The sequence below is a fragment of the Enterococcus sp. DIV0183 genome (assembly GCF_050541505.1).
Lineage (GTDB): Bacteria > Bacillota > Bacilli > Lactobacillales > Enterococcaceae > Enterococcus > Enterococcus faecalis.
In genome coordinates, this window is record NZ_CP172932.1 from 698,872 (window position 1) to 877,500 (window position 178,629).

Annotated in this window: 171 protein-coding genes, 2 tRNA genes, 1 rRNA gene, 2 pseudogenes, 1 riboswitch and 2 other annotated features (2 of these 179 cut by a window edge); of the genes and pseudogenes, 136 read left to right on the plus strand and 40 right to left on the minus strand. The window is 37.4% G+C overall.

The annotated features are described in order from the left end of the window. The 13 genes from polA to IGK72_RS03575 form a co-directional block, all read left to right on the plus strand. Window positions 1-42 carry the 3' end of a DNA polymerase I gene (gene polA / locus IGK72_RS03515; RefSeq protein WP_002361339.1) on the plus strand. 2,607 nt of this gene lie to the left of the window's left edge, so 42 of the gene's 2,649 nt are visible here — the last part of the coding sequence; the start codon falls outside the window, past its left edge; the stop codon is at window positions 40-42. Window positions 43-141: 99 nt separating this feature from the next. Beyond that, window positions 142-984 carry a DNA-formamidopyrimidine glycosylase gene (mutM, locus tag IGK72_RS03520; RefSeq protein ID WP_002364730.1) on the plus strand — a complete coding sequence of 281 codons (843 nt, stop codon included), beginning with the start codon at window positions 142-144 and terminating at the stop codon, window positions 982-984. After that, window positions 981-1,580 (plus strand): dephospho-CoA kinase, encoded by a 600-nt coding sequence (gene coaE / locus IGK72_RS03525; protein ID WP_023895584.1) that lies wholly within the window; start codon window positions 981-983, stop codon window positions 1,578-1,580. Before mutM ends, coaE begins: the two co-directional genes overlap by 4 nt. Window positions 1,581-1,759: 179 nt before the next feature. Beyond that, a complete protein-coding gene (gene nrdR / locus IGK72_RS03530; RefSeq protein ID WP_002381296.1) occupies window positions 1,760-2,242 on the plus strand; it encodes a transcriptional regulator NrdR in 483 nt (160 codons plus the stop codon). A gap of 15 nt (window positions 2,243-2,257) precedes the next feature. Next, a complete protein-coding gene (locus IGK72_RS03535) occupies window positions 2,258-3,667 on the plus strand; it encodes a replication initiation and membrane attachment family protein (protein ID WP_023895585.1) in 1,410 nt (469 codons plus the stop codon). Then, the gene (dnaI, locus tag IGK72_RS03540; RefSeq protein ID WP_002355760.1) at window positions 3,667-4,596 is read left to right on the plus strand and encodes a primosomal protein DnaI; all 930 of its coding nucleotides are present in this window, start codon (window positions 3,667-3,669) and stop codon (window positions 4,594-4,596) included. The genes IGK72_RS03535 and dnaI overlap by 1 nt, the downstream gene beginning before the upstream one ends. Window positions 4,597-4,677: 81 nt before the next feature. Beyond that, complete coding sequence (locus tag IGK72_RS03545) at window positions 4,678-5,886, plus strand: hypothetical protein (protein WP_002385036.1); 1,209 nt, start codon at window positions 4,678-4,680, stop codon at window positions 5,884-5,886. Window positions 5,887-5,899: 13 nt separating this feature from the next. Beyond that, the gene (locus IGK72_RS03550; RefSeq protein ID WP_023895587.1) at window positions 5,900-7,420 is read left to right on the plus strand and encodes a hypothetical protein; all 1,521 of its coding nucleotides are present in this window, start codon (window positions 5,900-5,902) and stop codon (window positions 7,418-7,420) included. Further along, window positions 7,410-8,993: a hypothetical protein gene (locus IGK72_RS03555; protein ID WP_070416140.1), complete on the plus strand. Its 1,584-nt coding sequence runs from the start codon at window positions 7,410-7,412 to the stop codon at window positions 8,991-8,993. The genes IGK72_RS03550 and IGK72_RS03555 overlap by 11 nt, the downstream gene beginning before the upstream one ends. Next, entirely contained in the window at window positions 8,990-10,252 is a 1,263-nt protein-coding gene (locus IGK72_RS03560; protein WP_023895588.1) for a glycosyltransferase, read from the plus strand. Before IGK72_RS03555 ends, IGK72_RS03560 begins: the two co-directional genes overlap by 4 nt. A 14-nt stretch (window positions 10,253-10,266) precedes the next feature. After that, a complete protein-coding gene (locus IGK72_RS03565; RefSeq protein WP_002425399.1) occupies window positions 10,267-12,333 on the plus strand; it encodes a cellulose biosynthesis cyclic di-GMP-binding regulatory protein BcsB in 2,067 nt (688 codons plus the stop codon). Next, complete coding sequence (locus tag IGK72_RS03570) at window positions 12,323-13,183, plus strand: hypothetical protein (protein WP_002385041.1); 861 nt, start codon at window positions 12,323-12,325, stop codon at window positions 13,181-13,183. Before IGK72_RS03565 ends, IGK72_RS03570 begins: the two co-directional genes overlap by 11 nt. A gap of 15 nt (window positions 13,184-13,198) precedes the next feature. After that, complete coding sequence (locus tag IGK72_RS03575) at window positions 13,199-13,510, plus strand: hypothetical protein (protein ID WP_002355767.1); 312 nt, start codon at window positions 13,199-13,201, stop codon at window positions 13,508-13,510. A gap of 47 nt (window positions 13,511-13,557) precedes the next feature. On the opposite strand, the gene IGK72_RS03580 is transcribed toward IGK72_RS03575, so the two are convergent. Genes IGK72_RS03580 through IGK72_RS03590 form a run of 3 tightly spaced genes read right to left on the minus strand, consistent with a single transcriptional unit; the run spans window position 13,558 to window position 16,906 of the window. Beyond that, window positions 13,558-14,712, minus strand: a complete 1,155-nt coding sequence (locus IGK72_RS03580; RefSeq protein WP_023895592.1) for a pyridoxal phosphate-dependent aminotransferase — start codon at window positions 14,710-14,712, stop codon at window positions 13,558-13,560. Window positions 14,713-14,727: 15 nt separating this feature from the next. After that, a complete protein-coding gene (locus IGK72_RS03585; RefSeq protein ID WP_002396453.1) occupies window positions 14,728-15,450 on the minus strand; it encodes an amino acid ABC transporter ATP-binding protein in 723 nt (240 codons plus the stop codon). Then, the gene (locus IGK72_RS03590) at window positions 15,443-16,906 is read right to left on the minus strand and encodes an ABC transporter permease subunit (RefSeq protein ID WP_002358820.1); all 1,464 of its coding nucleotides are present in this window, start codon (window positions 16,904-16,906) and stop codon (window positions 15,443-15,445) included. The genes IGK72_RS03585 and IGK72_RS03590 overlap by 8 nt, the downstream gene beginning before the upstream one ends. Window positions 16,907-17,076: 170 nt before the next feature. Here IGK72_RS03590 and IGK72_RS03595 point away from each other — a divergent pair, with 170 nt between their 5' ends. The 5 genes from IGK72_RS03595 to adhE all read left to right on the plus strand — a co-directional run bounded on the left by IGK72_RS03595 (window position 17,077) and on the right by adhE (window position 23,418). Next, window positions 17,077-18,183 carry an iron-containing alcohol dehydrogenase family protein gene (locus tag IGK72_RS03595; protein WP_002379176.1) on the plus strand — a complete coding sequence of 369 codons (1,107 nt, stop codon included), beginning with the start codon at window positions 17,077-17,079 and terminating at the stop codon, window positions 18,181-18,183. A gap of 158 nt (window positions 18,184-18,341) precedes the next feature. Continuing rightward, window positions 18,342-19,487: a tRNA guanosine(34) transglycosylase Tgt gene (tgt, locus tag IGK72_RS03600; RefSeq protein ID WP_002355772.1), complete on the plus strand. Its 1,146-nt coding sequence runs from the start codon at window positions 18,342-18,344 to the stop codon at window positions 19,485-19,487. Between the two features lie 60 nt (window positions 19,488-19,547). Continuing rightward, a complete protein-coding gene (gene yajC / locus IGK72_RS03605; RefSeq protein WP_002383336.1) occupies window positions 19,548-19,946 on the plus strand; it encodes a preprotein translocase subunit YajC in 399 nt (132 codons plus the stop codon). 412 nt (window positions 19,947-20,358) lie between these two features. Continuing rightward, the gene (locus tag IGK72_RS03610; protein WP_002387014.1) at window positions 20,359-20,664 is read left to right on the plus strand and encodes a post-transcriptional regulator; all 306 of its coding nucleotides are present in this window, start codon (window positions 20,359-20,361) and stop codon (window positions 20,662-20,664) included. 156 nt (window positions 20,665-20,820) lie between these two features. Further along, window positions 20,821-23,418, plus strand: coding sequence for a bifunctional acetaldehyde-CoA/alcohol dehydrogenase (gene adhE, locus IGK72_RS03615; protein ID WP_002388933.1), 2,598 nt, complete (start codon window positions 20,821-20,823; stop codon window positions 23,416-23,418). A 44-nt stretch (window positions 23,419-23,462) separates the two neighbouring features. On the opposite strand, the gene fni is transcribed toward adhE, so the two are convergent. The 6 genes from fni to IGK72_RS03645 all read right to left on the minus strand — a co-directional run bounded on the left by fni (window position 23,463) and on the right by IGK72_RS03645 (window position 29,513). Beyond that, on the minus strand, window positions 23,463-24,506 hold the full coding sequence (fni, locus tag IGK72_RS03620) for a type 2 isopentenyl-diphosphate Delta-isomerase (RefSeq protein ID WP_002403711.1): 1,044 nt from the start codon (window positions 24,504-24,506) through the stop codon (window positions 23,463-23,465). Continuing rightward, entirely contained in the window at window positions 24,490-25,596 is a 1,107-nt protein-coding gene (locus tag IGK72_RS03625) for a phosphomevalonate kinase (protein ID WP_002355777.1), read from the minus strand. Before IGK72_RS03625 ends, fni begins: the two co-directional genes overlap by 17 nt. A gap of 2 nt (window positions 25,597-25,598) precedes the next feature. Further along, window positions 25,599-26,594, minus strand: coding sequence for a diphosphomevalonate decarboxylase (gene mvaD, locus IGK72_RS03630; protein ID WP_002355778.1), 996 nt, complete (start codon window positions 26,592-26,594; stop codon window positions 25,599-25,601). Next, window positions 26,594-27,538 (minus strand): mevalonate kinase, encoded by a 945-nt coding sequence (gene mvk, locus IGK72_RS03635; RefSeq protein WP_002370727.1) that lies wholly within the window; start codon window positions 27,536-27,538, stop codon window positions 26,594-26,596. Before mvk ends, mvaD begins: the two co-directional genes overlap by 1 nt. A gap of 269 nt (window positions 27,539-27,807) precedes the next feature. After that, window positions 27,808-28,443 carry a pentapeptide repeat-containing protein gene (locus IGK72_RS03640; protein ID WP_002355781.1) on the minus strand — a complete coding sequence of 212 codons (636 nt, stop codon included), beginning with the start codon at window positions 28,441-28,443 and terminating at the stop codon, window positions 27,808-27,810. After that, window positions 28,440-29,513 (minus strand): FUSC family protein, encoded by a 1,074-nt coding sequence (locus IGK72_RS03645; protein WP_002370726.1) that lies wholly within the window; start codon window positions 29,511-29,513, stop codon window positions 28,440-28,442. Before IGK72_RS03645 ends, IGK72_RS03640 begins: the two co-directional genes overlap by 4 nt. A 243-nt stretch (window positions 29,514-29,756) precedes the next feature. On the opposite strand from IGK72_RS03645, the gene opp1A reads away from it, so the two are divergent. Then, window positions 29,757-31,427: an oligopeptide ABC transporter substrate-binding protein Opp1A gene (gene opp1A, locus IGK72_RS03650; protein ID WP_002402970.1), complete on the plus strand. Its 1,671-nt coding sequence runs from the start codon at window positions 29,757-29,759 to the stop codon at window positions 31,425-31,427. A gap of 78 nt (window positions 31,428-31,505) precedes the next feature. Here opp1A and IGK72_RS03655 read toward each other — a convergent pair whose 3' ends face one another. Next, window positions 31,506-31,856, minus strand: coding sequence for a DUF3899 domain-containing protein (locus IGK72_RS03655; protein WP_002355784.1), 351 nt, complete (start codon window positions 31,854-31,856; stop codon window positions 31,506-31,508). 90 nt (window positions 31,857-31,946) lie between these two features. Here IGK72_RS03655 and opp1B point away from each other — a divergent pair, with 90 nt between their 5' ends. From opp1B to rplT, 8 genes are all read left to right on the plus strand, one after another. Further along, entirely contained in the window at window positions 31,947-32,888 is a 942-nt protein-coding gene (gene opp1B, locus IGK72_RS03660) for an oligopeptide ABC transporter permease Opp1B (protein WP_002381304.1), read from the plus strand. Beyond that, window positions 32,888-33,940 (plus strand): oligopeptide ABC transporter permease Opp1C, encoded by a 1,053-nt coding sequence (gene opp1C / locus IGK72_RS03665; RefSeq protein WP_002355787.1) that lies wholly within the window; start codon window positions 32,888-32,890, stop codon window positions 33,938-33,940. Before opp1B ends, opp1C begins: the two co-directional genes overlap by 1 nt. 9 nt (window positions 33,941-33,949) lie before the next feature. Continuing rightward, window positions 33,950-35,008 (plus strand): oligopeptide ABC transporter ATP-binding protein Opp1D, encoded by a 1,059-nt coding sequence (opp1D, locus tag IGK72_RS03670; RefSeq protein WP_002355794.1) that lies wholly within the window; start codon window positions 33,950-33,952, stop codon window positions 35,006-35,008. Further along, window positions 35,008-35,964 carry an oligopeptide ABC transporter ATP-binding protein Opp1F gene (gene opp1F, locus IGK72_RS03675; RefSeq protein ID WP_002355795.1) on the plus strand — a complete coding sequence of 319 codons (957 nt, stop codon included), beginning with the start codon at window positions 35,008-35,010 and terminating at the stop codon, window positions 35,962-35,964. Before opp1D ends, opp1F begins: the two co-directional genes overlap by 1 nt. A 40-nt stretch (window positions 35,965-36,004) precedes the next feature. Further along, the gene (locus IGK72_RS03680) at window positions 36,005-37,075 is read left to right on the plus strand and encodes an RNA-guided endonuclease TnpB family protein (protein ID WP_070416138.1); all 1,071 of its coding nucleotides are present in this window, start codon (window positions 36,005-36,007) and stop codon (window positions 37,073-37,075) included. A gap of 212 nt (window positions 37,076-37,287) precedes the next feature. Then, window positions 37,288-37,419, plus strand: a sequence feature (ribosomal protein L20 leader region). Window positions 37,420-37,473: 54 nt separating this feature from the next. Next, the gene (infC, locus tag IGK72_RS03685; RefSeq protein ID WP_002355797.1) at window positions 37,474-37,995 is read left to right on the plus strand and encodes a translation initiation factor IF-3; all 522 of its coding nucleotides are present in this window, start codon (window positions 37,474-37,476) and stop codon (window positions 37,993-37,995) included. A 113-nt stretch (window positions 37,996-38,108) separates the two neighbouring features. After that, the gene (gene rpmI, locus IGK72_RS03690) at window positions 38,109-38,309 is read left to right on the plus strand and encodes a 50S ribosomal protein L35 (protein WP_002355798.1); all 201 of its coding nucleotides are present in this window, start codon (window positions 38,109-38,111) and stop codon (window positions 38,307-38,309) included. 60 nt (window positions 38,310-38,369) lie between these two features. After that, window positions 38,370-38,729 (plus strand): 50S ribosomal protein L20, encoded by a 360-nt coding sequence (gene rplT / locus IGK72_RS03695; protein WP_002355799.1) that lies wholly within the window; start codon window positions 38,370-38,372, stop codon window positions 38,727-38,729. A 46-nt stretch (window positions 38,730-38,775) separates the two neighbouring features. Here the strand turns inward: rplT and IGK72_RS03700 are convergent, their stop codons facing one another. After that, the gene (locus IGK72_RS03700) at window positions 38,776-39,156 is read right to left on the minus strand and encodes an MmcQ/YjbR family DNA-binding protein (RefSeq protein ID WP_002385048.1); all 381 of its coding nucleotides are present in this window, start codon (window positions 39,154-39,156) and stop codon (window positions 38,776-38,778) included. Between the two features lie 67 nt (window positions 39,157-39,223). Here IGK72_RS03700 and IGK72_RS03705 point away from each other — a divergent pair, with 67 nt between their 5' ends. From IGK72_RS03705 to IGK72_RS03715, 3 genes are all read left to right on the plus strand, one after another. Next, window positions 39,224-39,583 (plus strand): DUF1304 domain-containing protein, encoded by a 360-nt coding sequence (locus IGK72_RS03705; protein WP_002361363.1) that lies wholly within the window; start codon window positions 39,224-39,226, stop codon window positions 39,581-39,583. A 67-nt stretch (window positions 39,584-39,650) separates the two neighbouring features. Then, window positions 39,651-40,145: a GNAT family N-acetyltransferase gene (locus IGK72_RS03710; RefSeq protein WP_165548409.1), complete on the plus strand. Its 495-nt coding sequence runs from the start codon at window positions 39,651-39,653 to the stop codon at window positions 40,143-40,145. Window positions 40,146-40,162: 17 nt separating this feature from the next. Continuing rightward, a complete protein-coding gene (locus IGK72_RS03715; RefSeq protein WP_070416136.1) occupies window positions 40,163-40,678 on the plus strand; it encodes a GrpB family protein in 516 nt (171 codons plus the stop codon). A 15-nt stretch (window positions 40,679-40,693) separates the two neighbouring features. Here the strand turns inward: IGK72_RS03715 and IGK72_RS03720 are convergent, their stop codons facing one another. After that, window positions 40,694-41,869, minus strand: a complete 1,176-nt coding sequence (locus tag IGK72_RS03720) for a SulP family inorganic anion transporter (protein WP_002380126.1) — start codon at window positions 41,867-41,869, stop codon at window positions 40,694-40,696. 93 nt (window positions 41,870-41,962) lie between these two features. Further along, window positions 41,963-42,991: a YeiH family protein gene (locus tag IGK72_RS03725; protein WP_002355805.1), complete on the minus strand. Its 1,029-nt coding sequence runs from the start codon at window positions 42,989-42,991 to the stop codon at window positions 41,963-41,965. A gap of 112 nt (window positions 42,992-43,103) precedes the next feature. On the opposite strand from IGK72_RS03725, the gene IGK72_RS03730 reads away from it, so the two are divergent. The 9 genes from IGK72_RS03730 to IGK72_RS03770 all read left to right on the plus strand — a co-directional run bounded on the left by IGK72_RS03730 (window position 43,104) and on the right by IGK72_RS03770 (window position 52,133). After that, a complete protein-coding gene (locus tag IGK72_RS03730) occupies window positions 43,104-43,934 on the plus strand; it encodes a LysR family transcriptional regulator (RefSeq protein WP_002358839.1) in 831 nt (276 codons plus the stop codon). 64 nt (window positions 43,935-43,998) lie between these two features. Then, window positions 43,999-44,871, plus strand: coding sequence for a VOC family protein (locus IGK72_RS03735; RefSeq protein ID WP_002380128.1), 873 nt, complete (start codon window positions 43,999-44,001; stop codon window positions 44,869-44,871). A gap of 273 nt (window positions 44,872-45,144) precedes the next feature. Continuing rightward, window positions 45,145-45,369: a hypothetical protein gene (locus IGK72_RS03740; protein ID WP_002355808.1), complete on the plus strand. Its 225-nt coding sequence runs from the start codon at window positions 45,145-45,147 to the stop codon at window positions 45,367-45,369. An 88-nt stretch (window positions 45,370-45,457) separates the two neighbouring features. Continuing rightward, the gene (gene sapR, locus IGK72_RS03745) at window positions 45,458-46,132 is read left to right on the plus strand and encodes a two-component system response regulator SapR (protein WP_002355809.1); all 675 of its coding nucleotides are present in this window, start codon (window positions 45,458-45,460) and stop codon (window positions 46,130-46,132) included. 13 nt (window positions 46,133-46,145) lie between these two features. Continuing rightward, entirely contained in the window at window positions 46,146-47,171 is a 1,026-nt protein-coding gene (sapS, locus tag IGK72_RS03750; protein WP_002358842.1) for a two-component system sensor histidine kinase SapS, read from the plus strand. A 147-nt stretch (window positions 47,172-47,318) separates the two neighbouring features. Further along, window positions 47,319-48,182: a GRP family sugar transporter gene (locus IGK72_RS03755; protein WP_002361372.1), complete on the plus strand. Its 864-nt coding sequence runs from the start codon at window positions 47,319-47,321 to the stop codon at window positions 48,180-48,182. Between the two features lie 41 nt (window positions 48,183-48,223). Then, window positions 48,224-49,615 (plus strand): amino acid permease, encoded by a 1,392-nt coding sequence (locus IGK72_RS03760; RefSeq protein ID WP_002361373.1) that lies wholly within the window; start codon window positions 48,224-48,226, stop codon window positions 49,613-49,615. A gap of 187 nt (window positions 49,616-49,802) precedes the next feature. Then, window positions 49,803-51,812, plus strand: a complete 2,010-nt coding sequence (gene metG, locus IGK72_RS03765) for a methionine--tRNA ligase (protein ID WP_002373542.1) — start codon at window positions 49,803-49,805, stop codon at window positions 51,810-51,812. 99 nt (window positions 51,813-51,911) lie between these two features. Next, entirely contained in the window at window positions 51,912-52,133 is a 222-nt protein-coding gene (locus tag IGK72_RS03770) for a hypothetical protein (RefSeq protein ID WP_002355814.1), read from the plus strand. 58 nt (window positions 52,134-52,191) lie between these two features. Here IGK72_RS03770 and IGK72_RS03775 read toward each other — a convergent pair whose 3' ends face one another. Next, on the minus strand, window positions 52,192-52,797 hold the full coding sequence (locus tag IGK72_RS03775) for a hypothetical protein (RefSeq protein WP_070416135.1): 606 nt from the start codon (window positions 52,795-52,797) through the stop codon (window positions 52,192-52,194). Between the two features lie 120 nt (window positions 52,798-52,917). Continuing rightward, a complete protein-coding gene (locus IGK72_RS03780) occupies window positions 52,918-55,140 on the minus strand; it encodes a HelD family protein (RefSeq protein WP_031324393.1) in 2,223 nt (740 codons plus the stop codon). A 134-nt stretch (window positions 55,141-55,274) separates the two neighbouring features. On the opposite strand from IGK72_RS03780, the gene IGK72_RS03785 reads away from it, so the two are divergent. From IGK72_RS03785 to IGK72_RS03800, 4 genes are all read left to right on the plus strand, one after another. Next, window positions 55,275-56,045: a TatD family hydrolase gene (locus IGK72_RS03785; RefSeq protein ID WP_002355817.1), complete on the plus strand. Its 771-nt coding sequence runs from the start codon at window positions 55,275-55,277 to the stop codon at window positions 56,043-56,045. Next, window positions 56,042-56,626: a ribonuclease M5 gene (rnmV, locus tag IGK72_RS03790; RefSeq protein WP_002355818.1), complete on the plus strand. Its 585-nt coding sequence runs from the start codon at window positions 56,042-56,044 to the stop codon at window positions 56,624-56,626. The genes IGK72_RS03785 and rnmV overlap by 4 nt, the downstream gene beginning before the upstream one ends. Window positions 56,627-56,644: 18 nt before the next feature. Further along, a complete protein-coding gene (rsmA, locus tag IGK72_RS03795) occupies window positions 56,645-57,532 on the plus strand; it encodes a 16S rRNA (adenine(1518)-N(6)/adenine(1519)-N(6))-dimethyltransferase RsmA (RefSeq protein ID WP_002358849.1) in 888 nt (295 codons plus the stop codon). A gap of 126 nt (window positions 57,533-57,658) precedes the next feature. After that, entirely contained in the window at window positions 57,659-58,276 is a 618-nt protein-coding gene (locus IGK72_RS03800) for a hypothetical protein (protein WP_002355821.1), read from the plus strand. A 49-nt stretch (window positions 58,277-58,325) separates the two neighbouring features. Here the strand turns inward: IGK72_RS03800 and IGK72_RS03805 are convergent, their stop codons facing one another. Beyond that, on the minus strand, window positions 58,326-59,429 hold the full coding sequence (locus IGK72_RS03805) for an ABC transporter ATP-binding protein (protein WP_002355822.1): 1,104 nt from the start codon (window positions 59,427-59,429) through the stop codon (window positions 58,326-58,328). 185 nt (window positions 59,430-59,614) lie between these two features. Between IGK72_RS03805 and mgsA the strand changes: the two genes are divergently transcribed. Continuing rightward, window positions 59,615-60,037 (plus strand): methylglyoxal synthase, encoded by a 423-nt coding sequence (gene mgsA / locus IGK72_RS03810; protein ID WP_002355823.1) that lies wholly within the window; start codon window positions 59,615-59,617, stop codon window positions 60,035-60,037. A 66-nt stretch (window positions 60,038-60,103) separates the two neighbouring features. Continuing rightward, window positions 60,104-60,271, plus strand: a riboswitch (THF riboswitch). Window positions 60,272-60,301: 30 nt separating this feature from the next. After that, entirely contained in the window at window positions 60,302-60,850 is a 549-nt protein-coding gene (locus IGK72_RS03815; RefSeq protein ID WP_002385065.1) for a folate family ECF transporter S component, read from the plus strand. A 51-nt stretch (window positions 60,851-60,901) separates the two neighbouring features. Here IGK72_RS03815 and IGK72_RS03820 read toward each other — a convergent pair whose 3' ends face one another. Further along, window positions 60,902-62,668: an ABC transporter ATP-binding protein gene (locus IGK72_RS03820; RefSeq protein ID WP_023895389.1), complete on the minus strand. Its 1,767-nt coding sequence runs from the start codon at window positions 62,666-62,668 to the stop codon at window positions 60,902-60,904. Next, the gene (locus tag IGK72_RS03825; protein ID WP_070416132.1) at window positions 62,658-64,385 is read right to left on the minus strand and encodes an ABC transporter ATP-binding protein; all 1,728 of its coding nucleotides are present in this window, start codon (window positions 64,383-64,385) and stop codon (window positions 62,658-62,660) included. Before IGK72_RS03825 ends, IGK72_RS03820 begins: the two co-directional genes overlap by 11 nt. Window positions 64,386-64,510: 125 nt before the next feature. Here IGK72_RS03825 and IGK72_RS03830 point away from each other — a divergent pair, with 125 nt between their 5' ends. The 3 genes from IGK72_RS03830 to IGK72_RS03840 all read left to right on the plus strand — a co-directional run bounded on the left by IGK72_RS03830 (window position 64,511) and on the right by IGK72_RS03840 (window position 67,407). Then, entirely contained in the window at window positions 64,511-65,278 is a 768-nt protein-coding gene (locus IGK72_RS03830; protein WP_002387023.1) for a putative ABC transporter permease, read from the plus strand. A 248-nt stretch (window positions 65,279-65,526) separates the two neighbouring features. Then, entirely contained in the window at window positions 65,527-66,747 is a 1,221-nt protein-coding gene (locus IGK72_RS03835; RefSeq protein WP_002393466.1) for a 3D domain-containing protein, read from the plus strand. A gap of 96 nt (window positions 66,748-66,843) precedes the next feature. Beyond that, window positions 66,844-67,407, plus strand: a complete 564-nt coding sequence (locus IGK72_RS03840; protein ID WP_002355832.1) for a GNAT family N-acetyltransferase — start codon at window positions 66,844-66,846, stop codon at window positions 67,405-67,407. A 45-nt stretch (window positions 67,408-67,452) separates the two neighbouring features. On the opposite strand, the gene IGK72_RS03845 is transcribed toward IGK72_RS03840, so the two are convergent. Further along, entirely contained in the window at window positions 67,453-67,977 is a 525-nt protein-coding gene (locus IGK72_RS03845; RefSeq protein ID WP_002355833.1) for an LURP-one-related/scramblase family protein, read from the minus strand. Window positions 67,978-68,028: 51 nt separating this feature from the next. Beyond that, window positions 68,029-68,898, minus strand: coding sequence for a Cof-type HAD-IIB family hydrolase (locus tag IGK72_RS03850; protein WP_002383369.1), 870 nt, complete (start codon window positions 68,896-68,898; stop codon window positions 68,029-68,031). A 133-nt stretch (window positions 68,899-69,031) separates the two neighbouring features. Between IGK72_RS03850 and IGK72_RS03855 the strand changes: the two genes are divergently transcribed. The 5 genes from IGK72_RS03855 (at window position 69,032) to IGK72_RS03875 (ending at window position 72,383) form a co-directional block, all read left to right on the plus strand. Beyond that, window positions 69,032-69,712, plus strand: coding sequence for a uracil-DNA glycosylase (locus tag IGK72_RS03855; RefSeq protein ID WP_023895391.1), 681 nt, complete (start codon window positions 69,032-69,034; stop codon window positions 69,710-69,712). A gap of 157 nt (window positions 69,713-69,869) precedes the next feature. Next, window positions 69,870-70,853 carry a phosphate acetyltransferase gene (gene pta, locus IGK72_RS03860; protein ID WP_002355836.1) on the plus strand — a complete coding sequence of 328 codons (984 nt, stop codon included), beginning with the start codon at window positions 69,870-69,872 and terminating at the stop codon, window positions 70,851-70,853. Between the two features lie 157 nt (window positions 70,854-71,010). Continuing rightward, window positions 71,011-71,490 carry a tRNA (adenosine(37)-N6)-threonylcarbamoyltransferase complex ATPase subunit type 1 TsaE gene (gene tsaE, locus IGK72_RS03865; RefSeq protein ID WP_002395673.1) on the plus strand — a complete coding sequence of 160 codons (480 nt, stop codon included), beginning with the start codon at window positions 71,011-71,013 and terminating at the stop codon, window positions 71,488-71,490. Further along, window positions 71,483-72,004 (plus strand): GNAT family N-acetyltransferase, encoded by a 522-nt coding sequence (locus tag IGK72_RS03870; RefSeq protein ID WP_002366315.1) that lies wholly within the window; start codon window positions 71,483-71,485, stop codon window positions 72,002-72,004. The genes tsaE and IGK72_RS03870 overlap by 8 nt, the downstream gene beginning before the upstream one ends. Before the next feature lie 169 nt (window positions 72,005-72,173). Beyond that, on the plus strand, window positions 72,174-72,383 hold the full coding sequence (locus tag IGK72_RS03875) for a hypothetical protein (protein ID WP_002355840.1): 210 nt from the start codon (window positions 72,174-72,176) through the stop codon (window positions 72,381-72,383). A 73-nt stretch (window positions 72,384-72,456) separates the two neighbouring features. On the opposite strand, the gene bopD is transcribed toward IGK72_RS03875, so the two are convergent. Genes bopD through IGK72_RS03895 form a run of 4 tightly spaced genes read right to left on the minus strand, consistent with a single transcriptional unit; the run spans window position 72,457 to window position 77,443 of the window. Beyond that, window positions 72,457-73,467 (minus strand): LacI family transcriptional regulator BopD, encoded by a 1,011-nt coding sequence (gene bopD / locus IGK72_RS03880; RefSeq protein ID WP_002358859.1) that lies wholly within the window; start codon window positions 73,465-73,467, stop codon window positions 72,457-72,459. A gap of 23 nt (window positions 73,468-73,490) precedes the next feature. Then, complete coding sequence (locus IGK72_RS03885; protein WP_016622778.1) at window positions 73,491-74,498, minus strand: aldose epimerase family protein; 1,008 nt, start codon at window positions 74,496-74,498, stop codon at window positions 73,491-73,493. Then, a complete protein-coding gene (gene pgmB / locus IGK72_RS03890; protein WP_002355844.1) occupies window positions 74,488-75,156 on the minus strand; it encodes a beta-phosphoglucomutase in 669 nt (222 codons plus the stop codon). Before pgmB ends, IGK72_RS03885 begins: the two co-directional genes overlap by 11 nt. Next, window positions 75,149-77,443, minus strand: a complete 2,295-nt coding sequence (locus IGK72_RS03895; protein ID WP_174090981.1) for a glycoside hydrolase family 65 protein — start codon at window positions 77,441-77,443, stop codon at window positions 75,149-75,151. Before IGK72_RS03895 ends, pgmB begins: the two co-directional genes overlap by 8 nt. Window positions 77,444-77,723: 280 nt before the next feature. Between IGK72_RS03895 and IGK72_RS03900 the strand changes: the two genes are divergently transcribed. Then, window positions 77,724-79,892, plus strand: coding sequence for a PTS transporter subunit IIBC (locus tag IGK72_RS03900; protein ID WP_430619623.1), 2,169 nt, complete (start codon window positions 77,724-77,726; stop codon window positions 79,890-79,892). A 65-nt stretch (window positions 79,893-79,957) separates the two neighbouring features. Next, window positions 79,958-80,782, plus strand: a complete 825-nt coding sequence (mapP, locus tag IGK72_RS03905) for a maltose 6'-phosphate phosphatase (protein ID WP_023895392.1) — start codon at window positions 79,958-79,960, stop codon at window positions 80,780-80,782. A 59-nt stretch (window positions 80,783-80,841) separates the two neighbouring features. Here the strand turns inward: mapP and proC are convergent, their stop codons facing one another. Beyond that, window positions 80,842-81,657, minus strand: coding sequence for a pyrroline-5-carboxylate reductase (gene proC, locus IGK72_RS03910; protein ID WP_002358864.1), 816 nt, complete (start codon window positions 81,655-81,657; stop codon window positions 80,842-80,844). Between the two features lie 126 nt (window positions 81,658-81,783). On the opposite strand from proC, the gene IGK72_RS03915 reads away from it, so the two are divergent. From IGK72_RS03915 to IGK72_RS03925, 3 genes are read left to right on the plus strand one after another with little or no spacing between them, the layout of a single operon-like run. Continuing rightward, window positions 81,784-82,746, plus strand: a complete 963-nt coding sequence (locus IGK72_RS03915) for a helix-turn-helix domain-containing protein (protein WP_002396471.1) — start codon at window positions 81,784-81,786, stop codon at window positions 82,744-82,746. Further along, a complete protein-coding gene (locus tag IGK72_RS03920; RefSeq protein ID WP_002358867.1) occupies window positions 82,727-83,026 on the plus strand; it encodes a hypothetical protein in 300 nt (99 codons plus the stop codon). Before IGK72_RS03915 ends, IGK72_RS03920 begins: the two co-directional genes overlap by 20 nt. Continuing rightward, window positions 83,019-83,333 (plus strand): nucleotide pyrophosphohydrolase, encoded by a 315-nt coding sequence (locus tag IGK72_RS03925; RefSeq protein ID WP_002370682.1) that lies wholly within the window; start codon window positions 83,019-83,021, stop codon window positions 83,331-83,333. The genes IGK72_RS03920 and IGK72_RS03925 overlap by 8 nt, the downstream gene beginning before the upstream one ends. Before the next feature lie 154 nt (window positions 83,334-83,487). Here IGK72_RS03925 and IGK72_RS03930 read toward each other — a convergent pair. Together IGK72_RS03930 and IGK72_RS03935 are read right to left on the minus strand one after the other, a co-directional pair. Continuing rightward, window positions 83,488-84,169: pseudogene (locus IGK72_RS03930) on the minus strand (peptide ABC transporter permease). A gap of 37 nt (window positions 84,170-84,206) precedes the next feature. Further along, a complete protein-coding gene (locus IGK72_RS03935; RefSeq protein ID WP_002370680.1) occupies window positions 84,207-84,839 on the minus strand; it encodes an ATP-binding cassette domain-containing protein in 633 nt (210 codons plus the stop codon). A gap of 525 nt (window positions 84,840-85,364) precedes the next feature. Here IGK72_RS03935 and IGK72_RS03940 point away from each other — a divergent pair. The 3 genes and pseudogenes from IGK72_RS03940 to IGK72_RS03950 all read left to right on the plus strand — a co-directional run. Further along, a pseudogene (locus IGK72_RS03940) lies at window positions 85,365-85,565 on the plus strand (MerR family transcriptional regulator); the annotation flags it as partial. Between the two features lie 144 nt (window positions 85,566-85,709). After that, window positions 85,710-86,141, plus strand: a complete 432-nt coding sequence (locus IGK72_RS03945; protein ID WP_023895395.1) for a VOC family protein — start codon at window positions 85,710-85,712, stop codon at window positions 86,139-86,141. A gap of 242 nt (window positions 86,142-86,383) precedes the next feature. Beyond that, window positions 86,384-88,276, plus strand: coding sequence for a TPM domain-containing protein (locus tag IGK72_RS03950; RefSeq protein ID WP_031324396.1), 1,893 nt, complete (start codon window positions 86,384-86,386; stop codon window positions 88,274-88,276). A gap of 87 nt (window positions 88,277-88,363) precedes the next feature. On the opposite strand, the gene IGK72_RS03955 is transcribed toward IGK72_RS03950, so the two are convergent. Then, window positions 88,364-88,437, minus strand: a tRNA-Arg gene (locus IGK72_RS03955). A gap of 172 nt (window positions 88,438-88,609) precedes the next feature. Next, window positions 88,610-88,685 (plus strand) — a sequence feature (ribosomal protein L21 leader region). Window positions 88,686-88,704: 19 nt separating this feature from the next. On the opposite strand from IGK72_RS03955, the gene rplU reads away from it, so the two are divergent. From rplU to psiE, 4 genes are all read left to right on the plus strand, one after another. Further along, window positions 88,705-89,013, plus strand: coding sequence for a 50S ribosomal protein L21 (gene rplU, locus IGK72_RS03960; RefSeq protein ID WP_002355866.1), 309 nt, complete (start codon window positions 88,705-88,707; stop codon window positions 89,011-89,013). Between the two features lie 32 nt (window positions 89,014-89,045). After that, entirely contained in the window at window positions 89,046-89,390 is a 345-nt protein-coding gene (locus IGK72_RS03965; protein WP_002355867.1) for a ribosomal-processing cysteine protease Prp, read from the plus strand. A gap of 12 nt (window positions 89,391-89,402) precedes the next feature. Further along, complete coding sequence (gene rpmA / locus IGK72_RS03970) at window positions 89,403-89,690, plus strand: 50S ribosomal protein L27 (protein ID WP_002355868.1); 288 nt, start codon at window positions 89,403-89,405, stop codon at window positions 89,688-89,690. A 199-nt stretch (window positions 89,691-89,889) separates the two neighbouring features. After that, window positions 89,890-90,342 (plus strand): phosphate-starvation-inducible protein PsiE, encoded by a 453-nt coding sequence (psiE, locus tag IGK72_RS03975; RefSeq protein ID WP_002355869.1) that lies wholly within the window; start codon window positions 89,890-89,892, stop codon window positions 90,340-90,342. Window positions 90,343-90,412: 70 nt separating this feature from the next. Here psiE and IGK72_RS03980 read toward each other — a convergent pair whose 3' ends face one another. Next, window positions 90,413-91,228, minus strand: coding sequence for a metallophosphoesterase (locus IGK72_RS03980; RefSeq protein WP_002388900.1), 816 nt, complete (start codon window positions 91,226-91,228; stop codon window positions 90,413-90,415). Window positions 91,229-91,399: 171 nt separating this feature from the next. Here IGK72_RS03980 and IGK72_RS03985 point away from each other — a divergent pair, with 171 nt between their 5' ends. The 14 genes from IGK72_RS03985 to recN all read left to right on the plus strand — a co-directional run bounded on the left by IGK72_RS03985 (window position 91,400) and on the right by recN (window position 102,326). Beyond that, window positions 91,400-92,464, plus strand: coding sequence for a M24 family metallopeptidase (locus tag IGK72_RS03985; RefSeq protein WP_031324397.1), 1,065 nt, complete (start codon window positions 91,400-91,402; stop codon window positions 92,462-92,464). A gap of 13 nt (window positions 92,465-92,477) precedes the next feature. Continuing rightward, window positions 92,478-92,798, plus strand: a complete 321-nt coding sequence (locus tag IGK72_RS03990; RefSeq protein WP_002355872.1) for a MazG nucleotide pyrophosphohydrolase domain-containing protein — start codon at window positions 92,478-92,480, stop codon at window positions 92,796-92,798. Between the two features lie 333 nt (window positions 92,799-93,131). Further along, complete coding sequence (locus IGK72_RS03995; RefSeq protein ID WP_002355874.1) at window positions 93,132-93,563, plus strand: Asp23/Gls24 family envelope stress response protein; 432 nt, start codon at window positions 93,132-93,134, stop codon at window positions 93,561-93,563. After that, window positions 93,556-94,008, plus strand: a complete 453-nt coding sequence (gene nusB, locus IGK72_RS04000) for a transcription antitermination factor NusB (protein ID WP_002355875.1) — start codon at window positions 93,556-93,558, stop codon at window positions 94,006-94,008. Before IGK72_RS03995 ends, nusB begins: the two co-directional genes overlap by 8 nt. Before the next feature lie 103 nt (window positions 94,009-94,111). Further along, complete coding sequence (locus tag IGK72_RS04005) at window positions 94,112-94,957, plus strand: bifunctional methylenetetrahydrofolate dehydrogenase/methenyltetrahydrofolate cyclohydrolase (RefSeq protein ID WP_002403785.1); 846 nt, start codon at window positions 94,112-94,114, stop codon at window positions 94,955-94,957. Between the two features lie 9 nt (window positions 94,958-94,966). Next, a complete protein-coding gene (gene xseA, locus IGK72_RS04010) occupies window positions 94,967-96,313 on the plus strand; it encodes an exodeoxyribonuclease VII large subunit (protein ID WP_002355877.1) in 1,347 nt (448 codons plus the stop codon). 1 nt (window position 96,314) lies between these two features. Then, window positions 96,315-96,545: an exodeoxyribonuclease VII small subunit gene (locus IGK72_RS04015; RefSeq protein ID WP_002355878.1), complete on the plus strand. Its 231-nt coding sequence runs from the start codon at window positions 96,315-96,317 to the stop codon at window positions 96,543-96,545. After that, entirely contained in the window at window positions 96,545-97,426 is an 882-nt protein-coding gene (locus tag IGK72_RS04020; RefSeq protein ID WP_002355879.1) for a polyprenyl synthetase family protein, read from the plus strand. Before IGK72_RS04015 ends, IGK72_RS04020 begins: the two co-directional genes overlap by 1 nt. A 13-nt stretch (window positions 97,427-97,439) precedes the next feature. Then, window positions 97,440-98,255 (plus strand): TlyA family RNA methyltransferase, encoded by an 816-nt coding sequence (locus IGK72_RS04025; protein ID WP_002378128.1) that lies wholly within the window; start codon window positions 97,440-97,442, stop codon window positions 98,253-98,255. 376 nt (window positions 98,256-98,631) lie between these two features. Further along, a complete protein-coding gene (locus IGK72_RS04030; protein WP_002361405.1) occupies window positions 98,632-99,189 on the plus strand; it encodes a matrixin family metalloprotease in 558 nt (185 codons plus the stop codon). Between the two features lie 4 nt (window positions 99,190-99,193). Next, the gene (locus IGK72_RS04035; RefSeq protein WP_242693014.1) at window positions 99,194-99,679 is read left to right on the plus strand and encodes a hypothetical protein; all 486 of its coding nucleotides are present in this window, start codon (window positions 99,194-99,196) and stop codon (window positions 99,677-99,679) included. Then, entirely contained in the window at window positions 99,680-100,054 is a 375-nt protein-coding gene (locus IGK72_RS04040) for a hypothetical protein (RefSeq protein ID WP_023895400.1), read from the plus strand. Between the two features lie 131 nt (window positions 100,055-100,185). Further along, window positions 100,186-100,635 (plus strand): arginine repressor, encoded by a 450-nt coding sequence (locus IGK72_RS04045; protein ID WP_002358881.1) that lies wholly within the window; start codon window positions 100,186-100,188, stop codon window positions 100,633-100,635. 17 nt (window positions 100,636-100,652) lie between these two features. Next, window positions 100,653-102,326: a DNA repair protein RecN gene (gene recN, locus IGK72_RS04050; RefSeq protein ID WP_010822634.1), complete on the plus strand. Its 1,674-nt coding sequence runs from the start codon at window positions 100,653-100,655 to the stop codon at window positions 102,324-102,326. Between the two features lie 91 nt (window positions 102,327-102,417). Here the strand turns inward: recN and IGK72_RS04055 are convergent, their stop codons facing one another. Both IGK72_RS04055 and IGK72_RS04060 read right to left on the minus strand, forming a co-directional pair. Further along, entirely contained in the window at window positions 102,418-102,528 is a 111-nt protein-coding gene (locus tag IGK72_RS04055) for a DUF4044 domain-containing protein (protein ID WP_002383399.1), read from the minus strand. A gap of 67 nt (window positions 102,529-102,595) precedes the next feature. Continuing rightward, window positions 102,596-103,561 (minus strand): magnesium transporter CorA family protein, encoded by a 966-nt coding sequence (locus IGK72_RS04060; RefSeq protein WP_002387038.1) that lies wholly within the window; start codon window positions 103,559-103,561, stop codon window positions 102,596-102,598. A gap of 244 nt (window positions 103,562-103,805) precedes the next feature. Between IGK72_RS04060 and IGK72_RS04065 the strand changes: the two genes are divergently transcribed. The 17 genes from IGK72_RS04065 (at window position 103,806) to ileS (ending at window position 122,301) form a co-directional block, all read left to right on the plus strand. After that, a complete protein-coding gene (locus IGK72_RS04065; protein WP_002383401.1) occupies window positions 103,806-104,198 on the plus strand; it encodes a DUF3397 domain-containing protein in 393 nt (130 codons plus the stop codon). A gap of 233 nt (window positions 104,199-104,431) precedes the next feature. Continuing rightward, a complete protein-coding gene (mraZ, locus tag IGK72_RS04070) occupies window positions 104,432-104,917 on the plus strand; it encodes a division/cell wall cluster transcriptional repressor MraZ (RefSeq protein WP_002383402.1) in 486 nt (161 codons plus the stop codon). Between the two features lie 14 nt (window positions 104,918-104,931). Then, the gene (rsmH, locus tag IGK72_RS04075; RefSeq protein ID WP_002355891.1) at window positions 104,932-105,888 is read left to right on the plus strand and encodes a 16S rRNA (cytosine(1402)-N(4))-methyltransferase RsmH; all 957 of its coding nucleotides are present in this window, start codon (window positions 104,932-104,934) and stop codon (window positions 105,886-105,888) included. A 16-nt stretch (window positions 105,889-105,904) separates the two neighbouring features. Continuing rightward, on the plus strand, window positions 105,905-106,312 hold the full coding sequence (gene ftsL, locus IGK72_RS04080) for a cell division protein FtsL (protein WP_002358883.1): 408 nt from the start codon (window positions 105,905-105,907) through the stop codon (window positions 106,310-106,312). Further along, complete coding sequence (locus IGK72_RS04085; protein WP_430619624.1) at window positions 106,312-108,540, plus strand: penicillin-binding protein; 2,229 nt, start codon at window positions 106,312-106,314, stop codon at window positions 108,538-108,540. Before ftsL ends, IGK72_RS04085 begins: the two co-directional genes overlap by 1 nt. Window positions 108,541-108,567: 27 nt before the next feature. After that, complete coding sequence (gene mraY, locus IGK72_RS04090; protein ID WP_002355894.1) at window positions 108,568-109,533, plus strand: phospho-N-acetylmuramoyl-pentapeptide-transferase; 966 nt, start codon at window positions 108,568-108,570, stop codon at window positions 109,531-109,533. 22 nt (window positions 109,534-109,555) lie between these two features. After that, window positions 109,556-110,926, plus strand: coding sequence for a UDP-N-acetylmuramoyl-L-alanine--D-glutamate ligase (murD, locus tag IGK72_RS04095; RefSeq protein WP_070416127.1), 1,371 nt, complete (start codon window positions 109,556-109,558; stop codon window positions 110,924-110,926). A gap of 4 nt (window positions 110,927-110,930) precedes the next feature. Continuing rightward, window positions 110,931-112,022 (plus strand): undecaprenyldiphospho-muramoylpentapeptide beta-N-acetylglucosaminyltransferase, encoded by a 1,092-nt coding sequence (gene murG / locus IGK72_RS04100; RefSeq protein WP_002379204.1) that lies wholly within the window; start codon window positions 110,931-110,933, stop codon window positions 112,020-112,022. Between the two features lie 8 nt (window positions 112,023-112,030). Beyond that, window positions 112,031-113,155, plus strand: coding sequence for a cell division protein FtsQ/DivIB (locus IGK72_RS04105; RefSeq protein WP_002368241.1), 1,125 nt, complete (start codon window positions 112,031-112,033; stop codon window positions 113,153-113,155). Window positions 113,156-113,328: 173 nt separating this feature from the next. Further along, a complete protein-coding gene (gene ftsA / locus IGK72_RS04110) occupies window positions 113,329-114,651 on the plus strand; it encodes a cell division protein FtsA (RefSeq protein ID WP_002355898.1) in 1,323 nt (440 codons plus the stop codon). 26 nt (window positions 114,652-114,677) lie between these two features. Further along, entirely contained in the window at window positions 114,678-115,910 is a 1,233-nt protein-coding gene (gene ftsZ / locus IGK72_RS04115) for a cell division protein FtsZ (protein WP_002355899.1), read from the plus strand. A 16-nt stretch (window positions 115,911-115,926) separates the two neighbouring features. Continuing rightward, entirely contained in the window at window positions 115,927-116,604 is a 678-nt protein-coding gene (locus IGK72_RS04120) for a YggS family pyridoxal phosphate-dependent enzyme (protein ID WP_002358890.1), read from the plus strand. Between the two features lie 13 nt (window positions 116,605-116,617). Beyond that, entirely contained in the window at window positions 116,618-117,262 is a 645-nt protein-coding gene (locus tag IGK72_RS04125; RefSeq protein WP_002355901.1) for a cell division protein SepF, read from the plus strand. Between the two features lie 28 nt (window positions 117,263-117,290). Further along, window positions 117,291-117,548 carry a YggT family protein gene (locus IGK72_RS04130; protein WP_002355902.1) on the plus strand — a complete coding sequence of 86 codons (258 nt, stop codon included), beginning with the start codon at window positions 117,291-117,293 and terminating at the stop codon, window positions 117,546-117,548. A 26-nt stretch (window positions 117,549-117,574) separates the two neighbouring features. Further along, window positions 117,575-118,357: an RNA-binding protein gene (locus tag IGK72_RS04135; protein WP_002355903.1), complete on the plus strand. Its 783-nt coding sequence runs from the start codon at window positions 117,575-117,577 to the stop codon at window positions 118,355-118,357. Between the two features lie 151 nt (window positions 118,358-118,508). Further along, a complete protein-coding gene (divIVA, locus tag IGK72_RS04140) occupies window positions 118,509-119,210 on the plus strand; it encodes a cell division protein DivIVA (RefSeq protein WP_002355904.1) in 702 nt (233 codons plus the stop codon). 310 nt (window positions 119,211-119,520) lie between these two features. After that, on the plus strand, window positions 119,521-122,301 hold the full coding sequence (ileS, locus tag IGK72_RS04145; protein WP_002381313.1) for an isoleucine--tRNA ligase: 2,781 nt from the start codon (window positions 119,521-119,523) through the stop codon (window positions 122,299-122,301). Between the two features lie 51 nt (window positions 122,302-122,352). Here ileS and zwf read toward each other — a convergent pair whose 3' ends face one another. The 3 genes from zwf to IGK72_RS04160 all read right to left on the minus strand — a co-directional run bounded on the left by zwf (window position 122,353) and on the right by IGK72_RS04160 (window position 125,084). Continuing rightward, a complete protein-coding gene (zwf, locus tag IGK72_RS04150; protein WP_002355906.1) occupies window positions 122,353-123,876 on the minus strand; it encodes a glucose-6-phosphate dehydrogenase in 1,524 nt (507 codons plus the stop codon). Further along, on the minus strand, window positions 123,876-124,544 hold the full coding sequence (locus IGK72_RS04155; RefSeq protein ID WP_002358896.1) for a metal-dependent transcriptional regulator: 669 nt from the start codon (window positions 124,542-124,544) through the stop codon (window positions 123,876-123,878). Before IGK72_RS04155 ends, zwf begins: the two co-directional genes overlap by 1 nt. Window positions 124,545-124,715: 171 nt before the next feature. Then, complete coding sequence (locus IGK72_RS04160; RefSeq protein ID WP_002355908.1) at window positions 124,716-125,084, minus strand: DUF4828 domain-containing protein; 369 nt, start codon at window positions 125,082-125,084, stop codon at window positions 124,716-124,718. 198 nt (window positions 125,085-125,282) lie between these two features. Between IGK72_RS04160 and sfsA the strand changes: the two genes are divergently transcribed. The 17 genes from sfsA to IGK72_RS04245 all read left to right on the plus strand — a co-directional run bounded on the left by sfsA (window position 125,283) and on the right by IGK72_RS04245 (window position 140,009). Then, a complete protein-coding gene (sfsA, locus tag IGK72_RS04165) occupies window positions 125,283-126,014 on the plus strand; it encodes a DNA/RNA nuclease SfsA (protein WP_002379206.1) in 732 nt (243 codons plus the stop codon). Window positions 126,015-126,119: 105 nt separating this feature from the next. Continuing rightward, window positions 126,120-127,118 (plus strand): Gfo/Idh/MocA family protein, encoded by a 999-nt coding sequence (locus tag IGK72_RS04170; protein WP_002355910.1) that lies wholly within the window; start codon window positions 126,120-126,122, stop codon window positions 127,116-127,118. 26 nt (window positions 127,119-127,144) lie between these two features. After that, window positions 127,145-128,446: a DEAD/DEAH box helicase gene (locus IGK72_RS04175; protein ID WP_002379207.1), complete on the plus strand. Its 1,302-nt coding sequence runs from the start codon at window positions 127,145-127,147 to the stop codon at window positions 128,444-128,446. A gap of 44 nt (window positions 128,447-128,490) precedes the next feature. Continuing rightward, the gene (locus IGK72_RS04180; RefSeq protein WP_002355912.1) at window positions 128,491-131,196 is read left to right on the plus strand and encodes a sigma 54-interacting transcriptional regulator; all 2,706 of its coding nucleotides are present in this window, start codon (window positions 128,491-128,493) and stop codon (window positions 131,194-131,196) included. Window positions 131,197-131,424: 228 nt separating this feature from the next. Then, window positions 131,425-131,742, plus strand: coding sequence for a PTS sugar transporter subunit IIB (locus IGK72_RS04185; RefSeq protein ID WP_002355913.1), 318 nt, complete (start codon window positions 131,425-131,427; stop codon window positions 131,740-131,742). Between the two features lie 141 nt (window positions 131,743-131,883). Further along, window positions 131,884-133,347 carry a PTS sugar transporter subunit IIC gene (locus IGK72_RS04190; RefSeq protein ID WP_002364646.1) on the plus strand — a complete coding sequence of 488 codons (1,464 nt, stop codon included), beginning with the start codon at window positions 131,884-131,886 and terminating at the stop codon, window positions 133,345-133,347. 43 nt (window positions 133,348-133,390) lie between these two features. Then, a complete protein-coding gene (locus tag IGK72_RS04195) occupies window positions 133,391-133,609 on the plus strand; it encodes a hypothetical protein (protein WP_002355915.1) in 219 nt (72 codons plus the stop codon). Between the two features lie 13 nt (window positions 133,610-133,622). Further along, window positions 133,623-133,823 carry a DUF3188 domain-containing protein gene (locus IGK72_RS04200; protein ID WP_002355916.1) on the plus strand — a complete coding sequence of 67 codons (201 nt, stop codon included), beginning with the start codon at window positions 133,623-133,625 and terminating at the stop codon, window positions 133,821-133,823. Further along, complete coding sequence (locus IGK72_RS04205) at window positions 133,823-134,233, plus strand: DUF3284 domain-containing protein (protein WP_002355917.1); 411 nt, start codon at window positions 133,823-133,825, stop codon at window positions 134,231-134,233. The genes IGK72_RS04200 and IGK72_RS04205 overlap by 1 nt, the downstream gene beginning before the upstream one ends. A 275-nt stretch (window positions 134,234-134,508) precedes the next feature. Further along, on the plus strand, window positions 134,509-134,835 hold the full coding sequence (locus tag IGK72_RS04210) for a PTS sugar transporter subunit IIB (protein WP_002355918.1): 327 nt from the start codon (window positions 134,509-134,511) through the stop codon (window positions 134,833-134,835). 22 nt (window positions 134,836-134,857) lie between these two features. Continuing rightward, window positions 134,858-135,178 (plus strand): PTS lactose/cellobiose transporter subunit IIA, encoded by a 321-nt coding sequence (locus IGK72_RS04215; protein ID WP_002355919.1) that lies wholly within the window; start codon window positions 134,858-134,860, stop codon window positions 135,176-135,178. Window positions 135,179-135,243: 65 nt separating this feature from the next. Further along, entirely contained in the window at window positions 135,244-136,521 is a 1,278-nt protein-coding gene (locus tag IGK72_RS04220) for a PTS sugar transporter subunit IIC (RefSeq protein ID WP_002355920.1), read from the plus strand. A gap of 83 nt (window positions 136,522-136,604) precedes the next feature. After that, on the plus strand, window positions 136,605-137,999 hold the full coding sequence (locus IGK72_RS04225) for a glycoside hydrolase family 1 protein (RefSeq protein ID WP_002355921.1): 1,395 nt from the start codon (window positions 136,605-136,607) through the stop codon (window positions 137,997-137,999). 57 nt (window positions 138,000-138,056) lie between these two features. Next, window positions 138,057-139,250, plus strand: coding sequence for a GNAT family N-acetyltransferase (locus tag IGK72_RS04230; RefSeq protein ID WP_002355922.1), 1,194 nt, complete (start codon window positions 138,057-138,059; stop codon window positions 139,248-139,250). An 82-nt stretch (window positions 139,251-139,332) separates the two neighbouring features. Next, window positions 139,333-139,458 (plus strand): hypothetical protein, encoded by a 126-nt coding sequence (locus tag IGK72_RS04235; protein ID WP_002414508.1) that lies wholly within the window; start codon window positions 139,333-139,335, stop codon window positions 139,456-139,458. Window positions 139,459-139,569: 111 nt separating this feature from the next. After that, a tRNA-Arg gene (locus tag IGK72_RS04240) sits at window positions 139,570-139,643 on the plus strand. Between the two features lie 33 nt (window positions 139,644-139,676). Next, complete coding sequence (locus tag IGK72_RS04245) at window positions 139,677-140,009, plus strand: putative quinol monooxygenase (protein ID WP_002358903.1); 333 nt, start codon at window positions 139,677-139,679, stop codon at window positions 140,007-140,009. A gap of 113 nt (window positions 140,010-140,122) precedes the next feature. On the opposite strand, the gene ppdK is transcribed toward IGK72_RS04245, so the two are convergent. Then, complete coding sequence (gene ppdK / locus IGK72_RS04250) at window positions 140,123-142,768, minus strand: pyruvate, phosphate dikinase (RefSeq protein WP_002363418.1); 2,646 nt, start codon at window positions 142,766-142,768, stop codon at window positions 140,123-140,125. A gap of 169 nt (window positions 142,769-142,937) precedes the next feature. On the opposite strand from ppdK, the gene IGK72_RS04255 reads away from it, so the two are divergent. Then, the gene (locus IGK72_RS04255; RefSeq protein ID WP_002355926.1) at window positions 142,938-143,567 is read left to right on the plus strand and encodes a helix-turn-helix transcriptional regulator; all 630 of its coding nucleotides are present in this window, start codon (window positions 142,938-142,940) and stop codon (window positions 143,565-143,567) included. 12 nt (window positions 143,568-143,579) lie between these two features. Next, entirely contained in the window at window positions 143,580-144,392 is an 813-nt protein-coding gene (locus tag IGK72_RS04260) for a pyruvate, water dikinase regulatory protein (RefSeq protein WP_002355927.1), read from the plus strand. 70 nt (window positions 144,393-144,462) lie between these two features. On the opposite strand, the gene mprF is transcribed toward IGK72_RS04260, so the two are convergent. Together mprF and IGK72_RS04270 are read right to left on the minus strand one after the other, a co-directional pair. Next, window positions 144,463-146,994, minus strand: coding sequence for a bifunctional lysylphosphatidylglycerol flippase/synthetase MprF (gene mprF, locus IGK72_RS04265; protein ID WP_002358907.1), 2,532 nt, complete (start codon window positions 146,992-146,994; stop codon window positions 144,463-144,465). Next, on the minus strand, window positions 146,991-147,725 hold the full coding sequence (locus tag IGK72_RS04270) for an alpha/beta fold hydrolase (protein ID WP_002358908.1): 735 nt from the start codon (window positions 147,723-147,725) through the stop codon (window positions 146,991-146,993). The genes mprF and IGK72_RS04270 overlap by 4 nt, the downstream gene beginning before the upstream one ends. Window positions 147,726-147,901: 176 nt before the next feature. Between IGK72_RS04270 and IGK72_RS04275 the strand changes: the two genes are divergently transcribed. From IGK72_RS04275 to IGK72_RS04285, 3 genes are read left to right on the plus strand one after another with little or no spacing between them, the layout of a single operon-like run. After that, window positions 147,902-148,486 (plus strand): hypothetical protein, encoded by a 585-nt coding sequence (locus IGK72_RS04275; RefSeq protein WP_023894616.1) that lies wholly within the window; start codon window positions 147,902-147,904, stop codon window positions 148,484-148,486. A 22-nt stretch (window positions 148,487-148,508) separates the two neighbouring features. Further along, on the plus strand, window positions 148,509-149,564 hold the full coding sequence (locus tag IGK72_RS04280) for an endonuclease/exonuclease/phosphatase family protein (RefSeq protein WP_023894617.1): 1,056 nt from the start codon (window positions 148,509-148,511) through the stop codon (window positions 149,562-149,564). Between the two features lie 17 nt (window positions 149,565-149,581). Next, entirely contained in the window at window positions 149,582-150,238 is a 657-nt protein-coding gene (locus IGK72_RS04285) for a 5'-methylthioadenosine/S-adenosylhomocysteine nucleosidase (protein WP_023894618.1), read from the plus strand. A 103-nt stretch (window positions 150,239-150,341) separates the two neighbouring features. Here the strand turns inward: IGK72_RS04285 and IGK72_RS04290 are convergent, their stop codons facing one another. Then, a complete protein-coding gene (locus tag IGK72_RS04290; protein ID WP_070416125.1) occupies window positions 150,342-152,579 on the minus strand; it encodes an ATP-binding cassette domain-containing protein in 2,238 nt (745 codons plus the stop codon). Window positions 152,580-152,740: 161 nt separating this feature from the next. On the opposite strand from IGK72_RS04290, the gene IGK72_RS04295 reads away from it, so the two are divergent. From IGK72_RS04295 to IGK72_RS04320, 6 genes are all read left to right on the plus strand, one after another. Beyond that, window positions 152,741-154,921, plus strand: a complete 2,181-nt coding sequence (locus IGK72_RS04295; RefSeq protein ID WP_070416124.1) for an amidase family protein — start codon at window positions 152,741-152,743, stop codon at window positions 154,919-154,921. A gap of 214 nt (window positions 154,922-155,135) precedes the next feature. Next, complete coding sequence (locus tag IGK72_RS04300) at window positions 155,136-156,080, plus strand: aminoglycoside phosphotransferase family protein (protein ID WP_002394348.1); 945 nt, start codon at window positions 155,136-155,138, stop codon at window positions 156,078-156,080. Between the two features lie 42 nt (window positions 156,081-156,122). Then, window positions 156,123-156,776: a DUF4767 domain-containing protein gene (locus tag IGK72_RS04305; protein ID WP_002394349.1), complete on the plus strand. Its 654-nt coding sequence runs from the start codon at window positions 156,123-156,125 to the stop codon at window positions 156,774-156,776. Between the two features lie 109 nt (window positions 156,777-156,885). Continuing rightward, complete coding sequence (gene ndk, locus IGK72_RS04310) at window positions 156,886-157,296, plus strand: nucleoside-diphosphate kinase (RefSeq protein WP_002381321.1); 411 nt, start codon at window positions 156,886-156,888, stop codon at window positions 157,294-157,296. Window positions 157,297-157,455: 159 nt separating this feature from the next. Beyond that, window positions 157,456-159,066: an aspartate 4-decarboxylase gene (gene aspD, locus IGK72_RS04315; RefSeq protein ID WP_002355939.1), complete on the plus strand. Its 1,611-nt coding sequence runs from the start codon at window positions 157,456-157,458 to the stop codon at window positions 159,064-159,066. A 142-nt stretch (window positions 159,067-159,208) separates the two neighbouring features. Next, complete coding sequence (locus tag IGK72_RS04320) at window positions 159,209-160,294, plus strand: hypothetical protein (protein WP_070416123.1); 1,086 nt, start codon at window positions 159,209-159,211, stop codon at window positions 160,292-160,294. Between the two features lie 115 nt (window positions 160,295-160,409). On the opposite strand, the gene IGK72_RS04325 is transcribed toward IGK72_RS04320, so the two are convergent. Next, window positions 160,410-161,213 (minus strand): Cof-type HAD-IIB family hydrolase, encoded by an 804-nt coding sequence (locus IGK72_RS04325; RefSeq protein WP_002355941.1) that lies wholly within the window; start codon window positions 161,211-161,213, stop codon window positions 160,410-160,412. Window positions 161,214-161,418: 205 nt separating this feature from the next. On the opposite strand from IGK72_RS04325, the gene IGK72_RS04330 reads away from it, so the two are divergent. The 3 genes from IGK72_RS04330 (at window position 161,419) to IGK72_RS04340 (ending at window position 164,957) form a co-directional block, all read left to right on the plus strand. Then, complete coding sequence (locus IGK72_RS04330) at window positions 161,419-161,994, plus strand: DUF1361 domain-containing protein (protein WP_048955760.1); 576 nt, start codon at window positions 161,419-161,421, stop codon at window positions 161,992-161,994. 151 nt (window positions 161,995-162,145) lie between these two features. After that, complete coding sequence (locus IGK72_RS04335; RefSeq protein WP_002355943.1) at window positions 162,146-163,552, plus strand: NCS2 family permease; 1,407 nt, start codon at window positions 162,146-162,148, stop codon at window positions 163,550-163,552. A gap of 208 nt (window positions 163,553-163,760) precedes the next feature. After that, complete coding sequence (locus tag IGK72_RS04340; RefSeq protein ID WP_002381323.1) at window positions 163,761-164,957, plus strand: multidrug efflux MFS transporter; 1,197 nt, start codon at window positions 163,761-163,763, stop codon at window positions 164,955-164,957. A 54-nt stretch (window positions 164,958-165,011) separates the two neighbouring features. Here the strand turns inward: IGK72_RS04340 and IGK72_RS04345 are convergent, their stop codons facing one another. Beyond that, complete coding sequence (locus IGK72_RS04345; RefSeq protein WP_002355945.1) at window positions 165,012-165,197, minus strand: YjzD family protein; 186 nt, start codon at window positions 165,195-165,197, stop codon at window positions 165,012-165,014. A gap of 117 nt (window positions 165,198-165,314) precedes the next feature. Between IGK72_RS04345 and dnaE the strand changes: the two genes are divergently transcribed. From dnaE to IGK72_RS04390, 9 genes are all read left to right on the plus strand, one after another. Then, window positions 165,315-168,644 (plus strand): DNA polymerase III subunit alpha, encoded by a 3,330-nt coding sequence (gene dnaE / locus IGK72_RS04350; protein ID WP_070416122.1) that lies wholly within the window; start codon window positions 165,315-165,317, stop codon window positions 168,642-168,644. Window positions 168,645-168,816: 172 nt separating this feature from the next. Then, on the plus strand, window positions 168,817-169,779 hold the full coding sequence (pfkA, locus tag IGK72_RS04355; protein ID WP_002355947.1) for a 6-phosphofructokinase: 963 nt from the start codon (window positions 168,817-168,819) through the stop codon (window positions 169,777-169,779). Between the two features lie 64 nt (window positions 169,780-169,843). Next, window positions 169,844-171,601: a pyruvate kinase gene (gene pyk / locus IGK72_RS04360; protein ID WP_002355949.1), complete on the plus strand. Its 1,758-nt coding sequence runs from the start codon at window positions 169,844-169,846 to the stop codon at window positions 171,599-171,601. Window positions 171,602-171,974: 373 nt separating this feature from the next. After that, window positions 171,975-172,544 (plus strand): YceD family protein, encoded by a 570-nt coding sequence (locus IGK72_RS04365; protein ID WP_002363429.1) that lies wholly within the window; start codon window positions 171,975-171,977, stop codon window positions 172,542-172,544. Between the two features lie 56 nt (window positions 172,545-172,600). Further along, on the plus strand, window positions 172,601-172,780 hold the full coding sequence (rpmF, locus tag IGK72_RS04370) for a 50S ribosomal protein L32 (protein WP_002355952.1): 180 nt from the start codon (window positions 172,601-172,603) through the stop codon (window positions 172,778-172,780). 204 nt (window positions 172,781-172,984) lie between these two features. Then, window positions 172,985-174,406 carry an NADP-dependent phosphogluconate dehydrogenase gene (gene gndA / locus IGK72_RS04375; RefSeq protein ID WP_002355953.1) on the plus strand — a complete coding sequence of 474 codons (1,422 nt, stop codon included), beginning with the start codon at window positions 172,985-172,987 and terminating at the stop codon, window positions 174,404-174,406. A gap of 157 nt (window positions 174,407-174,563) precedes the next feature. Beyond that, window positions 174,564-175,250, plus strand: coding sequence for a response regulator transcription factor (locus IGK72_RS04380; protein WP_002355954.1), 687 nt, complete (start codon window positions 174,564-174,566; stop codon window positions 175,248-175,250). Between the two features lie 10 nt (window positions 175,251-175,260). Further along, window positions 175,261-176,769 (plus strand): HAMP domain-containing sensor histidine kinase, encoded by a 1,509-nt coding sequence (locus tag IGK72_RS04385; protein ID WP_002363430.1) that lies wholly within the window; start codon window positions 175,261-175,263, stop codon window positions 176,767-176,769. 642 nt (window positions 176,770-177,411) lie between these two features. Then, a 16S ribosomal RNA gene (locus IGK72_RS04390) occupies window positions 177,412-178,629 on the plus strand; it runs 343 nt beyond the window's last position.

Below are 178,629 nucleotides of genomic sequence, written 5' to 3' on the forward strand. Positions count from 1 at the left end.
ACCGATAGCAGTTGGGGAAAAACATGGTATGAAGCAAAATAATAGCTTACCCATTAAGAACGATGAATAAAATAAGGATAAGTAGGATCTGGACGTTGATATCTAAGCGTTCAGACCTCTTTATATAAAGGAGCAAAAATAATGCCAGAATTACCAGAAGTAGAAACAGTGCGAAAAGGACTTGAAAAACTTGTTGTAGGAAAAACCATTCAAGAAGTCATTGTTTTTTGGCCAAGAATTATTGAATCACCAGAAGTTGATGTATTTCAAGGTCAATTAGCTGGTCAAACGATTGAAGGAATTGAGCGAAGAGGAAAATTTCTGATTTTTAAATTGTCTGATAATGATATGATTTCTCACTTACGGATGGAAGGAAAATATGAATTTCATCAGGCTGATGATGAAATTGCCAAACATACCCATGTAATGTTTACTTTTACAGATGGCACGCAATTACGTTATTTAGATGTACGGAAATTTGGGCGTATGACATTGGTTCCTAAGAATCAAGGTCATCAATATAAAGGGATTTTAGCTTTGGGCCCAGAACCAACACCAGACGTTTTCCAATTAGCTACTTTTCAACAAGGCTTGAAAAAGCATCATAAAGCAATTAAGCCATTGCTGTTAGATCAAAAGCTAGTGACGGGCTTAGGGAATATTTATGTAGATGAAGCACTTTGGCAAGCGCAAATCCATCCAGAGCAACCAGCAGATTCCTTAAAACCTGCGGAAGTTGCTAAGTTGTATCAAGCGATCATTGACGTCTTGGCACGCGCTGTTGAAGCAGGTGGAACCACCATTCGCACCTATCTAAACGCGTTAGGAGAAGCAGGGACTTTTCAAGTAGCGTTGAATGTCTATGGGCAAACAGGCTTACCTTGCAATCGTTGTGGTACGCCAATTGTTAAAACAAAAGTGGCACAACGTGGTACGCATTATTGTCCACAATGCCAACAATTGAAAGGTCGTCGATTGAAATGACAAAAGTTTTAGGCATTACAGGAGGGATTGCGACAGGTAAAAGTACGGTTGTTGCTCTTTTTAAAAAAGCGGGTTATCCAATTGTTGACGGCGACATTATCGCCCGAGAAATTGTTGCAAAAGGGCAACCAGTCTTAGCCGCAATCGTTGAAACTTTCGGACCAGAAATAGTATTAACAACTGGTGAATTGGATCGGAAAAAGTTAGGACAATTAATTTTCGCTAGTCCTCAAAAAAGAGAGCTGTTAAATGAAACGCTGAAACCTTTTTTAAGAAAAGAAATTTTACGTCAAATTGAAGAAGCTAAAAAGAAAGCCTCCCTGGTTATTGTTGATATTCCTCTGCTTTATGAAGCTCATTATGAGGCGATTATGGATCAAGTTGCTGTGGTATATGTACCAGAAAAGATTCAAAAAGAGCGTCTGATGGCCCGAAACCAATTAACAGAAGAAGAAGCGCAACAACGAATTGCTAGCCAATGGCCGATTGAAATGAAAAAAGAACGAGCAGATATCGTTTTTGATAACCAAGGAACTAGAGAAGAAACGGAACAACAAGTGAAGAAGTGGCTAGAGGAACAAACTGGAAAGAAATGAATATTTTTTAAATGGCGTAAAATGTTTTGAAAATTTCAGAAAAAACAGTGAAAGTCTTTGTTTTTATTAAAGAATGGCAAAGATTCAACTAAGAACCAGTTCTAAAGACCTAGTAATAGCGCAATTTCATGTTATAATATAGGCAACAAAAATTATACAGAATAGAAGAGGTGAACGTTATGCGTTGTCCAAGATGTCATCATAATAATTCCCGTGTTATTGATAGCCGTCAAGCAGATGATGGACGTGCAATTCGCCGTCGTCGTGAATGTGAAAATTGCAGTTATCGGTTCACTACATTTGAAAGAATTGAAGCGGCGCCATTACTTGTAATCAAGAAAAATGGGGATCGTGAAGAATTTAATCGTGATAAAATTTTGCGTGGGCTCATTCGCTCTGCGGAAAAAAGACCCGTTGCTATGGAACAAATGGTTCAAATTGTCGATAATGTTGAAAATCGAGTGCGTAGTTTAGGGGAAAATGAAGTCTCTACAACGCTTATCGGTGAATATGTGATGGAAGATTTAGTCAATCTAGATGAAATTGCCTACATCCGCTTTGCGAGTGTTTATCGACAATTCAAAGATATGAGCGTGTTTTTGAAAGAGTTACAGGACATTGTCGACAAAGCAAAATCTTCTTCTCCTGACTCAGAAAATTAAAAAGGAGGTCTTTCTTTGAAAGGAAATCGGCAAAGAATCCAACCAAAAAATATTTTTCAAGCGGTTATTGATTCACCGCTTTCTGATCAAGAGAAAGAGGTTTTAACCTTTTTATATCAACCAATTGTCGGCGCCAATGCGTTTAGTTTATATTGGCTTTTGTTATCTGAAACAAAAGACTCAGAGGAGAATGGCTCGCTGTTTCATGCAGATTTAATTAGTTTGCTGGACTTGAGTTGCCAACAATTAGAAGAAGCTTGCTACAAATTAGAAGGCATTGGGTTGCTAGAAACGTATAAAAAAACAGATCGGGAATTAGGAGATTGTTATTTATATTATTTAAAAGCACCTGAAACAGCCGCTCGTTTTTTTAAAGATGAAGTGTTAGCTTTAGTGTTATTTAATCGGGTTGGACAACGGAAATTTGATCAATTAGTGCAAAAGTTTCAACCGCATCCTACCAAAACAGAGGGCTATCAAAATGTTTCCGCTAGCTTTCAAGAGGTTTATGCCTTTAAAGAAGAACAAATTGTTTCCGAAGCGAACCGATTGACAACGATTCAAGAAACTTTTTCTCAACAAGAAAAATCGAAGAAAATTTCTGTATCAACGGATTCTTTTGATTGGCACTATTTTGTGGAAGGTTTGCACCGTTTAGGTTTACAACTGCCTGAAGATGAGGCTAGTTTTCAAGAAGAAGTCTATGTTTTTCATCAATTATATGGCATCAATGAGTTAGATATGGTAGACTTTGCTTCGAAATCATTTGACTATTATACAAGTCGAATTTTGCCTAAGGAATTAGTGCGAACGATTCATCAAGCGTTTGATCCTGATAAAAAACCACAACCAACAAACGTAGTGACAAACAAGCAAGTACAATTGACGGTGGAAGAGCAACAAACGTATCGATATAACGCATTAAAAATGAATGGTTTTTCTGAACTGGATATTCAAATGATTATGGATAGTGAAAAGAATCCGCCTATTCAATATTTAGAAGCTTTAAAAAATAGTCGAGGCGGCTATACGACACCACAAGAACGTTCATTAGTGAAATATTTGGTTGCCAAATCAGGCTTACCGACTAGTGTGATTAATATTTTGATTAACTATGTTTACAATATTCAACAACAACCGACTTTAAAAGCGGAGTATGTGAATCGAATTGCGAATGAATGGGGACAAAGTGGCATTCATTCACCAGAAAAAGCAATTGAACATGTCAGAGAATTGGCAAAACAAAGCCAAACCAAACAAAAACAGCGACAACAAAATTATTCAGGGAAACGCCAAACTGTTCGACAAGAGCGATTGCCAGAATGGGCAGATCAGCCAAACGATGAAACAAAACTTTCCCCAGAAGAACAAGCCGAGTTAGATCGACAAATTCAAGAATTTTTAAACCAAGGAGGTGACCAATGATGGAAGACGTAGGAAAAGAAATGTCAAAAATTATCCAGAAGCGTGACATCAATGAACGATATGAAGAGCTGGTTAACGAAGTATTGAAAGATCAAGATGTTCAAGCCTTTATACAAGCAAACCGAGAGCGTTTAACCGATGAAGATATTCGTAAAAGTTATGCTAAGCTGTATGAATTTGTTCAAGAAAAAAAGAAATTTCAATTAAACGATCCAGCAATGATTGCCCCCGGCTATGAGCCAAGATTAATGTTGAATTTTCATTACATTGATGTAACGTATGTCCCAACGGCTGATTTAATCGCCCGTCAGAAGGAAGAAGAAATTCGTAATCGAGTAAGGGCAATGGACATGCCAAAAGATGTCCGAGAAGCAAATTTACGAGATTTCGATCCATCTTCTCAAGGTCGAGCCAAAGCGTTAGCAGAAGCAATGCAATTTTTAAGAGAATATCCTGCGACACCAAAAGAATTTCATAAAGGGCTCTATTTACAAGGCCCCTTCGGTGTAGGAAAATCTTTCTTATTAGGTGCGATGGCTAATGCTTTAGCAGAACGTGGATTTACTACGACAATTGTTCATTTTCCAACATTTACAGTAGAAATGAAGCAAGCCATTGGTCGCGATCAAGTTGGTGAAAAGCTCGATGCAGTAAAAAAATCCCCTATATTAATGATTGATGACATTGGTGCGGAATCCATGACTAGTTGGATTCGTGACGACGTTTTAAGCGTAATCTTGCAATACCGAATGCAAGAACAATTAGTTACTTTTTTCTCTTCCAATCTAGATTTAAAAGCTTTAGAAGAGCATTTAACCGTGACGCAACGAGGAGAACAAGAGCCGCTAAAAGCCAGACGAATTATGGAACGTGTGCGTTATCTGTCAAAAGAGATTACGATGACAGGAAATGATCGACGAAACGGTTAAAGCAATCCTTTTATTTTTATGGATTGCTTTTTTTCTTGCGCTTGAAGATGTAGCGTAAGTTTCGCAAAAACAAGTACTTTTGTGTACACTGACAATAAAGAAGTGAGGAAAAGAGGCGTAACAATGAAGAGAAAACTTTGGATTTTTATTGGGGTATTCGTGGTGCTTCTGGGAGGATATTTTCTTTTGTTTAGAGAAAAATCCTATAAAGTAGAGGTGGAAAAAGTGAATCCAAAAATTCAACGCTTAATGTCGACAGACAAACAACATTTTTTAACAAAACATGAATTTCACACAAAAGAAACCGCTGAACGCAAAGATTTGTTGAAGTTTTTTATTGAAACCCGGCTCAAAACAGACGGCGGTTTTTTAACCAACTATTTACCAGATGCTGAACGCAAAGATGTCGCCACAGGACATGAGTTGCTAAGTGAGTCTTCGGGTCTATATTTGCGTAATTTAGCTTTTGATACGCAGGGACGTTTTGATAATTTTTACAAGCAGACGAAAGACACCTTTTACGACGGCGTCCAATTTAGTTACCGAATTGACGAGCAAGGCAATAAGTACAATGTCAATGCCTCGATTGATGATTTACGGATCATTCGTTCATTAATTGAAGCAGGGGGGCATTTTAAAACAGATCAGTACGATCAAGAAATTAAAAAATTAGGCAAGAGTTTTATGAAAACCTCTATGAAAGATAATATTCTAATTGATTTTTACGATAGTAAATCAAAACAACAGTCTTCAGAAACTTCTTTGTTTTATATTGACTTAATTACGCTGGGTTATCTATACAAAGAATTTGGGATTTCAGCAGACTACTTGCAGTATCATTACCAATTAATAGATGATGGCTATATTTCTGATGATTTACCTCTTTATCAAACGAAGTTTAATCATCAAACAAATAAATACGAAAACAACGGAACACTTAATATTATTGAATCTTTATTAACGATTGTCCATTTAAGTGAAGTGGGTATGGCGAAGCAGACTAGTATTGATTTTGTGCGAAAACAAGTTCAGCAAGGAACGCTTTTTAACTCGTATGATTTAAATGGATCACCTGTGGATAAAAATCAATCTGCAGCCAGTTATGCGATAGCGGCTTTAATTGGTGTTGCCGAAAATGACAAAGAGTTGTATCGTGCGGCAATTACAGTACTTAATAATTTTCAAATTATGGATTCAAGCAGTCCGATTTATGGAGGATTTGGTGATAAAGTTACGAAACAAGTCTATTCCTATAATAACTTAATGGCTCTTTTGGCCTATGATTTCTAGATGAGGTGAAAGCATGGAAAAGATCAAAAAATACATGAACTCGGCTTTTGAATGGTTGAGTCGTTATATTTCTCCAAGTCTTTTGGCCGTTTTAGGGATTGGGTTAGTGACAAGCATTTTGTTATTTGTTTATCCGATTAATGGCTTGGGAGATAATGGCGAGTATTTTCGTGTGTTAAATTCAAATAGTCTTTATCGTGTCAATGGTGATAGCTACGACAATGTGGCCTATTTTGTTAAGGACTTTTCAATTATGCGTTATTTTAATGAAACAACGACGCACTTTGTTTCCACTCAACAATTTTTCATCACCATTGCCATTTGGCTTAATAAACTTTTTTATAGTCAAACACTTTTCGATATTCGTTTCTTAGGTTTCGTTTATCTTAGTTGTTTTTTAGTGTCAATTTATATTCTGGTACGAGGCTTAACCGAAGGCGTATCTTTGAAAAAAAGTTATCTTATCTCCTTGTTGGTTATTTTCATCTTGGGAGATACCTCCTATACGATTTATTTTAATTCCTTTTATACAGAAGCGACGAGTTTTTTACTTTCTGTGAGTGTCTTAGCATTTTCAGTCTATTTTTATCGGGTGACGAAACCACGAACTTGGCTCAGAAGAATAGTTTTAGTTATCTTGGCACAAGCAGTAGTACTTTTAATAGGAACAACACGCCAAGAATATTTGTTGATTATTGGCGTAATTATTGCTGGATTAGGATTTTTTGTCTACTTGTCACAACGTTACCAACAATTGTCAATGACGGCCTTTTTAATTGCGTTGATTGGTTTTACAACGTTAGCAGCTTTTATCGTTCCTAACGATATCTATGAACGTGATGTCTACCACAGTATGACGCGCGGTGTAATGAAGGATAGTAAGGTTCCAGATAAACGGATGTCAGAGGGCGGAATCAACCCGCAATATGGGTTGCAAAAGGGACGTTCCTACTTTGAAGAATACAGTCCTGTATCACCAACTTCTGAACAAATGAAAAAAGATTTTTTTGATAAAACGAGTTTTGGATGGGTGTTATTGAATTATTTAAATTATCCATCTGAATTATGGCAAGGACTGAATTCAGCGGTCCCAAATGTTTACTTAGTAAAGCCTAATAATGTGGGGAATTTTGAGAAAACGACGGGGCGTGCACCGCTGGAACAATCTAAATTTTTTATGGTGTATAACCGTATTAAAGCCAGTTTTTTCCCTAAAAACTTTGCTTTCTATCTATTATTAGGTGTGATTCTGTTTGGTTTATATGGCGTTGGTTTATACAGAGGACTCAAGAGAAACGAACCCAGATTAGTTTTTCGCTTCTTTTTAATGACAGGGATTTATCTTAATTTATTAGTTGTTTTCATTTCAACAATTATTATTGATGGGGATAGTGACTTAGTACGTCATTTGTTTTTAGTCTCAGTATTTTTAGATTTTCTCTTGTTACAAATTGTTTCTGATGTTATTGGTAAACGAATGTGGCAAGATACAACACCACAAGTCATTGGGGAGGTAGAGGGAATTGAAAAATAAACAATATCTTATTGGCTGGGTGTGTTTCTTACTCTTTTTCGTTTTTTGTGGCTTTGCCAAACCGGCGCTGGCTGCACCAAGTAAACATGTCTTACTTGTCTATGACAGCTTGAACATTGCTGGGAAAAAAGAAAATGATGTGGATGCTTTACAACGAGTGTTGACGAGTTTTGGAGTAGAAGTTCAGAGTGTGGCGGTGTCAGATTATGTGCCTGGCGAATTGCTAAATGATGGCTATGACAGTTTGATTTCTATGGTGAATTGGCCTGAACAAGCCGGCGTTATTGCCTCTGATTTTCTAGCAGATCGAGTTCATTTTAAAGGTAAACAATTACACATTGGTCGAAACATGCGTGACGATGAAAAACAATATTTTAGCGGTACGTGGAAAGAATTAAGTCATCGTCAATATCGGTTAGAAGATGAAAAAAACCGCTTTTCTCAAGTATTGCCTTTTCAAGATCAATCAGTTGTGCTGGAAAATACGCAAGGTCAGACGGTTGGCCGATTAAAAACACAAGAATTAGCACCAGAAGAATATCCATTTGGTGTAATTGAGAATGGGCATGCTTTTCTCCCAATGTTTGAACGCAAAGGCGCTGTTTTTTTAGAAAGCTTGGACGTGATTAGTCAATGGCTGGAAAGTGAAAAAATGTCACGGCCGTTTTTGACGATTTCTGATTTTAACCCGTTAAGAGATATGTCTGTGGCAACCTATTTGCAAGAAGAATTAGTTAAAACCACGTATCCTTATATTTTATCCAGTACGAGCGTTTCACAAAACAATACGATTTTACCTTATAAACTATTTACGAATGCGTTACGTGCGTTTGCTTCGACGGGGGTTATTTTCTTAGAAACACCGGTCGTTAACAATTTTGATTTAAATGACCAACGTGCCTTGAAACAATTGATGGAGCAGCAGATTAGTTTATTGGTCGACAGACATGTCTATCCAGTAGGCATTTCTGCTCCAGGATACTGGAATCAAGACCTTCAATACCAAGAGGATGGTCTAGCAATTAGTGATACAGTGATTCTAAGAGAAAATCCGCCGATTGAACGCGTTTTTTATCGGAACCAAACGGGAGAATCAATCACTTATAAGAATGCTTTGTTTGATTTACCGTATGATTATTTATCGGGGATTGAATGGACGGATAAAGATAATCCGAATGACTATCGATTTCCAATGCCGACCACCATTAGTTTTTCATTTCCAAATTCTAAAAAAGAAGTGGATCATCTAATTCAAGAAGTCAAGGAAGCACCAATAGTGTTTAGTGTTTCAGAAGCGGATCAACATTTCACTGTTCAAACACAAACGCAGAAAATCGAATTTCGGAATAATCGGTTCTTCTTAAACAATCAAATTGTCAATGGTTTGGCTGATACAGGGGCCTCAACAGTTGAAAAACAACGATTTACAGGGTTATTTTCATTCTTTTTTAGCATCACAAATAATATTTTAGTTGGCGTTGTTACACTAACTTTAATCATCCTGATTATTTTGTTTATGATTGGACGAAAGAATTATCGGTCGAAATATATTAATAAGGAGGAAGACAAATGACCATTGCTGACATTGTAATGTTAACAGCAACTATCATTATTTGGAGTCTACTAATTGTAAATATTCTCTTAGTTATTTTTGGCTATGTTTATTATTTAAAAACAGATCCTGTCGCACCACCACCTGTAGAGGATGAAGACGCGCCGTTTGTTTCAATTATGGTGCCGGCCCATAATGAAGGAATTGTCATTGTGCGAACAGTTGAAGCGTTATTGAATTTTAATTATCCGCAAGATCGCTATGAAATTATTGTGATTAATGACAACTCAAGTGATAATAGTGCCGAGCTTTTAGCTAACGTCCAAAAAAAGGCGGTTAATCGAAATTTGAAGATTATTAATACAGACAATATAACAGGTGGGAAAGGTAAGTCTAATGCCTTAAACATTGGTTTCAAGCAAGCCAAGGGGGACGTGATTGCCATTTATGATGCGGACAATACACCTGAACCGAATGCACTCCGTTATTTAGTTGGAGAGTTAATCGCTAGTGAGGAATACGGCGCAGTTATTGGTAAATTTAGAACGAGAAATCGCAATGCAAGCTTGTTGACACGCTTTATTAATATCGAAACACTGGCCTTTCAATGGATGGCACAAGCCGGTCGTTTTCAATTATTTAAGTTATGCACGATTCCTGGCACAAATTTTATTGTTCGTCGTAGTATTATTGAAGCCATTGGCGGCTGGGATGACAAAGCGTTAGCCGAAGATACAGAAATCAGCTTTCGCATCTATATGATGGGCTATAAAATTAAGTTTCAACCAAAAGCAGTGACGTGGGAGCAAGAGCCACAAACTTTGTCAGTTTGGTTCCGACAACGGACGCGATGGGTCAAAGGCAATATTTATGTCATTGTTAAAAATGCTAAATTATTGTTTAATCCTAAAGCGAGTCGGATCCGTTTTGATATCTTATATTTCTTGTCCATTTATTTTCTCTTAATGACATCGCTCGTTTTGTCAGACATCATGTTAGTTTTATCAATGTCTGGTTACTTAACAACGACCCTGCAAGGATTTAGCAATTCCTTATGGTTGTTAGCGATTTTGTTATTTATTTTCAGTACTTTTGTCAGTATTACAACCGAAAAAGGCGAAATGACTTTAGAGAATATCTTAATTATTGCCTTGATGTATATTACATACAGTCAGATGTGGCTAGTAGTCGCCGCTTATGGCATGGTGATGTATATTAAAGAAAATGTTTTTCATAAACAAACACAAACAAAATGGTACAAAACTGAACGATTTAAATAAGGAGGAAACGTGCAATGAAACAAAAAACAGTCACTTTAATAGGAGTGTTCTTTCTGGCAATTCTGATTGGTGTCGCAAGTCCGACCGTATACGCCGAAAACAAAGAACAAGACAACCATACCTTTACACAACCTTTTCAAAATAAAACAATCTCTTTAACAGGTACTTCTGTCCGTAGCACCATGTATTTTACAAAAATTGATTATTGGGACGTAAAAAAAGCATCATTCAATATGACTTACCAAATCACACAATTAAAAAATAATCAGACCTCAGATTTAACTGTGGCAGTTAATGGTGTGAAGTTTTATTCTTGGCGTCCTGAAAATACGACTGGTATTCAACAAAAGACGATTGAAATCCCTTTGGAACTGATTAAAGAGACAAATACATTGACTGTTGAAGGCCAAATTATTAATCAGGCAGGAAACGACATGTATAATTTAATTGAAACTCCAGCAAATTGGTTAACGATGTATGAAGGATCTAACGTAAACTTCCAATACGATTTACAATTACCAGAGAATACGATTCATTCTTTTTATAATCATTTTGTGGGAGCAGACACGATTGCGAATAAACACAGTGTTATTTTGACACCAGAAAATGCATCGGAAAAAGAATTAGCTGCAGCGACCCATGCGTTAGCTGGTGCTGCTCGTTTGATTACTACCTCAGAAGAATTGTTGCCAATGGCTTCTTTGAACAAAGAACAGTCTGCACCCTATCAGTTGATTATTGCCAGCTATGATAAATTACCAGATCAGTATAAAAGTCAAATTGATAGCAAACGCGTGGAGGACCAGGCTGTCTTAAAATTTTTCAATCAACCAGATAAGCATGTTTTAGTAGCTACTTCTAAAGATGAGGACTTACTTGTTCGTGCGGGACGTTATTTAGCCAATTATGAATTAATGACCCAAACAGATAAAGAAGAGACAACAGTTGATGAGAATACCGATACGTTTAGTTCAACTTTAGAATTTGATGGAAATTATCCATTAACCTCAACGGGGGACAAACTAGAAGGGGCTTATCACCAAGAACAAACGTACTTTGTCAATTTACCAGTGGATCGAAACAATGCCAATGGAAGTCGCGTGCATTTACATTTTAAATACGCTGAAAACTTAGATTTTGATTCTTCTTTAGTGACGGTCTATGCCAATGATAAACCAATTGGCAGCAAGAAATTAACCGCTGCTCGTGCGAACGGTGATGAATTAAATCTCGAATTTCCAAAGAACTTAGAAATTGCTGATAGTTTTGTTTTAAAAGTTGCTTTTGATTTGAATGTTAAATCACCAGAAGTTTTGCGAAATGGTCAGACTCCATGGGCCTTTATTGAAAATAATTCGAATGCGTTTATTCAAACAGAAGAACTTAATGACATATTATTTAACAACTATCCGAACATTTTTATCAGAAGCCGTTCTTTTGCTGATTTAGCGATTTTATTACCAGAAAAAATGGACGATAACTATTTTAAAGTGTTGACCAATTTATTTAACTTAATTGGTAATTATGCCGAAAGTAATGTCGGTGAGATTACGTATTATAAAAAAGCGCCTAAAAATGCGGCATTAGAAAATCATAACTTGATTATTTTTGGTACGCCTAAGGATAATCCGATGATTCGTAAGTTAAACGATCAGTTATATTTCCATTATGATAAGGACTTCACACGTTTTGTTTCAAACGAGAAACTGAGTATCGAAAAAGATTATGGTAAACAAATCGGTACGGCGCAGTTAATGTTTTCTCCATATAATGCGAAAGCCGCGGCGTTAATCTTAACAGGAGCTAAATCACAAGGTGTCTTTTTAGCCTCTACACAAGTGAATACAGAGAAGAATACTTCTATGTACAAAGGAGATGCCATTGTGGTCGATCCGAACTATCGTCGCTATGATTATCGTTTCAAAAAACGTGTAAGCAACGTCAGCAACGAATCATTAGGTAAACGAATTGTCAATAATCATAAATTAATGATTTATCTATTTGTCTTCTTAATTGGTATGACTATTATTGGATTAAGTGCGTTCTTCATCGTGAAGAAGAATTTGAAAGGTGGGGAATAGAGTGAATCAAAAACGAGTGACCTTACTTTTGGATTTAACTTTGTTGGTAGGAATTGTTTTGGTTGTCGGCACAACCATCTTTATGGCCTTAGGAACGAATGATTTCTTTGTGGACTTAAGTTGTCTATTAATTTCAGTTATCTTAATTATCGTTACCTATTTTGTAGGAATTACAGCGGGGTTAACATTTTCGCTTATATTTATTTTTCTACAATTGACCTATGTTGTATATCAGTATGTCTATCATGATTTGTTTAGCTATGGCTCATTATTTTGGCTAATCATGCCGCCGCTCTACTGTTTAACAATCTATGCAGTGACTTATCAAATTCGTACGATTGAAGAAGAAAATATTCGCTTACGTAAAGAAACTTCACGGTTAAATGCGTTAGATGCAGTAACTAATTTAAGAACAGCAAAAATGTATGAAGAAGGATTCGATTTATTTTCTGACATTTCTACACGTTATGAAGCGCCGTTATATTTAGTCGTGATCCGAGTGGCCTATTGGGAAAGTATTCGTAACTTATTAAGTCCTGAACAAAAGAATGAATTGCTACAAATCGTGACAGCGGCGATTAAAGAGACAACGGATGATCGCTTCTTACCATACTTTATCGACGGCACACCGCCGACTTGGGCGTTATTAATTTTCCGCGATGGGGATGACGGATACACTACTAGAAAAGAATTCAAACAACAAGCTCAAGAGAAATTTGCCCATTCTGAAACCTTAAGGAATATTACTTTGACATTACAAGTTTCCTATACCAAATATGATCCTGCCGAATTTAACAACGCTTCAGAATTTTTAGGGGATGGAATTAATTCTCTTCAATATGATGTTTAAAAAGGAGGCAAACAAATGACTGAAAAACTTGCTGTTTTTACAGGGAAATTAGCAGAGGCTGGTGTGTTAAATGAGACGCAGCCATTGTCAATGCGATTACATTTAGAAAATATCCAAGCAGAAAGTGATCCAGAATCCATTGTGCCCTTATTTTCTCATGGGGTAATTTTAAACATACTTGTTGAACAGTTAGAGGAAAGTATCCCACTGTCTCACTTGAAAAAAGGGACCAAAGTCCGTTTCACAGTCGTGGGCTTGCCGCCGATGACTATGTCAATTCCACCGCATGTTGGCGGGCAAGCGATTGAATTGATAGAAGAAATCTAAAAAGCTTCTGCATTAGCTATGATTATTAGCTAATGCAGAAGCTTTTTTTATTCAAAGGTCATTCTTTCAATTCGATCGAACGCTTCCTTTAATAAATCTAAATTTTGTGTTGCGGCTAAACGAATGTACTCATCGCCTGTTGTTTCACCAAATGCTTTTCCAGGAATCACTAATACTTGTGTCTCTTTTAAAAGCTTTTCCACAAAAGGAACGGAAGTTAGTCCGGTTTTTTGAATGTTAATGAAGGCGTATATACTTCCTTTGACTGGATGAAGCGAAAGGAAAGGAATCTTTGCTACTCGTTGTGCCACATACTCTAAACGTGTTTGGAACACTTCAACGATTGGGTCTACAAATTCGTCAAAATGTTGTAACGCATAGATTCCTGCTTGCTGTGACAACGTAGGCGCAGAATACGTAACGCCTTCATTAATTAATTTGGCTACTTCGTTAATATAGTCTGGGGCAATCATATAACCAATACGCCAACCAGTCATTGCAAAGGCTTTTGAAAAGCTGCCAAAAGTGATAGTATTTTCTGGAGCAAACGTAGCCATGGGAGTAAACGTTTCTTGGAAACAAAAGGCTTCATAAACTTCATCTGAAAGAATGTATAAGTTGTGTTCAATCGCTACCTGTGCAATTTCTCTGAAAGTTTCTTCAGAGAAAACAGCGCCTGTCGGGTTATTCGGTGAATTAAGAATAATCGCTTTGGTTTTAGGCGTGATTTTTTCTTTCAAAAGAGCTACATCAATTTGGAAACCATCTTCTTCATAGGTTGGTAAAAAGACCGGAACGCCATCTGCTAAAAGGACTTGGTCTTTATAAGGAGAGAAATAAGGTTCATGAATAATCACTTCATCTCCAGGATTTAGAATCACTTGTAAGGCAAGGTACATTCCGTGCAGAGCGCCAACTGTGGCCCGGACTTGATTCGGTTGAAAAGATAATTGATAATGTGACTGATAAAACTGAATGATCGCCTCAATGAATGCCTCGCTACCATCAGAAGCGGTATATTTTGTATGCCCATTTTTGGCATCGTTAGCTGCTTGTTCGATAATCCGCTCATCGGTAATTAAGTCAGGGTCACCAATCGATAAATCGATTAAATTTGGGGTCTTTTTCGCCAATGTTGCAATATCCATGAGTAAATTTTCAGTAGGTTGTTGGTAACGTGTTGCGATATTCTTGCGATCCATACCAGGTGCTCCTTTTTATAAAACTTTTCTTAGAAAATCTTGTGTTCTTGGGTTTTGTGGCGCATCAAAAATTTCTTCAGGTGTGCCTTCTTCTTGAATGATTCCTGCATCCATAAAAATGACACGGTCCGCGACTTCTTTTGCGAAGCCCATTTCGTGGGTAACCACTACCATTGTCATCCCTTCAATAGCTAAATTTTTCATAACGGATAGCACTTCGCCCACCATTTCAGGGTCTAAGGCAGAAGTTGGTTCATCGAACAGCATCACGTCAGGGCGCATGGCTAAAGCACGAGCAATCGCTACCCGTTGTTGTTGCCCACCAGAAAGTTGAGAGGGATAATTTTCTTTTTTATCTGATAAACCAACTTGTTCCAGTAAAGAAAGAGCATGTTCTGTGGCTTCAGCAGCGGCTTCTTTTTTTACTTTAACAGGACTAATCGTTAAGTTTTCCAAGACATTTTTATGCGGGAAAAGATTGAAATTTTGGAATACCATTCCCATTTTTTGACGAAGTTGATCAATGTTGGTATTTTTATCTAATAAATTTTTTCCTTCAAATTCAACGCTGCCACCAGTTGGTGTTTCTAATAAGTTCAAGCAACGTAAAAAAGTACTTTTACCACTACCAGAAGGGCCAATAATTACGACAACTTCACCAGCTTCAATTTCTAAGTCAATTCCTTTAAGTACTTCATTTTTTCCGAATGTTTTCTGTAAGTTTTTAATGTTAATCACTAGTACTCATTCTCCTTTCAGCAACACCTAATAGACGTGAGATAGTAAAGGTTAGGACGAAATAAATCAACGATACAATTAAGTAAGGTAGGAAGGGTTTAAAACTTGCTCCTTGAACGTTGCCAGCTTGGAAAATTAGTTCTGAAACACCAATGACTGAAACAACGGAAGATTCTTTAATTACTGTAACAAATTCATTGCCTAACGCTGGTAAAATATTTTTAATAGCTTGTGGGAAAATGATGTATCGCATTGCTTGGTTTTGATTCATTCCCAAAGAACGAGCAGCTTCCAATTGTCCTTTATTAACTGCCTGAATACCAGCACGAATAATTTCTGCTACATATGCACCACTGTTTAAAGAAAGAGCAATACAACCAGCTGCTACTTTTGATAAGTCTAAACCAAGAACGCCTGTCCCGAAATAGACAATAAAAATTTGAACAAGCAAAGGAGTGCCACGAACATATTCAATATAAGCAATGGCAATGCCACGTAAAATTTTGGAATTGGCTAACTTCATTAAGGCAAGTAATGCCCCTAAAATGGCACCAAACAAAACACCAATGAAAGCTAGGAAAATGGTATAGCCTGCACCGTTAAGGTAGAACTTTCCATACTTTTGTAAAAAGCTTTGATCTTTTTGGAACATTAATTGATTGGCTTCTTTTTTATAACCGTCCATTAATTTTTGATCATTAATTTGTTTAATAGAGGCATTTACTTTCTCCGTCAAAACGGGCGCATCTTTAGGAAAAGCAACGGCAGTATCTTTTGAGCCTTTTTCAAAGGTAACATCAGCAAAAGCTAAATCCTCATTTTGAGAAACATAGGCTTCGCCAACCGGTTCTTCCATAACGACTGCATCTAATTTATTATTTTTTAGATTCATAATTAAATCTGGAATTTTTTGAAGAGAAGTAGGGACAGCACCGGTTAATTCGGTTTTAATTAATTCTTCTTGTGTCGTTTGCTTTTGGGCACCTGCACGAACGCCTTCGAAATCTTTAGTGGAATGAAATTTATCTTTGTCTTCTTTCCGAACAATGACTCTTTGTTGAACGTTCATATATGGTTGAGAAAAAGCCACTTCTTTTAATCGTTCAGGCGTTGGCGACATGCCAGAGATGACCATGTCAATCTTGCCAGTTTTTAAGGCCCCTAACAGAGCATCAAAGCCTAGTTCTTCGATTTTTAATTTAACGCCTAAATCGTCGGCAATTTTTTGAGCAATAGAAATATCAAAACCGACAATTTTATCTTCACCATCTACTTTTGCATGAAATTCATAAGGGGCATAGTCTGCGGATAAGCCGACAACTAGTTCTCCCTTTTGGATGATTTTGTCATAGACTGGATCGGTTTCGGCTGCAAAAGTTTCTTTAATAGGTAATAATGAGAGCAACAAGAATAAAATTGGTAAAATCGTCTGTAGCCATTTTTTACATTTGGTCATTTGCGTAAACTCCTTTTTGTATTATTTTTATAAATATTCAAAAAAAGCGAATAAATGTATAAAAATTTATTGTGTTATGATGTGGTTTATCATATCATAGAATATGTAAAAGGAAAAGTAGTAGAGTTGAAAAAATACAACTTTTTCAAAAAATTTTTCAAAAGTCAAAAATGAAGGGGATTTTCAAGATGGAACAATCATTAATTGTGAGAGGGACACCACAAGAGTATCTTTGCGAAATTGGTTCGTGGGAATTATTAGAAGGACAACTATTATGCAGAAATATTCATCGTGTATTCATTTTACACGGGACTGAGTCATGGCAAGCGGCAAAACCGTATTTTCCGACGTTTCAAAAAGTAACAGCTGTTTTTGAAAACTATGGAGGTGTTTGTACAGATCAACGTGTGCAAGAGTTAGAAGCGCAAGTGCTGGACAATCATTTAGAGGCCATCGTCGCTGTTGGTGGAGGAAAAGTGGCCGACTTGGGCAAAGCCTTAGCACACAAAATGGCGTTACCGGTAATTATTTTGCCCACTTTAGCAGCTACTTGTGCACCGTGCACGCCATTGAGTGTAATGTATCGAGAAGATGGAGCAATGGAACGATATGACGTTTTTCCGCAAGCAAACGCTTTGGTGTTGGTAGAACCAAGAGTGTTATTACATTCGCCTCGGTCCTTAATGGTGGCAGGTATTGGGGATACATTAGCTAAATGGTACGAAGCAGATGCGATTATTTCGCAGTTAGATGTCCAAGTGTTACCTATTCAAGTTTCTCATTTTGCCGCGGAAAAATGCCGCGATATTTTGTTAAATGAAAGTATCAATGCTTTAAAAGCGATGGAAGAGCAACAATTAAATCAATCGTTTATTGATGTCATCGAAACAAATTTAATTATTGGTGGAATGGTGGGTGGCTTTGGCGATGATTATGGTCGGACAGCAGGTGCCCATTCCATTCATGATGCACTAACTTTGCTGCCAGCTAGCCATCGACAATTGCATGGAAACAAAGTGGCGTATGGTGTGTTTGTTCAATTAGCCATTGAAGAAAAATGGCAAGAAATCGCTGAATTGATTCCTTTCTATCACCAACTAGGTTTGCCTATTTCTTTAAAAGAAATGGACATGGACTTAACTGAAGCCGAGTATCAAGAAGTAGCAGAACGTGCTTGTATAGAAGGCGAAACGATTCATTATATGAAACAAAAAATTACCCCTGAAATTGTGAAAACAGCGATGCAAGATTTAGAAAAATATACAGCGACAAAATAAGTGCCAAACAGCAACTAGTTCATTTGAATTATTTGAATTAGTTGCTGTTTTTTAAGGATCCTTTTTTGAAAAAAGAAACCTTGAGAAATCCTTGCAAATTCAATAAAAAAAAAGTATGATGATGGGAGGACAAATTATAGTAGAAAGTAGGGAAATGAATGACGGAACCAGCCATTCGTTATCGTTTAATCAAAAAAGATAAACACACAGGTGCGCGTTTAGGTGAATTAATTACTCCTCACGGCACATTTCCAACACCAATGTTTATGCCGGTAGGTACACTTGCGACAGTTAAAACAATGTCACCAGAAGAATTAAAAGAAATGGGTGCCGGTGTTATTTTAAGTAATACTTACCATTTATGGTTACGCCCAGGTGAAGATTTAGTCGAAGAAGCAGGCGGTTTACACAAATTTATGAACTGGGATCAACCTATTTTAACTGATTCAGGTGGCTTCCAAGTCTTCTCATTAAGTGATATGCGGAAAATCGAAGAAGAAGGTGTGCATTTTAGAAATCATTTAAATGGTTCAAAAATGTTCCTTTCTCCAGAAAAAGCGATCAATATTCAAAATAAATTAGGATCAGATATTATGATGAGCTTTGATGAATGTCCACCATTTGATGAAAGCTATGAGTATGTCAAACGTTCGATTGAACGGACTTCTCGTTGGGCTGAGCGTGGCTTAAAAGCCCATGCGAATCCTGATAGACAGGGATTATTCGGTATTGTTCAAGGTGCGGGATTTGAAGATTTACGTCGTCAAAGTGCTAAAGATTTAGTGAGTATGGATTTTCCTGGCTATTCGATTGGTGGCTTATCTGTTGGTGAGTCTAAGGAAGAAATGAACCGAGTCTTAGACTTTACGACACCGTTAATTCCTGAAAATAAACCACGTTACTTAATGGGTGTGGGTGCCCCTGATTCATTAATTGATGGAGTGATTCGTGGGATTGACATGTTTGATTGTGTGCTACCAACACGTATTGCGCGCAATGGTACTTGTATGACTTCACAAGGTCGCTTGGTTGTTAAAAATGCCCAATATGCAAGAGATTTTCGTCCGCTTGATGAAAAATGTGATTGTTATGTTTGTCGTAATTATACGCGGGCCTATATTCGTCATTTGATTAAATGTGATGAAACATTCGGAATCCGTTTAACATCGTATCATAATTTATACTTCTTGTTAGACTTAATGAAAAATGTCCGTCAAGCAATTATGGACGACAATTTATTAGAATTCCGACAAGCGTTTTTTGAAGAATATGGCTTTAATAAAGCGAATGCAAAAAGTTTCTAAAAATTAGAGGAAAAAACTAGTTCTTCAAGCATTTTTTTGATACAGTTAGTAGTGTGAATAATGCAGAGTGAGGTGAAACAAATGGGTGGCGGATTTACAATGATTTTTACATTAGTCCTTTTAGGAGGAATGATGTTTTTCATGACACGTTCTCAAAAGAAACAACAGCAAGAACGTCAAAAACAACTAAACGCAATGAAAACTGGCGATAGTGTTGTCACAATTGGTGGTTTACATGGTGTTTTAAGTGAAATCAATGAAAAAACAGTTTTAATCGATTGCGAAGGTATTGTCTTAGAATTTGACCGTGCAGCAATTCGAACTGTAACACCTGGAACTGCCGTTACAAATGATTCAGCAGTAACTAGTGTACCAGTCACAGAAGTTGAAGAGACAGTCACAGAAGAAGTAACTGAAGTTCCTGAAACATCAGATCCTTCAAAAGAAAAGAAAGACTAAACGAATCAACTAATTCATTTAATGGTTAGAGAGAGCGGAACAGGCTTTTCAAAGGCGAAACTGTGACCAGTAGTCACACGAGAAAGCCAATAAGAAGAGATAATTCCTATTCCGCTCGTTTCGTTTATCTTAAAATGTAGGACTAGGAAGGAGCCTGGGACAAAAATCACTTTGGATTTTTGTCCCAGGCTTAAAAATTGATAAACGGCGGGAACAGAAGCAACTCCTTCGGAAATAAGCCAAAATTCTCCCAAAATTAAAGAACAATTTTCGGAAATTTCTTCTTATTTCTCGGAGTTAAACACTTCTGTCCCGACCTTGTCCTAAGTCCTTTTTAACTATTAAGTTTACAAAAAAGGTTCCTTTTTATAGTGTTGGAAGATAGTTAAAAAGTGAGCAATCTTTCGCTTGGTTGGAAGGAGAAGAGCCCATGACAAAGGAAAAATTAAGTTGGTTACAACAAAAAATGCTCAATAAAAGTATTAAAAAGAAGTGCCAAAATTTTCGTGAACTAGGTTATTCTTCCATCAACGAAGAAGATTTATTGACTTATTTACTCACCTATCGTTGGAAAAAACAAACCCATTTATCTGTCAAAGACTGTCGCAAAGACATTCATAAGGTTAAGCCGAATGAATTTTTTGACTATCAACAATTATTGGCACAGACATCAAAAAATCCTTTAAGGGACTGGCATGATATTGAAGACTTATTCTAGAAAAAAGAATAGGTCTTTTTTTTGAGATAAAAAAAATTATAAATAGTTGTGAAAAATATCACAAAAACTATTTACAAGATTCGTTTTATGTTGTATGATGTGAATGTGAAATAGTTAACAAAGTTTTTTTAAAATGAAACTCTTAGGAGGATGAACATGGTTAAAACAGTAAAAAAAGAAAAGACAGAAACAGTTGATGTTTCATCAATGATTGATGAATTAGCAACAAAAGCGAATGTCGCTTTAAAAGCAATGGAAGATTTTACACAAGAACAAGTAGATCACATTGTCCATCAAATGGCGATGGCGGCGTTAGACCAACATATGCCTTTAGCAAAAATGGCTGTCGAAGAAACTGGCCGTGGAATCTATGAAGATAAAGCAATCAAAAATATGTATGCATCTGAATACATTTGGAATAATATTAAACATGATAAAACAGTGGGTGTAATTAACAAAGACGAACAAACCGGCTTAATGGAAATTGCTGAGCCAGTTGGCGTGGTATGTGGGGTCACACCAACAACGAACCCAACGTCAACAACTATTTTTAAATCACTAATTGCCTTAAAAACAAGAAATCCAATTGTTTTTGCTTTCCATCCTAGCGCACAAAAATGTTCGGCAGAAGCGGCACGTATTGTACGGGATGCGGCGATTGCAGCAGGTGCACCAGAAAATTGTATTCAATGGATTGAACAACCATCGATTGATGCAACATCTGCTTTGATGAATCATCCAGGGATTGCCATTGTTTTAGCAACTGGTGGCGCAGGCATGGTAAAATCTGCGTACTCAACAGGTAAACCAGCACTAGGCGTTGGTCCTGGGAACGTACCAGCTTATATTGAAAAAACAGCTAAAGTAAAACGTGCGGTTAATGATTTAATTGTTTCAAAATCATTTGATAATGGAATGATTTGTGCTTCTGAGCAAGCGGTCATTGTGGATAAAGAAATTTATGCTTCTGTCAAAGCTGAGTTTGAAGCACACAATGTTTACTTCGTGAAACCGAATGAATTACAAAAACTAGAAGATGCAGTGATGAATGAAGGCAAATACGCAGTAAATCCAGCGATTGTCGGTAACTCTGCAGAAAAAATTGCTGAATTAGCAGGAATTAGTGTACCAAAAGGCACAAAAATTTTAGTCGCTGAATTAGAAGGTGCAGGTCCAGAATATCCATTATCAAGAGAAAAATTATCGCCAGTTTTAGCAATGATGAAATCAAACAATGCAGAGCATGCTTTTGAACTATGTGAAGCGATGTTAAACTTAGGTGGTTTAGGACATACAGCAGTAATTCATACAGAAGATGAAGAGTTACAAGTTGCTTTTGGTTTACGTATGAAAGCTTGTCGTATTTTAGTGAATACTCCATCAGCAGAAGGCGGTATCGGTAACATTTATAACGAAATGATTCCATCCTTAACACTTGGTTGTGGTTCATACGGGAAAAACTCTGTTTCTAAAAACGTATCAGCCATTAACTTAATTAATATTAAAACGGTAGCGAAACGGAGAAATAATATGCAATGGTTTAAATTACCTCCAAAAATTTTCTTTGAAAAAAATTCTTTACAATATCTACAAAAAATGGAAAATGTTGAACGTGTCATGTTAGTTTGTGACCCAGGTATGGTTCAATTTGGCTATGCAGATATCGTACGTAAAGAGCTACAAAAACGTAAAAATGATGTGAAAATCGAAGTATTTTCTGATGTTGAACCAAACCCATCAACAAATACTGTTTATGCAGGTACCAAAATGATGGTTGATTTCCAACCAGATACAGTGATTGCCTTGGGTGGCGGTTCTGCAATGGATGCGGCGAAAGGAATGTGGATGTTCTATGAACACCCAGATACAGAGTTCTTTGGTGCAAAACAAAAATTCTTAGATATCCGCAAACGGACATATAAAATTGCCAAACCAGAAAAAACACAATTTGTTTGTATCCCAACTACTTCAGGAACTGGTTCAGAAGTTACACCATTTGCCGTTATTACTGATAGTGAAACACACGTGAAATATCCGTTAGCAGACTATGCGTTAACACCAGATGTAGCGATTGTTGATCCACAGTTCGTAATGTCTGTGCCAGCTTCAGTCACTGCAGATACAGGTATGGATGTTTTAACACATGCTATTGAATCTTATGTTTCCGTGATGGCTTCAGATTACACACGTGGTTTAAGTTTACAAGCAATCAAGTTAGTTTTCGATCATTTAGAAAATTCAGTGAAACGTCCAGATATGGAATCTCGCGAAAAAATGCATAATGCATCAACCATGGCAGGGATGGCATTTGCCAATGCATTCTTAGGTATTTGTCACTCTATTGCTCATAAAATTGGTGGGGAATATGGCATTCCACATGGTCGTACAAATGCGATTTTATTACCACATATTATTCGTTACAATGCGAAAGATCCATCAAAACACGCAATGTTCCCCAAATATGATTACTTCCGCGCCGATACTGATTATGCAGACATTGCAAAATTCTTAGGCTTAAAAGGAAATACTACCGCAGAATTAGTAGAAGCTTTAGCAACAGCAGTAGCAGACTTAGGTAAATCAGTCGGAATTGACATGAACTTGAAAGCCCAAGGTGTCTCACAAGAAACATTAGACACAACAGTTGATCGTATGGCAGAACTTGCATATGAAGACCAATGTACAACTGCAAATCCGAAAGAACCATTAATTAGTGAACTAAAACAAATTATCTTAGATGCTTATGTAGGATAAAAGAACTCAAATAAAGAGACCAGAACATTAATGTTCTGGTCTCTTTAACGTTTTGCGAAAACAGTGCTGTCGATACCACGGTTATGACACCAATTAACTAAAACTGGATCGAGGATAAGTGCGGTACTCGTCAATTCTTCTGTCGTCTTTTTTCCTAAAAGAGTATAAAGCATTTTCACTTCTTCTTGCCATTGCTGTACAAGGGCTAAGGTATTTTCTAAACCATTTTTACTCATAAGGGAAGCTAAGATAGTCCCAGCAACTCCCATGCTTTTGGCACCTAAAGCGAGTCCTTTGACAATATCAAGAGAGTTACGCACACCGCCAGAGCCAAGAATAGTTAGCTTCTTTTGCCAATTTTGTGATTCCAGAAGAGAGATGACCGTTGATTGACCCCAATCATCTAAGAAAGAAAGTTCTCGTTTCTTACGCCGGGCATTTTCAATTTGTGTAAAACTCGTTCCGCCTTGGCCGCTCACATCCACTGCTTGAACGCCGATAGAGGTGAGTTTTTCTAAGGTTTCTTGGCTCATGCCAAAGCCAACCTCTTTGACAATGACAGGCACTTCTACGGCCTGTACGATAGCTTCAATCTTGGTTAGCCAATTAGTGAAATCACGATCTCCTTCAGGCATGACCAATTCTTGGGGCACATTTACATGGATTTGTAAGGCATTCGCTTGAAATAAATCAAGCGCTCGCTTTGCTTCTTCCACACCCAAACCTGCACCAATATTGGCAAAAATGAGTCCATCTGGGTTTTCTTTTCGCATAATTTGATACGTATCCGCTAAACTAGCATCTTTTAACGCTGCCGAGACAGATCCTGTCGCAACTAAAAGCCCAGTTTCTTTGGCAATAATGCCTAATTGCTGATTAATTTCTTTTGCACGCTGACTACCACCTGTCATTGCATTGACATAAAAAGGTTGGGGAAGCTGAAAAGAAAGAAACGAAGTGGAAATATCCACTTCGTTAACAGCGGATTCAGCAAACGATTGGTGAACAAAACGCACACGGTCAAAGTCATTACTTTTTTCTTTGTGGAACGCTTTAGCTAATGATAGATGTTCATCTTTTCGATTCATGCTTCTCCTTACACTCCTTTTGACCATAGGTATAGACGTGAAGTGGCAGTGGGGTAATTCCGTCTTTTTCCCAAGCAGTCATTAATGGTAAAATCCCAGATTTTTGGCGGAAAATTACAATCCCACAATCGCCCCCGCCAGCGCCAGAAGATTTCGCAGCTCCTGTATAAGATTCAGCCAAATCACAAAGATTTTTCAAGGCTTCTGTTTCGATTACCACACCAGTCAGTGAAGATAATTCGGCGAGCAATTGGCGATTTTTAGTAATTTGTTTTTGAATAACAGAAATTTTTCCTGTGTTAAAGCCATTAATCATTGTTTCGACACAAAGCCGACTTTTCATTAAGAACTGCTCATAAGCCGCTTGTTTTTCTTCTTTTGATTGATGAACTCGATCAACTAAGTCTGAAGTGGACGCAGGACTACCTGTCCAACCAATTAGTAAACGTAGTTGTTTCGGTACTTTTAACGGAAAAATCATTAATTCAGGCCAGTCCATTGCTAACAAATCAGTTAATGTTTCAGTGGCTACTTTTTGATTGACCCAATCATGATCGAAGGTTGAAAAGGCAATCCAGCCCCCGTAACAGCTGGCGGCGATATCTCCGCAAGAACCATTTCCTTGAACGGCTAAGTGAGCTAATGCTGATAATTTGAAAATTTCCTCATTTTCCAAACCTAAGTCATAAAAAATATTCAAGGCTTTGACAGTTCCAACGGTTACTGCACCGCTTGAACCAAGACCATATTTTCGTCCATTTGAACTATCTAATTCACTCGTCACTTTTAAATGATAAAATGACAATTCTTTGTTTTGCTCTTGCGCATATTTTTCAGTTAGATGAATCGCCGCTAGAACATAATGAAAGGGATTTTCGCGAATATCTAATACGAGCTCACCATTTCGGCGTGTCCAACGAATAGGTAACGAGCTGTATTGTGCAGATTGAATACTGCCTTCATCTGTTGTTTCTTCGACAGTTACAGTTACGAATTGATCCACAGCAACGATAATGGCAGGGTGGCCAGGTTCAACAACGGCATATTCTCCTGCAATAAATAACTTTCCTGGCGTAGTAACTTCAATCATGCTTATTTATCCATTCCTTTCGTTTCAAACAATTCAATTCCGGGACCAGCAAAAGCTGGGACTAACTGCTCTTTTGAAAAATGTTCACTTAAAAATGTTTTTAATGCTTCTAAGTTTTTCTTTTCGACTAAGACCTTGACATTCGGACCTGCATCCATTGTAAAGTAACAAGGAATTCCTTTGGCCCGTGCTTGGCGAACTAAAGCCATCGCTTGTAAACTGCCTGGGGACCAGTAAGTAAATGGAGGGACAGCGCCTAAGGTTGTTCCATGCATCCTTAACCCATTGGCTTCAATGATTTCTCCTAAACGAGGGAAGTCTTTTGTTTTAATTGCTTCATGAACTTGGGATAAATCTTTTTCCACATTGTCCAACCAACCTTGATAAAAGCTAGAAGTTTCTACTGTTCGTTTCATTCCATCACGGCTGGAAACATCTTTTTCGCCATCATTAATTAAGATAAAGAGCATGGCCAATTCGTTTTCCCAATTATTGGCTGGAATATTTTCAGCAAACGACGTTTCATCAGAGTGGCCTTTGTTCCATTGAGCAAAACCACCAAAAATGCTGCGACAAGCAGAACCTGAACCACGTCGCGCTAAACGTGATAAGTCTTTTGCTGAAAGATTTAATCCTAAGGCTACGTTACAGGCCCCAGCTAAAGCAGCTAGACCACTCGCTGAAGAAGCCAAACCAGCTGCAGTAGGCACAAAATTTTGACTTTCCACTTTTGCAAACCAAGTACAATCGGCTTGTTGACGAACAAGGTTCAAAAATTCTTTGACTTTTTTTGTTTGTTTTTCGTTTTGCAAGATACCATCTAAAATAAATACATCTTCTGAATAATGGGCATCAAATGTCACAGTTGTTTCTGTGTAAAAGGCATCTAATGTTAATGATAAACTACTATTCATTGGTAAAATGTATTCTTCATTGGCTTTTCCCCAATATTTAATCAGAGCAATATTTGTATGCGCTCGTGCTTTTCCTGAAAGCATTACTTTTTCACCTCTAATGATTGAATCCATGTAGCAACAGCTCCATTTTCTTCTAAAGTCTGTGCAATGGTTTGTGCGGTCTTTTTATTATCTGTTAAGGCAATCATACAGCCACCGCGACCGCCGCCGGTTAATTTTGCTCCTAGAGCGCCATGTTCTAGAGAGAGAGCCACTAGTCGATCCAGCATATCGTTGCTGACGGTTAATTGCTGGAGTTGCTCTTGCGCTAATGTCATTAGCTGACCTAATTTTTGTTTATCATCTTGTAAAATTGCCTGCTTCGCTTCTTTAGTAAAAGAACCTAATTGTTTCATTGTTTCAGCGATTGCTGTGGGATTATTTTGAGCTAGCTGCGCAATGTCTTTCACTGCTTCACGTGTTTGACCTTTAATTCCCGTATCAGCTACTACTAAGTAGGCATTAGATAAATTCATCGAGAAATGTGTGGGCGGAAATCCTCTAGTAAAAAATAAGGGATCAGCGCCGCTTGTTGCTGCGGCATCGATACCACTAGGATTGCCATGAGCAATTTTCTCACTTAAGGAAACAAGCTCAAACAATTCTTGATATGTATAAGCGTAATCAAAATAATCAAAAAGGCTTCGAACGATGGCCACAGCGGTTGCTGCGCTTGAGCCCATTCCTCGTTCAGCGGGAATCGTACTTGTTAAGGTCAAAGTGCCTTTAAACGTATCTTCCTTTAAAAAATGTAAGGTTTGCTGAACAACTTCCTTGATATTTGCTAGCTCTTGGGGCACGTCTTCAAGCAATCCTGTAAAATATGCACAATCAATCTGCATAGTTTTTGCTGGGGTATAGACGGCTGTGATTTCTGTCGCTTGAAAAGGAAAGGCGATTGCTGGTTCGCCGTAAACAACGGCGTGTTCCCCCATTAAAATAATTTTTCCCGTAGCTTGACCGAGGCCTTGTTTTTTTATATTCATTCACTGACATTCCTTTTGAGTAGAATCGAGTATAGGACAAAAGACGTTCTTGGATTAGAAGAACGTTTGTCATAATCTCTTCATGATTTATAGGAAATGATTCCAAAAGTTTCTCTTGTTCCAAAAAAAGAGATTGCTTAACCTAAGATAGTTTACCTAAAAATAAGGCACAAGTAAAATGGTTCCGTTGGTTTTTCCAAAAAATTAATAACAATTTAATAAGAAAGAACCGACAGAACCAGTTATTCGGCTATTTTTTTAAAATTTTCTTAGGTAATCACCAAACCAAGGGCACTTGCCAAATAAATGGCTTGTTCAGGGGTGACTTTAAGACCTGATAAATAGTTTGGTGAGAAAGTCAAGCGTTCAAAGGTGTTTTGGGAAAAATCCAATCCTTTTAAAGAAGTATTTAGCCAATTACTTTCGGTTAAATCGCAAGCTTCTAGCAGGAGTTTCTTCCAGGTGACCTCGAAAAATTCACTTTCGACTAAACGTGTCTGATTAAAGTGAACAAGATTAAAATTTGCAAAACGAAAAGAAGCATAATCGGCTTTGCAATCCTCAAATAGACAATCTTTTAAATAGCTATCTGCAAAATTCGTTCCTGTCAAATTGCAACGAAGGAAAGTCACTCGATGAAAACTGCCAGACAGCCATTCGACGTTAGAAAAATCGCAAGCTTCAAAACGCACATTACTACAATCAAAAGAAGCAAACTGGCCATTTGCTAATGAAAGATGATCGAAAACAGCATCCCGAAAGACTAAGTTACGAACTTCTTGATTCGGTAAATCAATCTGCTGATACAAATGATTTTCTAAGATTGCCTCATCTTCTAATTGACAGTTCGTTAATAGAGGAAGTTGTTCTGGCAAATTTGGTGGCAAGGGATAAGTTATTTTCATAAAACGCCTCTTTCTTCTTGTTGATTTTCAAAGGTTTCATCAATTGAGTAGGCCCGATTATAGAAACGTAGCGCAGTTGTGAAAACATAAGCGCCGGCAAAACCAAGTAAACTACCTAACACAATCCCGACTAATCGATAGTTTAAAAGATTACTAATGACTTGCTGTCGTGCAAGATTTGATAATAATAAGGACATCGGGGTAATAAAAAAGCTGGCAATCGCATAGTTTCTGTTAATGAATCCTTCAAAAGCTGCATACAGAATACTAATGATACCGATTGTTTGTAAAGGTGTAAAGGGAATCATTAATAAAATTGCAGAAAGCAACAAACCAAGACTCGTACCTAGAATCCGTTGAACATTTCGCTGCATCACAGAATGTAAATTTTCCCCTTGTAAAATGGCTGCGCAAGTAAACGTCATCCAATAGGCGTTGATTAAATGAAGCGATTGACTTAAATAAGCCGCTAAAAATAAAATGGCCGCATAATGCAAAGCATCTAATAAAGAAGCGGGATCGATATAAAGTCGTTCTTGAAGAGACATCCGTTTTTGAAAAACGTAGGGGCGCTTGTCGATGAAATGAAGCACAATGCCCATGATAATGCCGGTCACTACTCCTAAAAGAACAAAACTGGCCATGATGGGAATCTTATGTAAAGGAAAATTGTTGCTTGTTCCCATTGCGGTTGACATGATAACTAACAAAGCACCAGGCTTCTCAATGCCATACAATCTAAAAAGTAAGCGTGCAAGAAAAGCGACGATGGCAATTGTAATGGGAATCAACCAAGGTACATGGTGACTTAGCATTCCTAAGCTGTTGCCCAGAACAATAAAAAAGCCAACAATATTCAGTCTGCGCAATAATTGGGGCAAAGGAAGCGGCTGATAATAAATAAACGTATAAATGCCCATCGAGCCAAAGGTCCCAATGAGTAAATTATTGGAAAAATAACCAATTAATAATGGAATTGCCATACAAATTGCGACACCAACTAACCGAAATAATTCGTCATTTGCTTTATCAATAGCAAACAAATCCTTTAAAAACGTAGAATTTTTCATATTTTGTCACTCCTTTACTTCCTAATTTACCATAATGTTTAGAAAACTGACAAAAGAATTGCAATAAAAGACAGGAAGAAAAAGAGGGGTTTCTGATAGGAAGAGAAGAAAAATTAAAAAAAGTTAACATTTTGACTTGCAATTTTAATATGAAAAATGTAAGATATATTCCATAGCAATAAATAATTATTAAATTCTGATTTTTCAGAAAATACAGATTGTATTATTTTAGGAGGCAACACTATGAAATTGAAAAAGTCATTAACATTCGGTGTGATTACATTATTTAGCGTAACAACTTTAGCGGCTTGTGGAGGCGGCGGAACGTCAGATAGCTCAAGCGCATCTGGTGGCGGTAAGGCAAGTGGCGAACAAGTTTTACGTGTCACAGAACAACAAGAAATGCCAACAGCTGATTTATCACTAGCAACAGACAGAATTAGTTTTATTGCATTAAATAATGTATATGAAGGAATTTATCGTTTAGACAAAGATAACAAAGTCCAACCTGCAGGTGCAGCGGAAAAAGCAGAAGTTTCTGAAGATGGACTAACATACAAAATTAAATTAAACAAAGATGCAAAATGGTCAGACGGTAAACCAGTGACTGCGAATGACTATGTTTACGGATGGCAACGAACAGTTGATCCAGCGACAGCTTCTGAATATGCTTATCTGTATGCCTCTGTAAAAAATGGTGATGCCATTGCTAAAGGGGAAAAAGATAAATCAGAATTAGGAATTAAAGCAGTCAGTGATACAGAATTAGAAATCACTTTAGAAAAAGCAACACCATACTTTGATTACTTATTAGCTTTCCCATCGTTCTTCCCACAACGTCAAGATATTGTGGAAAAATATGGTAAAAATTATGCATCAAACAGCGAAAGTGCTGTCTACAATGGTCCATTCGTCTTAGACGGCTTTGATGGTCCTGGTACAGATACAAAATGGTCATTCAAGAAAAACGATCAATATTGGGATAAAGACACAGTGAAACTGGACTCAGTAGATGTGAATGTCGTGAAAGAATCACCAACCGCGTTGAACTTGTTCCAAGACGGACAAACAGACGATGTCGTTCTTTCTGGTGAATTAGCCCAACAAATGGCCAATGACCCAGCTTTTGTTAGTCAAAAAGAAGCATCAACACAATATATGGAACTAAATCAACGTGATGAAAAATCACCATTTAGAAATGCGAACTTACGTAAAGCAATTTCTTACTCAATCGACCGTAAAGCGTTAGTTGAATCAATCTTAGGGGATGGTTCTATCGAGCCAAACGGTTTAGTACCAGCAGATATGGCAAAAGACCCAAGTGGCGGCAAAGACTTTGCTAAAGAAGCAGGTAGTCAAATTGAATATGATACGAAAAAAGCTAAAGAATACTGGGAAAAAGCGAAAAAAGAATTGGGGATTTCAACCTTAACAATGGATATTCTTTCTTCAGATGCAGATTCTTCTAAGAAAACAGTTGAATTTGTTCAAGGGTCAATTCAAGATGCTTTAGATGGTGTGAAGGTAACGGTTAGTCCGGTTCCATTCTCCGTTCGTTTAGATCGTTCAAACAAAGGCGACTTTGATGCAGTAATCGGTGGTTGGAGTGCTGACTATGCTGATCCAAGTAGTTTCTTAGACTTATTTGCTTCAGATAACTCATATAACCGTGGACGTTATAACAATCCAGAGTTTGACAAGTTAGTGAAAGCTGCAAGTAGTGCAGATGCGACAGATCCTGAAAAACGTTGGGATGATATGTTAAATGCAGAGAAAACGATTATGGGAGACATGGGTGTGGTACCATTATTCCAAAAATCAGAAGCGCATTTACGTGCTGAAAAAGTCAAAGATGTCGCAGTTCATCCTGCTGGCGCAACGTATGACTACAAATGGGCATACATTTCAGAATAACCTGACAAAAGATCGATAGCAAACAAAAAAGGACCTTTGCCATGGAATAAAAGGCAACGGTCCTCTTGCTATCTTGTCTTAGACCAAGTAAAATAGTAGAAAGCCTAAAGACAGAATCAGTAAGATGCCCCCAGTTTTTAGCCAGAAAGAGCGATGTGCATCGCCAATGACTGAAAGCGGGATAAACTCTTTCGGTTCATTTTTCTTTTTAAAACGAAACGCGTTTTTCATTGAGCGCTGAAAGTTATCGAAAAAGCCAGAGGACATAATCCATAAAGCAATGCCGATAATTAAAAAGAAAAGCGAAACGATAAAGAAGGTATCTGATAATGAGGAGGTAGTGATAGGTTCTTTACTTATTAATAAGTAAAGAAAAATGCCGATACTGGAAATAACGGCTGTAATAATTGGCCATTTAAAAGTTTTCATGTGTTCACCCTATCTATTATTGTGGTCTATCTAGTCATTACTTTAACGAAAATAACTGAGGAAGTCAAAAAAATCTCGGAGGTGTCATTATTGAATAGTTTTGGAAAATATTTTCTTAAACGGATCTTTTTCATGATTATCACTTTGTGGTTAATCGCAACGATTACGTTTTTCTTAATGCAATTATTACCAGGTACGCCTTATACCAACCAAGAAAAACTTAGTCCAGAAACAATCGCTATGTTGAATAAACAATCTGGCTTAGATAAACCAGTGATTGTTCAATACGGAATTTACTTAAAGAACCTGGTAACGGGAGACTTTGGTATTTCATTCCAATTTAAAAACCAACCTGTTGCTAAGTTATTAGCTGGTCGAATTGGACCATCCCTTCAACTGGGTGGACAAGCGATTATCTTTGGTACGTTAGTCGGTATTTTATTGGGGATTATCGCAGCGATGCGTCAAAATACTTGGGTAGATACGTTGGCAACATTGTTAGCCATTTTAGGTCGTTCTATTCCAAACTTTGTTTTCGCGGTATTATTACAATACATTTTTGCAATGAAATTAAGAATCTTACCAATTGCTATGTGGAATGGTTTTGCATACACAATCTTGCCAACTATTGCCTTGGCAATGAGTCCAATGGCCGATTCGGCTAGGTTTATTCGAACCGAGATGGTAGAGGTCTTGCATAGTGATTATGTCGAATTAGCCAAAGCAAAAGGCTTGAGTCGCTGGCAAGTTGCATTCCGCCACGGGTTAAGAAACAGTTTAATTCCATTGATTACCTTATTAGGACCTTTAGCCGTTGGTTTAATGACAGGTTCTTTAGTAGTAGAAAATATTTTTGCCATCCCTGGAATTGGGGAACAGTTTGTAAAATCAATTATGACAAACGACTATCCAACAATTATGGCAGTAACTATTTTGTATTCAACAATGTTAGTTGTTGTAATTCTGATTGTTGACTTACTTTATGGTTTAATTGATCCAAGAATTCGCGTATCAGGAGGTGCAAAAGGCTAATGGAAACAGTCAATAAAAATAATCTACCACAAGCGATTAAAGATATTCCGGCAGATGAGTTTCAGCCTCTAAACACTTCAACTCTAAAAGAAAGAGAGCGTATTGCCACACCGTCTTTAAGTTTCTTACAAGACTCATGGCGTCGTTTGAAAAAGAATAAAGCTGCAGTTATCTCAATGAGTTTCTTAGCAGTTATTATCTTTATCTCTATTATTACCATTTGGGTTTCACCACATAACCCAACGAAACAAAATGTTTCTTACATTAACTTACCACCACGAATTCCTGGCTTGGAAAGCGTGAATGGTTTAAATGGTAAAACAACAGTTGCTGGTCAATTAGTTGATAAATATGCACAAGCAAACGTTCCAGATAACGTAAACTTTTATCTAGGAACAGATGGTTTAGGTCGTGATGTCCTAAGTCGTTTATTTATGGGAACACGTATTTCCTTATTAATTGCGTTTATCGCGGCGATTCTAGATATTACGATTGGGGTAACGTATGGACTGATTTCCGGGTTAGTCGGTGGTCGTGTCGATACAGTGATGCAACGTATTTTAGAAGTTCTTTCTGGTATTCCTAACTTAGTTGTTATGATCTTGATGCTAACAGTCTTTGATCCAGGGATTGTTTCGATTGTTTTAGCCATGGTTATTACAAACTGGATATCAATGGCCAGGATTGTGCGAGCCCAGACCATGAAACTAAAAGACCAAGAGTTTGTCATGGCAGCAGAAACATTGGGCGAATCTCGTTGGAAAATTGCTATTAAACATATTTTACCGAATATCTCAAGTGTCATTATTGTCCAAATGATGTTCAGTATCCCATCGGCAATTTTCTTTGAAGCGTTCCTAAGTTTTATTGGGTTAGGCTTACGTCCACCAACCGCATCTTTAGGAACCTTGTTAAACGAAGGATACAAAACTTTCCGTTTCCTTCCATATTTAATGTGGATTCCAGCGGCAACACTTTCAGTTATCATGATTTGTTTCAACTTGTTAGCTGATGGTTTACGTGACGCATTTGATCCTAAGATGAAAGAGTAAGAGTGGTGAATGACTATGGAAAAAGTATTAGAAGTTAAAGACTTAAGAATCTCCTTTGATACATTTGCAGGTAAAGTCAACGCCATTCGTGGTGTGAGTTTTGATCTTTATAAAGGTGAAACGTTAGCCATCGTAGGTGAATCAGGGAGTGGTAAATCTGTTACAACCCGCAGTATTATGCGTTTGTTGAGCAGTAATGCCAATATTGATAACGGGGAAATTTTGTTTAAAGGACAAGATATTGTTCATAAAACAGAAAAACAAATGCAAGCCATTCGTGGTAAAGAAATCGCAATGATTTTCCAAGATCCGATGACTTCATTAGACCCAACGATGCCAATTGGCAAACAAGTGGCGGAATCATTAATCAAACATAATAAAGTCTCAAAAAAAGAAGGCTTAGCGCAAGCATTAGAATTACTAAAATTAGTCGGCATTCCTAATGCTGAAAAACGTTTGAAAAACTATCCACACCAATTTTCTGGTGGGCAACGTCAACGGATTGTCATTGCAATTGCTCTAATTTGTTATCCCGAAGTTCTAATTGCAGATGAACCAACTACAGCGTTGGATGTAACCATCCAAGCACAAATTTTAGAGTTATTAAAAGATTTACAAGAAAAAATTAGCACTTCGATTATTTTCATTACCCATGATTTAGGGGTAGTAGCAAACGTGGCTGACCGTGTCGCTGTCATGTACGGTGGACGTCTGGTTGAAGTGGGAACAGCAGAAGAAATTTTCTATAATCCACAACATCCATATACTTGGGGACTTTTAGGGTCAATGCCAACGATGGAAGGAACAGAAGACAAACTTTATGCGATTCCAGGTTCACCTCCAGATTTATTAGATCCACCAACTGGAGATGCCTTCTATCCACGGAATGAGTTTGCTTTAAAAATTGATACAGAAAAAGAACCACCTTATTTTGAAGTATCACCAACCCACAAAGCAGCAACGTGGTTATTAGCACCACAAGCACCAAAAGTTACGCCTCCAGCAGAGATTGTTCGTCGTTGGGCAATTTATGCAGAGCGTCAAAAAAATCCAGGAGGTAGTAATTAATGGCAGAAGAGAAAAAAGTCCTATTAGAAGTCACTGGTTTGAAACAGTATTTCAATGTTGGTCGTAAAGACGAAGTAAAAGCCATTGATGACATTAGTTTTCATATTTATGAAGGCGAAACCTTTGGATTAGTTGGCGAATCAGGAAGTGGAAAATCAACAACTGGTCGCAGTGTCATTCGTTTATATGATCCAACTGCTGGTGAAATTCTTTTCGATGGAAAAGACATTAGCAAAATTAAATCAAAAGCGGACATGCAAGCATTCCGTCGCGATGTTCAAATGATCTTCCAAGATCCATATGCTTCATTGAATCCAAGAATGAAAGTCAATGATATTATTGCTGAAGGAATCGATGTCAATGGATTAGCTAAAACACCAAAAGAGCGGGAAGAAAAAGTCAACGAACTTTTAAAAACGGTGGGATTAAATCCAAGTCACAGTACGCGTTATCCTCATGAGTTTTCTGGTGGGCAACGTCAACGGATCGGGATTGCTCGTGCTTTAGCGGTTAATCCACGTTTCATTATCTGTGATGAGCCAATTTCGGCTTTGGATGTGTCGATTCAAGCCCAAGTAGTAAACTTATTACAAGATTTACAAAAAGAACAAGGCTTAACTTACTTGTTTATCGCACATGACTTATCGATGGTAAAACATATCAGTGACCGAATTGGCGTAATGCACAGTGGGAAATTATTGGAAATGGGCACAAGTGATGATGTCTATAATTTCGGCGTTCATCCTTATACAGAAAGTTTGCTTTCTGCGATTCCATTACCAGATCCAGACTATGAACGCACACGTAAACGGATCGTTTACCAGCCTGCAGCGGCAGATGGGAAAGATCGTGAGCTCCGTGAAATTCTCAATGGACACTATGTTTATTGTGCTGAAGACGAAGTTGCAATGTACCGTGAAAAAATTGAAGAGAAGAAAAGAAAAGCTGGTTTATAACCAGCTTCTTTTCTAACTATCTTGGTAGGGTGGTTATGAGATGAAGGCTCTGAAAGCTTATAAATACAGACTTTATCCAACCTCAAAACAAGAAGAGTTTATTCAAAAAACATTTTCTTGTGTTCGCTTGGTGTATAATTTAATGTTACAAGACCGGATTGATATCTACAAAGAGATGCGAAAAAATCCTCAACAAACGTTTAAAATGCCAACGCCAGCTAAATATAAGAAACAATACCCTGTCCTCAGAGAAGTTGATAGTTTAGCCTTGGCAAATGCACAAGTTTATTTGGATCGAGCCTTTAAAAATTTTTATCGGGAAAAAGGGATGGGCTTTCCAAAAAAGAAAAAGAAAGAAACGGTGCATTCCTACACTACGAACAATCAACATGGCACGGTCAAAATTTTGGATAATCGTTATTTGAAAGTACCTAAATTGAAATCTTTAATTAAAATGAAGGTACACCGCCAACCGCTGGGGGAGATAAAATCTGTAACTATTTCTATGAGTGCGAGTCACAATTATTATGTTTCCATTTTGTGTGAAGCGCCGATTGAAACGAAAACAAAGCAACAAAAAATGGTGGGAATTTGTAGCAGTAGGGAAAAATTTGCGCTGCTTTCGAATGGTGAAAGCTTCGAAAAAAGCTATTGTTCAAAGCATTTAAAGCAAAAACTACGTCAAGAAGAACGAAAATTAAACAAGCGTAAAATGATTGCTTTAGAAAAAGGTGTCGATCTTTCGCAAGCAAAAAATTATCAAAAACAAAAAATAAAAGTCGCAAAAATTCGCGAAAAAATAGCCAACCAACGAACGGATATTTTAAACAAAATTACAACGGAATTGGTTTCAAGTTATGATGTTATTTGTATTGAAAAAGCCCATCACAGTAATGAGCGGCCGCCAAAACATGATCGTTCGGAACTGGCTTGGTCTTTATTTTTAGCTAAACTGTTGTATAAAGCACAATGGTATGGCAAAAAACTCATTTGTATTGAGTCAGAGGAGATAGAAACAGAGTTGTCTTTTTCTGAAAGTACAGAAAATTCAGAGTATCTTAGAAGCCAAAAAATCTTAGAACGTGGCTTGTCTAAACGAGAAACCTTATAAATAGAAGAACTGTAGGGACTACAGGGATCGCCTAGGGGATAGAAAATGTACACCATGTGTTGAACCATTTGTTTCTAGGAAGTCACATTGGGACAGTCCACTAATTATTAATGATCAAAATACGAGTTCAAACGAATCTAGTGCTAGATTCGTTTTTTTTGAGGAAATATATTGACAACTAGGATAAACTAAGGTAAACTAGTGAAGTTGAGAAATGAAAGCAGAAGCACCCGCTTCTCGCCTTAGTTGAGTATATCGCTGGGCTAGATAAAGTATTCCTTATTTTTTTAAGTAAGGCAGACTGTTGGCGGGTTCTGGATAGGAACCTGTTTTTTTATTGCATTTAGCAAACAAAGCAGACTTCCGTTAGGATTTTCTCTTAAAAATTTTGGAGGTGAATGACCATAGCAAAGGATATGATGGTTAACGACGGCATTCGTGCACGCGAGTTACGTTTGATCGGACAAGATGGTGAACAATTAGGTGTAAAAACCAAAGCAGAAGCATTACAAATCGCTGAATCTGCAAACTTGGATTTAGTACTTGTAGCGCCAGGAGCGAAACCACCAGTTGCGCGAATTATGGATTATGGAAAATTCCGTTTCGAACAACAAAAGAAAGAGCGTGAAGCTCGCAAGAAACAAAAAGTGATCAACGTCAAAGAAGTTCGTTTAAGTCCAACAATTGACGTAAATGACTTCAATACAAAACTTCGTAATGCGCGTAAGTTCTTAGAAAAAGGAGACAAAGTGAAAGCTTCTATCCGTTTCAAAGGCCGTGCCATTACCCATAAAGAGATTGGTCAGAAAGTTCTTGATCGCTTAGCTGAAGAAACTGCGGACATCGCCACAGTGGAACAAAAAGCGAAAATGGACGGACGCAGCATGTTTCTAACGCTGGCACCGAAAAACGACAAGTAAACGAAGAGACCGAGCATTCGGACTTTTGGTAATTTCTACAAGAAGGATATTCGACAGTTGTGACTGTTAGAGTCTTTCACTTGAAGCAAAGATTTTGAGGAGGAAAATTAGTCATGCCAAAACAAAAAACACACCGCGGATTAGCAAAACGTGTAAAACGTACTGGTGGAGGCGGCTTAAAACGTGGCCGTGCCTTTACATCTCACCGTTTCCACGGTAAAACTAAAAAACAACGCCGTCAATTGCGTAAAGCAAGCATGGTTGCAAAAGGCGATTACAAACGTATCCGCCAACAATTAGCAAGAATGAAATAAAACAACTCGGTGACTTTTAGATTACCGTCAAGAGAAACAAGATATTAGGAGGAATTCAACATGGCACGTGTTAAAGGTGGAACAGTAACCCGTAAACGTCGTAAAAAAGTCCTTAAGTTAGCGAAAGGCTACTACGGATCAAAACATACTTTATTTAAATCAGCAAAAGAACAAGTAATGAACTCTTATTACTATGCATTCAGAGACCGTCGTCAAAAGAAACGTGACTTCCGTAAATTATGGATTGCACGTATCAACGCGGCAGCTCGCATGAATGGCTTAAGCTATTCTAAATTAATGCACGGTTTGAAATTGGCAGAGATTGATATCAACCGCAAAATGTTAGCTGACTTAGCCGTTAACGATGCAGCAGCATTTACAGCGTTAGCTGAACAAGCAAAAGACGCTTTAAGCAAATAAGCTTAAATAATCTTTCACACCCTACTCCTTGAGTAGGGTGTTTTTTTTAATAACTCCGTTGGTAACTTTCATCTATAAATGAAAAAACTTGTGAGAGCGGAATTTCTTCAGAAAGACTTAACCAATGCTCTTTATTCATATGATAGGCAGGAAAATAGCCAGGTTGGTTCTTTAATAAGGCAATCAATTCAGGCGCAAGTTTAACGGTCAAAATAGTGAGCTGCTTATTCTCGGTAGCGCCGAGCAGTTGTGCATCCAGTGGCATAATTAAAGCAAACCATTTCGCATTTCTAGGATGACGAAAGACGAGATAGTCTGGATGTTTTTTAAAAGGAAAATCGGGCGTTATCTGATAACGTTCTTGGATATAGGCGCTAATAGTTTCTTGAAAAGTCATAGGTTTCTTCCTTTCGTTAAGGCTAGGCATATCTATTTACATCATAGCAAAAATTACATAAAATTACTTCGTTCAAAGGAATGGGAGGAGGGAGCAGATGACATTAATTTCAACAATTTTAGTAACCTTGGTGGCTGTAGAATTTTTCTACATTATGTATTTAGAAACGATTGTACCAACATCTGAGACAACAAGCCGTGTTTTTAAAATGGATAGGCAAGAGTTACAAAGAAAATCAGTCACTACATTGTTTAAAAATCAAGGAATCTATAATGGACTAATCGGTGCAGGACTTATTTATAGTGTCTATTTTGCGCAAGCAACGATGGAGATGACAAAATTTTTATTGATTTATATTATTTTAGTGGCGGCGTACGGTAGCTTAACTAGTGATAAAAAAATCATTTTAACACAAGGCGGCTTAGCTATCGTGGCTTTGATTAGTTTACTTGTTTAGCCATCAGAGTTAATAGAGAGAGACAGTCAAATCGACAGAAAAAACACGGTTGGTTTGACTATTTTTTATGGAATTGAGAGAGACAAAATGTGGTATACTTTGTTTATTAGATAGGGAGGAATTAAAAATGCTGAACCAAAAAGAAGTAAAAAAAACTGATTATCCTCAATTAATTTCTCTATGGCGTTCTTCAGTAGAAGCTACCCATTTGTTTTTGAGTCAGGCAGATATTGATAAAATCGAAGTGGTTTTACCTGATTATTTTCAACAAGTTCAATTAAGTATGTGGTTAAATGAAGAACAGAAATGTGTGGGCTTTAGTAAAACAAATCAACAAACGTTGGAAATGTTATTTATTGACCCAGTCTATTTTCGTAAAGGCTATGGTGGAGAAATTATCAAAAAGTTAATAGAGCAAGAATCAATTATCTTTGTTGATGCTAATAAACAAAATGAAGGGGCAGTGAAGTTCTATCAATCTCAAGGATTTCAAGTAATTGGTGAATCAAAGGAAGATCCTCAAGGAAATCCGTTTCCTATTTTACATATGAAACGGATATAGAAAAGAGGGAAGAAATCATGCGGGTAATCGTTACTGAATACCAACCAGCCTGGGTGGAACAGTTTGAAGAAGAAGCCAAAGCGTTGAAACAGATTCTAAAGGAAAATTGTCTTAAAATTGAACATATCGGTAGTACCTCTGTGCCTAATTTAGCAGCCAAACCAATTATTGATTTTTTGGTCATTGTTGAAGAAATTGAAAAAGTAGACCTGTTACAAGGGGAATTTGAAAGAATCGGTTATGAATATATGGGGGAATTTGGACTATCAGGACGTCGTTATTTACGAAAAGGCCCGATAAAAAGAACACATCATGTGCATATTTATCAGTTTGACAATACGCAAGAAATTTTGCACCATCTTGCTTTTCGAAATTATTTACGAGAAAATCCGGCAATTGCTACAACCTATGGTACATTAAAAAAGCAATTGGCCCAAGCACACCCCGATAGCATTGATAAATATATGGATGGCAAAGATGCGTTCATTAAGAAAATAGAAAAAGAAGCGTTGAAGAAACATTGGGAAAAATAAAAAAAGTTGCTAAAGCTAGCAACTTTTTTTTGGTTCTTTTTTGAAAAAATGATAAAGAAGACCACTTAAAAGAACACCTAGAATAATTCCAATCGCTAAATTATGCGTATAGACGATCACACCCACTGTCACGAGTAAAATAACAATTTCAGTAATTTCAAAAGTTCGGAAAAGCTGCAAACTTTCCCAATCAAAGGTGTCGACTGCCACTGTCATCATGATCCCAATCAATGCAGCTGTAGGAATGGCTACCATCACGGATTTAAAAACAAAAATGAATAGAAGGAGGGTAATACCTGAAATCAAAGTAGAAAGCCGTTTTCGTCCTCCAGATTTAACATTAATGACCGCTTGCCCGATCATCGCACAGCCAGCTTGGCCACCAAAAAAGCCGGTAATTATATTAGCGAATCCTTGCGCCTTAACTTCTCGTTGGCTATCACTTTGGCTCGCTGTCATTTTGTCCACAATGGGGATCGTCAATAAAGATTCAATTAACCCGACCATTGCTAAGGCAACAGAGCTAGGTAAAATAATCCACAACGTTTCTAAGTTGACGGGTACATTAGGCCAACGGATCGCTGGATGAAACTGACTCATTTCACCAAGATCACCTACCGTTTGCAAATGACCTTTTAAAAAATAGGAAAGGATAGTCATGAATAAAATAACAATTAAAGCAGGAGGCACAATTGTAATAAACTTAGGTAATAGATAAATAAGTAAGATACTACAGATAATCATACCGTAGGACCACAGTGTTTGATGAGGCAATTGTTGTACTTGCGCCATGAAAATTAAAATGGCTAACGCATTGACGAATCCGTACATCACTGTCTTGGGAATAAAGCGCATTAATTTATGGATACCTAAATAACCTAAAATAAATTGTAGAAAGCCTGTTAAAATAGTCGCAGCAAGCATGTATGACAAACCGTGTGCTTGAATTAAGCCTGCAAGGACTAAGGCCATTGAACCAGCAGACGCCGAGACCATTGCCGGACGGCCGCCCGTAAAAGTAATCACAAGTAAAGTAACAGCTGAAGCAAACACTGCAGAAAGCGGGTGAACACCAGCAATAATCGCAAACCCGATTACTTCTGGTAAAATGGCGACAGAAGAAACGAGACCCGCAAATAGATCATTTCGTTCATTGCCTAACCATTCGCTTTTTTTAATACTAAATAACATCGAAAAACTCCTTTAAGTTAATAAAACCTTATTCATAATAGCATGAATAAGCTGAAATAAAAAAGTTTGACGTGTTAACGTCAAACTTTTTTATTAGAACTGTAGCAGTGCCAACAACAAAATGGCTAGGACGACTTGAACAGTTCCTACTGATAAACCATAGATTAAGAAACGTTTGCCTTCTTGGAAAAACTTTTTAAAATCGAGTCGTAACCCGATTGCTGCCAAGGCAGTAATTTCAAACCAAGAACTAAAGAAATGAGCAGTCTCACTGATCACGACGGGGAAATGAATCAAACTATTAAAGACACAGGCAATGAAAAAGCCAACTACATACCAAGGTAGGGCGCTACTTTTTTTGGTGACTTCTACCAACTCAGCCTCTGATTCTGCCGTCTTACTTTGCTTGAAACGTCCAAATAAATAGACAACTGCTACGAGTAGGACAATTCGCATAATTTTAAAGAGCATCGCAAGTTGAACTGCGTTCTCATTGACCATATTGGCACTGGCGACAACCTGACCAACTGATTGTAAAGTCCCTCCGATTAGTGCGCTACGAGCCAACAAATTGGTACCATAGAGAATCCCACTTAAAATGGGTAAGGTCAACATTAAAACGGTTCCTAATAAGTTTACTAAAGTAATGATTTGGCCTTTTTCTTCCTCATCTGCTTGAATTGCTGGAGCAATCGAAGCAATGGCAGAAGACCCACAAACGGCATTACCACCAGCCATCAATAAAGACATATTATCAGAAAAAGCCAGTTTTTTACCGATCAAATAGGCAAAAATAATGGTCAGCGACATTTGAATGAGAATAAATGCGACACCTTGTAAGCCAATTTGGGCAATCGTTTGAAAGGTCACGGTGGTTCCCAATAAAACAACAGAAAATTCTAGTAATTTACTTTCGGCTACTTTGGTTCCGCGATTTAAATTGGCACCGCGAACAAAGGTATTTCCCAAAAAGATTCCTAGTAAAATAGCTATCGTTGCGGCGCCTAAGCTAGGTAACCAGATGGCAAGAAACTTGCTAAGGCAGGCGACAAGGAAAGCTGTTAGCAAGCCGGGAAGAATTTGGAATAAAGATTGGATATAATCATTTTCTGAATTTTTCATTGAAAAAATCTCTCTTTCTTGTTCATTACTTCCAGTATAACGAAATTTTTTACATTTGAGAAATAAATAGTTAAAATAATATTTATAATAGAAAGTTATCGAAAGGATGCCTATGTTTAAATTATTAAAGACTTTTCAAATTGTGTATGAGCAAATGAACTTTTCCAAAGCAGCTACCTGCCTATATATCTCACAACCAGCCGTTTCTAATCAAATCAAACAATTAGAAGAAGAATTAGGCTGTTCATTGTTTTTAAGAAATGGTCGACAAGATGTAGTCCCTACTAGGCAAGCGGAAGTCTTGTATAATCGTTTGCTAAATTTAGCTGATGATTGGCAAGAAACATTAACAGCTCTTCATCAGGCGAGATTACCTAAAGAAACTTGCCGAATTGCTGCGTCTAATACTTTTGCAGTTTATTATTTGCCGCAACTGATGCAGCATTTACAGACACAGTATGCAACAATCAATTTTGTTTTAGAAATGAACAATTCAGAAGAAGTAGTGGAAAAAGTTGAAAAACATCAAGTTGATTTTGGCTTTATCGAAAAACCATTAATTACGAAAGGCGCCTCTCGTGAAGAAATTATTCAGGATCAATTGGTTTTAGCTGGGGACCCTGCCAATCAGAATTGGTTGGTACGTGAAAAGGATTCTGGGGTCTTTCATTATACCCAACAGTATTTAGAAGAAAGTAATCAAAGCCCAACACTCATGACGGTTAAAAATAATGAAATGATTGTTAAAATGTTGGAATTGGGCATGGGGCAATCGTTGCTTTCAAGAAAGGCGATTACTGAAAAAATTCCTTTCCAAACGTTAGGTGAAAAGTATTGGCGTTCCTTTTATTTTTTGACACGGGGACATTTAAAATCCTCCTTGCTTCAAGAAGTAAAACAAGCAATTTATCGATTCTATCAGACGGAAATGAATAAATACTAAAACGTTCTCTTTGTTTATTTATCAATCTTTGACTACACTAAAGAAAACGAAGGAGGGAACCACAATGCCTAAATTTTCACCTTGTTTATGGTTTGACACACAAGCGGAAGAAGCTGCTAACTTCTATACAACAATCTTTGAAAAAGGTGCGATTCTAAGTAAAACGAACTACGTTAATGAGGAGCATCAACCTCATGGAACATCATTAATGACCATTGAATTTACCTTGGCGAACCAAACAATCATTGGTTTAAATGGCGGACCAGAATTTTCCTTTACGCCAGCTAGTTCATTTTTTGTTGAATGTAAAACATTATCACAAACAGAAACGTTGTGGAAAAATTTAACAGCAGACGGACAGATATTGATGCCTTTTGGGGAATATCCTTTTAGTCCTTTATATGGTTGGGTAGTGGACAAATTTGGTGTCTCTTGGCAAGTGTCTTTTTCAGGAAAAGAACAAACAATTGTACCAACCTTTATGTTTGCTAATGAAAGATATGGCGAAGCAGCCAAAGCTCTATCAGAATGGTTGGCGATTTTCGGTCCAGGCGAAATAATTGAAAAAGTTGAATATGAAGATGGGAACATTGCGCAAGCACTTTTCACATTACAGGAGCAACCGTTTCGAGTAATGGATGCACGAGATAAACATGATTTTGATTTTACCATGGCCTTCTCCATTTATATTGATTGTGAAAATCAGGAGGAAATAGATCGGCTATGGCAACAAGTGACTGCTAAAGGGAAAGAATGGCCGTGTGGCTGGATGGAAGATCAATTTGGGGTCAGTTGGCAAACAGGCAATCCTGAACTGAAACGTTATTTATCTGACTCAAATCCAGCTAGAGCAAATGAAGTGACCAAAAAATTGTACCAAATGAAAAAAATAGATTTAAACCAGTTAAAAGAAGTGTATGACAAATATAATCATTAGAAAAACTGAGGTTGTCTGATCGACTACACTTCGTTACGTTGGTATCAATTCCAATACATGGAACATATTAGAGTTGAAGGACTTGTCTTTTAAGGATCAAGACCTTCAACTTTTAAAAAAGGCTCGATTCTTGCGAGTTTCAAAGAAGCCACTTCTATTCTGTTGTTTATCTTAAGGGTTAGGACTCTGCCGATTTTTTTATAAGATTATGCTATAATTAAGAGTAGCAATTATTGAAGGAAAAATGAAAAGTCCAAAATAGGAAGTGGTAAAATGATTGAGTTAATTGTGTTGTTAACAGTTTTTACTTATGGAACAAACTTTGTTTTATATCTTATTTTGAAAAATAAAAAGTCCATGCCAATTGTCGAAAAAGCTTCTATTGTATTAGGAATTAATATGTCTGTGTTATTATTAGATGGTATTTTTGCTTTCGTTGGTAAATTCATCATGTTATCAGAATGGGAATTATTAGCGCCTATTTTTGAAATAGTGTAAAAATCATCATAAAGTCCTATATCCAAAAAGAATGAAGTTTGTTAGGATAAGAAAGATGAAAATTTAGAAATAAAAGAGGTGGGATTGCATGGCTAAAATCATGATTGTCGAAGATGAAACAACCATTCGAGAATTAATTAGCGAGGAATTACAAAAATGGCAATTTGAAACGATTGGAACAACCGATTTTAATGATGTATTGGATGATTTTCAAGAGGAGAATCCTCAATTAGTCTTGATGGATATTAATTTACCTGTGTACGACGGGTACTATTGGTGTCAAAAAATTCGTGAAGTTTCTAAAGTACCAATTATTTTTATTTCGAGTCGTAGTACCAATATGGATATGATTATGGCGATGAACATGGGCGCGGATGATTTTGTTACAAAACCGTTCCAGATAGATGTTTTAATTGCTAAAATCAATGCTTTGTTGCGCCGCTCTTATAACTATTCCGATACGGATAGTGAAGTGCTTTCACATAATGGCATTACTTTAAATGTGGACAATGGACGAATGGAAATCAAAGGCGAAATGATCGATTTAAGTAAAAATGAATACCGATTACTGTATCTTTTAATGAAAAAGCACGGAAAAATTTTAACACGTGAAAAACTATTGCGCGCTTTATGGGACGATGAACGTTTTGTGGATGACAATACGTTGACGGTAAATATCAATCGTTTACGAAAAAAAATTGAGCAAGCAGGGATTGCTGGCTATATTGAAACCAAAGTGGGCGTCGGTTATATGGTGCCCTAGATAGGAGTAGACAATGACCATTCTAAAGTATTTAAAAGATCGCTGGTTATTACTAATTGGTTGGTTATTTTTTCTGTTCTTAACTTGTTTTATTTTATGGTTGGCTCCTAATGTCCGCTTAGATTGGACAGTGGTTGGCTATATCTTTTTACTGCAAAGTGTTTTTTTATCGCTATTTTTAACAATTGATTATTATTTAAAACGTAAGTGGTGGCTTTCGTTGGCAACGGAAAAAGAGCCGCCTTCTTTACAAGAATATTTGAATACAGCAGAAAAAGAAGAAGAACTACTTGTCCAAACGTATATTAACGGTTTATTGCAAGAGCACCAACAAACCATGCAGCAAGCAATTAACAACCAACAGGACCAAAAAGATTACATTGACTCTTGGGTTCATGAAATCAAAGTCCCCCTAGCGGCTATCACGTTACTGGTACAATCTGTCGAAGATGATATTCCAGAGAAAAAATATTATCTATTGGAAAATGAGTTAGGTAAAATTGATGAATATGTCGAGCAAGTCCTATATTATGCTAGACTGGACAGCTTTTCTCGAGATTATTTACTCCAAGAATATTCTTTAAAAGAAATTGTGCAATCTGTTGTTCGTACGCAAGCAAATTATTTTATCCAAAAAAGATTGCAATTCTCAATTGAAGGGGAAGATGAAGCGGTTTTAACCGACCGAAAATGGGTCATTTTTATTTTCCGCCAATTATTAAGTAATGCAGTCAAGTATACGCCAGAAGGCGGCACGATTACGGTTCTAATTTCCAAAAATAAACAAGGTATTTATTTATCTTTAAAAGATTCTGGGATTGGCATTCCGATGCAAGATCAACGACGCATTTTCGATAAAGGATTTACTGGTGAAAACGGGCGAAAAAGCGAACAGCATTCGACTGGTCTTGGTCTGTATTTGGCTCATAGCTTAGCGAAAAAGTTAGGTCATGATTTAACAGTCGAATCGACAGAAGGGCAAGGTACGACGATGACATTGTTTTTCCCTTCCCTCAGTTATTATAATGAAGTGAAATAAAAAGTAGGTCTATCAGCAAATTAAAGAGGTGATAGGCCTTTTTTTATTTATTAAAACTTTCTTGCTAACTTCTCTTACTCTTCTTAGTTGTTTAGAAAACGTTTTTATTGTTAGAATGAAATGAAATAAATTTGTTAGGAGAATATTATGAGTTTACTTATCGCTTTAGTGCCCATGATTGCGTGGGGCAGTATTGGTTTAGTCAGCGGTAAAATTGGTGGAAGCGCCAATCAACAAACGTTAGGTATGACAATCGGCGCATTACTATTTTCAATTGTTGTCTTTTTTGTCATCCAGCCTACGTTGACGACAGCCACATTAATTGTTGGATTTATATCTGGTTTATTCTGGAGTTTGGGACAGAATCAACAATTTCATAGCATGAAATATATGGGCGTTTCAGTTGGCTTACCAATTTCAACTGGGATGCAGTTAGTTGTTAATACCGTTGCAGGGGCTGTTTTTTTCCATGAATGGACAAAAACAAAAGACTTTGTTGTGGGCTTTATCGCTTTGGCCTTTTTAGTTTTTGGGGTGTATTTAACAGCTCGACAAGATGATGACAGTCAACCGAAAACCTCAAACAGTATGTTAGATTTTAATAAAGGGATTCGGGCGTTGATTTTCTCAACAGTTGGGTATGGCGTCTATACCATCATTATTAATGCCACTGGTTTAGATCCGTGGGGAATTATTTTGCCACAAAGTATTGGTATGTTAGTGGGGGCTAGTTTCTTTGCCTTCAAAAAAGTCACAGTTGATCGTTTTGTTTGGATGAATATGACGACGGGTCTGCTTTGGGGCTTAGGAAATATTTGTATGTTATTAACCATGCGTGAAATTGGCTTAGCTATTAGCTTCTCTTTATCACAAATGGGGATTATTATTTCGACTCTTGGGGGCATCTTCCTTTTAGGGGAAAGAAAATCAAAAAAAGAAATGTTTTATGTTATTTTTGGTTGCATTTTTGTTATTCTAGGTGGTATTCTTTTAGGGTATATGAAAGCGTAAATAGTTTATTTACGCTTATTTTTTTTTACGGGGGTAAACACATGTCTATTTTCAGAAAAAAAGAAATCACTGTGCCTGTCAATGACAGTGGTGGGATGAAAAAAAATCTTAAGACGATGGACTTAATTTTTCTAGGAATTGGGGCTGTAGTAGGAACAGGGATTTTTGTTGTGACAGGTGTCGCAGCGGAACGCTATGCAGGTCCAGGGCTCGTCTTATCATTTCTGGTAGCAGCAGCCGCGATTATTTTATCTGGTTTATGCTATGCAGAATTTGCATCACGTATTCCGGTCATTGGTGGGCCGTATGCCTACATGTATGTGGTCTTTGGAGAAATTGTAGCTTGGATGACTGGTTGGATGATTATTTGTGAGTTTTTCTTGGCGGTTTCATCCGTTGCTTCAGGTTGGTCAGGCTATGTTCATGGCTTTTTGGATAGCTTAGGTTTTTCTTTGCCGCAAGCGTTAAGTGGCGCTTATAATCCAACAAATGGTACATATATTGATTTGATTGCCATGTTGGTCGTTGTAGCCGTAACTTTTTGGGTATCTTTAGAAGCGAAAACAGCGTTACGTTTAAATAACTTAATGGTTTTCGTGAAGTTTGGGATTATTTTATTATTTGTTCTCGTGGGAATCTTTTATGTGAAACCAACGAACTGGCAACCATTTATTCCTTATGGTTTTTCAGGCGTTTTCAGTGGTGCTGCTTTAGTTTTCTTTGCCTTTCTAGGGTTTGATGCGGTCAGCATGGCCGCGGAGGAAGTGAAGAATCCGAAAAAAGATATTCCAAAAGGGATTATTGGTTCCATTATTATTTCAACATTGTTATATATTGTTGTTACGTTAGTTTTAACTGGGATTGTTCCATTTACGGATTTAGGGGTCAAGGATCCGGTGGCTTTTGCGATGCGCTTCATTAATCATGGCGCAATTGCGACAATCATTTCAGTTGGTGCTATTTTAACCTTATTAACAGTGACGATTGCGATGATGTACAGTTTAGCCCGTGTGATTTATGCGATTAGTAAAGATGGATTATTGCCGCAGTTTATGAGCAAAATCGATGAGAAGCGGCACACACCTAAGAATGCAACCTATGTAGCTGGATTTTTAGCAATGGTTTTTGCTGGTGTTGTTCCAATGGAGATGTTGGCTGAACTTACAAATATCGTGACACTCTTTTATCTGATGTTTCTCGCTTTAGGAATTATCAAATTACGGACAATGAAAGGAGAACCGCAAGCAGGTGAATTTAAAGTACCGCTTGTGCCGGTTCTACCATTAATTTCAATCGTGGTTTGCGCCGCTCTGATGTTTCAATTGTCTTTAGCTACTTGGCAAGTATTTGGCGTAGCCGTAGTGATTGGTTTGGCTATTTATTTCTTTTATGGACGTCACCATAGTATCGTTCGTTTCGAGACAAAAGAATAAAAATGAACGAAAAAAGAGAGGAATACTTGTCAAATAGACAGGTGTTTCTCTCTTTTCTTTCTGGCATTTTCTTCATTTTCAAGAGAAAACCGACAAGAAATATAGTTTAATAATGTCTAATTATGGTATACTGTTTAGGAGTAAATCCTGAGGGTTTAGGAAAATGACTAAAGGAGGTTTTTTCTGTATGTCACAGAAAGAAACATTTTATATTACCACCCCAATTTATTACCCAAGTGGGAAGTTACATATTGGGAATTCATATACAACAATCGCCTGCGATGCAATGGCCCGTTACAAGCGTTTAATGGGTTTTGATGTATTTTATTTAACAGGTGTGGATGAACACGGCCAAAAAATTGAAAAAAAAGCTGCTGAGTTGAATGTGACACCAAAAGAGTACGTTGATAAAATGGCAGCAGATGTTCAAAAATTATGGAAAACATTAGATATCAGCTATGATAAATTTATTCGGACAACGGATGATTATCACATGGCAGCCGTGCAACAAATTTTTGATCGTTTAGTAGAACAAGGAGATATCTACCTTGGAGAATATGAAGGTTGGTATTCAGTTTCTGATGAAGAATTTTTCACTGAAACACAATTAGCTGAAGTATATCGTGACGATGAAGGCAATGTCATTGGTGGGAAAGCACCAAGTGGTCACGAAGTCGAATTAGTTAAAGAAGAATCCTATTTCTTCCGCATGAGTAAATATGCGGATCGCTTGGTAGAATATTACGAAGAACATCCAGAATTTATTCAACCAGAATCTCGTAAAAATGAGATGCTAAATAACTTCATCAAACCAGGATTGGAAGATTTAGCCGTTTCAAGAACGACTTTCTCTTGGGGAATTCCATTAAAAAATGATCCAAAACATGTGGTTTACGTATGGATTGATGCGTTATCAAACTATATTACAGCACTAGGTTATGGCTCAGAAGATGATTCATTATTCCAAAAATATTGGCCTGCGAACGTGCAAATGGTAGGGAAAGAAATCGTGCGTTTCCATACGATTTATTGGCCAATTATGTTAATGGCCTTGGATTTACCATTACCGAAAAAAGTCTTTGGACATGGTTGGTTATTGATGAAAGACGGAAAAATGTCTAAATCTAAAGGAAATGTTGTTTACCCTGAAATGTTAGTAGAACGCTACGGTCTAGATGCGTTACGTTACTATTTATTACGAGCAATTCCATTTGGTAGTGATGGCGTCTTTACACCAGAAGATTTCGTTTCTCGCTTAAATTATGATTTAGCTAATGACTTAGGAAACTTGTTGAATCGAACAATTGCGATGATTAATAAATATTGTGATGGCAAAGTACCAGCCTATGCTTCAAAAGTTACCCCGTTTGATAGTGAACTATCGACAACTGCGGCGAATGTTATTGGAAAATATCATGAAGCAATGGAAAAAATGGAATTTAATACGGCTATTGCAGAAATCTGGACGCTAGTTTCTCGTGCCAATAAATATATTGATGAAACAGCGCCTTGGGTATTGGCTAAAGAAGAAGAGAAACGCAATGAATTAGAAAGTGTCATGATCCATTTAGCGGAAAGCTTACGAATTGTGGCAATCTTATTGCAACCAGTCATGACAGAAACACCAGGGAAAATTTTCGAACAATTAGGCTTAGATCCAGAAACAATGAACATGGAAAATATTCATTTTGGTGAGTTCCCAACAGACGTAACAGTAACAAGTAAAGGAACACCTATTTTCCCACGTTTAGAAATTGAAACAGAAGTAACGTATATTCAAAAGAAAATGTCCCAAAGCGAAAGTGCTACAGAAGAGGATATTAAATGGAATCCAGAAGAAACAACGTTGGTTTCAACGAAAGAAAAACAAATTAAGTACGATGATTTCGATAAAGTGGAATTAAAAGTTGCCGAAGTTATTGACTGTAAAAAAGTCAAAGGAGCAGATAAATTATTGCAATTCCGTTTAGATGCTGGAGATGAAAACCATCGTCAAATTCTTTCAGGTATTGCTGAATTTTATCCAGATCCAGCTGCGCTAATTGGCAAAAAAGTAGTTATTGTGGCTAACTTAAAACCAAGAAAAATGCGTGGTCAAATTAGCCAAGGAATGATTCTTTCAGCTGAATCACCAGAAGGGAAACTTCAAATTGTTGAAGCACCAAAAGAAATGCCAAATGGTGCAGGAATTGCATAAAAGCATAAGTAGTAAAGATAAAAGGTGAATTGTAACCTTTTATCTTTACTATTTTTTTTGTATACTAGAAGAAAAGTGATTTGATGTGGGGGAAGTTTGATGGCTTATCATACTTATGAATTTTTAAAAAGACGTAAAAATGATCCAAAATGGAGAAAGGCCTATACATCTGCTAGGAATAAACGTATTATTGGTACTTTAGTTACGATAAATATAATTATTTGGGGCTTTGTTTTGTGGAAAAAAATAGAAAGTGGCGATATAGAAGTAAATAATATTATCGACGTCCTAAAATCGAAAATCAACGAATTTTTAAATTAAAAGAATCGAAGAAAAGCCTAGAAAAAATCATTTGCGATTTTTCCTAGGCTTTTCTATGTTAGAGTTTCACTTTTTTAGGTATTCGTTTTTTACCAAAACGGCCTTTCGTTAGGCGACTTGGTAAAATGATCAGTAAGAGTGAAAAAGGGACACTAATAATTTGCCACGTGAGTAAACGGCCTAAGCTATTATTTTTATAGAGCCACTCTAATATAAAATGCAGCCCTAAAATACTTAACAAAGCCAAGCCTGTCAGGAAATAAGGCGTTGATACCCAGTTGGTCGTTTTCAAAAGGCTAAAACCTAAAGGAATTAGATAAAAGTAAGCACTTGTTAAAGTAATACGCCAACTTTTCATAACGGTGCCTAAATTAATTATAAAAAAAAGTAAAGATAGGACTAAAGCGAAAGGTGGAAACAAAGCCACTAACGCCGAATAAATGGTTCCCCAGACGAGCATTAAGGGACCTTTAACAATAGCGGCAATAAGTGTAAACAAGCCAATTAGGAGTAACTGCTGTGTCAGTGAGCCAAAGGTTAGCAAGCCAAATAAAATAAGCAGTAGCCAGTGCCAAATGGTTTGGTTTTGTTGTTTTCGCTCAATAGTTACTTTTTTTTGGATAGAGGTTTTTAAAAAATTTTCTAAATCAGGTGATTGTTTCACCTTCTCACGCTCCTCTCAACTTAAGAGACAACAAACGAGTAGGTCTGCTAATTAAAAAGCAGTGCCTACTCGTCTATTATAAGTGGTTTTTCTAAAAATAAAATCCGCCTTAAGTCTCAGTTACTGGGCTGCCAAGTAAGGTGTAAACCATTCAGAAAGTGTGCCGGTATAAGGTAAAACGACCCGTTTCATTCCACGAGAAATAGCAGTATACAGGATTTTTTTATCTCGTTTATTGTTGGAATAACGATTAACATTTGGGTTATGAAGAATTACATTATCAAATTCTAGACCTTTTGCCATATCAATTGATAAAACTTGCAGTGACGGATGCTCTTCCAATGAAAGAGAAGCACTAAGTTCTTTTGTTAATTGTTCTTTTTCTGCAAATGTTTTAGTAATAATGGCGGTGCTTTCTTTCGGATCAAAAGTTGCAATGGAAGTGACGATTGCTTTAAGATAGTCAGACGCAGAGTCACAAGGAATAAATGTCGGCTTTTCTCCATCATGCCGGATGGGCACAATGGTTAATTGCTCTGGTTGAGTGCCTAATGTTTGGAAGAGTCGTGTAATTTCTTTACTTGAACGGTAACTGTTTAATAATTGATACGTTCCAACAGAACGGCTGGTTTCGTTAACCAATAAATCATGAGCTTCAGAAAATTCAATGGCTGTATTAAAAATGGCTTGATTTTCATCACCAGCTAAAGTAAAACTAGCTTTAGGGAAAAGTGTCAGCAGTAATAATAATTGGGCTTCTGTATAATCTTGGACTTCATCGACTAGGATAAAAGCCATTTGCTGGTTGGCGAGATTTTCAATAAATGCATGTTTCACCAAAATAAGGGCTACAATTTCATCGGCTGTGAAAACAGCTGTCTCTTTTTGATACGATTTTTCAGTGAATAAAGAATAAAACGTTTCAAAAAAGGCCCATTGATCTAGCCAAGCATCATTTTTAATAGCGGCAGTGATAGAGCGATATTTTTTCTTCAAACGTTTTAAAGCAAAATCAGCCAGATGTTTTTCATTATCTTCGGTAATCACTGTGCCAAAATAACGAACTTGTTCAGCTTCTGTTAAATCTTGGAATTGATCCAACATTTTTTTAGAATGGGCTTGTTTTAATAAGTACCGTGTCCAAAGACTGGTTAACTTTTCTTTTGTGGCTGAAATTCGTTGGCGAATACTCAAATCAGCTGGTGTTTCTTGATAAAGTTTAAAAATTGTTTCTGAAGTAAATAAGGTCTGCTTTTTAAAAGTTAAAGGACGGAAAAAATGTGGCTGCACAACTGCTTTTTCAGGATTGCTTAAAAGAAACGTTGCAAATTCTTTTGAACGAATAACGTGCTCTTGCTCTGTTGCCTCAGAGCGAGTAATGCGTTCGAAATAGTCCGTTTCTTCTTCCATTGGCCATGCTTCTTTGGTAGTGAAGCGCAAAAATTGTAAAAGAGTCAAATTCAAGGGATTTCGTTCGCCTAAATTCGGTAAAACTTGAGAAATATAATCAATAAATGTTGAATTTGGTGAAAGTAATAAAATATTATCCGCTGTAATTTCTACTCGATGTTGATAAAGTAAATAAGCAATCCGTTGCATAATCGCAGACGTTTTCCCACTACCGGCAATCCCGTTGACTAGTAGGAGTGGCTGCGTTTCGTCACGAATTATTTGATTTTGTTCTTGTTGGATGGTTGTCGTAATGTCCTTCATATAAGGAGAAGCATCTTCTTCTAAAGAATGCAATAACACATCATCTTGAATCGCAATGGTTGTGTCAAAATAGTTGATTAATTGATCTTTTTCAATAATTAACTGTCTTTTCAAATCAAGTTGTACAGGAATGGTTTGTTGATGTGCCGTGTAGGCTGTTTTCCCTAAAACATTGTCATAAAATAACGAAGCAATCGGTGAGCGCCAATCGTGAATGCGCGTTTCTTCTTCTAAAGAAGTAAAATCGTTTACGCCAATATAAAAGTTTTCTGGCTCTTCAGGGCTGTCTTCAAAAGTCACGCCAATTTTGCCAAAATAAGGAACTTGTAATAGGCGTTTCACTTTGTCTAAATTTTTAGCCGTTGCTTCATTTTTTAAGTTCCACTGATCAATTTCACGGTTCTTCATTTCCAACATGGCAAACGTTTCTAGATTATCGGCATAACTATCAAAATTCAGCTTAGAATCGCGACCAAATTCCTCTAGCATATGTTTGCCATCTTTCATTGTGTTCGCCAATTGCTCTTCGTAAACTTTTTTAGCCGCTTGCAGCTCATGATAAACCGTTGTTAAATGCTGTTGTTCATAAATTTTTTCATCGGTCATGGAGATTCCTCCTTTTAATAACATGACTGAATAGTATACGTTACTTTTAGCATAAATGCAAGCGCTGTTTATGAGGAAATGGCGAATCTTGTCGCCTAGTCATTCAGATTTTTCAAGAAATATGATAAAGTAGAGAGGAGATAAAGGAGGCAATCATAATGATTTTTGATACACATACACATTTGAATGCAGAACAATTTAATGATGATATTCCAGAAACGATTGCACATGCCCAAAAATTGGGTGTTACAGAGATGGCCGTGGTCGGTTTTGATGAACCAACGATTGAAAAATCTCTTTTACTTAGTCAGGAATATGCCAATATTTATAGTATCATTGGTTGGCATCCAACAGAAGCGGGTAGCTATACGCCAGAGGTTGAACGACGATTACAAGAACAATTAACGTTGCCAAAAATTGTCGCATTAGGTGAAATCGGTCTTGATTATTACTGGATGGAGGATCCTAAAGAGGTGCAAGAAAAAGTCTTTCGCCGTCAAATTGCGATTGCTCGGGAAATGAATTTACCGTTTAGTGTGCATACGAGAGAGGCATTAGAAGATACCTATCGAATTTTAAAAGATGAAAAAATTTCAGATATTGGTGGAATCATGCATAGTTTCAGTGGTGATGCCGAGTGGATGAAGAAATTTTTAGATTTAGGTCTGCATATTTCTTTTAGTGGAGTCGTAACGTTTAAAAAGGCGTTGGATGTTCAAGAAGCGGCGATGGCGGTACCACTCGAACGAATGTTGGTGGAAACAGATGCACCCTATTTAGCTCCCGTTCCTTATCGTGGTAAACGGAATGAACCAGGCTATACACGATACGTAGTGGAAAAAATTGCTGAATTACGACAACTAACCTTTGAAGAAGTGGCAGAACAAACGAGAGTCAACGCTCATCGCTTGTTTCGGATAGATAAATGAAGGAAAAAATGAAAGTTGCAGAAATCATTGTCGTTGAAGGGAAAGACGACACACGCCGCATTCAAGAGGTAGTTGAAGCGGATACGATTGAAACGATTGGTTCTGCTATCAATGATGAAATTTTGACACAAATTGAACACGCACAAGAAACGAGAGGCGTAATTATTTTTACAGATCCAGACTATTCGGGCGAAAAAATTCGTAAAACAATAATGGAAGTTGTCCCTGATGCAAAGCATGCTTTTTTATCAAGAAAAGTCGCAGTGCCTAAAAAAAATGGCGGTAGCCTAGGGGTTGAACATGCTAGTGATGAAGCAATTATTGAAGCCTTAAAAAAAGTCGTAACACCTGTTCAAGCTGATGAAGACTATCAAGAAATTCCTAGACAAACACTAGTTGAATATGGTTTAATAGCGGGAGCAAATGCAAAAAAATACCGTGAATTATTAGGAGATGACCTAAGAATTGGCTATACAAATAGCAAACAGTTAGTCAAACGGTTAAGCATGTTTCGGATTACAGAAGCAGAATTGAAAGAAAGCATGACACGTATTTTAAAAGAACTTGCAAACGAAGAATAACTACATGGAGGAACAAGCGTGACGGACTATAAAGAAATTGCCACACCATCCAGAACCAAAGAAATACTAAAAAAGCATGGATTTTCATTTAAAAAGAGTTTAGGTCAAAATTTTTTGACAGAGCCTAATATTTTAAGAAAAATTGTAGAAACAGCGGGAATTAATCAGCAGACAAATGTTGTCGAAGTCGGGCCTGGAATTGGTGCATTAACAGAGCAATTAGCGATGAACGCGGCACAAGTTGTGGCTTTTGAGATTGATGATCGCTTGATTCCTGTCTTAGCAGATACCTTAAGTCGCTATGATAATGTAACAGTGGTGCATCAAGATGTTTTAAAAGCTGATTTGGTCGAGACAACCAACCAAGTTTTTCAAGAGAAGTATCCGATTAAAGTGGTGGCTAACCTACCTTACTATATTACTACGCCAATTATGATGCATTTTTTAGAATCTTCTTTAGATGTAGCTGAAATGGTTGTGATGATGCAAAAAGAGGTCGCTGATCGAATTGCTGCTAAACCAGGAACGAAAGCTTATGGCTCATTATCAATTGCTGTCCAATATTTTATGGAAGCAAGTGTCGCCTTTATTGTGCCAAAAACAGTTTTTGTGCCGCAACCCAATGTTGACTCGGCGATTATTAAATTGACGCGCCGTGCTACACCAGCGGTGACAGTGACCAATGAAAAAGAATTTTTCAAATTAACCAAAGCCAGTTTCCAATTAAGACGTAAAACATTGTGGAATAACTTAACGCATTTTTATGGGAAAGATGAACAAACGGTGGCTTGGCTAAAAGAGAGCCTAGCTGAAGCAGAAATTGATCCTTCTAGACGTGGTGAAACATTGTCTTTAGAAGAATTCGCTCGTTTAAGTAATGCTTTAGAAAAAAATAAACCAGTATAAAAAAGAACTTTCTGTTATTTATGAGAAATAACAGAAAGTTCTTTTATGTGTCTTGACACATTGCGGCTGTTCAGCTACACTTGAGAAAAACAAAAGGTGTCATGACACCTTTAGGAGGCAGTTTTAATGAAAACAAACTCAGTAAAACGTTTAACAATTTCAGCACTTTTAATTGCAATGGGGATTATCATTCCAATGGTTATGCCAAGAATTACCATTGGTCCAGCCAGTTTTACGTTAGCAAGTCACGTCCCAGTTTTTATTGCCATGTTTATTTCTCCAGTGGTGGCAATTGCGGTTAGTCTAGGAACAGGTTTTGGTTTTTTCTTATCCGCAACACCGATTATTGCTTTGCGGGCCTTATCTCATTTGATTTTTGCAGTCATTGGCGCAGTGATTTTACAAAAGCATCCAGAAATTTTAATCAATAAAGAGGGGAAATTCACTTTATTAAATGGGAAATTACAGTTGTTTAACGTGGGAATTGGAGTGATTCATTCCGCTGCCGAGCTAGTGGTTGTTTCTGTATTTTACACAATGGGCAACTTGCCAGGAACCTATTATACAGCTGGCTTCATGTATTCTATTTTTCTTTTGATGGGCGTTGGTGGATTAATTCATAGTTTGGTGGATTTCAGTATTGCCTACTTTTTAGCAAGTACCTTAAGTAAACATGTAGATATTCCAACTTTTACAGAAGCGAAACAACCCAAAGTGATAAAGAAGAAGGTTAAATTAGCATAAAGAGAAACAATCGAGGCATCCGTCATTGTGACGGATGCCTCGAGATTTTTTATTTAATGACTTCTTCTGTTTGAGGGTCGAAGAAATGTCCTTTGTTAATATCAAAAGCTAAGTCAATCATTTCACCAGGATGGTGGAAGTCACGAGCATCTACTTTTGAGATAAACTCTGTATCACCAATTTTTGTATAAAGCATGGATTCAGCCCCTAATAATTCAGAAACAACGACTTCAGATTTAATCACCGCATCTTTCATTGCTGTTAAAGCCACTTGTTCGCTATGAATATCTTCTGGACGAATACCGAAAATTAATTCTTTGCCTTCATAACCATGTTCAACAAGCTCTTTGTTTCTTCCTTCAGGAATTGCTAGTTTTAAGCCATGTTGGTTAGAAATAACCCCATTGTTTAAGGTAACTTTGAAGAAATTCATGGCAGGTGAGCCGATGAACCCAGCTACGAACATATTTTTAGGTGTATTGTAAACTTCTTTTGGTGAACCAATTTGTTGAATAAAGCCATCTTTCATAATTACGATTCGGTCAGCCATGGTCATCGCTTCGGTTTGGTCATGTGTCACATAAATTGTCGTAGTTTCTAAACGTTGGTGTAGTTTAGCGATTTCAGCACGCATGGCTACACGTAATTTTGCATCCAAGTTTGATAAAGGTTCATCCATTAAAAAGACTTTGGCATCACGGACAATTGCCCGGCCAAGTGCAACACGTTGGCGTTGTCCACCAGAAAGCGCCGCAGGTTTACGTTGTAAGTACTCTGTTAAGCCCAGAATATCCGCAGCATTTTCCACCCGTTTTTTAATTTCAGCTTTATCATATTTTCTTAGTTTTAAACCAAAAGCCATGTTATCAAAAACAGTCATATGCGGATAAAGCGCATAGTTTTGGAAAACCATGGCAATATCACGATCTTTCGGTGCAACGTCATTCATGACTTTGTCCCCAATTGATAATTCACCTTCAGTAATATCTTCTAAGCCAGCAATCATGCGCAATGTTGTTGATTTACCGCAACCAGAAGGTCCGACAAAGACGATAAATTCACGGTCTGTAATTTCTAAGTTAAAATCTGTAACAGAATAATGTTCTGCATTGTCATATTTTTTATACACATTTCTAAGCGCCATTTCCACCATTTGATACGTCACTCTTTTCTTTTTGATTTGTTACTTACAGTTTAAATGAAAACGCTATCTTTCAGCAAGGGAGAGTTGCACAAGAAAAAGAAGACTTTTTCGTCAAGATGACAAAGGACAAACACTCTCAGCGGATTTATCGCTAAACTTTTGTTATAATATAACAAAGACAGGAGTTGGATAACATGAAAATCGCTTTAATCGCTCATGATCGTAAAAAAACATTAATGATCAAACTAGCAACCGCTTATAAACATATTTTAGAAAAACATGAATTGTATGCAACAGGAACGACAGGCATGAAAGTGATGGAAGCAACTGGCCTACCCGTGCATTGCTTTAAATCAGGGCCATTAGGAGGGGATCAACAGATTGGCGCAATGATATCAGAAGACAACATTGATTTAGTTATTTTTTTAAGAGATCCTCTTTCCGCGCAACCGCATGAACCAGACGTGACGGCTTTGATTCGTCTAAGTGATGTCTATGAAATTCCTTTAGCGACCAATATCGGCAGTGCTGAAATTCTTTTGAGAGGTGTCGAGGCGGGGTTTGCGGACTTCCGTGAGGTTATCCATGAAGGGGATCGTCGACCGTTAGCTTTTTAGAGAACCTTAATGGTTATTTTGACTATTTTGTGGTATATTTTATGAGGACTTTTGTCCAAATAAAATAACAGAGTAGGAGACAAAGCGTTAAGTGCTAAAAGGATGGGATGTTGCCTTTTGGACGAAGAACATAAACAGTGTGTTGCTAGAAAGCAAAGGTTCTTACTTTGCTTATCATCAGAACAACACGTTCAGCTTTTTAATGTTCGCGGTTTTGTTTTCGCATTCGCTGCATGGTTCGTCATGTAGCAGCTCTTAGAGGAGATGCTAAAAATGACAAAGAAAAAATTTGGCACAAAATCCATTGCGTTAATGGGCGTACTCATTGCGGTGGTCGTTGTCTTTTCACGATTTTTTGCGTATGAAACAACGTTTTTAAAAATCAGTTTCACGTTTATTCCAGAATCATTGATTGGGATGATTTTCGGACCTTTTTGGGCTGGAATCGGCACGGCGGTGGCTGATGTGGTAGGAATGTTGCTTTTTCCAAAGGCAGGCTATTTTCCTGGGTTTACTTTAAATGCCTTTTTGGCTGGTGCTATTTATGGTTATTTCTATTATAAGAAAGAAATGACATGGCAACGAGTGATTTTGGCGACATTGTTGGTCACCGTTTTAATTAATATCATTTTAACTCCTTTGTGGTTAAGTTTAATGTATGGCGTCAATCTAGCAAATTTTGCTTGGTGGGTGCCACGCTTAATTAAAACAGTTATTTTCTTTCCTATTCAAGTAATTGCTACTTATTATTTAGGCAATAAAATTCCCTTTAAACGTTTATTTGGAAAACCATTATCTGAATTAGATCAATAAATTTAAAATTAAAAGAGTCACTTTTCATCATCCCAGAAAAGTGACTCTTTTTTATTGTGCTTTTTGATTAAACTGCGCTTCGTAAAGGTCACGATAATAACCCTGTTCTTTTTGCAATAATTCGTCATGGGTACCGATTTCAACTACTTGACCGTTGTCCATAACTAGAATTTTTTCAGCACTTTTGATTGTTGCTAAGCGATGGGCAATAACAAAACTGGTCCGGCCAGTCATCATTTGTAAAAAAGCATCCTGAATTTTTTGCTCGGTCAATGTATCAACTGAACTGGTCGCTTCATCTAAAATAAGCATCGGCGGATTACTAATCATCGTGCGTGCAATAGTCATTAATTGTCGTTGTCCTTCAGAAATTTTAACGCCTTGGGAACCAATCTCGGTATCTAGTCCTTGAGGTAAACGCATGACGAAATCAAAAATATGGGCTTTTTTCATGGCTTCTATAATTTCTTCGTCAGAGGCTTCGGGATTTCCGTACGTTAAATTTTCCCGAATGGAACTATCGAATAGCCAAGTATCTTGGAGAACCATACCAAAACTTTTTCGTAAGCTGTCCCGAGTAATTTGAGTAATGTCGTGAGTATCAACCGTAATTTGGCCACGGTCGACCTCGTAAAAGCGCATTAACAAATTCACTAATGTTGATTTACCCGCACCAGTTCGCCCAACAATGGCAATTGTTTCTCCTGGTTCAGCAATTAAATTAAAGTTTTCGATTAAAGGTCGCGTCGGCGTGTAAGAAAAATCAACGTCTTTAAATTCAACACGGCCTCGCGCTTCTTTCAAAACAATTGCGTTCGGGGCATCAGGACGTTCAACTGGTTGATCCATCATATCAAAGGTACGTTCCAATCCAGCTAAGGCGGCTTGGATTTGGTTGGTGATTCCTGAGAGTTCAATAAAAGGTTTAGAAAATTGACTAGAGTAAATGGTGAAACTGGAAATAACACCAACTGTGACTAAAGGATTGCCACTTAAAACTAACAAGCCACCGACTAATCCAATCGATAAATAAGATAAATGGTCGATAAATCGAGAAAGTGGGTTGGTTAAGGAGGAAGAAAACTGAGCCTTCTGTCCTTTTTCATACAACGTTTGATTCAATGCTTCAAATGTTTCTTGCGTAGCTTGTTCTTGTTGAAAGGCTTTAACAATTTTTTGGTTGCCAACCATTTCTGAAACGAAACCGGAAATTTCACCAACAATCGTTTGTTGTGCAGCAAAGTTTTTTTGTGAAGCTTTTGCAACAAGCCAGTTTACAATAAAAATAATCGGCGTACTGATAAGAACCACTAATGTGAGCAGGGGACTTAGCCGAATCATAAAGAGCAAAGCAACAACGACGGTGGCCATGCCGGAAAATAATTGGTTGAAGACAGCCGAGCAAGCCATTGAAATATTGTCAATATCGTTGGTAAAGCGACTGACGATATTTCCGTGTGACGTTTGGTCATAATAACTTAACGGTAATTGATTTAAATGGGCAAAGGCGTCTTTTCTCAGCTGTGTGGTCGATAAATAAGACACGCGATTACCGAGACGTTGAATCAGCCATTGACTTAGAACGGTTACGAGTAAAATCCCTGCTAATAAACCTAAAATTTTGATGAGTTGCGCAGCATTGACTTGTCCTTTACCAACCATTGTATCAACGGATTTACCTATATAATAAGTCATGAGGACAGTCGAAAAACCACTGAGAATTCCTAGGATTAAGGCGCCGATAATTTCTTTTGGATAGTGTAGTAAATACGGCTTAAAACGTGAGAAGGCGCCAAAATGAATTTTTTTAGTTTGCATGGGTATCCTCCTCCTGTGACGCAACGATTTCTTGATACTCTTTAGAAGAAGTAAGTAATTCTTCGTGGGTGCCAAGGCCAGCGACTTTTCCACTATCTAGGACTAAAATTTGATTCGCCGTAGCAATCGAACTCACGCGTTGTGAAATTAAAATAACGGTTGTCTCTGCTCGTTCTTTTTGTAAAGCACGACGCAGATTCAAATCTGTTTGATAGTCAAGTGCACTCAAGGAATCATCTAAAATAAGTAAATGCGGTTTCCTAATCAAGGCACGGGCAATGGTCAACCGTTGTCTTTGTCCACCAGAAAATTTTTTTCCGCCTTCGTTAACAGGCGTGTCTAACCCTTGGTCTAATTGTTCAACAAATTCTTTACATTGGGCGATAGCTAATGCTTCCCAACAGTCTTCATCAGTTGCATTTGGTTTGCCCCATTGTAAGTTTTCTCGAATAGTCCCTGTAAATAAGACGGCAGTTTGTGGGACACTTGCCACTTGTTGGCGTAAAGTAAAGAGCGGCCAATCGCGCACATTTATACCATTAATAAAAAGGTTTCCTGCACTCACATCATAAAATCTGGGAATGAGTTGGGTTAAGGTACTTTTCCCGCTGCCGGTAGGTCCTGTGATGCCGAGAATTGAGCCTTTAGGAATCGTAAAATTGATATTTTCCAAAGCCAAACCGGCCTCTGGTTCATAGCGAAAATCTACATGGTCAAAGGTAATATCACCAAATTGTGGCGATGTTTTTGCTGATTCTGGTGTATCTGTTAACTGGCTTTCTACAGTTAAAACCTCATTGACACGGTTTGCGGAAGCGGCAGCTCGCGTAAAAATTACCACGAGATTAGAAGCAACAATTAAAGCGAGCATCATTTGATTCATATAATTGATCAATGCTAAAACTTCCCCTTGTTGCAGGGAACCGAAAGAAACTTTTAAGCCACTAAAATAAAGTAAAAATAAAATTCCAACATTCATAATCAAAGTGGTTAAAGGCGTTAATAAAGCAGAGACATTCGATACACGAATGTAAATATCGCCTAAATCATCTGAAGCTTTATCAACATGTCGTTGCTCTGTTTCCTTTCTAGCAAACGCACGGATCACACGGACACCGCTTAAATTTTGACTAATTTGACGGTTTAACCGATCCAAATATTCTTGGACTTTTTGATATAAAGGCACAGTCACTTTAATGATAATAAAGAGAATAAGGCTAAAAATTGGTAAAAGTAATAGGAAAAGAAAGCCCATCTGCACGTCAATGTAAAAAGCCATCACCACAGAACCGATACTTAAAAAAGGTGTCCGAATGACCAACCGAATAAACATCGCTAAAGCTAATTGAAGCTGGTTGATATCGTTTGTGATCCGGGTGATGAGGGTATCTGTACCAAAACTATTCAATTCTTTGTGTGAAAGCTGATTAATTTTCTTCATTAATTGATTTCTTAGCTCCGTCCCAAAACCTTGCGAAGCGACTGAAGCATAGTATTGACAAATCATGACAAAAAATAAACCAACTAACGACATAACAAGCATCCAGAGGGCCATTTCTATGACAGTCTGTCGGTCGTTTTGACGAATACCGACATCGACTAAGTGAGCCATGAATAAGGGCAAGACTAACTCGAAACAAGCTTCTAAAAATTTGAAGACTGGACCGAGGATAATTTGTTTTCGATAATTTTTTGCGTATTTCAATAAACCAAACATAAGATTCCTCCCTTTGCTGCTCTCATTGTAGCCTAATCTTTCAATGAAAGAAAGTTGTTCGCTACATTTTCTCAACTTCTGTTAAAATAGAAGAAAAGCGCAAAGAAGTGGAGTGTGACAGAAACGTGGAAAAAATGAGTCAGGTTATTTTGTTATTTTTTATTTATTCCTTTATCGGCTGGTTATGGGAAACGGTGTATTGTTCATTAAAAGCTAAAAAATTTGTTTATCGAGGATTTTTGGTAGGGCCCTATTGTCCTATTTATGGATTTGGGGTCTTAAGCGTTCTCTATTTTGTGGAACCCTTTGAAAACAATCTCTTGGTATTGTATGTCGGATCGGCTGTTTTAGTGACGATTTTAGAATATGTCACTAGTTATGGCTTGGAAAAACTGTTCCATGCCTCTTGGTGGGATTATCATGATGTACCTTTTAATTTAAACGGTCGCGTGGCTTTACCGGTTTCTCTTTTTTGGGGATTGGGTTGTGTCTTGATTGTCAAAGTTATTCAACCAGAAATCGCCAAAGTTGTCAGCTTTTTACAAGCAACCTTTGGCAACTACTTAGCACTTTGCATAGTGATTGTAATGGGGCTTGACTTAATTTATACGTTGCTGAACATGCAAGGTTTCAAAAAACTTATTACCGAGATGGGCCAAACGTTGGAAACGAACCAACAAGAATTTAAGCAACGGTTGAACACAAAAATGGAAATCGCTACAGCTGATTGGCAGAAGTTAAAAGAACGAACCAAAAAAGAGCATTTCCAAAATCGGTTAAATTTCCAACAACGTCGTTTTATTAACAATTACCCAAAACTAACTTTAAAAAACATTAAAAATTCCAAAGAAGTTCGGCATCTCTTAGAAGATTTGAAGAAAAAGGGCCAATAATTAACAAAAAATATTACAAAATATTTCAATCAATGGTCTAATGGGATGAAAAAAAGAAAAATCGTCAAAAGCTAGTTTTTAAGGCGTCTTAAGAAATTCTTAAAGAATTGAGATAGAAATGGACTAATGAATAAACGCAGGATAAAAAAAGAGTTGCATTTAAATTGTAATAAATTGTAACATGATTGAAATAAAACAAGCCCTCCTGACTAGTATAATGAGTAGGTGTTTTAGATAAGTTAGGAAAGGTGTTGGATTTAGTGAAGGTTAAAAAGTTGATACCATTTTTAACAACAATGATGCTTATCAATTTTGGACTTCCAGTCGCTGCGGCAGCAGAATCACTTGATTCGTTGCAAGAAAAAGAAGCGCAAGCGAAACAATCTGGGGAGTTAATTAGTAAAGAAATCAATTCAGCCTTAGACGATGTAAATGCTAAATATGCGGAAATCGAACGTTTAAAAACGCAAATTTCGAAAGCGGAAGATACGTTGAAAACTTCGAAAGAGGAAATAGAAAAAACAGAAAAAAATATTTCTCGTCGTAAAGAAGCTGTTGGCGATCGTATGAAGGATATTCAATTAAATGGCGACCAACGTACTTGGCAAGCCTTATTAGATGCAGAAAATTTATCAGATTTCTTTAATCGGGCCTACGCCATGACCGTTTTACAAAACTTTGAACGGGAAAAGATTGAAAGCTTAACTAGCGAAAAAGAAAAGTTAGCTGCATTACAAGAAAAAGTTGAAAATACGCAAACAACTTTAAAACAAAATGAAGAGAAATTACAAGTTGAAGCTTCTTCAATGAATAATAAAGTCTCTGAGTTAAAAGAAAAAATGGCGGATAATGAAGAATTATTGGCTCAAATTTCGACAGACAAACAGAAAGAGCAACAACGCTTAGTCAGCGAAAAAGCAGCAGCTGAGGCACAGAAAAAACGTGCGGCAGAAACTGCCAAAGCAGAAGCAGCGAAGAAACAAGCAGCTGCCGACAAACAAGCGCAAGCAGATGCGGCGGCTAAACTAGAAGCCGAAGCTGCTGAAGAGTCAAGCAGTCAAGCATCAAGCTCTTCTACAAGTACGGAAAGCAGTAGCACTGAATCTTCAAGTTCAGCTAGTTCATCCGAATCGTCATCAACGACAGAATCATCGACAGGCGAATCATCAACACCAGGAACTGGCTCTGGTCGTGTGCTTCAGATGGAATCAACCGCTTATTCTTGGCGTGAGCCAGGTGCAAGTAATCTAAGTGCTACTGGTATTGACTTAAGTAAACAAAGCAATGTAGTTGCAGTTGATCCAAGCGTAATTCCTCTGGGGTCATTAGTGAAAGTCTCTGGTTATGGCTTTGCTATTGCTGGAGATACAGGTGGCGCTATTCAAGGAAATATTGTTGATGTTCATTTTGATTCAGTAGAGCAATGTACTGCTTGGGGACGACGTCAGGTTACAGTAGAAATTCAATAATAAATTTGTTATACTAAAGACAAGATAAAAGGAATTGGCTAAGTCAGTAATGATAGTAGCCAGTTCTTTTTTAGTTAAATGTAAAGGAGAATTACAATGATTCGCTCGGCAACAAAAGAAGACGGTCAAGCGATTGCTCGGCTGGTCTTAGTTATTTTAAAAGATATGGAGTTACCAATTTTAGAAGAAGTCTCAGAAGAACAAATGATTGACCTGTTAGCAGAGGCAACGGCGTATCCAACCTATCGCTATGGCTATCAACGAATTTTAGTTTATGAACATGCAGGTGAAGTTGCAGGGATTGCTGTCGGCTATCCTGCGGAAGATGAAAAGATTATTGATGAACCTTTAAGAGAAGTCTTTAAAAAACATGGCTTAGCAGAAGATGTTCGGCTATTTATTGAAGAAGAAACTTTGCCTAATGAATGGTATTTAGACACGATCTCTGTGGATGAACGTTTCCGTGGAATGGGAATTGGTTCTAAGTTATTAGATGCTTTACCTGAAGTAGCCAAAGCTAGCGGGAAGCAAGCCTTGGGTCTAAATGTTGATTTTGACAATCCAGGGGCGAGAAAGTTATACGCAAGCAAAGGCTTTAAAGATGTCACAACAATGACTATTAGTGGTCACTTATACAATCATATGCAAAAAGAAGTGTAAAAATAACGAAGCTAAAGTCAATCACTTTAGCTTCGTTATTTTTCATTAATCCGTTAAAGGATCAAAATCTAATCCAAAATCATCGGAAGTTTTTTGTTTTTTCTTATTATATAACCAGTAGTCAAGGACAGCTGCTATACAGATGCACAACGGTGCGTCCTCATCATTGGCAACAGTTAAAACAAAATAGTCGCCTGTACAAAGCATGGTTTTATCCATTGACATGATTTTTTTATGGACTTGATAAATTGAATATTGGTGCGCTTTGATATCCCCAACAACTGCCCAGTGAAGGCCTTGAACATAATAGAAATCAGCATTCAAATTGAACAGTTTTCGTAGAGTACCCACTTTTTCAAAACGCTGATATAACTCAAATCGTGTACCAAAAGTCCAAGAAACTTGTTTAATACTGGCTAAAATTTCTCCGTTCATTGCATATAAAGAAAGCGCATCTCCTCGTGTACCCCAGCGCCCCACCAATAGAAAAAGTGAACGGCCTGCTTGGTCTTTCACGATGGTTCGCGTAACTTTTCCTAACTGTTGTTCTTGAATAAAAAATTCAGACACGACACGATCTCCTTTCTATATATAAATGAGTGCTGTAACTGGTAGTGCTTATTACAAATCTTCTCTTATTGCACGCAGGATGGCTTCGCCAACACCATTTTCTAAATTAGTGGCTGTTTCATATTTAGCATATTCTTTTAATTCCAGTTCGGCATTGCCCATTGCAAAACTTACCCCAGCCCATTGAATCATGCTGACGTCATTTAAATTATCACCAATAGTCATGACTTGTTCAGCGGGAATCCCACGTTCTTTAGCGACGCGCGCAACCGCAATCCCTTTTTGTGCTAGGCGGTGGTTAATTTCAATATTATTAAGCGCAGAAGAGGTAACAACCAAATCATCTAGTTCTTCTACTTCCATCCCAGCAGGACCTAATACTTTCGGCCCATCCATACTGAAGCCAATAATTTTAAGGACTTCAATCGAATCATCTTTTAAAATGTCGTCTAAACGATCAACATAGGTAATATGCAATAAAGATAGGTGTGCTGAAGCCATGGCAATCGCCACTTTATAAGTTAAATGGGGCATGGATTCTGCAATATGAGCGGCAAAGTTTTCAATTCTTTTTTCTTGATGTTCAGAAAAAATACCTTTATTTGTAGAGATTTCATAGTAAACATTGTGTTGACTCAAAATAGTTAGTACTTCTGTTACTGTTTCTTTTTCGATCCCAGCCGTGAAAAGTGAGTGTCCATCTTTGTCAAACACTTGGGCGCCGTTTAAAGTAATCATGGCGCAGTCAATTCCAGCTTCTTCTAACGCGGGTTTCGCTTCGGTATATGCGCGGCCAGTAGCAACCATAAATTCGATTCCTAAACGTTCCGCTTCGCGAATTGCTGAAGCGTTATCATTTGTGATGCTCATTTTTGCATCTAAAAGTGTTCCATCCATATCTGAAGCAATTAATTTAATCATCGATTCTCTACACCTCATTATCTATTTAAAGCTTACCTATAGTTTACCACGTTTTTCCAAGAGAAAGTACCCAGAAATTTCTTGTCAGGTTTGGAGAAATTCGTTATGCTTAGAGAGCGAAGGAGTGAGCATTATGAAAGAAATTATTCACAATAGTTGGCAAAACGTTTTATCTGCTGAATTTGAAAAACCGTATTATCAAGAATTGCGGGAATTTTTGAAAAAAGAATATCAGACACAAACGATTTATCCAGATATGTATCATTTATTTTCAGCGTTAGAACTAACCCCTTTTGAAGAAGTAAAAGTAGTAATTTTGGGACAAGATCCATATCATGGACCCAATCAAGCACACGGACTAAGTTTCTCTGTCCAGCCAGGTGTGAAAGTGCCGCCATCTCTTGCGAATATTTACAAAGAATTACAAGCTGATTTAGGGTACCAACCCGTCAACCATGGCTTTTTAGAAAGCTGGGCTAAACAAGGCGTGTTATTATTAAATACTGTGTTGACTGTTCGGGCAGGTCAAGCCTATTCCCATCGAGGTAAAGGGTGGGAGCAACTGACAGATGTCATTATCGAAAAGTTGAATGAGCGTGAAAAACCTGTTGTTTTCATTTTATGGGGACGTCCAGCTCAAGAAAAAATTAAAATGATTGATACGACTCGGCATGTGATTATCAAATCGCCACACCCAAGTCCATTGTCAGCACATCGTGGTTTTTTTGGCTCACGTCCGTTTTCTCAAGCGAATGCTGCTCTAGAACGTTTAGGGGAAAAGCCGATTGATTGGCAACTTCCTGAAACAGTGTAATGTAACAGTGTATGCTGTTATAGTGTAGAAGAGTTAGTTTGTGAAAAGTTTATCGGATTATTGGTTTTTTTTTGACTAATACAGCTAGAAAAAACTGTTATTTTCTTTGAGAATAGTGTATGATGGATTTTGTAAATATAAAACTGGAGGGTTTATCGTGGAATTATTCGATAGCTTAAAATTTAAAGTCGTACGCCGTAATATCAAAATTGTTTTCCCTGAAGCAACAGATCCTAGAATCTTAGGTGCTGCTGCCCGCTTAAAATCTGATGAATTAGTAGAACCAATCTTAATTGGTGATCCAACAGATATTGCAAATGCTGCTATGGCTCGTGGAATCAACACATCAAACTTTATTATTATCAACCCAAATGATTATGAAAAATGGGATGAAATGGTCGAAGCATTTGTTGAACGCCGTAATGGAAAAGCTACTAAAGAAGATGCTGAAAAAATCTTAAAAGATGTCAACTATTTCGGTACTATGTTAACTTACATGGGTATTGCTGATGGTATGGTTAGTGGTGCTATCCACTCAACAGGTGATACAGTTCGTCCTGCGTTACAAATCATTAAAACAAAACCAGGCGTAAGCCGTACAAGTGGTGCCTTCTTAATGATTCGTGGTCGTGACCAAGAAAGATATTTATTCTCAGACTGCGCGATTAACGTGAACCCAACTGCACAAGAATTAGCTGAAATTGCTGTTGATAGTGCCAAAACAGCTGAATTATTTGACATTGAACCAAAAGTTTCATTGTTAAGTTTTTCAACAAAAGGTTCTGCAAAAGCACCAGAAGTAACAAAAGTTGCTGAAGCTACAAAAATTGCGCAAGAATTAGCACCTGAATATGCGATTGATGGTGAATTACAATTTGATGCTTCTTATGTATCTTCTGTTGCACAATTAAAAGCGCCCAACTCAAAAGTTGCTGGAGAAGCAACAGTCTTTGTATTCCCAGATTTACAATCAGGAAATATTGGCTACAAAATTGCTCAACGTTTAGGTAACTTTGAAGCAATTGGCCCAATCTTACAAGGATTGAACAAACCAGTTTCTGATTTATCACGTGGTGCAAACGAAGAAGATGTTTATAAATTATCAATCATTACAGCTGCTCAAACATTAATGAACGACTAATTAACTATGTCGAAGCATGATAAATAAGCAAAGTAGAAGTTGAGGTTCCCAGGACACTTGGGCCTCAACTTTATTTTTTTGAAGCTGCCACTAGTCAACTTATTGAATTTTCGGTATACTTTCATACATAGATTCTTGCAGATGGGAGGCAAAAAAAATGAACATTGTCCTGAACAATCCATTGGAAACAGAAGCAATTGCTAAAATCATTGGACAAAAAGCACAAGCTGGTGATGTAATTGTCCTGACTGGTGATTTAGGGGCCGGTAAGACGACAATGACGAAAGGGATTGCTTTAGGATTAGGCATTTCCCAAATGATTAAAAGTCCTACCTATACGATTATCCGCGAATATCCACAAGGACGACTTCCGTTATACCATATGGATGTCTACCGTGTTGAAGAGGGTGCGGATGAATTAGGGTTAGATGAGTATTTTGAAGGAGATGGGCTATCCGTTGTAGAATGGGGCAGCTTGATTGAAGAAGAATTGCCAGAAGATTATTTAGAAATTATTTTAAATAAAGATTCTCAAGAAGCGGACAAGAGAGTTCTTGAATTCCGCGGAACTGGTCCATTGGCAGAAGAAAGAATAGCAGAGATTCTGAAAACGTGGGAGGCTCGCGAATATGACTGAACAAACATTTTCTATTCGAGAAGCAGTGCCTACTGATGCGGATCAATTACTATCTGTGATGTCAAAAATCGGGAGTGAAACGCCCTATTTGGTAATGGATGAGCGAGGAATGGCCATGTCGACAACAGAATTGGCTGAAAATCTAGCAACACTCTATGAATCGCCAAATAATGTTTTATTGGTGGCATTAGCGGGAGAAGCGATCATTGGGACCGCTTCTGTGTCTGCTTCTTCTAAAAAGCGGATGGAGCATATTGGTGAAATTGGCATTAGTATTTTAAAAGAGTACTGGGGCTATGGACTGGGCAGTATCCTGATGGAAGAACTTATTCGCTGGGCGCATGAAAGTCATGTTATTCGTCGCTTGGAATTAACGGTACAGGATCGCAATCAACGAGCGATTCACGTCTATAAAAAATTAGGGTTTGAAACAGAAGCAATTATGCCTCGAGGCGCCAAAACAGACCAAGGTGAATTTTTAGATGTTCATTTAATGCGTTTGCTGATTGATTAATTATTGGTTAATAATTTTAATTTCTTAAATAATCGAACGATAATTGCATGAAAAAACAAAATTTTCGCAATTATCGTTTGTTTCATATTTATTTTTCTGATATTTTTGTTATAATTATAGAAGAATTTAACGAAAAAATGAAAATTTATTTTGGGAAGGAATGTAAGAAATGGCGAAGGCAACGAAAATGAATGTTAACTATCGAGAGTCGATCTTGGATCGTGCGTATCGTTTAGAGCTAATAAAAAAAGATGAGTATGCAAAACATCAAGAAAAATTATCATTATTAAATGAAAAATTGTCTGACGGGGAACCAGCTCAATTTGATGCAAAAGAAGAAACGTTTTGGAAAAAAATTTCGCAAAAAGTTATTTTATAAAAGTAATACATACGAATAAGAGCGTACACATAGAAAGAAGCGTAAGCAGTGTTAAACTGCTTACGCTTCTTTTTTAATGAATAGGAATAACTGTTTCACGCTTAATTAATTTGTGAGGAATAACGAGACGGACACCATTCGTCAATTCTTCATGGATTAATTCATATAATTTTTTCATCGCCATTCGCCCTAATTCTGACGTGTCGATGTCAATGCTTGTTAGATAAGGATGTGTCAATGTTGAAAAGATTGAGTTGTTGAAACTAATAATGGATAACGTTTCAGGAACTTGATAACCATAGATTTGCGCAAGTTGCATCGTCCGCAAAGCAAAGATATCATCAATCACCACCAACGCCGTGGCATTATTTTGATGAAGAATATCATCGAAAGCCATGTAATCTTCAGGTTTTTCTAATGCAACGCTTGGTAAAACAGTTAATCCTTGCATCATCATTGCTTTTTGATAACCAAAGTAACGTTCAAAGTACAAACTTTCATGCGTTGTATTGGTCACAAATAAAATATTTTTATGGCCGTTTTCAATTAAAAATTCCGTCGCTTGTTTCCCTAATAATTGATTATCATTATCCACGTAAACTATTTCCGTTTCATGTTGGTAAGGTTGACCAATTAAAGTAAAGGGAATGTTGTTTTCATATAAGTAATCAATGACGGGGTCCTTACTATCTGAATACACAAGAATAAAACCGTCCACTTGTTTTTGAAGATGCATTCTTTTAACGTTTTCCAATAGTACATCAAAACTTTTGGCAGTTGCAATAGCAGTAGTCATATCATAAAGACGGGCTTCCTCGTTGATGGCTTCCATAATTTCTAAATAAAATGGATTCCCTAACCGTTCTTTCGAATCTAAAGGAGGTAAAATTACGCCAATGGCACTTGAAATTCGTTTACCCAAATTCCGTGCCGTCATATTTGGCACATAGCCTAAGTCATCCATGACTTTTCGCACTTTCTTTTTTGTCGATTCAGAAATACTTGGATGATCGTTAATGACACGCGAAACGGTTGAAGTTGCAACCCCCGCTTTCTTAGCGACATCTTTTACTGTAATTGCCATTTTTGCCACGCCTTTCTTAGTGATTATAGAAGGTTAAATTGATAAACCGTTTGGTAGGTTTGCTTTTTATTAGCTGGTAATAAAATAGAGCCCCACTGAGGATGATGAACAATGTCTGGATACTCTTGTGGTTCAATTGCTAAGCCATAGTTTGAATGCATCGCTTGTCCATTAATAGAAAATGGAGCCTCAAAACCAGTCGTAGAAAATAATACCATACTTTGGTTCGTTGTTGCTATCGTCATTTTTCTTCCAGAAGTAGGTTCTTGTAAGCATAATTGTGGCTGTCTTAAGTCAGAGCCAACTAAGGGGAAAACATCATCTAACCCGGTTGGATAGCGTTGGAGGATTGTTTCGATAGGTGTCAGTTCATTAAAACGTATGGATAGTTCAGAAGCTGGTAAAATCCGTCCAGTAGGCAGCTTATTATCGTCTAATTCTAACATACCTTGACAGTTCAAAGATAGCAAATGTGACAGAATGTCTAACTTTCCATCGCCAGATAAATTAAAGTAGGCGTGGTTTGTAGGATTAAAAAGTGTTTCCTGTTTACTCCGTCCAGTACTGATCATTCGTAAATGATTATCCTCTAGCTGATAAGTGATGGTGGCCTCAATTGGTCCAGGATAGCCAGAAATGGTATCGGTTAAATGAAAAGCAACGCCAATGATATCTTTTTTTTCAAAGGGCTCGACTGTCCAATATTGAAAAGACCACCCCTTTGAGCCACCATGGATATGATGACCGTCGCTATTTTGTTCTAATATTCCATTTTGCCAATGGCCATTACGAATACGTCCAGCAACTGGTCCAACAGTGGCGCCAAAAAAGCTTTGATCCTTTAATACATCTTGATACGAATCATACGATAAAAGGATATTTTCCCAATGATTATTTTTGTTTGGCATAAAAAGTTGATGGAGGCGCGCGCCATAATTGAGAAGAACGACTTCTAAAAAGTCGTTCTTCAAAGTAATTTTCTTTAAGTTTGTGTTTGGAATATCGGTTACGGTGATACGATTATCCTTCATGATCAAGCCACACTTTTTTTAAGTAATCAAACGTTAAAGCGCTCGTCTCTGGTACGATGGGCAACCCTTCGCCTAACTCTTCTTTGCGGCCAACGCCAACAGGTTGCGCTCCACTAGCAAGAATCGCTTGAATCCCAGCTTTGGCATCTTCAATGCCAAGACATTCTGCTGGTGTTAAATCAATTTCTTTCGCAGCTAAAATGAAAATATCTGGAGCGGGTTTGCCTGCCTGAACGTCTGCTGGATTAGCAATGGCATCAAAAAGGGGCGTCAATTGCATTTTTTCTAAAAGGAAAGGCCCATTTTTACTTGCAGAAGCCAAGGCGATTTTAATATTGGCTTCACGTAATTCCGTTAATAAAGAAAGAATTCCTGGATAGACATCTTCAGGCGTAATTGCTTGGATCATTTCCAAGTAATAATCGTTTTTCCGTTGCGCTAACTGGGCAAATTCTTCAGAAGAAAACGTGCCTTCTTTTTTTCCGTATTTTAACAGTAACTGCAGAGAATCTTCACGGCTTACACCTTTCAATTGTTCGTTGAAAACACGGTCAATGGAAATTCCAATTTCGTTCCCTAATTTTTTCCAAGCGTGGTAATGAAATTCTGCTGTATCAGTAATAACGCCATCTAAATCAAACAAAACGCCTTTAAACATGAACTTCTTCCTTTCTGATCGGTAAAACTAATCGATCTTTTAATGTGTATTCTTGATTGTAAACAGTTAATGGAATTGCAGGGCCGTCGAGTAAAGTGAAGGCCACTTGGTCTGCTGCAACTTCAACAAATAGTAAACGATTCCGATAATTAATGTGGAATGAGTAGGCTGTCCATGTCGCTGGTAAAAAGGGTGCAAATTTTAGTTGTTGATGGTCCGTTTTCATTTGGGCAAAACCTTGAACAATCGCTAGCCAACTACCAGTCATTGAGGTAATGTGTAAGCCATCTTCTGTATCATTATTGTAATTATCTAAGTCAAGGCGCGCTGTTCGTTGATACATTTCCACTGCTTTTTCTTCCATGCCTAATTCAGCAGCTAACACAGCATGAATGCTTGGTGAAAGAGAAGATTCATGGACAGTCATTGGTTCGTAAAAGTTAAAGTTCCGGCGTTTTTCTTCTAAAGAAAAGGCGTCATTGAAGAAATAAATTCCTTGAAGAACATCGGCTTGTTTAATGAAACAAGACCGCAAAATTTTATCCCATGACCAATGTTGATTTAAAGGCAGCTCACTAAGTGGTAAATCAGAAACAGGCATTAAATCTTTATCTAAGAAAGTGTCATGTTGTACAAAAATGCCTAATTCATTATCCACTGGGAAGTACATATTTTCTACAATGTCTGCCCATTTAGCTAATTCGTCGTCTGCAATTTTGAGCGTTGTTTCTTCTTGGAATTTTAAATAAGACTCACGGGTGTAACGTAGAACCCACGCAGCGATGGTATTGGTATACCAGTTATTATTGATATTATTTTCATATTCATTTGGCCCCGTTACGCCATGAATCATATATTGTTTATGACGTTGGGAGAAGTGGACCCGATCTGCCCAAAAACGAGCGATTGCTACAAGTACTTCTAGACCAGCATCTTTTAGATAATCTTCATCTCCTGTATAGTTGACATAATTATAAATCGCATAAGCAATCGCACCATTTCTGTGAATCTCTTCAAAAGTGATTTCCCACTCATTATGACATTCGACACCAGTAAAAGTAACCATTGGGTAAAGGGCACCCTTTAACCCTTGTTGTTGGGCATTATGAATGGCTTGAGGCAATTGATTGTGGCGATATTTCAGTAGATTTTTAGTAACTTCGGGCTTAGCCAACGCCAAGTAAAGTGGGACAGCATATGCTTCAGTATCCCAATATGTGGCACCACCATATTTTTCGCCAGTAAAGCCTTTTGGTCCGATATTTAAACGATCGTCTTCGCCATAGTAGGTTGAGAAAAGTTGGAAAAGATTAAAACGAATGCCTTGTTGGGCTTCATCATCTCCTTTAATAACAACATCAGCTAATTGCCAACGTTTTGCCCAAGCGGCAGCTTGCCCAGCTTTTGCTTCAGGGTACAAGGTAGTCATTTCTGCAAATAATTCGTTTACTCGTTTGATTTGTTGCGTTTCTGGCACATCACGACTGGTAACGACAAGCACTTCTTTTGTGATGGCGGTCGTTTCGCCTTCGTTTAAAGACACTGTCAATTCTGCGGTTAAGGCCAAGGGCTGTTGTGTATATGTAGGCACAACAGAGGCTCCATCGATGAAATGGCGCATGCCTGCAGTCACTGTAAAACGCTCTATTTCAAAGTTGTTAGGAATGGTCTTAGTTGTAACAAAGCCAAGTGTTTCTTGTGTTTCAATAGCTCTTTCTTCCCAAAAATGTTCTTCATAATTGCTGTCTTCATTTTGAACATCGCCATCCAATTTTGAGTGAAGAGTGATTGTGCCTGTACCTTCCAGCATTTCAATTGTTAAGTGGATGTAAGCCGCTTCTTTTTTTTCTAAGCTTAAAAAACGTTCAAAAGAGAAGCGCACTTTGTTCTTCGGTGTTTGGATGGTGAATTGCCGAGAAAGGACCCCATTTTGCATGTCTAATTCTAAAGAAAAATCTTCGTAAGGTGTAGTGGCTAAATCAATTGTTTGTCCATCAATTTGTAAGTCCATTGCGATGAAATTAATTGCGTTAATCACTTTGCCGAAATATTCAGGATAACCATTTTTCCACCAACCAACACGTGTTTTGTCTGGATACCAAACACCTGCTAAATAGGTTCCTTGATGGTGGTCGCCAGAATAGTGTTCTTCAAAATTTCCCCGCATCCCCATATAGCCATTGCCAATGCTCGTTAATGATTCTTGTAAACGTAAATTTTCTTTATCTAAGTGTGTAGTACGGATTTTCCAAGGATCAATTTGGAATAAACGTTTGATTTGTTTCATGAGAATCCCCCTCAGTGATTTTATTGATAGGTCTATCATAAACGCAACCGATTGCATTAGTCAATAGTCAATGCTTAAAAAGTGTAATCTTATGAATAAAAGCTGAAACAAAGGTAGGTTAGAAGGAGCTTTATTTGCTTTATTAAAAGACAAAATAAAAAAGGATTAAGTAGTAGGGAGTTGTTTTCCACAATATTTTTGAAATTAAAGCATTTACAAAAAGGAAACAGGAGTATATAATGGCAACATAACGAAACCGATTGCGTAAGGAGTGGCAGGAATGAAAAAAATGTTTAGTTTTGAGTTTTGGCAAAAATTCGGGAAAGCTTTAATGGTCGTTGTGGCAGTAATGCCCGCAGCGGGTTTAATGATTAGTATTGGGAAATCGCTTCCTTTAATCGATCCTAATTTAGGCTTGTTAGTAACAACAGGCGGAGTTCTAGAGAGTATCGGTTGGGCAATTATTGGCAACTTACATTTACTATTTGCGTTAGCAATAGGTGGCAGTTGGGCCAAAGATCGTGCAGGTGGAGCATTTGCAGCGGGGATTTCTTTTGTTTTAATCAACCGTATTACTGGAGCCATTTTTGGTGTAACAAATGAAATGTTGGCTGATGAACAAGCTTTCACGCATACCTTGTTTGGGACCAAGATTATGGTGAAGGGATTCTTTACAAGTGTCTTAGAAGCCCCGGCATTAAATATGGGTGTCTTTGTAGGGATTATTGCTGGTTTTGTCGGTGCGATGGCTTACAACAAGTATTACAATTATCGGAAATTACCAGATGCGCTATCATTTTTTAATGGTAAACGGTTTGTCCCATTTGTCGTTATTTTGTGGTCAACAATTGTCTCAATTGCATTAGCACTTATTTGGCCAAATATTCAAGCGGGAATTAATAATTTTGGGTTATGGATTGCGCAATCTCAAGATAGTGCACCTATTTTAGCGCCATTCTTATATGGAACGTTGGAACGTTTGTTATTACCTTTTGGGTTACATCATATGTTGACGATTCCAATCAACTATACACAATTAGGTGGAACGTATGAAATTTTATCTGGCGCACAAGCTGGAACCCAAGTCTTTGGTCAAGATCCTTTATGGTTGGCTTGGGCAACAGACTTAGTGAATCTTAAAGGCGCTGGTGATATGAGCAAGTATCAGTTTGTCTTAGAAAATTGGACACCAGCTCGATTCAAAGTAGGCCAAATGATTGGTTCTTCAGGGATTTTAATGGGGATGGCTTTGGCGATGTATCGTAATGTCGATGTAGATAAAAAAGCTAAATATAAATCAATGTATTTTTCTGCTGCTTTAGCTGTTTTCTTAACTGGTGTGACAGAGCCGCTAGAATTCATGTTTATGTTTGCTGCAGTGCCGCTTTATGTGATTTATGCCGTGATCCAAGGTGCTGCTTTTGCAATGGCTGATATTTTACCATTGCGTGTGCATTCGTTTGGAAATATTGAATTGTTAACAAGAACACCGCTAGCAATAAAAGCTGGTTTAGGTGGCGATTTAATCAATTTTGTTTTAATGGTCATCATTTTTGGTGCTGTCACTTATTTCTTAGCCAATTTCTTAATTAAAAAATTTAATTACGCAACACCTGGAAGAAATGGAAACTACGACAATGATAACGGCGAAGAAATCGCATCTGGCGCGGCTGGTTCAGGTGTCGTCGATCAGCAAATCGCGCAAATTGTCTACTTACTTGGTGGTAAACAAAATATCAAAGAAGTTGATGCGTGTATGACACGCTTACGTGTCAGTGTAAAGGATCGAGAAAAAGTCGGTTCGGAAGAGGCGTGGAAACGGGCAGGCGCAATGGGCTTGATTGTGAAAGATAATGGCGTTCAAGCCGTTTATGGACCAAAAGCCGATGTTTTAAAATCCGATATTGAAGATTTACTAGCTTCCGGCGTTGACATTCCAGAACCAGTTATAGCAGAAAGTACAGCAGGAGTGCCAACAACGAATTTCTTAGGTAAGAAAAAAGATTTCGTGGCTGTAGCGACAGGGGAAGTTATTCCAATGGCGCAAGTCAATGATCCTGTCTTTTCACAAAAAATGATGGGGGATGGATTTGCAGTTAAGCCTCTAGAAGGAGAGGTGGTGGCACCAATTTCGGGGAAAGTCCTAAGTGTTTTCCCAAGCAAACATGCGATTGGGCTACAAACAGAAGAAGGTATTGAAGTACTTGTCCATATGGGAATTGATACAGTTGAAATGGCAACACCTGCTTTTGAATCTTTTGTTAAAGAAGGACAATCATTGAAAGCTGGGACGAAACTAGCTAAAATGAATTTGGATGTGATTGAACAAGCTGGCAAAGAAACAACGATTATTGTCGCCTTTACAAACAGCGACAAAGTGGAACAAGTAGTTATTAATCAACTAGGAACCACCACTGCGGGAACTGTGATCGGACAGATTGAAATTTAAATGATTAGGTCGGGCACAATCAATAATTGTGCCCGACCTAATAACATGTAAGAGAAGGGGAAAAGATGAATCTTTTAACAATCAATACTCATAGCTGGTTAGAAGAAGAACCATTAAAAAAATTAGAGGAGATTGCCAAGGTGATTTTATCTTCTGAAAGTGAAATAATTGCCTTACAAGAAGTGAATCAGAAAGTCGCTTCCAAGAAAGTGCCGTTAGAACAGTTAACTACTTTTTGTCCCATAGCGACCCAAACGCCAATCCATGAAGATAATTTTGCATATCTAATCGTTCAATATCTAGCTGAAAAAGGCCAACACTATTATTGGAGTTGGGAAATGAGCCACATTGGTTATGCTATTTATGAAGAAGGGAACGCACTACTTTCGAAATGTCCGTTGACTAGTGAAGCTCTCCTTATTTCAGAAAGCCAAGAACCAACGAATTATCGAACAAGAAAAATCTTAGTAGCGGAGACAGAGAGTTCAAAAGGTACGCTTACTGTTGTCTCTGGTCACTTTTCTTGGTGGGAAACACCCTGTACAGGTTTTGCCTATGAATGGCTACAACTAGAGAAATACTTAGCGATGGGGCAACAACCGTTAGTCATTTTAGGCGATTTAAACAACCCAGCTGGTACAACTGGCTATCAATTATTGGAAAATAGTTACTTGCCGATTCAAGATGCATTTGTTGTAGCGGAAGAGACAAGCGGTGAAGCGACAGTAGAGAAAAAAATAGATGGCTGGGAAGAAAATGAAGCAGCCTTGCGGATTGACTACGCATTTGTTCCAAAACAGTGGCACGTACGAAAATATGAAGTAATTTTTGATGGTAGGAAAACACCGATAGTCAGTGATCATTTTGGCTTACTCATTCAACTAAAATAAGAAAAAGCGCTGAATTTTCAGCGCTTTTTCTTATTTATTCGCTCATGTAATTATTCTTCTCAGTCTTGTTTGGCTAATTCTTGATCCCGAAGGATGGTGGCCTCAATCCCTTTGATGACTGTTGAAATAAACGCATTGTTTTCTAATTCGACAATCCCAGCAACCGTGGTTCCGCCAGGAGAACTGACTTGGTCGATTAAAGTCCAAGGATTCTCTGTGCTATTTGCCAAAGTTTGAGCGCTGCCTAGTACAGCTTGTGTGGCAATTTCTAAGGCTAACTCTTTGTTCATACCATTTTTAACGGCTGCTCGGGCAATCGAATCAATAAATAAGAAAGCATACGCAGGAGTGCTACCTGCAATAGCAGTAAAAATCGAAAAATACTGTTCCTCTAATTCCCAGGCTTGGCCAACTGCTCGAAACAACGATAATACAGTCTGGATGTCTTCGGGGGATGCAAAAGCGTTGCCACAAACAGCTGCTGCACCTGCGCCAATCAATGCATTCATATTTGGCATCACACGAACAAGACGAAGCGGTTGGGTAGTCTCAAACAGTTGATGCAATTCTGCAATAGTCGTACCTGCTGCAATGGAAACAATTAACGGTTGCTTGTCTAAAATTGCTTCTTTTGCTTCAAGTAAAGCTGCTTGAACGAATTGCGGTTTCACCGCTAAAATAACTAAGTCAGCTACTGTAATAGCTTCTTGAGGCGAAGCAACCGCGTGTGCACCAATTTCTTGTGCAAAAGCGGCGGTTTTTTCGACTTGAATATCATAAAAATAAAGGTTTTCTGCGGCAATAAATTGCTTTTTTAGCGCACCTTTGGCAATAGCGGATGCCATATTTCCAGCACCGATAAAACTAATTTTCATAAAAAATTCCTCCTAAAAACTGTTGAATCTCTTTTTTCGTGTTACCATGTATCTAGTATAGAAGGAAACGCCAAAGAAAAAAATAGAGGGAGTAAAGTAAAAAGTGTTGGATTATGAGGTGATTAATTGGCAAGCAAAGAAGAGCAATATGCAGCATTTTATCAGTTTTTAGAGACCTTAGATTGTTATTTAACCACTACCAATGCTCTTGAGAATGAAGTAGCGCAATTTAAGGGAAATCCGCATCGAGAAATTGCGGGCTTTATGTTGGCATCTTCGGAAACAATTGACGTTCCGAAAGGATTTATTCGGATGCTCTATTGTTTAGAGCAAGATGGCAATGCTTATTTGGATCAACAAAGGTGTTCGTTTTCGGCTGGCCAAGTCATGATTGTCAATGAGGCAACCTCGGTTAGCTATCAGGGGCAAGGAATGTCTATGATTATATTTTATTTTAAAAAGCACTATTTTCTTGATACGCTCTTAAATCAGCTGGCGGAAGAGCCAGTCATGTATCGTTTTTTTACAGAAATTGCTAGCAGTGAATTTGAAAACATTCCTCGATATTTCGTTTTTGCCAGCCAGCCAAATTCGGATGTTCACGTCTATTCGCTATTATTACTGAAACAAATTGTGAAAATGGCCTATTTTAATAATAAAGTGACCAAAGCGGCCTTTGTTTTGCTAGTGGTGGAACTAGGTCAACTGCCTAGAGAAGCTTTAAAGATGCAAGATAATTATTTGTCGAATCATCAACGTGTTGAGGTGATTTTAGCGTATATTGAGCAACAGATTGCGCATGTCACTTTAGCAGAAGTCGCCGCTAAATTTCATTTTCATCCGAATTACTTATCGAATTTTTTAAAAGAAAAAACAAACAAAACGTTTACGGAAATTGTCTTAGCCTACCGAATCCAATTGGCGAAAAACTACTTGAAGCAAACAGATTTATCGATTCAAACAATTGTTGAACGAATCGGCTATCAAGACAAAGCCTTTTTTTATAAACGTTTTAAAGAAGAAATGGGCATGACCCCAAAACAATATCGACAGAAAGAGGGAATGGCAGATGTACGAAGAAGTCTTTGAAGAATTTCAGTTAACTGTAGTAGAATTACCAATCGAATTCGTTGATGATTTGCCTGTCTATCGCGGACACTTAAAAGAATTAACGTTTCTTTCAGCGGAAGCCTCTTCACGAAAAAAACTTTACCAACAGCTTTTACAGGCTTATTTGTTGTATAGAGAAGAGAATCAAGCAGTTGTTGAAGAGGAAGAAATAACCTCCTCATTATTGTCTACAGAACAGTTATTAAAATACTATGATGGTGAAACGTTCGATGGGTTTCAGTTGCCATCAAATGAATAAGAAAGCAGGGGAACAAATGGATACAATGGCAAAAATTAATCAATTTCGTGATGAAAGAAATTGGCGCCCCCACCATAATGAAAAAGATTTGGCGCTCTCAATTTGTTTAGAAGCAGCAGAATTGTTAGAACTTTTTCAATGGAAAACAGCAGAAGAAGGCATCAAACAAGAAGAACGAATCAAAGAAGAATTGGCTGATGTTCTCATTTACTCCTACATGATGGCTGATAATTTAGGGTTTGATTTGGACGAAATTATCGAAGAAAAGTTGAAGAAAAATGCGTTGAAATATCCAGTGCCACACTAAGAAGCTTGTATTTTGATTACACGCCCCAAAGTTTAGAAAAATATCAGTTTGGGGCGTATCAAAATTGATACTTTTTTAGTTTCAACTAGTTGTATTTGATTTAATCTATTGTCTCGAATAAGTAGATGAATCCTATCTGCGAAGTGGGTGTCGTTTATACTCCTAGTCTTAGCCAACGTTTATTATTTACCCTTGCAATAGCCAGCGCGATGACTGTTAGAACTATAATATACAAGATAATCAATAAATTGTGGTCAAAACTAATTGAGTTTTCTGAGCCTTCTAAAAAATTCTGGACGTTTAGATATAATTCGTTTGAAGCATCAAATATTGCAAAAAAACGTAAAAATCCACCAATTGCAACAAAAAGTACTGTTGTAATCCAATAGAGTATGCTAAAACCGATAGATAAAAGAACGTTAGCAGATAAAAAACTGATCAACGCAACAATTAAAATATACTGAATTGAAATCATCGATAATAAAAAAAAACATTTGCAGAATTACAGAAAAATCCATAAAAATAAAGGAAACGATAAATAACAGAACTAGAATACTGCCTAGGGTCTCTACCGTAAGTGTCAAAACTTTTTTTATATAAAAAGTAAGGCTATTGGTATTCATCATACGATAAAATAAAATTGTTTTTCCTGAGTACTCTTTATTAATAAAGAAAGAGACTAGAAACGAAAACATTAGAAAGCCAAATTGTGTAAATACAGTATATGTACTAAATAAGTATTCTCGGTAACTTAACCTAGTTACTTTATCGATGCCAATAGGTAGAATCCATCCCATTGCAAAGATTGCAACGATAATTGCAATTAAAATAATCATTATTTTGTTGGAAATCGTTTTTTTTAATTCCAAAATTTCACCCCTCAATATACTTCTGAATAACTTCAGTTTGATTAGTAAAACGAATCATTTTGAAATCTTCAATTAAGTAATAGTTGCCTTTTAAATTTTTTAAATCTGATAAATTGTGTGTGATGTTTAGAATAATTTTTTTAGGATGATTTTTTATATATGCAAGTAGAAATAGATAGATTTCATTAATTGTCTGTTTATCTAAGGCGTTGGTAATTTCATCTAATACAATAATTGATTTATCTTCCAGAAAAAAAGAAAGTAATTTTAGTTTTTGTTTTTGTCCATCACTTAATTGTCCAATTAAGGAAGTTTTAGAAATATTTGTAGCGTGCAAAGAATGAGCCAAGTGTGCGACTGAATCTAAACCAAATCTTTTCTCTAGAAGAATAAATAATTCGCAGACTTTTAAATCGTTAGGGACATTAGAAAAGCTTGAAATAATCGTAACATTTTTACTTATTTCAGAAGGGATTAAACCACTTCGGTTTAACAATAAATCCTTAGCAAATTGTGATTTCCCTACACCGTTTTTCCCTAAGATATGATTAATCACCCCTTTTCTAAATGAAACTTTTGTATGTTCTAAAAGTAATTTATTATTTATTTTCAATGTGTAATCATTTAGTTCTAACAACTAGTTCTAACAACTTAGTCACCTCACACAAACCAACTAATGACTGTTTCAATGACCAATAACAAACTAATTGCTTGTATTAGCTTTACAATCAAGTGTTTTTTTCTTTTATTTTCTAATTCATCTACACTGAATAACGTGATTAAAACTTTATAACCATCAGAGTTTAACACAGGAACTAGATTCCATATAAACGCATATGAAAAAAATGAATGAACTGTCGAGTACGAGTATTTTATTTTTCAAAAATAAGAGATTGATGACCTGAATAAAGTTAATGGTTAGATGATTTCATTTTGGTTGCCTTTTAGTAAAATAAAGATTATAAAATTCTAATTTTAAGAAGGTATACTAATCGTATCAACTGTTTTGGTAAATGTAAAGGAGATTTTTAGAAAATAACAAGAGAAAGATCACGGGAATATTCAAATAAAATAGAAATGTATGAATAGAAACTTTTTCATTGACTTTCACATGGTGTCAAGGTTTATGATAAGAATATCAATTGAATGAAAAGGAGACTCTATGTATCAAATTGGGCAATTTGCCAAGTTAATGGATATTTCCCCACGGATGCTGCGTCATTATGAAAAAGCAGGAATTTTTGTTCCAAATGAAATTGATAAAAAAACAGGATATCGCTATTATAGCGCACATCAAATTCCTTTATTGAAACAAATTTTACTGTTAAGAGATTCAGGGTTTAAAGTTGAAGAGATGGCGGAAACTTTGAGAAAACTTAAGGATGCTTCTTTTTTGGAAACTATTTTGTTAAGAAAACGAGATCAATCGCGACATTTAATTCAAATGGAGGAGCAAAAGATTAAAAAAATTAATCAACAGTTAGTAGCTTTGAAGGAGGAAAAACAAATGATTAAAGGGACAGAAATCGATTTTATTGTTAGTGATAGCCTTAAGGCGCTTGCCTTATATAAAAAGGTGTTTGAAATAGAGGTAGTAGAAGCAACTGAGTACCCTGTCGGAATGAATGAAGCGGTTTTTCAACTTTATGGCACGAGGTTTCACATGTTAGATGCCAATGAAGAATATGGTTTAAAATCACCAACCCAAGAACATCCCAATACTATCTGGTTTAATATAACAGTAGAAAATATTGAAGAGACACATCAACTGGCAATGGAAAACGGTTGTCAAGAAGTACAGCCTATTACTGAAATGATGGAAGGAGCGCTCAAAAATTCATTGTTTGTTGATCCGTATGGGTACATGTGGATGCTCCACCAAATTTATCAAGAGTTGAGTTTTGATGAGCGGATTGAGATTTTGGAAAACGAGCTGTAAAAATCACTATTCTTGTGTTTGTTTAACTAGTTATCTGAAAAGAACGTAACGCTTATCAACTAAGCGTTACGTTCTTTTTTTTGCGTGTTAACAGAAGTTTAGTTAAAAAGATAAAGATTTGAACGTCTATATTCGGTATACTAACTATTAAGAAAATAAATTTTTAATACAAAAAAATTTATTTAGCTCTGTGGAAAATCAGAGCTAGAACATTCGGTAGGAGTGGAAGGGAGAAAAAATCAGTGTATGGGAAAAATAAAGTAGGGATAGAATTACAAATGAGCGTGGGGGAGTATCGAAAAATAAAAGTAAAAAGTATTGTAATGAAGAATTTAGTTTATCTAGCTGTTCTTTTAATAGGGATCTATTTGGGAATGAGTTTCTTAAAACGATTTGAAAGGACTTATTCAGCTCCAACAGACGATGTCGTAGTAAAAATTAATCAAAATCATCTTTTTGTTTCAGATAATGCACAAATTTTGAACGAAGAAGTCATTAATAATGTACAAAAAATTAATCAAGAACTTAGTAAGACGGAAACGAAACCACAACTAATGGTTATCACAGTTGAGCAAGTTCCTGAAAATGAAACGATTGAAAGTTTTACTAATCAAATAGGTAATAAATTAGGTATCGGAAATAAACTTTATAATAATGGAGTGATTTACTTAGTATCTGTGAAAGACAGGCAAGCAAGACTTGAAGTAGGCTATGGGCTTGAAGAGATAATCCCAGATAGTTTAACCGATGAAATAACAGATAGTACCGTGAAAGATTTTTATAAATTAAAGGATTTTAATGCAGGAATACATATTGTCACCACTCGAATTAAGGAACTACTTACTACTGATACTATGTCTAAAACGACCTCGCTACCTAAGGTTAGTTTTTTGCAGAAAATTTGGTTATATTTATTAGGAATAGGAAGGTCGTTAAAGCCTTGGCTAATTATAGTTTTTATTATTGTTATGTTGTATTTTTTATGGGAATTACGTAATGCGGGGAAAGAACTTAGTGCCCGCTTGGCTCTAGTTGACATGGCAAATCGCTATAAGGAAGATGTAGCTATGTTTTATAATGGCGGTATTTCCTCTAAGGCAATTGTTTTAGGAGAACAATCGGTTGAATTTAAAGCTGCCAAGGCGCGTTTGGAGAAAAATATTTTATATCCTGAAAATTCGAAAAAAGAGATAATAATTCCCGCATACTATGATATGGATTTTGCATTTGGCGAGGTGACACCAAAGAAATTTATTTATAATTATGTTGCACAGTGGAAAGATTTAAGAAGCTCTTCTATGTGTGCTTGTTTTTGGAAGGTGAATCAACCATGGATCTATTTACCGCGTTTTTGGATAGGTGAAGTGTATTGGGAAAAAGTTCCAGAAACGAAATTGCCTGCGTGTCGGATTAGTGGAATTAATGATAACTTAATACCTGCTTATCTAAAAATTATTTTGTTTCCTCTTTCGATTTTATTAAAACATCCTTTTTTTGTATCGGTGACTCTGATTATTTATGTTCAAGTTAGTTTATCAGAGCAGTCGTTTCCTTCGACAGTTTTCACACTAATCACAGAGATTCTGACATTTTTAGAAGACGAAGACTCTTTAGTACCCATGGTTAGTCTGGTCTATTTTTTGATTCCGGTCTTTTTCTTATTTGGTTATATAAAATCAATAGGTGTTGGCTTACAAAATAGATTGCACCTGGATTCTATGATCCGTAAGTTTTTAAAAGATATCCAGCAAGTAAGTTCAGAAAAATCAAAATCATTAAAACAATTAGCAAACGATTTAGACAACCAGCAATATAAAATTGAAAAAAAATTATTGCGGAAAAAAATTAGAGAAAAAAAGATTACCAACAAAAAAGCTTCAAAATCCTTCTATCCGATAAGATTTATTAAGACTACGTATCCTGAATACTATGATATGCGTTTTGCTTATGGAAATGTGTCTATTGCTAAATTTCTAGCAAGTTCACGTTCTGACAGGCAACTAAAAAAGACCAGTATGTATGCGAATCGTCATGATTGGGGGGTTACAAGCAACGAGGGTTCTTCTGATGATGGCTCCGGTGACAGTTTCGGAGGTGGGAGTTTTGGCGGAGGTGGAGGTACTTCAAGTTGGTAGAAAGTTAAACTAGGTTAGGATGAACTTGGGATAACAAAAGCGCCTCTTAGAAACAAGGGTTTCTAAGAGGCGCTTTTGTTATCGTTACGTCACAGGAGGGATTCGAACCCCCGACCGTCCGCTTAGAAGGCGGATGCTCTATCCTGCTGAGCTACTATGACAATAGTTGTAACACAACAAAGCTAATTATAATGGAAGTAGTGTTAGAAAGTCAATCGGAAATTTAAATAACAGAAGAAGTTTTTTTGGAGAGAGAAAGTGAAGAAAATATAGAGTTTATATTGACGAGGTTTTCTGGTTCTGTTATTATAGTTAGTGTTGTAATTGTGGTCTCCACAGCTACAACCGCACAGAACAAGTTTTTAAGCATGAGTAATCATCACTTGGGATGGCGAGTCTAAGTCTAGAAGAAGGAGGTGCTGTATAGCATGTACGCAATTATCAAAACTGGTGGTAAACAAGTGAAAGTTGAAGTAGGTCAAGCAATCTACGTTGAAAAATTAAACGTTGAGGCTGGCGAGAAAGTTGTTTTTGACGAAGTTATCTTAGTAGGTGGCGAATCTACAAAAGTTGGTGCGCCAACTGTTGCAGGCGCAACTGTTGAAGGAACTGTTGAAAAACACGGCAAACAAAAGAAAGTCGTGACTTTCCAATACAAACCTAAAAAACACTCTCACCGTAAACAAGGTCACCGTCAACCGTATACAAAAGTTATGATCGAAGCAATCAACGCTTAATCTCTCTTGTTGACAGGAAAGAAGGCCTATCAATGATTAAAGGTTCTTTTAAACGAACAGGCTCCGGCCGAATCGTTTCATTCGAATTAACCGGGCATGCTGAAGCAGGTCCTTATGGCAGCGATGTGGTTTGCGCGGCAGTTTCTGCCTTAGCAATTAGCACAGTCAATGGGATTGATGCCTTAGCAGGTTTTGAACCGATTGTGGAAGTTGATGATGTAGAAGGTGGCTACCTTTATGTCGAGATGTTAACAACTGTCAATCAGGAACAAAAAAATATTGCCCAAATTCTATTAGAAAATCTTTTATTAGGTTTACAATCAATAGAGAACGAAAATACTGAATTTATTCAAATAAAAACAATCACTGAGAAATAGGAGGTGCAGACTATGTTATTGACTATGAATTTACAATTATTTGCCCATAAAAAAGGTGGCGGTTCTACATCAAACGGCCGTGACTCTGAATCTAAACGATTAGGCGCTAAAAGTGCTGATGGCCAAACAGTTACAGGTGGTTCAATTTTATACCGTCAACGCGGAACTAAAATTTATCCAGGTGTGAACGTTGGAATCGGTGGCGACGATACGTTATTTGCAAAAGTTGACGGTGTGGTACGTTTCGAACGTAAAGGCCGCGACAAAAAACAAGTATCAGTTTATCCAGTAGCTAACTAATACGATTAAAAAGCTGAATCTCCGGATTCAGCTTTTTTTGTCTTGCATAAAGGGTTAGCCGGAAAATAAAGAAACATCTCAAAATAAAAAAAATCTCACATTGGGTTTAACTGCTTGTCTGACAAGGTTAATTGATGATATATTTAATGTAATAACAAGCATGTTATAAAATAATTGAGTCAAAAGAAAGAAGGGTATTATGCAGAAGAATTTTAGTGTAGTAAAGAAGTACGTGAATTTGATTTTGGATATTGTATTAGGGATTTTAGGAGTTTTCTTATTAGTATTTATGGCTAGTTATTTAGTTGACCTCGCTACATATCTCATGAAGCCAATGACGCCGGATAATTTTTCAGTTATCATGCAAGAAATTATTTCATTCTTTATGTTATTTGAGTTTATTATGATGATTCTTCGCTATATTCAAGAAGGACACCATATTCCGATTCGTTATTTGATTTTAATTTGTTTAACCGCAATTTTACGTCAATTAATGGTTGCACATGGCGATGGCTTGCAGACCTTATTGTTATCTTTATCAATTCTTTTACTAGTGGTTGTGCTATTTATTCTCGGGTTAAATGGCAGCAAATTTTATACGCTAGGAAAAGCGAAAGTAGAAGAAGATCACGAGCAAGATTTTCATCATTAATCGAACATAATCAAAGACCGTCCAATGTGAGAATTTTTCTCTAACGTGGGGCGGTCTTTTTAATGCATAGTTAAATAGTTAACTCAATCAGTTCAATTGTTGGTAAGACACCGAAGCGTGCGCTGATTTTAGTGGTTCCGATTCCTGGGTGAACAATTAGCGGCGTTTCATCTTCTAAATGATAAAGCCCATGTGTATATTTTTTGGCAAGCTGATTTTTGTAAGTGAAAAAAGGTAAGCGAATCTGTCCGCCGTGACTATGTCCTGCTAAAATGAGGTCAATGTTTTTGTTGACTGCTGAGTCTGCGACATCTGGCTCATGGGTTAGTAGCAGAGTGGGCGTTCCAGTAGGGCGGTTGACTAAAGCTGCAGCTAAGTCGGTTTGTCCATATAACGAATCTTCTAAACCAGCGACGTACAAGGAGATACGGTGTGAGACAGGCAGTAATTTGCCCGTGTTTTTTAGTACGGTAAAGTCGGCAGCTTCTAAGATTGTTTCGTAAAAATTGGTATCTAACCCGCTATACTCGTGGTTGCCATAAATAGCGAATTTGCCATATGGGGCGTTAATTTTACGGAAAAGTTGACTCACTTCATCCTGAATTTCGATACCGAAACGGGCATAATCATCAAATAAGTCTCCTGTAAAAACGACTATGTCTGGTTGTAATGTATTTGTTTTTTCAACAATCTGTTTTAAGGCCTTCACAGAATAATTCTTTTTTAAATGAATATCAGAGAGTTGAACAATCCGTAAGGTTTTCCCTGATTCTGTTACTTTAATTTGATTTTTGTGTATGACTAAGCAGTTAGGTTCAATAAAAAAACTATAGCTTAAAATGCCGATAATAATGAAAAATAGTGCCAGAAATAAATAAACGGTCATAATTTCCTCCTTGAAGTCGCTAAATTAGTTTACTACAAAAGTGTTAAGCAAAAAATAAGGAAAGGTAAAATTTTCAGTAAACTTTCTCGATGAAGTTTTTTGGTGATTCATGCTTTTCTGAAGTAAATTTGCTATAATGAAAAATGAGAAAAAAGAAAGAAGGTCGAACCAATGATGGCAAGAGTCGAAAAGCTACGGGAATTAATGAAAGAAAATAATTTACAAGGATTTTTAGTGACAAGTCCGTATAATTTACGTTATTTAACCAATTTTACTGGGACAACAGGATTGGCAATGATTACATTAGATAAAGCTTTTTTTGTAACGGATTTTCGTTATACGGAACAAGCTGCGGAACAAGCAACTGGTTTTACTATCGTTAAAAACACAGGACATATTTTTGACGAAGTAGCAGATTTAGCTGAACGTTTGCAATTAGATAATTTAGCTTTTGAAGAAACGCAAGTTAGTTTCGCTGATTATAGCTTATTGGAAGAAATTTTACCATGTGAATTAGTTCCTGTAATGGGTTTGATTGAAGAATTAAGAGAAGTGAAAGATGAAGAAGAAGTAGCGATTATTGAAAAAGCGTGTGCCATCGCGGATCAAGGATTTGCCTTTGTCTTAGAGATGATTAAACCTGGAATGACAGAGATTGAAGTGGCTAATCAATTAGATTTCTTCATGCGTTCAAAAGGAGCCAGTGGTGTTTCTTTTGAGACAATTGTGGCCAGCGGTCTACGTTCAGCGATGCCACATGGCGTTGCTAGCCATAAAGTCATCGAAAAAGGTGAGTTAATCACTTTAGATTTCGGTTGTTATTATGACGGCTATGTTTCTGATATGACGCGGACATTCGCTATTGGTAGTATTCAGCCAAAACTAAAAGAAATTTATGACATTGTTTTAGAAGCACAATTAAAAGTGTTAGCAGAAGCTAAACCTGGGTTGACGGGCATTCAATTAGATGCGATTGCACGGGATCATATTGCTTCCTATGGCTATGGCGATGCGTTTGGTCACAGCACTGGTCATGGCATTGGGTTAGAAATTCATGAAGGACCAAATGTTTCATTCCGAGCAGATAAACAATTTGTACCAGGGAATGTGATTACGGACGAACCTGGAATTTATTTGCCAGGAATTGGTGGCGTGCGTATTGAGGACGATTTATTGATTACTGCTGAAGGTAATCGTGTATTAACGCATGCGCCAAAAGAATTAATCATTTTATAAAGGTTGGGAGAACATGGATATCCAAGAGTATCAGCGGTTTATTAGTGCGTTTTATAAAAAACGTAACTGGTATCAATATGATCCGTTTATTCGTTCCAACTTTTTAACAGAAGAAGTCGGCGAAGTTTGTCGGGCCATTCGGACAATTGAAATTGGCCGTGATCGACCGGATGAAACAGTTTTGGCGGATGAAGAGAATCTGGAAAATTTAACGGAAGAGTTAGGCGATGTGTTGGATAATTTATTTATTTTAGCGGATAAATATGACATCTCTTTAGAAATGATTATGCAAAAGCATCGGACGAAACTAATGGAACGTTATCCTGAAGAATAAAGACGTAAAAATAAGAAAGCCAAAATTACTTGGTCTTTCTTATTTTTTACGTCTAAAGCCTTGAATTAGAAATTTATGACAAGAAATTATCTGTTCTTTTAGTCAGAACTTAGCTTTTCTGGTAGCGAAATAGGCTAATTAATGATAAACTAAGAACGAGTATTGATAAGCAAAATTTGGACGTTCTTTCACAACTAACTGAAGAAACCAGTGTTGTTTTAATTTTTAAGAATCATCCGTTGCTTAAAAGAGAATCCTTAAGAGACTTAGTGATTCATCAAATAAATCGTTTATTTAACGATTTTGTGCGTAATAGATAAGGAGGACAACCAAATGTCAGAAGAAAAAAATCTTGTAATCAATGCAAACGATTCTTTAGGAGAAATCGTGATCGCTCCTGAAGTCATTGAAGTAATTATCGGAATCGCTGCTTCAAAAGTAGAGGGCGTTTATGGGATGCGCGGCACGTTTGCCAATAATGTGAATGAATTATTAGGCCGTGCAGCACACGGCAAAGGTGTATATTTACGAACAGAAGAAGAAGGCTTAAAAGTCGATATCTATTGTTACTTGAACTACGGTGTTTCTGTGCCAAAAGTTGCATTAGAAATGCAAGACCGTGTGAAACAACAAGTCTTATTTATGACAGATATTGATTTAGTTGAAGTGAATATTCATGTTGTAGCGGTAGTACCTGAAAAAATCCCTCAACCAGACTTAAATGAATTATTCCCAGAAGATGAAGATGGAGAAGAGAATGAGTAAAACAGAATTAACCCGTCACGAGATTCGTGAAAAAGCGCTCCAAGCCCTTTTTCCTTTAGATTTTAATGCTGATTTAACCAAACAAGATGCCATTGATTATGCATTGGCTTATGATAATCGGGAAATCGTCAGTGAAGATGGCGAAGACCTAGTCCCTACGTATTTAGATTTACTTGTCGGCGGTGTGTGTAGCCGCAAAGCAGAACTAGACGAAGTGATTACGAACCATTTAGGTAATAACTGGTCTATGCAACGCTTAGCAAAAATAGATATTGTTATTTTACGTTTAGCTATTTTTGAAATGCTATACGTTTCAGATGTGCCAAACATTGTGGCATTAAATGAAGCCGTTGAGTTAAGTAAAAAATACAGCGACGACCGTTCACGTAAATTTGTTAATGGTGTGTTATCAAATGTAATGAAAGAAATTGATTCAGAGGCGTAAGCTCTGAATCTTTTTTTACTATCTAACTGGTGTTAAGATACTGGGTTATATGCTAAAATAAATACTATTAAAGAAGTAAAGAAACAATAGAGGGAGCGAAGGAATGAGTACAGTAATTAACGGTCGTGAATTAGCAGATCAAATGCAAGCAGAGATTCAAAAAGATGTAGAAAAGATGACACAACAAGGCATCCAACCAGGATTAGTTGTTTTATTAGTTGGGGAAAATCCTGCCAGCCAAACGTATGTGAGAAATAAAGAACGTGCAGCAGCCAAAATTGGCATTCTGTCAAAGGTCGAAAAACTGCCAGAAACTATTTCAGAAGAAGAATTATTGGCTGAGATTGACAAATATAATCAAGATTCACGCTTTCATGGCATTCTTGTACAACTACCTTTGCCAAAACATATTGATGAAGAAAAGATTTTATTAGCGATTGATCCCAAAAAAGATGTAGATGGGTTCCATCCAATGAATTTAGGCCGTTTGTTTGTAGGTAAACCGGAAATGATTCCTTGCACGCCGTATGGAATTATGAAGATGTTTGAAGCTTATGATATTGATTTAACAGGTAAACGTGCGGTGATTATTGGTCGAAGCAATATTGTTGGCAAGCCAATGGCACAATTATTGTTAATGAAAAATGCGACCGTGACGATTGCCCATTCTAAAACTGAACATTTAGCAGAAGTTGCAAAAGAAGCGGATATCTTAGTTGTAGCAATTGGACGCGGGCATTTTGTCACCAAAGAGTTCGTGAAACCAGGTGCGGTAGTGATTGATGTGGGTATGAATCGCAATCAAGAAGGAAAACTGATTGGTGATGTAGCATTCGATGAAGTTTCTGAAATTGCAAGCTATATCACGCCGGTTCCCAAAGGTGTTGGCCCAATGACGATTACCATGTTAATGTATCAAACAGTCGAGGCAGCAAAAAAACAAAAGTAAGGTGAAAAAATGACGCAACAGTATTTAACAGTAACAGCCTTAACGAAGTATTTAAAACGTAAATTTGATGCAGACCCTTACTTAGGACGTGTCTATTTAACAGGTGAAATTTCGAACTTTCGCTTCCGAGCGAACGCGCATCAGTACTTCAGTTTAAAAGATGACCATGCGAAGATTTCTGCAATTATGTTTAAATCAGCCTTTCAAAAATTGAAGTTTCAACCAAAAGAAGGCATGAAAGTCATGGTGGTGGGGCGGATTTCGCTTTATGAAAACAGCGGCTCCTATCAAATTTATATTGAACATATGGAACCAGATGGTGTAGGTGCACTTTATCAAGCATTGGCAGAATTAAGAGAAAAACTAGGAAAAGAAGGACTTTTTGAAGGGCCTAAACAACAGTTGCCTCGTTATCCCAAACGAATCGCTGTGGTTACAAGTCCTAGTGGTGCTGTTATTCGGGATATCATTACGACAGTTAAAAGACGGTATCCGATTGCACAACTGGTCCTTTTTCCAACCTTGGTCCAAGGCGAGCAGGCGGCGGATGACATTGTGCGGAACATTCAGCGAGCCGATGCGCAAGGCGATTTTGATACGATGATCATCGGCCGTGGCGGTGGTTCAATCGAGGATTTATGGCCATTTAATGAAGAAAAAGTGGCTCGAGCCATTCATGCTGCCACCACACCGATTATTTCATCGGTTGGTCACGAAACAGATGTGACAATTGCCGATATGGTAGCAGATGTTCGCGCAGCAACGCCAACGGCAGCAGCGGAACTAGCGGTACCAGTTTTAAATGAAGAACTATTAAGAATTAGTGAACGGCGTAGTCGTTTAGAACAAAGCTTTTTATATCTCTTACAACAACGAACAGAACGTTTCCAACGACTACAAAACTCTTATGTGTTTAAGCAACCTGAGCGACTTTATGAAGGTCAAACGATTAAATTAGATCGAATGACGCAACGTCTTTTCCAAGCAATGACAACAATTCATCACCAAAAACAACGTCAAGCCCAAGGAATTATCGCTCAATTGCAACAACAGACACCAAAGGGACAATTAAGAGAAAGTCAGCAACAATTGGCATTTTTACAACGAAACTTGCAAACACAAATGACACAATTGTTCCTAAACAAACAAAAGCAATTCACGTCTGCTGTTCAACAATTAGACTTACTCAGCCCACTCAAAATTATGGGTCGAGGATATAGTTATACTACAAAAGAGGACCGTGTCGTTAAAACTGTTACCGAGTTACAGCCAGCAGATCAATTAACGATTCATTATGCTGACGGTACAGTTCAAGCAAACGTCGAAACAATAACAGCGAAAAAAGAGGAGTTTTAACATGCCAGCAAAAGAAAAAACGTTTGAAGAATCATTAAATGCCTTAGAAGAAATCGTTCAGCGCTTAGAACGAGGAGATGTTCCTTTGGAAGAAGCCTTAGCTGCCTTTCAAGAGGGCATGGCATTAAGTAAACAATGTCAAGATACATTGGAAAAAGCGGAAAAAACTTTAACGAAAATGATGACAGAAAACAATGAAGAAATTGTTTTTGAAGAGAGCGAGGAAGCGTAATGACGAATTTTAGTCAACAGCATTTACCGTTGGTTGAAAAAGTCATGGTCGATTTTATCGCAGAATATACTGAAAATGAGCGTTTGAAAGAAGCAATGCTCTACTCAATACACGCAGGTGGCAAACGATTACGCCCGCTATTAGTGCTAACAACAGTGGCCGCTTTTCAAAAAGAGATGGAAACGCAAGACTATCAAGTGGCTGCCTCTTTAGAGATGATTCATACGTATTCATTAATTCATGATGATTTACCAGCAATGGATGATGATGATTTACGTCGTGGCAAACCAACCAATCACAAAGTGTTTGGTGAAGCGACTGCCATTTTAGCTGGGGACGGCTTATTAACAGGCGCATTTCAGTTACTTTCTTTGAGCCAATTAGGCTTAAGTGAAAAAGTTTTACTGATGCAACAACTGGCAAAGGCAGCGGGGAATCAAGGCATGGTTGCCGGCCAAATGGGTGATATTGAAGGAGAAAAAGTCAGCTTGACTTTAGAAGAGTTAGCGGCTGTTCATGAAAAGAAAACCGGAGCGCTAATTGAATTCGCCTTAATTGCTGGGGGCGTATTAGCCAATCAAACAGAAGAAGTCATTGGTTTACTGACACAGTTTGCGCATCACTATGGCTTGGCTTTTCAAATTCGTGATGACTTATTAGATGCCACAAGTACAGAAGCAGATTTAGGTAAAAAAGTAGGCCGAGATGAAGCGTTGAATAAAAGTACGTATCCAGCTCTTCTAGGGATTGCTGGCGCGAAAGATGCGCTAACACATCAATTAGCAGAAGGCAGCGCTGTTTTAGAAAAAATCAAAGCAAATGTTCCCAACTTTTCAGAAGAACATTTAGCAAACTTGTTAACTCAGTTACAATTGAGATAGAAAGAAGGCACTTATGAAAAAAGAACGCGTCGATGTCTTGGCGTTTAATCAAGGACTATTTGAAACACGAGAAAAAGCCAAACGCAGCGTGATGGCTGGTTTGGTTTACAATGATAAAAATGAACGTTTAGATAAACCAGGGGAAAAAATTTCTGTGGAGACACCCTTACATACTAAGGGCCAAGTAATGCCTTATGTTTCTCGTGGGGGCTTAAAACTAGAGAAGGCACTAAATGTTTTTGCAATCAACGTTCAAGGCAAAACAATGCTAGATATTGGTTCCTCCACAGGTGGTTTTACCGATGTTGCTTTACAAAATGGGGCTCGTTTGAGTTACGCTTTAGATGTTGGCTATAACCAACTAGCATGGAAAATTCGGCAAGATGAACGCGTGGTGGTAATGGAACGTACCAATTTTCGCTATAGTAAACCCGAAGATTTCACCGAAGGGGTGCCGGATATTGCAACGATTGATGTTTCCTTTATTTCATTACGCTTAATTTTACCACCTCTTCATGATATTTTGAAAAAAGGTGGTAGTGTGGTGGCGTTAATTAAGCCACAATTCGAAGCTGGCAAAGAGTTTGTTGGGAAAAAAGGAATCGTGCGTGATCCAGAAACCCATCAAATGGTTGTGGAGGAAATTACACGCTTTGCCATGAATAACGGTTATGATGTGAAAAACTTAGATTTTTCACCAATCACTGGTGGCGAAGGAAACATTGAATTTTTGGCACATTTAGTTTCTGTTGAAGGGAAAGGATCCTATCAAGCGCCAGAATCCATTGAAGAAGTTGTCGCGCATGCGCATCAAAAATTAGCGGAATGATGAGAAAGGCAGCAAATTTTGTAGACTAAGCAATTAAATAAAAAGGGATCTGAGACAGTCATTAGAAGTATAGCTGTCTCAGGTCCTTTTTTTATTTTATAAATGAATTGGTGAGACATTTAATAATGATAAAAAGGAATTTAAATAAAAATAATCGTTGAAATAGACTTATTGGCTCTTGTTTTATTGTGAGAAAATAACATTTTTAAAACTAATATTTTTTAAATAATAATTAAAAAAACATTATCGATATTATTTAATTTAATTTAATTTAATTTTAATTTACTGATGTGTTTTTTTAATGTTAAACTAAGGATAGTTCTGATCAGACAAACTATTTTAGTAAGACCAAGTAATTGAATAGAGAGGTAAAAAAATGAAAAAAATGAAGTTATTAATTTCTGGTTTTTTTGTAGCAATCGTTTTGGGTACTAGTGTTGATACATTTGCAGCCTCTAGGTTTCCTGGCGTATTATCGAGAGGAATTAATGGAATTAGTTATTGGCTAGGACCAACCGCAACATTTGGTAATACCGATACAGCGATTAGAAATTGGATGTATACTCCGTGGGGGAATCCTTTGTATATTTATAAACAAGGAAATAACTATGGGACATCAATTGATTTTTATTCAACAAAGTTAAATCCGGGAATAGGTGGGGTTACAGATTTTTTTGATGGCAGAGATAGGATGATTGCAACTGGGATGCGAGAAGCTCCGCGAATAAACTACTACTATGCTAAAATTAATTATAATACTATGTATTCACGGGCTTCATCGATGAAGAATGGGACTATTGCTAGACATGAAATTGGGCATGCGCTCGGGATTGCACATTCAAATGGCATTATGATACGTTCTGTAAGTACTAATACAAATCTTGCTGTTGATAAAGCGAATAATGATATCTTAGCAAGAATATATGGGTGGTGAAAAAATGAAAAAAAATCCCATAGTATTTTTGGTAGCGCTTTCTTTATTGGCGTGCGCTTTCTTAATGATTAATTTCGTTAAAGAGAACGAGAAGAAACAAGTTGCTGCTGAAAAAATAACAACAACTTCCACTTCATTAAAGAAAAAAGCTTTGAAAAATAGTATTGATTCTTCAGAAAGAAAATATTATTCATATCTTGATGAAATTGACCAAAGTAAAGTTATTAATCAATCCGGTGGATCGCAACGACTGTTAATGTATAATCCTGAAATCCCAAAAGATATCCAATCTTTGTCAACAAATATTGTTATTGGCAAAGTTCTTTCTTTAGATAAAGCAGACGCGCCTGCTAATGATCCTAGTAGTCCCTATAATGGAGAAATTTATCCATGGACATTTGGGAAAATCCAAGTACTAAAAAATATTCAAGGCGAATTAGCATCTACGATTGAATTTGCGCGACCAGGTGGCATTATGGAAGAAGGGTGAATGTTTTTAAATGATGCGAAAGAAAATGTTGATAAATTGAATCGTGGGCGTGCAACAAGACGAATGGCGCCAATTCAGCAAAGTCGTCAGCTTGTTGAAATACTACAGTATGAAGGAGATTTTTATTTAGCAGCTGGTGAGACCTATTTGTTTTATGTTTATTGGGATACGGAATGGAATAAGGGGTTAATAATGGGCTATCAATACGGTTCTTTACGTTTAGAAGACGAGCAGCAACCTGCTGAAGAATTAACCCAAAGGAATCGCCGAGCGATTGGCAAAACGTGGAATGTTGTCAATGAATCAACCAAAGAAACGACTAATTTAACTACCTATTTAAAAGATGAATTAGGAATTGAACTTCCAGCAGAATAGAAGTAGAGAATAACAAAAAGTCAGCGGAGCTTCCCTTGCTTTTTGTTATTCTTTTCTTTGTTTAGTCTTTTAAAATGCATAAAAATAAGCTATGATGAGGGCAAGAGTAAACTGAAAAGGAGAGCGGCGCCATGAGAAAGCAAGATAGACACCGTTTAATTACACGTTTATTGACTGAAAAAAATATTCAAAAGCAAGAAGATTTTGTCAACTACTTACAAGAAAAGGGCGTAGCTGTAACACAAGCAACAATTTCTCGCGACATTAAAGATATGAAACTGATCAAAGTTCCTTCTGCAGAAGGGGGTTATCGATATAGCCTTCCATTAGAAACACAAGCTAATACGAGTGCTAAACTTGCAAAGCTTTTAAAAGATGCCTTTGTAGCTGCAGAACAAATGGAAAAATATGTCGTATTACGAACCATTCCTGGCAATGCGGCGGCATGTGGTAGTTTAATCGAAAAGAATTACCAAGAGAAACTTTTTGCCGTCATCAACGATGATGATAGTGTTCTCATGATTGCACGAACTGAGGAAGCAGCAGAAAAACTTCATAAAGAGCTGTTAAGCTATCTATAAAGAATGAGGTGAACAAGATGTTACAAGAACTTTCCGTGAAAAATTTTGCGATTATCTCTTCGTTACAATTAGAGTTTCAAATGGGTATGACCGTTTTAACGGGAGAAACGGGTGCGGGGAAATCCATCATTATTGATGCAATGGGATTACTCACAGGCGGACGCGGCTCCAGTGACTATATTCGTCAAGGAGCAAATAAATGCACCTTAGAAGGACTTTTTTCAATGCCGAAAAGTCAAGAATTAAAGAAATTATTAGAAGAATTAGGTATTGAAACAGAAGAAGATTCTTTAGTGATTCAACGAGATATTTCCGCTTCTGGTAAAAATGTTTGCCGTGTCAACGGACGGATTGTCAACATTACTAATTTAAAAAGAATTGGGGAATATTTAGTAGATATTCATGGCCAAAACGAACATCAAGAATTGATGCAAAGTGAACGCCATATTGATATGTTAGATGAATTTGGTGGGAAAAAACTTTTAGCAGTCAAAGAAAAATATACACAGGCGTATCAAGAGTATCGCGCACTCGAAGCCAAAGTCAGAAAGCGACAAAAAAATGAAAAAGAATTTGCCCAAAGAATGGACATGCTTCATTTTCAAAGTGATGAAATTGCTAGTGCACAGTTAGTCGCTGGCGAAGAAGAACAATTGTTAGAAGAACGCAATAAACTGAACAATTTTCAAAAGATTGCTGATGCACTGACGATTAGTTATGCCGCGCTAAATGGTGAAGACGATAGTAGTTTGGATAAAATCGGAACAAGTATGAATGAACTCGCTTCGATTGAATCCCTTGATCCAGAATATAAATCATTGTCAGATACTGTTCAAAATGCTTACTACTTACTACAAGAAGCTAGTGGAGATCTTTCTAGGCTGATTGATGGCTTAGAACTAGATGAAGGCCGCTTGAATGAAGTAGAAAATCGTTTGGAATTAATCCGTCAAATGAAACGTAAATATGGCGATTCAATCGAAACGATTTTATCTTACTATGAAGAAATCACCAAAGAGTTAGCAGAGGCTGATTTTTTGGAAGGTGGTACAGGTGACTTAGAAGCGTTGCTTGCAGAGAAACAACAAGCCGCTCATCAACAAGCGTTAGCTTTACGAAAAGAACGAAAGCGCCTAGCCAAAGAGCTCGAACAACAAATTTTAACCGAATTAAAAGAACTATATTTGGAGCGAACTGAATTTGAAGTCCGCTTTACAGAGCTTGAGCATTTACAAGAAAATGGCTTAGACGGAATAGAATTTTATATTACTACTAACCCAGGGGAACCATTAAAACCGTTAGTTCGGGTGGCTTCTGGCGGAGAACTTTCGCGAGTGATGTTGGCTATGAAAACAATCTTTTCTCAAACGCAAGGGATCACTAGTATTGTTTTTGATGAAGTGGATACAGGAGTTAGTGGCCGAGTAGCACAGGCGATTGCCGATAAAATTTATCAAATTTCAGAAAATTCGCAGGTGTTGTGTATCACGCACTTGCCACAAGTGGCGGCCGTTGCCGATGAACATTATTTTATTGAAAAAGAAATCGTGGCGGGGCGGACAGAAACAAGCGTCCGAATTTTATCTGAAAAAGAGCGAGTAAACGAAATTGCGCGTATGCTCGCAGGAAGTGAAATTACGAAATTAACCATTGAACATGCACAAGAGCTGTTGGCGATGGCGAAAAAATAGCCGCTCTATTTGAGCAAGTAAAAAAAACAGCCCCTTCAATTGATAGAAGGGGCTGTTTTTTTACTTTTAATGTGTGAAAAAGTTCTCCAGTTTAAAGACTAAGAATCGCTGTTAAAACAGTTGAACCTACAATTGCGATCAGCATTAGCCAAACCACGACTTTCGTGATTTTTGAAAAGCGACTTTGTTCTTTGTCGTTCATAAATGACACGTCCTTTTTAATTTCTGCTAATAGTGTACAACCTTTTCCTGAAAACAGCAACCTAAAGTTATAAGAGATTCTTTTTCTTTAAAATTCGAATACTAATTACGCAGATTAAGGTAGTGATAGCAAAAATAATCCAAAAGGAATATTCATGCTCTGCAAAAGGGAGTTTCACATTCATGCCGTAAATTCCTCCGATGATGGTCGGAATGGTCAGGACAATTGTTAAGGATGTTAAAATTTTCATGACATTATTTAAGTTATTTGAAACGATTGCTGAAAAAGTATTACTAATGTTATCAACTAATTTTAGTTGTATTTTAGTCGTATTCAGTCCTTGTTCTAGTTCAATCAGAATATCCCTTAAAAATGGCAAATGTTTTTCTGGATGATTAAAAATTTCAGCGCTATATAAACGTTTTAATACTTTTAAATTATCCGTTAAAGCTGCTTCGAAATAAACTAGACTTTTTTGAATGTCCATAATCTGATACAATTGACTATTTTCTGTGGCTACTTGGAGCTCTCCTTCAAGTTTGTTGGTTTGTTGGATAAGTGCTTGTAAGTTTTTATTGAAGGAAAGGGCCATCTTCCATGAAAGGGCTAAAATTAAGGCCTTCTCAATAGAAAGATCTTGATGGGTGAACGCCTCTTTTTGAATCCCATGAACGATGTCGTTAGGCCCGTTGCTAACAGTAATTAGTTTGTTATCGATGGTTGCGATTAAAGCAATCGGCACCGTTTCTACTTGCAGATAGCCACTAGGACTGATACTAGCTTTGGGATAACGAAATAAAAGTAACGTAGGCGTTTGTAATTTTTCGTGGCGGAAGCCTTCTACTCGAGCATTTTCTTCATCATCTAAAACGCCGGTAAGATAATCTGTTGGTAAGTGGTATTGATTGACGAGACGCTCGATTTCTTCTTCTGTAGGAGATTCTACCGAAATCCAACTTAGGGCTTCATCGTCTGGTGAACAAGGTTCAAAATAGTCATTTTTCAATAATAAATAATTAATCAAAAGATTCACCCCGAATCAACATTTTTTGTTCTAAATCCATTATAATAGAAGTATGACACAATACGAGAAGAAAAGCTTATAAAAAACATTCAAAAATAAGTGGCCGCGATAGGTGAGGCCTCGTTTTGAAAATGGTTTGATAAGTAATCCGTTTTTTATATGAAAAAGCAAGCAAAAAGGGCTTTTAGCACATATATTTAAACGAAATGAAACATCTGTGTAACGTTGATGAAGTATAGTTATAGCAGGTGGAATGAAAGGATTTGTTGAGAGAATGGTGTCGTTTTCGGCAATAATGTTATTTTGGTATATTTTTCCGGTAATTGTGCTCTTTGCGTGCAATTTTCTCGTGTCCACTTTTTCCCTAACGGAACGTTGGAAAATAAAAGCACCGGATTTGGCCATTCCGTTTTTATTCATAGGGATCCATGAGTTATCCAAAGATAGTTATGATGAATCGATTATGCCGTATTTTGTGATTTCTATTTTGTTATTAGGAGTCGCTGTTGCCCTGTTTCAAGCTTATTATTATGGAGAGATTTTATATAGACGATATTTCAAGATGTTTTGGCGGTTGACGTTTTTACTAACGTTTGTGTTGTATGTGTTGCTTATCTTGCTAAATATCAGTCATTATCTACTGTAATAAAGCGTGGAGACAATAGGGGAAATACGCTGTGGGAAAATGTCCCCCACAACTCCCCACTCCGTGGGGTTTTTTTGTTATTTGTGGGGTTATTTTATAAAAAACATAGTAAAAACCTTGTTATAATAACATTTTTTGTTGGGTGATGCTTGTTACATAAAACCCTGTAAATATTACAGAAATTTTAAATAACAGTTAAAAAATAGAAGTTTTTAGATTTATAGTGGTAGAAAGTGGTGGGATGTGGTAGACTTGTTCTATCAAGTGGAAAAGCGGGTGTATTGGCTATGCTTATGGGTGAATACCAACATAATATCGATGCCAAAGGCCGCCTAATCGTTCCATCAAAGTTTCGTGAGGAACTTGGTGAAAAATTTGTGGTAACGAGAGGGATGGATGGCTGTTTATTTGGTTATCCTTTAAATGAATGGTCACAACTTGAAGCAAAACTTCAAGAAATGCCCTTAGCTAAGAAAGATGCACGTACCTTTGTACGATTCTTTTATTCCGCTGCAACAGAATGTGAGATTGATAAGCAAGGTCGTATCAATATTCCGGCGAATTTACGAACACATGCCAGTTTAGAAAAAGGCTGTGTTGTTATCGGCGTCTCTAACCGAATTGAAATTTGGAGTGACGAACGTTGGCATGCATTCTCTGATGAAGCTGAAGAAAACTTTGATGAATTAGCAGAAACAATGATTGATTTTGGATTTTAGGAATGAGGCAAATGATGACTGAAGAATTTCGCCATTACACCGTTCTTTTAAAAGAAACAGTGGATGGATTACAAGTGAAGCCGGATGGCGTATACGTAGATTGCACACTCGGTGGTGCCGGACATAGTGAATACTTACTGACACAATTGAATGAGCACGGTCATTTATATGCCTTTGATCAAGACCAAAAAGCGTTGGCACATGCTAAGACTCGTTTGCAGAAATATGTAGACAAAGGTCAAGTGACCTTCATCAAATCAAATTTTAGAAATATTAAAGAAGAATTGGCAGAACACGGGGTGTTCCATGTTGATGGAATTCTATACGATCTAGGTGTTTCGTCACCACAATTAGATGAAGCAGAACGTGGTTTTAGCTATCATCAAGACGCGCCCTTAGATATGCGCATGGATCAAGACGCACCCTTGACGGCTCGCGAAGTGGTGAATACGTATAGCTATAGTGAGTTAGTAAAAATTTTCTTTCGTTATGGGGAAGAGAAATTTTCGAAACAGATTGCTCGAGAAATTGAACGTGTTCGTGAAAAGCAACCAATTGAAACAACAGGTGAACTCGTTGAGATTATTAAGACGGCGATTCCAGCTCCAGCAAGACGCAAAGGTGGACATCCCGCAAAACGAATTTTCCAAGCAATTCGCATTGCCGTTAATGATGAGTTAGGGGCAGTTGAAGAGTCGCTAGAACAAGCAATTGATTTGCTAGCGAAAAATGGCAGAATCAGTGTGATTACGTTCCATTCGTTAGAAGATCGTATCGTTAAAACAATGTTTAAAGAATACAGTACGGTACAAGATTTGCCACCAGGCATTCCAGTGGTACCAGAAGAATTTCAACCAGAATTAAAAGTAATTACCAGAAAACCAATTTTACCAAGTGACAGTGAGTTATCTGAGAATAATCGTTCACGAAGTGCGAAGTTACGCATTGCCGAAAAAATAAAATCTAGATAGAGAGAGGGGTAGACACATGGCTGAATTGAAGAAAGTAAATGATTTCCATTATGAAGCACCAGAAATGGATCAGCCAACTGTGGCAACAGAGCAAGACAGAAAAATGCAAGAGGAAACACTACCTGTCCCCACTCTATTACCCAAAAAGAAACTAAAAAATGTCTCTTTACTAGAAAAATTAATCGGTGTTGTATTAGTTTGTGCAACGATTGGTATTGCAATTGCGACAATTCAAGTAAGAACGACAATTGTCCAAACCATGAACGATATTACAGAAACACAAGCAGTCATTAAAGAAAAGGAAGATAACGCTTTGAAATTGGAACAAGAAAGAAGTGAACTTTCTAAATCAGATCGAATCAAAGATGTCGCTAAAAAACAAGGACTAGAAAATAACGGCGACAATGTTAGGACTGTTAAATAATGAGTAAAAGACATAAATTTAAACAATTCATGAAAAAGAAAAACTTAAATCCGATGAACAATCGTAAAAAAGTAGGCATCATTTTATTCGCTACGAGTATTGGATTGTTCTTTTTATTTGCCTTTAGAACGACATACATTGTGGCAACAGGCAAAGTAGCCGGTGTATCGCTAAAGGAAAAAACAGCTTCTTTATATGAAGGAAGCCAAGTGGTAAAAGCTAAGCGAGGATCAATTTTAGATCGATATGGTAATCCAATCGCAGAAGATGCTACTTCTTATTCGTTATATGTCGTATTATCAAAAAAATATACGGGACAAAATAATGAAAAGCTATATGCGGAGAAAAAAGACTTCGATGATATTGCTGAAATTTTAGCGAAATATACCAAACTAGACAAAAAAACAGCATTGAAATACTTGAATAATGGGATCCATGAAGATGGGTCAACACAATATCAAGTGGAGTTTGGTACGGGTGGTCAAAATATTACCTTGGAAACACGCCAAAAAATTGAAGCAGATTTGAAAAAGAAAAAAATCTCAGGTGTTTATTTCAATGAACATCCAGCCAGACTATATCCCAATGGTCAGTTTGCTTCTCACTTTATTGGCTATACAAAAGCAGCCAATCCAGATGATGATAAGGAAGGTTTAGTAGGCGCGATGGGACTAGAACAGGCCTATAATGATATTTTAAGTGGAACCGATGGCCGTGTGTATTTTGAAAAAGATATTTACGGCAATGCCTTACCAGGGACTGTGGCGGAAGAGAAAAAAGCAGTGGATGGTCAAGATATTTACACAACGCTAGATAGTCGCTTGCAAAATACCTTAGAAGATTTAATGACGCAAGTTAATGAAAAATATGAACCAGTTTCCATGACTGCCATGTTAATGGAAGCAAAAACAGGCGAAATTGTTGCCATGTCTCAACGGCCAACATTTAATCCTGAAACGAAACAAGGATTAGACAATAATGGCACGTGGCAGAACCTATTGGTTGAAAGTCCGTATGAACCTGGCTCAACGCTTAAATTATTTACGTCGGCGGCGGCCATTGAGCAAGGATTGTTTAATCCAAATGAATCATTTAACCGTATAGGTGGTATCACTGTTGGTGACACCACGATTAACGACCATGATGTCGGCAATTTAAAAGACAAAACGTCTTTAACTTATCGTCAAGCTATTTCTTGGTCTAGTAATATCGGAATGGTGAACTTGGAACAACGAATGGGTGGCGACAAGTGGGTCGAATATTTGAAAAAATTTGGGTTTGGTTCAAGCACACATTCAGGTTTAACTTCAGAACACACTGGGAAACTTCCAGATAATAATATTGTTGATCGGGCCAATTCAGCTTTTGGTCAAGGGATTACGGTTACTAATTTCCAAATGATGAAAGGTTTCTCAGCTATTGCAAATGACGGTTCAATGTTGCAACCTCATTACATCAGCAAAATTGTTGACAAAAATACAGGAAAAGAAACGATTACGGAACCACAAATCGTAGGAACCCCAATCAAAGCGCAAACAGCTCAACAGATTCGTACGTACATGATTGATACCGTTGAAGACCCAACTTATGGGATTGCGTATGATATTTATAAAGTACCAGGCTATCATGTTGCTGCCAAAACAGGAACTGCCCAGATTTCAGATGGTAAAGGGTACGTTGATGGGGCAAGTCAAGTCTTGTCTTCTGTAGTGGAAATGGTCCCAGCGGATAATCCTGAATATGTTTTGTATATTACACTTAGACAAGCAAAATCAGGTTCGCCTTCAGAAGCAATGGCGGCAATTGCAAACCCATTAATGAAATTAGCGTTAGACATTAAAGAGACAGATCCGGAAACAACGAAAGTAGCTTCTGATAAAGTCACAGTTGCTGATTATAAAAACATGACACCAGCGGAAGCGTTGGCCAATGCCAAAGTGAACGGGGTGGATCCTGTGATTATCGGTGATGGTGAAAAAATCAAGAAACAATCAACACCGTCTGGTCAAACATTAATGCCTAATCAGAAATTGATTTTGATCACAAATGGAACGAACTATATGCCTGATTTAACCGGCTGGTCGAAGAGCGATGTTACCAAGTTTGGTGATCTATTAGGTTTGACTGTCGAGTTTAAAGGTGAAGGCTATGTGATGAAACAAAGTATCGCTGCTGAAACTGAAATTACGGAGAAAAAATTAACCGTGACTTTAGAAGGCACAGAATAATAACGTAGAATAATTAGGAGAGATAACATGGAGTGGACACAGATTTTTATTCCCATAGTGGTGAGTTTTGCCATTACAGTGAGCGTAATGCCACTATTCATTGGCTATTTTCAAATGAAAAAACAAGGGCAGGTTACTCGTGAAGATGGCCCAACTTGGCATAGCGTGAAAACAGGTACCCCTACAATGGGGGGAGTCGTTTTCCTTGTAGCCAGCTTGATTACTTCATTAGCAATGGGGTTGTTCTTCCACCAATTTACGCCGTCTCTACTAATTATTCTATTTATTTTAGTATTATACGGTTTGCTAGGTTATTTAGATGATTTCATTAAAGTCTTTAAAAAACGGAACATGGGCTTGAATTCTCGTCAAAAATTAATTGGTCAAATTTTTGGTGGGTTGGTTTTCTACTTTGTTTATCGAAGTGAAGGCTTTTCAGACACCTTAGATTTGTTTGGAGTAGCAGAAGTTCCGTTAGGTATTTTTTATGGCGTGTTTATTATTTTTTGGTTAGTCGGTTTTTCTAATGCCGTGAATTTGACAGATGGGATTGATGGTTTAGTTGCTGGTTTAGGAACAATTTCATTTGGTACTTATGCAATTATTGCCTGGAAACAACAACAATTTGATGTTGTGATTATCTGCCTAAGTGTGATTGGTGGGCTGATTGGCTTTTTCCCTTATAATAGAAAACCAGCAAAAATCTTCATGGGTGATGTTGGTTCATTAGCATTAGGTGGATTGTTAGCAGCAATTTCAATTATTTTGCATCAAGAATGGACGCTACTTTTAATTGGACTTGTCTACGTTTGTGAAACAGCAAGTGTTATTTTACAAGTTGCTTCATTTAAATTATTTGGTCGACGGATTTTTAAAATGTCACCAATTCATCACCATTTTGAAATGTGTGGTTGGTCTGAATGGAAAATTGATTTTGTCTTTTGGTCTGTCGGTTTAATCTGTTCAGGAATCACATTATGGATTCTTTTCTAATCTATCAAAGGGGAAATTGACAATGAAAAAAATAACAACCTATCAAAACAAAAAAGTGTTGGTTTTAGGACTAGCTAAAAGTGGTGTCAGCGCAGCGAAACTCTTACATGAGTTAGGTGCGCTCGTTACCGTTAATGACGCAAAACAATTTGATCAAAACCCTGACGCCCAAGATTTATTAACCTTGGGTATTCGTGTTGTTACAGGGGGGCATCCAATTGAATTGTTGGATGAAGAATTTGAACTAATCGTTAAAAATCCTGGTATTCCTTATACAAATCCACTTGTGGCAGAAGCACTAACTCGGAAAATTCCTATCATAACTGAGGTGGAATTAGCAGGTCAAATTGCCGAATGTCCAATTGTCGGCATTACGGGCACCAATGGCAAAACAACCACGACCACGATGATTGGTTTATTGCTAAACGCTGACAGAACGGCTGGTGAGGCACGTTTGGCGGGAAATATTGGTTTTCCAGCGAGTACGGTGGCTCAAGAAGCAACAGCCAAGGATGATCTTGTGATGGAACTTTCTAGTTTTCAGTTAATGGGAATTGAGACGTTTCACCCACAAATTGCAGTAATTACAAATATTTTTGAGGCACACTTGGATTATCATGGTTCGCGGAAAGAATATGTTGCTGCAAAATGGGCCATTCAAAAAAACATGACCGCAGAGGACACCTTGATTTTAAATTGGAATCAAGTAGAGCTTCAAACGTTAGCCAAAACCACAGCTGCCAACGTATTGCCTTTTTCAACGAAAGAAGCAGTAGAAGGGGCTTATCTTTTAGATGGGAAATTATATTTTAATAAAGAATATATTATGCCCGCCGATGAGTTAGGTATTCCTGGCAGTCACAATATTGAAAATGCACTCGCAGCGATTTGTGTAGCTAAATTAAAAAATGTATCGAATGTTCAGATTAGACAAACTTTGAAAAACTTTTCGGGCGTTCCACATCGAACGCAATTTGTTGGCGAAGTTCAGCAAAGACGTTTTTATAACGATTCAAAAGCAACCAATATTTTAGCTACAGAGATGGCGTTAAGTGGGTTTGACAACCAAAAGCTACTTTTACTTGCGGGTGGCTTGGATCGCGGTAACTCATTTGATGAATTGGTTCCTGCTCTGCTGGGACTCAAAGCAATTGTTTTATTTGGAGAAACCAAAGAAAAATTGGCGGAAGCTGCTAAAAAAGCGAACATTGAAACAATTTTATTTGCTGAAAATGTTCAAACGGCGGTTACCATTGCCTTTGATTATTCGGAAAAAGATGATACTATTTTACTATCACCTGCTTGCGCAAGTTGGGACCAATACCCGAATTTTGAAGTACGCGGGGAAGCCTTTATGCAAGCTGTTCAACAATTAAAAGAAAGTGAAATGTGAGAAAATGAAGATACTAGTAACTGGTGGTGGCACAGGTGGGCATATCTATCCTGCGTTATCCTTCGTCGAACACGTCAAAAAAGAAGCACCTGCAACAGAATTCTTGTATGTGGGAACAGAAAATGGTCTAGAAAGTCAAATTGTGCCAAAGGCGAAAATTCCATTTAAAACGATTAAAATTCAAGGATTCAAGCGTTCGCTAAGTCCTCAAAATTTTAAAACAATTTATTTATTTTTAACAAGCATTAATAAAGCAAAAAAAATTATTCGTGAATTTCAACCAGATGTGGTCATTGGTACAGGCGGTTATGTTTCTGGTGCAGTGGTTTATGCGGCCCACCAATTAAAAATACCGACAATTATTCATGAACAAAATAGTATCCCCGGAATGACAAATAAATTTTTAAGTCGTTATGTGGATAAAATTGCGATTTGTTTTCCGGATGTCGCTAGTTTTTTCCCGAAAGAAAAAACAATTTTAACAGGGAACCCGCGGGGACAAGAAGTCGTAACGGTGGAAAAGTCAGCTATTTTATCAGAGTTTGGCTTGGATCCAGCAAAGAAAACGGTGGTTTTATTTGGCGGAAGTCGTGGCGCCTTGAAAATCAATCAAGCGTTTGAACAGGCCTTTCCTTTGTTTGAAGAGAGAGAGTATCAAGTTTTATACGCTTCAGGAGAAAGATATTATCAGGAACTTCAAGAAAGTCTAAAGTTTTCTGAAAAGAAATTGACAAACATAAGTGTGCAACCGTATATTGATAAAATGGTTGAAGTGATGGCTAATACCGATTTAATGGTGGGACGTGCAGGAGCAACCTCAATTGCGGAGTTCACCGCATTAGGATTACCAGCAATTTTAATTCCGAGTCCTTACGTCACGAATGATCATCAAACGAAAAACGCGCAAAGCTTAGTAAAAGTTGGTGCTGTTGAAATGATTCCAGATGCAGAATTGACCGGCGCTCGTTTAGTTGCGGCAATAGATGATATTTTATTAAACAATGAAAAAAGACAACAGATGGCAACGGCGTCCAAAGGGGAAGGCATCCCAGATGCAAGTGATCGTTTGTATCAAGTTGTGAAAACGTTAGTCTGAGATAGGAGGTGTGGAAGATTAGTAACGAGAACGATATATTCAAAAAAAGAAAACCATTACCTCCAAAAAAATCGGAAGAGTCTCAACCTGAACTGACACCTTGGCAAAAACAAAACCAAGAATATTTGAAGAAGCAAGCGGAAGAAGCTGCTTCAAAAGGTGAAAACGAACAAGCAGAAGTCACCATCACTTTACAAGAACAAAGTCAAGAAGAGCCTCAACAACATCTTCCACAAGAAACAGTGGAAGAAGAGGAGCATTTTGCAGATCGTTTACCGAACGTTAAGAAAACACGGAACAAGCGCTTATATAGGCGTTTAGCCTTTATTTTAACTTGTTTAGGGACAGCCATTTTAGTGGCATTGTATTTTGTTTCGCCTCTTAGTCGATTGAGTGAAGTAACAGTTTCAGGTAACAAAAGTGTGGAGAGCCAAGCGATTATTCAGCAGTCAAAACTTGAAACGGGCAGTGGCTTATGGGAGCAGTATTCAAATAGAAATTATTTTTCTGCAAATATTCAGAAAAAGTTTCCAATTATAAAAAAGGCGAACATTAAGTTAAATGGTATTAATTCATTTAAAATTGATATTCAAGAGTATCAAATTGTCGCTCTTGCTGCGACTAAAGGCGGCTATCATCCGATTTTAGAGAATGGTAAAACTTTGGCGGAAACCACCAAAGCTGCTGAAAGTGGCAAACCAATTTTTGAGAATTTCAAAGAGGATAAATTAATCCCTGAATTAATGGCCTCTTACAACAAATTACCTCAAGAAATTAAACAAGGAATTTCAGAAATTAAATATGCACCATCCAAAACCAATAAAGACTTGATTAATGTCTATATGAATGATGGAAATCGAGTGATTGTTAATATTTCTGATTTAAGTGAAAAAATGGCTTATTATTCACAAGTAGCCGAGCAAATGGACAAACCTGGAATCGTTGATATGGAAGTCGGCATTTTTTCTTATCCGTATGAAAAAGAAAGTGAAGAAACGGGTAGTGAAGTTTCCGAAGATTCAGCGGTTGAAAATCAAGAAGTTGTGGACCCAAATGCAGGCGTAGCAACGGATGAAGCGAATAACGGTACGCCGACAAATGGAGAAAATCAAGAAGTGCAACAAGCAGAATAAGTTTTTTACAAAAATGTTTCAAAAATTAACGAACAAATTCGTATAATCTGCTTTCTAAAACCCCCATTTTTATGGTAAAATTGGAAGAAGTGAATAATACTAAAAAAGAGATAGTTAAACGGACGCCTTTGTCCGCTTAGATATTGGAATTAATAGGAGGAGGAATTCCGTTCATGGCAAAAACAGGAATGTATGTAGGCCTCGATATTGGTACAACTTCTGTCAAAGTAGTTGTCGCTGAATATATTGAAGGTCAAATGAACATCATCGGCGTTGGAAATGCAAAATCAGACGGTTTGAATCGAGGGATTGTCGTCGATATTGATCAAACAGTTCAAGCAATCCAACGGGCCGTTCGACAAGCCGAAGAAAAAGCCGGCATTCAAATTAAAAGCGTAAATGTTGGATTACCAGCGAATTTATTAGAAGTAGAAAGCTGTCAAGGAATGATAGCTGTTAGCAGTGAATCAAAAGAAATTACAGATGAGGATGTGCGCAACGTCGCATCTGCAGCTTTGGTTCGTTCAACTCCTCCTGAACGTCAAATTGTTGCAATCTTACCGCAAGACTTTACCGTCGACGGCTTTGAAGGCATCAAAGACCCACGTGGAATGCTTGGCGTTCGCATGGAGATGTTTGGCGTTGTCTATACTGGACCAAAAACAATCATCCATAACATCCGTAAATGTGTTGAAAAAGCTGGCTTAGGAATTAACGAATTAGTGATTACACCGCTTGCTTTAACGGAAACAATTTTAACAGATGGCGAAAAAGACTTTGGAACAATTGTCATTGATATGGGTGGCGGTCAAACAACGACATCTGTTATCCACGACAAACAATTGAAATTTACTCATGTTAACCAAGAAGGCGGCGAGTTCATCACGAAAGATATCTCAATCGTATTGAATACTTCTTTTAACAACGCCGAAGCCTTAAAAATTAATTATGGGGATGCTTATCCAGAAAGAACTTCAGCAAACGAAGAGTTTCCTGTTGATGTTATCGGTAAGTCAGAGCCTGTAAGAGTGGACGAACGTTACCTTTCAGAAATTATTGAAGCGCGTGTGGAACAAATTTTGAGAAAATCAAAAGAAGTTCTGGATGAAATTGATGCGTTTGAATTACCTGGAGGCGTTGTGTTAACTGGTGGCGCCGCTAGTATGCCAGGTATTGTCGATTTGGCGCAAGAGATTTTTGAAGCCAACGTAAAACTATACGTACCAAATCACATGGGCTTACGTAACCCAGTCTTTGCTAATGTCATTAGCATTGTGGAATATTCAGCGCAACTAAACGATATTTATCACATTGCCAAATATGCAATCCCTGGTGAAAAATCGAAACCAGCACAATCAGTCGCTGTCCAACAAGAAGTTCGCTATGACACATATGCTGAACAGCCTCAAGAAGAATACGAAGAATTCAACGAACGTGAGTCTGGTGAAAAAGTGACAGGCAAAATCAAAGACTTCTTCTCGAACATTTTCGACTAATCACACAAACAGGAGGATACGATATCATGGAATTTTCATTAGACAATAACATTAACAACGGTGCAGTCATTAAAGTTATCGGTGTAGGTGGCGGCGGCGGAAACGCTGTAAACCGTATGATCGAAGAAAACGTTAAAGGCGTGGAATTTATCACAGCCAATACAGACGTTCAAGCATTAAAACATTCAAAAGCAGAAACAGTGATTCAATTAGGCCCTAAATACACTCGTGGTTTAGGTGCCGGTTCACAACCTGAAGTTGGCCAAAAAGCTGCAGAAGAAAGTGAACAAGTGATTTCAGAATCATTACAAGGCGCGGATATGATTTTCATTACTGCTGGTATGGGTGGCGGAACTGGTACAGGTGCTGCGCCAGTAGTTGCAAAAATCGCTAAAGAATTAGGCGCTTTAACAGTTGGTGTAGTAACTCGTCCATTTAGTTTTGAAGGTCCAAAACGTGGTCGTTTTGCTGCTGAAGGAATTGCCTTATTAAAAGAAAACGTTGATACACTATTAATTATCTCAAATAACCGCTTATTAGAAGTCGTTGACAAGAAAACGCCAATGCTTGAAGCATTTAGAGAAGCTGATAATGTATTACGTCAAGGTGTTCAAGGGATTTCAGATTTAATCACTGCACCAGGTTACGTAAACTTGGACTTTGCTGACGTGAAAACAGTGATGGAAAACCAAGGAACAGCTTTAATGGGAATTGGTGTAGCGAGCGGCGAAGAACGTGTAATTGAAGCAACGAAAAAAGCTATTTCTTCACCATTGTTAGAAACATCAATCGATGGTGCGGAACAAGTCTTATTAAACATTACTGGTGGCTTAGATATGACCTTGTTTGAAGCGCAAGATGCTTCAGATATCGTTACAAATGCTGCTTCAGGTGATGTGAACATCATCCTAGGTACATCAATTAACGAAGATTTAGGCGACGAAATTCGTGTAACAGTAATCGCTACAGGTATTGATGAATCAAAAAAGGATAGAAAACCGCACCGTCAAACAAGACAAGCGGTTCAACCAATGCAACAAACAACTCAATCTGTGGAAATGGATCAACCAAAATCACAAGAAGAAGCAAGTGCTTTTGGCGATTGGGATATTCGCAGAGAACAAAATACACGTCCAAAAGTTGATGAATCTTCATTAGAACAAGTAGACAAAAAAGAATTTGACACATTCCACCGTGAAGAACCAAATCACAATGATGACGAATTAAGTACGCCACCATTTTTCCGCAGAAAACGATAAGGAGCATCGATTAGAAATGATAGCTGAAAACTTAACAAATATTAATAATCAACTTCAGCTAGCATGCAAAAGCTCACAGCGCTCTGTTGCTGATGTGACAATGATTGGCGTCACTAAATCAGTAGGAATTGAGGAAGCAGCAGAGCTTGTTCAGCTTGGTGTCCAGAATTTAGCTGAAAACCGAGTAGATAAGTTACTAGAAAAGAAAGCTGGATTGGAAAAATTTAATGATATTCAGTGGCATTTAATTGGTAATTTACAACGTAGGAAGGTAAAATTAATTATTAATGAGATAGATTATTTTCATGCATTAGATAGTCTGAGTCTAGCCAAAGAAATTCAAAAAAGAGCAACGAAAGTTATTCGTTGTTTTGTTGAAGTGAATATAACTGGGGAAGAAAGCAAGCACGGCTTTCGTAAAGAAGACGTCTTACCTTTCATTCAAGAACTTGCTGATTTGGACAAAATTCAAATCGTCGGTCTAATGACTATGGCACCTTTTGGGGCAAGTGAAGAAGTATTACATGCAACATTTAGAGAATTAAAAGAGCTGCAAATGACCGTAAATGAGAAACATTTATCTTTTGCTCCTTGTACAGAACTTAGCATGGGAATGAGTAACGATTTCCCAATCGCAGTTGAAGAAGGTGCAACTTTTATACGAATCGGAACAGCGTTATTCAGAGATGCGTAAAGGAGAGGAATTTATGTCAATTTTTAACAAGGATGCGTTATCGAGCTTTTTTGGCTTATCTGGCGAAGAAGATGATTATTATGATAACTACGAAGAATATGAAGAGCGCAAAGCAGTTAATGAACCACCGCGTCGTGCAGCTCGGCCTAAACCACAACGCCCTGTTCAACAACAGGAAAGTTACAGTCAGCCAGCTTATACACAACAAAGTGAGCCTGTAGTTGAAAAACCTTCTGCACGCTATCGTTCTGCTGAAGCGCATCAAGAAAGAGACACACAACAAGCTGCTTACACAGAGAAAAAAGTGGTTTCTATGCGTAGTTCTAATCAATCAGCGACTACGAATACAAGACGAGCACAAGAAAGCACCGCCAATGCAAAAACACATAAAATTACTATTATTGAACCACGTGTGTATTCAGAAGCAATGAGCATTGCGAAACATTTATTTGCTGAAGAAGCTGTGCTAGTTAATTTTACATTAGTAGAAGAAGACCAAGCACGACGCATCGTTGATTTCTTAACTGGTACTGTGTATGCTTTAGACGGAGATATTCAGCGCGTTGGCAATGAAATCTTCTTATGCACACCAGCGAATATGGAAATTGATAGTGCGACAGCACAATCTTTAGCAAACAAACAATTCTTTGATTTCTAAGCCTTAGGGAGGTGTTATTATCGCAACACTGATTACTCTATTATACAAAGGCGTTCAAATCTATTCAGGATTACTAGTGATTTACGCGCTACTTTCATGGTTTCCAGGAGCATATGATTCTGCTTTCGGGCGTTTGCTCTCTAGAATTTGTGAACCATACTTAAGTTTGTTTGACCGTTTGAATTTAAGGATTGGAATGGTTGGATTTAACGTAATGGTAGGGATTATTGTCCTTAACCTAGCAGCGGGTGGCTTAGCAGTCATTTTACGAGCTATTGTTTATTAATAACTTTTAGAAAGGATGATTTATCTATGAACGCAAATGTGTATCAACATTTCCGCAAAGATGAACATCCTTTTATTGACACTGTCGGGGATTGGCTAGAGCAAGTGGAGATGCAATACGCGCCTTATTTGACAGACTTTCTTGATCCTAGACAGGCGTATATTTTGGAAACGTTGATTCGACAAAACAGTGATTTATCGTTTACTTTTTATGGTGGTTATGAGCAAGCAGAACGAAAACGCTGCTTGATTTATCCAGCGTATTACATACCAGAAGAGACAGATTTTGGTGTTGTATTATTTGAAATTATTTATCCATCTAAATTTGCGACATTATCTCATGGGAAAATTTTAGGCACCTTGATGAATGTTGGGGTTCGTAGGGAAGCCTTTGGAGATATTATTTCCGATGGTGATAAGTGGCAGGTTTTTATAGCACAAGAAGTAGCTGGCTTCGTTGTTAACCAAGTCGACAAAATTGGTAAAATTACTGTTCGCTTAGAAGAACGGGATTATACACAAATTTTGATACCGAAGGATGGTTGGCAGGAAGAGCGAACGACTATGAGCTCTTTGCGGCTGGATAGTGTGATTTCCGCCGTATTTAATATTTCAAGGCAGCGATCAAAACAATTGATCGAATCTGGTAAAGTAAAAGTCAATTGGACAGAAACGACACGACCAGATTTTGCTTTAGACTTATTAGATATTGTTTCGATACGGGGATTTGGGCGCCTTCAAATTCAAGAATTAGAAGGAAAAACCAAGAAAGAAAAATTTCGTGTCCTCTTAGGGGTATTGAGAAAATAATCTCGAACTTTTGTTTAAGAAAACCATTTTGGCTGTTCATTCAGACGAAGTTGTGTATAATAAAAAAAGTAAGATATTTGCTATTTCAGGATTAGTATGAGAATGTGTTCATAAGGGGTTTTACAAAAATAATCCAAAGAGGTGAAGGAATATGGCATTAACTCCATTAGATATTCAAAACAAAGACTTCTCAACAAAAATGAGAGGCTATAACCAAGACGATGTAGATGACTTTTTAGATCAAGTCACACGTGATTATGAAGATGCATTACAAAAAAATCGTGAACTTGAGAAATCATTAAAACACGCAGAAGAAAAATTACAATACTTCAATGAATTGAAAGATGCATTGAATCAATCAATTATTGTTGCACAAGATACCGCTGATAAAGTGAAATCAAGTGCCAATAAAGAATCAGAAATGATTATCACTTCGGCAGATAACCAAGCCAAAGAAACCTTGGTAGAAGCTGAACGTAAATCAAATGCAATGATTGCAGATGCTGAAGCGAAATCAACACAAATCTTAGCAGAAGCAATTGAACGTGCCCGTCAATTAGCTGGGGAAACAGAAGACTTGAAGAAGAAAACACGTGTCTTCCATCAACGCTTAAGCTTAATGCTTGAAACTCAATTAGAGCAAGTAAAGAGTGAAGAGTGGGAAGAGATTTTAAAGCCTTTTTCTAGTTATGTCGGAGACAAACATACAGCAGTTAAGGAAATTCTTGATGAACAAGACCTTGACAACGAAAATGAAACTGTTGTAAACTCTGAAGAGAACACAGATGCTGTAGTAGAAAAAAAGCCTGTAATTGAAGTCACTGAAGAAACAATTGAAGAAGAATCAAAATAGATAGAACAGAACGTTTAATGTTTATTCTTAGCAGCGAGTCAATGATAGTGAAAGTTTGACAGACACTGGCATTAAACAGATCCTCTATCCTAGATGCAGTTCTGAACACTTGAGTAGGAACTGCCGGATAATTACCGTTATCAATTTCAGAGAAAGTAGGGGCAACTCTACTTTGAATTTGGGTGGTAACACGAGTACTTCGTCCCTTGGGATGGAGTACTCTTTTTTTATCTACTTTTATCAGCTATCGTTCATCTTTAGTATGAACTAACACAATTAAATCGATAAAATGAAAGCGAGGCAAATGCATATGAAAATGAAAGAAACATTGCAATTAGGAAAAACAGCTTTTCCAATGCGTGGGAACTTGCCAAACCGTGAAGCAGAATGGCAAAAAGACTGGGAAGAAAAAGGCTTATATGAACAACGTCAAAAATTAAACGAAGGAAAACCAACCTTTGTTTTACATGATGGCCCTCCGTATGCAAACGGAAATATTCATTTAGGACATTCTTTGAATAAAATCAGTAAAGATATTATTATTCGTTCAAAATCAATGTCTGGTTTCCGTTCTCCTTATGTGCCTGGTTGGGATACTCATGGTTTACCAATTGAGCAAGTGTTAACCAATAAAGGGGTTAAACGTAAAGAAATGACTGTCGCTGAGTATCGCGAAAAATGTAAAGAGTATGCCTTATCACAAGTCGATAAACAACGTAACGATTTTAAACGTTTAGGTGTGTCAGGCGATTGGGAACATCCATACATTACGTTAGATCCAGAGTATGAAGCAGCAGAAATTCGTGTTTTTGGTAAGATGGCAGAAAAAGGCTATATTTATAAAGGTTTAAAACCAATTTATTGGTCTCCTTCAAGTGAATCTTCTTTAGCAGAAGCAGAAATTGAATACAAAGATGTAAAATCACCTTCTATTTACGTAGCTTTTAATGTGGCCGATGGTAAAGGTCTTTTAGATAACGAGACAGCCTTCGTCATCTGGACGACAACCCCTTGGACATTACCAGCCAACTTAGGTATTTCAGTTAATCCTGATTTTACGTATGTTGAAGTGAAGGCAGACGGTCGTAAATTTGTAATTGCTAAAGATTTATTAACAACAGTTAAAGAAGCGATTGGTTGGGAAGAAGTAGAAGTCTTGCGAGAATTTTCTGGTGAAAAATTAGATCGTATGACAGCTCAACATCCATTCTATGATCGAACATCACTTGTTATGCTAGGCGACCACGTGACGCTAGATGCCGGGACTGGCTTAGTTCATACCGCACCAGGACATGGTGAAGATGACTATATCGTTAGCCGTAAATATGATTTACCTGTTATTTCTCCTGTTGACAGCCGTGGGGTCTTTACAGATGAAGCACCTGGTTTTGAAGGAATTTTCTATGACAAAGCGAATCCAATGATTACTGAGTTATTAGAAGAAAAAGGCGCGTTATTAAAATTAGATTTCTTTACGCATAGTTATCCACATGATTGGCGTACCAAAAAACCAGTTATCTACCGTGCAACGCCACAATGGTTTGCTTCAATCTCTAAATTCCGTCAAGATATTTTAGATGAAGTTGAGAAAGTTGACTGGCTAATTCCTTGGGGAAAAACACGTTTATATAATATGATTCGTGACCGTGGTGATTGGGTAATCTCTCGCCAAAGAGCGTGGGGTGTACCATTACCGATCTTCTATGCTGAAAATGGGGAAGCCATCATTACGCCAGAAACAATTGAACATGTAGCGAATTTATTTGCAGAACATGGATCAAATATCTGGTTTATGCGTGAAGCAAAAGAGTTACTACCAGCAGGCTTTACACATCCAGGTTCACCAAATGGCGAGTTTACCAAAGAAACAGATATCATGGACGTTTGGTTTGACTCAGGTTCTTCACATGAAGGAGTTTTACGAGAAAGAGAAGAGTTAACTTTCCCAGCAGATATGTATTTAGAAGGTTCTGACCAATATCGTGGTTGGTTTAACTCAAGTATTACAACAAGTGTCGCTATCAATGGAGTAGCGCCTTATAAATCAATTATTTCTCAAGGGATGGTTCTCGATGGCGAAGGCCGTAAGATGAGTAAATCGTTAGGCAATACTATCTTACCTGAAAAAGTTATCAATCAAATGGGGGCAGATATCTTACGCTTGTGGGTAAGTAGTGTTGACGCGGAAGCCGATGTGCGTGTCTCAATGGATATCTTAAACCAAGTATCTGAAGTGTACCGGAAAATCCGTAATACTATGCGTTTCTTGTTAGCGAATACGAGTGATTTTAATCCAGCTGAGCATACTGTAGCTTATGCCGATTTACGTTCTGTAGATAAATACATGACGGTTCGTTTAAATCAAGTCATTCAAGAAATCCGTGAAAATGGTTATGAAAAATATAATTTCATGCATATTTATCGGACAGTTATGAACTTCTTAACTGTAGATTTATCTTCTTTCTATTTAGACTTTGCGAAAGATGTCGTTTATATTGAAGCTGAAAACGATTATCAACGTCGTTGTATGCAGACTGTTTTCTATCAAACATTGGTTTCGTTAACAAAATTATTGACACCAATTATTCCACATACAGCGGAAGAAATTTGGAGTTTCTTACAAGAAGAAGAAGAGTATGTGCAATTAGCTGAATTCCCAGGTTACGAAACGTTTACTAATGAAGAAGAATTGATGGATACATGGGCAGCCTTTATGGATTTCCGTGACAATGTCTTAAAAGCGTTGGAAGAAGCTCGTCATTCTAAATTAATCGGTAAATCGTTAGAAGCCAAAGTGACCGTTTATCCAAATGAACAAATTCGTCAATTAATGACAGCTGTTGATGCAGATATTGCTCAATTACTAATTGTTTCCGACTTTGAAGTATCAAAAGAAGTAGCACCTAGTGAAGCTGTTCAATTTGAAGACATGGCTATTTTAGTTGAAAAAGCAGAAGGCGAAACGTGTGACCGTTGTCGTTCCGTTCGTCAAGATGTCGGCTCAGATGAAAAATTACCAACACTTTGTGGCCGTTGTGCACACATTGTTGAAGAAAATTATCCAGAAGCGGTTGCTGAAGGATTCGAATAAACAAGAAAAAAGATCCGCTAGTCGTTAACTAGCGGATCTTTTTTGGCTTATTTATTGATCAAGTTGACCGCGGTCACGGTACCAGTTATCTGGTTGCCATTCCCAAGTAAAGCCATCTTTTTCTAATAAGTCGAAGGCAGCTTGCGGGCCCATTGTGCCAGCGGCATAATTAGGGAAAGAAACGTCTGTTTTATCCCAAGCATGTCGAATAATGTCAACAATGCGCCAAGATTGGGCAACTTCGTCCCAATGAGAGAAGTTTGTACTATCGCCATTTAGGCAGTCTAATAGAAGTTTTTCGTATGCTTCTGGACTATTTTCAGTCATTTCAGCACTTTGACGGAAATCAAGTTTCACTGGAGTTGTATTGAACCCTTGACCGATTTCTTTTCCATTTAAGGTTAATGAAAATCCTTCAGTTGGTTGGATATAGATAGTTAAAACATTCGGTGGTAAATCGGTTTTATCGCATTCTTCACACGTATCATCTTTGAAGACATTAATAGGTACTTGTTTAAAGACGATGTTAATGCGTGTGCCTTTTTCAGTTAATCGTTTACCTGTGCGAACATAGAAAGGGACGCCAGACCAACGGAAATTATCAATTAAAAATTTACCAGCAACAAAAGTTTCAGTGGATGAAGTTTCTGCCACATTTGGTTCATCACGATAGGCTGCAAATGTTTGATCAGCTAGCTGACCTTCGCCGTATTGTCCACGCACGAAATTTTGAAGGGCTTCTTCTTCAGAATAAAGGCGGATGGCACGTAAAGCTTTTACTTTTTCAGTCCGAATTTCTTTTTCAGAAAAGGCAACAGGAGGCTCCATAGAAAGCAATGCAACGACTTGTAAAATATGATTTTGAACCATATCTTTTAGTGCGCCACTGTGGTCATAATAGCCGCCACGATCCTCGACACCTAAGCTTTCAGCGAAGGTGATTTGGACATTATCAATGTAACGATTGTTCCATTGTGATTCAAAAATATTATTGGCAAAACGAATGGCTGAAATATTTTGGATCATTTCTTTGCCTAAGTAATGGTCAATTCGGAAAATATCTTGTTCAGGAAATGCAGCACGAATTTCTTCATTTAATTCGTAGGCAGATTCATAATCAGAACCAAATGGCTTTTCGATAATTAGACGATCAAAGCCTTCTTCCGAAATAATATGTTGTGATTTCAAGTGATTAACAATGGTTCCAAAGAATTGAGGGGCCATAGCTAAATAGTAAACATGATTGCCTTCTAAGTGGTATTGTTCATTTAGGCGATCAGATAATTCTTTTAAGGTATTATAATGTTCCGTATCATTCACATTATGTGATTGGTAATAGAAATGACTAGAAAATTCAGTTGCCTCTTCGGCCGTGGGATTTAAGTCTTGAATGGTTTCACGGACGATTTCACGATAGTATTCGTCTGTCCATTCCCGACGTGCGGTACCAATCACCGCAAAACGCTCAGCTAATAATCCTTTTTTATATAAGCGGAACAGGGAAGGATACAATTTACGTTTGGCAAGATCACCTGTCCCCCCGAAAATAGTAAATAATGCTACTTTTTCATTCATTAGTTTTCCTCACTTTCTCTAATCAACGGCTCAACAAAAATTGTGTTTGCTGCTTTAAAGCTGACGGATAATTCTTTGTTTTCATTATAAATGGTGATCGGTCCTTCATATGCAGCAATTTCTTTAATCGTATATTCTTCTTGAATATTTAAATCAATGGAAACTAAATAATCCAGTAATTCTTTTTCGTCTAAGACACGTGCAATCCGAATTTTTGTGCCAACAGGGTAGTCTGTTAACGTTTGGCGTTTCTCCTCATGAATGGGTTGATTATCTTCGGGAATAACACCACCGTGTGGACAAAATTCTGGATGATTTAAATAATCCGCTAAACGGTTCACAAGCGTCTGTGAAGTAACATGTTCTAAAACTTCTGCCTCTTCGTGCACATCATTCCAAGTGTAATTTAAGTGCTCTACTAAAAAGACTTCCCAGATTCGGTGTTTGCGAATTAACGTACTCGCTTTTTTTAAGCCTTTTTCAGTTAATTGTACCCCTTGATAAGGAGAATGCTCAACCAAATCTTCTTTTACTAACTTTGAAATCATCTCACTAACCGAAGCTGCCGAAACATCGAGTCCAGAAACAATTTGTTTATTATTCACTTTAACTTCGTCGCCACCTAATTCAAAAATTAATTTTAAATAGTCTTCGCGATTTGGTGTCATAGGGGCTCATCCTTTCAAAAAAACATCATCCTAAGTTTATCAGAAAAAGGCGCATTTGACTATTTAATAATATTCAAGTTGTAAGAAAACTTTCTGAATGCTTTTGCAAGGGATGTAAAAAAATAAATCACCCACCGCACATACTTCATTTTATGTGTCGTGGGTGATTTATTAATTGTAAATGGCCCGTTCTAGTGTGTAGGTTTCGTCGTCGGCTTCATCGTAAAGCGTCGCAGGGACACCATTTTCACATTGAATGATTAAATGGTAACCTAACTTGTCTAAGATAACTAAGCGTTTAGGGGTTAATTCAACAAGCAAGGCATGCGTTTGTTTGCCATCAATGAAAACATTGAAAGATGAGGTGATTTCTAAGGTGTGTTGCGTGGCTTTCTTCACGTCCACAAACCACCAATGCCCAGTATAGTTGTGTTGAAGCTCCTGTGGGGAAGGGAGCTGTTTATTTTTTTTCCAGAGGATAGAGCCTGCTAATCCAGTAAGTAAAGATGCACCAACCAAGAAAGTCCAATGTTTTTTCAAAGAAATTCCTCCTAACCTTCATTTTCATTTATTCGTCTTCGTTACCTTTATTATATAGAACTTGTCTAAAATATTCGACTAAATCGCTGAGAATTGACAAATATTTAATGATTGACACAAGATAGTAAAATTGTTGGTTTTGGTCTATACTTTTCCTTGTTTTTTTATGGTATAGTGTGTAAGAAAGGAAGTCTGTGTATGAAGTACCCGAATGTCCAACTTGCTTATTTTATCGAACGACCCAATCGGTTTATTGCACACTGTCGTTTAATGGAAACGAATGAAGAAGTAATCACACATGTCAAAAATACTGGCAGAGGGAAAGAAGTTTTTTTACCAGGTGCTGTTGTGGCGCTTAGTTATCAACCATCGCCTAAAAGAAAAACAGATTACGATTTGATTGCAGTAAAAAAAGGTTCTTTTTGGATTAATATTGATAGCCAAGTACCGAATACATTAGTCAATGAAGCGTTAAAAAATGGTCAAATTGTGCTTCCTGGTTTAGTTGGTACGATCCAAACTGTTAAACGTGAGCAACGATTTGCACATTCAAAATTTGATTTTCTAGTGGAAACGGATGCGGACGAACAAGCTTTTGTCGAAGTGAAAGGCATGACTTTAGAAAATAAAGGCATCGGTGCTTTTCCTGACGCGCCAACACTTCGTGGCTTGAAGCATGTCACTGAACTAATGGCTGCAACTAAAGCGGGTTACCGCTGTTACATTTTGTTTGTGGTCCAATTTGAAGAAATTAAGCAAGCAACGCTTCACCAAGAGATGCAACCCGCCTTTGCTGAAAATGTGGGTGCTGCAATTGATCAAGGTGTGCAAGTCCTTGCTTACAATTGCCACGTAACACCAGCAACGATTGAACTTAAGTCACAGGTAACCTTTGATTTATTACAGGCATTTGATGATCCTAATAAATAACTTGAAGAACTCCTAGCGCTTTAAGGCAGGGTAATTACGTGACTTTTGTACGAGAGATTACTATTATAAAGAGAGTAAATAAACAAAAAATGGAGGTTTTTGATTATGATACATTTAGGCGTAATTGGTACCAATTGGATTAGTCATCAATTTGTTGCAGCAGCTTTAGAAACGGGTGCGTATGATTTAACGGCTGTTTATTCTCGGAAACTAGCAACGGCACAAGAATTTGGTTCTCGCTATGGGGATGTGGAATATGCAATTGATTTAGAGACGTTTTTTGGTATTGCACATATGGATACGGTTTATATTGCCTCACCAAATTCATTACATTTTGAACAAGCGAAACAAGCAATTTTAGCGAAAAAAAATGTAATTGTTGAAAAACCAGCTTTTTCAACGCCTGATGAGATGGCAGAAATTATTGAATTAGCGAATAAAAATCGTGTGTATTTCTTTGAAGCGGCCCGTAATATTCATGAGCAAAGTTTCCAAAAAATTGCTGAATTATTGCCATTAAAAAACCAAATTTTAGGTGCGAATTTTACGTATATGAAATATTCTTCTCGCTATGATCAAGTATTAGAAGGCAAAGAGCCAAATATTTTTTCTCCTCATTTTTCTGGGGGAGCCTTAGCGGATTTAGGCGTTTATTTAGTTTATGCAGCCTTAGGCTGGTTTGGCGTACCAAACGAAAGCCATTATTTTGCTAGTAAAATTGCGACAGGTGTCGATGGCTTAGGAACAATTATTTTACGATATGATCAGTTTGACGTGACGTTAAACACTGGGAAAATTAGTGATTCTTTTGCGCCATCCGAAATTTACTTTGAAAACGGGACCTTGATTTTAGATAGTGTCAATGCTATTTCTTCGGCTGAGTACCATGATCGCGCACATGAAGAACGTGATGTCTTAGATATTCAAGTAGCCGATAATCCAATGATTGAAGAAGCCCGTGATTTTGCAGCAGTTTTAAATAACCCAACAGATAAGTATTGGGGCACCAAGTATGAAGAATGGGTTGAGCTTGCTCGAAATGTCAATAAAGTAGTCACTGATTTACGTCATAGTGCCGGCATTATTTTTGATGCTGATAAATAAGAATTAAGCGATAGGAAAGGAACAATATGAGATTTTTAGAACAACTTCCAGAGGCTTGGCAAGAACAGTGGCAAGCTTCTGGCTTTAACGAACCATCAACAATTCAAGAAAAAAGTTTTACGCCCCTTCGCGAAGGAGAAAATGTTTTAGGAATTTCGCCGACAGGAACTGGAAAAACACTTGCTTACATGCTGCCTTTACTCTTAACTGTTGAAAAAGGACAGGGAAATCAATTGTTGATTATTGCTCCGTCTCAAGAATTAGCTATGCAAATTGCTGAAGTTGCTCGGACTTGGGCTAAGCCACTTCAATTAAAGGTTCAAACGTTAATCGGCGGGGCAAATGTTTCACGCCAGATTGACAAGTTAAAAAAACGTCCCGAAGTGTTAATCGGAACACCAGGTCGAATTTTAGAGTTAATGAAGAATAAAAAAGTCAAAGCTCAGTTGTTAAAAACAATCGTAATGGATGAAGTTGATCAACTTTTCCAAGAGGAAGAGCTAAGTTTAACCAAGCAAATTTTGACACACACACCAACCGAATACCAACTTGTTTTTTATTCAGCGACTGCTGATCGTGTCGTGAATCAAGCGCAATCTTTAAGCCAAAAATTACAGGTGATTGATGTGACGGAAGAAGATACTTCAGCAGGCCAAGTCGCCCACTACTTTATTCGGTTAGCACCAAGAAAAAAAGCTGATTACTTACGTCGTTTGGCCCATACAGAAGCATTCAGAAGCATGGTCTTTTTCAATCAAGTTGCTGATTTAGGTGCAGCAGAAGAAAAATTAGTTTATGAGAATGTTCCGGCTATTGGTCTGGCTTCAGATCAAAGTAAACAGTTGCGTAAATTGGCGATCGATCAATTTAAAGCAGAACGAGTGAAGTTGTTATTAACCACGGATATTGCGGCACGGGGCTTAGATTTCACTGGGGTCCCTTACGTCGTAAACGTAGATGTTCCTTTAACCGAAGAGAGCTATATTCATCGTTCTGGTCGCGTTGGCCGGATGGGTGCACAAGGGGCAGTGATTACGTTTATCAACGATGGCACCAAAAGGGATTATCAACGTTTGATGAAACAATTGGCCATTCCTTATCAGGAAATCTTTTTATATGATGGTGCACTTCATGAACAGCCAAAAGCCAAAGATGAACTAGAAAAAAAGAACGTAGTCAAAGATACGTATTCAGAAAAAAAGAGTACGAAAGAAAGAAAACCAGAAACAGTAAATTCTGTTGTCAAAGAACCACAAGAAACACGCAAAAAGAAGAAAAACAAAAAGAAAAACACGAAAAACAAAGGAGCTCGTAAAGCGAAGAAATAACGCTTTACGAGCTTCAAGCAGAACGTTGTATCGAGGAGGATTCCATGAAATCTCGGAAGGAAGAAATCTTAGCGTTACTTCAAAAAAATGAAACTGGCTTAACGGCAGGAGCGGTAGCAGAACAGTTAATGATTGATCGCAGTAATGCCAGCCGTTATTTAAATGAATTATTCAAAGAAAAGAAAATTACTAGAAGTACTGGACGTCCTGTTATCTATTCAGTGCCAACAATCAATGAAGGAGAACAAGTCCATGTAGATGAGTCCACCTCTGTTAGTTTTGACACATTAGTAGGTGCCAATGATTCTTTAAAAGTGAGTATTCAGCAGGCTAAGGCGGCTATTTTATATCCACCAAGAGGTTTGCATACGATTATTTTTGGGAAAACAGGAACAGGGAAATCTCTTTTTGCTGAATGTATGTACCGTTTTGCCATTGATTCAAAAACCTTAGATGAAGATGCCCCTTTTGTCTCTTTTAATTGTGCTGATTATGCACAAAACCCACAATTATTATTTGGTCATATCTTTGGCGTAAAAAAAGGTGCCTATACTGGTGCGAATGAAGATAGTCCAGGCTTAATGGCAAAAGCAGATGGCGGGATTCTCTTTTTAGATGAAATTCATCGCTTACCGCCAGAAGGTCAAGAAATGCTCTTTACGTTTATTGATAAAGGCGTGTACCGTCCATTAGGAGAAAGTGGTCAAACCTATGAAGCCTCTGTTCAAATTATTGGTGCGACAACGGAATCCTCAGAAAACTTTTTAACCACTTTTAATCGGCGGATTCCGATGTCGATTACATTACCATCTTTAGATGCACGGACGCTAGATGAGCGTTATGCCATCATTTCGTTATTTATTCAGCAAGAGGCAACACGTTTGGGCCAACAAATTGATATCGAACGCGAAGCAGTTTTGGCGTTCATGTTATACGATGCAGAAGGAAATATTGGTCAGGTGAAGCGGGACTTAAAATTAGTTTGTGCTAAGTCATTTCTTTATTATCGGACGCACAATTTAGAACACTTGGTTATCCGTAAACGGGATTTGTCGTTACCTGTCCAAAAAGGATTATTAAAAATTAAAGAAGTACCTGAGCGCTTGGATCAATTTGTCGACAGTAAAAGTAATTATTTATCTTTCCAACCAGGTACCAACAAAATTGTTTGGTCGCAAGATCCAGCTAGAGACATGCAAGTTTACAATGAAATCGAAGAAAAAGTCGCTGACTTGTCTGAAGCTGACTTAGAAAATGTTGATTTAGAAGAATTGATTTCTAAAGATATGAATGCGTATTTTAAAAATTATGTCGAAGAATTAACCCAACATTCTTTACATAAGGAGTTATTACCAGAAGCTATTTGGGACTTAACGAATCGTCTTTATGATATCGCAGAAGAGCGTTTGGAACACACGTACAACGAAACAGCACGCTTTGCCTTTGCGCTTCATTTACAAAGTACGATTGAACGTGTCAAAGAAGGTCACGTGATTGTCCATCCTGATTTAAATAATGTCCGTAAAAATATGAAAAAAGAATTTCAAGTAGCCTTAGATTTATCTTCTATTATTGAAGAAGAGAACAACATAGAGATTCCTTTCGATGAAATTGGCTTTATTAGTATGTTTTTATCTATTAATGTCGGTAAAGAAGAAAGAACTCCAGAAAATAATGTTGGTGTGTTCGTCTTAATGCATGGGGATTCTACTGCCTCAAGTATGTTGAAAACCGCCCAAGAACTTTTAGGAACATCAATCGGAACAGCGATGAATATGCCGTTAACGATGGAAGTTCAAACAATGTATGAACAATTACGAAACCAAGTAATTACGCAAAAAGAATCGTTAAATAATGGGATTTTATTACTGACTGATATGGGTTCATTAAATTCGTTTGGAAATATGTTGTTTGAAGAAACAGGTATCCGAACGAAGGCGATTACAATGACGAGCACAATGATTGTCTTAGAAGCTATTCGAATGGCAAGCGTGGGACGAAGTTTAGAGGACATTTACCAAAATATTCAACTTTCTTTTGAAAGCGTTGTGAGAGAACAATTTCGTTCTAGTCTGCAAAAACGTCAAAACGTTAAAAAAGCAGTAATCGTGACGTGCTTTACTGGAGAAGGGGTTGCCGCAAAACTATACCAACGAATCTTACCCGTTATTGATGAAACAAAAGTGGAACTGATTCAAATGCAATTTATTGAACGAGAAACGTTTAAAAAGCATATCGACAACTTGATGGAAGAATATGAAATTAAGGCCATTGCGGGAACTGTGGATGTTGAATATCAAAATATTCCTTTCTTTTCTGTCTATGATATTTTTGATGATGAAAAATTAAATGTACTGAAACGGATTGCTAGTGATGAAGTGGCGATTGATACAATTGTTCATTCACTAAGTGGCGTCATTACTTCTGTGGACTCCTTACAAAAATTAATTCTCATGTTACAAAAAACAGTTCATCAAATACAAACAGACATGCATATTATTGTTGAACCAGGGGTGGATGCCGGAATCATGATTCATTTGGCTTTTCTGGTAGATGCTTTAATTAAAGGAGAAGAAGCAAGAACTTTTCCAAACTTAGCGGAATATGTTAAAACACATCGTTTAGAAATCGATGTCGTACGCACGAATTTTATGTTAATTGAACGGGCATATCGTGTGACGATTCCAGAAGCGGAAGTTGCGCATGTTACCCAAATGTTCTTAGAAAATGAAATTAAAAGTAAACAATAATAAATAAAAAAACATCAAGAAATGAGAAAACGCTCTCTTTTTTCTTGATGTTTTCTTTTTGTAAGTTACACACAATTTCATGTGTGTAAGCGTTTTCTTTTAGTGTGTGCACGCTTTTTTCGATGACAAAAGCTGTTATATCAGTATTTTAGTGAGGGAAAAACTTGGCACAATTATTGCTATAAATAAAGTGTATAACATCATAACTTTTAAGGAGATGAAGAAAAAATGGCAAAAAAAACAATTATGTTAGTTTGTTCCGCAGGAATGAGCACGAGTTTATTAGTAACAAAAATGCAAAAAGCAGCAGAAGATCGTGGCATGGAAGCAGACATCTTTGCAGTATCGGCTTCTGAAGCAGATACAAACTTGGAAAATAAAGAGGTGAATGTTTTACTTTTAGGTCCACAAGTTCGTTTCATGAAAGGGCAATTTGAACAAAAATTACAACCAAAAGGGATTCCTTTAGATGTAATTAACATGGCAGATTATGGCATGATGAATGGCGAAAAAGTTTTAGATCAAGCAATCTCATTAATGGGATAAGGAATTAAAACGTTTAAGAAAAGTGAATAGCAAACAAGGATAGTGCATGTTACCAAAGGTTTTATTTTGTACGCTCGATTCATTCGTTTAATGAGGCTACTGCCTTTTTAATAAATATAAATGGATACAGGAGGAATAAAAATGAACGGATTAATGGCATGGATGGAAAAATATATCTTACCAACTGCCGCAAAAATTGGTGCACAGAAACATCTGGTGGCACTAAGGGATGCTTTTATTGGTACATTACCTGCGACAATGGCTGGATCAGTCGCCGTAATGATTAACGCAATTATTCGAGATCTTCCCCAAGAGTTTGTCTCAACTTATGCGGCAAGTTTGGAAGCAGACAAAGGTATTTTTGCAGTATTGAATGTCATCATTGGGATTAATGGTTTTGTTTGGAATGGTACATTGGCTATCGCTGGTTTGATTTTCGCTTTTTCTTGGGGCTATAACTTAGCGAAAGCATACAATGTGAATGAGCTAGCTGGTGGGATTGTCAGTTTAGCTACCTTAATTTCAGGTGTTGCTTTTGCACCAAATAACACAGCTGAATTAGCTGTGAAAGTGCCAGAAAAGATTGCCAACGCAATTAATGGGGCAGAAATTGGTGCGTCAATTGCTAATAATCAATTGACTGTCAATCCATGGGGTTGGTTAAATCTCAACCATCTAAATGGTAACGCTTTCTTTACGGTGATGATTATGGGCGCTTTATCAACCATTATTTTTTGTAAATTAATGCAAGCGGATTTAACAATAAAAATGCCTGATTCTGTTCCACCAGCAGTTTCAAAAGCGTTTGCGGCAATTTTACCAGCAACAATCGCATTGTATGTCGTAGCAATTATTAACTTTACGGTGTCAAAACTTTCAGGCGGTCAATTATTAATTGACTTAATTCAAAAATATATCGCGGAACCGTTCCTTGGGTTATCACAAGGACTAGGAGCTGTGTTAATCGTAACAGTTTTTGTTCAAATTTTCTGGTTCTTTGGTATTCATGGGCCAAACGTTTTGGCACCAGTTCTTGAAGGAATTTGGGGACAAGCACAATTAATCAATATTGATATTTTCCAAAAAGGTTATGAAGGAAAAACAGGAACAGCTGCGGTTTTAGCCGCTATTGACGACGGTAAAGCCTACATGTGGGTCCGTGGTTCGTTTGATGCTTTTGCTTGGTTTGGTGGTTCAGGCGGTACAATTGTCCTAATTATTGCAATCTTGTTATTCTCCAAACGAGCAGATTATTTAACAGTCGGTAAATTATCATTAGGACCTGGGATCTTTAATATCAATGAACCGATTATGTTTGGTTTACCAGTTGTTCTGAATCCAATTATGTTTATTCCATTTGTAATTGCGCCATTAGTTGCTACTACAATTGGCTGGGTTGCAACGTATCTTGGGCTAGTCGCCCCAGTTTCTCAACAAGTCGCATGGGTGACACCGCCGTTGCTATTATCTTTCTTAGCGACAGGTGCTGACTGGCGCGCACCAATCGTAGCGTTGGTATGTATGGTAGTCACTTTCTTGATTTGGACACCGTTTGTTATCGCTGCTAACAAAATGGATCCTGCATTAGGCGAAAGTGAGCAATAGGCAATAAAAACAGCAATTACTTGTATAGAAAGGAGCGAGCGGCATGATTTCGATTGCAAGTGCAATGAAGCAAGAGGAAATTATTACTTTATTAGAGGCATATCAAGGGGAAAATGAAACATTTACTTTTAAAGAAAAGAATGGTATTAAGTTATTTTTTGAAGTTGAAGGAGACCCTGAAACTGCTGCACAAGTTGCAAAACAGCTGATTAAGGAACAACCTTGGGGTGGCGTTTTATACTTCCAAGCAACGGTAGTCTAAAAAGATAGGATGGATGAAAATGATTAGAAATGGATTATTTTTATGTAGTATTGGCTTCTTGATTGTTTTGTATTCGTTGAATCCCAGCTCCTTAAACTATGATTTATTAAGTCTGACAACGGGGATTTTTTTCATTGGACTTGGTGGTTACCTGTTTTTTAAAGGAAAAAAAGTTGCTGAAGAAGAGGCGACAAAGGATGAGGTGAAACGGTAATGGAAATTACGAAAACATTAACTATTTCAGCAGATGAATTTTACACGCAATTAATGAATTCTGTTATTTTTGATATCCGTAAGCAAACAGGCAAAACTCTTACAAGAAAGCAGTTACGTAAGTTTGAATATATCAAAGAATATAGTAAAAATAGTCGCGCGAAAATAGTTATTGAAGAAGCTGTAGAAAATAAGACCTATCAATTTCGAACATCCACAACTAAAAATGATTTCTCGGTGCGGTATGAGCTCCAGCCAATTGATGAAAAAAGCTGTGAACTGCGTTATACAGAAACAATGGTTTCTTATGGGGCGTTACAAAAACTGAATGACGCAGTATTAGGTATCTTTTTAAGTTATTTTAAAAAGAAACAGTTTTATAAAATGCTTAAAATGATGGAAACTGCTTAAAGGGAAAAAGCGGCTTTTGTCCAGTTGATTCTTTTCAGCTTTAGAAAGTGAGCGATGAGTCGTTTCGACTTATCGCTCACTTTTTTTTGTTGCCCTATTATTTTGGAAACGCACACAAAAAAGCTGTGTGTAATCGTTTTATTTTTAGTGTGTACACGCTTTCTATGTTTAAAAACGTTGTCATATCAAGGTTTTTAATGTGTTAAAACTTGGCACGCTTCTTGCTTATATAAAGGTGTAAAGCAAAACAAAGAGAATTTAGGAGATGAAGGAAAATGGCAAAAAAAACAATTATGTTAGTTTGTTCCGCAGGAATGAGCACAAGTTTATTAGTAACAAAAATGCAAAAAGCAGCAGAAGATCGTGGTATGGAAGCAGACATCTTTGCAGTATCGGCTTCTGAAGCTGATACAAACTTGGAAAATAAAGAGGTAAATGTTTTATTATTAGGCCCACAAGTTCGTTTCATGAAAGGGCAATTTGAACAAAAATTACAACCAAAAGGGATTCCTTTAGATGTAATTAACATGGCGGACTATGGCATGATGAATGGCGAAAAAGTTTTAGATCAAGCAATTTCATTAATGGGATCATCAAACTAGAGCAGAAAATGGGGTAGAGGTAATGGACGGACAACAGAACTTAGAAGCAATCATGGGTTTAATCATGTATGGCGGAAATGCTAAAAGCGATGCAATGGAAGCGATTGCCGCAGCAAAATCGGGGGATTTTGAATTAGCAGACAAAAAAATTGCAGATGCAGAAGAATCACTTGTACATGCACATCATTCGCAAACAGGAATGTTAACAGAAGAAGCAAAAGGCAATAACATGCAAGTAACATTGTTAACAGTGCACAGTCAAGATCATTTAATGACTGCGATTGCATTTACAGATTTAGCAAAAGAAATTATCGATCTTTATCGCCGTATTGATAACGAGTAATCTCGTTGTCAATGCGTCTTATAAGAAAAACGGGCTTGAGAAAGCTTTAATTAGGAGGAATAACAATGGACGGATTTGTTCAATGGATGGAGAAACACTTTATGCCGAAAGCGTCAGTAATCGCAGCGCAACGGCACTTGGTAGCAATTCGTGACGCGTTTGTCGTAACGATGCCATTAATGATTTTAGGGGCTTTGGCGGTATTAATTAATAATATTCCAATTCCAGGATATGAGGACTTTTTAAACAAAATTTTCCCAATGATGTATAACGATGCACCAATTTGGAAAAGCTTTGGTGGTAACATTTGGAACGGTACATTCGCAATCTTTGCCGTTTTAGTAGCCTTTTTAGTAGCACACAATTTAGTTAAATCTTATGGAAAAGACGGCATTGCAGCCGGTACAGTTTCTGTAGCTTCATTCTTCGCAGTTGGCGGCTTAGAAGGTATGGGCGCAACTGGATTATTTATTGCTTTGATTATTGCACTTATTTCAGGAGAACTATTCCAACGTTTATCTGGCAATCCTAAATTAGTTATCAAAATGCCTGATGGTGTACCACCAGCAGTAGCAAAATCATTTGCGGCATTATTACCAGCAATGATTACAATCAGTTTATTTAGTTTAATCACATCAATTCTATTTGCTTTAGGAATTGACAATATCGTTATTTCATTCTATGAAGCAGTTCAACAACCATTTATGGGACTTGCAAACAGCTACCCATCAGCATTATTGTTAGCTTTCATTACACCATTCTTATGGTTCTTTGGTTTACATGGTGCCAACATGGTTGACCCATTAATGCAAACAATCAACGTACCAGCGATTGATGCGAACATTAAAGCTTTAGAAGCAGGTAAAGCAATTCCTTATATTGTAAACAAACCTTTCTTTGATTCATTTGTAAACTTAGGTGGAACAGGGGCAACATTAGGTCTGTTAATTGCTATCTTTATCGTTGGTCGTCGTAACAAACCATACAAAGTCATTACAAACTTAAGTTTAGCACCAGGACTATTTAATATTAATGAACCAGTCATGTTCGGTTTACCAATTGTTTTAAACCCAATTATGTTTATCCCATTCATTTTAGTCCCAATGGTTCTTGTAACTGTTGCGTATGTGGCGACAGCAACTGGTTTAGTACCAGCTGCAACCTTTATGCCACCTTGGGTAACACCACCAATTATTGGCGGATTTTTAGCAACGAAGAGTATCGCCGGCGGAGTTTTAGCAGCTGTTAACTTATTGATTTCTATTTTGATCTACATGCCTTTCGTAAAAGTAGCAACAGATCAATACTTGAAACAAGAAGCAGCCGCAGAAGCAGCTGAGTAAAAAATCGAAGGATTGAATCGTCCGGACTCTTACGGAGGGTTCAATCCTTTTTTTAATGATTAAATCGTAAAGGAGCAAATAACATGAAATATCAATTTCCAGAAAATTTTTGGTGGGGTTCTGCAGCCAGCGGTCCTCAAACAGAAGGCGTTTTTGAAGGTGATGGTAAAGGTCAAAATATTTGGGATTTTTGGTATCAAGAAGCGCCAGAAAAATTTTTTCAACAAGTCGGTCCAGATAAGACCTCACAATTTTATAAAAAATACCAAGAAGATATTCAGTTAATGAAAGAAACGGGACATAACTCTTTTCGAACATCCATTCAATGGAGCCGTTTAATTCCAGATCCTACAACAGGAAAAGTCAATCAAACAGCAGTTGATTTTTATAATCAAGTCATTGATGATTTATTAGAACACGGGATTGAGCCCTTTATGAACTTGTATCATTTTGATATGCCGATGGTACTTCAAGAAAAAGGCGGTTGGGAAAGCCGTGAAGTGGTTGATTTGTATGTTGACTTTGCCAAAACCTGTTTTGAATTGTTTGGCGATCGCGTGAAAAAATGGTTTACGCACAATGAACCAATTGTACCAGTTGAAGGTGGTTATCTCTATGGCTGGCATTATCCTGATAAAGTGAATCTAAAAGAAGGGATTCAAGTACTCTATCATGAAGCTTTAGCTAGTGCCAAAGCGATTGCCGTCTATCACTCTATGAACTTATCAGGTGAAATTGGCATTATTTTAAACTTAACGCCGACTTATCCTCGTGATGAGCACAACGAAGCCGATGTAAATGCGGCTAAATTTGTCGATGGTTTCTTTAATCGTTCGTTTTTAGACCCGGCTGTTAAAGGTCATTTTCCAGAAGATATGGTTGCTTGGGCGAAAGCAAATGACTTATTGCCAGAAACAACGCCAGAAGATTTAGCAATAATTGCTGAAAATACTGTGGACTTATTAGGAGTAAACTACTATCAACCACGTCGTGCCAAAGCAAAAGAAACACCTGTTGAAACACGACCAGAAGGCTTACTTCCAGAAGATTTTTATGATGTCTACGATATGCCTGGCAAAAAAATGAATCCTTACCGTGGCTGGGAAATCTACGAAAAAGGTATTTATGATACATTAATGAATTTAAAAGAAAATTATGGCAACATTCGCTGCTACATTTCAGAAAATGGCATGGGCGTAGAAGGAGAAGAACGCTTTGTCAATGAACAAGGAGTCATTGAAGATGATTATCGGATTGAATTCGTGCAAGATCACTTGAAATGGGTGCACCAAGCGATTCAAGAAGGTAGTAATGTTCAAGGATATCATATGTGGACGTGTATGGATAACTGGTCTTGGCTCAATGCCTATAAAAATCGTTATGGCTTCATCGCTGTGGATTTAGATGATGATGCGAAACGGACCATTAAGAAAAGCGGTCGTTGGTTCAAAGAAATGACAGCAAATAACGGCTTTTAGAAAGAGAACCGTTTCTGTGATAAAATGAATTGATACAATGTGCGAGGAGGAAAGAAAATGACAACTAAAAGAGTCAAAAAAATGGGCAAAGAAGAAATGAAAGAGATGTTTGATCTTGTTATCTATGCTTTTAATCAGGAACCCACGGCGGAACGCCAAGAACGTTTTGAAAAATTGTTGTCACATACGCAAAGCTATGGCTTCCTAATTGATGAGCAGTTAACAAGTCAAGTGATGGCGACACCTTTTCAAGTGAATTTCCATGGTGTCCGCTATCCCATGGCTGGAATTGGCTATGTGGCTTCTTATCCAGAATATCGTGGTGAAGGCGGCATCTCTGCTATTATGAAAGAAATGTTGGCTGATTTAGCGAAACAAAAGGTTGCCCTTTCTTACTTAGCACCGTTTTCATATCCATTTTATCGTCAATATGGCTATGAACAAACATTTGAACAAGCAGAGTATACAATTAAAACGGAAGATTGGCCACGTGTTAAACGAGTTCCGGGTACCATTAAACGAGTTTCTTGGGCTGACGGTAAAGAGGTCATTAAAGACGTATACCTTGAAAATCAAAGAGCGCACTCTGGTGGTGTGATCCGTGAAACTTGGTGGCTGGATTATACGCTGAATCGTGCAAGTAAACCAAATAATCAAGCGATTTATTATTCGTCAGAAGGGAAAGCAGAAGGCTATGTGATTTATCGGATAGCTGCTGGCACCTTTGAAATCGTAGAATGGAACTATTTAACTAATACAGCTTTTAAAGCTTTAGCTGGGTTTATTGGCTCACATAGTGGTTCCGTTCAATCGTTCCATTGGATTAATGGTTTTGCTGGAAAAGATTTAAATGATTTAATGCCAACGCCAGCAGCTTCTGTAAAAATTTTACCTTACATGATGGCACGAATCGTTGAGTTACAAACATTTCTGGAAAAATATCCATTTCAATCAGGAGAAAAAGAAACGTATTCTTTAGAGATTGAAGATTCCTATGGGCCATGGAATGAAGGCATTTGGACAATCACAATTGACGAACAAGGAAAAGCAACAGTGACTAAAGGTGCTGCGGAAAAAGAAGGGACTGCTGCTTTGAAAGCAGATATCCAAACGTGGACGCAACTATTCTTGGGCTATCGTTCAGCAGAGACGTTATCTTTTTATGAACGCTTGCAAGGAGACGCAACGACAGCTCAACGTTTAGGACAACGTTTAGTCAAAGGCATGCCAATTTTAGAAGATTATTTTTAAAAGTGTGTTTATTCGCAAAAAATGACAGAACCTACTATAATAAAAATGTAAAAAGAATTATTTTAGAAAGGTGATGGGGACAATGGCGAAAACGAAACAAGAAAAAGTTGCACGCAATAATAAAATTGGGCAATATATAGCTATTGCGACAGGACTTTATTATTTAGGAAAAATGATTCTTGATCGGCGGCAAAAAAATAATAGATAAACGAATGACGTGTTTCACTGAAAGAAAGTATCTCGCATAATTGTTTATGCGGGATACTTTCTTTTTGTCTATTGACAGATGTAGTGAAGACTTCTAAAATTAAAACAGATTGTTCTCGTAGCTCAGTAGGATAGAGCAACCGCCTCCTAAGCGGTAGGTCGCTGGTTCAATTCCAGTCGGGAACGTAAAAAGGCAAGCAAATTTAGGGGGGAAGACAGATGGCGATTACTATAAATATTTATTATAGTGGGACAAATGGACGTGCAAGAGAATTTGCCAAAGAAATGATTGCCAGCGGAATTGTAGAGGCGATTCGTGCAGAAAAAGGGAATAGTCGCTATGAATACTTTTTTCCAATGGACGATGAAGAAACAGTTCTGCTGATTGATAGTTGGACAGATCAGGAAGCATTAGACAAACACCACGCTTCTCCAATGATGACCCGTATTACGGAACTTAGAGAAAAATATGATTTGCATATGAAAGTAGAAAGATATGTATCAGATGTAACAGACCCCTTGACAAAAGATGCTGCGTTTATAAGAAAATAACCAGAGTGCAATCATTGATCTTAAAATTTAGTGCTAGGAACATCAGCCGTTTCGACTGATGTTCCTAGCACTTTTTATCTTGTAAGGATGAATCATTTGTTACACACGTTAAATTAAAGAAGGACCATTTGTTCTTCAGTCACAGCCGGTTCGGTTAAAATTTTGGCTTGGGCAGCTGCGAGTTTCGCAATAGGTACCCGATAAGGTGAGCAAGAGATGTAGTTTAGGCCAAGTGTTTGGAAAAACGTGATGGATTGCGGATCACCACCGACTTCTCCACATACGCCAATACTCATGTTTGGTTTAGTGCGACGCGCTTTCTCTACAGCTAATTGAATCAATTGACCAACACCTGTTTGATCTAATGATTGAAACGGATCTTGGGTAATGATTTTCTTTTCCCGATACGTATTAATGAATTTACCGATATCATCACGAGAAAAACCATAGGTCATTTGTGTTAAATCATTTGTTCCAAAGCTGAAAAAGTCTGCTTCTTCTGCTAACTGATCCGCAATCAGACAAGCTCTAGGTAGTTCAATCATTGTCCCGATTTCGTAAGGGAAAGGAGTCATCTTATGTTCTTCAAAGAGACCGTCAATCGTTTCTTTTAAAATGCGTTTGAGATAGAGAAGTTCTTCTTTTTCGGCGATTAGAGGAATCATCACTTCTGGATAAACAGTAATTCCTTCTTTGACTAATCGAATGGCACTAGTAAATAAGGCTGTAACTTGCATTTTGTATATTTGTGGTTGGGTCACACCTAAACGACAACCACGATGGCCCAACATTGGATTGGTTTCTTGTAACCGTTCAATTTGTTTGGCGATGGTCACCGGGAACCGTTGTAGTTGCTTCGCCAATAATTGAATATCATTCTTTTCATGAGGTAAAAACTCATGCATCGGCGGATCTAACAAGCGGACCACCATGGGCTTGTCTTGAACTACTTTCAGCATTTGATAAAAGTCTTCCTGTTGAAAATGAAGAAGTTGCTCCAACGCATAGGTTGCTTCCTTTTCAGATTCTGCTAAAATCAGGCGACGCATTTCCAAGACACGCTCTTCACCGAAAAACATATGCTCTGTTCGCGCTAAACCAATCCCCGCTGCGCCAAAACGGATAGCAGTCTCTAAATCTTGTGTAGTTTCTGCATTGGCACGAACAGTTAAATCAGCATATGCATCTGCCCAAGACAAGAGCTCTTGAAGGTCATCGTTATTATCAGCAGAAATTGTAGGAATTTCGCCAAGATAAATTTCCCCCGTTGAGCCATCGACGGAAATGATTGTTCCTTCTAAGATGACTTGTGGCCCGCAGTGTAGTTGTTTGGTTTCTTCATTAACGGTTAAACTTTCACAACCAGTCACACAGCAAGTTCCCATTCCTCGTGCGACCACAGCGGCATGAGAAGTCATTCCGCCACGACTGGTCACAATTGCTTCGCTTACAACCATGCCTTCAATATCTTCTGGTGAAGTTTCTTGACGAACAAGAATGACTTTCTTTCCTAGATTGGTCAGTTCTTTGGCTTTTTCTGCTGTAAAAACAATTTGACCACTTGCTGCACCAGGACTAGCAGGAAGTCCCATAGCTAAACGTTCCATGTGTTGTCGTTTCTCTTGATCAAACACGGGATGAATTAATTGATCAATCGTATCAGGTGTCACACGCAACAGTGCTTCTTGTTTAGTAATGCGATTTTCTTTGGCTAAGTCTAAAGCAATTTTAACCGTAGCTGCGGCGGTTCGTTTCCCGTTTCTTGTTTGTAAAATATATAATTTTTCATTTTCAATGGTAAATTCAATATCTTGCATGTCACGATAATGATATTCTAAAAGTTCTGCGTAATGGCGAAAATCTTGATAAACTTTTGGCATAGTCAAACGTAAACGACGAATGGGTTCTGGCGTCCGAATACCAGCCACTACATCTTCTCCTTGCGCGTTCAAAAGAAACTCTCCAAACAGTTGATTTTCCCCTGTGACCGGATTTCTAGTGAAAACAACGCCAGTGCCACTGTCTAGTCCACGATTGCCGAAAACCATTTCTTGAATGTTGACAGCTGTACCTAAATCATGTGCAATATGATGTAAGTTTCGATAAACCACCGCACGTTGATTATTCCATGAATCAAAAACAGCTTTGATTGCTTCAAAAAGTTGTGCGACAGGGTCTTGCGGGAAGACCACCTGATGTTGTTCAAAAACTTCTTGGTAGCGGACAATCAAGGCAAAATGATCTGCTTCTTGAAAAGCGGTAATTTTTTTGTTTAGCTCTTGTTCCAAGCGCTCTTTTTGTTGGTCAAATAATTCTTTGGGAATGTGATAGACGACGTCTCCAAACATTTGAATAAGTCGGCGATAACAGTCAAAAGCAAAACCAGGAGAGGTTAAGGTCGCAAATTTTTTCACACGTTGATCATTTAAACCTAAATTTAAAATAGTATCCATCATACCAGGCATCGAGAAGGCAGCACCGCTGCGAACGGAAACTAAGAGAATCTCATTGTCCGCGGTAAAAGATTTGCCTGTTTCAGTTTCTAGATTTTTAACCGCTTTCAAAATTTCGGATTGTAAGTGTTCTTCAAAGAAAGTAGCATCTGCCAAATAGTCCATACAGCAACGGGTTGTAATCGTGAATCCTTGCGGAATCGGCAAACCTAAACGTGTCATTTCTGCCAAGTTCGCCCCTTTACCACCAAGAGTCTCTTTACCTTCATTGTGTGTTTCGTTAAAAGAATAAATAAACTTTTTCATGCGTGACCTCCGTTTAATATGTGTCTTATATGTTCAATAAACATCATAATAGACGGAAATAAGTTTGTCAATAGAAAAAGTTTTTTGTCAATATGTTGAAAAAACAATAAATATGTGTATAATTGTAAGCGAATGCACAATTTGTTTAAGAGGAATTGAGGAGGAAATGATGAAATTAAGTAAACGACAAGAGCAAATTATCGCTGTTGTAAAAGAGCATCAGCCAGTTAGTGGTGAACGCATTTCGGACATACTAGCCGTTTCACGTGCGACATTGCGTTCTGATTTGTCTTTTTTAACACTTTCAGGAATTTTAAAAGCAAGTCCGAAAGTTGGGTATACTTACGAAAGTGATAATATGGAGGCTTTTTTCTTTTTTGATGTTTTTCAAACAAAAGTTCAGGAGATCATGAGTCCACCATTGATGGTTGCCCAAGACACCTCAATTCGAGATGCGATTACCAACTTATTTATGTATGATGTCGGTTCTCTTTATGTCATGGATGAAGCAAAAGAATTATTAGGGGTTTTGTCACGAAAAGATTTATTACGGGCCTCTTTAAATACAAATATTGATGGCACACCTGTTGCTGTTTGTATGACAAGAGTGCCACATGTGAAAACCTGCACACCAGAATTTACTATTCTTGAAGCTGCTGACACTTTGCAAAAATACGAAGTGGATTCTTTGCCAGTCGTTGAAAAAGAAAATCCTAAAAAAGTTATTGGAAAAATTACGAAAACGAAAATTTTAACCTATATTACGCAACAAGCGAAAGAAGCCGCACAAAACAGATAAGGGAGCTTAATTATGAAAAAAGAGATCATTGTTTATACTATTTCCGATTCACTTGGAGAAACATCACAAAAATTGTTAGCTGCAGCAAGCGCACAATATCCAGATATTTCTTTTCTTAATCGATACAATTTTTCTTTTGTCACAACAGAAGAAGAATTATTAGAGATTTTAAAAGATGCCTTAAAAGATAAAGCCTTAGTTGTCAGTACATTAGTCAGTAAACAACTAATCACAGCGGCGAAAGAATTTAGTGAACGAACAGGGTTGTTATATTTAGATTTAATGGCGCCATTTTTTGAATTAATTCAAGCGAAAGCCGGAGTAGATCCTATTGAAGAGCCTGGACGACGCCACCAACTAGATCGTGCCTATTTTGATAAAATCTCAGCGATTGAATTTGCTGTAAAATATGATGATGGCAAAAATCCTCAAGGGTTTCTTGATTCTGATATATTGTTGTTAGGCGTTTCGCGGACCTCAAAGACGCCAGTCAGTATGTATTTAGCGAATCAAGGCTACCGCGTTTCTAACTTACCATTAATTCCAGAAGTTCCATTGCCGCCAATTTTGGAAGAAATGGATCCACAAAAAATGATTGGTTTAGTTTGTTCGCCAGAAACATTAGGACAGATTCGTAGCAGTCGGTTGGCTTCCTTAGGTTTAGGTAATGAGACCAGTTATACCAATGTTGAACGGATTGAACAAGAATTAGCCTATGCCGAAGAAATTTTTGCGAAGTATGGTATCCCAGTGATTGATGTAACCGCAAAATCTGTCGAAGAAACAGCCTTTTTGATTAAAGAAAAACTAGATGAAAGAAATTAAAAAGCTTGGCAACCTCACTAAATTTCAGTGAAGTTGTCAAGCTTTTTATACTTAATTGGGCTTCTTTTTGTTAGTCAATATTTTTTTGATCGACAATGAGTAAAGCGATCATCACGTAGACAATCCAGCTACTTTTAGAATAAAGTGTATAGCGGGGTTGCCATTTGCTAGCAAATTTTTCCTTGTATTCGCGTAATCCTTGGAAGGAGTAAATTTCTGAACCAAATTCATAAATTAACGCAGCAATCCGTTCTTGAATAAAACTTTTTCTTGATTGACCAACGTTGGCTAACGGAGCCATCCCTAAATTGAAATAATGAATATTTTCTGTTTTCATATATTCAAATAAATGAATAAATAAGAAATCCATACTTCCAGAAGGGGCTTTTTCTTTATGGTGACGCATCAAGTCGATGGTACCAACTTCATTTGTGTAACTAGGAATGATATTAGCGAAAGAGACCATTTCTCCTTCAGCATTTCGGACAACAGCAATTGGGTTTCTTTGAAGATACGCTTCATCGAAAAATCCTAGTGAAAAGCCTTTTTCTTTTCGATTGTCTAACCAACTATCCGAAATAGCTTTTAATTCGTGCATTTGTTCGGCACTAAAAGGAGGTTGGAGTACGTCAAATGAATAGCCGGCTTTAGTAATTTTATTAAACACTGCGCGGGTACCTTTGAATTTTTTCCCAGACATCGTAAATGTTTCTAGATTAACTAAGGCTTCTTCGCCCATTTTGATAAATTCGTAGCCATATTCGTGTAGTAACATCACGCTGTCCTCATTGGTTTCGTAAAAGACGGGTACATAGCCGAAACGATCTGTTTCTTTAAGGAATGCATCAATCGCCGCAGGAAAATCTTCTTTGTTCCCAGAAGGGTTGCCCATCACAACGCATTTATTATTAATGGTGTTGAATTGTAAAAAGACAGTCGGTTCTTCTTTGGGATATAAGAAAACCTGTTTATCATGAAGAAAGACAAGTTCACTGTCAATATTCCCGCCATAAGTTGTTAAGATATTATGCAAGATACTATCTTCTGGAAACTCACCAACTTGGTGTTTTTTCCCTTGGAGGTAGCGAACAAATAGAAAGTTAAAACTCATAACTAAGAGGATAGCGATAAATCCTGACAACCAGATCCGTTCGGAAGGGAACAAGAAAAATTCCACAAAATGATGACGATGGTGTGGGAAGTTCGGTAAATTATAAACACCAATTACCAGGTATAACAAAGTCAACAAGCCAAAGATAAAGCCATCAATCGTCATCCACTCCCAAGAGTAAACCAGTTGTTCACGGTACAATTCTGATTTTGAAAAAATAACGATAAATAATAAAATAGCTAAATAGAAAATGGAAAACATACTAAAGTCAACAACAAATGAATACAAGATAGCACCAATTAATAAAATAATCGTTGGATAATAGGCTCTTTTAACACGATCAGCAATCCCACGTCCCATAATTAATAATGCAAAGCCTAAAACAATACTCGGAATTTGAATAATAATATGTGAACGGAAGGGGTTAATATCTCTTAACCAATGCACTTGAGTGAAGGCTTCTGGAATAGTGGCTAGGAGCACCATCATAATTCCTGAAAAATAAAGTAAAACCACTTCTAGCTTGTGGGCAATTTCCAAAGTAATTTGTTTTAGCAGTTGACGATAATGAGTATCCAACTTTTGGCTTAAGTGTTTTGTAAAGAACAAACAGCCAATTAAGAACGGAATAATATAATAGAATAAACGATAGAGCAATAACCACAAAACAATAATTTCACGATCGACACCTAAGTTGCTCAGTCCTAAAATCATCATGACATCAAAACTACCTAAAGCCCCTGGAATCATCGAAGCAATCCCAATAATCGAAGCTGCTACATATAAAGGAACAATATCAATTAAAGGAATCGGTACATCTAATAAGTAACCAATACTGATAAAGGTAATTAAAACACCTGTCCATTCTAAAAACGAAGAAACAACTAGAGATAAGCGATTTTTTGCATCGAGGTTACCAAAGGAACTATTTTTTTGGAAATGTAAAATAAGATAAAGTAACGGGAAATAAAGACCGCCACCTAATAACCAAATCCAATATTGCTGTAAATAAGCCATCTTTGGATCAAACTGAACAAGGAAAAAGCAAAGAATACTATAAATAGATAGACCGGATAACACAAAAAGTAAAATATGGGTTAACGCAGGTAAAATTTTCTTTTCCTCTGTTTTATTTCCATAAAATTCAGAACGAAGTCCCATGCTGACCAAACCACCGAATCCACCAATATTATTGATTGTATTGACAATCCAGCTAGATTCAAGGAGTTCCCGTTTTGAGACTTTCAAGTTTAAAATGCGATTTAATGTTAAGTCATAATTTAGCATCGGAGTAACGGAAACTAAACCGATAACCATCATCAATAACAATTTCCATAGCGGAATCTCATCAAAAATCTGTTTTAACTGTTCAAATGAGATCGTTTTACCAATTGATAAAAGTTGGGCAACAACAATAATTGAGACCGCAATAACAAACAGTGTTTTTAGTAATCCTGTATGCGTTTTGATCCAATGAATAATTTGTTTCATTTAGACACCTTCATTTCCTTTAAGAATTTTTCGATTGTTTTATTAAAAATATCTGGTGAGTTTTTGGCAAATAAATGACCCTGTTTATTTACCAAGACCAATTTGCCGGCAGGAATGGCATCAGCAATCGCCCGTGAATGGGAAAGCGCAATTAAATCTCGACTGCCAGTAATAACAAGAGTAGGACAGGGGATGTGTTCTAAATCTTGTTTTGTCAGTCCAGTATCTTCAAATAACAGAGCCACGATAGGGAGCCGTGCGCGCAATTTTTTTGAAAAAAAGGCGCCAATACGACAAAACCAATATTGAAAATAAGTGGCAATCGTTACATATTTTTTCAGACCAGACATGGTGACATTTCCAGAATTTAAGACGAGTTTGTTGACGAAATCAGGATATAAATGGGTAAAAACCATGGCAATATTTGCTCCGTCACTAAAGCCCAATAAATTAATTTTTGTTAAGTGTTCTTGTTGAATAATACCAGCTAAATCTTCTGCCAAAAGCGGAAAAGTTAATTGACTTTGTGTATTGGTGGAACGTCCATGTCCGCGGGTATCCACCGCAATAACTTGATACTCCTTGGAGAAATAAGAAATTTGATAATTAAAAAAAGTATGATCATTGCCATTACCATGAAGTAACACAAGGGGGTAATTTGTTTCTTTGCCAAAAATTTGATAAAAAATTTGACTGCCATCTATTGTTTGAAAATATTTTTCTATTGCCATTCTCCGTCACCTATCTCATCTATAATCAATCGAGTCCTCTCTCATTATAGAGTCTTTTGTCTTTTTTTTGTAATAAAAAACAGAAAATTTTCCGAACAGTTTTGTAAGGTGTTGTAATATAGTGTGATATAGTAGAAGATAGCCACCTAAAAATTAGACTAGAGGAGGGAAAGTTGATGTCTTTAATCGTTTTAATTGGTGCCCAAGCTGTCGGGAAAATGACCGTTGGCAAGGCTTTAGAAAAGCAGTTAGATGCTAAATTACTATTTAATCATCAAACCATTGACTTATTTGCAAACTATCTTGGGTATACGGAACGTGCATTTCAATTGTCTGATTCCGTTAGAAAGGAACTTTTTCATGCCTTTGTCGAAAATCCAGCCACAAATACAACAAAAAACATTATTTTTACAGTGGTGATTGCTTTTGATCAAGAACAGGATTTTCAATTTTTAGAAGAAATATCAGAAATTTTTCTTAATAAACATGAGGCCGTTTATTTCGTCGAACTCGTCTCTTCAACAGCAATCCGCCTAGAACGAAATGTTCATCCAGAGCGGCTAGAGGCAAAACCTTCAAAACGCGATGTCGATTTTTCTCGAAAAGAATTACTCAATACCTTTAAAGAACATCGATTAGTAAGCCACGAAGGTGAACTAGAAAGTACATTTCCAAATGTAAAAATAACGAAAATAAATAATTCAAACATGACACCAGAAGAAGTAGCAACGAAGATAATTACTACTTTTGGTTTGACATAATGTGAAAGGAACATCGGAATCAATGAAAAAGTTTTTTAAATATCTCGGTAGCTTGATGGTCCTTCTTTTAAGCATAGCTTTAATTTTGATAGGATATTTAACCTTCCGAGAGTTTCGACCACGAGCGGTTGAACCAGTTGCTATAAATAAACAATTTTCAGAGCAAACCATCGAAAAAAAGCAATCCATTTCTTTAGTCACGTATAACATAGGCTATGCCGGCCTAGGACAAACAGAAGATTTTTTTATGGACGGTGGCAAAACTGTCCAACCAGTTAATAAGGCAATGGTCCAACAGAATTTAACAGGCATTGAAGAAACCTTAAAAGAATTACCAGCGATGATTTACTTATTCCAAGAAGTCGATCGTCGCTCGCAACGTTCTTATGAAGTCAATCAAGAGGAAGAATTACAAAAACAGCTACAGCTGAACAGCGCATTTGCTTATAATTTTAAGGTAGATTATGTGCCCATTCCTTGGCCGCCGATTGGACGAGTAGAAAGTGGTTTATTAACATTATCAAATGAAAAAATAACAGAGGCTAAACGCATTGCTTTACCCAATCCCTTTCGTTGGCCCGTTAGCATTAGTAACTTAAAACGAGCGCTTCTAGAAACGCGCTTTTCAATTAAAGGCACAGACAAAGAATTAGTGGTTTTTAACTTACATTTGGAAGCCTATGACAATGGGGATGGGAAGATTGCTCAAAGCAAAAAGTTAGCTGACGTATTATCCCAAGAATACGCTAAAGGAAACTATGTAATTGCTGGAGGTGACTTTAATCAAGTTTTCAAAGGCAGTCATCGATATCCTAACCTAGGTGAAGCTGGTTGGGCACCAGGAGAAATTGATACTGCAGACTTACCTAAACATTTTTCACTTGCTTATGATGATCAACAACCGACTGTGCGGGTGCTTAATAAGCCTTACACTGGCTCTTATGAAACATCTCAAGTGTATGTAATTGATGGTTTTATTGTTTCTGATAATGTGGCTGTTCATAGCGTGAAAACAAAGGACGAACAATTTAAATATACAGATCACCAACCTGTGAAGATGGAAGTGGGGTTGAAATAGAAAAAAGGAGGAGATAGATGAAATTAGTGGTTATTGCCGCAATGGATTTAGAGCTTCAAAAATTATTGGAATATTTTCCACCACAACGAAAGATACAGCTAGCAAAAAATACATTTTATATTTATGAACAAAAAACATCGCAAGTCATTATGGTTTGTGCAGGACAAGGAAAGACGAATGCTACGCTATATAGTCAAATACTTATTGATTCATTTCAAATAGAACAACTAATTAATATCGGTATTTGTGGCTGTTTAAATGAAAAACTGCAACTCTTTGAGATGGTGCTAGGTGAGGAATACTGCCATTACGATATTCGTGAAAGACAGTCAATCAATAAATTTCCTTATCAGCTGTACTATAAAGGAGATAAAGGAATGCTGGCCGAACTTCAACATCTAGATGAAAAGATAAAGTGTGTTCGTTTTGGAACTGGAGAAGGCTTCGTTTGTGACATAACTGAAAAAAGAAACTTAATTGAACAATTCTCTATTGACTGTGTGGATATGGAATCCGCAGCTATTGCACAATGCTGCTTTTTAAATGATTGCGCTTTTGTTTCTATAAGAATTATTTGCGATAGAGCGGATGCTAACGCAGTCAAAGTAACAGAAGATACACAAACACAGGCAATGGAAAAAGTATTTGAATTGGTCTGTGCATATATAAATTAAAAAAGAAAGAGCTTGGAACAAAAATCCAGAAAGATTTTTGTTCCAAGCTTAAAAAGTAATATAGGTTGGGGATAAAAGTAACATTGTTATTGTTCCAATTATTTTACAGATAGCCTTTAGTAATAGAATGAGTGGAATTTAGCATATTTGCTGGGGTTCCTGTAAAAAGAAGCTGTCCGCCATTTTCTCCACCTTCGGGACCTAGTTCAATCAACCAGTCGGCACTTTTAATCACATCAATGTGATGTTCTAATAAAATCAAGCTGTTTCCTTCTTCTACCATTCGATTGAAAAGTTGAAGACTTTGTTGGATATCAATTAAGTGTAAACCATCTGTAGGTTCATCCATTAAATAGATAGCTTTTTTTTGGTGAAGTGTGTCTGCTAATTTTACCCTTTGCAATTCGCCACCAGATAATGTTGAGAGCGATTGATTGAGTTTAAGGTAGCCTAAGCCAACTTCCAGTAAATTTTTTAATGAAAGAGCAAAAGGCTGGTCTTTGAAAAAATCATAGCCATCTTTAACGCTTAAAGCTAGTACTTCAACGATATTTTTTCCGTTATACAGATAATGAAGCACCTCTTCTTTGTAACGCGTTCCGTGACAGGTTTCGCAAATACTAGTAACATCCTCCATAAAAGACATATCGGAGACAATTATGCCTTTCCCCTTGCAAGTAGGACAGGCGCCTTTGGAATTATAGCTAAATAAAGCTGGACTAACATGATTTTCTTCCGCAAACAGTTTGCGGACCTTATCAAAAATATTGAGATAGGTCATTGGTGTGGATCGTAAATTTGCGGTAATGCTTTTTTGTGAAAGATGAATAATTTCTTGGTTATCAGCTTGGGCTTTTTGATAAATTTCTTCCGCTAATGATGATTTACCTGAACCGGCGACCCCACAAATAACAGTCAAAACTCCTAACGGAACTTCGACAGATAGATTGTTTAAATTATGCAGTGTCGCATGTTCGATTGTTAAAGACTTCCTTGCTTTTCTTGGTTGGTCGTTTAAAGGGAGCGGCTCTTGAAGGGCTTGACTAGTCAAGGTTTTGGAGGCTAAAAATGCGTCATACGTTCCTGAAAACTGGACATGGCCACCATTTTCGCCTGCGAAAGGTCCTATATCGATGATAAAATCAGCTTCTCTAATTAATTGTGGATTATGTTCCACGAGAACCACGGTGTTTCCTTTATTTTTTAAATTGAGCAATGCACGACTGATCCGTTCGATGTCCTTTGGATGTAAGCCAGCACTTGGTTCATCTAAAATATACATAATATCGTTTAAGGCGCTGTTTACATACTTAGCAATTTTAATCCGCTGTGCTTCACCACCAGAAAGTGTTTCAGTTGCTCGTCCTAATGTGAGGTAGGAGAGACCGATATTAATTAATGCTTCTAGACGTACAAGTAGCTCTTCTTGAATAGTTTTTATTAAGGAAAGGTCCATTGAACGAATAAAAGAATGTAATTCAGTGAGTGGCATGTCAACAGCATCAGCAATACTTTTTTGATTAATTTTGCAGCTACGAACACGTTCATTGACTCTACTTCCTAAACAATCAGGACATCTTTTTACGGTAACAAAGTGATTAAGGTATTTTTGATGACGTTTGCCTTCGTCTGTATGCAATATGCTACGTTGCGTGCGCGGGACGATTCCTTCATACAAAGCTGTATGAGGCCACTCTTTGGGTGGATTAGCTAGTTTTTGTTGTGGAGCATATAAAAATAATGCTAACTCTTCAGGGGAATAGTCTTTGATTTTTTTATCCAAATCAAATAGACCACTATGGGCATAACGCTTCCACCGCCAGTTACCAACTGTAAATGTGGGGAAATCGATAGGCCCTTCGTTTAATGATTTGTCATAATCAACTAGCTGATGAAGATTGATTTCGGTAATCTTTCCTAAGCCATCGCATGTTGAACATTTTCCATCCGGATGATTAAACGAAAAAGTATCTGAATAACCAACAAATGGAGAACCTGCTCGTGAAAACAGCAAACGTAAAAACGTATAAATATCTGTGTACGTTCCCACTGTCGAACGAGAATTACCTGCTACTTTTTTCTGGTCAATGACAATTGCAACAGGAAGATTCTCGATTTTTTCAACTTCTGGACGACCATATTTGGGTAAGTAATTTTGAACAAACGAACTAAATGTATCATTTAGTTCACGACGTGATTCAGCGGCTAATGTGTCAAATACTAAGGAGGACTTTCCTGAACCCGAAAGTCCAGTAACAACAGTTAGTTGCTTTTTAGGGATATTGACAGAGATATTCTTCAAATTATTTTGTGTTGCGTGCTTAATTTCAATCCATTCCATTAAAAAACCTCCGTTTCTATTCTATTTTAGCATATAAAAAGAACCTAGCCTAAAAGTTGAGCATGGGAATTTTCAAGAGAACTTTACTTTTTAATCGCTTTCATTTATGCTATAAGTAATACAGATTTTTTAACTGTATTAATAGATAAAGGATGTGACTTATGAAGAAGTCGATTTTGTTCAAAAAGTTAGGGATTATTTTATTAATTAGCCAAACACTGGTAGGGGTACCAATGTTGGCACAAGAAAGTATACTAGAAACAACCGTTCAAACAGAGACGGAATCAGTAACAACAGAAACCAGTCAGACTGTAGCTAACTTGGAATCTGAAACTACTAGCCAAACGGTGATGCAGGAAAAAGAATCCTCTTCGGCAATCGCCGAAAGCAGTAGCCGAAATGTGGTTGCAGTAACCACTGAAACCACAAATGAGATACAAAATAGTGATACAGATGGAAAAGCTGTTTCTGCAGAGAGTGTTTTTTCAGAAGCAGATTATAAACAAGCAACTGCACTGGAGTTAGCAACTTTAGTAAGAGAAAAAAAGGTGACGAGCGAAGAATTAGTAAAAATTGCGTTGGCCATCACTAAACGTGAAAATCCTACATTAAATGCGGTCATTACTTTACGAGAAGAAGCGGCTTTGACAGAAGCAAAAGCTTTACAAGATACAGGTCAACCATTTCTAGGTGTGCCGCTCTTACTAAAAGGGTTAGGACAATCCTTGAAAGGTGAAAGCAACACGAACGGTTTTGGTTTTCTCCGAGATCAAGTAGCTGGTGGGACATCGACCTTTGTCAAAGCACTACAAAATGCCGGATTCATAATCATTGGTCAAACGAATTATCCAGAATTAGGTTGGAAGAATATTTCAGATTCAAAGTTATATGGCGTTTCCGTCAATCCATGGAATCCTAACCATTATTCAGGTGGTTCTTCAGGCGGAGCGGGTGCTAGTGTCGCCGCGGCATTTGTTCCCATTGCTTCTGGAAGTGATGCTGGTGGCTCTATCCGCATCCCTGCTTCTTGGACAGGCACCGTAGGTTTGAAACCTTCTAGAGGAGTAATCATTGGCAATTCTAATAGTGCAAAAGGTCAAACTGTTCACTTTGGTTTAAGTCGAACCATGGCGGATACAAATGCATTATTTGAAACCTTATTAACCAAAAAAGATCTTCCTGCGGGACATTTAAGTCAAGCGCAACCCATTGCTTATACAACAGAATCTCCTGCCGGAACGCCTGTAAGTGCCGAAGCAAAAGAGGCGGTCGCTGAAGCTGTTGCTTTTTTAAAAGACCAAGGGTACACATTGGTTGAAGTGAAGCACCCTGTTGATGGGGAACGTCTAATGAAAAATTATTATACTGTAGCTGCTGGCTCAGCAGGAATTGCCGATTTTATGGCGCGGCAGAAATTGAAAAGACCGCTTGAACGAAATGATGTAGAACTGTTAACATGGGCGCTTTTTCAAACAGGAAAAAATATAACGAGTGAAGAGACAACTGCGGCTTGGACAGATATTGCTTTACAAGCACAAGCGATGGACGAATTTTATCAACAGTATCCTATCTTATTAACACCAACGACGGCTGCCACGGCACCTAGTATTGATAATCCGTTACTAAAGCCAGAACATGCAGCGCAGATGGAAAGAATTGATCAATTGTCACCAGCAGAACAAAAACAATTGATTTATGACCAATGGCTGACGGCGTTCACATATACACCGTTTACACAACAAGCAAATTTATTTGGACATCCAGCATTAAGTGTACCAACTTACGTTTCAAAAGAAGGACTGCCTTTGGGGATTCAATTTAATAGTGCATTAAATGAAGACCGAACATTGCTACAATTAGGTGCTTTATTTGAAAATAACCACAAGATAAATCAACCACATGTAGAAGAACCAGACAAAGACAAAGAACCAGATGCAAGTGGCGAACCAGAAAAAGACAAAGAACCAAATGCAAGCGGCGAACCAGAAAAAGACAAAGAGCCAGATGCAAGTGGCGAACCAGATAAAGGCAAAGAAACAAAAACAAGTGAAGGACCAATCGAAGGAAAAGACCAAAACCAAAACCCAGACAAATCTGGAAAAACTACTAGTGAGTCATCCTTAGATAATTCGCTGAATTCATCAGCAAATCAGGGAACAAAATCAACAGGAAGTACGCATGCTTTTTCTAATAAAAGTATGATTGGGAAACAAGAACAGCTTCCAAAAAAAGTATTACCAAAAGCAGGTGCAGAAGTACCTAGTACTTTCTGGATTGTTTTAGGAGGAGCTTTCTTAGTAACGAGTGGAACGATTTATATAAGGAAAACTAGAAAACGATAACCAGTGACGAGGTCGGGACAGAAGTGTTTAACTCCGAGAAATAAGAAGGAATTTCCGAAAATTGTTCTTTAATTTTTGGAGAATTTCGGCTTATTTCCGAAGGAGTTGCTTCTGTTCCCGCCGTTTATCAATTTTTAAGCCTGGAACAAAAATTCAAAGTGATTTTTGTCCCAGGCTCGCCTTTTTTCTTTGGTATACTAAAACCAATAGGGAAATGGAGGCGAAAGTAATGAGGGCGTTTGAGAAGATTCCAGCGTTTCAGCAATGGCAAAAAGTTGAAGCTATTCACCGTGGTTGGTCAACTGATTTAAAGTTTAAAGTTACCAAAAATCAAGAAACCTTTTTATTGCGAATTTTTCAACAAGAAGAGTTATTAGCCAAACAACAAGAATATCAATTTATCAAAAAAGTAGCGGCGTTAGGATTTCCCAGTTCTAAACCTTTTTTATGTGCACCTATTCCTGAAAGTGAACAAGGATACATGTTATTAACGTATCTAGAAGGTGAAGACTTAAGCGATGTTTTACCCGCTCTTTCTCCCAAAAGACAACTGAACTTAGGCGTAGAGGCAGGCCGCTATTTAAACAAAATCCATAAGCTTTTGTTGCCTGAAAGGATTAGTCAAAGAGAGAGTGCGCAAAATTTATACGAAAAAAAGCAGAGCCAACTAAATAAGTATAAGAAATCTCAATTTTGTATGCCGTACCAGCAGCCAATAATTTCATATTTAGAAAAACAATTACCGTTATTGCAACAACGGCCTGTAGTTTATCAGCATGGAGATTTCCATGTGGGAAATTTTATTTACTTGCCAACTAGGCAGGTCGGTGTGATTGATTTTAATCGATGGGATTTTGGGGATCCTTATGAAGAATTTTACAAGTTACAATTTTTTTCAAGAAATGTTTCGCCATTGTTTGCTTATGGTCAATTACAAGGTTATTTTGCTGGGAAAGTTCCTACCTTATTTTGGCAGTTTCAAAAGCTTTATACTTTTCACGCAGGACTCTATTCTTTAGTTTGGGCACTGAGCTTTGGTGAAAAAGAAATCAGGACTATGGAACAGCAATACCAACAATTACTAGAGGACTATAATTGTGGAGAATTACTAGTTCCCAAATGGTTTTCAACTATCCAAAGAAAGGGATTGAGATTTTAGGTTTATTTCGATAGAATAAAAATAAAAACAGGAGTTTAAGGAATGAAACTAAACGGGATTATTATGATAGCAGTTTTTGGAAGCGTTTTATCTGGCTGTAGTTGGCAAAAATCGAAAGAGGAATCACAGAAAGTACAAACCGTACAAACAAACAATGTAAATACTGAAGAAACAAGAGCGATTTCAGCAACCGAAGTTAGTCAAACCACGGCGTTGGAATTAGAGCAAACAACGCAAACACAAGAATTAACTGAATTAGTTACAGAAGAAGGGACGATTTGGAATCAGCAAAAAGCAAAACAGTTAGGACAATACATGGAAACCTGGGGTCAAGAACGCAATCAGAACTATCAAGCGTACCAACCAGGTCACTCTGTAGCTTTTTACACGATTCAAGTGCCTGATGATTTATTGAGTTATGAACCTAAAATACAACCAGCTATTGGGAACAATCCCATTTGGTTAAATTGGTCAGAAACAGGCAGCGAAGGGGGTTATTGTCTGGTGGCAGTATACTCTGACAGTGCGACACAAGTTGCCCAGAAGCATGTCTATTTATTTACTTTAGTGAATGGTGAAGCCAAAGTCTATGTGAGTAAAGAACAGCCAGTAGAGGAGCAACCTTATTTGTTTTTAAAAGAAACAAGCAATACAGAACTGAAAGAACAATTCACAAATCTTGTGAATAATCTTTAATTTTTTATTTAATCAAAAGGAAAAGAAAATTTATCATTGACAAAGTATCCGCTTTCATTTTATTCTGTAGCTACCCCTTGGGAAAGGGCAAAAGGAAGTTTTGAAAGGGATGGAAAAAATGAAGGAAACAAGTTTAGTAATTATTAAGCCAGATGGCGTTGAACGGAAGTTAGTTGGCAAAATCATTCAACGTTTTGAAGATAAAGGTATTGACTTATTGCACCTTAAATTCGAACGACTAACAGTAGAAACAGTGAAGGAACACTATGAGCATTTAAAAGATGAACTATTTTTCCCTGAATTATTAGCCTATATGACAAGTGGCCCAGTGGTTGTGATGGTCGTTGTAGGGGACAATGTGGTTAAAAAAGTGCGTAAATTAGTTGGAGCAACGAATCCGTTAGATGCTGAAAGTGGCACCTTACGAGCGGATTATGGGTTGTCTGTCACCAAAAATTTAATCCATGCTTCTGATTCTGTTCAATCAGCAAAAATTGAGATGCAACGGTTCTTTGGTTAATCATCAAAAAAGAAGCAATCCTTTATTTTTTATAAAGGATTGTTTCTTTTTTATTAATTGTCAGAATATTCCGCTTAAATGGTTGACATCTGGAGGTAGAAGAGTAGTATAGACTACATACTAAATACTAAATGACTGTGTGTGCTTCAGGAGGATAAAATGATAACAAGTGATGAATTGACAGAAAACCTTAGTCCGTTTGAATTAAGTCTATTTTTAGAGAAGAAATTACATGAAGAAAATCATAATTTAGAAACATTGTTAAATGCAGGGCGAGGCAATCCTAATTGGACGGCGCCAACACCAAGGGAAGCCTTTTTTTTATTAGGTCAATTTGCTACAAAAGAAACGTTAAGAGAGGGGAGCGAACAAACGGCTGGTATGATTCAGCCAAGTTTTGGTAGAACGCAACGCTTCTTAAACTTTTTAGCAGAAAATCCTAGCAAAGGGGCAACCTTTTTACAAGAAATTTGGACAGCAGAGCATAACTATTTTGGGATGGATAAGGAAATGTGGTTAGATGCCATGTTAGACTATGTGATTGGGGATAATTATCCGAATCCTGTTCGTTGCTTGAAGGCGTGTGAACAACCGATTAAAGCATATTTAAATCAAGAATTATTTTCCAGCGAAGCACAACCGTTTGATATTTTTGCCGTTGAAGGTGGTACAGCAGGGATTTGTTACTTGTTTGATACGTTGGCAAATAATTATTTACTAGAAAAAGGTGATCGTATTGCGTTGTTATTACCAACGTTTGCTCCTTATCTAGAAATTCCAGAACTACCACGTTATGATTTTGACGTGGTTAAAATCAAAGCAGAGCAAATGATCATTGATGGAAAAACGACGTATCAATACTCAAACAAGGAAATTGATAAACTAAAAGACCCGTCCATCAAAGCGGTTTTTGTCGTAAATCCCAGCAATCCAACTGCTAATGCTATGGGAAAACCTACCATTGAACAAATCAAACAAATCGTTGCAGTGGATAATCCTAAGCTAATGATTTTAACAGATGACGTTTACGGAACCTTTGTGCCAGCTTTTCGTTCACTATTTACGGAGTTACCTTACAATACAGCCTGTATCTATTCTTATTCTAAATACTTTGGCGCTACCGGTTGGCGTGTGGGGACCATTGCGGTCAGCCAAGAGAACATCTTTGACCAATTATTAAAAGAATTGCCAGTGGCTCGAAAAATGGAATTACAGGCACGTTATGCTACATTGAATGCAGACACAAGCCAAATTAACTTTATCAGCCGCTTAGTCGCAGACAGCCGCGATATTGCGTTGAACCATGCAGCGGGACTTTCTTCTATTCAGCAAGCAATGATGGCTTTATTTAGTTTGTATGCTTTGTTAAAAGACGGTCAAGCATATAAAGACGAAGTGATGGATATTTGTCATACGCGTGAAAAGCTCTTGTTCCGCACCTTAGGCATTGAAGAGCCTTTAGCAAGTTTAAATACAGCATACTATTGTGAAATTAACTTTAGAGATTGGACAGAAAAACGTTATGGCCCAGAATTTTCAAGTTATTTAACGAAATCGTGGACGATCACAAAAGTATTAACTTCGTTAGCAGAAAAAGAAAAATTAATGCTTTTAAAAGCGGATGCTTTCGGGAGTGACAAATGGTCAGTTCGAATTTCTTTAGCCAATTTAGCTACTAACCAATATAGTGAAGTTGGTAAACGAATGATTCGCCTATCTGAACACATTAAAGAAGAGTGGTTGCGCCAAAAGCGCCAAGCAATTAAATAAAAAAACGCTAAGTCTCTTAATCTGCAGGAGACTTAGCGTTTTTGTTTATTATTTATTCATTTTTCCGTCAGTTTTGGTTTATAAATGTTTGCTACACTGGAGATAAGAGGAAATTAAGCGTTTATAAAAAGGAGAGAAGTGAATGAAACATATTAAAGGAATGTTGGTTTTTATCGGATTATTTGTTTTGGTTGGTTGTGCGCCAGATCAAGAGCCAACGAAACAAACAACAAGTGGTCCGCAAGAGACAAAGCAAGTGAAGCAAGTTACCGTCACCAATCAAACGACTTCTGCGGTGGAAAAACAAGCGCCGACTAAAAATGACGAACTGATTGCTAATCAATTGACTTTTGATTCTCATGAATACACGTACGAAGTGGTTACAGGGGCCACACAAACGACATTTGGGACAACCCCACCAGCAAAATATACACCAGAAGAAAAAAAGGAAAAAATGTTTTGGTCCAATCAACCGCCTTTGGGATTAATGACGGGTAACTATTATAAAAATGAAGGTGTATTTACTGGCGGAAATTACGGCATTGTAGAGATTATTACGGAACCTGAAACGCAACGGATTCTGAATGTTGAGTTTACAGAGTTTGCTAGTGATCCTTATTACGATACACGATATTCGGGTGTCAACAAACGCCTGTCGGATTATCCTGAATTTCAAGCAAGCAACACGCGCACAGACGATACGTTAGTCACCGTTGTTAATGGTATTACTTATGTAGAAAAACAAATGTGTGACGAAAATCGTGTCACAGGTAATTTTTATACGGTACGCGGTTCATCAACTTCTGCGCGTGAAGGATTAATGCCTTTAGCAGCAGAGATGGACACTTGGCTAAAAGAGCCAGCGAAAGAAACGTATATCGGTTACGCAGAAGATTTAGGCAATGGCCTAATCGCTCGACTTCAAGTGATAACAGAAGAGCAGAAAATAAAACATGTCAGCTATGATGAATACTTTTCAGATGAACAGGAAAAAATCACAGAAACAGCCCTGCGGCCTTTTTATCGTCAATCGAAATATTATTCACCAGGATATAATAAACAAACCAACAATTCTTTTATTCATTTTGTAGATACACTAACAAAGGCCATTACGACACAACAAACTTTATCCGTTAACGAAGAACAAGAGCTACAGCATCCGTCTTTTACGACTTATCAAAGATTGGCTGAAAAAATCAGCACGTTTCAAAATTCATTGAAGGAATAAAAAAAACGAAAGTAGGGCATAAGTCGTTTCGACTTATGCCCTACTTTCGTAATCTTAAGATTATCAGCTAAACCAAAGTGAGTTCTTTTTAAAGAAATACTTTTATTTTAGCCTTTTATAGATCTAAATAATTTTCTAAGTAATCTGCTAAACCATCTTGATCATTTGTTTTTTCAGTGACATCGTTGGCTACGGATTTAATTTTATCCGTGGCATTGTTCATAGCAACACCCCAACCAGCATAACTTAACATTTCTTCGTCATTATGTTCATCGCCAAAAGCAATGATATCAGCTGGTTTGACAGATAAAAAGTTCGCCACTTGATCAACGCCATGGGCTTTTTGAATTCCTTTTGCGACCATTTCTAAAATAGGCATTGGACCGCCCCAAGTGCGGACATCAATATAATCACCATATTGTTTTGTCAATGTATCAGCAACTTTTTCAGCTTGGTTTGGTGTGGTCCGAACCATCATTGAGGTAGGATTTGTTCGTAAATTTTTAGCAGTAAGTAAATTATCTAAGGTTGCTTTGGAAGCAAAAAATTTCGGATCGAACCCATCTAACGTATCGATATAAAATGTTTCTTTGTTTTCAGCAGCAACAAAATCTAATTGTAATTCTTTTTTCTGTGCCAAAATGTCAAAGACTAGGTCACGCTCAATATTGGCTTCGCTTTCCAAGTCCCATTTTTTCTCTGGAATGTGGACTAAAGCACCGTTAAAGTTAACCATAGGGGTCGTTAGGCCAAGTTGTTGGTAAAATTGATGACTCATTCTATAGGGACGTCCAGTGGCAATACTGACGTAATGACCGTTGTCAATCGCTTTTTTTAGTGTTTGTTCGGTTTTTGGACTGATTAAAGACTGCGCATTTAATGTTGTGCCGTCTAAATCAATAGCAATTAATTTTTTCAAGTAAAAATTCCTCCTAAATGCCTTTTACTCAGTCTAGCATAAAACCGAAGATTATCAAGGGGAGAAGCATGTTCATTTATAAGGTTTAAAAAAAAGCTTAAGAAGTATGCTACACTAAAATAAACCGTTTGAAAAAGGAGCGCAGAGCATCTTGAAAAATTCTAGAAATTATTTACGAGTGATCACCTTAATCTATTGTATCTATATGTGGTTATTTGCTACGCATTTTCATTTTATGGCGTTGAACGTGTTGTTAGCCTATATTCCAATTGAACTTAGTTATCTTTTAAACGCAGAAAAACGTAAAAGGGATTGGTTGATAGGTTTTGCTTGGTTAATTTTTTATCCTAATGCGCCGTACCTATTTACGGATTTTTTTCATTTAGAAACGCTATCTATTTATCGAGGCTTTAATACGATTTTTGCAAACCAAATTGGTGATTGGTGGGCGTTTGTTTGCTTAACTAGCGGGATTGTTATATATGGGCTTTTAGGGATGAAAACAGTAACAACTGTTAGCCAGAAATTGCAAAGTTATTGCGGCTATAGAACAATTGTAGTCTTTCAAGCCAGCCTTCATTTCTTGTCTGCTTTGGCGATTTATGTTGGACGTTTTGATCGATTACACAGTGTCTATCTTTTTATGAGTCCAATTGAAACAGTGAAAATTATCTTTTTTGACTGGTCCCTTCAAAAATTAATGTTTATTTTATTAATGATGTTTCTACAGATGCTGTTGTTTGGGCTAATCGAATTATTAGGAAAAGAAGAAGCAATGTAAAGCTTTTTCTTTTTTTACATCCACAAAACACGAACGTTATATAGAAAAATATATATAATAGTTAATATTTTGTTGTAAAAAGATAGCGATTCTCTTATAATCAAAGAGTAATTATTCGAAAACATGGATTTTAAGGGAGAGAAGTGCAATTATGAATACGTTTTTCAAATTAAAGGAAAACAAGACAACGGTATCAACTGAAATAATGGCGGGGGTCACGACCTTTTTTGCAATGAGTTATATTTTATTTGTTAATCCGTCCATTCTTTCAGAAACAGGGATGCCTTTTCAGGCTGTTTTTTTAGCGACCATTATTGCTTCAATCATCGGTACATTAATCATGGGGCTGTTTGCTAATGTACCTTACGCTCAAGCACCAGGGATGGGACTCAATGCTTTCTTCACGTTTACGGTCGTTTTTGGGATGGGGTATACATGGCAACAAGCATTAGCAATGGTTTTTATTTGTGGTTTGATTAATATTTTGATTACAGTGACAAAAATTCGCAAAATGATTATTAAAGCAATTCCAGAGAGTTTACAACATGCTATTGGTGGTGGGATTGGAATTTTTGTCGCTTATGTAGGGTTGAAAAATGCTGGCTTACTAAGTTTCACAGTACAAGCAGAACCTCAAAATGGTGTTGTGAATGGTTCGAGTATCGTGCCCGCTTTAGGAAATTTTGATAATCCAGCTATTATTTTGGCGGTAATTGGGCTAGTTTTAACAACGATTTTAGTTGTCACGAATGTTCGTGGGGCTATTTTAATTGGCATTGTGGTTACTACGTTAGTCGCAATTCCAATGGGGGTGGTAGACACTGCTTCGGTTGATTGGCATGCTAATTCGTTGGGCAATTCATTTAAAGAATTAGGTACAACTTTTGGCGCTGCTTTTGGTGCTGAGGGCTTACAGTCATTGTTTAGCGATTCTTCAAAAATTCCTCAAGTTTTAATGACCATTATTGCCTTCAGTTTATCAGATACGTTTGATACAATTGGAACATTTATCGGTACGGGACGTCGAACAGGGATTTTCTCTAAAGAAGATGAATTAGCTTTAGAAGATAGTAAGGGTTTCAGCACTAAAATGGACAAAGCTCTATTTGCAGATGCTATTGCAACATCTATCGGTGCGATTTTTGGTACATCGAATACGACAACTTATGTAGAAAGTGCAGCAGGAATCGGTGCGGGTGGTCGAACAGGTTTGACATCGGTAGTGGTAGCAATTCTATTTGCCCTAAGTAGTCTTTTTTCACCACTTATTGCTATTGTGCCAGCACAAGCTACGGCTCCAGCGTTAATTTTAGTGGGAATTATGATGTTAGCTTCTTTCAAAGACATCAATTGGACGGATTTAGAAGATGCGATTCCAGCATTTTTTGCTTCAATTTTCATGGGATTATGTTATAGCATCTCTTATGGGATTGCTGCTGGGTTCATCTTTTATGCAGTGGTGAAAGTAGTCAAAGGAAAAGCCAAAGAAGTTTCACCAATTATTTGGGTCATTGATGCGTTGTTTATCTTAAACTTTGTAATCTTAGCTATTTTATAGTAAACAGAAGTGAGGCTGAGATAACAGCGGTTAGCTTCGAAGGTGTTGCATTTGTTCAGATATTTATCTTAAGCTCAAGTGTTAAGAAGTCTGGCAGATTGGTCGTTTTGGCCGGTCTGCCAGACTTTTTTTAAAAGAATTTTCTTTTGAGAGATTCACTCTTTTAGAGTATAGTGGTAGGTGAAGAGGTGATAAGGTGGATAAAAGTATGAAAATAAAATGGAAGCAGAATTTGTTAGTCGCATGGATTGGTTGCTTTTTTACAGGGGCGAGTATTAGCTTAGTTATGCCGTTTATTCCAGTATATGTTGAACAATTAGGGACGCCTAAGAGTCAAGTAGAGTTGTTTTCTGGATTGGCAATTTCTGTCACGGCGTTTGCTGCTGCGATTGTTGCACCGATTTGGGGAAATTTAGCTGATCGAAAAGGTCGGAAAATTATGATGATTCGGGCTGCAGCAGGAATGACGATCACAATGGGGGCGTTAGCATTTGTCCCTAATGTATACTGGCTGTTGATTATGCGTTTTATGAACGGGATTTTATCCGGCTATATTCCTAACGCAACAGCGATGATTGCGTCGCAGGCGCCAAAAGAGAAAAATGGCTGGGCTCTAGGGACATTATCAACAGGTGCAATTGCTGGGACGTTAATTGCGCCATCGATTGGCGGTGCGTTGGCACAGTGGTTTGGAATGGAAAATGTCTTTATTATTACCGGCGTTATTTTATTCATTACAACGTTGTTGACTATCTTTTTAGTTAAAGAAGATTTTCAACCAGTTGAGAAAAAGGATTTATTAACGACGAAAGAAATTTTTAGTAAGATGGATCATGTTTCAGTATTGATTGGTTTGTTTGTGACTACGTTAATTTTACAATTAGGAATTACAAGTATCAGCCCAATCTTAACGCTATATATTCGATCTTTAAGTGGCGATACAGAGAATGTATTATTTGTTAGTGGTTTGATTGTTTCGATTGCCGGCGTTTCAGCAATTATTTCTTCTCCAACTTTGGGAAAAATTGGGGACCGCATTGGGAACCAAAAAGTTTTATTAGGCGGATTAATTCTTTCTTTTATTTGTTACATTCCCATGGCGTTTGTGCAAACACCTTTTCAGTTAGGTGTTTTACGATTCCTTCTAGGTTTTTCAACAGGTGCTTTAATGCCATCAATTAATACGTTAATTAGTAAAATAACGCCAACAGAGGGCGTAAGTAGAGTTTATAGTTACAATCAGATGTGTAGTAATTTCGGTCAAGTTTTAGGGCCGATGGTAGGGTCGACAGTTGCCCATGGTTTTGGCTATTCTTCTGTTTTTCTGGTAACCGCTTGTTTCGTTTTAGGAAACATTGGGCTGTCCTTCTTTAATTTCCGAAAAGTTTTAAATAAAAAGCTCTAAACAGTTGAAAAGATAAAAAAACCAGTTACAATAACTTTAGTAACTGGTTTTTTCTTATTTAACAGGTTTGGTTTCTTTCGGTACTGCAAAGTGTGCAATTAATAAAATAATAACGGCTGTTGCCAACGATAGAATCGTTGTCATTTTAAAGTCGTATGAACCGCCAGATAATGCACCGCCGATATATCCAACGACTTGGCCTAATGCGAAGGTCCAGAAAAATACAACAAGATAACGCATATGAGCACCTCTTTTCTAGCTCTTAGTTTAGCATATTTTCTTTAAAAGTAAAGAATCCGCGATAGGAAAATAAGAGAAGAGGCAAAAAATAGCAAGGATTCAAAAAGGAGCTGTCCAATGTCATTTCCACAATTACATACCGTTACTTCCTATTCGCTTTTATCTAGTACGGTTAGGATTCGTTCCTATGTAAAACAAGCGAAAGCGTTAGGTTATCAAACATTAGCGATTACCGATATCAATGTCTTGCATGGGGCGGTTGAATTTTATGAAGCATGCCAAGAAGCGGGAATTCAACCAATTATCGGTTTAAGATTAGAATATACCCCAGCAGAAAAAGAAGGGCATTCCGAGTTGCTTTTATTTGCTAAAAATTTAAAAGGTTATCAGCAATTAATGCAACTATCTAGCAGCAAAATGACAACAGAGGGTCCCTTTTACTTAGCGGAACATCAATCCTTATTAAGTGATTTATTTGCCGTGACTTTGTCAGCTAAAGGAGAAGTCGCCCAAACATTTTTTGAAGATGAACAACAAGCGGTTCACGCTTTCCAACAACTTGCTTCATATTTTGATCCCCAGTCGTTATTTGTTGAACATTCTTTTTCAATGAATCAACAACGCAATCCAGCGCTCTTTTCTTTTTACCAAAGAGAACAATTACCTGGCGTGGCTTTGCAAGAGGTACGTCATTTAACAAGGGAAGAAGGCTTTGCCGTAACTGTTCTTGAGAGCATCAAAGAAAATAATCAATTGAATATTACAAGCCAAACACCGGAAATAGAAGGTCTGAATTACTTGCGTGAAGCAGAGACGACGATGGAACAAATGCTTCAAATAGCTGGTGCAGAAGTGGTCCAGAATACGATTCAGCTAGCTGAAAATTGCCGAGTTGACATTCCTTTACATCAAAAATTATTACCGCATTTTCCTGTGCCTGATAATCAAACGGCAGGTTCTTATTTACGCACATTGTGTTTAGAAAAATTACCAGAAAGAGTGCCTCATCTAAATGAAGTTTACCAAAAACGATTAGAAAAAGAGTTAACCATCATTCACAATATGGGCTTTGATGATTACTTTTTAATCGTTTGGGATGTGATGGACTTCTGTCATAACAATCAAATTGTTACAGGCGCTGGCCGAGGTTCAGCTGCAGGCTCTTTAGTGTCCTATGTGTTATCAATTACAGATGTAGATCCAATCAAATATGATTTGCTTTTTGAACGTTTTTTGAATCCAGAACGCTACACGATGCCCGATATTGATTTAGATATTCCTGATAATCGGCGGGAGGAAGTTTTAGCTTATGTCAGTCAAAAATATGGTCATTATCACATGGCGCAAATTGCCACGTTTGGTACGATGGCTGCGAAAATGGTTTTACGGGACGTTGCACGTGTTTTCGGGTTGTCCCAGAGTGAAGCGAATCGTTGGTCGGCAGCTGTCCCCAACAAGCTGAAAATTACGTTAGAAGAAGCGTACCAAGAGTCGAAACGGATGCAAGAATTGGTCAATTTTTCACCAAATAATCAATTGCTCTATAAAACAGCTGTTCAGCTAGAAGGATTGCCTCGCCATGTTTCTACGCACGCAGCAGGTGTGGTAATTAGTGATGAAAATCTTTTGAATTTGGTTCCGTTACAACCAGGATCGAATGAAATTTTATTGACCCAATTTACTATGAATGATGTTGAAAAAATTGGTCTTCTGAAAATGGATTTCTTGGGCTTAAGAAATTTATCCATCATTGATGATACCCTCACAGCTGTTAAACGCGTCTATAATCGAACCATTCGTTTAAATCAGATTCCATTAGATGACGAAACAACGCTGGCTTTATTTAGAAAAGGGGAAACAAGTGGTGTTTTCCAGTTTGAATCTGCTGGAATTCGGAATGTATTAAGAAAATTAGGGCCAACTAGCATTGAAGATATTGCTGCTGTCAATGCCTTGTATCGTCCTGGTCCGATGCAAAATATTGATGTTTTCATCCGCCGGAAAAAAGGCTTGGAACAAATTAGTTATCCAGAGCCTAGTCTCGCCCCCATTTTGGAAAATACGTACGGAATTATTGTTTACCAAGAGCAGATTATGCAAGTTGCTGCGAAAATGGCAGGCTTCTCTTTAGGGCAAGCTGACATTTTACGTCGGGCCATTAGTAAAAAGAAAAAAGATGTGCTAGATGAAGAACGGAATCATTTTGTTAATGGTGCGTTACAACAAGGCTATCCCCAAGAAACAGCTAACCAAGTGTACGATTATATTGAGCGCTTTGCTAATTATGGCTTTAACCGCTCGCATGCATTTGCCTATTCCTTTATTGGTTTTCAAATGGCTTACTTGAAGGTTCATTATCCGAGTGCTTTTTATGTCGCATTGTTGCATTCTGTTCGTCATAATCCAACAAAAATTAAAGAATATATTGGCGAAGCTAGAAAAAACAAGCAGACGATTTTGCAGCCGTCAATTAACCAAAGTCACTACAGCTTTTACCTAAATCAGCAACAGCAAATTTTATTTGGTTTTAGTTCTTTAAAAGGAATCCGCCGAGACTTCATTCAAAATATTTTAAATGAACGCCGAAAAAATGGACCGTACAAAACGTTCGATGAGTTTCTTTTGCGAATTGACCGTAAGTGGTTGAAAGTTGAAAATATCGAACCATTGATTGCCATCGGTGCATTTGACGAAATTGCGCCTAATCGCCGTCAATTAGCGGTAGGTTTAGAGAGTAATATCCAAAGTATTCTTCTCAGCGGTGGTAGTATGGATTTGTTAGAAACGTTGAAGCCAAAGGAAGAAGAAATTGCCGATTATCCGCTAGAAGAGCGACTAGAACAAGAAGAACAATATTTAGGAGTCTATTTATCAGGACATCCGACAGAAGAGTTCAAAAAAACACGCTTAGCCAAGCAAACGCAACTTGTTCATGAACTTGTTGAAAATCAGCCCACGAAATTATTGATTTATGTCAAAAACATTCGGACGATTCGGACCAAAAAGGGAGAACAAATGGCCTTTGTTGATGGGGATGATACAACAGGAAGTATTTCACTAACGTTGTTCCCAACCGTTTTTCGCCAGTTAAGACAGAGTGTCGAGAAAGGGCAAGTTTATTATGTGGAAGGAAAAGTGGAACGCAGTACGTACAATCAAGAATTGCAAATATTGGTTCAACGAATAGAAAAAGCGCAACAAGTAGAAACATCAATTAGTGACGAAACGTGTTTTATCAGAATTACAAAAGATGTCGAACAAACGGACGTTTTTCAGAAAATGAAAGAGGTACTTAGTCGTCATGCTGGACACATTCCAGTGATTGTCTATTTTGAAAAAACAGGAAAGAAAATAGTATTAAATGAAGAAAATTGGGTCGCTCATACAAGCGCTAGTCAGCAACAATTAGCTTACGTTTTAGGCGAGCAAAACGTCATTTTCAAATGATTTACGGTAAAAAATACTAGTTGTTTTCAACTTTTTTCATTTTTTTCTTCTTAACTCAAGACATTTTGGTTCTTTAATGGTAAAATGAATGACGTAATATTTTTGTATATCAATTTTTGCGAAAAGGTTTCTTTTGGCAGTTGAAAGTATATTATATGAGGTGAAATAGCGAATGAAACGCATTGGTATTTTAACCAGCGGGGGAGATGCCCCTGGAATGAACGCTGCAATTCGTGCAGTCGTACGCAAAAGTATTTTTGATGGAATCGAAGTTTACGGTATTAACTATGGATTTGCCGGTTTAGTCGCAGGCGACATCCGTCGTTTAGATGTTGCTGACGTTGGCGATAAGATTCAACGTGGTGGAACATTCTTGTACTCTGCTCGTTATCCTGAATTTGCTACTGAAGAAGGGCAATTAAAAGGAATCGAACAATTGAAAAAATTCGGTATTGAAGGCTTAGTTGTTATTGGTGGAGACGGTTCTTATCATGGCGCAATGGCTTTGACAAAACGTGGTTTCCCGGCTGTTGGAATTCCTGGAACAATTGATAATGATATTCCTGGAACAGATTTCACAATCGGTTTTGATACAGCGATTAACACTGTTTTGGAATCAATTGACCGAATTCGTGATACAGCAACTTCTCATGTTCGTACATTCGTTATCGAAGTAATGGGACGTAACGCTGGTGATATCGCATTGTGGTCAGGCGTGGCAGGCGGAGCAGATGAAATCATTATTCCTGAACATGATTTTGATATGAAAAACGTTGCCAAACGTATTCAAGAAGGCCGCGACCGCGGGAAAAAACATTGCTTAATCATTTTAGCAGAAGGCGTAATGGGCGGAAATGAATTTGCTGATAAACTTTCTGAATACGGTGATTTCCATACGCGTGTATCAATTTTAGGACACGTGGTTCGTGGGGGCTCGCCAAGTGCTCGTGACCGTGTATTAGCAAGTAAATTTGGGTCATATGCTGTTGAACTTCTAAAAGAAGGCAAAGGCGGTTTATGTATCGGTATGTTAGATAACCAAGTAGTTGCAGCTGATATTATTGACACGTTAGAAAACAATAAACACAAACCAGATTTATCTCTTTATGAGTTAAATCATGAAATTTCTTTTTAATCTTGTATATTAGCTAATCTTATTAGCTTTGTATAAACAAATTTGGAATAGGAGCGTTTTAGTAATGAAAAAAACGAAAATCGTATGTACGATTGGACCAGCTAGTGAATCCGTTGATATGCTAGTAAACTTAATTAATGCAGGTATGAATGTTTGCCGTTTGAACTTTTCACATGGTGACTACGAAGAGCATGGTGCTCGTATTAAAAACATTCGTGAAGCTGTAAAAATTACAGGGAAACGCGTAGCGATCTTACTAGATACAAAAGGTCCTGAAATCCGCACAAATGACATGGAAAATGGCGCAATCACAATGAAAATTGGTGATTCAGTACGTATTTCTATGACAGAAGTTTTAGGAACAAATGAAAAATTCTCAATCACTTATCCAGAATTAATCAATGATGTAAACGTAGGTTCACACATTCTTTTAGATGATGGTTTAATTGATTTAGAAGTAACTGATATCGACCGTGATGCAAACGAAATCGTAACAGTTGTTAAAAACGAAGGCGTCTTGAAAAACAAAAAAGGCGTTAACGTACCAGGCGTTTCTGTAAACTTACCAGGGATCACTGAAAAAGATGCTAACGATATCCGTTTCGGAATTGGTCAAGGAATTGACTTTATCGCAGCTAGCTTCGTTCGTCGTGCTTCTGACGTTTTAGAAATCACTAAAATTTTAGAAGAAGAAAACGCAACACACATCCAAATCATTCCTAAAATCGAAAACCAAGAAGGTATCGATAATATCGATGAAATCTTAAAAGTTTCTGATGGTTTAATGGTTGCTCGTGGTGACATGGGTGTTGAAATTCCAACAGAAGATGTTCCAGTTGTCCAAAAAGCTTTAATTAAAAAATGTAATGCTTTAGGTAAACCAGTTATCACTGCAACACAAATGTTAGATTCAATGCAACGTAACCCACGTCCAACACGTGCGGAAGCAAATGACGTAGCAAACGCAATCTACGATGGAACAGATGCAGTAATGTTATCAGGCGAAACTGCAGCAGGGGATTACCCATTAGAAGCTGTTCAAACAATGGCTCGTATTGCAGTTCGTACAGAAGAAACATTAGTTAACCAAGATTCATTCGCATTGAAATTATATAGCAAAACAGATATGACTGAAGCAATCGGACAATCTGTTGGCCATACAGCACGTAACTTGGGTATCCAAACAATCGTTGCGGCAACAGAATCAGGCCATACAGCACGTATGATCTCTAAATACCGTCCAAAAGCACATATCGTTGCAATTACGTTCTCAGAACAAAAAGCACGTAGCTTATCATTATCATGGGGTGTTTACGCAACAGTTGCTGACAAACCATCAAGCACAGATGAAATGTTTAATTTAGCTTCAAAAGTATCACAAGAAGAAGGTTATGCTTCAGAAGGTGATTTAATCATTATCACTGCTGGTGTTCCAGTTGGCGAAAAAGGCACAACAAACTTAATGAAAATTCAAATGATCGGTTCTAAATTAGTTCAAGGTCAAGGTGTCGGTGAAGAAGCAATTATTGCAAAAGCCGTTGTTGCAGGAACTGCTGAAGAAGCAGTTGCTAAAGCGACTGAAGGAGCTATTTTAGTTACAAAAACAACAGATAAAGAATACATGCCTGCAATTGAAAAAGCATCAGCATTAGTTGTTGAAGAAGGTGGTTTAACTTCTCATGCAGCTGTTGTAGCGATTGCGCAAAATATTCCAGTTATCGTAGGTGCTGCAGATGCAACATCATTAATTAATAATGACGAAGTGATTACTGTTGATCCTCGTCGTGGTATTGTTTACCGCGGAGCAACAACAGCTATCTAAGTCTAATTAATTCAATCATTTGATTTTAAGCAATATGTACTCGGACGCAAAGCTGGGACAAACCGATTCGTCAGTTTGTCTCAGCTTTTTTTACAAAGAAGACAGTAGTACGAAATGTTCAGAAAACACGTATTCAGTAAATAAAGAGTTGGGCGCAAATAGTAAAATTATGTCTTAGTTTTAAATTATTTATGTTATTTCACACAAAAAATTTGTTATTTAATTAAATAAGCGCTAAGTTATCTTCAACAGAAAAACAATTATAAAAAAAACGAAAGAAAAACAGGAAATAAGAAAGGGCTGTCAAGAAAATTTCATTGACAAAGCTTTCATACCCCTGTATAATAGCTTTTGTTGCTTAGGAGTGATAATTATGAAGTGGTCTTTGTTAGAATTAAATAAATACAAAGAAGAGCCGCTAGTGTTTTCAGAAACATTGCATCTTAAAGAAGAGCTTCTTCAACGAGATGATACCTTGTTGGATGTAAGTCCAATCAAAGTAGAAGGCTTATTAGCAGTCAATAAATCAGAATATTTACTTCATTATACTATTCAGGTAACTGTAACCGTTCCTTCATCCCGTTCTTTAGAACCTGTGGCTTTGCCAATGCAAATCACGGTCGATGAAGTCTTTATGACAAAAGAACAAATGGATACAAGAGATGAACGATTTGCAGCTGAAGAGATTATTTTATTGGACAAGCCAACAATTGATTTAGATGAATCTGTCGAAGACAACATTCTATTGTCCATTCCAATTCAAGTGCTTACAGAAGAAGAACAAAACAGTCAAGAAATGCCAAGTGGCAATGACTGGGAAGTGATTTCAGAAGAAGCATATTTGGAAAGTAAGCAGAAAGCAGCAGAACAAACAGTGGATCCTCGTCTGGCTAAACTATCAGAATTACTCAGCGATAATGCTGAAGAGGAAGATAACAGCTAGGTTGGAATATATTGTGTATGTAAATACACGCATCTTTACAAGGAGGTGGAACAACAATGGCAGTACCAGCTAGAAGAACTTCTAAAGCGAAAAAAGCAAAACGTCGCACACACTACAAATTAACAATCAAAGGCTTAAATGCATGCTCAAACTGTGGTGAAATGAAAAAAAGCCATCACGTATGTCCAGCATGTGGTCACTACGATGGAAAAGACGTAATGTCTAAAGAAGCATAAGCATAAAAACATTTTTTGAAATGTTGAATCCCCTAGGCTAACCATGGAGCCTAGGGGATTTGTATTTTTTTAAGAAAATATGAAGAAATTGGAAATTTATTGGCACTATATTGTTTTCATATGAAAGATAGTGCGTTATAATAGTGAGGATTATAAGAGAATGCTCATAGAATTTTCGTTGATTATAATATAGGAGGTCATAAAATGACAAAACAACAATTTGGCGTAGTCGGCATGGCTGTCATGGGGAAAAATCTTGCTTTAAACATTGAAAGCAGAGGCTATACAGTTGCGCTGTATAACCGTACAGGATCAAAAACAACAGAAGTGGTTGAAGAACATCCTGACAAAAACTTTCAAGCAACATACTCAATTGAGGAATTTGTGAATGCAATTGAAAAACCTCGTCGAATTATGTTGATGGTTAAAGCTGGACCTGCAACAGATGCGACAATCCAAGAATTGTTACCACACCTTGATAAAGGCGACATCTTAATTGATGGCGGTAATACGTTCTTCAAAGACACAATGCGACGTAATGAAGAACTAGCAAACTCAGGAATTAACTTTATTGGTACTGGCGTTTCTGGCGGAGAAGAAGGAGCCTTGAAAGGACCATCTATCATGCCTGGCGGACAAAAAGAAGCGTATGAGTTAGTTGCGCCAATTCTTGAAAAAATTTCAGCTAAAGCAGAAGACGGTGAACCATGTGTGACTTACATTGGCCCAAATGGTGCTGGACATTATGTAAAAATGGTTCATAATGGGATTGAATATGGGGACATGCAATTAATTGCTGAATCCTACGACTTAATGAAACAAATCTTAGGTTTATCTGTTGATGAAATGGCAGAGATTTTCAAAGAATGGAACGAAGGCGAATTAGACAGTTACCTTATCGAGATCACGGCTGACATTTTGACACGTAAAGATGATGAAGGAACCGACCAACCAATCGTTGATGTTATTCTTGATGCAGCAGGCAACAAAGGAACAGGTAAATGGACAAGCCAAAGTGCGTTAGATCTTGGTGTACCATTACCATTAATTACAGAATCAGTATTTGCACGTTTTATTTCGGCTTACAAAGAAGAACGCGTAAAAGCAAGTGGCATTTTATCAAAACCTGCAGCCTTTAACTTTGCAGGCGATAAAAAAGAATTGATTGAAAAAATTCGCGAAGCATTATACTTTAGTAAATTAATGAGTTATGCGCAAGGTTTTGCACAACTCCGTGCAGCTTCTGAAGAATACGGATGGGATTTACCATTTGGTGAAATTGCAAAAATCTGGCGAGCAGGTTGTATTATCCGTGCACAATTCTTACAAAAAATTACCGATGCATATGAAAAAAATCCAGCACTTGAAAACTTGTTGTTAGATGAATACTTTGTAGAAATTACGAAAAAATATCAACAAGCCGTTCGTGAAGTTGTTGCGATTGCTGTTCAAGCAGGTGTTCCTGTACCAACATTCTCATCTGCAATTGCTTATTACGATTCTTATCGTTCAGATCGCTTACCAGCGAATTTAATTCAAGCACAACGTGATTACTTCGGTGCTCATACGTACGAACGCACAGACAAAGAAGGAATCTACCATTACAGCTGGTACAACGAAGAATAAACACGCTGGAGACCATGAGTGTGGCTCACCATGCTCATGGTTTTACTGTGGCTTAAAAAAGAACCAGACAGATTGAGTAGTAATTCTCTAATAAGTAGTAAGGAATAAAAAGGTTGAGCTTGAGTATAGCTTTTAAAGAGAAAGGACAATTAATCAAATGAGCAACATTTTAATTATTGAAGATGAAAAGAACTTAGCGAGATTCGTTGAGCTTGAATTAAAACATGAGGGGTATACGACAGAAGTACACTACAATGGTCGTACAGGATTGGAAGCCGCTCTTAACAACGAATGGGATGCTATCCTTCTTGATTTGATGTTACCAGAATTAAATGGATTAGAAGTATGTCGCCGTGTTCGCCAAGTGAAAAATACACCAATTATTATGATGACTGCACGTGATTCAGTAATTGACCGTGTTTCTGGCTTAGACCATGGAGCGGATGATTATATTGTTAAACCATTTGCAATTGAAGAATTGTTAGCTCGTTTACGTGCGTTACTTCGTCGTATTGATATTGAGGGCGATAAAAACGTTGCAAAACAAACAACGATTACATATCGTGACTTAACAATTGAAAAAGAAAATCGTGTCGTTCGTCGTAATTCTGAAATGATTGAATTAACAAAACGCGAATACGAATTACTATTAACGCTAATGGAAAACGTGAATGTTGTCTTGGCACGTGATGTGTTACTAAATAAAGTTTGGGGCTATGAAACAGAAGTAGAAACAAACGTTGTGGATGTGTATATCCGCTACTTACGAAATAAAATTGACGTACCTGGAGAAGAAAGCTACATCCAAACTGTCCGTGGAACTGGCTACGTTATGCGTTCGTGAGAACTAATTAATGAAAAGAACGATTAAAAAAGAACTGGAAGGCCCATCTTTAACTATAAAGTGGGCTTTCGCAAGTTCTTTCTTTATATTTGTAGTTTTTACCATTTTTGCGGTGATTACCTATAAGTCTTCTGTCAGTCTTATTGTTGCCAAAGAAAAGGAAAATGTCGAAGCAACGATTGCAGAAGTAACAAATCGATTAGCTAATGCCAATGAAAATTTAACGGTAACAGACGTTTTTGACTATTTAAAAACGCCGAGTGAAAGAGATGAAAACTACTATAATAAGCATACAGCAGTAGAAGGTTCGTTTATGGAAATGGACAGTTTCATATCTGAACTAGGACAACCAGAACTTTATTTATCTGTGTATGACACAAACCAAAAGCTAGTTTTTAAAACACAAAATGAATATGATAAGTTATTACAATTGGATCGACAATTACCTGTTGTTCGAACCGTTTTTGATAAAACCGGTTTTTATTCCGTGGAACCTATTTTTTCAAAAGAAACACGAGAAAAGATTGGTTATATTCAAGCGTTTTATGAACTTTCTTCTTTTTATGAAATTCGTAATCATTTATTATTAACACTTGTAGTTTTAGAAGTGATTTCTCTGATTGTAAGTAGTGTCTTAGGCTTTATCCTCTCTTCTTATTTCTTAAAACCATTAAAAGTATTGAGAGACACGATGGATACAATCCGCAAAGACCCGCAATCAGATGTCCACATGCCGGAGATTAATACGAGAGATGAGTTAGCAGATATCTCGGAAATCTTTAATGAAATGTTAGATCGTATGAGACGCTATATCGAACAACAAGAGCAGTTTGTTGAAGATGTTTCCCATGAATTAAGAACGCCCGTTGCGATTATGGAAGGCCATTTAAACCTTTTAAATCGTTGGGGGAAAGACGATCCTGAAATTTTAGATGAATCATTAAAGGCCAGTTTACAAGAAATTAGTCGTATGAAGAGTTTGGTCCAAGAAATGCTTGACCTTTCACGCGCTGAACAAGTGGACACCCAATATGCAAATGAACGAACAGATGCTAAACAAGTAGTCTACCAAGTATTTAATAACTTCCAATTGGTTTATCCTGAGTTTCATATCACGTTAGATGACGATTTACCAACCGAAGTTGAACTGAAAATCTATCGTAATCACTTTGAACAATTGCTAATTATTCTATTAGATAATGCGATTAAATATTCAACAGATCGAAAAGAAGTGCATATTTCCATTTCTCGAACGATGAATGAATTTGAAATAGCTGTGCAAGATTTTGGTGAAGGAATCACTGAAGAAGACTTGGAGAAAATATTTGATCGATTCTATCGAGTAGATAAAGCCCGTGCAAGAAATAAAGGCGGTAATGGCTTAGGACTATCGATTGCAAAACAATTAGTCGAAAACTATAAAGGACGTATTGATGCAGAAAGCGTATTGCATCAAGGAACGATCTTTAGAATTTTTATTCCAATCGCTGGAATAAAAGAAGAGAGCAACGTACAATAAAGTACGTTGCTTTTTTTACGAATGATTAACGAACATTTAAGTAAGAGAAAAGGGATTATAAGATAAAGAAACGAATGTTTTCTTTGCAGAAAATATTCATCGTTCGAAATTGAAAAAAATGTTATTTTTCTGCAAAATAATAGTTGCGTTTTAGAAAAATCCTTGGTATATTAATATCTGTTCTGACAAACAGTTCGTTAAGAAAAAAGTTTTAAAAAGTTAAAAATTTTTCTTGACGAAAAGATAAATAACATGTTAGAATAACAAAGTCGTTAAAGAGATTGCTTTTAAATCAATCGTTTGATCAAAAAAACTTGTTATAAAATAACAAAAAAGTTTTAAAAAGTTGTTGACAAACAACTGAGATAATGATAAGATATAGAAGTTGTCACAACAGACGGCAACGACCGAGCAAAACAACTTAAAAAACTTTTAAAAAAAGTTCTTGACATTCAAACGAAAGTTTGTTATGATATAAAAGTTGCTGCGAGGTAACGTAGACCTTTGAAAACTGAACAAAGAATAGACGAACCAAATGTGTAGGGCGTCTTGATTCAATTCAAGACAACAAACATTTTTAACAAGCAAGCAATATGCTAGCAAACAAATTGAGCTTAACAATCGTAAGATTGTTCTAACTTTTATTATGAGAGTTTGATCCTGGCTCAGGACGAACGCTGGCGGCGTGCCTAATACATGCAAGTCGAACGCTTCTTTCCTCCCGAGTGCTTGCACTCAATTGGAAAGAGGAGTGGCGGACGGGTGAGTAACACGTGGGTAACCTACCCATCAGAGGGGGATAACACTTGGAAACAGGTGCTAATACCGCATAACAGTTTATGCCGCATGGCATAAGAGTGAAAGGCGCTTTCGGGTGTCGCTGATGGATGGACCCGCGGTGCATTAGCTAGTTGGTGAGGTAACGGCTCACCAAGGCCACGATGCATAGCCGACCTGAGAGGGTGATCGGCCACACTGGGACTGAGACACGGCCCAGACTCCTACGGGAGGCAGCAGTAGGGAATCTTCGGCAATGGACGAAAGTCTGACCGAGCAACGCCGCGTGAGTGAAGAAGGTTTTCGGATCGTAAAACTCTGTTGTTAGAGAAGAACAAGGACGTTAGTAACTGAACGTCCCCTGACGGTATCTAACCAGAAAGCCACGGCTAACTACGTGCCAGCAGCCGCGGTAATACGTAGGTGGCAAGCGTTGTCCGGATTTATTGGGCGTAAAGCGAGCGCAGGCGGTTTCTTAAGTCTGATGTGAAAGCCCCCGGCTCAACCGGGGAGGGTCATTGGAAACTGGGAGACTTGAGTGCAGAAGAGGAGAGTGGAATTCCATGTGTAGCGGTGAAATGCGTAGATATATGGAGGAACACCAGTGGCGAAGGCGGCTCTCTGGTCTGTAACTGACGCTGAGGCTCGAAAGCGTGGGGAGCAAACAGGATTAGATACCCTGGTAGTCCACGCCGTAAACGATGAGTGCTAAGTGTTGGAGGGTTTCCGCCCTTCAGTGCTGCAGCAAACGCATTAAGCACTCCGCCTGGGGAGTACGACCGCAAGGTTGAAACTCAAAGGAATTGACGGGGGCCCGCACAAGCGGTGGAGCATGTGGTTTAATTCGAAGCAACGCGAAGAACCTTACCAGGTCTTGACATCCTTTGACCACTCTAGAGATAGAGCTTTCCCTTCGGGGACAAAGTGACAGGTGGTGCATGGTTGTCGTCAGCTCGTGTCGTGAGATGTTGGGTTAAGTCCCGCAACGAGCGCAACCCTTATTGTTAGTTGCCATCATTTAGTTGGGCACTCTAGCGAGACTGCCGGTGACAAACCGGAGGAAGGTGGGGATGACGTCAAATC

Bases quoted from the DNA above. Each gene is read 5' to 3' on its own strand.
- IGK72_RS03700 (WP_002385048.1), bottom strand. From the start codon at position 39,156: ATGCCTAGCCTTAACGAAAGGAAGAAACCTATGACTTTTCAAGAAACT.
- nusB (WP_002355875.1), top strand. From the start codon at position 93,556: ATGAGTAAAACAGAATTAACCCGTCACGAGATTCGTGAAAAAGCGCTC.
- IGK72_RS03715 (WP_070416136.1), top strand. From the start codon at position 40,163: ATGCGGGTAATCGTTACTGAATACCAACCAGCCTGGGTGGAACAGTTT.
- mvk (WP_002370727.1), bottom strand. From the start codon at position 27,538: ATGAATATAAAAAAACAAGGCCTCGGTCAAGCTACGGGAAAAATTATT.
- mvaD (WP_002355778.1), bottom strand. From the start codon at position 26,594: ATGCTTTCAGGAAAAGCACGAGCGCATACAAATATTGCTCTGATTAAA.
- rpmF (WP_002355952.1), top strand. From the start codon at position 172,601: ATGGCAGTACCAGCTAGAAGAACTTCTAAAGCGAAAAAAGCAAAACGT.
- rsmH (WP_002355891.1), top strand. From the start codon at position 104,932: ATGACTGAAGAATTTCGCCATTACACCGTTCTTTTAAAAGAAACAGTG.
- IGK72_RS03760 (WP_002361373.1), top strand. From the start codon at position 48,224: ATGTCTATTTTCAGAAAAAAAGAAATCACTGTGCCTGTCAATGACAGT.
- dnaI (WP_002355760.1), top strand. From the start codon at position 3,667: ATGGAAGACGTAGGAAAAGAAATGTCAAAAATTATCCAGAAGCGTGAC.
- IGK72_RS04185 (WP_002355913.1), top strand. From the start codon at position 131,425: ATGGCAAAAAAAACAATTATGTTAGTTTGTTCCGCAGGAATGAGCACG.
- IGK72_RS04170 (WP_002355910.1), top strand. From the start codon at position 126,120: ATGATACATTTAGGCGTAATTGGTACCAATTGGATTAGTCATCAATTT.
- IGK72_RS04340 (WP_002381323.1), top strand. From the start codon at position 163,761: ATGAAAATAAAATGGAAGCAGAATTTGTTAGTCGCATGGATTGGTTGC.
- sfsA (WP_002379206.1), top strand. From the start codon at position 125,283: ATGAAGTACCCGAATGTCCAACTTGCTTATTTTATCGAACGACCCAAT.
- IGK72_RS03925 (WP_002370682.1), top strand. From the start codon at position 83,019: ATGAATAAGAAAGCAGGGGAACAAATGGATACAATGGCAAAAATTAAT.
- IGK72_RS04280 (WP_023894617.1), top strand. From the start codon at position 148,509: ATGAAAAAGTTTTTTAAATATCTCGGTAGCTTGATGGTCCTTCTTTTA.
- IGK72_RS03855 (WP_023895391.1), top strand. From the start codon at position 69,032: ATGAAAGAAATTATTCACAATAGTTGGCAAAACGTTTTATCTGCTGAA.
- IGK72_RS03895 (WP_174090981.1), bottom strand. From the start codon at position 77,443: ATGAAACAAATCAAACGTTTATTCCAAATTGATCCTTGGAAAATCCGT.
- opp1D (WP_002355794.1), top strand. From the start codon at position 33,950: ATGACTATGGAAAAAGTATTAGAAGTTAAAGACTTAAGAATCTCCTTT.
- IGK72_RS03730 (WP_002358839.1), top strand. From the start codon at position 43,104: ATGTTTAAATTATTAAAGACTTTTCAAATTGTGTATGAGCAAATGAAC.
- rpmI (WP_002355798.1), top strand. From the start codon at position 38,109: ATGCCAAAACAAAAAACACACCGCGGATTAGCAAAACGTGTAAAACGT.
- IGK72_RS03755 (WP_002361372.1), top strand. From the start codon at position 47,319: ATGAGTTTACTTATCGCTTTAGTGCCCATGATTGCGTGGGGCAGTATT.
- IGK72_RS04320 (WP_070416123.1), top strand. From the start codon at position 159,209: ATGAAACATATTAAAGGAATGTTGGTTTTTATCGGATTATTTGTTTTG.
- coaE (WP_023895584.1), top strand. From the start codon at position 981: ATGACAAAAGTTTTAGGCATTACAGGAGGGATTGCGACAGGTAAAAGT.
- opp1A (WP_002402970.1), top strand. From the start codon at position 29,757: ATGAAATTGAAAAAGTCATTAACATTCGGTGTGATTACATTATTTAGC.
- IGK72_RS04330 (WP_048955760.1), top strand. From the start codon at position 161,419: ATGTGGTTATTTGCTACGCATTTTCATTTTATGGCGTTGAACGTGTTG.
- IGK72_RS04230 (WP_002355922.1), top strand. From the start codon at position 138,057: ATGACAACTAAAAGAGTCAAAAAAATGGGCAAAGAAGAAATGAAAGAG.
- aspD (WP_002355939.1), top strand. From the start codon at position 157,456: ATGATAACAAGTGATGAATTGACAGAAAACCTTAGTCCGTTTGAATTA.
- IGK72_RS03995 (WP_002355874.1), top strand. From the start codon at position 93,132: ATGTCAGAAGAAAAAAATCTTGTAATCAATGCAAACGATTCTTTAGGA.
- infC (WP_002355797.1), top strand. From the start codon at position 37,474: ATGACCATAGCAAAGGATATGATGGTTAACGACGGCATTCGTGCACGC.
- IGK72_RS03655 (WP_002355784.1), bottom strand. From the start codon at position 31,856: ATGAAAACTTTTAAATGGCCAATTATTACAGCCGTTATTTCCAGTATC.
- IGK72_RS03850 (WP_002383369.1), bottom strand. From the start codon at position 68,898: ATGATTAAATTAATTGCTTCAGATATGGATGGAACACTTTTAGATGCA.
- tgt (WP_002355772.1), top strand. From the start codon at position 18,342: ATGACGGAACCAGCCATTCGTTATCGTTTAATCAAAAAAGATAAACAC.
- fni (WP_002403711.1), bottom strand. From the start codon at position 24,506: ATGAATCGAAAAGATGAACATCTATCATTAGCTAAAGCGTTCCACAAA.
- rplU (WP_002355866.1), top strand. From the start codon at position 88,705: ATGTACGCAATTATCAAAACTGGTGGTAAACAAGTGAAAGTTGAAGTA.
- IGK72_RS03965 (WP_002355867.1), top strand. From the start codon at position 89,046: ATGATTAAAGGTTCTTTTAAACGAACAGGCTCCGGCCGAATCGTTTCA.
- IGK72_RS03770 (WP_002355814.1), top strand. From the start codon at position 51,912: ATGGCTTATCATACTTATGAATTTTTAAAAAGACGTAAAAATGATCCA.
- IGK72_RS03590 (WP_002358820.1), bottom strand. From the start codon at position 16,906: ATGACCAAATGTAAAAAATGGCTACAGACGATTTTACCAATTTTATTC.
- IGK72_RS03740 (WP_002355808.1), top strand. From the start codon at position 45,145: ATGATTGAGTTAATTGTGTTGTTAACAGTTTTTACTTATGGAACAAAC.
- IGK72_RS04215 (WP_002355919.1), top strand. From the start codon at position 134,858: ATGGACGGACAACAGAACTTAGAAGCAATCATGGGTTTAATCATGTAT.
- mprF (WP_002358907.1), bottom strand. From the start codon at position 146,994: ATGAAACAAATTATTCATTGGATCAAAACGCATACAGGATTACTAAAA.
- tsaE (WP_002395673.1), top strand. From the start codon at position 71,011: ATGAACATTGTCCTGAACAATCCATTGGAAACAGAAGCAATTGCTAAA.
- IGK72_RS04205 (WP_002355917.1), top strand. From the start codon at position 133,823: ATGGAAATTACGAAAACATTAACTATTTCAGCAGATGAATTTTACACG.
- murG (WP_002379204.1), top strand. From the start codon at position 110,931: ATGAAGATACTAGTAACTGGTGGTGGCACAGGTGGGCATATCTATCCT.
- IGK72_RS03870 (WP_002366315.1), top strand. From the start codon at position 71,483: ATGACTGAACAAACATTTTCTATTCGAGAAGCAGTGCCTACTGATGCG.
- IGK72_RS04335 (WP_002355943.1), top strand. From the start codon at position 162,146: ATGAATACGTTTTTCAAATTAAAGGAAAACAAGACAACGGTATCAACT.
- pyk (WP_002355949.1), top strand. From the start codon at position 169,844: ATGAAAAAAACGAAAATCGTATGTACGATTGGACCAGCTAGTGAATCC.
- IGK72_RS04035 (WP_242693014.1), top strand. From the start codon at position 99,194: ATGAAAAAAAATCCCATAGTATTTTTGGTAGCGCTTTCTTTATTGGCG.
- ftsL (WP_002358883.1), top strand. From the start codon at position 105,905: ATGGCTGAATTGAAGAAAGTAAATGATTTCCATTATGAAGCACCAGAA.
- IGK72_RS04385 (WP_002363430.1), top strand. From the start codon at position 175,261: ATGAAAAGAACGATTAAAAAAGAACTGGAAGGCCCATCTTTAACTATA.
- IGK72_RS04065 (WP_002383401.1), top strand. From the start codon at position 103,806: ATGAAAGGATTTGTTGAGAGAATGGTGTCGTTTTCGGCAATAATGTTA.
- xseA (WP_002355877.1), top strand. From the start codon at position 94,967: ATGACGCAACAGTATTTAACAGTAACAGCCTTAACGAAGTATTTAAAA.
- IGK72_RS03840 (WP_002355832.1), top strand. From the start codon at position 66,844: ATGATTCGCTCGGCAACAAAAGAAGACGGTCAAGCGATTGCTCGGCTG.
- ileS (WP_002381313.1), top strand. From the start codon at position 119,521: ATGAAAATGAAAGAAACATTGCAATTAGGAAAAACAGCTTTTCCAATG.
- IGK72_RS04180 (WP_002355912.1), top strand. From the start codon at position 128,491: ATGAAATCTCGGAAGGAAGAAATCTTAGCGTTACTTCAAAAAAATGAA.
- nrdR (WP_002381296.1), top strand. From the start codon at position 1,760: ATGCGTTGTCCAAGATGTCATCATAATAATTCCCGTGTTATTGATAGC.
- IGK72_RS03980 (WP_002388900.1), bottom strand. From the start codon at position 91,228: ATGACCGTTTATTTATTTCTGGCACTATTTTTCATTATTATCGGCATT.
- IGK72_RS03785 (WP_002355817.1), top strand. From the start codon at position 55,275: ATGATTTTTGATACACATACACATTTGAATGCAGAACAATTTAATGAT.
- IGK72_RS04175 (WP_002379207.1), top strand. From the start codon at position 127,145: ATGAGATTTTTAGAACAACTTCCAGAGGCTTGGCAAGAACAGTGGCAA.
- proC (WP_002358864.1), bottom strand. From the start codon at position 81,657: ATGAAAATTAGTTTTATCGGTGCTGGAAATATGGCATCCGCTATTGCC.
- IGK72_RS04345 (WP_002355945.1), bottom strand. From the start codon at position 165,197: ATGCGTTATCTTGTTGTATTTTTCTGGACCTTCGCATTAGGCCAAGTC.
- dnaE (WP_070416122.1), top strand. From the start codon at position 165,315: ATGTCATTTCCACAATTACATACCGTTACTTCCTATTCGCTTTTATCT.
- IGK72_RS03920 (WP_002358867.1), top strand. From the start codon at position 82,727: ATGTACGAAGAAGTCTTTGAAGAATTTCAGTTAACTGTAGTAGAATTA.
- ftsZ (WP_002355899.1), top strand. From the start codon at position 114,678: ATGGAATTTTCATTAGACAATAACATTAACAACGGTGCAGTCATTAAA.
- IGK72_RS04025 (WP_002378128.1), top strand. From the start codon at position 97,440: ATGAAAAAAGAACGCGTCGATGTCTTGGCGTTTAATCAAGGACTATTT.
- rpmA (WP_002355868.1), top strand. From the start codon at position 89,403: ATGTTATTGACTATGAATTTACAATTATTTGCCCATAAAAAAGGTGGC.
- IGK72_RS03640 (WP_002355781.1), bottom strand. From the start codon at position 28,443: ATGAAAATAACTTATCCCTTGCCACCAAATTTGCCAGAACAACTTCCT.
- IGK72_RS04380 (WP_002355954.1), top strand. From the start codon at position 174,564: ATGAGCAACATTTTAATTATTGAAGATGAAAAGAACTTAGCGAGATTC.
- psiE (WP_002355869.1), top strand. From the start codon at position 89,890: ATGCAGAAGAATTTTAGTGTAGTAAAGAAGTACGTGAATTTGATTTTG.
- rplT (WP_002355799.1), top strand. From the start codon at position 38,370: ATGGCACGTGTTAAAGGTGGAACAGTAACCCGTAAACGTCGTAAAAAA.
- IGK72_RS03575 (WP_002355767.1), top strand. From the start codon at position 13,199: ATGACTGAAAAACTTGCTGTTTTTACAGGGAAATTAGCAGAGGCTGGT.
- IGK72_RS03725 (WP_002355805.1), bottom strand. From the start codon at position 42,991: ATGAAAAATTCAGAAAATGATTATATCCAATCTTTATTCCAAATTCTT.
- IGK72_RS03565 (WP_002425399.1), top strand. From the start codon at position 10,267: ATGAAACAAAAAACAGTCACTTTAATAGGAGTGTTCTTTCTGGCAATT.
- IGK72_RS04220 (WP_002355920.1), top strand. From the start codon at position 135,244: ATGGACGGATTTGTTCAATGGATGGAGAAACACTTTATGCCGAAAGCG.
- IGK72_RS04285 (WP_023894618.1), top strand. From the start codon at position 149,582: ATGAAATTAGTGGTTATTGCCGCAATGGATTTAGAGCTTCAAAAATTA.
- IGK72_RS04005 (WP_002403785.1), top strand. From the start codon at position 94,112: ATGAGTACAGTAATTAACGGTCGTGAATTAGCAGATCAAATGCAAGCA.
- IGK72_RS04045 (WP_002358881.1), top strand. From the start codon at position 100,186: ATGAGAAAGCAAGATAGACACCGTTTAATTACACGTTTATTGACTGAA.
- IGK72_RS03560 (WP_023895588.1), top strand. From the start codon at position 8,990: ATGACCATTGCTGACATTGTAATGTTAACAGCAACTATCATTATTTGG.
- IGK72_RS03815 (WP_002385065.1), top strand. From the start codon at position 60,302: ATGCTAAAAATGACAAAGAAAAAATTTGGCACAAAATCCATTGCGTTA.
- adhE (WP_002388933.1), top strand. From the start codon at position 20,821: ATGGTTAAAACAGTAAAAAAAGAAAAGACAGAAACAGTTGATGTTTCA.
- opp1F (WP_002355795.1), top strand. From the start codon at position 35,008: ATGGCAGAAGAGAAAAAAGTCCTATTAGAAGTCACTGGTTTGAAACAG.
- mraY (WP_002355894.1), top strand. From the start codon at position 108,568: ATGGAGTGGACACAGATTTTTATTCCCATAGTGGTGAGTTTTGCCATT.
- zwf (WP_002355906.1), bottom strand. From the start codon at position 123,876: ATGAATGAAAAAGTAGCATTATTTACTATTTTCGGGGGGACAGGTGAT.
- gndA (WP_002355953.1), top strand. From the start codon at position 172,985: ATGACAAAACAACAATTTGGCGTAGTCGGCATGGCTGTCATGGGGAAA.
- rnmV (WP_002355818.1), top strand. From the start codon at position 56,042: ATGAAGGAAAAAATGAAAGTTGCAGAAATCATTGTCGTTGAAGGGAAA.
- IGK72_RS03595 (WP_002379176.1), top strand. From the start codon at position 17,077: ATGAAGGGGATTTTCAAGATGGAACAATCATTAATTGTGAGAGGGACA.
- pfkA (WP_002355947.1), top strand. From the start codon at position 168,817: ATGAAACGCATTGGTATTTTAACCAGCGGGGGAGATGCCCCTGGAATG.
- IGK72_RS03900 (WP_430619623.1), top strand. From the start codon at position 77,724: ATGAAAAAAATGTTTAGTTTTGAGTTTTGGCAAAAATTCGGGAAAGCT.
- IGK72_RS04020 (WP_002355879.1), top strand. From the start codon at position 96,545: ATGACGAATTTTAGTCAACAGCATTTACCGTTGGTTGAAAAAGTCATG.
- yajC (WP_002383336.1), top strand. From the start codon at position 19,548: ATGCAGAGTGAGGTGAAACAAATGGGTGGCGGATTTACAATGATTTTT.
- IGK72_RS03820 (WP_023895389.1), bottom strand. From the start codon at position 62,668: ATGCAAACTAAAAAAATTCATTTTGGCGCCTTCTCACGTTTTAAGCCG.
- IGK72_RS03985 (WP_031324397.1), top strand. From the start codon at position 91,400: ATGATGGCAAGAGTCGAAAAGCTACGGGAATTAATGAAAGAAAATAAT.
- IGK72_RS03875 (WP_002355840.1), top strand. From the start codon at position 72,174: ATGGCGAAGGCAACGAAAATGAATGTTAACTATCGAGAGTCGATCTTG.
- IGK72_RS04055 (WP_002383399.1), bottom strand. From the start codon at position 102,528: ATGAACGACAAAGAACAAAGTCGCTTTTCAAAAATCACGAAAGTCGTG.
- IGK72_RS04085 (WP_430619624.1), top strand. From the start codon at position 106,312: ATGAGTAAAAGACATAAATTTAAACAATTCATGAAAAAGAAAAACTTA.
- IGK72_RS04125 (WP_002355901.1), top strand. From the start codon at position 116,618: ATGTCAATTTTTAACAAGGATGCGTTATCGAGCTTTTTTGGCTTATCT.
- IGK72_RS04195 (WP_002355915.1), top strand. From the start codon at position 133,391: ATGATTTCGATTGCAAGTGCAATGAAGCAAGAGGAAATTATTACTTTA.
- IGK72_RS04275 (WP_023894616.1), top strand. From the start codon at position 147,902: ATGTCTTTAATCGTTTTAATTGGTGCCCAAGCTGTCGGGAAAATGACC.
- IGK72_RS04290 (WP_070416125.1), bottom strand. From the start codon at position 152,579: ATGGAATGGATTGAAATTAAGCACGCAACACAAAATAATTTGAAGAAT.
- IGK72_RS03580 (WP_023895592.1), bottom strand. From the start codon at position 14,712: ATGGATCGCAAGAATATCGCAACACGTTACCAACAACCTACTGAAAAT.
- IGK72_RS03680 (WP_070416138.1), top strand. From the start codon at position 36,005: ATGAAGGCTCTGAAAGCTTATAAATACAGACTTTATCCAACCTCAAAA.
- murD (WP_070416127.1), top strand. From the start codon at position 109,556: ATGAAAAAAATAACAACCTATCAAAACAAAAAAGTGTTGGTTTTAGGA.
- IGK72_RS04305 (WP_002394349.1), top strand. From the start codon at position 156,123: ATGAAACTAAACGGGATTATTATGATAGCAGTTTTTGGAAGCGTTTTA.
- IGK72_RS03885 (WP_016622778.1), bottom strand. From the start codon at position 74,498: ATGAAGGATAATCGTATCACCGTAACCGATATTCCAAACACAAACTTA.
- IGK72_RS03625 (WP_002355777.1), bottom strand. From the start codon at position 25,596: ATGATTGAAGTTACTACGCCAGGAAAGTTATTTATTGCAGGAGAATAT.
- IGK72_RS04295 (WP_070416124.1), top strand. From the start codon at position 152,741: ATGAAGAAGTCGATTTTGTTCAAAAAGTTAGGGATTATTTTATTAATT.
- bopD (WP_002358859.1), bottom strand. From the start codon at position 73,467: ATGGCAATTACAGTAAAAGATGTCGCTAAGAAAGCGGGGGTTGCAACT.
- IGK72_RS04155 (WP_002358896.1), bottom strand. From the start codon at position 124,544: ATGACACCAAATCGCGAAGACTATTTAAAATTAATTTTTGAATTAGGT.
- ndk (WP_002381321.1), top strand. From the start codon at position 156,886: ATGGAAAAAATGAAGGAAACAAGTTTAGTAATTATTAAGCCAGATGGC.
- IGK72_RS04235 (WP_002414508.1), top strand. From the start codon at position 139,333: ATGGCGAAAACGAAACAAGAAAAAGTTGCACGCAATAATAAAATTGGG.
- IGK72_RS04210 (WP_002355918.1), top strand. From the start codon at position 134,509: ATGGCAAAAAAAACAATTATGTTAGTTTGTTCCGCAGGAATGAGCACA.
- IGK72_RS03550 (WP_023895587.1), top strand. From the start codon at position 5,900: ATGGAAAAGATCAAAAAATACATGAACTCGGCTTTTGAATGGTTGAGT.
- IGK72_RS04225 (WP_002355921.1), top strand. From the start codon at position 136,605: ATGAAATATCAATTTCCAGAAAATTTTTGGTGGGGTTCTGCAGCCAGC.
- IGK72_RS04030 (WP_002361405.1), top strand. From the start codon at position 98,632: ATGAAAAAAATGAAGTTATTAATTTCTGGTTTTTTTGTAGCAATCGTT.
- ftsA (WP_002355898.1), top strand. From the start codon at position 113,329: ATGGCAAAAACAGGAATGTATGTAGGCCTCGATATTGGTACAACTTCT.
- IGK72_RS04135 (WP_002355903.1), top strand. From the start codon at position 117,575: ATGAACGCAAATGTGTATCAACATTTCCGCAAAGATGAACATCCTTTT.
- pgmB (WP_002355844.1), bottom strand. From the start codon at position 75,156: ATGTTTAAAGGCGTTTTGTTTGATTTAGATGGCGTTATTACTGATACA.
- IGK72_RS04260 (WP_002355927.1), top strand. From the start codon at position 143,580: ATGAAAAAAGAGATCATTGTTTATACTATTTCCGATTCACTTGGAGAA.
- IGK72_RS04015 (WP_002355878.1), top strand. From the start codon at position 96,315: ATGCCAGCAAAAGAAAAAACGTTTGAAGAATCATTAAATGCCTTAGAA.
- mgsA (WP_002355823.1), top strand. From the start codon at position 59,615: ATGAAAATCGCTTTAATCGCTCATGATCGTAAAAAAACATTAATGATC.
- IGK72_RS03945 (WP_023895395.1), top strand. From the start codon at position 85,710: ATGATTAAAGGGACAGAAATCGATTTTATTGTTAGTGATAGCCTTAAG.
- IGK72_RS03720 (WP_002380126.1), bottom strand. From the start codon at position 41,869: ATGTTATTTAGTATTAAAAAAAGCGAATGGTTAGGCAATGAACGAAAT.
- IGK72_RS03645 (WP_002370726.1), bottom strand. From the start codon at position 29,513: ATGAAAAATTCTACGTTTTTAAAGGATTTGTTTGCTATTGATAAAGCA.
- IGK72_RS03705 (WP_002361363.1), top strand. From the start codon at position 39,224: ATGACATTAATTTCAACAATTTTAGTAACCTTGGTGGCTGTAGAATTT.
- sapR (WP_002355809.1), top strand. From the start codon at position 45,458: ATGGCTAAAATCATGATTGTCGAAGATGAAACAACCATTCGAGAATTA.
- IGK72_RS04270 (WP_002358908.1), bottom strand. From the start codon at position 147,725: ATGGCAATAGAAAAATATTTTCAAACAATAGATGGCAGTCAAATTTTT.
- IGK72_RS04190 (WP_002364646.1), top strand. From the start codon at position 131,884: ATGAACGGATTAATGGCATGGATGGAAAAATATATCTTACCAACTGCC.
- mapP (WP_023895392.1), top strand. From the start codon at position 79,958: ATGAATCTTTTAACAATCAATACTCATAGCTGGTTAGAAGAAGAACCA.
- IGK72_RS03990 (WP_002355872.1), top strand. From the start codon at position 92,478: ATGGATATCCAAGAGTATCAGCGGTTTATTAGTGCGTTTTATAAAAAA.
- metG (WP_002373542.1), top strand. From the start codon at position 49,803: ATGTCACAGAAAGAAACATTTTATATTACCACCCCAATTTATTACCCA.
- IGK72_RS03805 (WP_002355822.1), bottom strand. From the start codon at position 59,429: ATGGTGGAAATGGCGCTTAGAAATGTGTATAAAAAATATGACAATGCA.
- IGK72_RS03735 (WP_002380128.1), top strand. From the start codon at position 43,999: ATGCCTAAATTTTCACCTTGTTTATGGTTTGACACACAAGCGGAAGAA.
- IGK72_RS03710 (WP_165548409.1), top strand. From the start codon at position 39,651: ATGGAATTGAGAGAGACAAAATGTGGTATACTTTGTTTATTAGATAGG.
- IGK72_RS04255 (WP_002355926.1), top strand. From the start codon at position 142,938: ATGAAATTAAGTAAACGACAAGAGCAAATTATCGCTGTTGTAAAAGAG.
- IGK72_RS04040 (WP_023895400.1), top strand. From the start codon at position 99,680: ATGTTTTTAAATGATGCGAAAGAAAATGTTGATAAATTGAATCGTGGG.
- IGK72_RS04365 (WP_002363429.1), top strand. From the start codon at position 171,975: ATGAAGTGGTCTTTGTTAGAATTAAATAAATACAAAGAAGAGCCGCTA.
- IGK72_RS04200 (WP_002355916.1), top strand. From the start codon at position 133,623: ATGAAAATGATTAGAAATGGATTATTTTTATGTAGTATTGGCTTCTTG.
- sapS (WP_002358842.1), top strand. From the start codon at position 46,146: ATGACCATTCTAAAGTATTTAAAAGATCGCTGGTTATTACTAATTGGT.
- mutM (WP_002364730.1), top strand. From the start codon at position 142: ATGCCAGAATTACCAGAAGTAGAAACAGTGCGAAAAGGACTTGAAAAA.
- IGK72_RS04300 (WP_002394348.1), top strand. From the start codon at position 155,136: ATGGAGGCGAAAGTAATGAGGGCGTTTGAGAAGATTCCAGCGTTTCAG.
- IGK72_RS04245 (WP_002358903.1), top strand. From the start codon at position 139,677: ATGGCGATTACTATAAATATTTATTATAGTGGGACAAATGGACGTGCA.
- IGK72_RS04120 (WP_002358890.1), top strand. From the start codon at position 115,927: ATGATAGCTGAAAACTTAACAAATATTAATAATCAACTTCAGCTAGCA.
- ppdK (WP_002363418.1), bottom strand. From the start codon at position 142,768: ATGAAAAAGTTTATTTATTCTTTTAACGAAACACACAATGAAGGTAAA.
- IGK72_RS03800 (WP_002355821.1), top strand. From the start codon at position 57,659: ATGAAAACAAACTCAGTAAAACGTTTAACAATTTCAGCACTTTTAATT.
- IGK72_RS03780 (WP_031324393.1), bottom strand. From the start codon at position 55,140: ATGTTATTAAAAGGAGGAATCTCCATGACCGATGAAAAAATTTATGAA.
- divIVA (WP_002355904.1), top strand. From the start codon at position 118,509: ATGGCATTAACTCCATTAGATATTCAAAACAAAGACTTCTCAACAAAA.
- recN (WP_010822634.1), top strand. From the start codon at position 100,653: ATGTTACAAGAACTTTCCGTGAAAAATTTTGCGATTATCTCTTCGTTA.
- opp1C (WP_002355787.1), top strand. From the start codon at position 32,888: ATGGAAACAGTCAATAAAAATAATCTACCACAAGCGATTAAAGATATT.
- IGK72_RS03825 (WP_070416132.1), bottom strand. From the start codon at position 64,385: ATGTTTGGTTTATTGAAATACGCAAAAAATTATCGAAAACAAATTATC.